The 227117-nt window shown below is 67.9% G+C and carries 193 protein-coding genes, 1 tRNA gene, 1 pseudogene and 3 riboswitches (2 of these 198 running past the window's edge); of the genes and pseudogenes, 83 read left to right on the top strand and 112 right to left on the bottom strand.

All coding sequences use genetic code 11. From position 1 onward, the window contains the following. From AC2EBS_RS04195 to AC2EBS_RS04210, 4 genes are all read left to right on the top strand, one after another. Positions 1-3365, top strand: the 3' portion of a protein-coding gene (locus tag AC2EBS_RS04195) for a hydantoinase B/oxoprolinase family protein (RefSeq protein ID WP_484727110.1). Its footprint begins 274 nt before the window's first position; 3365 of the gene's 3639 nt are visible here — the last part of the coding sequence; its start codon lies beyond the left edge, outside the window; it ends in the stop codon at positions 3363-3365. Then, positions 3362-4003 carry a pyroglutamyl-peptidase I gene (gene pcp / locus AC2EBS_RS04200; protein WP_484727111.1) on the top strand — a complete coding sequence of 214 codons (642 nt, stop codon included), beginning with the start codon at positions 3362-3364 and terminating at the stop codon, positions 4001-4003. Before AC2EBS_RS04195 ends, pcp begins: the two co-directional genes overlap by 4 nt. 217 nt (positions 4004-4220) lie before the next feature. Then, positions 4221-4952, top strand: coding sequence for a hypothetical protein (locus tag AC2EBS_RS04205; RefSeq protein WP_484727112.1), 732 nt, complete (start codon positions 4221-4223; stop codon positions 4950-4952). Between the two features lie 378 nt (positions 4953-5330). Continuing rightward, the gene (locus tag AC2EBS_RS04210) at positions 5331-6302 is read left to right on the top strand and encodes a hypothetical protein (RefSeq protein ID WP_484727113.1); all 972 of its coding nucleotides are present in this window, start codon (positions 5331-5333) and stop codon (positions 6300-6302) included. 555 nt (positions 6303-6857) lie between these two features. Here AC2EBS_RS04210 and tolA read toward each other — a convergent pair. The 18 genes from tolA to AC2EBS_RS04300 all read right to left on the bottom strand — a co-directional run bounded on the left by tolA (position 6858) and on the right by AC2EBS_RS04300 (position 21639). Further along, positions 6858-7808: a cell envelope integrity protein TolA gene (tolA, locus tag AC2EBS_RS04215; RefSeq protein WP_484727114.1), complete on the bottom strand. Its 951-nt coding sequence runs from the start codon at positions 7806-7808 to the stop codon at positions 6858-6860. Positions 7809-7833: 25 nt separating this feature from the next. Then, entirely contained in the window at positions 7834-8265 is a 432-nt protein-coding gene (gene tolR / locus AC2EBS_RS04220) for a protein TolR (RefSeq protein ID WP_484727115.1), read from the bottom strand. Then, positions 8265-8954: a protein TolQ gene (gene tolQ / locus AC2EBS_RS04225; protein ID WP_484727116.1), complete on the bottom strand. Its 690-nt coding sequence runs from the start codon at positions 8952-8954 to the stop codon at positions 8265-8267. Before tolQ ends, tolR begins: the two co-directional genes overlap by 1 nt. Positions 8955-8958: 4 nt before the next feature. After that, a complete protein-coding gene (ybgC, locus tag AC2EBS_RS04230) occupies positions 8959-9366 on the bottom strand; it encodes a tol-pal system-associated acyl-CoA thioesterase (protein WP_484727117.1) in 408 nt (135 codons plus the stop codon). Next, positions 9363-10553, bottom strand: coding sequence for a pyridoxal phosphate-dependent aminotransferase (locus AC2EBS_RS04235; RefSeq protein WP_484727118.1), 1191 nt, complete (start codon positions 10551-10553; stop codon positions 9363-9365). Before AC2EBS_RS04235 ends, ybgC begins: the two co-directional genes overlap by 4 nt. A 47-nt stretch (positions 10554-10600) precedes the next feature. Continuing rightward, positions 10601-11086, bottom strand: coding sequence for a transcription antitermination factor NusB (gene nusB / locus AC2EBS_RS04240; protein WP_484727119.1), 486 nt, complete (start codon positions 11084-11086; stop codon positions 10601-10603). 20 nt (positions 11087-11106) lie between these two features. Then, complete coding sequence (ribH, locus tag AC2EBS_RS04245; RefSeq protein WP_484727120.1) at positions 11107-11571, bottom strand: 6,7-dimethyl-8-ribityllumazine synthase; 465 nt, start codon at positions 11569-11571, stop codon at positions 11107-11109. Between the two features lie 15 nt (positions 11572-11586). Continuing rightward, positions 11587-12684: a bifunctional 3,4-dihydroxy-2-butanone-4-phosphate synthase/GTP cyclohydrolase II gene (ribBA, locus tag AC2EBS_RS04250; protein ID WP_484727121.1), complete on the bottom strand. Its 1098-nt coding sequence runs from the start codon at positions 12682-12684 to the stop codon at positions 11587-11589. 61 nt (positions 12685-12745) lie between these two features. Next, entirely contained in the window at positions 12746-13885 is a 1140-nt protein-coding gene (ribD, locus tag AC2EBS_RS04255) for a bifunctional diaminohydroxyphosphoribosylaminopyrimidine deaminase/5-amino-6-(5-phosphoribosylamino)uracil reductase RibD (RefSeq protein ID WP_484727122.1), read from the bottom strand. A gap of 43 nt (positions 13886-13928) precedes the next feature. After that, positions 13929-15122, bottom strand: coding sequence for a type IV pilus modification PilV family protein (locus AC2EBS_RS04260; protein WP_484727123.1), 1194 nt, complete (start codon positions 15120-15122; stop codon positions 13929-13931). Continuing rightward, entirely contained in the window at positions 15119-16384 is a 1266-nt protein-coding gene (locus AC2EBS_RS04265) for a pilus assembly PilX family protein (protein WP_484727124.1), read from the bottom strand. Before AC2EBS_RS04265 ends, AC2EBS_RS04260 begins: the two co-directional genes overlap by 4 nt. After that, complete coding sequence (locus AC2EBS_RS04270) at positions 16381-17088, bottom strand: PilW family protein (RefSeq protein WP_484727125.1); 708 nt, start codon at positions 17086-17088, stop codon at positions 16381-16383. Before AC2EBS_RS04270 ends, AC2EBS_RS04265 begins: the two co-directional genes overlap by 4 nt. Next, the gene (locus AC2EBS_RS04275) at positions 17073-17630 is read right to left on the bottom strand and encodes a prepilin-type N-terminal cleavage/methylation domain-containing protein (protein WP_484727126.1); all 558 of its coding nucleotides are present in this window, start codon (positions 17628-17630) and stop codon (positions 17073-17075) included. The genes AC2EBS_RS04270 and AC2EBS_RS04275 overlap by 16 nt, the downstream gene beginning before the upstream one ends. Positions 17631-17644: 14 nt before the next feature. Next, positions 17645-18097 (bottom strand): type IV pilin protein, encoded by a 453-nt coding sequence (locus tag AC2EBS_RS04280; RefSeq protein ID WP_484727127.1) that lies wholly within the window; start codon positions 18095-18097, stop codon positions 17645-17647. Positions 18098-18188: 91 nt separating this feature from the next. Next, positions 18189-18749 carry a GspH/FimT family pseudopilin gene (locus tag AC2EBS_RS04285; protein ID WP_484727128.1) on the bottom strand — a complete coding sequence of 187 codons (561 nt, stop codon included), beginning with the start codon at positions 18747-18749 and terminating at the stop codon, positions 18189-18191. Positions 18750-18857: 108 nt separating this feature from the next. After that, entirely contained in the window at positions 18858-19301 is a 444-nt protein-coding gene (gene nrdR / locus AC2EBS_RS04290; RefSeq protein ID WP_484727129.1) for a transcriptional regulator NrdR, read from the bottom strand. 21 nt (positions 19302-19322) lie between these two features. Beyond that, positions 19323-20573, bottom strand: coding sequence for a serine hydroxymethyltransferase (gene glyA / locus AC2EBS_RS04295; protein WP_484727130.1), 1251 nt, complete (start codon positions 20571-20573; stop codon positions 19323-19325). A 63-nt stretch (positions 20574-20636) separates the two neighbouring features. Further along, positions 20637-20776, bottom strand: a riboswitch (ZMP/ZTP riboswitch). A gap of 26 nt (positions 20777-20802) precedes the next feature. Further along, positions 20803-21639: a lytic transglycosylase domain-containing protein gene (locus tag AC2EBS_RS04300; RefSeq protein WP_484727131.1), complete on the bottom strand. Its 837-nt coding sequence runs from the start codon at positions 21637-21639 to the stop codon at positions 20803-20805. 269 nt (positions 21640-21908) lie between these two features. Here AC2EBS_RS04300 and AC2EBS_RS04305 point away from each other — a divergent pair, with 269 nt between their 5' ends. Next, positions 21909-23474, top strand: coding sequence for a UbiD family decarboxylase (locus AC2EBS_RS04305; RefSeq protein ID WP_484727132.1), 1566 nt, complete (start codon positions 21909-21911; stop codon positions 23472-23474). Between the two features lie 194 nt (positions 23475-23668). On the opposite strand, the gene AC2EBS_RS04310 is transcribed toward AC2EBS_RS04305, so the two are convergent. Beyond that, on the bottom strand, positions 23669-24463 hold the full coding sequence (locus AC2EBS_RS04310) for a YdcF family protein (protein ID WP_484727133.1): 795 nt from the start codon (positions 24461-24463) through the stop codon (positions 23669-23671). Between the two features lie 85 nt (positions 24464-24548). Between AC2EBS_RS04310 and AC2EBS_RS04315 the strand changes: the two genes are divergently transcribed. The 7 genes from AC2EBS_RS04315 (at position 24549) to AC2EBS_RS04345 (ending at position 34000) form a co-directional block, all read left to right on the top strand. Then, positions 24549-28256: a DUF748 domain-containing protein gene (locus AC2EBS_RS04315; RefSeq protein ID WP_484727134.1), complete on the top strand. Its 3708-nt coding sequence runs from the start codon at positions 24549-24551 to the stop codon at positions 28254-28256. Positions 28257-28335: 79 nt separating this feature from the next. Then, positions 28336-28887 carry a peptide-methionine (S)-S-oxide reductase MsrA gene (gene msrA, locus AC2EBS_RS04320; protein ID WP_484727135.1) on the top strand — a complete coding sequence of 184 codons (552 nt, stop codon included), beginning with the start codon at positions 28336-28338 and terminating at the stop codon, positions 28885-28887. A gap of 8 nt (positions 28888-28895) precedes the next feature. Then, the gene (locus AC2EBS_RS04325) at positions 28896-29576 is read left to right on the top strand and encodes an ABC transporter ATP-binding protein (RefSeq protein ID WP_484727136.1); all 681 of its coding nucleotides are present in this window, start codon (positions 28896-28898) and stop codon (positions 29574-29576) included. Further along, a complete protein-coding gene (locus AC2EBS_RS04330) occupies positions 29573-30862 on the top strand; it encodes an ABC transporter permease (protein WP_484727137.1) in 1290 nt (429 codons plus the stop codon). Before AC2EBS_RS04325 ends, AC2EBS_RS04330 begins: the two co-directional genes overlap by 4 nt. Before the next feature lie 24 nt (positions 30863-30886). Further along, a complete protein-coding gene (locus AC2EBS_RS04335; protein WP_484727138.1) occupies positions 30887-31417 on the top strand; it encodes a DUF3299 domain-containing protein in 531 nt (176 codons plus the stop codon). Between the two features lie 31 nt (positions 31418-31448). Continuing rightward, the gene (locus AC2EBS_RS04340) at positions 31449-31793 is read left to right on the top strand and encodes a hypothetical protein (RefSeq protein ID WP_484727139.1); all 345 of its coding nucleotides are present in this window, start codon (positions 31449-31451) and stop codon (positions 31791-31793) included. A gap of 170 nt (positions 31794-31963) precedes the next feature. After that, a complete protein-coding gene (locus tag AC2EBS_RS04345) occupies positions 31964-34000 on the top strand; it encodes a TonB-dependent receptor (protein ID WP_484727140.1) in 2037 nt (678 codons plus the stop codon). A 27-nt stretch (positions 34001-34027) separates the two neighbouring features. On the opposite strand, the gene pdxH is transcribed toward AC2EBS_RS04345, so the two are convergent. Beyond that, positions 34028-34678 carry a pyridoxamine 5'-phosphate oxidase gene (gene pdxH, locus AC2EBS_RS04350; protein ID WP_484727141.1) on the bottom strand — a complete coding sequence of 217 codons (651 nt, stop codon included), beginning with the start codon at positions 34676-34678 and terminating at the stop codon, positions 34028-34030. Between the two features lie 170 nt (positions 34679-34848). On the opposite strand from pdxH, the gene AC2EBS_RS04355 reads away from it, so the two are divergent. Further along, positions 34849-35448 (top strand): nucleotidyltransferase family protein, encoded by a 600-nt coding sequence (locus AC2EBS_RS04355; RefSeq protein WP_484727142.1) that lies wholly within the window; start codon positions 34849-34851, stop codon positions 35446-35448. 81 nt (positions 35449-35529) lie between these two features. Here the strand turns inward: AC2EBS_RS04355 and AC2EBS_RS04360 are convergent, their stop codons facing one another. Continuing rightward, the gene (locus AC2EBS_RS04360; RefSeq protein WP_484727143.1) at positions 35530-36162 is read right to left on the bottom strand and encodes a gamma-glutamylcyclotransferase; all 633 of its coding nucleotides are present in this window, start codon (positions 36160-36162) and stop codon (positions 35530-35532) included. Between the two features lie 113 nt (positions 36163-36275). Between AC2EBS_RS04360 and edd the strand changes: the two genes are divergently transcribed. Together edd and eda are read left to right on the top strand one after the other, a co-directional pair. Beyond that, positions 36276-38108, top strand: coding sequence for a phosphogluconate dehydratase (edd, locus tag AC2EBS_RS04365; RefSeq protein WP_484727144.1), 1833 nt, complete (start codon positions 36276-36278; stop codon positions 38106-38108). Positions 38109-38145: 37 nt separating this feature from the next. After that, positions 38146-38775 (top strand): bifunctional 4-hydroxy-2-oxoglutarate aldolase/2-dehydro-3-deoxy-phosphogluconate aldolase, encoded by a 630-nt coding sequence (gene eda, locus AC2EBS_RS04370; protein ID WP_484727145.1) that lies wholly within the window; start codon positions 38146-38148, stop codon positions 38773-38775. A gap of 10 nt (positions 38776-38785) precedes the next feature. Here eda and AC2EBS_RS04375 read toward each other — a convergent pair whose 3' ends face one another. From AC2EBS_RS04375 to AC2EBS_RS04385, 3 genes are all read right to left on the bottom strand, one after another. Continuing rightward, complete coding sequence (locus AC2EBS_RS04375; protein WP_484727146.1) at positions 38786-40396, bottom strand: methyl-accepting chemotaxis protein; 1611 nt, start codon at positions 40394-40396, stop codon at positions 38786-38788. Between the two features lie 131 nt (positions 40397-40527). Beyond that, a complete protein-coding gene (locus tag AC2EBS_RS04380; RefSeq protein ID WP_484727147.1) occupies positions 40528-41304 on the bottom strand; it encodes an exodeoxyribonuclease III in 777 nt (258 codons plus the stop codon). A 45-nt stretch (positions 41305-41349) separates the two neighbouring features. Further along, positions 41350-41862, bottom strand: a complete 513-nt coding sequence (locus tag AC2EBS_RS04385; protein ID WP_484727148.1) for a dihydrofolate reductase — start codon at positions 41860-41862, stop codon at positions 41350-41352. A gap of 256 nt (positions 41863-42118) precedes the next feature. On the opposite strand from AC2EBS_RS04385, the gene AC2EBS_RS04390 reads away from it, so the two are divergent. The 3 genes from AC2EBS_RS04390 (at position 42119) to AC2EBS_RS04400 (ending at position 51034) form a co-directional block, all read left to right on the top strand. After that, a complete protein-coding gene (locus AC2EBS_RS04390) occupies positions 42119-42439 on the top strand; it encodes a hypothetical protein (RefSeq protein WP_484727149.1) in 321 nt (106 codons plus the stop codon). 185 nt (positions 42440-42624) lie between these two features. Next, a complete protein-coding gene (locus AC2EBS_RS04395) occupies positions 42625-42855 on the top strand; it encodes a hypothetical protein (protein ID WP_484727150.1) in 231 nt (76 codons plus the stop codon). A gap of 7 nt (positions 42856-42862) precedes the next feature. Beyond that, the gene (locus AC2EBS_RS04400) at positions 42863-51034 is read left to right on the top strand and encodes a GH36-type glycosyl hydrolase domain-containing protein (RefSeq protein WP_484727151.1); all 8172 of its coding nucleotides are present in this window, start codon (positions 42863-42865) and stop codon (positions 51032-51034) included. Between the two features lie 6 nt (positions 51035-51040). Here AC2EBS_RS04400 and AC2EBS_RS04405 read toward each other — a convergent pair whose 3' ends face one another. Next, complete coding sequence (locus AC2EBS_RS04405) at positions 51041-51853, bottom strand: thymidylate synthase (protein WP_484727152.1); 813 nt, start codon at positions 51851-51853, stop codon at positions 51041-51043. Between the two features lie 262 nt (positions 51854-52115). On the opposite strand from AC2EBS_RS04405, the gene AC2EBS_RS04410 reads away from it, so the two are divergent. Continuing rightward, positions 52116-53009: an EcsC family protein gene (locus AC2EBS_RS04410; protein ID WP_484727153.1), complete on the top strand. Its 894-nt coding sequence runs from the start codon at positions 52116-52118 to the stop codon at positions 53007-53009. Between the two features lie 155 nt (positions 53010-53164). On the opposite strand, the gene AC2EBS_RS04415 is transcribed toward AC2EBS_RS04410, so the two are convergent. Beyond that, a complete protein-coding gene (locus tag AC2EBS_RS04415) occupies positions 53165-53506 on the bottom strand; it encodes a hypothetical protein (protein WP_484727154.1) in 342 nt (113 codons plus the stop codon). 127 nt (positions 53507-53633) lie between these two features. Then, the gene (locus tag AC2EBS_RS04420; RefSeq protein WP_484727155.1) at positions 53634-54941 is read right to left on the bottom strand and encodes a hemolysin family protein; all 1308 of its coding nucleotides are present in this window, start codon (positions 54939-54941) and stop codon (positions 53634-53636) included. Between the two features lie 737 nt (positions 54942-55678). Between AC2EBS_RS04420 and AC2EBS_RS04425 the strand changes: the two genes are divergently transcribed. The 6 genes from AC2EBS_RS04425 (at position 55679) to AC2EBS_RS04450 (ending at position 61448) form a co-directional block, all read left to right on the top strand. Beyond that, the gene (locus AC2EBS_RS04425) at positions 55679-56134 is read left to right on the top strand and encodes a PTS sugar transporter subunit IIA (protein ID WP_484727156.1); all 456 of its coding nucleotides are present in this window, start codon (positions 55679-55681) and stop codon (positions 56132-56134) included. A 2-nt stretch (positions 56135-56136) separates the two neighbouring features. Further along, the gene (locus AC2EBS_RS04430) at positions 56137-58092 is read left to right on the top strand and encodes a DUF4118 domain-containing protein (RefSeq protein ID WP_484727157.1); all 1956 of its coding nucleotides are present in this window, start codon (positions 56137-56139) and stop codon (positions 58090-58092) included. Next, positions 58089-58808: a response regulator gene (locus AC2EBS_RS04435; RefSeq protein WP_484727158.1), complete on the top strand. Its 720-nt coding sequence runs from the start codon at positions 58089-58091 to the stop codon at positions 58806-58808. The genes AC2EBS_RS04430 and AC2EBS_RS04435 overlap by 4 nt, the downstream gene beginning before the upstream one ends. A 125-nt stretch (positions 58809-58933) precedes the next feature. After that, complete coding sequence (locus AC2EBS_RS04440) at positions 58934-59473, top strand: TRAP transporter small permease subunit (protein WP_484727159.1); 540 nt, start codon at positions 58934-58936, stop codon at positions 59471-59473. After that, positions 59470-60966 (top strand): TRAP transporter large permease, encoded by a 1497-nt coding sequence (locus tag AC2EBS_RS04445; protein WP_484727160.1) that lies wholly within the window; start codon positions 59470-59472, stop codon positions 60964-60966. Before AC2EBS_RS04440 ends, AC2EBS_RS04445 begins: the two co-directional genes overlap by 4 nt. Then, a complete protein-coding gene (locus tag AC2EBS_RS04450) occupies positions 60963-61448 on the top strand; it encodes a hypothetical protein (protein WP_484727161.1) in 486 nt (161 codons plus the stop codon). The genes AC2EBS_RS04445 and AC2EBS_RS04450 overlap by 4 nt, the downstream gene beginning before the upstream one ends. Before the next feature lie 53 nt (positions 61449-61501). Here the strand turns inward: AC2EBS_RS04450 and AC2EBS_RS04455 are convergent, their stop codons facing one another. Then, on the bottom strand, positions 61502-63292 hold the full coding sequence (locus AC2EBS_RS04455; protein ID WP_484727162.1) for an ABC transporter transmembrane domain-containing protein: 1791 nt from the start codon (positions 63290-63292) through the stop codon (positions 61502-61504). A gap of 144 nt (positions 63293-63436) precedes the next feature. Here AC2EBS_RS04455 and AC2EBS_RS04460 point away from each other — a divergent pair, with 144 nt between their 5' ends. Continuing rightward, the gene (locus AC2EBS_RS04460) at positions 63437-64252 is read left to right on the top strand and encodes a GGDEF domain-containing protein (protein ID WP_484727163.1); all 816 of its coding nucleotides are present in this window, start codon (positions 63437-63439) and stop codon (positions 64250-64252) included. A 16-nt stretch (positions 64253-64268) separates the two neighbouring features. On the opposite strand, the gene AC2EBS_RS04465 is transcribed toward AC2EBS_RS04460, so the two are convergent. Genes AC2EBS_RS04465 through mutL form a run of 7 tightly spaced genes read right to left on the bottom strand, consistent with a single transcriptional unit; the run spans position 64269 to position 74213 of the window. Continuing rightward, a complete protein-coding gene (locus tag AC2EBS_RS04465; protein ID WP_484727164.1) occupies positions 64269-65378 on the bottom strand; it encodes a lipocalin-like domain-containing protein in 1110 nt (369 codons plus the stop codon). Further along, positions 65378-68017 (bottom strand): ABC transporter permease, encoded by a 2640-nt coding sequence (locus AC2EBS_RS04470; RefSeq protein ID WP_484727165.1) that lies wholly within the window; start codon positions 68015-68017, stop codon positions 65378-65380. The genes AC2EBS_RS04465 and AC2EBS_RS04470 overlap by 1 nt, the downstream gene beginning before the upstream one ends. Then, positions 67963-68667 carry an ABC transporter ATP-binding protein gene (locus AC2EBS_RS04475; RefSeq protein WP_484727166.1) on the bottom strand — a complete coding sequence of 235 codons (705 nt, stop codon included), beginning with the start codon at positions 68665-68667 and terminating at the stop codon, positions 67963-67965. The genes AC2EBS_RS04470 and AC2EBS_RS04475 overlap by 55 nt, the downstream gene beginning before the upstream one ends. Next, positions 68654-69634, bottom strand: coding sequence for a tRNA (adenosine(37)-N6)-dimethylallyltransferase MiaA (gene miaA, locus AC2EBS_RS04480; RefSeq protein ID WP_484727167.1), 981 nt, complete (start codon positions 69632-69634; stop codon positions 68654-68656). The genes AC2EBS_RS04475 and miaA overlap by 14 nt, the downstream gene beginning before the upstream one ends. A gap of 4 nt (positions 69635-69638) precedes the next feature. Further along, positions 69639-70886: a multidrug effflux MFS transporter gene (locus AC2EBS_RS04485; protein WP_484727168.1), complete on the bottom strand. Its 1248-nt coding sequence runs from the start codon at positions 70884-70886 to the stop codon at positions 69639-69641. Positions 70887-70897: 11 nt separating this feature from the next. Next, entirely contained in the window at positions 70898-72262 is a 1365-nt protein-coding gene (locus tag AC2EBS_RS04490; protein ID WP_484727169.1) for a pseudouridine synthase, read from the bottom strand. A gap of 52 nt (positions 72263-72314) precedes the next feature. Beyond that, positions 72315-74213 carry a DNA mismatch repair endonuclease MutL gene (gene mutL / locus AC2EBS_RS04495; RefSeq protein WP_484727170.1) on the bottom strand — a complete coding sequence of 633 codons (1899 nt, stop codon included), beginning with the start codon at positions 74211-74213 and terminating at the stop codon, positions 72315-72317. A gap of 59 nt (positions 74214-74272) precedes the next feature. On the opposite strand from mutL, the gene AC2EBS_RS04500 reads away from it, so the two are divergent. Continuing rightward, the gene (locus AC2EBS_RS04500; RefSeq protein ID WP_484727171.1) at positions 74273-74917 is read left to right on the top strand and encodes a DedA family protein; all 645 of its coding nucleotides are present in this window, start codon (positions 74273-74275) and stop codon (positions 74915-74917) included. An 11-nt stretch (positions 74918-74928) separates the two neighbouring features. Here the strand turns inward: AC2EBS_RS04500 and AC2EBS_RS04505 are convergent, their stop codons facing one another. The 7 genes from AC2EBS_RS04505 to AC2EBS_RS04535 all read right to left on the bottom strand — a co-directional run bounded on the left by AC2EBS_RS04505 (position 74929) and on the right by AC2EBS_RS04535 (position 83603). Further along, positions 74929-75930 carry a P1 family peptidase gene (locus tag AC2EBS_RS04505; protein WP_484727172.1) on the bottom strand — a complete coding sequence of 334 codons (1002 nt, stop codon included), beginning with the start codon at positions 75928-75930 and terminating at the stop codon, positions 74929-74931. 40 nt (positions 75931-75970) lie between these two features. Beyond that, on the bottom strand, positions 75971-77080 hold the full coding sequence (locus AC2EBS_RS04510; protein ID WP_484727173.1) for an acyl-CoA dehydrogenase family protein: 1110 nt from the start codon (positions 77078-77080) through the stop codon (positions 75971-75973). Positions 77081-77094: 14 nt separating this feature from the next. Next, complete coding sequence (locus AC2EBS_RS04515) at positions 77095-78273, bottom strand: acyl-CoA dehydrogenase family protein (RefSeq protein ID WP_484727174.1); 1179 nt, start codon at positions 78271-78273, stop codon at positions 77095-77097. 147 nt (positions 78274-78420) lie between these two features. Further along, entirely contained in the window at positions 78421-79290 is an 870-nt protein-coding gene (gene xdp1, locus AC2EBS_RS04520; RefSeq protein WP_484727175.1) for an exosortase-dependent surface protein XDP1, read from the bottom strand. A gap of 177 nt (positions 79291-79467) precedes the next feature. Next, positions 79468-82293 carry an XrtA/PEP-CTERM system TPR-repeat protein PrsT gene (prsT, locus tag AC2EBS_RS04525; RefSeq protein WP_484727176.1) on the bottom strand — a complete coding sequence of 942 codons (2826 nt, stop codon included), beginning with the start codon at positions 82291-82293 and terminating at the stop codon, positions 79468-79470. A gap of 148 nt (positions 82294-82441) precedes the next feature. Further along, entirely contained in the window at positions 82442-83098 is a 657-nt protein-coding gene (locus AC2EBS_RS04530; protein ID WP_484727177.1) for a retropepsin-like aspartic protease family protein, read from the bottom strand. A gap of 10 nt (positions 83099-83108) precedes the next feature. Beyond that, positions 83109-83603, bottom strand: coding sequence for a YajQ family cyclic di-GMP-binding protein (locus AC2EBS_RS04535; RefSeq protein ID WP_484727178.1), 495 nt, complete (start codon positions 83601-83603; stop codon positions 83109-83111). 114 nt (positions 83604-83717) lie between these two features. Between AC2EBS_RS04535 and murB the strand changes: the two genes are divergently transcribed. Further along, complete coding sequence (murB, locus tag AC2EBS_RS04540; RefSeq protein WP_484727560.1) at positions 83718-84746, top strand: UDP-N-acetylmuramate dehydrogenase; 1029 nt, start codon at positions 83718-83720, stop codon at positions 84744-84746. Positions 84747-84830: 84 nt separating this feature from the next. Here murB and argG read toward each other — a convergent pair whose 3' ends face one another. Continuing rightward, the gene (gene argG, locus AC2EBS_RS04545) at positions 84831-86168 is read right to left on the bottom strand and encodes an argininosuccinate synthase (protein ID WP_484727179.1); all 1338 of its coding nucleotides are present in this window, start codon (positions 86166-86168) and stop codon (positions 84831-84833) included. A 303-nt stretch (positions 86169-86471) separates the two neighbouring features. On the opposite strand from argG, the gene AC2EBS_RS04550 reads away from it, so the two are divergent. Continuing rightward, positions 86472-88175: a long-chain fatty acid--CoA ligase gene (locus AC2EBS_RS04550; protein ID WP_484727180.1), complete on the top strand. Its 1704-nt coding sequence runs from the start codon at positions 86472-86474 to the stop codon at positions 88173-88175. Positions 88176-88262: 87 nt separating this feature from the next. Here the strand turns inward: AC2EBS_RS04550 and AC2EBS_RS04555 are convergent, their stop codons facing one another. After that, the gene (locus tag AC2EBS_RS04555; RefSeq protein WP_484727181.1) at positions 88263-89309 is read right to left on the bottom strand and encodes a TRAP transporter substrate-binding protein; all 1047 of its coding nucleotides are present in this window, start codon (positions 89307-89309) and stop codon (positions 88263-88265) included. A gap of 162 nt (positions 89310-89471) precedes the next feature. Next, complete coding sequence (gene mdlC / locus AC2EBS_RS04560; RefSeq protein ID WP_484727182.1) at positions 89472-91073, bottom strand: benzoylformate decarboxylase; 1602 nt, start codon at positions 91071-91073, stop codon at positions 89472-89474. A 107-nt stretch (positions 91074-91180) separates the two neighbouring features. Between mdlC and AC2EBS_RS04565 the strand changes: the two genes are divergently transcribed. Next, entirely contained in the window at positions 91181-92113 is a 933-nt protein-coding gene (locus tag AC2EBS_RS04565) for a LysR family transcriptional regulator (RefSeq protein WP_484727183.1), read from the top strand. Here AC2EBS_RS04565 and AC2EBS_RS04570 read toward each other — a convergent pair. From AC2EBS_RS04570 to AC2EBS_RS04585, 4 genes and pseudogenes are all read right to left on the bottom strand, one after another. Continuing rightward, positions 92102-92689, bottom strand: a complete 588-nt coding sequence (locus AC2EBS_RS04570) for a DUF924 family protein (RefSeq protein WP_484727561.1) — start codon at positions 92687-92689, stop codon at positions 92102-92104. The genes AC2EBS_RS04565 and AC2EBS_RS04570 overlap by 12 nt on opposite strands. Before the next feature lie 9 nt (positions 92690-92698). Continuing rightward, a pseudogene (locus AC2EBS_RS04575) lies at positions 92699-92947 on the bottom strand (GNAT family N-acetyltransferase); the annotation flags it as partial. A gap of 11 nt (positions 92948-92958) precedes the next feature. Beyond that, entirely contained in the window at positions 92959-95034 is a 2076-nt protein-coding gene (locus AC2EBS_RS04580) for a prolyl oligopeptidase family serine peptidase (protein ID WP_484727562.1), read from the bottom strand. 117 nt (positions 95035-95151) lie between these two features. Then, positions 95152-95718: a YaeQ family protein gene (locus tag AC2EBS_RS04585; RefSeq protein WP_484727184.1), complete on the bottom strand. Its 567-nt coding sequence runs from the start codon at positions 95716-95718 to the stop codon at positions 95152-95154. Positions 95719-95925: 207 nt separating this feature from the next. Between AC2EBS_RS04585 and AC2EBS_RS04590 the strand changes: the two genes are divergently transcribed. After that, positions 95926-96579 (top strand): hypothetical protein, encoded by a 654-nt coding sequence (locus AC2EBS_RS04590; RefSeq protein ID WP_484727185.1) that lies wholly within the window; start codon positions 95926-95928, stop codon positions 96577-96579. A 131-nt stretch (positions 96580-96710) separates the two neighbouring features. Beyond that, positions 96711-98762 (top strand): M3 family metallopeptidase, encoded by a 2052-nt coding sequence (locus AC2EBS_RS04595; protein ID WP_484727186.1) that lies wholly within the window; start codon positions 96711-96713, stop codon positions 98760-98762. Positions 98763-98777: 15 nt separating this feature from the next. Here the strand turns inward: AC2EBS_RS04595 and AC2EBS_RS04600 are convergent, their stop codons facing one another. Continuing rightward, on the bottom strand, positions 98778-99179 hold the full coding sequence (locus AC2EBS_RS04600) for a response regulator (protein ID WP_484727563.1): 402 nt from the start codon (positions 99177-99179) through the stop codon (positions 98778-98780). 147 nt (positions 99180-99326) lie between these two features. On the opposite strand from AC2EBS_RS04600, the gene AC2EBS_RS04605 reads away from it, so the two are divergent. From AC2EBS_RS04605 to AC2EBS_RS04620, 4 genes are all read left to right on the top strand, one after another. Then, a complete protein-coding gene (locus AC2EBS_RS04605) occupies positions 99327-100361 on the top strand; it encodes a 6-phosphofructokinase (RefSeq protein WP_484727187.1) in 1035 nt (344 codons plus the stop codon). A 150-nt stretch (positions 100362-100511) separates the two neighbouring features. Beyond that, positions 100512-100766, top strand: coding sequence for a hypothetical protein (locus AC2EBS_RS04610; RefSeq protein ID WP_484727188.1), 255 nt, complete (start codon positions 100512-100514; stop codon positions 100764-100766). An 84-nt stretch (positions 100767-100850) separates the two neighbouring features. Next, a complete protein-coding gene (locus AC2EBS_RS04615) occupies positions 100851-101633 on the top strand; it encodes an SDR family oxidoreductase (RefSeq protein WP_484727189.1) in 783 nt (260 codons plus the stop codon). A 76-nt stretch (positions 101634-101709) separates the two neighbouring features. Next, on the top strand, positions 101710-102015 hold the full coding sequence (locus tag AC2EBS_RS04620; protein WP_484727190.1) for a hypothetical protein: 306 nt from the start codon (positions 101710-101712) through the stop codon (positions 102013-102015). Positions 102016-102030: 15 nt separating this feature from the next. Here the strand turns inward: AC2EBS_RS04620 and rsgA are convergent, their stop codons facing one another. From rsgA to AC2EBS_RS04635, 3 genes are read right to left on the bottom strand one after another with little or no spacing between them, the layout of a single operon-like run. Beyond that, positions 102031-102984, bottom strand: a complete 954-nt coding sequence (rsgA, locus tag AC2EBS_RS04625; protein ID WP_484727564.1) for a ribosome small subunit-dependent GTPase A — start codon at positions 102982-102984, stop codon at positions 102031-102033. Next, the gene (locus tag AC2EBS_RS04630; protein WP_484727191.1) at positions 102939-103274 is read right to left on the bottom strand and encodes a 4a-hydroxytetrahydrobiopterin dehydratase; all 336 of its coding nucleotides are present in this window, start codon (positions 103272-103274) and stop codon (positions 102939-102941) included. Before AC2EBS_RS04630 ends, rsgA begins: the two co-directional genes overlap by 46 nt. A 12-nt stretch (positions 103275-103286) precedes the next feature. Continuing rightward, positions 103287-104585 carry a M48 family metallopeptidase gene (locus AC2EBS_RS04635; protein WP_484727192.1) on the bottom strand — a complete coding sequence of 433 codons (1299 nt, stop codon included), beginning with the start codon at positions 104583-104585 and terminating at the stop codon, positions 103287-103289. Positions 104586-104673: 88 nt separating this feature from the next. Between AC2EBS_RS04635 and orn the strand changes: the two genes are divergently transcribed. The 3 genes from orn (at position 104674) to AC2EBS_RS04650 (ending at position 109665) form a co-directional block, all read left to right on the top strand. Continuing rightward, the gene (gene orn, locus AC2EBS_RS04640) at positions 104674-105237 is read left to right on the top strand and encodes an oligoribonuclease (RefSeq protein ID WP_484727193.1); all 564 of its coding nucleotides are present in this window, start codon (positions 104674-104676) and stop codon (positions 105235-105237) included. A gap of 43 nt (positions 105238-105280) precedes the next feature. Beyond that, entirely contained in the window at positions 105281-107149 is a 1869-nt protein-coding gene (locus tag AC2EBS_RS04645; RefSeq protein WP_484727194.1) for a chorismate-binding protein, read from the top strand. 98 nt (positions 107150-107247) lie between these two features. Further along, positions 107248-109665: a DEAD/DEAH box helicase gene (locus AC2EBS_RS04650; RefSeq protein WP_484727195.1), complete on the top strand. Its 2418-nt coding sequence runs from the start codon at positions 107248-107250 to the stop codon at positions 109663-109665. Between the two features lie 16 nt (positions 109666-109681). Here the strand turns inward: AC2EBS_RS04650 and AC2EBS_RS04655 are convergent, their stop codons facing one another. After that, positions 109682-110254, bottom strand: coding sequence for a DUF2087 domain-containing protein (locus AC2EBS_RS04655; protein WP_484727196.1), 573 nt, complete (start codon positions 110252-110254; stop codon positions 109682-109684). 599 nt (positions 110255-110853) lie between these two features. Here AC2EBS_RS04655 and AC2EBS_RS04660 point away from each other — a divergent pair. The 3 genes from AC2EBS_RS04660 (at position 110854) to AC2EBS_RS04670 (ending at position 113977) form a co-directional block, all read left to right on the top strand. Continuing rightward, positions 110854-112641 (top strand): DEAD/DEAH box helicase, encoded by a 1788-nt coding sequence (locus AC2EBS_RS04660; protein ID WP_484727197.1) that lies wholly within the window; start codon positions 110854-110856, stop codon positions 112639-112641. 89 nt (positions 112642-112730) lie between these two features. Next, positions 112731-113354, top strand: coding sequence for a DUF1294 domain-containing protein (locus AC2EBS_RS04665; protein ID WP_484727198.1), 624 nt, complete (start codon positions 112731-112733; stop codon positions 113352-113354). Between the two features lie 101 nt (positions 113355-113455). Further along, a complete protein-coding gene (locus AC2EBS_RS04670; RefSeq protein WP_484727199.1) occupies positions 113456-113977 on the top strand; it encodes a GNAT family N-acetyltransferase in 522 nt (173 codons plus the stop codon). 17 nt (positions 113978-113994) lie between these two features. On the opposite strand, the gene AC2EBS_RS04675 is transcribed toward AC2EBS_RS04670, so the two are convergent. Both AC2EBS_RS04675 and AC2EBS_RS04680 read right to left on the bottom strand, forming a co-directional pair. Next, positions 113995-114822 carry a DODA-type extradiol aromatic ring-opening family dioxygenase gene (locus AC2EBS_RS04675; protein ID WP_484727200.1) on the bottom strand — a complete coding sequence of 276 codons (828 nt, stop codon included), beginning with the start codon at positions 114820-114822 and terminating at the stop codon, positions 113995-113997. Positions 114823-114929: 107 nt separating this feature from the next. After that, on the bottom strand, positions 114930-116384 hold the full coding sequence (locus AC2EBS_RS04680) for a PAS domain-containing sensor histidine kinase (RefSeq protein ID WP_484727201.1): 1455 nt from the start codon (positions 116382-116384) through the stop codon (positions 114930-114932). A gap of 110 nt (positions 116385-116494) precedes the next feature. Here AC2EBS_RS04680 and AC2EBS_RS04685 point away from each other — a divergent pair, with 110 nt between their 5' ends. From AC2EBS_RS04685 to AC2EBS_RS04705, 5 genes are read left to right on the top strand one after another with little or no spacing between them, the layout of a single operon-like run. Further along, complete coding sequence (locus tag AC2EBS_RS04685; RefSeq protein WP_484727202.1) at positions 116495-117847, top strand: hypothetical protein; 1353 nt, start codon at positions 116495-116497, stop codon at positions 117845-117847. Next, positions 117844-118575, top strand: a complete 732-nt coding sequence (locus AC2EBS_RS04690; protein WP_484727203.1) for a hypothetical protein — start codon at positions 117844-117846, stop codon at positions 118573-118575. Before AC2EBS_RS04685 ends, AC2EBS_RS04690 begins: the two co-directional genes overlap by 4 nt. Positions 118576-118605: 30 nt before the next feature. Then, the gene (locus tag AC2EBS_RS04695; protein WP_484727204.1) at positions 118606-121425 is read left to right on the top strand and encodes an ATP-binding protein; all 2820 of its coding nucleotides are present in this window, start codon (positions 118606-118608) and stop codon (positions 121423-121425) included. Next, the gene (locus AC2EBS_RS04700; protein ID WP_484727205.1) at positions 121418-121879 is read left to right on the top strand and encodes an acyl-CoA thioesterase; all 462 of its coding nucleotides are present in this window, start codon (positions 121418-121420) and stop codon (positions 121877-121879) included. The genes AC2EBS_RS04695 and AC2EBS_RS04700 overlap by 8 nt, the downstream gene beginning before the upstream one ends. Positions 121880-121936: 57 nt before the next feature. After that, complete coding sequence (locus AC2EBS_RS04705; protein ID WP_484727206.1) at positions 121937-123787, top strand: AMP-dependent synthetase/ligase; 1851 nt, start codon at positions 121937-121939, stop codon at positions 123785-123787. A 27-nt stretch (positions 123788-123814) separates the two neighbouring features. Here AC2EBS_RS04705 and AC2EBS_RS04710 read toward each other — a convergent pair whose 3' ends face one another. Together AC2EBS_RS04710 and tsaE are read right to left on the bottom strand one after the other, a co-directional pair. Continuing rightward, positions 123815-125179: an N-acetylmuramoyl-L-alanine amidase gene (locus tag AC2EBS_RS04710; RefSeq protein ID WP_484727207.1), complete on the bottom strand. Its 1365-nt coding sequence runs from the start codon at positions 125177-125179 to the stop codon at positions 123815-123817. A gap of 17 nt (positions 125180-125196) precedes the next feature. Next, positions 125197-125694, bottom strand: a complete 498-nt coding sequence (tsaE, locus tag AC2EBS_RS04715) for a tRNA (adenosine(37)-N6)-threonylcarbamoyltransferase complex ATPase subunit type 1 TsaE (protein WP_484727208.1) — start codon at positions 125692-125694, stop codon at positions 125197-125199. A gap of 60 nt (positions 125695-125754) precedes the next feature. Here tsaE and queG point away from each other — a divergent pair, with 60 nt between their 5' ends. Both queG and AC2EBS_RS04725 read left to right on the top strand, forming a co-directional pair. Then, the gene (queG, locus tag AC2EBS_RS04720; protein WP_484727565.1) at positions 125755-126819 is read left to right on the top strand and encodes a tRNA epoxyqueuosine(34) reductase QueG; all 1065 of its coding nucleotides are present in this window, start codon (positions 125755-125757) and stop codon (positions 126817-126819) included. 63 nt (positions 126820-126882) lie between these two features. Beyond that, a complete protein-coding gene (locus AC2EBS_RS04725) occupies positions 126883-127713 on the top strand; it encodes a substrate-binding periplasmic protein (protein WP_484727209.1) in 831 nt (276 codons plus the stop codon). A 13-nt stretch (positions 127714-127726) separates the two neighbouring features. Here the strand turns inward: AC2EBS_RS04725 and AC2EBS_RS04730 are convergent, their stop codons facing one another. Continuing rightward, on the bottom strand, positions 127727-128617 hold the full coding sequence (locus tag AC2EBS_RS04730; protein ID WP_484727210.1) for an AEC family transporter: 891 nt from the start codon (positions 128615-128617) through the stop codon (positions 127727-127729). Positions 128618-128776: 159 nt separating this feature from the next. Between AC2EBS_RS04730 and AC2EBS_RS04735 the strand changes: the two genes are divergently transcribed. The 6 genes from AC2EBS_RS04735 (at position 128777) to AC2EBS_RS04760 (ending at position 135973) form a co-directional block, all read left to right on the top strand. Then, complete coding sequence (locus tag AC2EBS_RS04735; RefSeq protein WP_484727211.1) at positions 128777-129754, top strand: tripartite tricarboxylate transporter substrate binding protein BugE; 978 nt, start codon at positions 128777-128779, stop codon at positions 129752-129754. Between the two features lie 61 nt (positions 129755-129815). Continuing rightward, positions 129816-130742 carry a site-specific tyrosine recombinase XerD gene (xerD, locus tag AC2EBS_RS04740; RefSeq protein ID WP_484727212.1) on the top strand — a complete coding sequence of 309 codons (927 nt, stop codon included), beginning with the start codon at positions 129816-129818 and terminating at the stop codon, positions 130740-130742. Between the two features lie 68 nt (positions 130743-130810). After that, entirely contained in the window at positions 130811-131413 is a 603-nt protein-coding gene (locus tag AC2EBS_RS04745) for a MarC family protein (RefSeq protein ID WP_484727213.1), read from the top strand. Positions 131414-131676: 263 nt separating this feature from the next. Further along, entirely contained in the window at positions 131677-132993 is a 1317-nt protein-coding gene (gene aceA, locus AC2EBS_RS04750) for an isocitrate lyase (RefSeq protein ID WP_484727214.1), read from the top strand. Between the two features lie 99 nt (positions 132994-133092). Beyond that, entirely contained in the window at positions 133093-134508 is a 1416-nt protein-coding gene (gene trkA, locus AC2EBS_RS04755) for a Trk system potassium transporter TrkA (RefSeq protein WP_484727215.1), read from the top strand. Positions 134509-134515: 7 nt separating this feature from the next. After that, positions 134516-135973 carry a TrkH family potassium uptake protein gene (locus AC2EBS_RS04760; RefSeq protein WP_484727216.1) on the top strand — a complete coding sequence of 486 codons (1458 nt, stop codon included), beginning with the start codon at positions 134516-134518 and terminating at the stop codon, positions 135971-135973. 7 nt (positions 135974-135980) lie between these two features. On the opposite strand, the gene AC2EBS_RS04765 is transcribed toward AC2EBS_RS04760, so the two are convergent. Next, entirely contained in the window at positions 135981-137129 is a 1149-nt protein-coding gene (locus tag AC2EBS_RS04765) for an iron-containing alcohol dehydrogenase (protein ID WP_484727217.1), read from the bottom strand. Between the two features lie 139 nt (positions 137130-137268). Between AC2EBS_RS04765 and AC2EBS_RS04770 the strand changes: the two genes are divergently transcribed. Together AC2EBS_RS04770 and AC2EBS_RS04775 are read left to right on the top strand one after the other, a co-directional pair. Further along, on the top strand, positions 137269-138180 hold the full coding sequence (locus AC2EBS_RS04770) for an alpha/beta hydrolase (RefSeq protein WP_484727566.1): 912 nt from the start codon (positions 137269-137271) through the stop codon (positions 138178-138180). Continuing rightward, the gene (locus AC2EBS_RS04775; RefSeq protein WP_484727218.1) at positions 138177-139067 is read left to right on the top strand and encodes a YbgC/FadM family acyl-CoA thioesterase; all 891 of its coding nucleotides are present in this window, start codon (positions 138177-138179) and stop codon (positions 139065-139067) included. The genes AC2EBS_RS04770 and AC2EBS_RS04775 overlap by 4 nt, the downstream gene beginning before the upstream one ends. Positions 139068-139079: 12 nt before the next feature. On the opposite strand, the gene AC2EBS_RS04780 is transcribed toward AC2EBS_RS04775, so the two are convergent. From AC2EBS_RS04780 to ygfZ, 4 genes are all read right to left on the bottom strand, one after another. Beyond that, positions 139080-140411 carry an amidohydrolase family protein gene (locus AC2EBS_RS04780; RefSeq protein WP_484727219.1) on the bottom strand — a complete coding sequence of 444 codons (1332 nt, stop codon included), beginning with the start codon at positions 140409-140411 and terminating at the stop codon, positions 139080-139082. Continuing rightward, positions 140408-143500 carry an amidohydrolase family protein gene (locus AC2EBS_RS04785; RefSeq protein WP_484727220.1) on the bottom strand — a complete coding sequence of 1031 codons (3093 nt, stop codon included), beginning with the start codon at positions 143498-143500 and terminating at the stop codon, positions 140408-140410. Before AC2EBS_RS04785 ends, AC2EBS_RS04780 begins: the two co-directional genes overlap by 4 nt. A 212-nt stretch (positions 143501-143712) precedes the next feature. Then, on the bottom strand, positions 143713-144015 hold the full coding sequence (locus AC2EBS_RS04790; protein ID WP_484727221.1) for a DUF4936 family protein: 303 nt from the start codon (positions 144013-144015) through the stop codon (positions 143713-143715). Then, complete coding sequence (ygfZ, locus tag AC2EBS_RS04795; RefSeq protein ID WP_484727222.1) at positions 144012-144974, bottom strand: CAF17-like 4Fe-4S cluster assembly/insertion protein YgfZ; 963 nt, start codon at positions 144972-144974, stop codon at positions 144012-144014. Before ygfZ ends, AC2EBS_RS04790 begins: the two co-directional genes overlap by 4 nt. A gap of 132 nt (positions 144975-145106) precedes the next feature. On the opposite strand from ygfZ, the gene mltG reads away from it, so the two are divergent. The 13 genes from mltG (at position 145107) to AC2EBS_RS04860 (ending at position 156044) form a co-directional block, all read left to right on the top strand. Then, a complete protein-coding gene (gene mltG / locus AC2EBS_RS04800) occupies positions 145107-146090 on the top strand; it encodes an endolytic transglycosylase MltG (protein WP_484727567.1) in 984 nt (327 codons plus the stop codon). 32 nt (positions 146091-146122) lie between these two features. Next, on the top strand, positions 146123-146743 hold the full coding sequence (gene tmk / locus AC2EBS_RS04805) for a dTMP kinase (protein WP_484727223.1): 621 nt from the start codon (positions 146123-146125) through the stop codon (positions 146741-146743). Further along, on the top strand, positions 146737-147783 hold the full coding sequence (gene holB, locus AC2EBS_RS04810) for a DNA polymerase III subunit delta' (RefSeq protein ID WP_484727224.1): 1047 nt from the start codon (positions 146737-146739) through the stop codon (positions 147781-147783). Before tmk ends, holB begins: the two co-directional genes overlap by 7 nt. An 80-nt stretch (positions 147784-147863) precedes the next feature. Further along, a complete protein-coding gene (locus AC2EBS_RS04815; RefSeq protein WP_484727225.1) occupies positions 147864-148274 on the top strand; it encodes a PilZ domain-containing protein in 411 nt (136 codons plus the stop codon). 47 nt (positions 148275-148321) lie between these two features. Further along, the gene (locus tag AC2EBS_RS04820) at positions 148322-149098 is read left to right on the top strand and encodes a TatD family hydrolase (RefSeq protein ID WP_484727226.1); all 777 of its coding nucleotides are present in this window, start codon (positions 148322-148324) and stop codon (positions 149096-149098) included. Then, positions 149095-149772: an ankyrin repeat domain-containing protein gene (locus AC2EBS_RS04825; protein ID WP_484727227.1), complete on the top strand. Its 678-nt coding sequence runs from the start codon at positions 149095-149097 to the stop codon at positions 149770-149772. Before AC2EBS_RS04820 ends, AC2EBS_RS04825 begins: the two co-directional genes overlap by 4 nt. A gap of 175 nt (positions 149773-149947) precedes the next feature. Next, a complete protein-coding gene (locus tag AC2EBS_RS04830; RefSeq protein ID WP_484727228.1) occupies positions 149948-150190 on the top strand; it encodes a hypothetical protein in 243 nt (80 codons plus the stop codon). Positions 150191-150394: 204 nt separating this feature from the next. Next, on the top strand, positions 150395-150856 hold the full coding sequence (locus tag AC2EBS_RS04835; protein ID WP_484727229.1) for a universal stress protein: 462 nt from the start codon (positions 150395-150397) through the stop codon (positions 150854-150856). A gap of 11 nt (positions 150857-150867) precedes the next feature. Continuing rightward, positions 150868-152640 carry an acetate--CoA ligase gene (gene acsA / locus AC2EBS_RS04840; RefSeq protein WP_484727230.1) on the top strand — a complete coding sequence of 591 codons (1773 nt, stop codon included), beginning with the start codon at positions 150868-150870 and terminating at the stop codon, positions 152638-152640. Next, the gene (gene pdhA / locus AC2EBS_RS04845; RefSeq protein ID WP_484727231.1) at positions 152637-153617 is read left to right on the top strand and encodes a pyruvate dehydrogenase (acetyl-transferring) E1 component subunit alpha; all 981 of its coding nucleotides are present in this window, start codon (positions 152637-152639) and stop codon (positions 153615-153617) included. The genes acsA and pdhA overlap by 4 nt, the downstream gene beginning before the upstream one ends. Beyond that, the gene (locus AC2EBS_RS04850; RefSeq protein WP_484727232.1) at positions 153614-154603 is read left to right on the top strand and encodes an alpha-ketoacid dehydrogenase subunit beta; all 990 of its coding nucleotides are present in this window, start codon (positions 153614-153616) and stop codon (positions 154601-154603) included. Before pdhA ends, AC2EBS_RS04850 begins: the two co-directional genes overlap by 4 nt. Then, entirely contained in the window at positions 154603-155793 is a 1191-nt protein-coding gene (locus AC2EBS_RS04855) for a dihydrolipoamide acetyltransferase family protein (protein ID WP_484727233.1), read from the top strand. Before AC2EBS_RS04850 ends, AC2EBS_RS04855 begins: the two co-directional genes overlap by 1 nt. Beyond that, positions 155793-156044 (top strand): acyl carrier protein, encoded by a 252-nt coding sequence (locus tag AC2EBS_RS04860; RefSeq protein ID WP_484727234.1) that lies wholly within the window; start codon positions 155793-155795, stop codon positions 156042-156044. Before AC2EBS_RS04855 ends, AC2EBS_RS04860 begins: the two co-directional genes overlap by 1 nt. Positions 156045-156473: 429 nt before the next feature. Here the strand turns inward: AC2EBS_RS04860 and ftsH are convergent, their stop codons facing one another. From ftsH to AC2EBS_RS04875, 3 genes are all read right to left on the bottom strand, one after another. Continuing rightward, positions 156474-158279 (bottom strand): ATP-dependent zinc metalloprotease FtsH, encoded by a 1806-nt coding sequence (ftsH, locus tag AC2EBS_RS04865; RefSeq protein WP_484727568.1) that lies wholly within the window; start codon positions 158277-158279, stop codon positions 156474-156476. A gap of 130 nt (positions 158280-158409) precedes the next feature. Beyond that, positions 158410-159054, bottom strand: coding sequence for a nitroreductase family protein (locus AC2EBS_RS04870; protein WP_484727235.1), 645 nt, complete (start codon positions 159052-159054; stop codon positions 158410-158412). A 3-nt stretch (positions 159055-159057) separates the two neighbouring features. Next, a complete protein-coding gene (locus tag AC2EBS_RS04875; protein ID WP_484727236.1) occupies positions 159058-159576 on the bottom strand; it encodes a CBS domain-containing protein in 519 nt (172 codons plus the stop codon). Positions 159577-159714: 138 nt separating this feature from the next. On the opposite strand from AC2EBS_RS04875, the gene AC2EBS_RS04880 reads away from it, so the two are divergent. The 5 genes from AC2EBS_RS04880 (at position 159715) to AC2EBS_RS04900 (ending at position 167119) form a co-directional block, all read left to right on the top strand. Then, complete coding sequence (locus AC2EBS_RS04880) at positions 159715-160704, top strand: zinc-dependent alcohol dehydrogenase family protein (protein WP_484727237.1); 990 nt, start codon at positions 159715-159717, stop codon at positions 160702-160704. A 37-nt stretch (positions 160705-160741) separates the two neighbouring features. Further along, positions 160742-160845, top strand: a riboswitch (glycine riboswitch). 9 nt (positions 160846-160854) lie between these two features. Continuing rightward, positions 160855-160963: riboswitch (glycine riboswitch) on the top strand. Between the two features lie 52 nt (positions 160964-161015). After that, on the top strand, positions 161016-162137 hold the full coding sequence (gene gcvT / locus AC2EBS_RS04885) for a glycine cleavage system aminomethyltransferase GcvT (RefSeq protein WP_484727238.1): 1122 nt from the start codon (positions 161016-161018) through the stop codon (positions 162135-162137). 29 nt (positions 162138-162166) lie between these two features. After that, positions 162167-162541 (top strand): glycine cleavage system protein GcvH, encoded by a 375-nt coding sequence (gcvH, locus tag AC2EBS_RS04890; protein WP_484727239.1) that lies wholly within the window; start codon positions 162167-162169, stop codon positions 162539-162541. 183 nt (positions 162542-162724) lie between these two features. Continuing rightward, the gene (gcvP, locus tag AC2EBS_RS04895) at positions 162725-165604 is read left to right on the top strand and encodes an aminomethyl-transferring glycine dehydrogenase (protein WP_484727240.1); all 2880 of its coding nucleotides are present in this window, start codon (positions 162725-162727) and stop codon (positions 165602-165604) included. A gap of 123 nt (positions 165605-165727) precedes the next feature. Continuing rightward, positions 165728-167119 (top strand): L-serine ammonia-lyase, encoded by a 1392-nt coding sequence (locus tag AC2EBS_RS04900; protein ID WP_484727241.1) that lies wholly within the window; start codon positions 165728-165730, stop codon positions 167117-167119. Between the two features lie 29 nt (positions 167120-167148). Here AC2EBS_RS04900 and AC2EBS_RS04905 read toward each other — a convergent pair whose 3' ends face one another. The 6 genes from AC2EBS_RS04905 to AC2EBS_RS04930 form a co-directional block, all read right to left on the bottom strand. Further along, positions 167149-169800: a PAS domain-containing protein gene (locus AC2EBS_RS04905; RefSeq protein ID WP_484727242.1), complete on the bottom strand. Its 2652-nt coding sequence runs from the start codon at positions 169798-169800 to the stop codon at positions 167149-167151. 172 nt (positions 169801-169972) lie between these two features. Then, the gene (locus AC2EBS_RS04910) at positions 169973-173179 is read right to left on the bottom strand and encodes an efflux RND transporter permease subunit (protein WP_484727243.1); all 3207 of its coding nucleotides are present in this window, start codon (positions 173177-173179) and stop codon (positions 169973-169975) included. 30 nt (positions 173180-173209) lie between these two features. Further along, complete coding sequence (locus AC2EBS_RS04915) at positions 173210-174370, bottom strand: efflux RND transporter periplasmic adaptor subunit (protein WP_484727244.1); 1161 nt, start codon at positions 174368-174370, stop codon at positions 173210-173212. 159 nt (positions 174371-174529) lie between these two features. After that, positions 174530-175732 carry an MFS transporter gene (locus AC2EBS_RS04920; RefSeq protein ID WP_484727245.1) on the bottom strand — a complete coding sequence of 401 codons (1203 nt, stop codon included), beginning with the start codon at positions 175730-175732 and terminating at the stop codon, positions 174530-174532. A 16-nt stretch (positions 175733-175748) separates the two neighbouring features. After that, positions 175749-176849, bottom strand: coding sequence for a chorismate synthase (gene aroC / locus AC2EBS_RS04925; protein ID WP_484727246.1), 1101 nt, complete (start codon positions 176847-176849; stop codon positions 175749-175751). 91 nt (positions 176850-176940) lie between these two features. Beyond that, complete coding sequence (locus AC2EBS_RS04930; RefSeq protein ID WP_484727247.1) at positions 176941-177408, bottom strand: CBS domain-containing protein; 468 nt, start codon at positions 177406-177408, stop codon at positions 176941-176943. A gap of 97 nt (positions 177409-177505) precedes the next feature. On the opposite strand from AC2EBS_RS04930, the gene AC2EBS_RS04935 reads away from it, so the two are divergent. Both AC2EBS_RS04935 and AC2EBS_RS04940 read left to right on the top strand, forming a co-directional pair. Continuing rightward, entirely contained in the window at positions 177506-178867 is a 1362-nt protein-coding gene (locus tag AC2EBS_RS04935) for an O-acetylhomoserine aminocarboxypropyltransferase (protein WP_484727248.1), read from the top strand. 19 nt (positions 178868-178886) lie between these two features. Beyond that, on the top strand, positions 178887-179690 hold the full coding sequence (locus AC2EBS_RS04940; RefSeq protein ID WP_484727249.1) for an alpha/beta fold hydrolase: 804 nt from the start codon (positions 178887-178889) through the stop codon (positions 179688-179690). Positions 179691-179705: 15 nt separating this feature from the next. Here the strand turns inward: AC2EBS_RS04940 and AC2EBS_RS04945 are convergent, their stop codons facing one another. Beyond that, on the bottom strand, positions 179706-181133 hold the full coding sequence (locus AC2EBS_RS04945; RefSeq protein WP_484727250.1) for a hypothetical protein: 1428 nt from the start codon (positions 181131-181133) through the stop codon (positions 179706-179708). 117 nt (positions 181134-181250) lie between these two features. Between AC2EBS_RS04945 and AC2EBS_RS04950 the strand changes: the two genes are divergently transcribed. After that, positions 181251-181589 (top strand): Mpo1-like protein, encoded by a 339-nt coding sequence (locus AC2EBS_RS04950; protein ID WP_484727251.1) that lies wholly within the window; start codon positions 181251-181253, stop codon positions 181587-181589. An 8-nt stretch (positions 181590-181597) separates the two neighbouring features. On the opposite strand, the gene AC2EBS_RS04955 is transcribed toward AC2EBS_RS04950, so the two are convergent. Both AC2EBS_RS04955 and kbl read right to left on the bottom strand, forming a co-directional pair. Continuing rightward, positions 181598-182563, bottom strand: coding sequence for an NAD-dependent epimerase/dehydratase family protein (locus AC2EBS_RS04955; RefSeq protein ID WP_484727252.1), 966 nt, complete (start codon positions 182561-182563; stop codon positions 181598-181600). Between the two features lies 1 nt (position 182564). After that, positions 182565-183770, bottom strand: coding sequence for a glycine C-acetyltransferase (gene kbl / locus AC2EBS_RS04960; protein WP_484727253.1), 1206 nt, complete (start codon positions 183768-183770; stop codon positions 182565-182567). Between the two features lie 96 nt (positions 183771-183866). Between kbl and AC2EBS_RS04965 the strand changes: the two genes are divergently transcribed. Together AC2EBS_RS04965 and AC2EBS_RS04970 are read left to right on the top strand one after the other, a co-directional pair. Continuing rightward, complete coding sequence (locus AC2EBS_RS04965) at positions 183867-184457, top strand: helix-turn-helix domain-containing protein (protein WP_484727254.1); 591 nt, start codon at positions 183867-183869, stop codon at positions 184455-184457. Positions 184458-184882: 425 nt separating this feature from the next. Then, a complete protein-coding gene (locus AC2EBS_RS04970) occupies positions 184883-186946 on the top strand; it encodes a PAS domain-containing sensor histidine kinase (RefSeq protein WP_484727255.1) in 2064 nt (687 codons plus the stop codon). Positions 186947-186961: 15 nt separating this feature from the next. On the opposite strand, the gene AC2EBS_RS04975 is transcribed toward AC2EBS_RS04970, so the two are convergent. Continuing rightward, on the bottom strand, positions 186962-188167 hold the full coding sequence (locus AC2EBS_RS04975) for a YihY family inner membrane protein (protein ID WP_484727256.1): 1206 nt from the start codon (positions 188165-188167) through the stop codon (positions 186962-186964). Positions 188168-188208: 41 nt separating this feature from the next. Here AC2EBS_RS04975 and AC2EBS_RS04980 point away from each other — a divergent pair, with 41 nt between their 5' ends. Beyond that, positions 188209-188646 (top strand): DUF2069 domain-containing protein, encoded by a 438-nt coding sequence (locus AC2EBS_RS04980; protein WP_484727257.1) that lies wholly within the window; start codon positions 188209-188211, stop codon positions 188644-188646. Next, positions 188643-190052: an FAD-binding oxidoreductase gene (locus AC2EBS_RS04985; protein ID WP_484727258.1), complete on the top strand. Its 1410-nt coding sequence runs from the start codon at positions 188643-188645 to the stop codon at positions 190050-190052. Before AC2EBS_RS04980 ends, AC2EBS_RS04985 begins: the two co-directional genes overlap by 4 nt. Before the next feature lies 1 nt (position 190053). Here the strand turns inward: AC2EBS_RS04985 and AC2EBS_RS04990 are convergent, their stop codons facing one another. From AC2EBS_RS04990 to AC2EBS_RS05115, 26 genes are all read right to left on the bottom strand, one after another. Continuing rightward, positions 190054-193272 (bottom strand): efflux RND transporter permease subunit, encoded by a 3219-nt coding sequence (locus AC2EBS_RS04990; RefSeq protein ID WP_484727259.1) that lies wholly within the window; start codon positions 193270-193272, stop codon positions 190054-190056. A 1-nt stretch (position 193273) separates the two neighbouring features. Next, a complete protein-coding gene (locus tag AC2EBS_RS04995; protein ID WP_484727260.1) occupies positions 193274-194422 on the bottom strand; it encodes an efflux RND transporter periplasmic adaptor subunit in 1149 nt (382 codons plus the stop codon). 170 nt (positions 194423-194592) lie between these two features. Continuing rightward, positions 194593-195063 carry a DUF1178 family protein gene (locus tag AC2EBS_RS05000; RefSeq protein ID WP_484727261.1) on the bottom strand — a complete coding sequence of 157 codons (471 nt, stop codon included), beginning with the start codon at positions 195061-195063 and terminating at the stop codon, positions 194593-194595. Between the two features lie 26 nt (positions 195064-195089). Next, a complete protein-coding gene (locus tag AC2EBS_RS05005; protein WP_484727569.1) occupies positions 195090-195704 on the bottom strand; it encodes an NUDIX domain-containing protein in 615 nt (204 codons plus the stop codon). Next, a complete protein-coding gene (locus tag AC2EBS_RS05010; protein ID WP_484727262.1) occupies positions 195700-196008 on the bottom strand; it encodes a DUF2818 family protein in 309 nt (102 codons plus the stop codon). Before AC2EBS_RS05010 ends, AC2EBS_RS05005 begins: the two co-directional genes overlap by 5 nt. Positions 196009-196030: 22 nt before the next feature. Further along, a complete protein-coding gene (gene nuoN, locus AC2EBS_RS05015; protein WP_484727263.1) occupies positions 196031-197509 on the bottom strand; it encodes an NADH-quinone oxidoreductase subunit NuoN in 1479 nt (492 codons plus the stop codon). 12 nt (positions 197510-197521) lie between these two features. Beyond that, positions 197522-198997 (bottom strand): NADH-quinone oxidoreductase subunit M, encoded by a 1476-nt coding sequence (locus AC2EBS_RS05020; protein WP_484727264.1) that lies wholly within the window; start codon positions 198995-198997, stop codon positions 197522-197524. An 18-nt stretch (positions 198998-199015) separates the two neighbouring features. Further along, on the bottom strand, positions 199016-201061 hold the full coding sequence (nuoL, locus tag AC2EBS_RS05025; RefSeq protein ID WP_484727265.1) for an NADH-quinone oxidoreductase subunit L: 2046 nt from the start codon (positions 201059-201061) through the stop codon (positions 199016-199018). 18 nt (positions 201062-201079) lie between these two features. Further along, a complete protein-coding gene (nuoK, locus tag AC2EBS_RS05030; protein WP_484727266.1) occupies positions 201080-201391 on the bottom strand; it encodes an NADH-quinone oxidoreductase subunit NuoK in 312 nt (103 codons plus the stop codon). A gap of 2 nt (positions 201392-201393) precedes the next feature. Then, positions 201394-202038: an NADH-quinone oxidoreductase subunit J gene (locus tag AC2EBS_RS05035; protein ID WP_484727267.1), complete on the bottom strand. Its 645-nt coding sequence runs from the start codon at positions 202036-202038 to the stop codon at positions 201394-201396. 57 nt (positions 202039-202095) lie between these two features. Continuing rightward, a complete protein-coding gene (gene nuoI / locus AC2EBS_RS05040; RefSeq protein WP_484727268.1) occupies positions 202096-202578 on the bottom strand; it encodes an NADH-quinone oxidoreductase subunit NuoI in 483 nt (160 codons plus the stop codon). Positions 202579-202585: 7 nt separating this feature from the next. Further along, positions 202586-203683, bottom strand: a complete 1098-nt coding sequence (gene nuoH, locus AC2EBS_RS05045; RefSeq protein ID WP_484727269.1) for an NADH-quinone oxidoreductase subunit NuoH — start codon at positions 203681-203683, stop codon at positions 202586-202588. 16 nt (positions 203684-203699) lie between these two features. Further along, positions 203700-206027 carry an NADH-quinone oxidoreductase subunit NuoG gene (nuoG, locus tag AC2EBS_RS05050; protein WP_484727270.1) on the bottom strand — a complete coding sequence of 776 codons (2328 nt, stop codon included), beginning with the start codon at positions 206025-206027 and terminating at the stop codon, positions 203700-203702. 32 nt (positions 206028-206059) lie between these two features. Continuing rightward, the gene (gene nuoF / locus AC2EBS_RS05055) at positions 206060-207406 is read right to left on the bottom strand and encodes an NADH-quinone oxidoreductase subunit NuoF (protein WP_484727271.1); all 1347 of its coding nucleotides are present in this window, start codon (positions 207404-207406) and stop codon (positions 206060-206062) included. A gap of 10 nt (positions 207407-207416) precedes the next feature. After that, positions 207417-207935 carry an NADH-quinone oxidoreductase subunit NuoE family protein gene (locus tag AC2EBS_RS05060; RefSeq protein ID WP_484727272.1) on the bottom strand — a complete coding sequence of 173 codons (519 nt, stop codon included), beginning with the start codon at positions 207933-207935 and terminating at the stop codon, positions 207417-207419. Positions 207936-207945: 10 nt separating this feature from the next. Next, a complete protein-coding gene (locus AC2EBS_RS05065) occupies positions 207946-209199 on the bottom strand; it encodes an NADH-quinone oxidoreductase subunit D (RefSeq protein ID WP_484727273.1) in 1254 nt (417 codons plus the stop codon). 87 nt (positions 209200-209286) lie between these two features. Continuing rightward, positions 209287-209880 carry an NADH-quinone oxidoreductase subunit C gene (locus AC2EBS_RS05070; protein ID WP_484727274.1) on the bottom strand — a complete coding sequence of 198 codons (594 nt, stop codon included), beginning with the start codon at positions 209878-209880 and terminating at the stop codon, positions 209287-209289. 15 nt (positions 209881-209895) lie between these two features. Then, entirely contained in the window at positions 209896-210372 is a 477-nt protein-coding gene (locus AC2EBS_RS05075; protein ID WP_484727275.1) for a NuoB/complex I 20 kDa subunit family protein, read from the bottom strand. A gap of 30 nt (positions 210373-210402) precedes the next feature. Continuing rightward, complete coding sequence (locus tag AC2EBS_RS05080; RefSeq protein ID WP_484727276.1) at positions 210403-210762, bottom strand: NADH-quinone oxidoreductase subunit A; 360 nt, start codon at positions 210760-210762, stop codon at positions 210403-210405. 213 nt (positions 210763-210975) lie between these two features. Further along, positions 210976-211060 (bottom strand) — tRNA-Leu (locus AC2EBS_RS05085). 162 nt (positions 211061-211222) lie between these two features. Then, positions 211223-211594, bottom strand: coding sequence for a preprotein translocase subunit SecG (gene secG / locus AC2EBS_RS05090; protein WP_484727277.1), 372 nt, complete (start codon positions 211592-211594; stop codon positions 211223-211225). Between the two features lie 43 nt (positions 211595-211637). Continuing rightward, positions 211638-212378 carry a triose-phosphate isomerase gene (gene tpiA / locus AC2EBS_RS05095; protein ID WP_484727278.1) on the bottom strand — a complete coding sequence of 247 codons (741 nt, stop codon included), beginning with the start codon at positions 212376-212378 and terminating at the stop codon, positions 211638-211640. 25 nt (positions 212379-212403) lie between these two features. Next, a complete protein-coding gene (locus AC2EBS_RS05100; RefSeq protein WP_484727279.1) occupies positions 212404-213396 on the bottom strand; it encodes an NAD(P)H-quinone oxidoreductase in 993 nt (330 codons plus the stop codon). Between the two features lie 19 nt (positions 213397-213415). Further along, positions 213416-215560, bottom strand: coding sequence for a polyribonucleotide nucleotidyltransferase (gene pnp, locus AC2EBS_RS05105; RefSeq protein WP_484727280.1), 2145 nt, complete (start codon positions 215558-215560; stop codon positions 213416-213418). Positions 215561-215785: 225 nt separating this feature from the next. Further along, positions 215786-216055: a 30S ribosomal protein S15 gene (gene rpsO / locus AC2EBS_RS05110; RefSeq protein ID WP_484727281.1), complete on the bottom strand. Its 270-nt coding sequence runs from the start codon at positions 216053-216055 to the stop codon at positions 215786-215788. A 410-nt stretch (positions 216056-216465) separates the two neighbouring features. Further along, positions 216466-217767 (bottom strand): branched-chain amino acid ABC transporter substrate-binding protein, encoded by a 1302-nt coding sequence (locus AC2EBS_RS05115; RefSeq protein ID WP_484727570.1) that lies wholly within the window; start codon positions 217765-217767, stop codon positions 216466-216468. Positions 217768-217895: 128 nt separating this feature from the next. On the opposite strand from AC2EBS_RS05115, the gene AC2EBS_RS05120 reads away from it, so the two are divergent. After that, a complete protein-coding gene (locus AC2EBS_RS05120; protein WP_484727282.1) occupies positions 217896-218339 on the top strand; it encodes an Hsp20/alpha crystallin family protein in 444 nt (147 codons plus the stop codon). 7 nt (positions 218340-218346) lie between these two features. Here the strand turns inward: AC2EBS_RS05120 and tsaD are convergent, their stop codons facing one another. The 9 genes from tsaD to uvrB all read right to left on the bottom strand — a co-directional run. Next, a complete protein-coding gene (tsaD, locus tag AC2EBS_RS05125) occupies positions 218347-219387 on the bottom strand; it encodes a tRNA (adenosine(37)-N6)-threonylcarbamoyltransferase complex transferase subunit TsaD (protein WP_484727571.1) in 1041 nt (346 codons plus the stop codon). 15 nt (positions 219388-219402) lie between these two features. Continuing rightward, the gene (gene fdx / locus AC2EBS_RS05130) at positions 219403-219741 is read right to left on the bottom strand and encodes an ISC system 2Fe-2S type ferredoxin (RefSeq protein WP_484727283.1); all 339 of its coding nucleotides are present in this window, start codon (positions 219739-219741) and stop codon (positions 219403-219405) included. Positions 219742-219764: 23 nt separating this feature from the next. Beyond that, positions 219765-221621 (bottom strand): Fe-S protein assembly chaperone HscA, encoded by a 1857-nt coding sequence (gene hscA, locus AC2EBS_RS05135; RefSeq protein ID WP_484727284.1) that lies wholly within the window; start codon positions 221619-221621, stop codon positions 219765-219767. Positions 221622-221629: 8 nt separating this feature from the next. Further along, on the bottom strand, positions 221630-222148 hold the full coding sequence (gene hscB, locus AC2EBS_RS05140) for a Fe-S protein assembly co-chaperone HscB (protein WP_484727285.1): 519 nt from the start codon (positions 222146-222148) through the stop codon (positions 221630-221632). A gap of 91 nt (positions 222149-222239) precedes the next feature. Continuing rightward, the gene (gene iscA / locus AC2EBS_RS05145; protein ID WP_484727286.1) at positions 222240-222566 is read right to left on the bottom strand and encodes an iron-sulfur cluster assembly protein IscA; all 327 of its coding nucleotides are present in this window, start codon (positions 222564-222566) and stop codon (positions 222240-222242) included. A gap of 17 nt (positions 222567-222583) precedes the next feature. Next, positions 222584-222970, bottom strand: a complete 387-nt coding sequence (gene iscU / locus AC2EBS_RS05150; RefSeq protein WP_484727287.1) for a Fe-S cluster assembly scaffold IscU — start codon at positions 222968-222970, stop codon at positions 222584-222586. A 92-nt stretch (positions 222971-223062) separates the two neighbouring features. After that, positions 223063-224277: an IscS subfamily cysteine desulfurase gene (locus AC2EBS_RS05155; protein WP_484727288.1), complete on the bottom strand. Its 1215-nt coding sequence runs from the start codon at positions 224275-224277 to the stop codon at positions 223063-223065. A 68-nt stretch (positions 224278-224345) separates the two neighbouring features. Further along, complete coding sequence (gene iscR, locus AC2EBS_RS05160) at positions 224346-224879, bottom strand: Fe-S cluster assembly transcriptional regulator IscR (RefSeq protein WP_484727289.1); 534 nt, start codon at positions 224877-224879, stop codon at positions 224346-224348. 179 nt (positions 224880-225058) lie between these two features. Further along, positions 225059-227117, bottom strand: partial view of an excinuclease ABC subunit UvrB gene (gene uvrB / locus AC2EBS_RS05165; protein ID WP_484727290.1) — the 3' portion only. Its footprint extends 65 nt past the window's final position; the window shows 2059 of its 2124 coding nt (coding positions 66-2124); the start codon falls outside the window, past its right edge; the stop codon is at positions 225059-225061.

Below are 227117 nucleotides of genomic sequence, written 5' to 3' on the forward strand. Positions count from 1 at the left end.
AGGGCGAGCGCACGCTGCTGGTGACGACGACGGGCTTTCGCGACGCGCTGCGCATCGCCTACCAGAACCGCCCGCGCCTGTTCGACCGCCACATCGTGCTGCCCGAACTGCTCTACGAGCGCGTCATCGAGGCCGAGGAGCGCGTGCAGGCCGACGGCACGGTGCTGCAGGCGCTGGACGAGGCTGCGCTGCGGCCGCAGCTGCAGGCCGCGCTGGATGCCGGCATCCGCAGCTGCGCCATCGTCTTCATGCACGGCTACCGCTATCTGGCGCACGAGGCGAAGGCAGCAGCGCTGGCGCGTAGCCTGGGCTTCACGCAGGTCTCGGTCTCGCACGAGGTCAGCCCGCTGTGGAAATTCGTCTCGCGCGGCGACACCACGGTGGTCGATGCCTACCTCTCGCCCATCCTGCGCCGCTATGTGGTGCAGGTCGCGGCCGAGATGCCCGGCGTGCCGCTGTACTTCATGCAGAGCTCGGGCGGCCTGACCGCGGCCGAGCGCTTCCAGGGCAAGGACGCGATCCTCTCCGGCCCGGCTGGCGGCATCGTCGGCATGGTGCGCACGGCGCAGAGCGCCGGCCACGAGCGCCTGATCGGCTTCGACATGGGCGGCACCTCCACCGATGTCTCGCACTTCGCCGGCGAGTTCGAACGCGCCTTCGAGACCCAGGTGGCCGGCGTGCGCATGCGCGCGCCGATGATGAGCATTCATACGGTGGCCGCGGGCGGCGGCTCCATCCTCAGCTTCGACGGCGCGCGGCTGCGCGTGGGCCCCGAGTCGGCCGGCGCCAATCCCGGCCCGGCCTGCTACCGGCGCGGCGGCCCGCTGACCACCACCGACGCCAATGTGATGCTGGGCAAGATCCAGCCCGAGCATTTCCCCAAAGTCTTCGGCCCGCAGGCCGACCAGCCACTGGATGCCGAGGTGGTGCGCGAGCGCTTCGCGGTGTTGGCCGCGGAGGTCGGTGCCAAGACCGGAAGGGCGGCGACGCCCGAGGGTCTGGCCCAGGGCTTTGTGCAGATCGCGGTGGCGAACATGGCCAATGCGGTGAAGAAGATCTCGGTGGCGCGCGGCTATGACGTGACGCGCTACACGCTGCAATGCTTCGGTGGCGCTGGCGGCCAGCATGCCTGCGGTGTGGCCGATGCGCTAGGCATGAGCCGGGTCTTCGTGCATCCGCTGGCGGGGGTGCTCTCGGCCTACGGCATGGGCCTGGCCGACCAGATCGCGATGCGCGAGGCGGCCGTGGAGAAGCCGCTCGATGAAGCGGGCCTTGCCGATGCGCAAGCGCTGCTGGCGCGCATTGGCGACGAGGCGGTGGCCGAGATCGTCGCGCAGGGCTTTGCGCCCGCGCAGGTGCGGCGCCTGCCCCGCCTGCATCTGCGCTACGAGGGCACGGACACCGCGCTGCAGGTGCCACTGGGCAGCATCGCCGAGGCGACCACGGCCTTCGAGGCGGCCTACCGCCAGCGCTTTGCCTTCCTGATGCCGGGCAAGCGCCTGCTGATCGAATCGGTCTCGGTGGAGGCGATCGGTCCTGGCGAGGCCTTGCATGAGGGCGAGGCGTCGGCCGAGCTCTACACACCCGAGCCGCACGCTGCGCTGCGCCTGTACGGCGAGGACGGCTGGCAGGACGCCGCGCTGTACAGGCGCGAGGACCTGCGCCCCGGGGCCATCGTCGCCGGCCCGGCCATCATTGCCGAGCGCAATGCCACCACCGTGGTCGAGGCCGGCTGGCAGGCCGAGCTCAGCGGGCGCGACCATCTGGAGCTGCAGCGCGTGCAGCCGCGTCGCGCCGCGCAAGCGCTGGGCACCCAGGTCGATCCGGTGATGCTGGAGGTGTTCAACAACCTGTTCATGAACATCGCCGAGCAGATGGGCCTGCGCCTGCAGAACACCGCCTACTCGGTCAACATCAAAGAGCGGCTGGACTTTTCCTGCGCGCTGTTCGACCAGGCGGGCCAGCTGATCGCCAATGCGCCGCACATGCCGGTGCATCTGGGCTCGATGAGCGAGTCCATCAAGACCGTGATCGCACGCAATCCGCAGATGCGGCCGGGCGATGTGTTCGTGCTCAACGACCCGTACCACGGCGGCACGCACCTGCCGGATGTGACGGTGGTCACACCGGTCTGGAATGACGATGAACGCGAGGTGCTGTTCTACGTCGCCTCGCGCGGCCACCATGCCGACATCGGCGGCATCAGCCCGGGCTCGATGCCACCGTTCTCGCGCACGATCGAAGAGGAGGGCGTGCTGCTGGACAACGTCAAGCTGGTGGAGCAGGGGCGCCTGCGCGAGGCCGAGCTGACGGCTTTGTTGAGCGGCGGACGCTGGCCCTCGCGCAACCCGGCGCAGAACATCGCCGACCTGCGTGCGCAGATCGCTGCCAACGAGAAGGGCGTGCAGGAGCTGCGCGCGATGGTGGCGCAGTTCGGCCTGGCCACCGTGCAGGCCTATATGCGCCATGTGCAGGACAACGCCGAGGAAAGCGTGCGCGTGGCTGTTTCTCGGCTGGACGCGAAGCTGGCTCAAGGCGGGTGCTTCGAGCTGGCGCTGGATAACGGCGCCGTGATCCGCGTGGCCGTCACCATCGACCGCGCGCGACGCGGCGCGACGGTGGACTTCAGCGGCACGTCGCCTGAGCAGCTGGGCAGCAACTTCAATGCGCCCAAGGCGGTGACGATGGCGGCGGTGCTCTATGTCTTCCGCACGCTGGTGGACGACGAGATCCCGCTCAACGCAGGCTGCCTCAAGCCCATAGCGGTGATCGTGCCGGAAGGGTCGATGCTGAACCCGCGCCCGCCCGCCGCGGTGGTGGCCGGCAATGTGGAGGTGTCCAGCTGCGTGACCAATGCGCTCTACGGCGCTTTGGGCGTGATGGCAGCCAGCCAGTGCACGATGAACAACTTCACCTTTGGCAACGCGCGCTACCAGTATTACGAGACCATCTCGGGCGGCTCCGGCGCGGGGCCCGGCTTCGACGGCACGGCGGTCGTGCAGACGCACATGACCAACTCGCGCCTGACCGACCCCGAGGTGCTGGAGATGCGCTTCCCTGTGCTGCTGGAAAGCTACGCGATCCGCCGCGGCTCGGGCGGCGCCGGGCGCTGGACGGGCGGCGACGGCGGTGTGCGCCGCGTGCGCTTCCTCGAGCCTATGCAGGCGGCCATCTTGAGCAATGGCCGGCAACAGGGCGCTTTCGGCCTGGCCGGTGGCGCCGCGGGCGCGCCGGGCTTCAACCGCGTGGAGCGCGCCGACGGCCGCGTCGAGCCGCTGGGCCATATCGGCCAGGTGGAGATGGGCGTCGGCGATGTGTTCGTGATCGAGACGCCGGGTGGCGGCGGCTATGGGGAACTTGAGTGATGAAGATCCTGCTCACCGGCTTCGAGCCCTTCGGCGGCGAGGACATCAACCCGGCTTGGGAGGTGGCGCGCGCGCTGGACGGCGAGCATCTCGGCGGTGCACAGGTGCATGCCCGCCAGCTGCCCTGCGTGTTCGGCCGCTCGCTGGCAGTGCTGCACGAAGCGATGCTGGAGACGCGGCCCAATCTGGTGCTGGCCTTGGGGCAGGCGGGCGGTCGCTGTGACTTCTCGGTCGAGCGCGTGGCCATCAATGTGGACGACGCGCGCATCGCCGACAACGCCGGCGCTCAGCCCGTGGACGAGCCCGTGGTGTCGGGCGGCCCGGCAGCCTACTTCTCCACGCTGCCGATCAAGGCCATGGTCGCTGGCTTGCGCGCCGCGGGGCTGCCGGCTTCGGTCTCGCAGACGGCCGGCACCTTTGTCTGCAACCATGTCTTCTACGGGCTGCAGCACCAGCTGGCCGGCAGCGCGGTGCGCAGCGGTTTCATGCACATTCCCTACCTGCCCGAGCAAGCAGCCCACCACCCCGGCCAGCCCAGCCTGCCACTGAGCCTGCTGATCGACGGCACGCGGCTGGCGCTGCTGCTGGCCTGGCAGAACCAGGCGGACCTGCACGAGGCTGGCGGCCAGATTTCGTGAGATGGTGGCTGGCGCCGCAGAGGGCGCAGGGGCGGGAAGACTGATGAAGGCTGGTCTGAGACATTCGCGGGCCTATGCATGAGCGCCAGGTGCCGGGAAGACCGGGCACTCAGACCTGCTTGGTCGGACCGGCAGCTTCACCTCCAGGACCGGTCGTCCGACCGCAGCGCAAGAGTGGCTCTACGATGCCGCCTTGTGAATGGCAGCGGATAGAACCATGCATGAGCAAGAGCTTGAGAAGATCATCGAGGCGCTTCGTGACATGGAGCGTCGATTCGAGCAGCCCACGACTGCGGCGGCGCCGCATTTGAGCAGCACGGACCGAGCAGCCTTCAAACGCCTCATGTTGGAGGCCAAAGGAATCTTGGGCGCGGCGCTTGGCATCAATGACTTTGGCGTGCCCCTGCTGCAGATGACGAATCTCCCGGGCTTCGGAGCATTCAATCCGCCAATGCTTGAGCAGTTCCACGAGGCCATTGGCTTGGTTGAAGGCGGACTTAATCAGGTGCGCCGCAAGAGCAGCCAGCTTCGCAAGATCCCCAACGCCGGCGGGAAGCTAACGTACGTTGATCCTGGTCGAATTCTGCAGTTGCGCAGCGCCAAGCCACAAAACTGGGACCTAAAGCGGTTAGTGCGCCTGCTGGAGGAATTGAACGTTGCGCACGACCATGAACTGCACATGTCAACGGCCATGCTTGTCCGAGCAATCGCCGATCACGTGCCGCCAATCTTTAACGCGAAGAACTTTTCCGAGGTTGCCAACAACTATCCCGCTCCACGCTCGTTCAGCGAGCAAATGCGGCAACTGGACACCTCGCTTAGAAAAATCGCTGACATGCACCTCCATCAACCCGTGCGTAAAGCGGAAGTTCTTCCTCTGGCTCCTCAGGTTGACTTCCGCGGCGCTTTGGACGTACTGCTTTCGGAGGTGGTCCGGCTGCTTCAGTAAGCACCTAGGCAGGCGGCAGCTTTGGAGTACGCGAAGCCCGCTGATGGCCGGGACCGAAAGTTCAGCAGCTTCCCCCACACCGGTCAGTCAGCATGAGCATGGATTGCACCGACAGTCACAGGCCGATTTCGTCCTCAATGTTGATGGCCGCATTCGGGAGCGACTCTTTGAATCCGGACTCGGCCAGGAGCCGCCGACCGCGAGTGCCTGCTTTGGTCAGTATCAGCCGACTTGTAGCGCGGTCAGCGATGCACGGTGTTAGCCAGCAGTCGACAGCCAATCTCCCGGCGGAATATGCACTTGCCCATACCAGAGGAGCACGCATTACGCGGCACGGGCCTACATTATGCAGACCGTCGATAACACGTTAGCTTCCGAATGACCGATTCAGATGCGCCCGCCACCGAGAGAATCACGCCAGAGCTTGCTCGACTTGTCTTTGAGAAACACGACAACTGCGTTGCGTGTGGCTATGCATTTCAGCAAGGCGACACCTCCTTTTCAGGCTACGGCACGAACGGCGAGCCTCTTTACGTCTGCAGCAGCTGCGCTCAGGCAAAACTCAGTGAGATAGCGCGCCGCACGTACTACATGGCGCGACACTACAAGGTGCCGGAACCTGAAGCTGTGCTGTGGCGGTACATGGACTTCACGAAGTACGCAAGTCTTCTCTCAACAAGGTGCCTGTACTTCCCGAGCGCGGCCTGTTTCGATGATGTCTTCGAGGGAGCAAAGGGGCTTGTCGAACATAAGCACAAATGGGACTCCCACTACCTCGACTTCTTCCGACGAGCGATTCGAAGTGCCCCGAGAGGAGAAGGAGCAGTGATCACCGAGGAGGAAATCGAGGCTAACGCCCAAAGGCTTCTTCGAGATATCGAGGTCAGTGGAAACCGTGATCGCGAGCGGACGTTTATAAGTTGCTGGCATGAGAACGAATACGAGTCTGAAGCCATGTGGAGGCTCTACTCCACGTCGATGACGCACGCGGTGGCCATCCAGACGACAGTCGGGGCAGCGTACGCCGCCCTCGGCAAGAACCCTAGGATTGCAATTGGCCGGGTGGAGTACGTCGACTTCGAAACATACTTCGCCGACATCAATGGGGCCTTCTGGAGGAAGCGCAAGGCGTTTGAACATGAGAGGGAAGTTCGCCTCTTGCTCTCAGATCGCAGACAGTCGGCTCCCGGCATTGCGGTCCCATGCGAGATCCCCACTCTCATCCAGCAAGTTGTCGTTTCACCAAAGGCGCCGGACTGGTTCCTTCCGCTGGTCGAGGACCTCACCACGAAGTTCGGCCTCCAACTCCCCATCAAGAAGTCGACGCTGGCCGTCCAACCGTTCTTCTAGCGCGCCGAAGCCAAACTCCTCGGTCAACCTGACCCACTACGGCAGGCCTCGTAAGCCCGGCACGCGCCACCTGCGATATCGTCGCGGATCGGGCTTACAAATCCTGCCTCCGCGGTAAGGTTAGCTCGAGTGTTGAGCGCTCGCTTTCGGGCAGTGGTTCAGATCGAACGGAAGTCCGCTCTGGGTCGGCAGCGTGAGTCCGCCGGTCGCAGCAGCGGTCATGCGGCGGCGTGATGCGCTGGTGGCACCCCAGGGCGTCTCAAATGACCGCAGCGCTCTTGAGAGCAGCCGTTCGTCCGACCGGGTGCAGAACAAGCCAGTGTCCGGTAGGTAGCCGACAGCGTGAGTTCGGCGGCGGCGGACGAAGGACCGGACACGCTGCGAAGCTGCCACTTGGCACACTTGCCCGCTGCGCTTCAACACCATCAATTCAAGAGCTGCACGGCGCTGAAACCCACGCCCGCTGACTTTGGCGAGCTTCAAGTGCTCCGCTGTGGCTCAGCCTTCCCGAAGCGCCTTGGTTGGGTCGTCGCGCTTGGGGCGGGCGCCCCTTCGTCACTCCCTGGGCTGGAAGGCCAGCACCATCAGCGGCGGCACGCGGCCGTCCACGTCGCGCGGCAGGGTCTCGGTCTTGTCGATGGCGCGCAGTACGGCGGCATCCCATTCGGCATTGCCGCTGGGCTTGACGAGGCGGCGGCTCAGGATGGTGCCGTCCGGTGCGACGCGCACCTCCACCTCGGCCAGCGGGTTGGCCGCGCCGGCATCGGTGTAGATGATGTTGGGCCGCACGCGCGCCTTGATGCGGCCGGCATAGCTGGATGATGGACCGGCGCTCTGCAGCGCGGTGCCGGTGGCCTGCGGGCCGCCGCTGGCGCCGGCCATGCCCTGGATGCGTTTGAGGTTCTCCTGGCGCAGCGCCTCGCGCTTGGCCTCGGCCTGGGCTTCGGCCTTCTTCGCGGCGGCTTCGGCCTTCTTCGCGGCGGCTTCGGCCTTGGCCTTCTCTGCCTTTTCCTTCTCCGCCTTGTCCTTCTTGGCCTGCTCTTCCTTGAGCTTGGCCTGCTTGAGCGCCTCTTCCTTCTTCTTCAGCTCCTCGCGGCGCTTGGCCTCCTGTTCGGCCAGGCGCTTGCGTTCGAGCTCTTCCTCTTCGCGCTGCTTCTTCAGCTTGCGTTCGCGCTCCTTCGCCAGGGCGATCTCGGCCTCGCGCTGCTGTTCGGCCTGCGCCTCAGGCGGCGGCGTGGGCTTGGCGGGCTCGGGTTTGCTCTCTTCGGGCGGCGGCGGGGGCGGCTCTTGTTCGCGCGGCGCAGCGGCCACCGGCACGCTGGCCCACAGCTCGGCCTCGAAGGCCGGCGGATCCTGCGTACGCCAGGCCAGACCGGCGCTCAAAGCCAGCACCAGCAGCGCGTGCGCAGCCAGTGCAAAGGCGAAGCCTCGACCCAGTCGCTCGCGCTGCGGCGGGCGGCTGCTGCCGAAGGTGCTGGCGGGAAAGGTGCTGCTGCTGGCGGCCATCGATGCAGGGGCGGACGCAGGTGGCTCAGTCGGCGGCGCCCTGGCGCACGGCCAGGCCGACGCGCTGGATGCCGGCACGCTGCAGCGTGTCCATCACCTTGACCACGGCTTCGTACTTGACGGCCTTGTCGGCGGAGATGACCACCGGGCTCTGGTCGGTCTTGCCGCCCTGGGCCTGCTTGACGCGCTCGGCCAGCAGCTTGAGCTGCACCGGCTCGGGCTCGCCCTTGTCGACCTTCATCTGCAGCTTCTCGTCGGCGCCGACGATCACGTGGATCACCTGGTCAGGCTGCTGGCGGGCCTTGCCGACGCTGGGCAGATCGACGACGCCGGTGGTGATCAGCGGCGCGCTGACCATGAAGATGATCAGCAGCACCAGCATCACGTCGATGAACGGGACCATATTGATCTCGTTGATCGTGCGGCGGCGGCCGCCGCGTCCGCTGACTGCAGGCATCAGTCTGCTCCAGCGCCGGGCGTGCCGGCGTTGCGCTGCAGGATGTTGGAGAACTCCTCGATGAAGGTCTCCATCGTGATCGCGCTGCGGTCGATCTGGCGGGCGAAGCGGTTGAAGGCCAGCACCGCGGGGATGGCGGCGAACAGGCCGATGGCGGTGGCGACCAGCGCCTCGGCGATGCCCGGCGCCACGGTGGCCAGCGTCACTTGCTGCAGGTTGGACAGGCCGACGAAGGCGTGCATGATGCCCCAGATGGTGCCGAACAGGCCGATGTAGGGCGAGACCGAGCCCACCGAAGCGAGGAAGGACAGGTGCGATTCCATCGCGTCGAGCTCGCGCTGGAAGCTGGCGCGCATCGCGCGGCGTGCGCCGTCAAGCAGGGCGCCGGCATCGCCGACGCGGCGCTCGCGCAGCTTGAGGAACTCGCGCATGCCGGCAGCGAAGATGCGCTCCAGCGGCGCGCCGTCCATGCGGCCGTTGACGCTGGCAAAGAGGTCGTTGAGGTTCTTGCCGGACCAGAACTCGGTCTCGAAGCTTTCGTTGGCCGTCTTGATGCGGCCCAGCGCGAAGAACTTGGTGAAGATCACGCTCCAGCTGGCCAGCGACATCAGCAGCAGACCGGCCATGACGAGCTGGACCGGGAGGCTGGCATGCAGGATCAGGCTGACGATGTTCAGATCTTGATTCATAGGCTCAGGTCTTGTTCAGTGCCTGCAGTATGGCCGCAGGAATGCGGCAGGGTTTGAGGTCGGTGGCGGCGACGCAGCCGATGCGGATCTCGCCCTCGGCCAGCAGCTGCTCACCGCGGCGTGCCTGCTGACGGATCAACAGGCTGGCGCGGCCGCAGTCGATCAGCTCGACGCTCACCTCGATCCAGTCGTCCAGCTTCGCCGGGCTCAGGTAGCGCAGCCGCGCTTCGCTGACCACGAAGAGGGCGCCGGTGTCGTGGCGCATGCGTTCCTGCTCGAAGCCGAGAGCGCGCAGCCACTCGGTGCGCGCGCGCTCGAGGAACTTCAGGTAGTTCGCGTAGTAGACGATGCCGCCTGCGTCGGTGTCCTCGTAGTAGACGCGCAGGCCATGGCTGAACGGGGACGTGCTCATGCCTTGGGCTGCAGCACCTGGCCAAGACGGGCCACCGCTTCGATCAGATCGTCCATGCTGCTGGCGAAGGAGAGGCGCACCCAGCGCTCTGCTCCGTGGCGACCGAAGTCGCGGCCGGGCGTCAGCGCCACATGGGCGCGGCGCATCATGTCGAAGCAGAAGTCCCAGCTGTCGTCCGAGAACGCCGAGCAGTCCATCCAGACGTAGAAGGCGCCGTCTGGCTGCACCGGCACCTTGAAGCCGAGCTGCTGCAGAGCCGGCACGATGGCGTCGCGGCGCGCACGGAACTCGGCGCGACGGCGCTCGTATTCGGCGAGGGTGTCGGGCTCGAAGCAGGCCAGCGCTGCGTGCTGCGCCACGCTGGAAGCGCAGATGAAGAGGTTCTGTGCCAGTCGCTCCAACGCCGGCACCAGCGCCTCGGGCAGCACCAGCCAGCCCAGCCGCCATCCGGTCATGCCGAAGTACTTGGAGAAGCTGTTCACCGAGACGATGTCGTCGCCATAGGCCAGCGCGCTGTGGCCGAAGCGATCCTCGTAGCTCAGGCCCAGATAGATCTCGTCGACGATGGTCACGCCGCCGCGCGCGCGCACCGCCTGCACGATGGCCTGCATGGCTTCGGGCGTGATCGAGGTGCCGGTGGGATTGCTCGGCGAGGCGAGCAGTACGCCGCGCGTGGCGTCGGTCCAGGCCGCTTCCACCTGAGCGGCGTCAAGCTGGAAGCGCTGCTCCGGCCCGCAGCTCAGTAGCACCGCTTCGGCGTCTGCGGCGGCGACGAAATGGCGGTTGCAGGGGTAGCAGGGGTCGGGCATCAGCACCTGGTCGCCGCGCTCGAACAGTGCCAGGCAGGCCAGCTGCAGCGCCGCCGAGGCGCCGGCGGTGACCATGATGCGCGAGGGCGCGATCTGCAGGCCGAAGCGCTCGCCATACCAGGCGGCGATGCACTCGCGCAGCGCGGGCAGGCCCAGCGCCGGCGTGTACTGGGTGTGGCCGCTCTCGATGCAGGCTTGCGCGGCACGCTGCACGGCCGCCGGCGCGGTGAAGTCGGGCTCGCCGATGTTCAGATAGATCATGCGCCGGCCGCCCCGAGCCGGGTCGCAGGCCGGGCTGCGTGCGATCTCGGCGGCAGCCTTGGCGCACTCCATCACGTAGAAGGGCTCGATATGGTCGAGCCGGCTCGCCAGCTTCATCGTCGATGCGCGTCTTTGCTGATGCGTCGTGCGACTTTAGGCAGCGCTTAGCGTGCCGCGCCGCGACCGGCCTGCTGCACTTCCAGCGGGCGCAATTCGCCGGCAGCACGGTCCAGCACGCCGTTGACGTACTTGTGGCCATCGGTGCCGCCGAAGGACTTGGCCAGCTCGACCGCTTCGTTGATGGCGACCTTGTAGGGGATGTCCACGCAGTGCTTGAGCTCGTAGGCGCCGATCATCAGGATGGCGTGCTCGATCGGCGAGAGCTCGGTGGTCTTGCGGTCGACGTGGCGCGAGAGCACGGCATCCAGGTCGGCGGCTTCGGTGATGCAGCCGTGCAGCAGCGCGTCGAAGTGCGCCGCGTCGGCCTTGGCGAAGCCGTCCTGCTCACGCATGTGCGCGTCGATCACGCCGGCGTCCTCGCCGGAGATCAGCCACTGGTACAGGCCCTGCATCGCGGACTCGCGCGAGCGGCGACGGGCCGACTTGGGCTGGGCGCGCTTGGCGGCGGGCTTGCTGGGGGTATTGGGCATGGGTAGGAGAGTCCTGTCGATCAGCGCAGCGTGCGCAGCAGATTGGCCATCTCCACCGCGACGCGTGCGGCATCGCGGCCCTTCTCGTCGGCACGGGCCCAGGCCTGGGCTTCGTTCTCTACGGTCAGGATGGCATTGGCGACGGGAATTTGCGCGTCCAGCGAGACGCGCGTGACACCGGCACCGCTCTCGTTGGCGACCAGCTCGAAGTGGTAGGTCTCGCCACGGATGATGCAGCCCAGCGCGACCAGCGCGTCGTAGTCGTCGCTTTCGGCCATCGCCGATAGCGCCACCGGCACCTCCAGCGCACCGGGCACGGTGACGTGGCGGATCGCCGACTGCGCGACGCCCATGGACGCGAGTTCCTCCAGGCAGCTCTTGGCGAGCTGGCCGGTGAGCGCGTCGTTGAAGCGCGCCTGCACGATGCCGATGCGCAGTTCGCGTCCGTCGAGATTGGCCGCCTGGCCCTTGTCTGCTGCTTGCATAGGAATCGTGGCCGTTCAGGCCTTGTTGTCGAAGGCGACGAAGCCGGTGACTTCGAGGCCGTAGCCGGTCATGCTGGGCATGCGGCGCGGGCTGCCGAGCAGCTTCATGCGCTGCACGCCGAGCTCGCGCAGGATCTGCGCGCCGACGCCGTAGGTGCGCAGGTCCATCGTGCCGGGTTGGGCACTGCCGCCGCGGCCGGCCAGCCGCTGCTCGAGCGCATCGGCCTCCTCGCCGCAGTTCAGCAGCACGGCCACGCCACGGCCGGCACGCTGGATCTCGGCCAGTGCGGCGGGCAGGGGCCAGGAGTGCGGCGTCGCGCCGGTCTCCAGCAGGTCCAGCACCGACAGCGGCTCGTGCACGCGCACGGGCACTTCGTCCTGCGCCTGCCACTGGCCCTGCGACAGCGCCAGATGCAGCGCGCCTGTGCGGTCGCGGAAGACCTGGCAGTCGAAGCTGCCTTGCGCGGTCTGCAGCTTGCGCTGCTGCACGCGCTGCACCAGCGACTCATTGCGGCTGCGGTACTCGATCAGGTCGGCGATGGTGCCGATCTTCAGGCCGTGCTCCTTGGCGAAGATCTCCAGGTCCGGCAGCCGGGCCATGGTGCCGTCGTCCTTCATGATCTCGCAGATCACCGCGGCGGGCGTCAGGCCAGCCATGCGGGCGAAATCGCATCCAGCCTCGGTATGGCCGGCGCGCATCAGCACGCCGCCGTCCTGCGCCTGCAGCGGGAAGATATGGCCGGGCTGCACGAGGTCTTCAGCCTTGGCATTGCGCGCCACGGCGGCTTGTACCGTGCGGGCACGGTCGGCCGCCGAGATGCCGGTGGTGACGCCGGTGGCCGCCTCGATCGACACGGTGAAGGCGGTGCCGTGCTTGGTGCCGTTGCGCGTGGCCATCGGCGGCAGCTGCAGCGTCTCGCAGCGCTCGCGGGTCAGCGTCAGGCAGATCAGACCACGGCCGTACTTGGCCATGAAATTGATTGCTTCGGGCGTCACGTGGTCGGCCGCCAGCACGAGGTCGCCCTCGTTTTCGCGATCCTCTTCGTCGACCAGAATGACCATGCGACCGGCTGCCAGTTCGGCGACCAGCTCGGGAACGGGTGAAATTGGCATGGCCGCGATTGTAGGCGGGCGGGGCGAGGGTTTGCCCGCAAGGGGGGACAGGCTGTTCGGGCTAGCTCGCCCAGAGGGCGTGACCGTCTCGTGGTCGGGCGCGCAGGCGCAGGTCGCCGCCGACGCGGGCAATGTCCAGCCATTGCAGTTCGACAGCCTCGCCCAGCGACGCCAGTGGCCCGAAAGCGGCGATTTCGCGGCCCTGGCCGAGCAGCTTGGGGGCCAGATAGATGAGGTACTCGTCGACCAACCCTGCCTTGACCAGCGAGCCGTTGAGCTTGTGGCCCGCCTCAACATGCAGCTCGTTGATGCCACGCCTGCCGAGGTCCATCAGCATGGCCGCCAGATCGACTTTGCCGCCGGGTCCCGGCATGAGGGCGATCTCGCAAGCTGGCGAGGCGAGGGCGGCTTCGCGCTCCGGATCGGTTTCGGCGGCGTAGATCAGCACCTGGCCGGGCGGCGCGAGCAGCCGCGCATCGGCAGGCGTCTCGAGCCGCGAATCGACCACCACGCGCAAGGGCTGGTGGTGGGTCTCGACCAGCCGCACGTCCAGGCGTGGGTCGTCGTCGCGCACGGTGCCGATGCCAGTGAGCACCGCATTCGCGCGACGGCGCCAGGCATGGCCGTCGCGACGGGCTTGCTCCGCGGTGATCCACTGGCTCCGACCATCGGGCAGCGCGGTGCGGCCATCCAGCGAGGCCGCGACCTTCATGCGCAGGTAGGGGCGGCCGCGGATCATGCGCGAGAAGAAACCGATGTTCAGTTCGCGGGCCTCGTCGGCCAGCAGACCCAGCTGCACCTCGATGCCGGCGGCGCGCAGCCGGGCCAGGCCCTGTCCGCCGACGAGTGGGTTCGGATCGCCGACAGCCACCACGACGCGGGCCAGGCCTGCGGCGATCAAGGCATCGCAGCAGGGTGGGGTGCGCCCATGGTGGGAACAGGGTTCCAGCGTCACATAGGCCGTGGCACCGGCTACTGCATGGCCGCGATGCGACGCATCGCGCAGGGCCATCACCTCGGCGTGGGCCTCTCCGGCGCGTTGGGTGTGGCCCTCGCCGAGCAACCGTCCGTCGGCCGACAGGATCACGCAGCCGACGCGCGGATTCGGATCCGACAGGCCGACGGCCAGCTCGGCCAGCGCGAGCGCTCGGCGCATCGCGCCCAGATCGTCAAGGACAGGAGCGGTGGGTTCGGGAAGCATCGCCGCAGTCTAGCGGCTGGCGCCCAGCCCTCGCGCCAGCCGCTCAGGGCTGGTGCTGCACCGTGCGGCTGTCGAAGAAGAAGCCGTTGGCTGGGTCGAAGGCTCGTCCATTCGGGCACCCGGCTGAAGCACGGACGACCAGGTAGTTCTGTCCAGTCAGGGCTGTGCTGACCTTGCTGTAGCTGGCCGGATGTTCCAGGTTGCTGATCACGCCGCTGCCGTCGTAGTCGGCGCTGTAGCGGCAGATCCTGTAGTCGGAACTGCCCAGGGCAATGTCGGCGACCTGTGCCTGGCCGCTCCAGTTCGGGGGCGACTCGCTGTTGGCATAGACGGCGCAGAAGTAGCGCACGCCGTCGGTCTGGGTGTTGATGGCCGATGCCGGAGCATCGTCGAAGCACTGATATGCCGGCGTCGGATGCTGCTCGGCCGGCGTGACCGTGACCGTGATGTCCAGCGGCAGGGCGCTGCTGCTCGGTGCGATCGGATCGGGCGTGTCGCCCGTAGAAAAGCGCACATGGCCGCTCAGCAGGTAAGCGGTGATGTTGTTGTTGCACAGCGCGGCAATGTCGGCCGTGCTGATCGAGGCGCTGCTCGAGCCCTCCGACAGGCCGCTGCAGCGGCTGATGATCACGCCACTGTTGTTGTCGAAGACCCAGGCAATGCTGCCGCTCTGCGGGGGCTTGAACACACTGCGGCCGTCGCCCAGATCCTTGGCATCGAGCGGAATGCTGGTGTTGCGGCCCAGCGGGCGCCGTGTCGGGCTGCCATCCGGGGGAACCGTCAGGGCCGCGCTCAGCTTGGGATCGACCCGAGCGATGACGCTGCGCAGCCGAACGGTCTGCGTTTCATCGGCACGGTCCTTCCAGCTGACGCTTACCTCGACGGTCTGGGCGCTGCCGTCCGCTGCGGGTGTCACGGTGCGCCGCAGCTTGAAGCTTGCATTGGCGCTCGCGTCGCCGACGCCGGGTGGCTCGTCACTGATGATCTGGTCGAAGCTGATCGTCTCTGACGGAGTCGCCTCGTCACGCACAAGCTGCGAGTAGGCGCGCAGCGATTCGAGGTCCTGCTGGGCTATGCGCACTGCCTCGCTGCGCTGTTTGGCGACATCGGCGCTGCGACGCATATTGCTCTGCATGCCCACCATGGCAACCATGCCGAAGGCCATGATGAGCAGCGCGACCAGCGCCTCGATCAAGGTGACGCCGCCTTGGCGTCTGCGCAGGGCCGTCGGGTTCATTGCGTGTCCGTCCAACTGCCCGGCACGCGCACGAAGCTGCCGCGCTGGTTGCTCAAGGTATTCAGCACGTCAGAGCGATAGACGATGTCGGCCGTGCCGGAGGCGCTGAGCGAGCCTTCGACGAGCAGCGCCCCGGTGAGCATCGCCGGCATGCCGCTGCCATTGCTCCAGCTGGCGTCGCCACGCGCGTAGACCAATCCACTGATCTTCATCGGGCCGTCGATCAACACAGAACCGTCGCTGATGAGGATCAGCGGGTCTTGGTCTGAGCCCAGCTCAAGATTGCTGCGCAGCGCGAGCAGGCCGTCCACCCAGATCAGCCGAGCGCCCTGGGCGTAAGCCGTCTGTACGGCGGCGCTGCAGTCGTCGCTGCAATTGATCCGACGTGTCGCCGGCTGATCGCGATAGGTCGCCGCAGACATGCCGAAGAAGTTGAAAAAGAACCTCTCGCTCGATAGAGCGGCCAGCGCGGCATCGTCGGCGATCTGGGCGGCTTTCACCGGCGTGCCGGGAAGGCTGCTCGATCGCACGGTGCTGCCGATCAATGCCCCGCCGCTGTGCAGCAGCAGACCGTTCGCGCTGGATTCTGCGTTGTGCAGACCGAGCCCAGCGCTGCCGAGGTCGATGCTGCCCCGCGCCACCACCGGACTGGCAGGCGGCGTCTTCAGGGCGCTGAGCAGCGCGAGATCCACCGTGGCCGTCGCGGTGGCGAAACCTGCGGCCACCGCTGCCGTGCCACTGGAGCCACAGTTGCTCAAGGTGTCGGTGCAAGCCGTCACGGTGGCGCGCACCACGCCGGGCCGGTTCACCGGCGTGAGGGCGATCCCGAACATGGGCTGGAACTGTTGAGACGATGGGGCAGCAAGACTCTTGGTCTCGCCATCGCCGCGGCAGACGCACTTCAGCCCCTGATCTGCAGTGATGATGCAGGCCGCTACGGGCGTGCTGCGGTTCAGGTCGGTCGTGATCGTGCGCGCAGCGTCGATGTTCAGATATCGATCCCTGAAGCTGCTGGCCTGGCCGGCATCGTCAGTGCAGGAGGCGTCGATCAGGCCGCTGTTCAGTCGGGCAATCGTCCACTCAAGGCCGGCCTCAGCGGTTTCGGCTGCCATTCCGGAGCGGTAGTAGTTGGATGAGATGCGCTGCTCGAAGAGCAGGTTCCGGTTCGCGTAGGCGGCCATCATCGCGATGATGAAGAACAGCACCATCACCACCACCAGGGTAGTGGCGCCGCGCTGGGCCTGGCGATTGCGGCTGCTCATGCCGGGCAGCTCCCGCTGATCGCATCGTTGCGCAGGCGTGCCGTCAGATGGACGCTGCGTACGACTGCGGGGTCATGGACTGCGCGCCCGGCCAAGCGGATGTCCACATGGCGTAGCTGCTGGATGAAGGGTTGGCAGACGGTGCCTGCCGGGCAGGGCCTTGGACAGAACTCCTCGAGCGGCACGGACTGCGTATGGATGCTGGCATCGAAAGAGGTGACTTCCAGCGTGGCCGGATCCGTCAGCGGTTGCCACTTGCCGCCGGTGCGGAACTGAAGCGTGCCATCCACCAGGCGGAAGCCGAACAGCTCGCGCTTGTCATCGACCTCGTTGTCCTCTGGCGCTTGGGGGTTGCTGGTCTTGCGGTTGTCGGCAAGGCTGTAGTCGTAGGTCAGGCCGTCGCCCTTCTCGGTCAGTGCGACCGCTCCGTAGGCGCTGCGCTCGAGCGGCTGCCCGGCGGCCCAGACGCCGTTCTGCGGCAAGACCCAGAAGCCCGTGCGACGCAGGTCTCGCAGCATCAGGTCTGCTGCGGCCCGGAGGTCTTGCTGCACCTGTGTCTCCAGGACCAGGCGGCGATGGTCGGCGAGCTGATTGGTCGTCAGCGTGATGGCGCCCGCAGTGATGATCAGGCCGATGGTCAGGCCGACCATCAGCTCCACCAGGCCCAGGCCGCGCTGGCGCTGCCGGTTCATGAGCTGGGGCATCGCCTGTAACCTCCGCCAAAGGAACCGTCGGGGTCGCATACCAGCACCCGACCTAGGCCGCTCACACGCGCCTCCAGCCTGTAGCCCCGGTTGCCGACCACGGCGACCGATGCACCGGCCTCGTTGGCCAGCGTGGCATGCGGGGTGATGAAGGTGATGGCGGCCGAACCCGCGCTGGGTACCAGCGTCACCCCTTGACCGGCACTGAAGCGGTTCACCTTCAGCGGCAATTGGTTGGCAAAGCCGCCCGGACATTCGCTGCCCTTTGGATTGAGGCAGTTGCAGATGCCGATCTTGCCCTGAACGTGTACGACGTAGCAGCTCGTCTGGCTGTTCGAACTGAAACGCATGGTGATCGCGCGTGCGCGCAGACCGCCCTCGGAGCGGGCATAAGCCAAGTCCGTGCTGAGTTCCTGGGCAATCGCCTCTACCCGGCGTCGGTTCATCAGGTCCGCAAAGGACGGCGCGGCCACCGCGAGCAGCACACCCAGAACCGCCATGACCACCAGCAGTTCAATCAGGGTGATGCCGAGGAGCAGCATGCGCCTGTCCATGCTCATTGGGCCCAGCACCCGGTCTGCGTCGAACCGTAGTTCAGCGTCCCGCCGCTGAGCGTGACCCACATTTGGGCGCACTTCGAGTCGGCCGCCTGGGCCTTGTCGCTGATGGCGCTGGCGGTGACGGTATAGCCGCCCGCAGAAACGTCGCTCAGGCTGAGTTGGTAGTAGCCCTTGGCTGAGCTGGAGCTGTTGAAGCCGAGTGTCTCCAGCTTGTCGGCATAGCTGGCGCTATTGGCTCGCCAGCGCTCCTGTGCCTGCTGAACCAGGCTCAGTGCTGCCACGGCATCGCTGCGCCGGCCCTTGCGCACATGCTCGGTATAGACCGGCAGGGCGATGGCGGCCAGGATGGCCAGGATGGCGACCGCGACCAGCAGTTCCACCAAGGTGAACCCCTGTAGCCTCCCATCCCGGCACATCCTTGTCCTGAAGGAAAAGGTCTGCCGCTCCATGGTCGGATTATCGGAATCAGTCTGTTCGTGAAATCGTTCACGAACTGCCGCTTGTCAGCCTTGCGCGGCCGTTCGTCAACGGGGGCTCGGATCAGCCGAGGCAGGGCTTGAGGCCGCCGACCGTTCCAGCGGGTGCGCAGCTGCGCACCCGTCCGGCGATGCTGACCACATGCCGCACCGCCTCGCCACCCTTCGCGAGTTCCAAGTCGATGCTGCCAGTGCTCGTCACCGAGCCCTGCCGCGCATGGAAGCTCAGGTTGCGGACATTGGCCCGTAGCGTGACCGACCGGCTCGCAGGCAGCCAGTTGGTCTTGAGCACGCTGCCATCGCCTGTGCAAATTGCCTGGCCGTCGGCCTCGCAGCGACAGGCGCCAATGGCCCCGGTGTGGATCACGTAGCAGCTGCCGCCAGCCGGTTGGCCAAAGGCGAACTGGATGGACTCGCGCCCGCGCACCGCCTCGGCCCGGGCTTGCTGCAGATCCACCATCACCGATTGAGCGGCAACCTGCAGTCGCTGTCGAAGTACAAACCGGTCCAGTGCCGGAAGGATGGCCGAGAGCAGGATGGCCAGAATCGCGACGCTGAGCAGCGCTTCGATCAGGCTGTGACCGCCTTGTGTCGCGATCTGGGCGGCAGGGGTGCGTGATGTCATGACGCGGCCTCTTTGCTGTGCGTGAACACTGCAGCAAAGCTAGTGCGTCAACCGGCGGGCTTCTGTCCTGCCGGGGAGGGGGCATGCCTCCCTCCAAAGAGGGGCTGGTCAGATATCCCGGATCAGCTGGCGGAACTCGTCCACATCCTCGAAACTGCGGTAGACCGAGGCAAAGCGCACGTAGGCTACCTTGTCGATGCGCTTGAGCTCGCGCATGACGAGTTCCCCCAGCTTGGTTGAGGGCATCTCGCGGGCGCCGCTGGCCAACAGCTTTTCCTGAATGCGCTCAAGTGCGGCGTCGACCTGCTCGATGCTCACCGGCCGCTTGCGCAGTGCCAGCTGCATCGATGCACGCAGTTTTGCCGGGTCGAAGTCGGCGCGCGTGCCGTCCTTCTTGACCACCACCGGCAGCGCAATTTCCGCGCGCTCATAGGTGGTGAAGCGCTTGTCGCAGCCCTGGCAGCGCCGCCGTCTGCGCACCACATCCCCTTCGTCGGACTCGCGAGTCTCGACGACCTGGGTCTCGTCGTGGCTGCAGAACGGGCAGCGCATGCTGGCGGGCCTGCAGTGGTCTTAGCGATAGACCGGGAAGTCGCGGGTCAACGCGGCGACCTTCTCGCGCACCGCGGCGAGGTTGGCCTCGTCATGCGGCTTGTCCAACACATCGGCGATCAGGTGGGCGGTCTGGCGAACCTGCTCTTCCTTGAATCCGCGCGTTGTCATGGCTGGTGTGCCGAGCCGGATGCCGCTGGTGACCATCGGCTTCTGCGGGTCGTTCGGGATGCCGTTCTTGTTGCAGGTCATGTGAGCCGAGCCGAGGATGGCCTCAGCTTCCTTGCCCGTCAGACCCTTGGGACGCAGGTCGACCAGCATCACATGGCTCTGCGTGCCGCCAGAAACAATGCGCAGACCGCGCTCGATCAGCGTGTCAGCCAGCACTTTGGCGTTCTTGACCACCTGCTCCTGGTAGGCCTTGAACTCGGGCGTCAGGGCTTCCTTGAAGGCGACAGCCTTGCCAGCGATGACATGCATCAGCGGGCCGCCCTGGATGCCAGGGAAGATGGCCGAGTTGATCTTCTTGGCAATCTCTTCGCTGTTGGTCAGGATGATGCCGCCACGCGGGCCGCGCAGGCTCTTGTGCGTCGTGGAGGTCACCACATCCGCATGCGGCAGCGGGTTGGGGTAGACGCCAGCGGCGATCAAGCCAGCGTAGTGGGCCATGTCGACCATGAAGTAGGCGCCGATTTCCTTGGCAACCTTGGCGAAACGCTCGAAATCGATGTGCAGGCTGTAGGCCGATGCGCCGGCGATGATCAGCTTGGGCTTCTTTTCGCGGGCCAGGGCTTCCATGGCGTCGTAGTCGATCTCTTCCTTGGCGTTGAGGCCGTAGGAGATCACGTTGAACCACTTGCCGCTCATGTTCAACGGCATGCCGTGCGTCAGATGGCCGCCTTCGGCCAGGCTCATGCCCATGATGGTGTCACCGGGCTGCAGCAGCGCGAAGAACACGCCCTGGTTGGCTTGCGAACCGGAGTTGGGCTGCACGTTGGCGAAGCCGGCGCCGAACAGCTGCTTCAGGCGATCGATCGCGAGCTGCTCGACGATGTCCACGTATTCGCAGCCGCCGTAGTAGCGCTTGCCGGGATAGCCTTCGGCGTACTTGTTGGTCAGCTGGCTGCCTTGCGCCTGCATGACAGCGGGCGAGGTGTAGTTCTCGGAGGCAATCAGCTCGATGTGCTCTTCCTGACGGCGGTTCTCCTGCTGGACGGCTGCCCAGACTTCGGGGTCGACAGAGGCAAGTGTGGAGGTGCTGCGATCAAACATGATGATGGTGGTGGGTCTCAAGGGTTCGAGTTCCTGGCGCCCCAAGCTATACATGGCTCGGTGTGGAACTGCCCAGGCGAACGGCTGAATCCGATCGGAGCCATCTGCTTGAGACGATCCGAACGCTCGCGCTCCCCGGTGGTCCACCACCTCGGGCGACACGCGCCAGCGTGCCGCCTTGATCGCCAGTTACGCGAGGCTCCGAGTGTAACGGAGCGCCGGGCGCGCTTCAGCCGGCCAGAGCCAGCTTGTCGTCGGGAGTGCTCGGAACCGACGGTGCCGGATCGCGCGGTTTCGGCGCGTTCGGAAGGCCCGCAGCCACTGCCTTCAGCATCTCGTGCTCGCCCATGACGCGGCCGACATAGCCACCATCATCGCTGAGGTTTGCCGCGCCGACGTAATAGCGCAGCCCTTCTTCAAGCCCGCCGGCGCGTCTGATGCATTCCTTCAGCACCTGTACACCGACCCGCAGGTTGGTGACCGGATCAAAGGTGGCATGGTTGCCGCCGAAGGCGCGGAACTTGTCGTCGTGCACCCGCGTCATCACCTGCATCAGGCCCTGTGCACCAACTGAACTCTGGGCGAAGGGGTTGAAGCTGGATTCGACCGCGATGATGGCCAGAATGAGCGTGGGCTCGACTCTGGCACGCTGGCCTAGGGTGTAGGCCTCCTGCACCAGGCGGCTGACCGGCTCGGGTGCCACCTTGTAGCGACGTGCCAGCCAGTTGGCCACCGCTGCCTGTTGACGGGGCAGGGCTTTGGGGTCGGTGGCGGTTGCGCGGCTCGCCGCATCGGGTTCATCAAGACCGAAGAGTGCGTTGCCTTCTGCCCCCGCGCGTTCACCGATGCGCGTCTCCAGCCAGTCGTAAACCTCGGCTTCGACCCGGTGACGGAGTTCGGCCTGGCTGTAGAACATCAGCAGCAAGGAAAGCACCACCAGGCCCACCAGAGCCAGTGTGTTGTGGCTGACCACGAGCAGGCCGTGGCCGATGTCCTTGATGAACAGGGAGATGGCGCAGCCGGTTCGGCGGGCCAGGGCACGTGTGGACTCGAATCGCGCTGTCATGTGACTCCTTTCGTCTCCGCCCTTCAGCAGACCCGACAGGCTTGATCGGCCTGCGGACAATCTCGGGCATTGATAATGGACCGGCCTTCATTGCAGGCACACCACCATCTCGTGGGGTGTCCCTTGGTCGGCGTCCATCGGCAGCGATGCATCAACTCAGTCCCTTGGAGTTGACGCGGGTTAACCCTGATCGATCAGGGCAGCGCGGATTCTATGGACCAAAAATAACCCGTCAAGCTCATTGCTTGGAAGCTTAATTACTATTTGTTATGAAATATCGGGACTTGCGCGACTTCATCCACGGCCTGGAGCATGCGGGTGAGCTCCGGCGGGTGGTCGAGCCGGTGTCGCCGCGGCTGGAGATGACGGCGCTGGCCGACCGGGTGCTGCGGCAAGCCGGACCAGCGCTGCTTTTCGAGCGTCCGATCGGGCATGACATTCCGGTTCTCGCCAATCTGTTCGGAACCCCTGAACGAGTGGCCCTCGGCATGGGGGCCGAAAACTTGGCTGATCTGCGGATGGTCGGACAGTTGCTGGCGAGCCTGAAGGAACCCGAGCCACCGCGAGGACTGAAGGACGCTGGCCGGCTCATCCAGATGGCCAAGGCGCTGTGGGATATGAAACCCAGCGTCGTCCGGCGAGCGCCATGCCAAGAGGAGGTACTCGTCGGGTCGGACGTCGATCTCAAGACCTTGCCGATCCAGACCTGCTGGCCTGGCGATGCAGGCCCGCTTCTGACCTGGGGGCTGGTGATCACCCGCGGCCCGCAGTCGGTGCCCAGCCCGCGCCTGCGTCAGAACCTTGGCATTTACCGACAGCAATTGATCGGCCGGCGCCAGCTGATCATGCGCTGGTTGGCGCACCGTGGCGGCGCCCTGGACTTTCGTGACTTCGCGCTCGCCAATCCAGGCCAGCCGTTTCCGATTGCGGTGGCTTTGGGCGCCGATCCGGCCACCATTCTTGGCGCGGTCACACCGGTGCCCGACAGCCTCTCGGAGTACCAGTTCGCCGGGTTGCTGCGCGGCTCGCGCACCGAACTGGTGGACAGCGGCGTCGGTGAGGCCGGACGCATGCTGCAGGTGCCGGCCAGCGCCGAGATCGTGCTGGAGGGGCATATTCCCGCCGCAGCGGCCGGCTATGAAGGCGTCAGCGAGGACGGCGTGCCATTGAAGGAGAAGGGCGGATACCTGCATGCCCTCGAGGGGCCGTTCGGCGACCACACCGGCTACTACAACGAGCAGGACTGGTTCCCGGTGTTCGAAGTGGCGCGACTGACCCGACGCAGCCAACCAATCTATCACTCGACCTACACCGGCAAGCCGCCGGACGAGCCCGCCATCCTGGGCGTGGCTCTCAACGAGGTCTTTGTGCCCATCCTGCAAAAGCAGTTTCCAGAGATCGTGGACTTCTATCTGCCGCCCGAGGGCTGCAGCTACCGCATGGCCGTGATTTCGATCCGCAAGGCCTACGCCGGGCATGCCAAACGAGTGATGTTCGGGCTGTGGAGCTTTCTGCGCCAGTTCATGTACACCAAGTTCATCGTGGTGGTCGATGACGACGTGGACGTGCGGGACTGGAAGGAAGTGGTGTGGGCGATCACCACCCGCATGGATCCGGTGCGAGATACCACCCTGGTCGAGAGCACGCCGATCGACTATCTCGACTTCGCATCGCCGATCAGCGGCCTGGGTGGAAAGATGGGATTGGATGCGACGAACAAGTGGCCTGGCGAGAGCTCGCGCGAATGGGGGCGCCCGATCACGATGGAGGCGGACGTGCAGCAGCGTGCGGACGCGCTCTTCGAGCGCTTGTTCGGCGGCTCAGCCCCAGCATGAGCTGCGGGGCTTGATGCCGACGCCAGACTGCGCTACTGTTCGCTTGCCTTTTTGAAGGCACTCCAACTGGCGCAGTCTCTGCGCGCCAGGAGCCCTGCGGCAGATGGCCGCGGAGCCCCACTGATGGCATCAGCCATCCGGCCCCTTCCGGATCCGCTCCGGAAGGGGCTTGTCATTTGTGGGGCCTGCGCACCTCAATGGCCCAGGCGAAGAGCCAGCCATTCATAGATCACATAGCGACACTGCGCATAGCCCTGCACCGAGGGCAGCCAGTCGCCGACAACAAGCGGCAGCCCAGTCGCCCGACCACCAACCGGCGCTGGCGCCAGAGACAGCGTCTGCTCATCCACCAGCACCCGGAAAGCGCGCAGCGAGCGAGGCATATGCTGAACATGCGTGACCAGCAAGACGCGCTGGATGCCGTGCTGCTTCAGCAAAGGCAGGCTGAACTGAGCGTTCTCACGCGTGTCGCGCGACTGGCTTTCGGCGAACAGCAGCTTCATGCCGTACTCCTGTTCGACCACCTGTCGGGCGAGGGGCGCCTCGGCCACCGCGTCCTCCTTGCCCCCCCAGCCAACGCCGCCGGTATAGGCCAGCGGCAGCTCGAGGCGCCGTGCCAGCCACGCCCCGTAGCGCAGGCGTTCCAGCGTCAATGGCTTGAGCGTCGCGCCACCGTACTCTGCAGTGTTCTGCAAGGCGCCGCCGCCGAGCACGAGCACGGCAGTCGCCGGCGCAGCGCGCAACTGCTGGGCTTGCATCGGCGAGAGCGCCTCCATCGGCCCGAGCAGCCAGACGCGCAGCCGATCGGCTGCTGCCTCGGTGCAGCCCAGCCAGATGAACAGCAGCGCGCCGAGCAGGATCGGCCAGCCGCTGCGGCGACGACGCTGCAGCAATCCGGCACCCAGCAAGGCCAGCAGCAGCCCAGGGGCCGGGGGGAGGGCGAGCGCCAGCAGCCAGGGCTTGAGCGCAGGGAGAAGTCCATCAAGCATGGTTCTAGGCAGGTGATAGAAGCTTGCGCCGCATCAGTTCGTCACGGGTCTCATCATCGCAGGGCGCTGGCTACACTGGACGGCGATGAACTCCGGAGCCACCTCGTCACCCAGCGCCGACCGCAGTCGGTTCACTGTGCTGAAGCGGCCGCTCGTCCGTTGGAGCCTGCTGCTGGCTGTGCTGCTGGTGCTGCTGATGGTGGCGGCCGGCGTCTGGCTTCCCGCCTGGGTGCAGGGCCGCGGCATGACTTTGGCGAGCGAAGCGCTGGGTCGCCGGCTCAGCGTCGAGCAGGTCGAAGTCAGCCCCTGGCGGCTGGGCCTGGTCATGCGCGGTCTGACCCTGGCCGGCGCCGCGCCTGCCGATCAGGCGCAGCTGCGGATCGAACGCGTCGAGGCCAGACTGTCTATTGCCTCGCTCTGGGCGCGCGCCGCCGTGCTCAGCCAGCTCGAACTGCAGTCGCCGACGTTGCGGCTGACCCGCCTGGACGAGACGCGTCTGGACATCGACGATGTCCTGCAGCGCTGGCTCGCGCCGCGATCGACGGGAAACGCCTCGTCCACGCCGGTGGTATTGCAGCGTGTCGCCGTCCGGTCCGGACGCTGGCAGTTCGACGATCGTCACCTGTCCCAGCAGCATGAGCTCGCGGACATCGATATCGAGCTGCCGCGACTCTCGCTGCGCGCCCAGGATGCCGACGAACCGGTCACGCTGCGGGTGTCGGCCAGGCTTGATGGCGCAGCCTTATGGGCCGAGCTCAGTGGTCAGCCGCTGGCACCGGCACGCCCGCTGCAGCTGCACCTGAAGATCGACGGCGCGCAGCTGGCGCCCTGGCAGGCCTATGCGGGCAGAGACCTGCCGCTGCGGCTGGAGCAGGGGCTGCTGGATGGTGATCTGCAGCTTCGCTACCGGGAGACGGTGCCGGCAAAGCCCGAGCTCAGCGTGGCCGGTACCGTTGTGTTGCGAGAGCTGAGTCTGGGTCAGCGTGGCCAGCCCGGCTGGCTGTCGTGGAAACTCCTGCGCCTGTCCTTGCGCGACGTGCAGCCCTTGGCGCGACGGGCTCATCTCGATGCCGTCGAGATCGAACAGCCCCGACTCAGCCTTCAGCGCGACCGTGCGGGGCAACTGCGCCTGCCTGCTCTTGCGGCGCCAGCGCCTTCGCGCCAGGCGGGTACCAGCGAGCCCGCCGGGCAGCTGATGCTGGACAGGCTGTCCATCTCCGACGGTCGCCTCGCCTGGCAGGATCAGGCCCTGGGCAGGCCAGCTGCACTGGCGCTCGACGCCCTGCAGCTGAGTGGCAGCCGCTTGCAGTGGCCGCTTGCGCAGCAGATGGCCGGGCAACTGCAAGCCTCGGCACAGCTGCGTGCACTGCCGGACGGCAAACCCGGTCAGGTGCAGGCTGCCGTGCGGCTTGACGGTCAGCGTCTGGAAGCTGAAGGTTCCTGGCGCGAGATCTCGCTGCAAACGCTGGCGCCTTATCTGCAGTCGAGCGTGCCGTTGCAGCTGCGGGGTAGCGCCGCCGGGCAGTGGCGCTTTGCTGCTGTGGCACCGCTGGAGCCGGGCGCCCTGGCGCGCGGACAGCTGCAGCTCAGAGGCCTCAGCGTCGATGCCGTGCAGGCCCAGCTGATCGGTGGCAGCGAATTCGCCACCCTGGGGCGACTGAGCCTCGATCGGGCTGAGATCGACCTGGCGCGGCGCAGCGCTGCGCTGGGCAAGCTGGGCCTGGCCGCACCGACTTTGCACCTGCGCCGCAATGCCGGCGGCGAGTTGCAACTGCCGCTGCCAGCGCGTTCAGCGGACGGCACCGTGTCAGCACAGCCGTGGGCCGTGCAGCTGGACGAGCTGGCGGTGGACAAAGGGCGGCTGCTGTTCAGCGATGCCGCGGTGCGGCCGCTTCAGTCGCGCGGCGGCGCAGCGGGTCCGCACCAGTTGCAGGCTGACGCCATCCAGCTGCGCGTGGCCAGCCTGGCGCTGGATGGGCAGGGGGCCAGGGCTGCCGCTGCGCCGGCGCGTCTGAGCCTGCAGCTCAGCCAGCCGGGCGGGCGGCGCGAGGGTGCCGCAGCCGGGCGCATCAGCTGGGAAGGCCGGCTGGCCAGCGCACCCTGGGGCCTGCAAGGTGCCTTGCGTGTCGAGCGCTTGCCGCTCAACGCCTTCGCGCCCTATCTGGATCAGAGCCTGCGCATCAACGTGCGCCGCGGCGAGGCGGCGTTCAAGGGCCAGCTGAACCTGGAGCTGCCGGCCCGGGGCTGGCGCGGCCGCCTGAGCGGCGGACTCGAGGTGGACGAGCTGCGCCTGCGCCATGTGCGCGAGATCGACACGCAGCTGCAGCCCGGCGATGAGTTCCTCAGCTGGCGCGAGCTGGATCTGGGCGGCTTCGATCTTGCACTGGCCGACGGCGCGGTGCCGCAGCTGCAGATCGGCAGTGCGAGCATCGCCGACTTCTATGCGCGCCTGATCGTCGACGAGCGCGGGCATTTCAATCTGGGTGAGCTGCGCGGGCGGCCGGCGGGCGCTGCTGCTGCACCGCCCGAGCCCGCTGCATCGGCAGCGGCAAGTGCGGCGGCTGGAGCGGCTGAGGCGGCGCCACCGGCGCTGTCGCTCAGCATCGGCGAGACCCGCTTTGTCGGGGGCACGGTGGACTTCAGCGACCGCTATATCAAGCCCAACTACAGCGCCAAGCTCAGCGAGCTCAGTGGCACGCTGGGGCGTTTCGCCAGCGGTGATGCGGCGATGGCGCCGCTGCAGCTCAACGGCCGCATCGAAGGCACCGGGCGCCTCGCGATCTATGGCCAGCTCAATCCGAGCGGCGCGCCGCTGGTCATGGACATCAACGCCGATGCCAGCGACATCGAGCTCTCGCCGCTGTCGCCATACGCAGGCAAGTACGCCGGCTACGCGATAGAGCGCGGCAAGCTCTCCAGCCATGTGCATTACCGGATCGATCCGGGCGGGCAGCTCGAAGCGCAGAACCAGATCATCCTCAACCAGCTGACCTTTGGCGAGCGGATCGAGAGTCCCTCGGCAACCAAGCTGCCGGTGCTGCTGGCGGTGGCCCTGCTCAAGGATCGCAACGGCGTCATCGACATCAACCTGCCGATCAGCGGCTCGCTGCGCGACCCGCAGTTCAGCATGGGCGGGCTGATCGTGAAGATCATCGTCAATCTGATCGGCAAGGCGCTGACTGCGCCCTTCGCGCTGCTCACCGGGGGCGGCGGTGCCGAGCAAAGCCAGATCGACTTTGCCGCCGGCAGCGCCGCCATCGATGGCGCAGCGCTCACACGCCTGGATCAGATCGCCAGCGCGCTGCAGGACAGGCCAGGGCTGAAGCTCACGCTCACCGGCTGGGCGCAGACCGAGGCCGAACGCGCCGGCCTGCAGGCGCAGGCGCTGGAGCGCGCCCTGCAGAGCGAGCGTCGTCGCGAACTGCGCCGTCAGGGGGGCACGCAGGCCGCCGCGCAGACCAGTGACGACCTGCTGCTCTCCGCGGCGGACCGGGCGCGTCTGCTCGGACAGCTTTACAAGTCCAGCAGCCTGCCCGATCGTCCGCGCAACCTGCTTGGCTTGCTCAAGGACCTGCCGGCGCAGGAGATGGAGCAGCGCCTGCTTGCCGGCTTCGAGATCAAGACCGAGGCGGTGACGCAGCTTGCGCTTGCCCGCGCGGTGGCCTTGCGCGATGCGCTGATCTCGCGCGGCGTTCCGCCGGAGCGCATCTTCCTGGGCGCGCCCAAGCTGGCTGAGCCCGTGTCCGGCGCGCCTTGGGTGCCCAAGGTCGAGCTGAGCCTGGCGACGCACTGACTCAGAGCTTCCGCTATGCTGCCGGCCTTTCGGCCGCTGCCGCTGGGCATCAAGGCCAGATCCGATGGACAAGCAAGCGATGAACGACACGACGAATCCTGGTCCTGGCGAGCTGATCACGCTTGCCGGCGGCTGCTTCTGGTGCACCGAGGCGGTGTTCGAGCGGGTGCGGGGCGTACTGTCGGTGGAGTCCGGCTACTGCAACGGCCATGTCGCCGCGCCCAGCTACGAGGATGTTTGCGCGGGTACCACCGGACACGCCGAGGCGCTGCGGGTGCGCTTCGATCCCGCGCAGATCTCCCTGCGCAGCCTGCTGGAGATCTTCTTTGCGATCCACGACCCGACCACGCTGAACCGCCAGGGCGCCGATGTGGGTACCCAGTACCGCTCGGGCATCTACGTGCACAACGCCGAGCAGGACGCGGTGGCGCGCGCTGTGCTGGCCGAGGCCCAGCAGGCCTGGGGCGGCCGTGTCGTCACCGAAATCCAGCCCGAGCGCAACTACAGCCCGGCGGAGGCCTACCACCAGCACTACTTTGCGCGCAACCCGGAGCAGGGCTACTGCGCCTTCGTTGTCGCACCCAAGGTGGCCAAGTTCAGCCAGGCCTTCAGCCACTTTCTGCGCGACTGAGCGGCCCGATGAGCAACTGGGTGATCGAACTGGGTGGCCTGCGCTACCGCTATCCGCAGGGGCCGGAGCTGTGCTTCGCCGACCTGCAACTGGCCGCAGGCGAGGGTCTGCTGCTGCGCGGGGTGTCCGGTAGTGGCAAGTCCACCTTGCTGGCGCTGATCGCCGGCCTGCTCACGGCCAGCAGCGGCGTGGTGCGCATCGCCGGCGTCGAACTCGGCAGCCTGGGCCCGCGCCAGCGCGATGCCTGGCGTGGCGCGACGCTGGGCTTCATGCCGCAACGGCTGCACCTGAGCAGCGCGCTGAGCGTGCGCGAGAACCTGGGCCTGCCCTATGTCGCCGCCGGGCTGCCGGTCGATGCGGCGCGCATTGGCGAGCTGCTGCAGGCGCTCGGGCTGCAGAGTCTGGCCGAGCGCCGCCCGCATCAGTTGAGCGTGGGCCAGGCGCAGCGCGTCGCGCTGGCTCGTGCGCTGCTGCGCAAGCCCAGCCTGCTGCTCGCCGACGAGCCAACCGCCAACCTCGACGACGAGGCCGCCGCAGCGAGCCTGCGCCTGCTGGCACAGGCAGCCGCGGAGCAGGGGGCGACCTTGGTGCTTGCCACGCATGACAGCCGCGTCAGCGCTGCGCTGCCGGCAGGCATGAAGACGCTGAGCCTGCCGCGGCCGGCGCTGGCCGAGGAGGGCGCCGCATGATGCTGGCTGCTCTGGCCTGGCGCTATCTGTGGTCCAGGCCTCTCGTTTCTGCCTTGAACCTGCTGCTGCTCAGCCTGGGGCTGGCCGCGGTGGGCTTCGTGCTGCTGGTCAGCGAACAGATCGAGCAGGGCATGCGCCGCGATCTGGCGGGCATCGATCTGGTCGTCGGCGCCAAGGGCAGCCCGATGCAGATCATGCTGGCCGGCGTCTTCCACCTCGATTTGCCCACCGGCAACATTCCGCTGCGTACGCTGGAGAGCCTGCAGGCCCAGCCGCTGGTGGCGCGCGCCGTGCCGATCTCGCTGGGCGACAGCTTCAAGGGCCACCGCATCGTCGGGACCACGCCGGACTATCTCGCGCTCTATGCTGGCCGCATCGCGCAGGGCCAGGTGTGGCGCGGGCCGATGCAGGCGGTGCTCGGCGCTGAAGCGGCGCTGCGCACCGGCCTGAAGCCGGGCGATCGCTTCGCCGGTTCTCATGGTCTGGGCGAGCAGGGCGATGCCCATGCGGGGCATGACTACGAGGTGGTCGGCGTGCTGGAGCGCAACGGCAGCGTGCTCGATCGCCTGGTGCTCACCGACCTGGCATCGGTCTGGCAGGTGCACGAGGTGATGCATGGACCTGCTAAGGCTCAGGCGCAGGGCGAGCACGATGCCCACGACGATCACCACGATCACGATGAGCATGGCGACCATGACCACCATGAGGGCGACTCCGCCGATCGGCCGGCCCAGGATGCCCGCGAGATCACCATGGTGCTGCTCACCTATCGCAGCCCGCTGGCCGCGGTCAGCCTGCCACGCTGGGTCAATGACCAGGATGGTCTGCAGGCCGCGGCGCCAGCGCTCGAGACGGCGCGGCTGCTGCGCATGGTCGGCGCCGGTGCTGAGGTGCTGCGCGGCTTCGGCTGGGTGCTGCTGCTCTCAGCGGCGCTGTCGGTGTTCGTGGCGTTGCTGCATGCGGTGCGCGAGCGTCAGGCCGATCTGGCCATGCTGCGCATGCTCGGCGCGCCGCCCTGGCGGGTCGGCATGCTGGTCAGCCTGGAGGGACTGTGGCTGGCCCTGTTGGCCAGCGTCATCGGTCTGGGGCTGGCGCACGGTCTGACCGAATTGCTCGGTCTCTACCTCGCCGGCCAGCAGTCCTTGCAGCTCAGCGGTGCCTGGCTGTCCCGCTGGGAGGTGCTCATTCCCGCGCTGGCCGTGCTGCTGGCCCTGCTGGCGGCGGCCTGGCCGGCCTGGCGCGCCTACCGGCTGGACGTGACCGAGCTGCTGCAGGCAGCACATTGAGTGCACAGGCAAAATAGCACCCCCATGGCGACCAAGAACACACTTCCTGTCCCCCAGCCGCGCATTGGCCTGCTCAGCGGCCTGGCTGCCTTGCTGCTTGCAGGGGCCGCGCTGGCGCAGACGCCGCCGCCTGGCGCGATCGGCCAGGGTCCGGGCATACACGACCCGCGCAGCCCCTTCAAGCCGCTGCAGGAACGCGAAGGCGTGCTGTCCTGGCCGCTGCTCGCCTCGGTCACCACCAAGGTCGAGAACAAGCGCATGGTGCCCAGCTTCCCGGCGGCCGTGCAGGCGCTGGACAAGCAGAAGGTCAAGGTGCAGGGCTTCATGATGCCGCTGGAGCCCGGCGACAAGCAGCGTCACTTCCTGCTCTCGTCGGTGCCGACCAGCTGCAACTTTTGCACGCCGGCCGGGCCCGAAGGGCTGATCGAGGTGCGCAGCCGCACGCCGGTGCGCTACACGTTGGAGCCTGTGGTCGTGGAAGGCACGATGGCCGTGCTCAGCAACGATCCTTACGGTCTCTTCTACCGCGTGACCGACGCGCAGCCGAGCAACTGACGCGATCTCGCGCCCCTTGCCCTCGCCGCCGATGCTGCACGCCGTTGCCCGCCGTCGCCTGAACCCCTGGTCTGCCGCGCTGCTGATCGCAGTGCTGCTGGCCGCGCAGGCGCTGGGTCACTGGCATCGCGTCGATCATCAGGCGCGCCTGCATGCGGGTGCGACTGCCCATGATCAGCATCACTGGGGCCATGGCCTGGACAGCAGCGACTGCCAGGCCCTCGATCAGCTAGGCCTGCATCTGGGCCTGGGCTCTGCGCCGCCGTCGCTGCATGCGACGAGTGGCGCTGCCAACGTCGCCTCCAGCGGCTGCGGCGAGCTCCGCGGCGACCGCCGCTGGCGCGTGCAGGCGCGCGCGCCTCCGCAGCTGGCCTGAGCCGCCGTTTCCCGTCCACTGAATTCCCTCTCTCCGCGTCACGGCGCGCCCGTCTGGCCACGCAGGCCTGACGGCGTCGTGGCGTCGTTCGCCATGCACAGGCAGCCGATGCAGGAGCCCGTCACGCGCGCCTGCGCTGCCGTCATCGCGCCAAGCAATAGATCACTGTCATGAACACTTATTCCACCATCGTCCCGAACCGTCGCAACTGGCTGGCTGCTGCCGCTGCCTTGTGCTGCATGGCCGCGGCTTCGGCCCATGCGCAGCAAGCAGGCAGCCAGCAGCAACTCGAGCGGGTGCTTGTCACCGGCAATCCCTTGGCCAACGTACAGCTGCTGCAGCCCGGGCAGGCGCTGGCCGGCGAGGCGCTGACGCTGCGCCGTGGCAGCAGCCTGGGCGATACGCTGGACGGTCTGGCCGGCGTGAGCAGCACCGCCTTCGGCCCCAACGTCGGGCGGCCGGTGCTGCGCGGCCTCGATGGCGACCGGGTACGGCTGCTCAGCAATGCCGGGGCATCGCTGGACGCCTCATCGCTGAGCTTCGACCATGCCGTGCCGGTGGATCCGCTGGTCGTCGAGCGCGTCGAACTGCTGCGCGGCCCGGCGGCCTTGCTCTACGGCGGCAGCGCTCTGGGCGGAGTGGTCAACACCCTGGACAACCGCATCCCCCGGCAGCGACAGGATGGCCTGAGCGGCGCCGCCGAACTGCGCCTGGGCGGCGCGGCATCCGAGCGCAGCGGTGCGCTGGTGCTCGACGGCGGACAGGGCAGGTTCGCTTGGCATGCCGATCTGGCGGGCCACAAGACCGACGACCAGCGCGCACCGGCATACCTGCTCGATGGCGAAACCGCGCGGCAGGTGCGCAACTCGGCTGCCGACGGCCATGCCGGCGCGCTGGGCGCCGCGCTGCACTTCGATCAGGGCCATGCCGGCTTTTCCTATGACGACTACCGCAAGGACTACGGCGTTACCGTCGAGCCCGATGTGGGCATACGGATGCAGCGCCAGCGCCTGGCCGCGGCCGGACAGTGGCGTTGGTCAGAGGGGCCGCTGCGCCAGCTGCAATGGCAGTTCAGCCGCGCCCATTACGAGCATGTGGAGGTCGAGGGCGAGGGCGAGATCGGCACACGCTTCAAGAATCGTGGCAACGACGGTCGCGTCGAACTGCGGCATGCACCGCTCGGGGCTCTGGACGGCGTGATCGGCATGCAGTGGGAAACCGCAGACTTCTCCGCACTGGGCGACGAGGCGCTGGTGCCTGCCAGCAACACGCGCAGCCGCGCGGTCTTCGTGCTGGAGCAGTATCGACACGGTCCGCTGACGCTGGCGGCGGGCTTGCGGCGCGAGTCGGTGGACGTGGATTCGGCCGGCGATGCCGCTGATGTCTCGGAGCCGCGCTTCGGCGCCGCGGTGCAGCGACGCTTCTCGCCGCGCAGCGCATCGCTGCAGGCGGGCTGGGCGCTGACGCCTGCCTGGAGCCTGCAGCTCAACCTGGCCGACACGCAGCGCGCGCCGGCCTTCTACGAGCTGTATGCCGACGGCGTGCATGTGGCCAGCGGCGCCTACGAGCGCGGCGATGTCAATCTGGGGCTGGAGAAGGCACGCAGTGTCGACCTCGGCCTGCAGTGGTCGGCAGGCGGCAGCAGCCTGAAGCTCAATGCCTACGAGACGCGCTTTGCCAGCTATATCGCGCTGGCGGCCAGCGGTGCGGAAGTCGAGGTGGATGGCGAGGCGATACCGGAGTACCTGTTCCGCTCGGTGCCAGCACGGCTGCGCGGCATCGAACTGGAGGCTCGCCACAGGCTGGCGCAGCGCCTGGCCGGCTGGCAGCTCACGCTGGACGCGCGCTATGACGCGGTTCGCGGCATCGACCGCAGCAGCGGCGAGGCGCTGCCGAGACTGGCTCCGCAACGCGCGAGCTTCGCGATCGAGGCCGACAGCGGCCCCTGGCTGCTCGCTGCCGAGATCAAGCTCGTCGCGCGGCAGACGCGGGTCCCCGCCTTCGATAGCGCCACGCCCGGCCACGGCCTACTCAAGCTGAGCCTCGCGCGGCGCCTGCAGATCGGCAGCAGCGATGCGCTGTGGTACCTGAAGCTCGACAACCTGGGCAATGCGCTGGCCTACAACGTCGGCAGCATCGCCACCGTCCGCGGCCTCAGCCCGCAGCCGGCACGTTCGCTGATGACCGGCCTGCAACTGCGCTTCTGATCGCGCCGGTGGCGCGGCCTGGCGCGCTCAAGGCGCCAGGCGCTCTTTGATCCAGCGGCTCTCCTGCTCGCGACGGTAGCGGATGCGGTCGTGCAGCCGCGAGGGCCGCCCCTGCCAGAACTCCCAGCGGTCGGGCACCAGGCGATAGCCGCCCCAGTGCGGCGGCCGCTGCGGGCTCAGGCCGTGCTGCAGTGCCGCCTTCGCGGCATTGGCCACCAGCACGGCTCTTGAGGAGATCACCTGGCTCTGGGGCGAGGCCCAGGCTCCGAGACGCGAGTCCAACGGACGAGAGCGGTAGTAGGCATCGGACTGCTCGGCCTCGACCTTTTCGACCCGGCCTTCGATGCGCACCACACGCTCGAGTTCGACCCAATGGAACTGCAGCGCTGCGAAGGGGCAGTGCGCCAGCTCGCGCCCCTTGCGGCTTTCGTAGTTGGTGTACCAGACGATGCCGCGCTCGTCGAAATCCTTGATCAGCACGATGCGCGTGGACGGCCGGCCATCAGAACCGACGGTGGCGACCGTCATTGCATTGGGCTCGGGCAGCTCGGCCGCCAGCGCCTGCTCCAGCCAGTGGCGGAACTGGGCGAGCGGGTCCGCGGCGGCATGCTGTTCATCGAGTTCGCCCTGTTCGTAGCTCTTGCGCAGGGCGGCGAGGTCGTTCTTGCTGCTGTCCATGCAGCTATTGTCGCCCGCAGCGCCCATGCGGGCTGCTACCGAGAGTGGAACACCTTAAGTGAAGTCCCCGTGGTGAGTGCTTCGCACGCTGCGGCATGCTTGAGCCAAGGTTGCAGCCCTCGGCAATGGCTGCGCACTCGTCGGATGTTCGGGATGAGGTGTAGGCAGTCATGACAGCGCGACCGGTCATCATCGTCCTCGCCGCAGGACACGGCAAACGTTCTCGCGGCCGTTCCGCCAGCGGCAGCCCGCAGGACGGGGAGGCGCTGCTGATGCGCGCCTTGAAGACCGCACTGGGTACCGAGCTGCGTGTGCTCGTCGTTGTCGACAACGCGGCCCAGCAGGCGCTGGCCGGTACGCAGCTGCCTGCACGGGACATCGTGATGCTGCCGCTGCCGAACGGCGGGGAAGCAGGCGTTTCGCCGACCGAAGGCCAGGCGATTGCTGCAGGCGTGGCTGCCAGCGGCGACGCCGGCGGCTGGGTGCTGCTGCCGGTCGATGCGCCGCTGACGCAGCCGCACACGCTGCTTGCCGTGGCCCGGGCGCTTGAACTCCATCCGGTTGCCTTCGGGCAGCATCGTGGCCGACGCGGGCTGCCGATCGGCTTCGGTCCCGAGCTGTATTCGGAGCTGGTGCAGCAGCCAGGGTCGGGCGGCGTGAGCCGCCTGCTGGCCCGCTATCCGGCAGAGGGGGTGGAGGTCGACGACCCCGCAGTGCTCGGCGAACCGCACGGCGCGATCGAAACCGATCGACTGCGCGCGGCGACTTGAGCCGCCCCGTGCCCAGACTTCCTTGTGTGAACCCAGGGCGCGGGAGAGCTTGTTCGCGTTGCTGGCCAGGGCTTGCGGCACTCACAGCCCATGGCGCGCGGCCAGTGCGCATTGCCGTTCGAGCTCGCGGTCGTGGATGCCGTGCTGGCGCAGGCTGGTGACGGTATTGCGCAGGTACTCCAAGGTGCTGCCGTAGCGGCCGCGGGCATGGCGCAGCACGCGCAGCAGTTCTTCGTCCGTCAGGGGCTGCACCAGGCTCGGGCTGCGTCGCGGCAAGGTGAAGGCGAGCGCTGATCCCAGCGCCATCCCGGCCCGGCTGCGGCAGCTCAGCCAGCGCGGCTGATAGACGCCAGAGACCATCTCGCGTGCCCAGACCTGGCGCAGCACGGCGGCCGCCCGGTCGGGCGCGATGCGATAGAGCACGCCATCGCAACTGCCGCCCGGGATCAGTGCCAGCACGAGGCCGGGCTGGCTGTCGGTACCGCGATAGATGTTGGATCGCATGCGCAGCGTGCGGTGGAAGCCGTGCACGCGCGCCGTGTGCATGGCGTCGTGCACGAATTCGGGCCGCCAGATCAGCGAGCCGTAGGCGAAGAGCTGCAGGGGGCGCCCGTCCGTCAGCTGATCGAGCAGGCGCTGCAGTCCTGCCGGGTCGCCCGTCGCGGCTTCCTTGTTCCCCCTGCAGTGATGATGCGGTTCCGCTGGCCTGTCCATGCGAGCTGCATGCTGCCATAGTCAGGTGGGCATCAGCTCGCGTACCCTGCATGTAACCTGCCGGGCGGTCTGTTGACGTAACATCGTTACATCACTGGACCATAGAACGTTACATGGGCATCGCCAAGCACCAGACCCTTTCTGCCGTGACCCAGCGCATCCGCGCGCGCAGCGAGCCGACACGACAGGCCTATCTCGGCCGGCTCGAACGGCTGGCTGAGCGTCGACCGGGTGTCGATCGCATGGGCTGCGCGAACGTGGCGCATGCGGTGGCCGCTATGCCGGCCCAGGACAAGCTGCGCATCGTCGCCGAGCGCGCGCCGAATATCGCCATCGTCAACGCCTACAACGACATGCTGTCGGCGCATCGGCCCTACGAGAGCTACCCAGCGCTGCTGCGCGACGAGGCGGCGCGTCACGGCGCCACCGTGCAGGTGGCTGGCGGGGTGCCGGCGATGTGCGACGGCGTCACCCAGGGCCAGCCGGGCATGGAGCTGAGCCTGTTCTCGCGCGACACCATTGCGATGGGCACGGCGGTTGCGCTCAGCCACGATGTGTTCGACGGCGCGCTGCTGCTGGGCATCTGCGACAAGATCGTCCCGGGGCTGCTGATCGGTGCGCTGCATTTCGGCCACCTGCCTTGCGTGTTCGTGCCGGCCGGTCCGATGGCGAGCGGTCTGTCCAACAGCGAGAAGGCCAGGGTGCGCGAGCTGCACGCTCAGGGCAAGGTGGGGCGCGATGAGCTGCTTGCTGCCGAGTCTGCCGCCTATCACGGCGCCGGCACCTGCACCTTCTACGGCACCGCCAACAGCAACCAGATGCTGCTTGAAGCCATGGGTCTGCATGTGCCGGGCAGCGCCTTCGTGCATCCGCAGGAGCCGCTGCGAGAGGCGCTGACGCGCGAGGCGCTGCGCCGGGTGCTGGCGATCCGTGCCCGCGGCGAGGCTTTCGCGCCTATAGGCCGCCTGGTGGACGAGCGGGCCATCGTCAATGCCATGGTCGCGCTGCTGGCCACCGGCGGTTCGACCAATCATCTGATCCACTGGGTGGCGGTGGCGCGCTCCGCGGGCATCTTGATCGACTGGAGCGACTTTGCCGAGCTCTCCGCAGCGACGCCGCTGCTGGCGCGCGTCTATCCCAACGGCAGCGCCGATGTGAACCAGTTCCAGGCTGCGGGCGGCCCGGCCTATGTGATCCGCGAACTGCTCGATGCCGGCCTGATGCACGAAGACGTGCTGACCGTCGGTGGCGGAAGCCTGCGCGACTATGCGCGCCTGCCGATGCTGCAGGCCGACGGCAGCCTCGCCTGGCAGTCGCTGCCGGAGCACAGCGGCGATGCCGGCGTGCTGCGGCCGGCGTCTTCGCCATTCAGCGCCAGCGGCGGGCTGGCCCTGCTGCAGGGCAATCTCGGACGCGCGGTGATCAAGGTCTCGGCGGTGCCGGAGGATCGCCATGTCGTCGAGGCGCCAGCGCGCATCTTCGATAGCCAGGAGGCCATGCTCGCGGCCTTTGCCGCCGGCGAGCTGGAGCGCGACGTCGTCGTCGTCGTGCGCTTCCAGGGCCCGCAGGCCAACGGCATGCCAGAGCTGCATAAGCTGACGCCGCCGCTGGGCGTGCTGCAGGGCAAGGGGTACCGCGTCGCGCTGCTCACCGACGGGCGCATGAGCGGCGCCTCCGGCAAGGTGCCGGCCGCGATCCACGTGACGCCGGAAGCGCTGGCCGGCGGACCGCTGGCGCGGCTGCGCGATGGCGATCTGGTGCGACTCGATGCAGCGCAAGGGCTGCTGCAGGCGCTGGTGCCCGATGCCGAGTGGCAGGCGCGCCCGGTAGCGCAAATCAGCGCCGCCGCCGTGGAGACCAACGGCCACGATCTCGGTCGCGAGCTGTTCGCCGGCATGCGCCGCAATGTGAGCAGCGCCGAAGCGGGCGCCGTCACCTGGCTGTGAGCCGGGTGCGATCCATCCCTACCAGCCACACCCCATCATGCAGACCGACACCCTCCAGCTCGCGGCCCATGGGCCGGTGATCCCCGTCATCGTGATCCAGCGGCTCGAAGATGCCGTGCCCATGGCCGAGGCGCTGCTTGCCGGTGGCGTGCGCGTGCTCGAAGTCACCCTGCGCACGCCGGTGGCACTGGCGGCGATCGAGGCGATCGCCCGCGCCTTGCCCGAGGCCATCGTCGGCGCAGGCACCTTGCGCAGTGCAGCCGATGCGCGCGCGGCCCGTGCCGCAGGCTGTCGCTTTGCCGTCAGCCCGGGTTTCACACCCACGCTGGCTGCGGCCTGCGAAGCGGAGCAGCTGGCGCTGCTGCCCGGCGTCTCGACGGCCAGCGAGGTGATGCAGGCCAACGATGCCGGTTACTTCTTCCTCAAGCTGTTCCCGGCCGTCGCGGTTGGCGGGCAGGGCCTGTTGAAATCGCTCGCGGGTCCGTTCCCGGACGTGAGCTTCTGCCCGACAGGCGGCATCACGCCGGAGAACGCGCCGCAGTTCCTGGCGCTGCCCAATGTGCGCGTCTGCGGCGGCTCCTGGCTGACGCCCCAGGACGCCGTCGACGCGCGCGACTGGGCGCGCATCACCGCATTGGCGCGCGCGGCCAGCGCCCTGAGACCTTAGCCCCGGGGCTTCAGGCCGCCTGCTTGGCGCGCCGGCGCAGGCTCACTGCGTCCGGCTGCGTGGCCGCGCTGCCGCGGTCCAGCTTGAACAGCGACACCGCGGATTCCACCTCCGCCGCCTGCTCGCTCAAGCGCTCGCTGGCGCTGGCGAGTTGTTCGACGAGGGCCGCGTTCTGCTGCGTGATCGATTCGATCTGCTGCACCGCGCTGTAGACCTGCGAGATGCCTGTCAGCTGCTCCTGCGTCGCGCGATCGATGCCGCCGATCATCTGGGTGAAGTTGGCCACCGCGCCCAGCGTGTCGTCGATGCTCTTGCGGGCGGCCTGGGTCTGCTGCGAACCGGCCTCAACCTGCTCGCCGGACTCGTTGATCAGCTGCTTGATTTCCTTGGCCGCTGTCGAACTGCGCTGCGCCAGCGCACGCACCTCGGAGGCGACGACCGCGAAACCGCGACCATGCTCGCCGGCGCGCGCCGATTCGACTGCCGCGTTGAGCGCGAGGATATTGGTCTGGAAGGCGATGCTCTCGATCAGCTGGATGATCTCGCCGATGCGGCGCGATGAGCCGGCAATCGCACCCATGGTGTCGGTGACGGTGTGCACCACATCGGCGCTGCGGCGCGACACCTGGCCGAGTTCGCCGGCCACGCTGGAGGCCTGCTGCGCCGTGTCCGCGGTGGACTGCACGGTCGCGGTGATCTGCTGCATGCTGGCGGCGGTCTGCTCCAGGCTGGCCGCCGTCTCCTGCGTGCGCTGCGCCAGGTCGGTATTGCCCTGGGCAATGTCCGCGCTGACGTTCTTCATGCGCTGCAACTCGGCTTGCGTGTCGCTGACCAGGGCGCGAACGTTGACTGCCAGTTGGCGCAAGGCGCTGGCCAGCTCCTCGCTGCGACCCAGGCCACCGCGGGTCTGCAGCTCGCGGCTCAGGTCGCCCGCAGCCAGCTGGTTGGCATAGGCCAGCACCCCGTCCAGCGCGGTGCCGTGGCGGCGCTGTGCCAGTGCTGCGGTCATGCCGGCCGCCGCAGCGACGATCAGGGCACCCCAGGCGAAGCCCAGCGTGCCCGCAGCCAGCGCGCCAATGCCGCCGAGCAGCGCGTAGCCCGGCCAGTAGGACCACCAGGGCAGGGCGCGACCCAGGCGCTGGAGCGTGCCCTTCAGTCCGGTCTGCAGCACCCTTCCTTCGCTGAGCCGGATGCGCAACTGGCCTTGCTTGGCCTCCTCGCGCATCACCGCGTAGAGCGTTTCGCTGGCCTTGATCTGTTCGCGTGTCGCCTCGGAGCGCACCGACAGGTAGGCATGCACCTGGCCATCCACCATCAGCGGTGTGACATTGGCGCGCACCCAGTAGTGGTCGCCATCCTTGCGCCGGTTCTTCACGAAGCCGGTCCAGGGCTTGCCGGCCTGCACCGTGGCCCAGAGGTCGCGGAAGGCTTCCTCCGGCATGTCGGGGTGGCGGATCAGGTTGTGCGGCTGCCCGAGCAACTCCTCGCGGCTGAAGCCACTGACCGCCACGAAGGCGGAATTGCAGTGCAGGATGCGACCCTTCAGGTCCGTGGTGGACACCAGGTTCTGGCCGCTAGGAAACGCAAACTCGCGTTGCGTGACTGGAACATTCGCTCGCATGGCGGTCTTAGCCCTCCTCGGCGATTCGGGCTGCTATTGTTTTGTGCAGCCTCCCTCGTCATGACTTCCCTCAATAGGAATCATTCTAAAAGCCGACTCCAGGCGGACTAACCCTAATAGAGTTAACTAGTTCACTGAATTGCCAGATTCAGCGCCGCCAGCACCGGCGCATGGTCGCTGGGGCGTTCGTTGCGGCGCGGCTGCTTGTCGATCTCGCAGGACTGCACCGTCGCTCGCAGTGCTTCGCTGACCAGGATGTGGTCGATGCGCAGGCCCTGGTTCTTGCGGAAGGCCAGGTTGCGGTAGTCCCACCAACTCCAGCTCTTGGGCGCCTGCTCGAAAAGCCGGAAGGCATCGACCAGGCCGATATCCAGCAGGGCGCGGAAGTGGGCGCGCTCCTCATCGGTGCAATGGATCTGCCCGGCCCAGGCGACCGGGTCGTGCACATCGCGGTCCTCGGGGGCGATGTTGAAGTCGCCCAGCAGCGCCAGGCGCGGGTGACGTTCCAGCTCTGCCTTCAACCAATCGCGCAAGGCCTCGATCCAAGCCATCTTGTATGCGAACTTGTCGCTGCCGGGCGCCTGGCCATTGGGGAAGTAGGTGTTGATGACCCGCAGCTCGCCGAAGGTGGCGGCGATCACGCGGGCCTGATCGTCGGCGAAGCCGGGGATGTTCTTGACCACATCCTGTGCGGGCTGGCGGCTGAGCAGGGCGACGCCGTTGTAAGTGCGCTGGCCAAACCACTGCACCTGATACCCCGCCGCCCCGATCTCCAGGGTGGGGAACTTGTCGTCGGTGAGCTTGGTCTCCTGCAAGGCCAGCACGTCCACCGGGTGCTCAGCCAGCCAGTCGAGCATCTGCGGCAGGCGCACGGCCAGCGAATTGACGTTCCAGGTGGCGATCCTCATCAAGCACTCTCCTCAAAGCCGCGCGTCGCGGCCATCTCCGCTCTGTCAGCGCACGCGCCGATAGCGAACGAAATCGAAGGCCGGCGCGCCCGCAGTGCCGACACGATCGGCCGGGCGGCCGGGCTGTCGAGACAGTTGCTCGAACTCGCCCGGCGCGCGTTCGGGGAAGAATGCGTCCGCCGGGTACTCGGCGTCGATCTCGGTCAGTTCAAGCAGATCGGCCCTAGGCAGGGCCTGGCGGTAGACCTGCTCGCCGCCCATCACGAACACGCGGGCCTCGTCGGCACAGGCGGCCAGCGCCGCTTCCAGGGAGGCGAACACCTCGGCGCCGTCGAGCTGCAGGCCCGGCTGGCGCGACAGCACGATGTTGCGGCGCTGCGGCAGCGGGCGGAAGCGCGGCGGAATCGAGTCCCAGGTCTTGCGCCCCATGATCACCGTATGCCCCAGGGTCAGCGCCTTGAAGTGCGCCATGTCCTCGGGCAGACGCACCAGCAACTCGTTGTCGCGGCCGATGGCGCCGCGCCGGTCCACCGCGGCGATGAGCACGAGCTCGCTCATGGCTGGCCCGCCGTCAGCGTGGCCTGGCGGCTGGGGGAGGAGGCAGGGCGGGTCACAGGCATGGTGCTTGTCCGGGTCGGGCGCCGCATTCTACGGACCTTCGATCCCTCCGGGCCGTCGCAACTGCAGGGCCGCTGGCCCGGCTGCCCTTGAGCTGGCTCAATCCGGCGGTGCTGGCCTGGGGCTATGTTTGTCAACTATTAGCGCTGGCGGCCCGTGAGGGCGCAGACTGCGCAGGAGACAACGGAGGACCGAGATGGCAACAAGTGCGAAAAGCCCAGGCGCGCCGAGTCGGGTGGCTGCCGCCGTACCGGCGGACGAGGAAACGCTCGTCGTCCCCATCGTCCAACGTCCAGACGGCTACTACTGGCAAAGCGTCGAAGGCCGACAGGAGTTCGGTCCCTTCGAGAGCTACGAGTTGGCGCGCGAGGCCCGCGATGCCGACAGCGAGGAGTCCATCGCCCCGGGCGAGACCCTGCACGCGGTCGAGGACGAGATCGGCATCGCCAGTTGGATCGATGCAGAAACCGGTGCTCCGGCCGAAGGTTCTTCTCCGCCGCATCTTCCCGAGGAATGATCGCGGCACGACGCTCATCTGCAGCGTCTGCATTCTGAGCTGTTCTCCATCCAGGCCACTGCCGCCGCCCGCGGCTGTAGCGACGCCTGAGTGCCAGCCCCGCCGGCGAGCTGGCGCCGAAGTACATCCGGCTGCGGCGAAGCACCGCAGCCACCGCGCCGGCCATTGCGTGCAAGGGAGTGGACATGGACAAGACACTCGGGCATTCGGCGGCATTTCCCCCGGGGGAATGGCGGGACAGCGTCGACAGCGACTTCGATGCGCTGGCCGATCAGCTGCAGCGCTGCCAGTCGGCGCAGGAGCATTGGAGCGGGCTGGGTGAGCGCCTGCAGTCCTATGCGGTGCCTCGCGTACTGACGCTGGTGGTGATCGGCGCGGCCGCACTGCTGCTTCTGCGGATCGTGCTGCTGTACTGAGCGCGGCATGGCCGGGCTTGTGAAGCGCGAGAGGGGGCGACAGGCGCCGCTGGCGCCCGGCCTGAGGCGCGAGGTCATCGCGCTGATCGATGCGCGCAACGGCGTGCTGGCGCAGCCGGTGCGCGGCCTGCTGTTCGGCGTCGAAGGCTTCCAGACGCACGGGGTTGCGCTGGCAAGGGCTCAAGCGATCGAACGCCGCCACCGCTGGTGGCGCCGCGCGCGGGCGCCGCTGTTCTTCCCGCGCATCGCGGCCAACCTGCACAGCCTGGAGCGCTCGCGCAGCTATCTGCAGCAGCTCGACCGCGAAGGCGATGTGCTCGGCCCGGCCGGCGAGTGGCTGCTCGACAACTTCCACCTGATCGAAGCGCAGGTGCCGGAAATCCGCAACGGCCTGCCCTATGGCTACTACCGTGCGCTGCCCAAGCTTCGCAGCGCGCCGCTGACCGGGCTGCCGCGCGTCTACGGCATCGCCTGGGCCTTCGTTGCGCATACCGATTCCAGCTTCGATGCGCGCCTGCTCGAGCAGTTCCTGCATGCCTACCAGAGCGTCGAGGTGCTGACGCTGGGCGAACTCTGGGCGGTGCCGGCCACGCTGCGTGCGGTGCTGCTGGAGAACCTGGCACGCCTGGCCGAAGCCGTGGCGGGGCATCGCGCAGCACAGGAAGCCGCCAACTGGTGCGCGGACCAGCCATCGCTCGAGTTGGCCGTGCTGGAGCGACTGCATGCGCAGCTGCGGCAGCGCGGGCTGGCCAGCAGCTTTCTTGCCCAGCTCACGCAGCGCGCACGCGGGCGCAGCCAGGATGAGGTGCCGCCCTGGACGCAATGGTTGGCCGCCCAGGTACCGGATGCGGATGCGCTGCTTGCCGAGGTGCAGGCCATGCATGCGGCCGACACGGTCAGCGTCAGCAACGCGGTCTCGGCGCTGTTCGCGATCAGCAAGCTGCACTGGAAGACGCTGATCGAGAGCGTCAGCCCGGTGCTGCGCACGCTGGAGCGCTCGCCCGCCTTCATCGCCGACAGCGACCTGACCCGCGACCAGTGCACTCACATGATCGAGCGCCTGGCGCGGCGGCTGCGCTGCAGCGAGACTGCCGTGGCCGAGCTGGCCGTGCAACTGGCCGAGAACGACCCGGCGGGACCGGCGCGCTGGCTGATCGGCGAGGCGCGCAGCGAACTGGTGCAGGCGCTGGGCCGCAACCCACGCCACCAGGAGGCGCTCGCACTGCGGATGCTTCGTCGTTCACGAGGCCTGCTCTATGCCGCGGCGCTGATGCTGGTGACGCTGGCCTTGCTCGGTCTCGTGCTCGGGCCGCCACAGCGCTGGCCGTGGCAGGCCTGGGTCAGCCTGCCCTTTGCGGCGATGGCAGCTTTCGAGTGCGCACTCGCTCTGGTCAACCGCATGCTTGCCGAGCTGACGCGGGTCCACCGCCTGCCGCGCCTGGCCCTGGCGGAGGGCTTGGCTGCAGAGCAGCGCAGCCTGGTCGTGATCCCCTGCATCCTGGGCTCGTCGGACGGTGTGCGCGCGCTGGCGGACCGGCTGGAGCAGCACTACCTGGCCAATCCCGAGCGGCACTGCGCCTTCGCCCTGCTCAGCGATGCGGCAGATGCACCGGTGGCGCACTCGGCAGCCGATGAGGCGCTGCTCGAGCAGGCCAGGGCGGCGATAGCGCGGCTGAACGAACGCCATGCCTCAGCCGGCGAGGCGCCGCGCTTCCTGCTGCTGCACCGCCAGCGGCGCTGGAGCGAGAGCGAAGGCGTGTGGATGGGCTGGGAGCGCAAGCGCGGCAAGCTGGAGCAGCTGCTCAAGGCGCTGTGTGGCGACGAGGACGGCGAGCCGCCGGTGCAGTTCGTCGACCTGGGACCGTTGAGCCGCCTGCCGGCGGGCGTGCGCTACCTCGTCACGCTGGACAGCGACACGGTGATGCCGCCGGGCAGCTTGCGCGCGATGGTGGCGATCGCCGCCCACCCGTTGAACCGTCCGCGACTCGACCCGGTGACGCGTCGCGTCGTCGCCGGCTACAGCATCCTGCAGCCGCGCATCGCCGCACCGCTGCCGCCGCGCGAGCGCATCACGCCCTTCGGCTGGCTGCTCTGCGGGCCCTGGGGAACCGATGCCTACAACAGCGGCAGCTCCGAGGTCTACCAGGATGTCTTCGGCCAGGGCAGCTTCAGCGGCAAGGGCCTGTTCGACGTGCGCGCCGCGCAGCAGGCGCTGCACGGGCGCTTTCCCGAAGGCAGCGTGCTGAGCCATGATCTGCTCGAGGGCATCTGGGCGCGCTCGGCCTATCTCAGCGACGTCACGCTGTTCGAGGCGGCGCCCATGCATGTGGACGTCGCCGCCTCGCGCGTGCACCGCTGGACGCGCGGCGACTGGCAGCTGCTGCCGCGACTGCCTGAGGCCTGGCGGGGGCGCGTGGGCCTGCTCAATCTGTGGAAGCTGGTCGACAACCTGCGTCGCTCGCTGCTGGCGCCGGCCTACCTGATGCTGATCTGGCTGGCCGGCATTCTCGATATGCCCAGTCCCGCCGCTGCGCTGCTGCTGGTGGCGGCGGCGATCGCCACCGGGCCTTTGGCCGCGGCGCTGGCCGGGCTGCTGCCCAGCCGGCGCGATCTGGCGTGGCGGCACTTCCTGATCGGCGGTCTGCTCGATCTGGGACGCGCCGCCGGTGGCGCCTTGTGGTTGCTGGCGACACTGCCGCAGCAGGCCGCGCTGCAGATCGACGCGATTGCCCGCGCGCTCTGGCGCATGCGCGTCAGCCGTCGCCTGCTGCTGCAGTGGATCACCGCCGACCAGGCCGAGGCGCAGGCCAGCCATGCCTTCGCCGCCTTCCTGCGCCACCACTGGGGCGCCAGCGCCTTGGCGCTGCTGGGATGCACCGGTGCGGCGCTGGCGGCAGTCCAGCTGGGCGGCACCGCCTCGGCCTGGCTGCTCGTGCTGGCCCTGCTGTGGCTGCCGCAGCCGGTCTATGCCTGGCTGGGCAGCCGTCCGCTCGGTGCCTGGCGCGCCGCGCAAGCGCTGCCCACGGAGGATCGCCGCTATCTGCACGAGATCGCCCGCGAGACCTGGAGCCTCTTCGCCAGCGCCGTCGGCCCTGACGACCACCACCTGCCGCCCGACAACCTGCAACTCGACCCCGAGCCAATGCTGGCGCACCGCACCTCGCCGACCAATATCGGCCTGTACCTGCTGGCTTGCGCCTGTGCGCAGCGCATGGGCTATATCGGGCGTAGCGAGCTCGCCGAACGCATCGAGCGCGCGCTGGATGCGCTGACGCAGCTGCCGCGCTACCGGGGCCATCTGTTCAACTGGATAGACACGGCCGCGCTCAAGCCGCTGCCGCCAGCCTATGTGTCCACCGTGGACAGCGGCAATCTCGCAGCCTTGCTCTGGTCTTGTGCGCAGGCCTGTCGCGAAATGGCCGATGCGCGGCCGGAGAGCGCGCCCGATGCCGAACCCTGGCAGGCGCGCATGCAGACGCTGGCACAGCGGCTCGACGGCTTTGCCGACGAGATGGACTTCAGCTTCCTCTACGACGACAAGCGCCGGCTTTTCCACATCGGCTACCGGCACGAGGACGACACGCTGGATGCCGGCTACTACGACCTGATGGCCTCAGAAGCGCTGCTGACCAGCTATGTGGCCTGCGCCAAGGGCGATGTACCGCTGGCGCACTGGTCGGCGCTGGGGCGGCCCTTCGTGCCTGCCGATGGCGGCGCGGCGCTGCTGTCCTGGTCGGGGTCGATGTTCGAGTACCTGATGCCCGGACTGCTGCTGAAGACGCCCGACGGTGGCCTGCTGCAGCAGGTGGCCAAGGCCGCCGTGTCGGCGCAGCGCGAATTCGGCGAGTCGCTGGGCCTGCCCTGGGGCGTGTCGGAATGCGCCTACTACGCGCAGGACAACACGCTGGCCTTCCAGTACGGCCCCTTCGGCGTGCCGCAGCTGGCGCTGCGCCGCACACCGCTGCAGGACCGCGTGATCGCCCCCTACGCGACCATGCTCGCGCTGCAGGTGGACGCGCCGGCGGCCCTGGCCAATCTGCGCGCGCTGGAGCAGCTCGGCGCGCGCGGCCCTCATGGCTTCATCGAGGCGCTGGACTTTAGCCCCGGTCGTGTCGGCGAGAGCGGCCAGTACCAGCGCGTGCTGACCTATATGGCACACCACCAGGGCATGAGCCTGCTGTCGCTGTGCAATGTGCTCTACGACGACGCGGTGCGCGGCTGGTTCGGCCGTGCCGCGCGGCCGCGCGCCTTCGGCACGCTGCTGCACGAGCGCATGCCACGCACCATCGTCTACCAGCCGCGCGGCGAGCCTCGCGCAGCGGTGCGTCCGGATGAGCCAGCGGCACGGCCGCTGATGCGGCTGGTCGACCTCGGGCTCGGTGCTGCGCAATGCCCGCCGCCGGCCGCGCAGCCCACTGCGATGCTGGGCAACGGTGCCTACAGCGTCTGGCTGCGCCCCAGCGGGGCTGGCCAGAGCCGCTGGCGCGGCCAGACGCTGACCCGCGCGCGCGACGATCTTTTGCGCGATGGTTACGGCCAATGGCTGCTGCTGCGCGCGGCGGGGGAAGGAGAGTTCCACTCGCTGACCGCATTGCCGAAGCCGCAGCCCCAAGGCCACTACCTCACCCGCGTTTTCGCCGACCATGTCGAGTTCGAGCTGCACTGCGCCGCCTGGGAATCGCGCCTGCAGGTCTGGGTCAGCCCGGACGATGACATCGAGTTGCGCAGCCTGACGCTGCACAACCTGGGCGAGCCGACGCTGGAGGTTGAGCTGCTCAGCTACTTCGAGGCCACGCTGGCGCCAGCGCGGGCCGACGAGGCGCATCCGGCTTTCTCCAACTTGTTCGTCCACGCGCGGCGCGCCGACCCGGGCTGCCTGCTGCTGCAGCGCCAGCCGCGCGGCCATGGCGAACGCGGCAGCTGGGTCGCGCATTTCCTCGCCAGCTGCGATGCCGAGCCCGAAGAACTGCAGTTGCACGCCGACCGCGCGCGGCTGCTGCCGCGTGGCGGCAGTCTGGTGGATCTGGCGCCACCCGGCCCGGCCGACGCGCCTGAGCCGGGACTGAGCACCGGGCTCGATCCGGTCGGCTCGCTGAGTCTGCGCCTGCGCCTGCCAGCACACGCGAAGCGCAGCATCACGCTGGCCACGGCGGCGGCCGAGGATCTCAATACCTTGCTCGCCATCGTCGACGAATACCGGCAGGACGTGCACCTGCAGCGCTGCCGCATGCTCGCCGCCACGCTGACGCGTATCCGCCACCGCGAGTGGCAGCTCGGCGCGGCCGAGTTGCATCTGCTGCAGGACCTGAGCACCGCGATCACGCACAACCGCTCGCGCCCGCACGCCGCACCGGCCGAGCTGCTGGACCGTCGCGCGCTGTGGCGCTTCGGCATCTCGGGCGACCGGCCGCTGGTGCTGCTGCGCATCGAGTCCGCGCAGGGCCTGCGTGTGCTGCGCACGCTGGTCGTCGCGCTGCGGCTGTGGGAGAGCAATGCGCTGGCCTGCGATCTGGTCGTCGTCAACGGCGAGGCGCAGTCCTACGCGATGCCGCTGCAGCGCGCGGTGACCGAGCTGCGCGACAGCATTGCACAGGCGCGCCATGCGCAAGCCGAGCGCGCCGGCATCCACCTGCTGCGCTGGGGCGACATCTCGTCGACCGAGTGGGCGGCGCTGCATGCCTGCGCGCGCATCGAGCTGCTGGCCGATGGCCGGCCACTGCAGAAACTGCTCGACGAAGCGCAGCTGCTGCCGCCGCCTGGCCGCCATGCGGCGCCACGGGCGCGTGTGGTGCCGGCGCTGGCGCGCAACGGCTTCGTCGAGCAGGGCGCCGCCTACCAGATCGACATCGATGCCGCGCATGCCACGCCGCGCCCCTGGGCCAATGTGCTGGCCAATGCCGGCTTCGGCTGCATCGTCACCGAATCGGGCGGCGGCTATAGCTGGGCGCTGAACAGCCGCATGAACCAGCTCACGCCCTGGAGCAACGATCCGCTGCTGGACCCGCCGGGCGAGCATTTCCTCGTCGAGGAACTGGGTAGCGGCACGATATTCGGCCTGCTGCCGAGCTGGAACCGCGCGCACATCGCCGCCTGCCAGGTGCGGCACAGCGCCGGGGCCAGCAGCTTCGTGCAGCGCATCGGCGAGCTGGCGGTGCAGACGCGCGTCAGCGTGGACCCCGAGCTGCCGGTCAAGGCGATCGAGTTCGAGCTCTGCAACGAGGGCGAGCGCGCGCTGCAGCTGCGCCTGCTGGGCATGGTCGAGTGGATCATGGGCAGCGAGCGGCGCGAGCGCATGACGCTGCAGACCGAGCACGTCGCCGAGCTGGGCCTGTGCCTGGCACGGCAGCTGGAGCATGCCGGCGGCTTCGGCAACGGCACGGCCTGGCTGATGCTAGACGGGCTGAAGGTACAGCAGTGGAGCTGCGCGCGTCAGGACTTCTTCGACAGCCTGGGCCGCCTGCAATGGCCCGAGCAGCTCGACGGCCAGGCCGGCTTCGCGATCGACCCCTGTGCCGCGCTGCAGGCCCTGCACGAGCTGGCCCCCGGCGCACGGCTGCGCGCGCGCTGGCTGATCGGCCATGGCAGCAACCGCGACGCAGCGCTGGCGCTGGCCCGGCAATGCCGCAGCCCGGCTCAGCTGGCCGAGCCCTGGCCGCAGGCACAGCGCGCGCAGGCTGCTTGGCAGCCGCTGCTGCAGGCCCTGCAGGTGCGCACGCCCGACCCGGCCTTCGATGCGCTGCTCAATCACTGGCTGCTCTACCAGACGGTGGCCTGCCGCCTGTGGGCGCGCGCCGGCTTCTACCAGGCCGGCGGCGCGATCGGCTTCCGCGACCAGCTGCAGGACGCGCTGGCGCTGGGCTATGCGCAGCCCGAGGCGCTGCGCGCGCAGCTGCTGCTGCATGCCTCGCGCCAGTTCGAGCTGGGCGATGTGCAGCACTGGTGGCATGTACCCGGCGGCGCCGGCGTGCGCACGCACATCTGCGACGACCTGCTCTGGCTGCCTTATGCGCTGACCCATTACCTGCGCCTCACCGGCGACACCGCGGTGCTGGACGAGCGCGTGCCCTTCCTCGATGGCGCCGCGCTGTCGCCCGAAGCGGAGGACGCCTACTTCGTCGCGCCGCCCAGCCTGCAGAGCGCCACGCTCTACGAGCATGCCGCGCGCACGCTGGACCAGGGCTTGCGCTTCGGTGCGCACGATCTGTCGCTGATCGGCGGCGGCGACTGGAACGACGGCATGAACCGGGTCGGTCATGGCGGCAAGGGCGAATCGGTGTGGCTGGGCTGGTTCCTGCTCTGCGTGCTGCGCGAGTTCCTGCCGCTGGCGCGCCGCCGCGGCGAAGCGCCCGAGCGGCTGCAGCGCTGGCGCGATGCGCGCCGACAGCTGTGGCGCGGCCTGGAGCAGAACGCCTGGGACGGCGCCTGGTTCCGCCGCGCCTTCTTCGACAACGGCAATCCGCTGGGGTCGAGTGCCAACAGCGAATGCCGCATCGACCTGATCGCGCAGGCCTGGAGCGTGTTCGCGCTGGGCCCGCAGCATCCGCGCGCCCGCGAAGCGATGGCCAGCGCCGACGCGCTGCTGGTCGAGCCGACCGCCGGCCTGCTGCGCCTGCTGCATCCGCCGCTGCGCGAGTCGGCCGACCACGCCGGCTACATCCAGGCCTACCCGCCCGGCGTGCGCGAGAACGGCGGCCAGTACACCCACGGCGCGGTGTGGGCGCTGCTGGCGCAGGCGCGGCTGGGCAATGCGCAGCGCGCCTGGGAGTACTTCTGCATGCTCAGCCCCGCGCACCGCGCGGCCACGGACGAGCAGCAGCTTCGTTATGCGATCGAGCCCTATGTGATGCCGGGCGACACCTATACCGCGCCGCCTTACATCGGCCGCGGCGGCTGGAGCTGGTACACCGGCTCGGCCGCCTGGCTCTACCGCGCGGCGGTCGAGGCGCTGCTGGGCCTGCAGCTGCGCGCGACCAGGCTGCGCCTCAAGCCCTGCCTGCCGCCACATTGGGATGCGGTGGGCTTGAGCCTGCGCCTGCACGACGGCAGGCAGATTCACGTGGAGCTGCGCCGCGACGCTGCCGCCGGTGCGCCAGCCGGCCAGCGCCGCCTGGCCGTCGGCGAATGGATCGAACTGGACGCGCTCGCCGATGGCGAGCGGCTGTGGGTCACGCTCGCCTGACGAGGCTCAGACTGCCACAGGCGCCTTGATCGCGGGGTGGTGCTGGTAGTCCAGCACCTCGAAGTCCTCGAGCTCATAGTCGAAGATCGACGCCGGCCGGCGCTTGATGTTCAGCGTCGGATAAGGGAAGGGCGCGCGCGCCAGCTGGGTCTGCACCTGCTCGACGTGGTTGCTGTAGATGTGGCAATCGCCGCCGGTCCAGATGAAGTCGCCCGCTTCCAGATCACACTGCTGCGCGAGCATGTGCGTCAGCAGCGCATAGCTGGCGATGTTGAAGGGCACGCCCAGGAAGATGTCGGCGCTGCGCTGGTAGAGCTGGCAGGAGAGGCGCCCATCGGCGACATAGAACTGGAAGAAGGCGTGGCAGGGCATCAGCGCCATCTTGTCCAGCTCGGCCACGTTCCAGGCGCTGACGATGATGCGCCGGCTGTCCGGGTTGGTCTTGAGGGTCTTAACCACCTCGGCGATCTGGTCGATGTGACCACCGTCCGGCTTGGGCCAGCTGCGCCACTGCACGCCGTAGACCGGGCCCAGCTCGCCATCCGGCCGCGCCCACTCGTCCCAGATCGTGCAGCCGCGCTCCTGCAGCCATTTGACATTGCTGTCGCCACGCAGGAACCACAGCAGTTCCAGGATGATGCTCTTCAGGTGCACCTTCTTGGTGGTGACCAGCGGAAAGCCCTCGCGCAGGTCGAAACGCATCTGGTGGCCGAACACGCTGGTCGTGCCGGTGCCGGTGCGGTCACCCTTTTGCACGCCGTGCTCGAACACATGGCGCATGAAGTCTTCGTACTGGCTGCGAGTGGGGCGGGTGCTCATGGCGGGCGATTTTAGGGGCTGCAATGGCGTGCCCCGGCAGGCCCAGCGGGGCACGGATGCCCGCTCGCAGTGGCGCAGCGTCCGGTTGCTCGTCATCGGCGTTTGCGACATCTTCCGGCGAGCGCTCCAGCGAGGGCTTGCTCGAGGGCGGCTTGCACTCGCGCGCAATGGTTCGCGGCGGCCGATGCAGGTCTTGCCCTCTCGCACTCCTGGCACCAGTCAGAATTGCCCGACCGGCAGTCGGATGATGAGGGGACGCAAGTTGAGCAGTACCGATACAGCGATCAGTCAGGAAGACCAGGCAGCGCTTGTCTTCGCCATTGATTGCCTGACGACCGAGAGCTTCGTCGTCAAGGCGGCCGGAGCTGTGGGAAGTGTCATTGCACAGCCTGGCAAGGCCATGCCCAAGTGGGCCAAGGCCTGGGTTCTCGACTTTGCCCACACGGCAATCAAGGCCAGCATGGTTGGCGCGTCCGCCACGATGCGCGACGGTCCGGGAACGCCGGCGTCGACAAAAACCCATAAGGCCCTGACGGCCGTGTCTGGCGCAGCGGGCGGCATGTTCGGTCTGGCCGGTGCCGCGGTGGAGGTTCCGATCACGACCACGCTCACGCTGCGCGCGATCGCCGATATCGCCAGAAGCGAGGGCTTCGACGTCAAGGACCCCGCGGTGCGAGTCGAGTGCGCCACCGTTCTTTCCATGGGCAGCGACAGCCCTGGCGATGACGAGGCTCTTGAGGGCTACTTTTCGTCGCGCAGCGCGCTCGCCCACATCGCCGCGAAAGCGTCAGAAGAAATCGCGAAAGCCGCCGCGAAGGCGGGTTTCAAGGGGCTCTCGACGGATGCCGCGGGAAGCTGGGTGGCCAAGCTGATCGTGAAGATTCTCGAGAGGTTCGGGATCCCGCTCAGCTCGAAGATCGCTGCAGGCGCAGTGCCCGTCATCAGCGCGGTGTCCGCCGCCACCTTGAACACGCTGTTCACCGACTACTACCAGACCATCGCGCGCGGCCACTTCATCACCCGCAGGCTGGAGAACAAGTATGGCCATGAGGCGGTTCATGCGGCGATGCAGACCATTGTTGATGAGCGCCGTAAACCAATGAGCCTGTCCGACACGGTGCGTAGCGCCGCTGGCTCCAGGCGGCGCAGCGCTTGATCGTCAGTCGGTGGGGCGTCTCGTCCTTGCCTGCGGACGAGTGCAATTCCCCCCGCTAAGCCCTCCCACAATGCCAGCCGCAGCCCCGGCCTCGCGGCTTCGCAAGGCCTGCCCCGGCAAGCACCGACCATGACTGCCTGCATCGGCCTGGGCGATCAGCGCCTGGCTGGGCAATCGCGCACGAGCAATGTCGCCAGCAGTTGCGCCTGCGTTGCATCTGTCCAGCGTGGCGCCTCGAGCAGCGTCGCATGAAGCGCAGCATCCTTGATGGCACTGTCGTAGAGCCTGACGTCAAAGGACGCATCGGTTTCATCGTGCACCACCCGTACCGACATGGCCGGCTGAAGGGCGACAGATTGCGCTGTCTTGCGAGCCCCTGAGCGCTTGTGGGCAATTCTCAAGTGGCAGTCGTCTGACAGCTCGAAACGCCAGCGTCGCTCGGGATGACTCTCCTTGCCGAGCGCGTTGAGTGCGACAAGCCGTTCTTCGTTGCTCATGTCGAAAGGGCTGACGAGCTCGGCGCTCTCGCCTGGATAGCCGTCACTGCAGCCGCTCGCCATAGCAATGCAGAGCACGGCTATGCACAACGAGTGCAGACGACGCGGCAACCTGGCCGAGCTGCGCTCAGTCCGTGCTTCCATCATCGGCCCTCGCTTGAATGCGGTTCGCCAAGACCTTGTCAATCGTCTTGCCGTCCATGTCGACGATCTCGAAGCGCCAGCCTTCCCACTCGACCGAATCGGCAACCTTGGGAAGACGGCCGGTGAGCAACATCATCATTCCGCTCAGGGTGTGATAGCGGCCGCGTTCCTCTTCGGGAACGGCATCAAGCTCCAGCCTATCCTTCAACTCGGGCACCGGAATGTGGCCATCCAATAGCCATGAGCCATCCGGTCGCCTGACTGCCCATGCGGACGCCGGGTCGCGAGGCTGGAACTCACCGGTGATCGCTTCGATCAGGTCCTGCAGGGTGACCAAGCCCTGCACCTCGCCATACTCATCGATCACGAATGCCATGTGGACATCCGAAGAACGGAAGTTGTCCAACAGCTCCATGCCTGTGAGTGTCTCAGGCACATACAGAGGCGCCTGCAGGTGCTCGTCCAGACGGGACTGCCCAGTCTTGACCAGCTGTGACAGCAGCTGCCGGGTGTTGGCCACGCCCACGATGTCATGCAAGCCGCCGCGCACGACAGGAAAGCGAGCATGGTCCGAGGCCTCGATGCGCGCAAGGTTGTCGGACAGCGGCAGGTTCAGATCAAGGCAGACCACATCGCTGCGCGGCACCATCAAGGACGAAATCTGCCTGTCATCGAGCCGAAAGACATTGCGCACCATGGTGTGCTCATGGGATTCGATGACGCCCGCGCTCGTGCCCTCAGCCAGAACGGCGTGGATTTCTTCCTCCGTGACGTTGAAGCTGCTGGTTTCCTTGACACCGAGCAGGCGCAGCAAGGCGTTGGTGGAACCGGAGAGCAGCCTGACAAACGGCTTGGTGGCAACGGCCAGTGCGGAGATAGGCTTGGCAACAAGGCGAGCGACACGCTCGGGGTTCGACTGCCCGAGCCGCTTGGGAACCAGTTCGCCCAGAACGATCGAGAAGTAGGTGATCAGCACCACCACCAGTCCGGTGGCCAGGGCACTGGAATACTCCGGCCCGATACCCAGGCTGGTCAACCAGCTCGCCAGCGGACCCGCCAACGCAGCCTCACCGACGATGCCGTTGAGCACGCCGATCGAGGTGATGCCGATCTGGATGGTGGACAGGAATCGGGTCGGGTCCTCGCCGAGCTTCACTGCGGCGGCAGCTGCGCTGTCTCCTTCGTCGATGAGCTTTTGCAGGCGGGCACGCCGCGCCGTGACCAGGCCGATTTCCGACATGGCGAACAGGCCGTTGATGAGGATGAGAGCAAAGAGTAAGGCGATTTCCATGAGAGTCTTTGTGATGGGCGGAGTAAGCCCCCTGCGTCTGTCTTTGGGAGCTTGGCGCGATTGCTGCTGCGATTGCCGACTCCTTGCGTCCGGCCTGCGGCGCTTCGGTCGCAAATGCGCAGGCACGGCTCAGCCGGCGAAGCCGACTGGCTCTGTTTTGACTGAAAGAGGGGTCGACCAGGACCGATTGGCGCGGTCGACAGCAGCTGCGGTCAGTGACTGCGCGTGGCGGTGCTTGGAGGTCTTAATGGCTGATGGAGCCATGCATCGGGTGCACAGGCGTGCCGACCCTGCGTTGAACCGCTCAGCGAGCGAGAGGCCCCAAAGGATCGGGCGGGGGAGACGCAGTGATCGAGCATGTCGTCCGAGGTGTCGCCCAGTTCCGCGATCAGACTCTCCACGACGCCAGTCGGCGAGTCACTGGAGTCGGGCGCTTGCACGCCCAGCTGCGATGCAGAGACTTGCTCTGTTGCGCTGGAAAACGCAGCCTCAGCTCTGACGGAAGCCAGAAAGTAGGCAGGAATCAGCACCAGCGCGATCAGCAGTCGGACCCAGGTTGACATGCATGGATTCTATCGACGCGACGGGTCGGCCAAGGCTTGGCGCCCCTGCTTGCGAGCGACGCCCCTGGCCGGCTGCGGCGATCAGGCGTGCCGCGTGCAACTGATACGGGATTTTTACGCCGGCTGTGCGACAACCCGGCGCGGTACATCTGTGCTCGTCGTGGCAAGCTCCGAGTGGCTCTCCTCAATACCAAGCAACTCCCTCTAGACCGCATCCTGCTCGGGCAGCGCATCCCCTCAGAGCAGGCGCTGTTCTCCGTGGTGGCCGAGGCCCTGGCCGGCGACAACACGCTGATGTCCGAGCGGATACGGGACCGGCTCGCGAGGCGTCACTCCCGGCGTTCCGTCGGGCTGGGCGCCGGCGTGGCGCTGCCGCACGCTGCGATCCCGGCGCTGCCGGCGACGCGCGCCGTCTTCGTTCGTTCGCTGGTGCCGATTCCCATGGCCGCGCCGGACGAGGCGGGCATCACCGATGTTCTCGCGCTCGTGGTGCCGCCGCCGGGGCTGGCGGCAGACTACGATCTGCTGATGTCTCTGTCCGCCTTTCTCCTACGTGCCGACCAACGCGCTGCGCTCCAGCGCGCGCGCAGTCCTGCAGAGATCCAAGCCCTGCTGAGCCGCGAGGCCTGAGCATGGCAGGTGCAGCGCATCTATTGCTGGCCATCACTGCCGATGGCAGCGCCTCGGCGCTGGTGGAGCACGGCCACCGGCTCAGCCGCAGCCTGGGGGCCAGCTGGTCAGTGGTGGCCATCGACACGCCCGCTGACGAGAGCCGGCCGCAGGCGCTTCGCGCCGCTTTTCTCCAGGCACTGGATCGCGCACAGCAGCTGGGGGCTACCGTCACGCGGATCAGCACTGGCAGCAACACCCCCAGTGCCGTGGTGTCCTCGCTGGTGCATCGTGCAGTCAGCGAGCAAGCGACGGACCTGCTGCTCGGTCAGCAGGGCCGTTCTGCACGCCCGTGGTCGCAGGCACGACGCGGCCTCAGCGACTTCACCGAGAGCCTGTCGCACCTTCTGCCAGGCGTGACCGTCCATCTGGTCTGCCAGCCGCAGGCACCTATCGCGGCCCGCCCGACCGGGCCGGGTCGGCGCTGGAGCTGGCACCTGCTGCGTGACGCGCCCGGGGTGCTTGCGGTCCTGGGCGTCTGCACCATCGCAGGGGCCCTGCTCGAACGCCACCTCCATCCCACCAATATCGTCATGCTCTACCTGACCGGGGTGGTCTATGTCGCGTCCAAGTCCGGACGGGGGCCCGCGGTGGCCGCAGTGCTGGGCAGCATCTTCCTGTACGACCTGATCTTCGTTCAGCCCCGGTGGTCGCTGAAGCCGACAGAACCGCATCATTGGCTCGGCTTCCTGGTGATGACGGTCGTCGGGCTGATCATCGGGCAGCTGGCCGCGCGGATGCGCGAGCAGGCCCTGCTCGCCGAGGCGCGCGCGCAGCGCTCACAAGCCCTGAATCAACTCTCGCTGGCACTGGGTCGTGCCCGTGACCGGGAAACAGTGACGCAGGCCCTGTGCAGCGCCATCCATGCCGCCGTCGGTGCCCGGGCGCAGCTGCTGTCCGTCGCAAGCTCCGGCGCGGAGCTGCTGGAAGGGCAGCGCGGGCCGGATGGCTTCGATCCGCAGTGGGCCCATCGGGCGCTGGCCGCCAAGACCGAGGTCGGCAGCGGCACGGCGACCGGCTGCGAGCAGCCCTTGCGCTATCTGCCGCTGATTGCGGGCGACACGGCGTTCGGTCTGCTCGTGCTCGAGGCACCGTCGCCGGACAGGGACAGTCTGGAGGACCAGCATCTGGTACGCGCGCTCGCGAACCAGGCGGCGATCGCGCTCGAACGCGCGGCCCTGGAGCAGCGCAGCATCGAGGCTGCGGTCGAAGCCGAGGGCGAGCGTACCCGGAACACCCTGCTTGCGGGCATCTCGCATGACTTCCGCACGCCGCTGACCACCATCGTCGGCAGTGCCACGATGCTGCTGGAGCAGTCGCACGCCATCGACGAGCAAGGCCGCATGGCGCTGCTGCGCAACCTGCTGGAGGAGGCACAGCGTCTGCATGTGCTCAGCAGCAATCTGCTGGATCTCACCAGGCTGGACGAGGGCGCGATCCCGCTGCGCCCGGAATGGTGCCCGGCCGAGGAGCTGATCGACGTGGCGCTTCGCCAGATGGAGCCGCGCTTGCAGGGACGCCGGCTGGCGGTCTCTTCGCCGGCTGACGCGCTCGTCTGGTGCGACGCACGGCTCATCGATCAGGTGCTGGTCAACCTGCTGGACAACGCGATCCGGCATGCGCCGGCGCACAGCACGATCACGCTGACCATCGAAGTCAGCGAGGCGCACTGGCGCCTGATCGTCCACGACGAGGGCCCCGGCATCCCTGCTGGGCACGAGCAAGCGATCTTTCGCAAGTTCTATCGTGCGGCAGGCGAGACGGAGTCGATGGGCACCGGGCTCGGCTTGGCCATCTGCGCGGCGATCGCCGCGCTGCACGATGGCGAGATCTCGGCCGCGAACGCAAACGGGGCCAGCTTCATCATGCAGCTGCCGCAGCCCGCCCTGCCGCAGATGGAAGCGGGGGAGCTGGGATGAGCGGCAGCCGGACCGAGGCAGCGCAGATCCTCGTGGTCGAGGATGAGGCGCCGATCCGCCAGTTGCTGCGCACCACGCTCGAGGCCGAAGGGCACGTCGTGCACGAGGCCCAGGATGCGCGACAAGGCCGCACGCTGGCCGGCAATCGCAGGATCGATCTCTACCTGATCGATCTGGGCCTGCCCGATGCCGACGGCCTGACGCTGATCCGGCACCTGCGCAGCTGGACGCAGCGGCCCATCCTGGTCTTGTCGGCGCGCACCGAGGAGCAGCAGAAGGTCCAGGCGCTGGACGCCGGCGCCGACGATTTCGTGACCAAGCCCTTCGGCGTGGCCGAGCTGCATGCGCGGCTGCGGGTGGCCCTGCGCCATGCGCGACAAACCGGGCATAGCGGCGCGTCCACGCTCAGGCTTGGACGCTGCCACATTGATCTCGGCGCGAAGACCCTGCACATCGACAGTGCGCCCGCCAGGCTGACGGCGACGCAGTGGCGCCTGCTCGAGGTGTTGTGCCGGCATGCCGGCCGCGTGGTCACTTCCCAGCATCTGCTGCGGGAGGTATGGGGCCCCGGGCATGGGGACCACGCGCACTACCTGCGCATCTATGTGCGCCAGCTTCGCCAGCGGCTGGAGGCTGACCCGGCGCATCCGGTCTACCTGATTACCGAGACGGGCATCGGCTACCGCTTGAGCGTGGACCCGGAACCCGCGGACTGATCGATCGGATCTGCCCGCGCAGCGCGGGCTGCCAAGTTATACGAGGCGTTTGCAGCGCGACGACTAAGCTGCGCCGCGCGTGAGTTCGACCCTTCGGCCGGGCCGCGTCTGTGCCGGAGAACGCGGTGAAGAAGCTGCTGACCCTCGCGCGATGGATCGACGCGCTGAATGATCGATTCGCCAGCCTTGCCACATGGGCGGTGCTGGGCGCCTGTCTGATCAGTGCCGCCAATGCGGTGGTCCGCTACGGCTTCGACCACAGCTCGAACGCGTACCTGGAAATCCAGTGGTACCTGTTTGCGGCCGGCGTGATGTTCGGCACCTCGCAGGTGCTGCGGCTGAACGAGCATGTGCGCGTCGATGTGCTCTACGGGCAGTACCCGACGCGCGCCAAGGTCCTTGTCGATCTGCTGGGACTTTGCCTGTTCCTGCTGCCCGTCACGCTGCTGGTCATCTACCTGTCGTGGCCGCTGCTGATCTCGCACATCACCAGCGGCGAGCGCTCGAGCAATGCGGGCGGTCTCATCCGCTGGCCGGTGACGCTCACGCTGCCGCTGGGCATGGCCCTGCTCGCGCTGCAGGGGCTCTCCGAGATCATCAAACGGATCGGCTGGCTCACCCACCAGTTCCAGATGGACACCCATTACGAAAGGCCGCTGCAATGAGCGCCGAGTCCTTCGCCCCGCTGATGTTCGCGGGACTGGTCTTCATCCTGCTGATCGGCTTCCCGGTCGCCTTCTCGCTGTCGGCCCTGGGCCTGTTATGCGGCTTCATCGCCGTCGAGATGGGATGGTTTCCTGCCGCCTTCCTCGGGAACCTGCCGCTCAACCTGATGGGCATCCTGTCCAACGAGCTGCTGCTGGCGATTCCTTTCTTCACGCTGATGGGCGCCATCCTGGAAAAGTGCGGCCTGGCCGAGGACCTGCTCGACTCCATGGGGCAGCTGTTCGGCCCGATCCGTGGCGGCCTGGGCTACTCGGTGATCATCGTCGGCTTCATCCTCGGCGCGATCACCGGCACCGTCGCCGGCCAAGTGATCGCGATGGCGATGATCTCGCTGCCGGTGATGATGCGCTACGGCTACAACATGCGTTACGCCACGGGCGTGCTGGCGGCTTCCGGCACCATCACCCAGCTGGTGCCGCCGTCTCTGGTGCTGGTCGTGATGGCCGACCAGTTGGGCCGCTCGGTGGGCGATATGTACAAGGGCGCCTGGGGGCCGTCGGTGCTGCAGGTGCTGCTCTTCGCCGCCTACACCTTGGTGCTGTCGCGGCTGCGCCCGGCCGATGTGCCGGCATTGCCGCCAGAGGCCCGCACGCTTCAGGGCTGGGCGCTGTGGCGCAAGTGCCTGAACGGCATCGTCCCGTCGGCGGCGCTGATCTTCGCGGTGCTGGGCAGCATGGGCGGTCTGCCCGGCATCTCGACGGCGATCTGTACGCCCACCGAGGCAGGAGCAATGGGCGCCGTCGGCGCGATGCTGCTGGCCGCCCTGCGTGGACGCCTGCAGTGGCGCCTGGTCAGCGGCGCGATGGCTGGCACCATGCGCATCACCGCGATGGTGGTCTTCATCCTGATCGGCTCGCGCATGTTCTCGCTGGTCTTCCAGGGCGTGGATGGCGGCAAGTGGGTGGAGCACCTGCTCACCGGCCTGCCGGGCGGCCAGACCGGCTTCCTGGTCGTCGTGAACATCTTCATCTTCTTCCTGGCCTTTTTCCTGGACTTCTTCGAGATCGCCTTCATCATCCTGCCGCTGCTCGGCCCGGTGGCTGACAAGATGGGCATCGACCTGATCTGGTTCGGCGTGATGATCTGCGTGAACATGCAGACCAGCTTCATGCATCCGCCGTTCGGCTTCGCGCTCTTCTACCTGCGCGGCATTTCCGACACGCTGTTCAAGAACAAGGCGCTGCCGGCCCGGGTGGAGTCGCGCGACATCTACCTGGGCTCCATTCCCTTCATCGTGCTGCAGCTGGTGCTGGTCGGCATCGTGATTGCCTTCCCGCAGACGGTGACTGCGCTGCTGGACAAGCCGGTTCAGCTCGATCTGGAGAAGGTCGAGATTCCGATGCCGGAGCGCAGCGAGGAGCGTAGCGACAGTCAGGAGCAGATCGAAGCGCTGTTCAAGGCGGCGGAGAAGGCCGCGAGCGAGCCCCAGTGAAGCCCGTTCCGCAGTCGAGCGACCGCAATCAGGCGGTGCAGCAACTCCCGCCGGTCGAAGGGGTGCTGTCTGGGCCGTCCTTCCCGCTGGCCATCAAGGCGCTGGCAACGCTGCTGGTCATCGGACTGATCGTCGCGGGCGTGTTGGCAGTGACGGGCCCGTCCGGGATGCCGCGGCCTGCGCTGGAGGCGCGGGAGTGGGCCTTCCTGCTCGGCGTGGTGGCGGTCGTCGGCTCCGGCTACTGGGGCATGCTGAGCAGCCACACCAGCATCGGTCCGCTGTACATCGAGCAGAGCTGGCTCTGGCACAAGCGGGTGAGCATCGCCGACATCACGCAGGTCAAGCTCATCCGCCTGCCAGGGCTGGACTGGATCATCGTGCCTCGTCTTGTGGTCCGCACCGGCTTCGGCCTGGCCACGTTTCAGACTGCCGACCCCGCAGTGCTCGCGCGCTTCCGCCTGTTGGCCCACGGCAGCGCATGAGCAGGAGGTCCCGGCACTGACCCGGACGGCTGCGGTCGATGCGCAGCAGCCTGTCAGCCCGCCTCGAACTGCAACGCCGCCAACCGGGCGTAAAGCCCGCCACGCGCCAGCAGTTCCGCATGCGTGCCGGTATCGACGATGCGGCCGTGCTCGAGCACGACGATGCGGTCGGCGCGCTGCACCGTCGCCAGGCGGTGTGCGATGACCAGCGTGGTGCGGTGTTCCATGGCGCGTTCCAGCGCCGCCTGCACCATGCGTTCGCTCTCGGCGTCGAGTGCGCTGGTCGCTTCGTCGAGCAGCAGCAGCGGCGGGTTCTTCAGGATCGCGCGGGCGATCGCGATGCGCTGGCGCTGGCCGCCGGAGAGGCGCACGCCGCGTTCGCCGAGGAAGGTCTTGTAGCCCTGGGGCAGGGCGCTGATGAACTCGTGGGCGAAGGCGGCCTTGGCGGCGGCGATCACGTCGTCGTCGCTGGCTTCGGGGCAGCCGTAGCGGATGTTTTCCATCGCATCGGCAGAGAAGACGGTGCTGTCCTGCGGCACCAGCGCGATGGCGCCGCGCAGCTCGGCCAGCGCCAGGCGATCTATGGGCTGGCCGTTGAGTTCGATGCGGCCGGTCTGCGCGTCATAGAAGCGCAGCAGCAGCTGGAACACCGTGCTCTTGCCGGCACCGCTGGGGCCGACCAACGCGACCGTCTCGCCGGGCCGGATGTCCAGCTCGATCTCGGCCAGCGCCGCCTGCTCGGGCCGCGAGGGGTAGTGAAAACTCAGGGCGCTGATGCGCAGCGCCGCGCCGCCGGGGCTGGCCGGCAGGGGCAGCGGCTGCTCGGGCTCGGCCACCGGCGAACGCGCGGCCAGCAGCTCCATCAGCCGCTCGGTGGCGCCGGCAGCGCGCAGCACATCGCCCCAGACCTCGGCCAGCACCGCGACGCTGCTGACCAGCAGGATCACATAGACCACCGTCTGGCCCAGGTGGCCGGCGCTGATCTGGCCGGCGATCACCGCCTGCGTGCCCTGGTAGAGGCCCCAGAGCAGCGCGCCGAAGGTGGCGCTGATGATGAAGGCCACCAGGCCGGAGCGCACGCGGATGCGCTTCTTCGCGGTGTCGAAGGCGCTCTCGGCCGCGTCGGCGAAGCGTTCGGTCTCGGCCGCTTCCTGCGTGTAGCTCTGCACCACCGGCACGGCATTCAGCACCTCGGCGGCGATGGCGCTGGTGTCGGCGACACGGTCCTGGCTGGCACGGCTGAGCTTGCGCACGCGCCGGCCGAAGGCCAGCGCCGGCAGCACCACCAGCACCAGCATGCCCAGCACCGGCACCATGACGCGCGGGTTGGTGGCGATCAGCATGGCCAACGCGCCTATGCCCATCACCGTGTTGCGCAGCCCCATCGACAGGCTGGAGCCGACGACGGTCTGCACCACCGTGGTGTCGGTGGTGATGCGGCTGAGCACCTCGCCGGTCTGCGTGGTCTCGAAGAATTCGGGGCTCTGGCGCAGCACATGGGCATAGACCGCCTTGCGCAGATCGGCGGTGACGCGTTCGCCCAGCCAGGTGACCACATAGAAGCGCGCCGCTGAGAACACTGCCAGCGCGATGCCGACGCCAAAAAGGGCGAGGAAATGCTCGCGCAGCGCCATCACCCGTTCGCCGGGGTCGCTGGACACCAGGCCCTGGTCGATCAGCGCCTTCAGCGCCAGCGGGAACAGCAAGGTGGTCAGTGCTGCCAGCACCAGAAACAGCAGCGCCGCGGCGATCTGACGGCGGTAGGGCTTGAGAAAGGGCTGCAGCCCGCCAAGGGCGCGCGGCGTGGGCCGGCGCGCGGAGGTGTTCTTCGTCTCGCTGCTCATGGGCCCGCAGTGTAGTGAGGAGCAGCGACTGCCCTGACCCCGGGCACACGGGCCGCCGCCCCTCACCATCGGGGGGGCCAGGTCTTGCCGCGCTGTGGTCGAATAGGGCCCACGTCGCGCCAAACGCCGTCACCTCACGCCGTCATGGAGACACCGGATCCTTTTGCACCGCCACAGTGGCTGCCGATGCTCGATCGCTGGGTACAGCGCCTGGGCTTCGCTCGCGCGCTTTTGCTGCTCACCGTGGTGGGGTGGCTGTTCGCGATGCTGTCCTCGCTGCTGGCGATCCGCATCATCGGCCAGGGCAGCTATTTGATCGCGGCGGCGATTGCCAGCGTCTGCTCGATTGGCCTGAGCCTGCTGTTCGGCGCGCTGCTGCTCAGCCTGGTCCGCCACCAGCATGGCACCCAGGCCCAGCTGGCGCGCCGGCTGCACCAGGACGCGCTGACTGGCGTCTACAACAAGCGCTACTTCCATGACCTGGCCGAGCGCGAGCTGGCCCGCGCGCAGCGCTACGAGATGAGCTGCGCGCTGCTGCTGATGGACATCGATCACTTCAAGCGCATCAACGACCGCTTCGGCCATCTCTGTGGCGACCACCTGCTGTGCGAGATTGCCGGCCTCAGCGAGGAGACGCTGCGCCAGGGCGATGTGCTGGCGCGCGAAGGCGGCGAGGAGTTCGTCATCCTGCTGCCCCATACCGATCCGCTGGGTGCGCTCGACGTGGCCGAGCGCCTGCGCCAGGGCGTGGCCGAGCTCGGCTTTCGCTGGATGGACAAGCCGGTGCCGGTGAGCGTCAGCATAGGCGTGGCGGCGCTGCGCTGCGAGCATCAGTCGCTGGAGCAGTTCCTCGCCGATGCCGAGGCCGCCTTGCGCAGCGCCAAGTCCGACGGGCGCAACTGCGTGCGTGCCGGCGATGGCGGGATCGGCGGTCGGGCCGCGACCCTGCCTGGCCCCTGAACCGGGCGGGACCGGCTCAGAGCCGCATGCGCTCGCGGTAGCCGGTCATCTCCAGATAGCCACGGCCGATCAGCCGCTTGGTGGCGGCCTCGCGCAGCTCCGCCGCGCCCTCCCAGTAGAGCAGGCCGCTGCTGCGGCGCGCATCGATCTCCTGCTCGTCGGCCAGGGCCTGCAGGCGCAGTTCGCCCAGCGGCGTGCGCAGCTGCCAGTCCACCGGGTAGGCTGCCCCGCTCAGCGGGCTGCGCCAGCGCCGCCCGGGCGTGAACGAGAGCTGCTCGGGCGCGAAGTTCTGCGTGTGCCCTTGCGCATCGCGCCAGCTGCCGCCGGCCCATAGCGTGCTGCCGTCGGCGCGGCGCAGGCGAAAGGCGGTCAGCGCGCCGCCGTCGAGCAGGTTGATGCCCAGCCAGTCCCAGCCCACAGCGTCGGTGGGCAGCAGGCTGTCGCTCCACTCATGGTCCAGCCAGGAGCGGCCGGCGAGCGTCAGCCTGCGGCCGTCCAGCTGCAGCTCGGCGCGACTATCGAGCTGGGGCTGGCTGTAGTAATGGCTGGCATTGGCCTCCAGCGGCCCCTTTCGGGAATAGCCGGCGTCGCCCTGCAGCAGTGGCGGCAGGGCAGCCTGCAGATCCAGGTGCAGCGAGAAATCGGCGCCGCCGAAACGGGCCTGGTAGGCACTGCGCTCGACGGGGCCCTGGCGCTGCAGCGACCAGTCGCGCAGCTGCAGCGCACAGTCGGCACTGCTGTAGCGCGCGCCCAGGCCGACGCGGGCCAGGCGTTGAGCATGGCGCAGCACCTGCGGCGCGCCGGCGCGCAGATCGCTCAGCGCCACATGGCCCAGCAGCAGCTGGCGCGGCGCCAGCGCGCTGGGATGCTCTTGCACCGCCGCGCTGCGGTTGCGCAGGCGGAAGAAGGTCAGCTGATAGCCGAACTCGGGCGCAGCGGCGGGGTCAGTACTGCCGCCCAGCAGGCCGGTGAGGTACCACCACTCCAGCGCGGTGTCCTCGTGCGCGCCAAAGTCGCGCGGGAAACGCAGCGCGCGGCGGCTCACGCCCAGCGGCTGCGAAGCGGCCGCCAGCGGCAGCGCGGCGGCGAGCAGCAGCAGCTGACGCCGATGCAGCCCTATCGTCATCACCAATCCTCCCGCACCGCGTGCACCGCATCCGCGCTGCCGATGCGCCGGCCGACGATGGCGGCGGTGAACAGCGCCGCCAGCACGGTGGCGCCCAGCAGCGCGGCCAGCCGGCCCAGCGGCAGGCTCAGCTCCATGGTCCAGTGGAAGCTCTGCGGATTGACCACATGGACCAGCACCAGGCTCAAGCCCAGGCCCAGCAGCAGGCCGGCCAGCGCGCCGCACAGCGCGTGCAGCGCGGTCTCGGCCAGCAGCAGGCGCAGCAGCTCGCCGCGCGTGAAGCCCAGGTGGCGCAGCAGGCCGATCTCGCGCCGTCGCGCCAGCAGCTGGGCGGACAGGCTGGCCGCCACGCCGGCCAGGCCCAGCGCCAGCGCCACGCCCTGCAGCCAGTAGGTGACGGCGAAGCTGCGGTCGAAGCTGCGCATCGACAGCGCCAGCAGCTCCTCGCTGCTGGCAAACTCCAGCGCCGCGGCTTCGGCGGAAACCTCGCCGGCCAGCTCGCGCAGGCGCTGCTGCAGGCGCATCGCGCTGACGCCTTCGGCCTGCCACAGATAGAGCTCGGTCACTGCCAGATCGCCGCTGGCGCGCTGGTAGTCGGCGATGTCCAGCCACAGCGCCGCGCTGCTCTGCCGCGCGTAGTCGCGCCAGACGCCGCGCACATACACCGGCAGCGTGCCGGTCTCGCCCGCCAGCTGCAGCGCCAGGATCTGGCCCGGACGCAGCTGCAGGCGGTCGAACAGGGCTTCGTTGACATAGGCTGCCAGCAGCTCGGCGCCGGGCGCGGGCGCCAGCTCGCCGACCAGCGGCATGGCCTGCGTCTGCTGCGGCAGGCGGCGCGCGATCAGCTGCACCGCTTCGCCGGCGATGCGCGCCGGCCGGCTGCGCTGCGGATTGAAGTCGGCCAGCAGCGGCTCGCTCGGCAGGGCGGCCAGCAGGGCTGCGGGCAGCGGCGCGGCCTGGCCGTCGGCCTGGCGCAGCTCGCTGCGCACATATTGGTCGGCCGGCAGCACCTGGCGCAGCCAGTGCAGCAGCGAGTCGCGAAAGCTCGTCACCATCACCAGCATCGCCACCGACAGCGCCAGCGCCACCAGCACGCCGCCCAGCATCTGCGTCGCTTCGCCGGCCTGCTCGCGCAGGCGGCGCGTCAGCAGCAGGCGCAGCGGCGCAGCTTGCACGCCGGCACTGGCCGCGCCCAGCAGCTTGAGCAAGAGCTTCAGCAGCGGCGGCAGCGAGAGCAGGGTGCCGAACAGCAGCGCCACCATGGCCAGATAGGCCGCAATCGGCAAGCCCTGCCAGGCCGGCAGCTGCGCGAGCAGCACGCCGAGCAGCAGCAGCGCCGGGCCCAGCCAGGCGGGCAGCGACTGCCTGGCGTCGCTGCCCAGCCCCTTGAGCACCTGCGCTGGCGCGAAGCGCGCCGCCTGCCGCGCCGGCAGCCAGGCAGCCAGCAAGGCCACCGCCATGCCGAGCGCACCGAAGAGCAGCAGCGCCGGCCAGTCCAGCTGCAGCCTGGGCGCTGCGCCGGCCAGCAAGCCGGCACCGAGATCACCGCCGAGCAGACGCAGGCCCAGCGCCGCCAGCGCCGTGCCCAGCGCCAGGCCCAGTGCCGAGCCGAGCAGGCCCAGCAGGGCGGCCTCGGCCAGCAGCAGGCGCTGGCGCTCGCCGGCGGACATGCCCAGCACACCCAGCAGCGCCAGCTGCGGCGTGCGCCGCGCCACGCCCAGCGACAGCACCGCATAGACGAGGAAGCTGCCGCTGAACAGCGCCATCAGCGACAGCACGCCCAGGTTGACGCGGTAGGCGCGCGTCATTTCCGCCAGGCGCTGATCTTCGGCGGGCGCGGCGCCGTCGCCGACCTGCAGGCCCTGCGCTCGCAGCTCGGCGGCGAGTGTTTCGCGCGCCACGCCGGGCTGCAGGCGCAGCGCGATGCGGTCGATCCGGTCGAAGCTATCGATTTGTCCGGGCACGCCAAACAGCTGCTGCGCCGCGGCGATGTCCAGCACCGCCAGCGCCGGGCCGCGCGCCGCGACCCGCCCGGCCACGCGCAGCTGCGCCTGGCGCAGCTCGCCCTGCGCCGACCAACGCAGCGTCAGCGTGGTCGGCTGCGGCGCGCCCAGGCTGGCCAGCGCGGCATCGTTGAGGTAGATCGCATCGGGTGCCAGCAGCTCCTGCAGCGCGTTGCGCTCGGCGCCGGCAGGTGTCGACCCCTCGAAGGGCTGCGGCATCAGCTCCGGCGACAGCTCGGCCGCCTGCAGCGCATCGAGGCCGATCACGCGCAGGCGCGGCAGCGCAGCGCCGGCACTGACCTGCACCTCGATCAGCGGCGCAGCCTGTGCCACGCGAGCGTCGTCCTGCAGGCGCTGCAGCCAGGCCGGCGGCAGCGGACCGCCCTGTGCGGCCTGCAGCTGCAGATCCGGTGTGCCGGCCAGCGCCCGCGAACCGGCGGCGAACTCGGCCAGCGCCGAGGCATTGAGCAGGTGCACGCCGAAGGCCAGCGCCACACCCAGCGCGATCGCCATCAGCGCCAACAGCTGGCGCCCCCACTGCGCGCGCAGCATCGGCCATGACAGGACGCGCAGCCAGCGTACTAGCGTGCTGGCTGCATGCTCGGGGCGGTGGTGGCGTGGCGCTCGGGTGTCCATGGCAGCAGGCTCTGCTCGGGCTGCATCAGCAGGCAGCGGTCGGCGATCAGCGCGGCGCGCTCGGAATGGGTGACCAGCAGGCAGGCCGCACCCTGCTCGCGGCACTGCGCCTGCAAGAGTGCCAGCACCGCGTCGGCATGGCGGGCGTCGAGGTTGCCGGTGGGCTCGTCGGCTAGCACCAGCGCCGGGCGGTGCACCAGCGCGCGAGCCACCGCCACGCGCTGCAGCTGGCCGCCGGAGAGCTGGCGCGGCATGCGCTGCTCCAGCCCGGCCAGGCCGACGGCAGCGAGCATCTCGCGCACGCGCGCCGGGTCGGGCTGGCCCAGCAGCGTCAGCGGCAGCCCGACGTTCTCGGCCACGTTCAGGTGCGGCAGCAGATGAAAGGCCTGGAACACGAAGCCCAGCGCACGGCGGCGCAGATGCGCGTGCGCAGGCTCGGGCAGCGCGGCGATGTCCTCACCGGCCAGCAGCACGCGGCCGGCGTCCAGCGTGTCGAGCCCGGCCAGGCAGTTCAAGAGCGTGGACTTGCCGCAGCCCGATTCGCCCAGCAGCGCGACCAGCTCGCCGGGGCGCAGGCGCAGGTCAATGCCGGCGAACACCGGCGTGTCGCCGTAGCGTTTGGCCAGGCCTTCAGCCTCAAGCACCCACATGGCTGTTCTTCTGCAGCAGGCGCTGTACCGCGGCCTGCACGTGCAGCGCGGCATCGGCCGACTTGCAGTCGATGATCTGCCGCTGGGGCATGCTGCGCAGCCAGGTGATCTGGCGCTTGGCCAGCTGGCGCGTCGCGGCGATGCCGCGCTCGGCGATCGCGGCCAGGTTCGGCGCGCGGCCAGCGGATTCGGCGGCGTCCAGCTCCTCCCAGACCTGGCGGTAGCCGACACAGCGCATAGCCGGCAGACCGGGATGCAGATCGCCGCGGGCGCGCAGGCGGCGTACCTCGTCGATGAGGCCGGAGCTCAGCATCTGCTCGAAGCGCTGCGCCAGCCGCGCATGCAGCCAGGCGCGCTCTTCGGTTTCCAGCGACAGCAGCGGCCAGTCGACGCCGGCGCTGCTCTTGTTGCTCTCGTCGGCATGCCAGGCTGACATCGCCCGGCCGCTGGCACGCCAGACCTCCAGCGCGCGCTGGATACGCTGCGAATCATTGGGCGCCAATCGCGCCGCGGTGATGGGGTCCACGGCAGCAAGCTGCGCATGCATCGCCGGCCAGCCCAGGCGCGCGGCCTCGGCGTCGATCTCGGCGCGCAGTGCTGCGTCGGCTTGCGGCATCGCCGACAGGCCCTCGAACAGCGCCTTGAAGTACAGCATGGTGCCGCCCACCAGCAAGGGCAGCCTGCCTCGCGCGATGATTTCGTCGGCCAGGCGGCGCGCATCGGTGACGAACTGCGCGGCCGAGTAGGACTCGCTGGGGTCGAGGATGTCGATCAGGTGGTGCGGCACCGCAGCCAGCTCGGCCGGCGTGGGCTTGGCGGTGCCGATGTCCATGCCGCGATAGACCAGGGCCGAATCGACGCTGATGATCTCCAGCGGCAGGCGCTCGGCCAGCGCCAGCGCGGCGGCGGTCTTGCCGCAGCCTGTGGGGCCGGCCAGGCAGATGGGCCGCAACTGCAACGCGCTCATCGTCTCAAGCCGCCTGCAGCTGGCGCGCACGGCGATCCTGGCTCTGCACCAGGGTCCAGCTGCACAGCACGGCGCCCAGGCCCAGCACCATCATCGTCGCGGTCATTGGGCGCACCGTGCCGTCCAGGCTGTGGCCCAGCCAGCCGCCCAGCACGAAGGCGATCAGCGCCACCGCAAAGCCCGACAGCGCCGCCGCCGCGCCGGCCTGACGCGGGAAGGGCCCGACCGAGCCGGCCTGCGAGCAGGGCTGCAGCACGCCATGGCCCAGCATCACGAACACATGTGGGATCAGGATGGCCGGCAGCGAGGGCGGCAGCACGAAGGCCGCCAGGCCCATGCCGACGGCGCCGATCAGGCTGAATGCCGCGCCGCGCTTCACCGTCTGCGCAACGGTGTGCCGCTGCAGCCAGCGCCGGCACAGCATGGTGCCGCTGAGGTAGAGCACCGAGCCGCCGGAGACCAGCAGGCCGTAGACCATGCGGTCCACGCCCAGCACGCCGATGAAGACGAAGGACGAGCTGGCCAGGAAGGTGTAGAGCGTGCCGTAGGCCAGGCAGGTCAGCAGCGTGTAGGCGCGGAAGGTCGGGTGCGCGAGCAGGCTGGCCCAGTTGGCCACCATGCGGCGCGGCTGCAGGGCTTGCGGGTCGCGATGCAGCAGGCTTTCAGGCACACGCAACGCCAGCACCGCCAGCGTGCCGGCGCCGATCACCGCGGTGGCCAGCAGTGCGGCGCGCCAGCCCAGCGCCGAGGCGAGCACGCCGCCGAGCGTGGGGCTCAGCATCGCGACCACGCCCAGACCGCCGAGGCCGCGCGCCATCATCTTGGTGCCTTCGGTGGGGTCGAACCAGTCGCGCACCATCGAGCGCGCGCCAACCACGGAGGCCGCCAGCCCCAAGCCCTGCAGCGCGCGGCAGGCCACCAGCAGGCTCATGCTCTGTGCCGCGGCTGCGCCCAGCGCGGCAATGACGTAGAGCGACAGGCCGGCGAGCAGCACCGGCCGGCGGCCAAAGCGGTCACTGACCGGGCCGAGCAGCAGCTGGCCGAGGCCAAAGCAGACCATCAGCGCCGACAGCGTCAGCTGTGCGCCGGTCATGCCCGCGCTGAGGTCGGCGCGCAGCAGCGGCAGGGCCGGCAGGTAGAGGTCGGTGCTGACCGGCTGCAGGCCCAGCAGCAGGCTCAGAGCGAGGATCTGCCAGCCGGGCGTGGGCATCGCGGGCCTGGCGCCCTCGGCGGGCGTGCTTTGCGCTGGCATGGCGTCGCGGCTCAATCGAAGCGCTCCCAGGGCGCGAGGTAGCGCCACTGGCCCACCGGCAGATGGCCGAGGTTGATGCGGCCGATGCGCACACGCTTGAGGCCGACGACCTTGAGCCCGACCAGCTCGCACATGCGGCGGATCTGCCGCTTGCGGCCTTCGCGCAGCACGACGCGCAGCTGGTCCTCATTGATCCAGCTGACCTTGGCCGGCTTGAGCTGCACGCCGTCGAGCTCCAGCCCGTGGTTCAGCAGGGCCAGGTCTTGCGCCGGGAAGCGCGACATCGGCGAACCCTCACCCTGGTACTCGACGCGCACCAGGTATTCCTTCTCGATGCTGGAGTCGTCGCCGATCAAGAGCTTGGCGATGCGGCCGTCCTGGGTCAGCACCAGCAGGCCGGTGGAGTCGATGTCCAGCCGCCCGGCGGGGGCGAGACCGCGCGCATGGCCGGGCTGGAACTTCAGGCCCGAGGGGTCGTCCTTCCAGTGCTTGTCAGACTTGACCAGCACCGATGCGGGCTCATAGCCGTCCTCGGCCTGGCCGGAGACATAGCCGATGGGCTTGTGCAGCAGGATGGTGACCTGCTTGGCCTGTTCCTTGTGCGCGGCCGGGTCGATCTGGATGACGGCATCGGGGCCGACGCGCAGGCCCAGCACCGCCAGCTTGCCGTCCACGCGCACCCAGCCGGCGGCGATCCACTCATCGGCCTCGCGGCGCGAGGCCATGCCCAGCTGCGCCATGCGCTTGGACAGGCGTTCGCCTTCCTGGCCGGTATCGACCTCGTCGCCGTCGTCATGCCGGCGCACCGGCGCCTGACGAGGAGGGCGGGCCGGTGGCGGCGGCGTGGCCGCACCGGGGCGGGGGGCGGTCGCACGACGCTGGTCGCGGCGAGGTTCTTGGGGCGTGTCCTGGCGGGCATCCTGGCGCGAACCCTGGCGGGGATCGAAGCGCGAGTCCTGCCGCGAACCCGGCCGCGAATCGTCACGGTTAGCGCGACGCGAATCCCCGCGCGGGGCTTCACCGCGCGAATCGAAGCGGGGCTCCTGTTCGCGGCGGAAGCTGCCTGCGGGCTTCTTGCCTGCACCAGCAGCGCTGCGCTCGCCGGACTTGAAGCTCGACTTGGCCGCGGGCTTGGCTCCCGGTCGGCCGGTCGGCTTGCCGCGCGCTGGGGGTTCGGCGCGCGAGGCCTCCTGCTCGGCGCGGCGTTGCTCCCAGGCGGCCTGACGCTCGGCGCGCTCGGCCTGGGCCTGGGCCAGCGTCGGGCGCGGCTTGGCCGCGCCCTTGCCGCGCACCGGCGCACGGCGCTCGCCGGGTTTGGCTGAACGCTCGTCGGATGGCTTGGAAGCGGGTTTCTTCTTCAGGGTCAATGTGGCCATGACGGCTCCAGGTACTTCGGGCTTGCTAGCAGGCTGCGTGTCGGGTCGATGCTCAGCGGCCGCGCAGGAATAGCGCGTCGAGTTCGCGCATGCTCAGCTGGCGCCAGGTGGGCCGGCCGTGGTTGCATTGATCGGCGCGTTCGGTGCGTTCCATATCGCGCAGCAGCGCGTTCATTTCGTCGAGGGTCAGCTGGCGATTGGCGCGCACCGCCCCGTGGCAGGCCATGGTGGCGAGGATCTCGTGCTGCGCACGTTCGATGGCATGGCTGGCGTCGTACTGCGCCAGCTCGGCCAGCACGCCGCGCGCCAGCTCGACCACGTCGCCGCCGGCCAACGCGGCAGGCCGCGCGCGCACCGCCAGCACGCGTGAGGACAGCGGCGCGATGTCCAGCCCCAGGCGCTCCAGCGTGGCGGCCTGCGCTTCGGCGGTGGCGATCTCCTGCGGCGTGGCGGCGAAGGTCACCGGAATCAGCAGCGGCTGCGACTCGATGGCTGCAGTGCCGAGGCTGGCCTTGAGCCGTTCGTAGACGACGCGCTCGTGCGCGGCATGCATGTCGACGACGACCAGGCCGTGGGCGTTCTCGGCGAGGATGTAGACGCCTTGGATCTGCGCGATCGCGCGGCCCAGCGGCCAGTCGCCCGAGGGCAGCGGGCTTGCGGGCGCGGCAGGCATGGTCATGGCCGGCTGCTGCGGCGCATAGAGGGTCTCGACTTCGGCCAGCGCCAGCCCGACCTGCTCGCTGCTGGGCACCGGCGGACGCCAGGGCGACGCAGCGACGGCGTAGCCGGGGGCTGCAGGTTCGGCGGCCACGGCGGCCGGCTGGCCGAACCAGGCTGGCGGACGGCCGGGCTCGGGCTTGTAGCCGGGTACGGCGGCAGCAGCGGCTATCACCTGCGCTGGCGTTGGTGTGGCTGGGTTGTCGCCAGCGCGAGAGAGCGCCAGCGCGTCCTGCACCGCATGGCGCACCGCCTGGTGGATGGCGCGTCCGTCGCGGAAGCGCACCTCGATCTTGGTCGGGTGCACGTTGACGTCGACCAGCTCCGGCGCGATGTCGATGAACAGCACGTAGCTGGGCTGGCGGTTGCCGTGCAGCACGTCTTCGTAGGCAGAGCGGATGCCATGCGCGATCAGCTTGTCGCGCACATAGCGGCCGTTGACGTAGACGTACTGCATGTCGGCACGGCTGCGCGCTGCCTCGGGCAGACCGGCGCGGCCATGCAGATGCATGGGGCCGACGCTGGCGTCGAAGGGCCGGCTCTCGGCGATGAAGTCGGCGCCGAGCACGTCGGCCACGCGCTGCTCGGCGCTGGCGGCGCGCCACTGCTCGACCAGCTTGCCTTCATGCCAGACGGCGAAGCTCACGTCGGGGCGGGCCAGCGCATGGCGGCGCACGGCCTCCACGCAGTGGGCCAGCTCGGTGGCGTCGGTCTTGAGAAACTTGCGGCGCGCCGGCGTGCTGAAGAAGAGCTCGCGCACCTCGACGCTGGTGCCGCGCGAGCGCGCCGCGGCAGCCAGTTCGCCCGAGCGGGCATCGAGCCGGTGCGCATGCGGCGCGCCGTCGCAGCGGCTGGCCACGGCCATCTCGGCGACCGAGGCGATGGCGGCCAGTGCCTCGCCACGGAAGCCCATGGTGGCGACCGACTCGAGCTCGTCCAGCGTGCGGATCTTGCTGGTGGCGTGGCGCTTCAGCGCCAGCGGCAACTCGTCGACCGGGATGCCGCAACCGTCGTCCTCGACGACGATGGCACGTACGCCGCCGGCGAGCAGCTTGACGTTGATCTGCGTGGCGCCCGCGTCCAGCGCGTTGTCGACGAGCTCGCGCACCACCGAGGCCGGTCGTTCGACGACCTCGCCGGCGGCGATCTGGCTGATCAGTTCATCGGGAAGCTCCCGGATCGCGCGGCGGCTGCCGTGCGCGGCCTGGGCGGCGCCGGGGGAGGGGGATTGCATACCCCCGGATTGTAGGGAGTCCAGCCTGCGCCGCTGTGCGCACACAGATAATGCGCATCATGGAAATCGCCAGCTTTCTGATCGACTTCATCGTCAACGTCGACAAGCACATCGCTGCCTTCGTCCAGGCCTACGGGCCCTGGGTGTATGCGCTGCTCTTCCTGATCGTGTTCGTCGAGACAGGTCTGGTCGTGATGCCGTTCCTGCCTGGCGATTCGCTGCTCTTCGTCGTCGGCACACTGTGCGGCGCCGGACTGATGAGCCTGCCGTTGGCCATCGCCGTGCTCTTGGTTGCCGCCATCCTCGGCGACCAATGCAATTACAGCATCGGGCGCTACTTCGGCCCCAAGGTCTTCAAGTGGGAGCAGTCGCGCTTTTTCAACCGTGCCGCCTTCAACGCGGCGCATCTGTACTACGAGAAGCATGGTGGCGTGACGATCATCATTGCGCGCTTCATGCCCTTCATCCGCACCTTTGCGCCCTTTGTCGCCGGCGTCGCCGAGATGAACCGCAGCAAGTTCACCTTCTACAACGTGGTGGGCGCGCTGATCTGGGTGATCGGCATCAGCGTGGTCGGCTATCTGTTCGGCAACCTGCCCTGGGTGCAGCAGCACCTGGAAAAGATCATCTGGGCGATGATCATCGTGCCCGGTCTGCTGGCAATCTGGGGCGGCTGGAAGGGCAGCCGCGCCAAGCCGGCTTGAGGCTTGCGGGCTCAGCTGCCCGCGTCGACCGCTGCGGGCAGGCCGGGTAAAGATGCGGCCGCGCGTACGGCGCGCAGCACGGCGATTGCCGTGACTTCGGCTGCCAGTGCGCCGAGCAGTGCCAGATTGCCCGAGATGCCCGAGCCGCCGGTGGCCAGCGCGAACATCACATCGCCATCGAAGGGCGTGTGCACCGGGTTGATGCTGCGTGCCAGGCCGTCGTGCGACATCTGCGCCAGCTTCTTCGCCTGGCTCTTGCTGAGCTTGGCGTCGGTGGCGACGATGCCTATCGTCGTGGACATGCCGGTCAGCAGCATGGCCGGCACGCGGCCCTGGAGCAGGGCGCTTGCGGTGCCCAGCGGCTTGCCATCGTCGCCGCGTGCGCCGGCGACGGTGCGTCCGGTCGACGGGTCGATGACGTCACCGACGGCATTGACCGCCACCAGTGCGCCCACGGTCACGCCATGGACGGTCACCGACGCGGAGCCGATGCCGCCTTTCATCGCCCGCTGCGGTCCGAAGAGCTTGCCCACGCTGGCGCCGGTGCCGGCGCCAGCATTGCCTTGCTCGGGCGGCGCACTGGTGGCGGCCTCGCAGGCGGCGTAGCCGGCCGCTGCGTCCGGGTGGATGGCCCGGTCGCCGAGCCAGAGGTCGAACAGCACCGCTGCCGGCACGATGGGCACGTGTGCCGGGCCGACTTGCAGGCCATGGCCGCGCTCGGCCAGCCAGCGCATCACGCCGCTGGCAGCATCGAGCCCGAAGGCACTGCCGCCGGTGAGCAGGATCGCGTGGACCTGCTCGACGGTATTCTCTGGCGCCAGCAGGTCGGTCTCGCGCGTGCCGGGCGCCGCGCCACGCACGTCGACGCTGGCGACTGCACCTTGCTCGCAGAGCAGCACGGTGCAGCCGGTCGGCCGGCGTGGATCAGAAAAATGGCCGACCCGCAGGCCGGCCACATCGCAGATGGAATCGGGCGGGAGCGAACTCGATCCGGCAGCAGTGATGTGATCCATGCTCCGGATTCTGCTCGCTCGCGCCCGAGCGGTGCCTCGCTCAGGCGAACACGCCGGCCGTGTCTTCCATGCGGTTGCTGACCTCGCCGAGGTGATGCAGCGTGTCGCCGTACTGCATCTCCATCGTCGTCAGGCGCTTGAAGTAGTGGCTGCCGATGTACTCGTCGGTCACGCCGATGCCGCCGTGCAGCTGCGTGCACTGCTGGCCGACGAAGCGCATCGACTGGCCCAGCTGCACCTTGGCCTGCGAGATGGCACGGCGGCGCGCGGCAGCCGGCTCGCCCAGCTTCAGCGTGGCGTAGTAGCTCATTGAACGCGCCAGCTCCAGCTGCATCTTGATGTCGGCGATGCGATGGCGCAGCGCCTGAAAGCTGGAGATCGCCACACCGAACTGCTTGCGCGTGTTCAGGTACTCGGCGGTCAGCGCGACGAACTTGTCCATCGTGCCCACGGCTTCCGCGCACAGCGCGGCAATGCCGATGTCGTTGGCGAGCTCGAGCACGGCCAAGCCCTCATCGGCGCCGACGAGCAGCGTGGCCGGGGCCTTGTCCAGCTTCAGATCGGCGGCGCGCGAACCGTCCTGCAGGTGGTAGCCGCGCGTCGTCACGCCGGGCGCGCTGCGCTCGACCAGATAAAGCGCAATGCCCTGGCCGCTGCGTGCCGGCACGATGAAGGCATCAGCCACGTCGCCGGCCGCCACCAGGCTCTTAGCGCCGGTCACCGTGTTGCCGTCGGCGCTGGCCTCGACCAGATCGAGGCGGTAGCGCGCCTTGCGCTCCTGCTGGGCCAGCACGACGAGTGCTTCGCCAGCGGCGATGCGCGGCAGCCACTGCTCCTGCACCGACTGCGCTGCCTTGGCCAGCACGGCCGGAGCGACCAGCGCGGCTTGTGCATAGGGTTCCATCACGATGCCGCGGCCCAGTTCCTCCATCACCACCATCGCATCGACGGCGCCCAGGCCCATGCCACCATGGGCTTCGGGGACGGTCAGGGCCGCGAGGCCGAGTCCGGCCAGCCCGTCCCAGGCTTCGCGCGAGAAACCGCCTTGTTTGACGATGGCGCGGCGCTGCTCGAAGCCATAGTCCTTGTCGACCCAGCGACGCACGGCGTCACGCAGCGATTCCTGGTCTTCGGTGAAATCGAAATCCATGATGTCTTGTCTCCTCAGCCCAGAACCGTCTGCGCAACGATGTTGCGCTGCACTTCGTTGGAGCCGCCGTAGATGGTGGTCTTGCGGTAGTTGAAGTAGTGGCTGGCCAGCGGCGCGCAATGGGCGGCGCCGACATGGTCGCCCTGCCAGCCGGCTTCCATGGCCTCATGAATGAAGGGCAGGGCGTAGGGACCGGCAGCCAGCATCATCAGCTCGGTATAGCGCTGCTGAATCTCGCTACCGCGGATCTTCAGCAGGCCGGCGACGTCCAGGCTCTGCTTGCCGCTCTTCTCGGCGGACAGCACGCGCAGCACCATCATCTCGAGCGCGACGATGTCGACTTCCAGTTGCGCGATCTGGTCGCGGAAGCGCTGGTCTTCGTAGACGCCTTCGGCCTTGGCGATGCGCTTGAGACGCTCGAGCTCGCGCTTGGCGCGGTTCACGTCGGCAATATTGGTCCGCTCATGGGCGAGCAGGTACTTCGCGTAGGTCCAGCCCTTGTTCTCTTCACCGACGAGGTTTTCGAGCGGCACCTCGACATTGTCGAAGAACACTTCGTTCACCTCATGCTCGCCATCGAGCATGATGATGGGCCGCACGGTGACGCCTGGCGACTTCATATCGATCAGCAGGAAGGAGATGCCGGCCTGCGGCTTGACCGTGGGGTCGGTGCGCACCAGGCAAAAGATCCAGTCGCCGTACTGGCCCAGCGTGGTCCAGGTCTTCTGACCGTTGACGATGTACTTGTCACCCTTGCGCTCGGCGCGCGTCTTCACTGAAGCGAGATCGGAACCCGAACCCGGCTCGCTGTAGCCTTGGCTCCACCAGACTTCGCCGCTCATGATGCCTGGCAGGTGTTTCTGCTGCTGTTCGGGCGTGCCGAAAGCCATGATCACCGGCGCGACCATCACCGGCCCGAAGGGCACGACGCGCGGCGCACCAGCCAGCGCGCATTCCTCTTCGAATAGGTGACGCTGCACGGCGTTCCAGCCCGGGCCGCCGAACTGCTTGGGCCAGGCCCAGCCATGCCAGCCCTTTTTGCCCAGGATCTTGGCCCAGCGCTGCATATCGTCCTTGCTCAGACGCAGCGCGTTGTGCACCTTGTGGCTGATGTCCTTGGGCAGGTTCTCGGCCACCCATTGACGGATCTCGGCCCGAAAGGCGAGTTCTTCTGGGGTGAAGTTCAGGTCCATGCGGTCTGTCTCCTTTTCGCAGGGCCCTGTTTTAGCACGAGCGTGCTTTTTTGAGCTGTCCCGGGCGGGACAGGCTGATGAAGCCTTTCGGAGCGGACAAACAAAAAGAGCACCCCGGGGGGTGCTCCTACTGGTTCGGCATGCGTTTCAGCAAGTCGAGGACACTGGCTTGCGTCGACGCACCCCGAGGGCTCCGAGGATAGCGATGCCGACCATCGCAAGTGTCCCCGGCTCAGAAACCTGGCCTGGCACATCCTTGCTCGCGACGGAGAACAGCTTCACATAGTCGAGCACGGAGTCAAAGTTTCCGCCACCGCCGAAATTGCTGTTGTAAGCGCTGACCAGCCACCAACTCGAAACGACGTTGCCCGAATTCCAATTGCTGCGGGTAATGTCAACAGAAGACGAAGACGTAGCGACGTCCGGCGCTTGGTCGCCGAGATTCCTGATCAAGCTCCATCCGTTACCAGCCCCGCCGCTCGTCAGGTTGGCCGCAGTTTTTCCCTGAATCACCGGCGCGCCCCCGCCATTGCCGGTATAGGCCATGACGGTGATGTCCGCGTCACTCTGGTTCCAGCCAACAGTAATACTGTCCAGCGCAACGGCCGTGTCAAACTTCAGCAAGATCAAGTCGGGTGTGTTTGCTGCAGCGGGATCGTTGTCCATCGCATGCTGTGGGCTGCCCGGGCTGAGCCCCTCGTTCTGACTGGCCACACCAAAACCGCTGCTACCCTGAGGGGATAGGTACGCAGTTTGATAATTTGTGGTCGTGACGTTGTTCACTGTCTGGGTCCGCGCACCCCATGCGCTGGCCGTCACCTTGTTTCCGGCTACCGAACCAGCGCAGCTCCAGCTGTTGCCAAACGTGTCTTTGTTCAACGCTGCCTGATTGGCGGCTGAACCAACGCATGAAGAGAAGTTCCAGGTGGAAGCCGCCATAGCAGACGAGGCCAAGGAGCCAAGCGCGCAGCTCAACGCAATGCTCAAGATGCGTTTATGTGTCTTTGCGGTCTTCATGATGAGCTTCCTTGTCTAGATCCTGTAGCACTAGTGCACTGGGTGTTCAGTCACGTAACTGCAAATTTCGGGCCAACTTCGATAACTTCCTTGGAATCAAGGCTTTACTGCGCGAACTCAGGACCCATTGCGGCCAAGTGTAAGAGAACTCGACAACAGGAAAAGGGCTTTCACCCCTCACTTGAGGGTTCGCATCAATTCCTTTGCCTCGACCGAGCTGGGAAATGCAGCCTCATTGCCAAGGATCGCAGTCAATTCATCGCGCGCTTCCTTTGTGCGGCCCGCCTTTGCCAGGACTGCGGCCAAGTGATAGCGAATCTCCGGGTGACTCGGCTCACGTAGCCTGGCGTCCCTGAGAAGCTGAAGCGCCCTCGACTGATTCCCTGCCAAATGATTGGCCCAGCCAGCCGTGTCAATCACTGTTGCACTTTGAGGAGCAAGCTTCAGCGCCTGCTCTGCGATGCTCAGCGCACCTGGATCGTTCAGCCGCATCAGCGCGTTGGCGAGGTTGTTCAGAAGCTCGACATCGTTGGGTTGGGTCTTGAGGGCTGCCTCATAGACACGACGCGCGCCAGCAAAATTTCCACCTCTCGCATGCGCGTCGCCCAGCGCCTTTTGCACCTGTAGATCGCGTGGGTTGGTCTTCAGCCAGCCTTCCGCGAGAGCAATGGCCGGCTTGCCGTTGTCCTGGCCAGCAAGCACGCCGAACAGCCGTAACAGACTGGCCGACGACTTTTCCAGTTCATGGGCGCGCCGCAGGGATTCCGTCGCCGGACCGATCTGCTTGCGACTGAGTGCGACTTCGGCCATCAGGGTGTGGCCAGTGGAACGCTTGGGATGGCTGGTGATGATTTGTGCCGCCCGTCGTTCCGCCTTGGCGGTTTCGCCAAGAGCCAACTCGACCTGCGTCATGAGCGCTGAAGCAGAAAGATCCCCAGGTTGGACGCTGAGAGCCTTGTCCAGCGCATACGCTGCGCCTGCAAGATCTCTGGCTTCGACCAGCGCGCCGGCAATCTGGACTTGCTTGGAGGCCTCGAACCCCGCGCGGCGGGACGCGTTGGCAAGCGTGCTTCTCGCGCCTGCCAAATCGCCGTTGGCAAGCTGTGCTGCACCATAGGCCTGAAGTGCCTCGACGTCCTCCGGCAGCTTGGCAAGCAATTGCTTTGCAGCATCGAGCGCCTTCGGCGCGGAGCCCTTGCGCAGATGCCAGGCGACCAAGGCCGAGTTGGCACGGGTCTGACGCTGGTTGCTCGCCTCGGCAGCGCTCTCCAACCATTTCAAAGCCTCATCATCTCGGCCTGCCGCCTCGTTGACCAGCGCCATCTCGAACAAGGCATCCACGTTACGGTCCTGCTCCTTGAGGACGGCGGCAATGCGCTGGCGAGCAGACTCGAAGTCCTTCGCCGCGATATCCACGCGTGCCAGACCGAACCGCGCCTCGGTCAATAAAGCGTCGAGCTTCAGTGCCTGCTCAAAGCTCGAGCGTGCCCCCTTAACATCCCGCAACTGCAGCCGCACCGTACCCTGTACGGTCAACATGCTTGGGTTGTTCGGATTGGACTTGACCAGGCCTTCAGCCAACTTTGCCGCTTTGTCCGGCTGACCACTGCGGAGGTACAGACTGATCAAGGCAAGCCCAGCGTGCGATTGCCTGGGATCAGCGCGGTAGGCTCGTTCCAACTCAGCGATCGCGTTACCGCTCTGGCCAGCGCGCATGAGGCTCATGCCCAGCGCCGTTCGAAACTCGGGAGCGTCTTTGGCGCGGAGTGCTTCCTGCATCAGAGCGGTCGCTTTTGCATGGCGCCCTTGTGCCATGTGGGCAGATGCCAGCATCAGCATCGCTTGCCCATCACCAGGGCGGGCGCGCAGATAGCCTTCGAGTAACTCAACGGCACGGGTCATGTTGGGTTCGAGCATGGCCACCTGCGCAAGCATCTTGGCCAAGGGGCTGTTCGGTTGCTGCCGTAGCGCGTATTCCAGATACGGTTTGGCCTTCTCGAACTCGTTGAGGCCAAAGTGCGCCATACCGTTGAGCATCAGTACCTGTGGTCTGAAGCGGATGGCCTCGATCGGCACTGGATCAAGCAATTCGGTCACCGTTTTGAGCGCGGCGCGGGCCGCAGCGGCATCGCCCTTGCGTTCGGCGAGAACCGCTCGCAGGTAGGCCGCACGTGGCTCGCCGGGAGCCAGCGAGTCCAACTCCCGCAAATCGAGTTCTGCTTCTTTGGCAAGCCCCAGGTCCAGGCGGATGCCCGCGCGCGCGAGCCGTGCCTCTACATGTCCAGGATCCAGCAGCAGCGCCGCGTCGTAGGCCGCGAGAGCAGGCTGAAGGGACGCCAGGACATGATGCACGGAGCCTTTCTGATAGTGGGCCTCGGCTGACTTTGGTTCCAGCTTCAGCGCACGGTCCGCCGCCGCATTGGACTCATTGAACTGTCGCGACCGGATCCGGATCGGCACTTCTGCCAACCAGGTGTCGGCCGTGTCCGGACGCAGGGCACGCGCATCCTCGACACTTTTCAGCGCGCTGCGACTGTCCCCGAGGTCGGAGTGCGCGGCCGCGCGCACAAGCAGCAAGTCGACCTGCGTCGCTCTCGGCAAACCGGCAGGTTGCAGCCGCTGCTCTTCGAAGATCAGCACCTGCTTGCCCTGGGCGGACAGCGACCGAGCGAGCGGCACCGCGACCTCCGCCCGGTCGACACCCAATCGCAGCGCTTCTCGGAACGCCACCTCTGCAGCGGCCGCTTGGCCATCTGCAAGCAGGGCACGGCCCAAAAGAACCTGCCCCGGCAGCATCGACTTGTCGATCTGCAGAGCGTTCTTCAGTTGGATGATGGCACCTGCCACATCCTTACGCTCGTAGCGCTGCAGCGCGTCCTCGTAGAACCGAGCAGCTTTGTCGCGATTGCTCTGGGCTTGCACCAGCGGCGAAGCGAGAACCAGTAGCGTCAGCAGGAGCCCGCTGGCGATCGGTGCCCAGCGGCGAGTCAAGGTGCGTTGCATGGGCGGGAGTTAGTGGATGGAGTCCAGGCCAAATCGCTGCGGATCATACGTGTCAGGCTGCCGCAAACGGCCACGGAGTCGAGGGGGGCGGACTGGCGCTGCCGTGCATTAATGCAGCCTCGCGCCTGCGCTCGCAGGGCTGCCCCTGCTAGTAGCGCAACTCCAGCGTCATCAGATCGTTCTCCCGGCGCATCTGGAAGCGCGACAGAAAGCTGTTGCCAAGCAGCACGAAGCCCATCTGGCCAGGCACGACGATCGCGTCCACGTTGCGAACGTCGAGTTCGCCGATTCGCACACTGTCGAGCAGCAAACGGTGGGCTGGAACAGTGCCGTTGGCGGTATGCGTCATCACGCGCTGCCCGTCGCGAAAGCGCAGGCCCAGGCGCTCAGCCTCGGCCTGGGCGATGGCCACTGTCGTGGCGCCCGTATCGACGAGGAACTGCGTCGTGCGTCCGTTGATGCTGCCGGCGGTGGTGAAGTGTCCTCCCTGGCCTGAGCTGAGCACGATCTTGCGGGCCTTGCCAGCGGCGTCGCTGCCGGCACCGATGCGCCCGGGCGAGGCGCCCAGGGCCAGTTGCATGCGACGGCCATCGACCTCGACGACGGCTCGACCGTCCTCCAGCTCCAGCAGTTTCACGCCTTGCACGGTCTGACCGACGCGCACGGTGCGCGCCTCGCCATCGATCAGCAGCAGTGCCGCCTGGCTGCCCAGGCTGCCGTTGAAACTGACGTTCTGCGCCCAGGCCGGCGCCAGCAGCAGCGCGGCGCAACTGGCGGAGAGGACAAGCGCGCGCGCGGTCTGCATCGCCAGCCGCTCAGGCCCGCTGATTGTCGAAGCTCAGCGGCACGTCCGCGAATTCCTTGCGGATCAGGGCCATGGTGAGTTGGATGTCATCGATGCTCTTGCCGGTGAGCCGGACCTTGCCGTCCTGGTAGGAGGCCTGGACCTTGATCTTGCTGTTCTTGACGGCGGCGCTGATCTTCTTGGCGAGGTCGGCCTCGATGCCGTCCTTGATCTTGTAGCTCTGCTTGACCTTGTCGCCGCCCAATTTCTCGAGCTTGTCGGCCTTCTCCAGGAAATTGATCGTGACGTCCTGCTTGGTGAGCTTGCCGTAGAGCACCTGCTCGATCTGCTCGATCTGGAAATCGCTGTCCCCGATGGACTCGATCTTCTTGTCCTTCTCCTTCAATTCGACCTGGGCGCTGGTGCCCTTGAAGTCGAAGCGCGTGCCAATCTCCTTGATGGCGTTGTCAACGCCATTCTTGATCTTGACCATATTGGGTTCGAGGACGGTATCGATGCTGGGCATATTGTTCTGTCAGTGCTTTTCTAAGAATGGGCGAAGTTGCCACGTGTGATCTGGGAAAATTCTGCCATGCTCCCTTCCGCAGCCAATCCCCCCGACGAAGTAGTGCCTCAGGCGCTGCGGATCGAACACGGCGTCAACCTCAAGCCGTTCAACACCTTCGGCTTGCCGGCCCTGGCCGAGCGGCTGGTGCGCATCCGCAGCGAGGCCGATGTGCGCCGTGTCGTCGATCATCCTGAATTGGGCCGCGCACAGAAGTTCGTGCTCGGCGGCGGCAGCAATATCGTGCTGACCAAGGATGTCGAAGCGGTGGTGCTGAAGGTGGAGATCCCCGGCATCCATCTGCTCGAAGAGCGCGACGACGCCTGGATCATCGAGGCCGGCGCCGGCGTGGGCTGGCACGAGCTGGTCGCCTGGACCATCGAGCAGGGCTACCCGGGGCTGGAGAACCTGGCGCTGATCCCCGGGACGGTCGGCGCCGCCCCGGTGCAGAACATCGGCGCTTACGGTGTGGAGGTGAAGGACCGGCTGGACAGCGTGATCGCCGTCGATCTGATCACCGGCCGCGCCGCGCATCTGCCCGCCTCGGCCTGTCGCCTCGGCTATCGCGACAGCGTGTTCAAGCACGAAGGCTTCGGCGGACTGGCCGGCAAGACCGTGATCACCCGCGTGCGCCTGCGCTGCCCCAAGCCCTGGAAGCCTGAGCTGGGCTACCTGGACCTGCAGCGCAAGATCGAGCAGACCGGCATCACCGCGCCGACGGCACGGCAGATCTTCGACTGGGTCTGCGAGATCCGCCGCGCCAAGCTGCCGGATCCGGCTGTGATCGGCAATGCCGGCAGCTTCTTCAAGAACCCGGTGGTCAGTGCCGAGCAGTGCCGCGACATCATCGGCCGCGACCCCGGCATCGTGCATTACCCGATGCCCGACGGCACGGTGAAGCTGGCCGCCGGCTGGCTGATCGACGCTTGTGGCTGGAAGGGCAAGACCGTAGGCGGCGCTGCAGTCTACGAGAAGCAGGCCCTGGTGCTGGTCAACCGCGGCGATGCCCGCGGCGCCGAGGTCGTCACGCTCGCACGTGCCATCCAGGAGAGCGTGTACGGCCGTTTCGGCATCCGGCTCGAGCCGGAGCCGGTGGTCGTCTAAACCGCGCCTGTAAAGAACAATGCCCCGGGGCTTGCGCCGCGGGGCATGGCAGACATCGGGCCGCTGCTGGCGGCCTGACGATGCTTACTTCTTCTCGTGCTTGATCTGCGGCACCGGCACGCCTGAGCCCGCCGTCAGCAGTCCGGCTTGCGTGTAGGTGGCCAGCTTGGCGCGGGTGTCGACGATGTCGAGGTTGCGCATCGTCAGCTGGCCGATGCGGTCGGCCGGCGAGAAGGGCGCGTCCTCGACCTTCTCCATCGACAGGCGCTCCGGCGCATAGGTCAGGTTGGGGCTGCGCGTGTCCAGCAGCGAGTAGTCGTTGCCGCGGCGAAGCTCGATCGCCACCTCGCCGGTGACGGCACGCGCCACCCAGCGCTGCGCGGTCTCGCGCAGCATGATGGCCTGCGGGTCGAACCAGCGGCCCTGGTAGAGCAGGCGGCCCAGCTTCAGGCCGTTGATGCGGTACTGCTCGATGGTGTCCTCGTTGTGGATACCGGTGACCAGGCGCTCGTAGGCGATGTGCAGCAGGGCCATGCCCGGGGCCTCGTAGATGCCGCGGCTCTTGGCCTCGATGATGCGGTTCTCGATCTGGTCGCTCATGCCCAGGCCGTGACGGCCGCCGATGCGGTTGGCTTCCAGCATCAGCTCCACCGGGTCACTGTACTCGACGCCGTTGAGCGCCACCGGCATGCCTTCCTCGAAGCGCACGGTGACCTCTTCAGCCTTGACCTGCACGTCCTCGCGCCAGAAGGCCACGCCCATGATCGGGTTGACGATGCGGATGCCGCTGTTCAGGTGCTCCAGGTCCTTGGCCTCGTGGGTGGCGCCCAGCAGGTTGGAGTCGGTGGAGTAGGCCTTCTCGGCCGACATCTTGTAGCCGAAGCCGGCCTTGGTCATGAAGGCCGACATCTCGGCGCGGCCGCCCAGCTCGTCGATGAAGGTCTGGTCCAGCCAGGGCTTGTAGATCTTCAGCGCTGGGTTGGTCAGCAGGCCGTAGCGGTAGAAACGCTCGATGTCGTTGCCCTTGAAGGTCGAGCCGTCGCCCCAGATGTTGACGTCGTCTTCCTTCATCGCGGCCACCAGCATGGTGCCGGTGACGGCACGGCCGATCGGCGTGGTGTTGAAGTAGGTCACGCCGGCGGTACTGATGTGGAAGGCGCCGGCCTGCAGCGCGGCGATGCCCTCATGCACCAGCTGTGAACGGCAGTCCACCAGCACGGCCTTCTCGGCGCCGTACTCCATGGCCTTGCGCGGGATCGCGTCGTAGTCCGGCTCGTCAGGCTGGCCCAGGTTGGCGGTGTAGGCGTAGGGAATGGCCCCCTTCAGACGCATCCAGTGCAGCGCGGCGCTGGTGTCCAGGCCGCCGGAGAACGCGATGCCGACCTTCTGGCCGGCGGGAATGTGCTGAAGAATCGTAGACATGGGCTTGGGGATGGGTTCGTCGGGCCGGCACGGCCCGGGGTGCAGCGGGTCAGGACGCATTGCCGCCAAGGCGCGGCAAACGCTGCATTTTCCGTCAAAACCGACTGGCTCCTCCGCGAGCTGCCGCTGCACCGCTGCGCAAAGGCAAGGACTGTCGCTCCAGAGACAGGCGTCGGAGCCGCTCGAGCCACAGAATCCGCCCATCTCGGCAGTAGCTGCGCGCCCAGCGCCAGCGCATCGATGGCAGTCACAGCGGACGCATCAGTGAGCACGACAAGAGCAGAACGAACAGGAGACGAGAACGTGAGACAAGCACCAGCCGCCACCGTCAAGCCGCAGCGCAGCCATTGGCCCAAGCGCCTGCCTTTGGAGCTGGCCATTCCGCAGACCTCCTTGTGGTTCAACCTCGAGGTTGCTGCGCGGCGTTTCCCCGACAAGACGGCGCTGCACTACTGCGGCGGCAAGCTCAGTTATGCCGCACTAGCGGCCCAGGCTGAGGCGCTGGCCGGCTGGCTGCAGGCCCAGGGTGTGGGCAAAGGCGATCGCGTGGCAGTGTTCATGCAGAACTGTCCGCAGTTCCTGGTGTCCTTCTACGCGATCAATCGCGCCGACGCAGTCGTGGTGCCGGTCAATCCGATGAACAAGGCCGACGAGTTCGGCCACTACATCACCGACCCCGAAACCAAGGTGGTCATCTGCAGCGCCGATCTCGCCAGCATCGTTGAGGCGGCCAATGCCACGCTGCCAGCCGAGCGCCGCATCAAGGCGCTGCTGGTGACCCGCTATGCCGATGCCATCGGCGACACGCCGGACCTCGCCGGCATGCCGGAGGCGATGCGCACCTGGCTGCAGGCCGACCCGGCGCTGCCTCCCGACGCGGTGCGCTGGACGGATGCACTGCAAGCGGGGCACCGGCCCGCGGCCCATACGGCCGTGGCCGACGATCTGGCGCTGCTGCCTTACACCTCGGGCACCACGGGCCTGCCCAAGGGCTGCATGCACACCAATGCCACGCTGATGAGCAACGCCTGCGGCGGCGGCCAGTGGGGCTACGCCTCGGCCGAGTCGGTCGGCCTGGCGGTGGTGCCTATGTTCCACATCACGGGCATGGTTTACGGCGTGCTCGGGCCTGTGTACTACGGCATGACGCTGGTCATCATGCCGCGCTGGGATCGCGAACTGGCCGGTCAGCTGATCAGCCGTTTCCAGGTCACGCACTGGACCTGCATCCCGACGATGATCATCGACCTGTTCGGCAGCCCCAACTATGCGAGCTTCGACCTGTCGAGTCTGCGCTACCTCAGCGGTGGCGGCGCGGCGATGCCGCAGGCGGTGGCGGAGCGGTTGCAGCGCGAGTTCGGTCTGACCTTCTGCGAAGGCTATGGTCTGACCGAGACCGCCGCCCCCACGCACGCGAATCCGCCCGAGTACGCCAAGCTGCAATGTCTGGGCATCCCGATCTTCGGTGTCGACTCGCGCGTCGTCGATCCCGACACCGGCAAGGAACAGCCGCCCGGCGAAGTCGGCGAGATCGTCTCCCACGGCCCCATGGTCTTCAAGGGCTACTGGCGTGCGCCGGAAGCTACCGCAGCGGCCTTCATCGAGATCGACGGCAAGCGATTCTTCCGCACCGGCGACTTGGGTCGCATGGACGAGGAGGGCTACTTCTTCATCACCGATCGCTTGAAGCGCATGATCAATGCCAGCGGCTACAAGGTCTGGCCGTCCGAGGTCGAGCTGATGCTCTACAAGCACCCGGCGGTGCAGGAGGCCTGCGTGATCGCAGCCAGGGACGCCTATCGCGGCGAGACGGTGAAGGCCATCGTTGTGAAGCGCAGCGGCTGCGAAGGCGTCACCGCCGACGACATCATCGCCTGGTCGCGCGAGCATATGGCGGCCTACAAGGTGCCTCGCATCGTCGAATTCGCCGACAGCTTGCCCAAGTCCGGCTCGGGCAAGGTGATGTGGCGCCAGTTGCAGGAGCGCGAGCAGAAAGAGCAGTCCTAGGCCGGCGGCGCAAATACAACAGGGCCACCCGATGTGGCCCTGTCTGGCGGCGAAGCGTGCGGCTTCGCGCCGCCGAGCCTGAAGGACTTACTTCGTCGACGAATACTGCTTGATCAGCGCGCGCGCTTCTTCGATCAGCTTCTTGCCATCCGCGCCCTTGTTGGCGACATCCTTCATCCACTCGTCGTCGACGCCGTCGGTGGCCTTCACCCAGCGCTGGTACTCGGCGTCCGGCAGGTTGTAGAACACGCCCCCGGCATCGCGCGCCGCTTTCTTGTAGCCCTCGACCACCGCATCGAAGCCGGTCTCGCCCGCCCAGGCCGAGACGGCCAGTCCACTGTTGTTGTCGATCACCTTCTTCAGATCGGCAGGCAGGCTTTCGTACTTGGCCGGGTTGATGCCCATCATGAAGATGGCATTGGAGATGCGCGGCGAACCCGCGGGCACGTCGAGGTGGTACTTGGTGATCTCGCCGAGCTTGACCGCCGGCGAAGCCTCCCAGGGAATTGCCGCACCGTCGACCACGCCCTTGGACAAGGCTTCCGGCACCGCCGGCAGCGGCATCTGCACCGGCGTGGCGCCAAGAGCTGCCAGCATGCGCGAATTGGCCCGCGTGGCGGCGCGGATCTTCAGACCCTTCAAGTCTTCCAGGGTCTTGGGCTGCTTGCTGGTGAAGTGGAACAGCGCGCCATCGTGCACATGCATGAAGATGCGCTTCACGCCGCGGAACTCATCCTGGGCGAACCTGTCTACGAACGTCCACAGCGCCTGGCTGCCAGCCTTGGATGTGGTTGCCATCCAGGGCAGCTCGAAGACCTCGGTCTTGGTGAAGCGGCCCGAAGCGTAGGTCGGGATGGTCCAGATCATGTCGACGACACCATCACGCAGCTGATCGAACAACTGTGCTGGCGTGCCGCCCAGCTGCATCGCCGGGTAGATCTGGCACTTCAGCCGGTCGCCCGACTCCTTGTTGATCTTGTCGCACCAGGGCTGGATCAGCTTGACCTGAGCACTGGAGGTCGAGGGCAGGGGGTGGTGCAGGCGCAGGACGATCTGCTGCGCTGCGGCGTTGCCGGCTGCCAGCAGGCTGGCCAGTGCCACGCTTGCCAGCGCAAGAATGTTCTTCTTCATCATGCTTGTCTCCTCAGTGTGAATTTGAAAAGGCGTCGGGCCTATGTTTGGCCGACAGAATGTCTCGCCGCGATTCTGGCGCAGGCCCCCCGGGCGCAATCGTGTGCGCTCACGGCCGTTGTAATTCGGCCTCGCCTCGGCCAACGGACAGTGCGGTGCAGGCCATCAGACCACCACCACCTCGATCAGCACCGGGCCCTCAGCCTGCAGCCCTTCGGCCAGCGCCGCGGCCAGCTCCCCGGCCTGCTCGACGCGGCGGCCCTTCATGCCCTGGGCTTCGGCGAACTTGACGAAGTCCAGATCGGGCAGCTCGGTGCCGGCCGGCTTGACGCCGGGCGCGTAGCCGAACACCGGGGCGAAGTCCTGCAGCGCCGCATAGCGCCGGTTGTTGAGGATCACGAAGGTGATTGGCAGCTTGAGCTGTGCCGCGCTGTAGAGCCCCTGGATCGAATAGAGACTGGAGCCGTCGCCGATCAGGCCGATGGTGCGACCCTTCTTTCCCAGGCGCTGGCGACCCAGCGCCATGCCCACGGTCGCCGGCACGCCCCAGCCCAGGCCGCCGCTGGCCATGGTGTAGAAGCTGTCGGCGCCGTCCATCGGCAGATAGCTCTGCATGGTGCCGCGCGCGCCGGGCGCTTCTTCGACGACGATGTCGTCGGCGCGGCGCACCTCGTCCAGCGTCTGCAGCGCGAAGGCGGTGCTCATCGGCAGGCTGGGTTCGGCGCGCGGCGGCACCGGGCGCGGTGCCGGCAGCTCGCGTGCGACCGGGGCGCTGGCAGCGAGCAACGCGGCGGTGGCCAGATGCAGGCTGGCGAGGATGCTGTCACCGACCGGCGTCCAGGCCGCCTGCTGCGGGTCGTCGACGATCTGGATCAGCTTCGCGCCCGCCGGCAGATGCGGGCCGAAGCCCTCGACGTGGTAGGTGAAGGCCGGCGCGCCCAGCACGACGATCAGGTCGTGGCCGGCGAGCTGCGCGACGATGCGCTCGCGCATCGCCGGCAGGAAGCCTCGGAACAGACGGTGACGCTCGGGGAAGCCGCAGCGCGGCACCATCGGGCCGGTGTAGACCGCCGCCGAATGCTTCTCGGCCAGCGCCACCAGCTGATCCACCGCGCCGTCGCGGTCGACACCGCCGCCGACCACGAAGGCCGGGCGCTGCGCCGCATTCAGCGCCGCAGCGGCCCGCGCGATCATGGCTGGGTCGGGTGCGATCGCGCGGCTGACCTCGCGCTCGCTGACCCATTCGCTTGTCTTGTCCCAGTCGTCGGCCGGGATCGACACGAACACCGGCCCGCAGGGCGGCTGCATCGCGATACGGTAGGCCCGAGCCAGCGCCAGCGGCAGGTCCTCGCCGCGTGCCGGCTCGATGGACCACTTCACATAGGGCTTGGGCAGCTCGGTGGCCTGGGCCGAAAACAGGAAGGGGTCGAAGGGCAGGATGGAGCGCGCCTGCTGGCCGGCGGTGACGATCAGCGGCGTCTGGTTCTTGCAGGCGGTGAAGATATTGCCCATCGCGTGGCCGACGCCTGCCGCTGAATGCAGGTTCACCATCGCCGCATTGCGCGTGGCCTGGGCATAGCCGTCGGCCATGCCGACCACCACCGACTCCTGCAGGCCGAGGATGTAGCGGAAGTCCTCTGGATAGTCGCGGAACATCGGCAGCTCGGTGGAACCGGGGTTGCCGAAGACGGTGTCTATGCCCACATCGCGCATCCACTGGATGACGGCTTCGCGGACTGTGGGCTTGTGGTTCTGGTCAGAGCTCATGGACGGCAGGCAGTGGGTACGGCGCGGCAGGTCGACGCCGCCGCCTGCGCAGTCTCGGCGCCGCGGGCTCATCAATCAATAATATGAGCCTACTAAGCAGAATTGACATGGCGAATATCGACACGCTGGACCTGAACCTGCTTCGTCTGTTCGACGCGATCCATCGCACGCGCAGCATCAGCCGCGCAGCCGAGCAGCTGGGCCTGTCGCAGCCGGCCACGAGCCAGGCGCTCACGAGACTGCGCCTGGCGCTGCGGGATCCGCTGTTCGAGCGCGCGCCCGGCGGTGTGAAGCCCACGCCGCGCGCCGAGCGGCTGGCGCAGTCGGTGCAGGCGGGGCTGGCGCTGCTGGAGCAGGGGCTCAGCGAGGGCAGCGAGTTCGATCCCGCCACTTCGAGCGCCGAGCTGCGCCTGCATCTCACCGATATCGGCGAGGCGCGTTTCCTGCCGCGACTGATGGCCGTGTTGCGCGAGCGCGCCCCCCGCATGCAGGTGCAGGCTCGCGCTTTGGCGCAAGGCGAGATTGCGGCGGCGCTGGACCAGGGCCGGCTGCATTTCGCGATCGGCTTCCTGCCCCAGGTGGCCGACACCGCACAGGTGGAGCTGCTCAGCGACCGCTATGTGCTGCTGCTGCGCGAGGGCCATCCGGCGCTGGCCGGCATGAAGCGCGGCCAGCTGAAGGCAGAGCGACTTGCAGAGCTGGATTTCATCGCGGTGCGCAGCCATGCCGAGACCTTGCGCATCCTGCAGCTGCTGCGGCTGGAGCAGCGCGTGCGCCTGGTGGCTTCGAACTTCCTGGCCTTGCCCGCTATCGTGCGCAGCTCGGATCTGGCGGTGCTGATGCCCTACGAGATCGCTCAAAGCTTCGAACCGCGCGAGCGCTTCCGCAGCATCGAGCCAGGCTTGCCGCTGCGCGACTTCAAGGTTTCGCTGCACTGGAGCCGCCGGCACGAGCACGAGCCCATGCTGCGCTGGATGCGCGAGCTGCTGCTGGAGATCTTCCAGGCGCCGGATCAGCGCAGCGGGCGCCTAGAAGCCTGAGCCCGGCTGGGCCAGATACGCCTGTTCGTCGGCCGTGCTGGTGCGACCCAGCGCGGCATTGCGGTGCGGGAAGCGGCCGTAGCGCGCGATGACCTCGCGGTGCCGCCGCGCATAGTCGGCGGTGCTCTCCAGCCGGGCATCTTCCGTAGCCAGCGCTTCGAACAACTCGACGCTGCGCTGCTGCAGCGCCATGTCCTCGGCATGCTCCAGCGGCAGATAGACGAAGACGCGCTGCACCGTGCTCAGCGCGCGGTCGCCGCCGCGCTCGATCAGCGCTAATGCCGCTTCGCGCGCCAGTTCGTCGCCTGCAAAGGCGCGCGCCGTGCCACGGAAGACATTGCGCGGGAACTGGTCCAGCAGCACCAGGCGCGCGAGCGCTCCATAGGGCTCGCGATCCCAGTCGCGCAGGCCGCCAGCGAGCGCCTGCTCGATCAGCGCGCCGAAGCTCTCGCGGACCTGCGCATCGAAGGCCTCGTCCTTGCGGAACCACTCGGCGCGCTGCTCGCCGTCGCTGGCGCTGCCGAGCGCGCCGAACCAGAAGTTCAGCACCTGCTGCGCCGGGGCCGGCGCGAGCAGCCGCTGCCAGCGCTGGTGGCGCTCGACATGCACGCGCACATAGCTGCACAGCGGCTGCAGCTGCAGGCCCTGCGGCGCCAGCCATTGCAGCGCGTGCTCGACCAATTCGCCGGCCAGCCCGCGGCCGCGCAAGGCCGGCGCGGTACCGGTATGCGTGATCAGCAGCCGTTCGTCGTCGCGCTGATAGTCCAGCTCGCAGCGATGGCCCTCGACGAAGGCCTCGAAGCACTGGCGCTGCGGGTCGTGAAGGATGTTCATCGGCTAGGGCCTCACTTCAGCTGCAGCCAAAGATAGCTGTACTCCAGCGCCTGCAGCGTCGCACGCTGCTCGTTGTCGGCCGCACCGCCGTGGCCGCCTTCGATGTTCTCGTAGTAGAACAAGTCGTGGCCTTGCTCCAGCATGCGCGCCGCCATCTTGCGGGCATGGCCGGGATGCACGCGGTCGTCGCGCGTCGAGGTGGTGAACAGCAGCTTGGGATAGCGCTGGTCCTTGCGGACGTTCTGGTAGGGGCTGTAGCGCGAGATGAAGGCCCAGTCCTCGGCCTTGTCGGGGTCGCCGTACTCGGCCATCCACGAGGCGCCAGCCAGCAGCTTGTGGTAACGGCGCATGTCCAGCAGCGGTACCTGGCAGACCACCGCATTGAACAGCTCGGGCCGCTGCGTCACCGTGGCGCCAACCAGCAAGCCGCCATTGCTGCCGCCCATGATGCCCAGGTGCTGCGGCGCGCTGATGCCGCGGCGGATGATGTCCTCGGCCACCGCGATGAAGTCGTCATAGCTATTCTGCTTGTTCTCGCGCAGCGCGGCCTGGTGCCAGGCCGGGCCGAATTCGCCGCCGCCGCGGATATTGGCCAGCACCAGCACGCCGCCGCGGCGGTACCAGGCGCGGCCGAAACCGCCCGAATACCAGGGCTGCAGCGAGACCTCGAAGCCGCCGTAGCCGTAGAGCAGCGTCGGGTTCTTGCCATCGGCCTTGGCGCCGGCCGGCCAGATCACGAAGTAGGGCACCTCGGTGCCGTCGGCGCTCTTGGCAAAGAGCTGCTCGGCGCGCATGCCCTTGGCGTCGAACAGCGGCTGGCGCGACTTCAGCGCCTCGCGCGCATCGCTGCCGGCACGCGCCAGGTAGAGCGTGTCGGGCGTGAGGAAGTCGGTGTAGTTCAGCAGATAGCGATCGGCCAGTGCATCGCTGGCCAGGCTGTCGTCGTGCAGGCTGGCCACGCCCAGCGTGCCGGGGAAGGGCGCCTGCACCTCGCGCCGACGCGGCTCGGCGCCGCCGAAGTCCCATTCCTCCAGCCGGCTGGCAACCTTTTCGCTGATGTTGAGCAGCAGATGCTGGCGGGTCAGCGCATAGCCGGTCAGCGAGCGAGTCGCGGTCGGCGCGAACAGGGTCTGGAAGCGACGCTCGCCCTTCAGAAAGGCGTTCGCATCGGTGATCAGCAGGCTGCCGGCCTTGTGCGTGGCGCCGCCCGTCGTCCAGTCCTTGCGCAGCGACAGCAGCAGGCGCGGGCCCCAGAACTGCGGCTGCACATCGGTGGGCAGGTCCAGCGCCAGCAGCTTGCCATCGCTCTGCTGCAGCCAGTAGCGCGCGTTGTAGAAGTCCAGCGCGCGGCTGAACACGGTGCGCTCGAAGCCGCGCGCCTTGTCCACCGACACCGACGCGGCCACGTCCTTGGCCTCGCCCTCGAACACGGTCTCGGCGCTGTCCAGCGGCGTGCCGCGCTTCCAGCGCTTGATCACGCGCGGATAGCCCGAATCGGTCAGCGAGCCGGGGCCGAAGTCCGTGCCGACGTAGATGCTGTCCTTGTCGATCCACTCGACCTGGCTCTTCGCCTCGCGCAGCATGAAACCGCCTTCAGAAGGCGGCACGAAGCGCTTGGCGACCAGATCGAATTCGCGCACCACGCTGGCGTCCGCGCCGCCGCGCGACAGCGACAGCAGGCAGTGCCGGTAGGCCGGCGCCAGGCAGCTGGCACCGGCGAACACCCAGCTCTCGCCCTCGAGCGCGCCCAGCGCATCGAGGTCCAGCACAGTCTCCCAGGCCGGTGCCGGCTTGGCATATTCGGCCAGCGTAGTGCGGCGCCACAGGCCGCGCTTGTGCTGCTCGTCCTGCCAGAGGTTGTAGACGTAGTCGCCGCGCCGGCTGATCTGCGGGATGCGGTCGCGGGCGTTCAGCACCTCGAGCAGTTGGCCGCGCAGCTGGCCGAACTCGGGCTGGCGCTGCAGGGCTTTCAGCGTCAGCGCATTGCGCTCGCGCACCCAGGCCAGCGCCTTGTCGCCCTGGACGTCTTCGAGCCAGAGATAGGGATCGTCGGGAGTGCTTGTGTCGGCAGCTTGTGCAGTGGTCATGGCCAGGGGCAGCAGCAGCAGGGTGAGCGAGGCGAGCAGCCTCAGGATCGGGTGCTTGGTCGTCTTTTCCATGCCGCGATCTTCGGCGAAAAAACCTCGCCCTGCCGTGCACCGGGGCTAACGACCGTCTTCGGGGGACTTCAGCACCACCGGAGCAATCTCCACCGAGCGCTCGCCGGCCGACACATAGATCGCACCGTCCTGGATGCTGATCTGCAGCTGCATGCTGCGCGCCGCCAGTGCGGCCAGCGCCTGCGACTGCTCGGCCGGGATCTGCAGCACGGTCAGCTTGGGCGCCCGCGTCAGCTTGCCCTGGATGCCGGCCCACCAGACCGGCGTGCTGGAGGCATAGCTGATCACGGTGACGCGCTCGGCCCGGCCATGGGCCTTCATGATGCGGCGCTCGTCGGGCTGACCCAAGTCCACCCACTGGATGATGTCGCCGTTGAGATCGATCTGCCAGAGGTCGGGCTCGTCGACATCCGACAGACCCTTGCTGAACTCCAGCTTGCCGCGCAGATCGTCGGCCGGCATCAACAGCGCCATCGCGAGCACGCGCACCATCATGCGCTCCTCAGTTTCGGAGGGGTGGCAGGCGATGGTCAGGTTGAGCTCGCCGTAGACATGGCGGTCCATGTCGGCAACGTTGAGCAGGGCCTTGTAGATGGTGGCTTTGAGCGCCATGGCAGGGGTGTCGCGCGGGGGCGTTGGGCTGGCAAAGCGGGCGATTATCCGCGCGAACCCCGGGCGGGCCCGAAGAGCGACGCCGCCGCCTGCGTGGCATGATGCGGCTTCGGCGCCACGGGGCGCCGGTGCTTTTTGTCCATCCGTTTCCAGGCGGCGTTCACCGCGCCGTATCCCGAGTCCAGCTCTACCGAGTCCGCTCCGCCTATGAACCGCATTCTTTTGAGCCTGCTGCTGGCCGCCGCGCTTCCCGCGCTGGCCCAGACCGTCAACCCCGCCGCCAAGGTCGACCCGAAGAACAACAAGGTCAGCAAGCCTGTCGAGGTCAAGCCCAAGCAGAAGCTGATGAGCCGCGACGAGCTGCGGGCATGCCTGGTCCAACTCGAGACCAACAACAAGGACGCTGCCGAGATCAAGACGGCGCAAGCCGCCTTCAACCAGGAGCGCAGCGATCTGCTCGCCAGCCGCGCCGAGATGGAGAACCGCGGCAAGGGCCTGAGTGCCGACGCCAGCCAGCTCAAGCAGGACCGCGACGAGCTGCTGAAGCTCAACGAGACGCTGAAGGTCGAGATTCCCAAGATGGAGAAGGAGGCTGCCACCAAGGCCGCGGCCGACTACCAGGCCCGCGCCACCGCGCTGGACCAGCGCATCGATGCGTTCAACAACGCCAAGCGCCAGTTCGACGCCGATGGCAAGGCCTTCGATGTCAAGATCGAGGCGCACAACAAGAGCGCCGAGTCGCTGCGCAAGCGCACCGAGGATCATCTGGACAGCGTGGACGACTGGAAGGCCAATTGCGCCAACAAGTCCTATGACGAGGCCGATGAGCTGGCCGTGCGCAAGGAGCTCGGCCTGAAGTAAGCCTCGCCCAGACGCATGCCCGCGCTGCATCTGCGGGCATCGCGCAGCGCGCCACAATCCCGCCACCGCAACCCCGGGCCGGCCCAGCCTTGCGTGCGCATCCGCCGGCCGCACACGCAATCACCATGAGCATGAGCGACAACCCCCTGCTGCAGGACTGGCATGGCGAGCCCTACGGCTTGCCGCCTTTCGAGCGCATCGATGCCCGGCATTTCGCGCCGGCCTTCGAAGCAGCGCTCGCCGAGCATCGTGCCGAGCTGGACGCGATCGCCCAGCAGGCCGAAGCGCCAAGCTTTGCCAATACCGTCGCCGCCTTCGACCGCAGCGGCCGGCTGCTGACGCGGCTGGAGCACCTGTTCTACACGCTGGCCGCCTCACACACCTCACCCGAACTGCAGGCCGCGCAACGGGCGCTGGCCGCGCCGCTGGCGGCGCATGGCAATGCGATCTACATGAACGCGGCGCTGTTTCAGCGCATCGATGTGTTGTATGCCGAGCGCGAGCGCCTGGACCTCAGCGCCGAGCAGCTCCGCCTGCTCGAGCGCATCCACCTGGATTTCGTGCGCGCCGGAGCCAAGCTGGAAGGCGCGGCGCAACAGCGCTACGCGCAGGTGGTCGAGCGTCTGGCCGAGCTGAACACGCAGTTCGCGCAGAACGTGCTGGCCGACGAGAGCGGCTTCCAGCTGCTGCTGCGCAGCGAGGAGGAGCTGGCCGGCCTGCCCGACTTCGTTCGCGCTGCGGCACGCCAGGCGGCGCTGGAGCGCAAGCTGGACGAGGGCTGCTACTGCATCACGCTGTCGCGCTCGCTGATCGTGCCTTTCCTGACCTTCTCCGAGCGGCGCGACCTGCGCGAACAGGCCTACAAGGCCTGGGTGGGCCGCGGCGAGAACGAGGGCGCCACCGACAACCGCGGCGTGGCGCGCGAGATCCTCACGCTGCGCAACGAACAGGCGCGCCTGCACGGCTACGCCTGCTACGCCGACTATGCGTTGGCCGACACCATGGCCGGCAGCCGCGACGCGGTGCTGGGCCTGCTCAAGCAGGTCTGGGAGCCGGCCAAGGCAGCGGCAGAAGCCGAGCGCCAGGCGCTGCTCGGCCTGATGGCGTCGCGCGGCGAGCGCATCGAGTTGCAACCCTGGGACTGGCGCTACTACGCCGAGAAGGTGCGCAAGGCGCGCTATGACCTCGAGGAAGCCGAGGTCAAGCCGTACTTTCCGCTGGACGCAATGGTGCAGGCGCTGTTCGACTGCGCGGGCGAGCTCTTCGGCCTGCGCTTTGTCGCCAAGCCCGAGGTGCGCGCCTACCACCCGGACGTCAAGGTCTACGAGGTGCAGGGCCGCGACGGCCGCGCACGAGGCCTCTTTCTGCACGACAACTTCGCCCGCGCCACCAAGCGCAGCGGCGCCTGGATGAACGCACTGCGCTGGCAGGCGCGTAACGGGATCGATGCGCAGCCCATCATCCTGAACAACAACAACTTCGCCAAGGGCGCGCCGGGCGAGCCGACGCTGCTGTCCTTCGACGACGTGCGCACGCTGTTCCACGAGTTCGGCCACGGGCTGCACGGCCTGCTATCGGACGTGGAGTTCGAGCGCCTCTCCGGCACCCAGGTGCTGCGCGACTTCGTCGAACTACCTTCGCAGATCTTCGAGCACTGGATGAGCGAGCCGGCAGTGCTGAAGAAGCACGCGCGCCACTACAAGAGCGGCGAGCCCATCCCCGACAGCCTGCTGGCCAAGCTGAAGGCGGCCGAGCTGTTCAACCAGGGCTACGAGACGGTGCGCTACACCGCCAGCGCGCTGGTGGACATGGCCGCACATTCGCTGACCGACGCGCAAGGCCCGGACATCAGCGCCTTCGAGGCGCAGACCATGGCCGCCTACGGGCTTCCGCCGGCCTGCGGCATGAACCACCGCCTGGCGCACTTCCAGCACCTGTTCAGCAGCAGCGGCTATGCCGCCGGCTACTACGTCTATATGTGGGCCGAGGTGCTGGACGCGGACGGCTACGAGGCCTTCGTCGAGGCAGGCAATCCCTTCGACCCGGAGGTCTCGTCGCGGCTGCTGACCCATGTGCTGTCGGTGGGCAACAGCCGCGAGCCGCGCGAGGCCTATCGTGCCTTCCGCGGCCGCGATGCGGTGGTCGAGCCGATGCTGCGCGGACGCGGCCTGCTGCCGGCCTGAACGCGCGGCACGCCTTCAGCCGGCTGGCGGAAAGTACTCCGCCAGCCCGGCGAGGAATTGGCCGAAGTCGATAGGCTTGGTCCAGTAGGCAGTGAAGCCGGCGGCCAGCGCGCGCCGGCTGTCTTCGGCCGATGCTTCGGCCGAAAGTGCGATCACTGGAATGCCCGCGGTCGATGGCTCGGCCTGCAGACGGCGCATCACCTCGTAGCCGTCGCAATCCGGCAAATTCATGTCCAGCAGGATCAGCCTGGGCCTGAGCGCGATGGCCCGCGCCACGCCGCCACTGCCATCTTCGGCGCATTCCAGCTCGAACTCGGGACGGCCTGACAGCAGTTCCTCGACGACGAGACGATTGACGGGGTTGTCCTCGATGTAGAGCAGGTTGGCGGCCAGCGGTGATGGCACGGGCGATGGCACGGACAAGGCAAGCACTCCAGAGGCGGCTACGGGCCGAGGGCGCCAGTGGCGCGAAATGATCAGCATGCAGTCTAACGGCTACTTCGTACCCGGACTTGAGCCTGTCAGCCCCCGATGGCAGGATGGCCCCATGAACGAAGGACAAGCATGCACATCGGCATTCTGACGGGCGGGGGCGATTGCCCCGGACTCAACGCGGTGATTCGCAGCGTCACGCTGGCACTGGCTGAAGCCGGTGGCGCGACGATGCGCGTTAGCGGCATCCGCCAAGGCTTTCTGGGCCTGTTGGAAGACCGCATCCAGCCCCTTGACGCTGCCAGCGTGCGCGGCGTGATCGCAGAGGGCGGCACGCTGCTGGGCAGCCACAACAAGGCCGATCCCTTTGCCTATTTCGCCGCTGGCGGCGGCGACTGCTCGCGCCAGGCGCTGGACTGCTTGCAGCGCCATGGCATCGACGTGCTGGTCGCGGTGGGCGGCGACGGCACGATGACCATCGCCGAGCGTTTCGTGCGTCTGGGCGTGCCGGTGGTTGGCGTGCCCAAGACCATAGACAACGACCTGATGCACAACGAGCGCAGCTTCGGCTTCGACAGCGCGGTGGCCGTTGTCGCCGATGCGCTGCAGCGCCTGCGCACCACCGCGCACAGCCATGGCCGGGTGATGGTGCTGGAGACCATGGGCCGGCACGCCGGCTGGATCGCGCTGGAAGGCGGCGTGGCCGGCGGGGCCGACGCGATCGTCCTGCCCGAGCTGCCCAGCAGCGTCGAAGCGCTGGCTGCGCTGTGCGCGCGCCGGCGCGCCGAGCAGGGCTATGCGCTGGTCTGCGTCGCAGAAGGCGCGCGCATCGCCGAGCTGCCCGAAGCCAAGGGCGGCCCCAGCATCGGCCAACGCCTGATGGACGCGCTGGCGCAGCGCCTGGAGCGGGATGCCGATCCGCGCTTCACGCTGTTGGGTCATTTGCAGCGTGGCGGTTCGCCGACCGCCTATGACCGCGCGCTGGCCACGCGTTTCGGCGTGCAGGCCGCGCGCCTGGTGCTGGACAAGCGCTTCGACCATATGGTCGCGTTGCAGTCGGCGCGCTGCGTCGCGGTCCCGCTGGCCGAGATCGCCGGGCGCAGCCGCTTGGTGCCGCAGGACGACGAACTGCTGCTCGCTGCGCGCAGCCTGGGCGTGCTGGCCTGAGCCCGGCATCCGGCTCATCGCGTTCAGGCGCAGATCATCGCGCTGCCGCTGCTGTTCGTCGCAGTCACCTTGGACCTGGGGTTTGCCCCGAGCACACTGCGTACATGCCAGGTGTTCGAAATACCTGCCGCATGTCCCAAGGAGGCTGAGATGACAACGAACAACATGATTCCCTGCTACGACCGCTACGCGACCGTCAAGCGAGCCGCATTGGCCCTGAGCGTGCTCGCCCTGATGGGCGCGGCCCTGCTGCTGCAGGCACCGCCAGCCGCGATGCTCAGCGAAGCGACGGTCGTGCACCAGCTGCCGACGGTGGTGATCGAAGGCAAGAGCGTCAGCACGCTGGCCCGCGAGCGCGCCCAGCTGCAGCTGGCGCAGACCGAGGCGGAGACCCGCGCCAACTGAAGCCGGCTCGCCCTGGCCGTCTGTCATCATGCAGGCTTGGCAACAGCAGGCCGCGGACGAGGCAGCGGCAGGGCAGAGATCCTCATGGCAGAGACGAACACGACTCCATCGTTGCCGGGTGACGGCAGGTACGCGCTGGTCACCGGTGCCGGTAGCGGCATCGGTCGGGCCTGCGCGCTGGCGCTGATCCGGGCGGGCTACCACGTCGCGCTGGTCGGGCGCCGGCGCGAGGCGCTGGAAGAGACCGCCGCCCGCGCCGTCGATCCCTCACGCGCGCTGGTGCTGCCGGCCGACGTGACGCAGGAGACGCAGGTCGATGCGTTGTTCGAATCCGTCCGTCAGCACTTCGGCCGCCTGGACCTGCTGTTCAACAACGCCGGCAGCGGCGCGCCAGCCGTCCCGATCGACGAGCTCAGCGTCGCGCAATGGCAGACGGTGGTGGACGTGAACCTCACCGCCAGCTTCCTCTGTGCACGCGCCGCCTTCAGGCTGATGAAGAGCCAGAGCCCGCGCGGCGGCCGCATCGTCAACAACGGCTCGATCTCGGCACATGCGCCGCGGCCGAACTCGACGCCTTACACCGCCACCAAGCATGCGATCAGCGGGCTGACCAAGTGCCTGTCGCTGGACGGCCGCGCCCACGACATCGCCTGCGGCCAGCTCGACATCGGCAATGCGCTGACCGAGATGACCGAGCGCTTCACCAAGGGCGTGCCGCAGGCCAATGGCGAGATCGCCATCGAGGCGACGATGGACGTCGAGCACGTGGCCTCGGCGCTGCTCTACATGGCCTCGCTGCCGCTGCAGGCCAATGTGCAGAACATGACCGTGATGGCGACCAAGATGCCCTTCGTCGGGCGCGGTTGATCGGATGCGCTTGAAATGGCGCCTTCTGCCATTATCTACATCGTGACTTTCAACCTGGCTGGAGCCTCCTGACGCAATGATCTCTGCGCTCGTTTCCTTCGTGCTGCGCGCCGTGCTGGCGGTGGCCACCGTGGTGCTGGTGCTCGCGCTGCTGGCCGTGGCGCTGGCGACCACGCTGGGCCTGCTGCTGTGGAGCCTGATCCGCGGCCGCCGCCCGCAGGTGGATTTCGCCGCACGTTTCGCACGGGCGCGACAGTTCCGCGCCGGCGGCGCCGGCTTCGGCCCGCGCGGCGGCCGGGCGATGGGCGAGGTTGTCGACGTCGAAGTGCGCGAGGTCCGCGAGGGACGCGAGCTTCAGCCCGGCACGCCGCGGCTGGAGTAAGCCAGCAGGGCCTAGTTACCAGCGCTTGGCTGCCAGCTCGGCGAGGATCTCGCCGTAGATGCGGTAGCGCGAGGCGCTGATCTTGCCTGCGTCGACCGCGTCGCGCACGCCGCAACCCGGCTCGTGCTGGTGCGTGCAGTTGTAGAAGCGGCACTCGCCGGCATGCGCGCGCAGGTCCGGCATCAAGAGTGGCAGCTGTGCCGGCTCGATCTGGCGCAGGCCGAATTCCTGGAAACCGGGCGAGTCGATCAGCGCGGTGCGCCGCTCGGCATCCACCCAGTACCACTGCGTGGTCGTCGTCGTGTGGCGGCCGGAGTTCAGCGCCTGCGAGATGTCGCCCACCTGCGCCTGTGCATCGGGCACCAGCAGATTGATCAGCGTGCTCTTGCCCGTGCCGCTGGGGCCGAGCACGAAGGTGCGCTTGCCCTCCAGCCAAGGCCAGAGAATGCCGCGCGAATACGCCGGGTCGGCCTTCAGCGCCACTTCCATTACCTCCACGCCCATCGCGCGATAGGGCGCCAGGCGCTCGCGCTGCTCGGCCGCACCGGGCAGGTCGGTTTTGTTCAGCGCGATGCGGGCGCGGATGCCGGCGCTCTCGGCGGCGATCAATGCGCGCGCCAGCTGCGATTCGCTGAACACCGGCTCCACCGCGACCAGCACCAGCAACTGGTCCAGATTGGCGGCGAAGCTCTTGGTCTTCCACTCGTCCTGGCGGAACAGCAGGTTGCGCCGTGGCTCCACCGCCTCGATCACGCCCTCGTCGGCGCTGACCTCGGCCCAGCGCACCTCGTCGCCGACCACGCAGTCGCTCTTCTTGCCGCGCGGATGGCAGACGCGCCGCCGGCCCTCGCTGTCTTCCACCACATAGTGCCGGCCATGGCCGCGCACCACCAGGCCCAGGTCCAGATTGGCATGCTTCGCCGTCATGCGGCGCTGGCCTCGGGCAGGGCGCTGACCTGGGCCGCGCAGATGAAGTCGTTGAGCGTCAGGCCGCCGGCCGAGTGCGTGCTGTAGCTCAGCGTGCAGGCGTCATAGCCGACCATCATCTCGGGGTGGTGATCCTGCGCATGCGCGATCTCTGCCACCGCGTTGACGAAGGCCATCACCTGGTAGAAGTTGTCGAAACCGAAACGGCGTGCAATCAGCTTGCGCTCCGGGTCGGGCTGCCAGCCGGGCACCTGGGCCAGCCAGTCGTCCAGTTGATCGGCAGGCAGGGGCTCGCGCTGCGGCATGCAACGGGCCAGAAGCAGGTTTTCCATTGCTGTGTGTCCTCAGTGGGCCGCGGCCAGCGCGGCCAGGCGCTCGCTGGCCGGCGGGTGCGAGTAGTAGAAGCGCGCGAACAGCGGGTCCGGCGTCAGCGTGCCAGCATTGTCCTCGTGCAGCTTCAGCAGTGCCGAGGCCAGCGCCTGGCCGTCGGCATGGCGGCGCGCATAGGCGTCGGCCTGGAACTCGTGGCGGCGCGACAGCCCGGCCGACAGCGGCGTCAGGAAATAGGCGAACACCGGCACCGCCATCAGGAAGAGCAGCAGCGCCAGCGCATCATTCGGCGCGCCCATGTTCGGTTGCACACCCAGGCCCAGGAAGAAGCCCGGCTGGCGGCTGGCCCAGCCCAGCAGCGCGAAGCCCAGCAGGCTCAGGCCGAACAGCGCGACCATGCGCTTGCTGACATGGCGCAGCTTGAAGTGGCCCAGCTCGTGGGCCAGCACCGCCTCGACCTCGGCGCCGTCCAGGCGCTTGAGCAGCGTATCGAAGAAGACCACGCGCTTGGCCGCGCCGATGCCGGTGAAGTAGGCATTGCCGTGCGAGGAGCGCCGGCTGCCGTCCATCACGAACAGGCCCTTGGCCGCGAAGCCGCAGCGCGCCATCAGCGCCTCGACGCGCGACTTCAGCGTCGCGTCGGCCAGCGGCTCGAACTTGTTGAACAGCGGCGCGATCACGGTCGGGTAGAGCACCATGATCAGCAGGTTGAAGCCCATCCAGGCGCCCCAGGCCCACAGCCACCACAGGCTGCCGGCCGTGCCCATCAGCCAGAGGATCAGCGCGACGATGGGCAGGCCGATCAGCGCGCCGACCAGCAGGCCCTTGAGCGCATCGACGATGTAGAGCCGCCAGGTCATGCGGTTGAATCCGAAGCGCTGCTCCAGCACGAAGGTGCTGTAAAGCTCGAAGGGCAGGTCCAGCAGGCCGCCGATCAGCGTGAACGCGACGACCAGACTCAGCTGGTAGGCCATGCCGCCCCAGGCGGGATAGACGGTGGCAAGCAGCCAGCCGTTCAGCGCATCCAGCCCGCCCAGCAGCGTCCAGGCCACCAGCACCAGCGCGCCGAAGGCGGTACTGAACAGCGAGAGCCGGCTGCGCGCCGCGGTGTAGTCGGCGGCCTTCTGGTGTGCCTCCAGCGGGACGGTGGCGGCAAAGGGGGCCGGCACCGCACCGCGATGGCGCATCACATGGCGTACCTGGCGGGTGGACAACCAGAACTTGCAGGCCAAGGTGGCCAGCAGCGCGATCGCAAAAGCCAGGCTCAGGGCCGGCGCGGACAGCGTGGGAAGCAGCGAAAACAGGTCAGGCATGGGGGCGAAGTGTAGGGCTGCGAGAATGTCGCTTGGCCGGCGCCATTGCCACGACAATGACGCCGGAAGTGACAAGGACAAGTAAGCCATGAGCGACAACCCCAACCTGCCCCTGAACGACCAGAACCTGATCTGGATCGACCTTGAGATGACCGGCCTGTTCCCCAACAAGGACCGCATCATCGAAGTCGCCGTGGTCGTCACCGATGCGCAGCTGACCCAGCGCGTCGAAGGGCCGGTGTTTGCCATCCACCAGAGCGATGCCACGCTGGACGCGATGGACGCCTGGAACAAGGGCACCCACGGCAAGAGCGGTCTGATCGACCGCGTCAAGGCCTCGACCATCGATGAGGCCCAGGCAGCCGAGCAGGTGATCGATTTCCTGAAGCGCTATGTGCCGGCCGGCAAATCGCCGATGTGCGGCAACAGCATCTGCCAGGACCGCCGCTTCCTCGCCAACTACATGCCCACGCTGGAAGACTTCTTCCATTACCGCAATCTGGACGTCTCCACGCTGAAGGAGCTGGCGCGCCGCTGGAAGCCCGAGATCATTGACGGCTTTAAGAAGGCGCAGAAGCACACCGCGATGGCTGATATCCATGAGTCCATCGACGAGCTGCTCTATTACCGCGAGCACTTTCTGAAAGCTTGAGCGGTCCGCGAGCAGCGCCGGAGCATCACCTCCCCCGATTCCGATGAGCGAGCCGTACCGCCCGCAGCAGCTGTGGGCGGCCTTTGACTTTCCGCGCCATCCGCTGGCCCGCGACGACGGCGAGCGCCTGCGTGGCGCCTTCTATGCGCCGCCGGCGCGCTGGCTGCGCGCGTCCGCGCCCGCTGAAGTGGCCCATGTGATCGCCGCCGCCGAGGTCGCGGCGCGTGCCGGCGCCTGGGTGCTCGGCGGGCTGCGCTACGAGGCGGCGCAGGCCTTCGAGCCGCGCATGGGCGGGCACGCGCTGTCGCCCGGCGAGGCGCTGGCCGAGTTCGCCGTCTACGAGCAGGCGCCTGAACCCTGGCCCGAGGGCGGACCCTGGCATACCGGCGCGCTCGACTGGCACGACACGCAGCCCGACGCCGACGAGGCCGCACAGATCGAGCGCGTGCGCGAGTGGATACGTGCCGGCGATGTCTACCAGGTCAACCTCACCACACGAGTCGCAGCAGCTCGCTCGGCCGATCGCGATCTTGCCGAGCTCTTCCTCGCGCTGCATGCCGCGCAGCCCGGCGGTTTCTCGCTGTTCCTGCGTCGCCCCGAGGGCCAGGGCGGCGTGGCCAGCGTCTCGCCCGAGCTGTTCTTCGACTGGGGTGCGCTGCCCGAGGCGCAGCGCAGCTGGCTGCTGGCCGCACAGCCGATGAAGGGCACCGCGCCGCGTGGCGACGACACGGCGTCCGACGAGGCCGCGCAGGCACATCTGCGCACCAGCATCAAGGAGCGCGCCGAAAACCTGATGATCGTGGACCTGCTGCGCAACGACATGGGCCGCATCGCCACACTGGGCTCGGTGCGCGTGCCGCGGCTCTTCGAGCTGCATGCCTTGCCCACGGTCTGGCAGATGACCTCCACCGTCAGCGCGGTCACGCGGCCGGGCCTGGGCCTGGCCGATGTCTTCGCGGCGCTGTTCCCCTGCGGCTCGGTGACCGGCGCGCCGAAGATCCGCGCGATGCAATTGATTACTGAGCTGGAGACCACGCCGCGCGGCTGGTACTGCGGCGCCTTGGGCCTGCTGCAGCCGGGCGGCGCGGCGACCTTCAACGTGCCAATCCGCACGGTGGAGCAGGGCTCCGATGGCAAGCTCACCTGCGGCATCGGCAGCGCGATCACGCTGGATTCCGACCCCGCGGCCGAGATCGCCGAATGGCGCGCGAAGACGCGCTTCCTGCAGCGCGCGCAGGCGCCGATCGAGGCGCTCGAAACCATGCGGCTGGAGCAGGGCGTGTTCGTGCGCGAAGCCGGCCATCGCACGCGCATGCAGGCCACCGCCCGGCACTTCGGCCTGCGCTGGTCGCCCGCAAGCTGGCGCGACACGCTGGCCGCCGTTGCCCAGGCCAATCCGCAGGGGCTGTGGCGCGTGCGGCTGACGCTGTCGGTGACGGGCGAGCTGCAGTCACGCGTCGAGCCGCTGAGTGAGACCCAGGAGCCAGTACTTCTGGCGCTGGCCGAGATGCCGATCGACAGCCACGGTCCGGCGGCGGAGTTCATCCGTCACAAGACCACGCGGCGCGAGCTCTACGAGGCCTTCGCGGCAACCAAGCCGGACCAGGCCTTCGACGTGCTGCTGTGGAACTCAGCCGGCGAACTGACCGAATGCAGCTTCGGCAATATCGCCCTGCTCATCGACGGCCGCTGGCTCACGCCGCGGCTGGACGCCGGCCTGCTGCCCGGCGTGATGCGCCAGCAACTGCTGGCCGAGGGGCGCATCGCCGAAGCCCGACTCACCCACCAGGACCTGGCTCGCGCCGAGGGCCTGGCTTTCTTCAACAGTCTGCGCGGCTGGCTGGCTGCCCGCCTCCTCAGCGACGAGCGCGCAGATGAAAAAAACCATCCCGGCAAGGACAGCGCCGCATAGACAGACCTACGTCGCCACGACAGCGGTCCGCATCGCTCCGATCCAAGTTCTTGCCTTCCCGACACCGACCGAACTCTCCGAGTCCCAACTCACCCTCCATGGCCACTTCTTCCCCCAAGCGCCGCGGCACGTCCGCGGCGCGCAAGACCTCTACGGTCGCTGCTGCTGCCGGCACCACAACCGAGCCGAGCAGCCCGCTGAGCGCCGATGCCACCGACGTGCCGAGCAGCGGCGCAGGCGACAGCCCCGAACCGCCCCTGGCGAGCGAAGCCGCCGCCAAGAAGCCGCGCCAGCGCGCAGCGGCCCGCAAGACCGCACAGAAGAGCGACGCGGCCGCAGCCGCGGCGACCGAAGTCCTCGCTGGCCCGGTGGAAGAGGCGACTGCCAAGGCCCCGGCGCGCAAGCCCCGTCGCAAAGCCGACGAGGCCGCCGCCCCGATGGCGGGCGCGGACAAGCTGGCGAGCGCTGCCGCACCCAAGCGAAAGCGAGCCAGCAAGGCCGCTGCGGTCGAAGCGCCGATGCCACTCGACGCAGGCGAAGCGTTAGCTGCCGCTGTGCCTGGCGATGCAGTCGCCGCCGAGCAGCCCGCGCTCGAGAAGAGCGGCAAGCCGGCCCGTCCGCGCCGCGGCCGCGCGGCCAAGGCCGAGCAGCCGGCGACCGAGGCAGCGCCGCCGGTCCCCGCCGAGCCGCCGCGTTATCGGCTGGGCAGCAGCGAGGCGCTGGAGCAGGGCGTGTTCGGCGACCATGAGCTGATCGACCTGCTCGACGGCTCGCGTCAGCAGCTGCGCCTGCTGGCATCCGATGCCTGGCGCTGTGACTGCGCGGCTTTTGCCGAGACGGGTGAATGCGTCCATGGCCCGGCCTTGCTGGCGCTGCTGGCCGCCGATGCGGCCGGTGCCGAGGCGCTGCAGGCCGGCTGGGCCGCGCGCGAAGGCGAGGTCTGGCTGCATCCGGGGCCGCGCCGTCGCCTGCAATGGGTTGCCGGCCAGGGCTTGCCGGCCGCGCTGCGCGAACTGGCGGCGGAAGGCCTGGACGAGGCGCAGCGTATCGATGCCGAGCATGCGCACGCCTGGCTGCAGACACTGCTGAACGCTGCCCGAGCCCATGGCGTGGCGCTGCGCGTCGCGCCCGAGGTCTGGCCGCAGCTGGCCTGGGCGCAGGATGCCCGCTCGCGCGTGCAGCGCCTGGAGCGCTGGCTGGCCGATCCGCAGGCGGCGCAGGCCCTGCTGCGCGAGCCTGTGGCCGAACATCAGTGGCAGGCCGCGCTGTTCGCGCTGGCCGCCGGCCGTGCGATGCTGGCCGACGATCTGGGCCTGGGTCAGCGCGAGGCCGCGCTGATCGCCGCGCAGCTGTCGCGTCAGCTCTTCGGCCTGGGCTCGATCGCCATCGTCGTCGCCGATGCCGCGCGACAGGCCGGCTGGCAGCGCGACATCGCGCGCCTGCTCGGCGACTGGCCCGAAGGCCTGCTGCTGGCCGAGACGCTGCCAGTTGGCCGCAACGCGCCGGAGCTGCTGATCGTCGATGGCGTCGACGCGCTGGGCGACGAAGCACTGGCGGCGCTGCAGGCCGTGCCGGCGACGCAGCTGCTGCTGATCGCCGATCGCGAGCCGCTGGGCGATGCGAGATTGCCGGCCTGGGTGAGCTGGCTGGACGGCGCCCGCCGCGGCCCGCTGGCCGCGCTGCTGGGGCTGCCGGCCGATGCCGGCAAGCGCGCGCAGCGCGAGGCGCTGGAGACGGTGCTGCTGTCGCGCCGCAAGCGCGAACTGCTCGACAGCCTGCCGCCTATGCTGCTGCAGACGCGCTGGCTCGATACCGGCGCGGCCAGCGTCAATCCCGGGCAGAGGGCCGCCGTGCAGACGCTGCGCGACGCGATGCAGCGCTGGCAGGCGCACGGCTTCCTGAGCAGCGCCGAACGGCAGCAGCTGATGCAGGCGCTGCAGCAGCTGCCGCCCGCCGGTCGGCATGTGCTCAAGGCCAAGGCCGAGGCGCTGCAGACGCTGTGCAGCGAGTGGCTCGCGCCGGGCGGCGCCGCGTCGCGGCTGCTCGTCTGCGCGCAATCCGAGACCCTGCTCGACGGTCTGGAGCAGGCACTGCGCCTGCGCAAGCTGCCGGTGCAGCGCCTGCGCGCCGGCATGGACGCGGCAGAGCGCGCCGCCCTGCTGATGAGCTGGCGCAGCGAGGCCCAAGCGCTGCTGCTGGCCAGCGATGCAGCGCTCGACGACCTGGACGACGAGCTCGACGAGCCGCGCCTCGGCCTGGTCCACGCCGATCTGCCCTGGGATGAGCGGCAGCTGCAGACACGCCTGTCGCTGGCGGCGGGCAGCGCGGCGCGCGGCGTACCGGCAGCGCTGCTGCTGGTCGAAGGCACGACGGACCGCGCGCTGCTGGCCGTCCAGCAGCAGACCGGCGCCACCATGCCCGCCTGGCTGGCCGCCCCGCCGGCCTGGCTGGCCGACGAGGAACTGGAGGCTTTGATGGCCGCGCTGGCCGCCTTGCTGGCGGCGCTGGCCGCCTGAACGGCCACGCCGCGTCTCAGCGGCTGAAGCGCGCGCGCAGCGCTTTCAGCAGCGCCGCGGTCTCCTCGTCCGGCCGCGCCGGCAGCTTGCGATAGACCGCGCCGTCGGGCGTGCGCGCCAGCAGCTTCATGTTCACCAGCTCGCGCCGCAGCGTGCAGTGGTCGCCGAAGCTGTGCCAAGCCTTGAGCACCGTGTTGACCTCGGGTTCGCTGTAGGGCCGCTTGGCATCGAAGTGCAGCCACATGCCCCACAGCGCCAGGCGCTGCACGCTGTACTTGGTCGGCCAGCGCATCAGCCGGCCTTGTTCGTCGTACTGGCGCAGCGCGCGGTCGGCGGTCTCGCTGAGCGCCGGATGGCGCGGCCCGCGTGCCGGGGCCGCAGGCGCTGGCGCCAGCGCTGCGGGCATGACGGCACCGGCTGCCTTCAGCGCCTGCAGATTGCGATGCCCGGCGGCACGCGCCAGCATGTTCATCAGGCTGAGGTGGCTGGGCGGTGCCTGCTCGGGCTGAGCGTCGGCGAGCTGCTTGCGCAGCGACTTGGCGAAGGTCGAGAGATCCTGCACCGGGCAGGCAATGAGTTCACGAGGCATGGACGTCAAGCTCCAAGTCCATGGGCCGGACCTGCCGTCACAGCAGGGGCTGGGCTTGCCGTCTTGCAGCCAGCGGCTCATGGGCCACGTGACCAATCAATCGAACCGCTGCTCGCCTGCAGGCGAGAGGGAAGGGCAGGTTTAGCTCGCGAGCTTCAGCTTCGCGCGGCAAGGCCTGGGTGAACTGCCGACCGGCGCGCAGTATAGCGAGCGGCCCGACCGCGCACGCCATCGACGCGACGCTCGGTGAAAACCCTGAACTCTGCTATAGTCGCGGCTTGCCTCGGATTTCCGGGGCATTTCGTTCGTCTCCTCTGACCTCTTTCGGGCCAGCCTGCGGTGGAAGTTCCACCCGCCACGGTTGAAGCGCCGATTGCCTTCGGGTTCGGTCGGCGGCGATGTATGCCGTCGCTTTGACTGTTCCCCGGCGCCGCACGAGGCTCTGCGCAGATCATCCTGCCGCAACCCCGCTGTACGACGCGAGCTTTCTCCCAGCGACATGACCCTGTGCCAGGCTTTCGAGGCCCGGCTGGTCGCGCTTTTGCTGCTCTGCTTCTGGCGGGGCCGGCGCGGCTTTGTATTTGAAAGAGAACGAGAGAATGAGTTTCGAGACTCTGGGCCTGCACGAGGCCCTGCTGCGCGCGATCGCCGAATCCGGTTACGAGAACGCCACCGAAGTCCAGACCCAGGCCATCCCGCCGGCACTGGAAGGCAAGGACCTGATGGTCAGCTCACGCACCGGCTCGGGCAAGACGGCGTCCTTCATGCTGCCCGCGCTGCAGAAGGTCATCGCCGCGCGCGGCGACAACACCAAGCGTCGCGAGAAGGGCAAGATCTACGGCCCGCGCGTGCTGGTGCTGGCGCCGACCCGCGAACTGGCCATGCAGGTGGCCAAAGCCGCGCAGACCTACGGCAAGCATGTGCAGGGGCTGAAGGTCGCCACCGTACTGGGCGGCATGCCTTATGCGCTGCAGATCCGCCAGCTCAGCGGTCCGCTGGACATCCTGATTGCCACCCCCGGACGTCTGCTCGACCATCTGGCGAGCGGCAAGTGCGTGCTGAACAACGTCGAGATGCTGGTGCTCGACGAGGCCGACCGCATGCTGGACATGGGCTTCATCGACGACATCAACACCGTCGCCGCGGCCACGCCGGCCGAGCGCCAGACGGTGATGTACAGCGCCACCTTCGCCGGCCATGTCGGCCGCCTGGCGCAAGACCTGCTGCGCGACCCGCAGCGCGTCGACGTCGCCTCGCACACCGACACGCACGAGAACATCACCCAGCGCCTGCATTGGGCCGACAACCAGGCGCACAAGCACGAGCTGCTCGACGCGATCCTGGCCGAGCGCGAGCTCGACCAGGCGGTGGTCTTCACCTCCACGCAGCGCGATGCCGACTGGCTGGCCGAGCGCCTGGCCGAGTTCGGCCACGCGGTGGCGCCGCTGCACGGCGGCATGCCGCAGGGCAAGCGCAACCGCGTGCTGATGGCGATGCGTCGCCGTGATCTGCGCGTGCTGGTGGCCACCGACGTCGCCGCCCGCGGCATCGACGTGCCGACCATCACCCACGTGATCAACTACGGCCTGCCGATGAAGGCCGAGGACTATGTGCACCGCATCGGCCGTACCGGCCGCGCCGGTCGCGAAGGTCTGGCGGTGACGCTGGCGATGCGCGACGACATCCCGATGATCCGCCGCATCCAGCAGTTCACCACGCAGCAGATCCCGGCCGCGCACTATCCCGGCCTCGAGCCCAAGACGCAGGAGCCGCGCATCTTCCCGCCGCGCCAGGGTGGCGATCGCGGCAGCTTCCACGGCGAGCGCTCCTTCGGCAACAAGCGCTTCCAGCGCGACGATCGCCGCGAAGGCTTCGGCCGCGGCGCGCCTCATGGCGGCAACAAGGGCTTCGGGCCGCGCCAGGGCGGCGGTTTCGACGACCGTCGTCCCTTCGAACGCGCGCCGCACCCCGAGCAGCGCGAAGGCCAGTTCGCCGAACAGCGTCACGGCTTCGAGCGTCGCCACGAAGGCCGTCCTGAGTCTCGCCACTTCGGCGACACCCGGCCCGAGCGGGGCTTCGGCGCTCCGCGCCGCGAGCATCATCACTCGCAGCAAGGCGACTTCCGCCGCGAGGACTTCGCGCCGCGTCGCGACGAGCAGGGCAGCCGCTTCGGTGGCGACAACCGCCACCACGCCGGCGGCAAGCCCGGTTTCGGCGGCAAGCCGGCCTTCGCACATGGCAAGCCGGGCGGCTTCGGTGCCAAGAGCGGCAAGCCGGGCGGCTTCCACGGTCACCGTGAAGGCGGCGGCCGCGACGGCGGCGGCGAGCGTCGCCATGGCGGCGGCTTTGCCGGCGACAAGCCGCGCCGCGGTGGCTTCGGCCGCTGAGTAGCGGTCCGCAGACTGGTCAGTGCCCGCCTCGGCGGGCACTTTCGTTTGGGTTTGTGGCACAGTGCCGCCCGACCATGAGCAGCAGTATGAAAAGCACCGGCAAGCTGGTGCAGTGGGACGACACCAAGGGCTATGGCTTCATCGCGCCGGACGAGGGCGGCGCGAAGCTCTTCGTGCACATCAAGGCCTTCGCGCCGCGGCCTGCGCGCCCTGTGGTCGGCGAGCGGCTGAGCTTCGTCGTCGGCAGCGATGCGCATGGCAAGCGCCGTGCGCTGCAGGTGCAAGGTCTGGCACCCAAGGCAGCCGCTCCTGCCCGCCGCAGCGGTGCCGACCACGGAAGCCAGCTCTGGCTGATCCCCGCATTCGCATCGCTGGTCCTGGCCAGCCATCTGCTCTGGGGCCTGCCGCATGCGCTCTGGGGCGCCTATCTGGCCATGAGTCTGGCGAGCTTCATCGTCTACTTCGGCGACAAGCGCGCCGCCGTCAAGGGCGACGCCTGGCGAGTGCCCGAGCGCAACCTGCATCTGCTCGCGCTGGCCTGCGGCTGGCCGGGCGCGCTGCTGGCGCAGCAGATGCTCAAGCACAAGCGCAGCAAACGCGAGTTCCAGCGCTTGTTCTGGCTCACGGTGCTGCTCAACGTGGCGGGCTTTGTGCTCGTCTTCACGCCGCTGGGCCGCTGGCTCTGGCAAGGCTTGCCCGCTCCGGGCTGAAGCAGGCTTTCAACGATGCGTCGCCGGCCTGCACGGGCCCGGCCAACTGCACTTTCGCATCTTCCCCGTTCCACCCTCCCGTTCTTCGCATTCGTTCTTCGATGTCCGAGATTTCGCTGCGGCCGCTGACGCTGGCCGATGTTCCTGCCGTGCTTGATCTGCAAGCGCAGTGCTATGCGTCCGAGTTCCTGGAAAGCGCAGAGTCCTTTGCCGCCAAGATCGCTGCGACCGAGGCGCAGCAGACCAGCTGGGTGGCGCAGGACGCTGCCTCGCAGCAGCCCCTGGCCTACCTGGTCGCGCTGCCTGCCTGTGCGGCGACGCTGCCGACGCTGAACGCAGCGCAGTTGCAGGTCTCGGCGCAGCCCGAACTGCTCTACCTGCATGACCTGGCCGTCGCGCCGCGGGGGCGTGCGCTGGGATTGGGACGGCGGCTCGTCGAGATGGTGGAGAAGCGCGCGGCTGCGCTGGGCCTGCGCCGCCTCGGCCTGGTCGCGGTGCAGGGTTCGCAGCCGTACTGGCAGGGCCGTGGCTTCGAAGCCCTGGAGCGGTTGCCCGCCCAGTTGGCGGCAAAGCTGGCGAGCTTCGGCCCGGAGGCGCGCTTCATGCAGCGCGCCTTGGGCTGAGCCTCGCCTGCGCCGGCTCAGGCCAGCGCCGGGCCGAACCTGAAGCTCGAAGCGACCACGCCGCCGCGAAAACCCTGCTCGTGATAGACGCAGTGGGCTTCTTCCTGTTCGGCCGCACCGACGGCGACCATCAAGGGGATCAGATGGTCCTCGGCAGGGTGGGCCAGGCGCGCTGCCGGCGCCTGCTCCCACTGCAGCAGCGCAGCGCTGCGTTGAGCGGGCGGAAGCTCCAGCAGCGTGTGCTGAAGCCAGGCGTCGAAAGCGCTCGATGGCTGCTGCGCCTGTGGCCCGAACAAGCGCAGGTTGTGGAAGCTGAAGCCCGAGCCGATGACCAGCACGCCCTCGTCGCGCAGCGGCGCTAGCGCACGCCCCAGCGCCAGATGGGCGGCCGGGTCGTAGCTGGCGTGCATGGCAACCTGCACCAGCGGCACGTCGGCATCGGGGTAGATCGGATACATCGTGCTGAAGGCGCCGTGGTCGAAGCCGCGCGTTTCGTCCAGCGCTGTCGGCAGCCCGGCCGAGGAGATCAGCGCGGCGACTTGATCGGCAAGCTCCGGGTCGCCCGGCGCCGGGTACTTGATCGTGTAGGTGTGGGGCGGGAAGCCGTAGTAGTCGTACACCATGCCCGGCTGCGCGGCAGCCATGACGCGGAAGGCCTCGGCCTCCCAGTGCCCGGAGACCATCAGCACCGCACGCGGCTTGATGCCGCCCAGCTCCTGCGGGATGCGCTTGAGCGAGGCCTCGAGCTGGTCGAAGGCGGCGCGAAAGGGGCCGTCCATGTACGGCCAGGGACCGCCCCCGTGAGAGAGGAAGTAGCTGGGCAGGCGACGTCGGGGCAGGGTCATGGCGGGCAGCGGCTGGAGTCAAGCACAGGCCCCAAGCATGGGGCAGGCGCCAGGGCTGACCTCAGCAATGCTTTGAGCACGGCGTTCGAAAAATTGCAGCGTCGCGTTCAGGCCAACTCGGCATCGTTGCCAGCGGCGGGCGCGATGAGCGGCAGCGTGATGGTGAAACGGGCGCCACCACCCGCTGCCTGGGCAACGTCGATGCGACCGCCCAGCACATCGGTGACCAGGTTGTGCACGATGTGCAGCCCCAGGCCAGAGCCGCCCTGACCCATACGGGTGGTGAAGAAGGGATCGAAGACGCGGCCGAGGTGCTCGGCAGGGATGCCCTGGCCGTTGTCACTCACCTCGATCTGCGCCTCGCCGGCTGCACCGGAACGCCCCTTCAGCTCGATGCGCCCGGCTTGCCCCGGCTGGAAGGCATGGACCAGCGCGTTATCGATCAGATTGGCCAGCACCTGGCCCAGCGGCCCCGGATAGCTGTCCAGCTGCAAGCCCTCATCGACTTCGGTCAGCAGCTCGTGCCCGCTGCCACGAAAGGCCGGACTCAGGGTCAGCGCCGTCTCGTCGACCACCTCCTTGAGCCTGAAGCGCCGTCGTTGCGAGCTTGTCCGGTCCACAGCCACCTGCTTGAAGCTGCGCACCAGTCCGGCTGCACGTTCAAGATTGCGCAGGATCACTTCGTTCGCATGCTTGGCATCGCTGACATAGCTGTCCAGATCGCTGCGGCGCAAGCCGGCGGCCATGCGTTCTTCCAGCTCGCGCAGCCTGTCGTCCAGGGTGGAAGCCACCATCAGGCCATTGCCCAGCGGCGTGTTCAGCTCGTGGGCGACGCCGGCGACCAGCGCGCCCAGCGCGGCCAGCTTCTCCGAGCGCACCAGGTCTTGCTGCGCCCGCTGCAGCTGGTCCAGCGCGGTGGCCAGTTCGGCATTGGCCTGCTCCAGCTTCTGCGTGCGCAGCTGCACCCGCGTCTCCAGTGTCTGGTTCAGCTCGCGCAGCTCGATGTCGGCGGCCCGCTGCGCGGTGACGTCCTTGACCGCCAGCATCATGTAGGTCTCGCCCTCCGCCTCGAACAGGCTGGCCGAGACCTTGTTGTAGTAGAGATGGCCGTTCTTGTGCTTGAAGGTCACATCGAAGTCGCGCACGGTGCCGCCGCTCTTGATGGTGCCGATCAGCGCGGCCCTCTGCTCCGGTTCGATCCAGACACCCAGCTCTGCCGAGGTATGACCTATGCCTTCCTCACGCGTGAAGCCGGTGAGCTCTTCCCAGTTGTGGTTGACGTCGACGAAGCGTCCGTCGGAGATGCGTGTGATCGTCAGCGTGTCCGGCACCAGGTTGAAGACCTTGGCATAGATCGCATTGCGGCGGCGCTCTTCCTCGCTGGTGACGGGATGAAAGACGTTCTCGATGCGCGGCGCGCTGGCTGGCTCGGTCGAAGGCTCGGGCACAGCAAGGCTGGCTTGCGGCGCCGCACCGGCTGCGCCGCGCCGTCCACGGCCCAGCGCATAGCCGACAGCAACGCCGACCAAGCTCAGCAACAACAGCATCCAAGCAGAAGTCATGCTCAGTTCTCCCAACGACTCGTCGGCAGCGGTCCCTGCTGTCGGCCCTGGGGGATTATGGGCCGTGCGGACCGAGGGCCGTGCAGCTCGCGCCCTGGGATAATCCCGCCATGACCGACAAGGAGCTGGGCGCAGCGGCAGAAGAGCATGCCGAACATGAACTGCTGCGCTTCGAAGACTATTTCCGCGAGGGAGCCGCGCCGGCCGAAGCCCTGCTGTGGTGGCAGCTGGAGCGCAACGAGCCGCTGATCCATGCGCTGCGCGCGCTGTGCCATGGGCCGGCGGCGCTGGTACGGCTGCGCCTGTGGGTGTTCATGGAGCTGATGGCGCTGCCGGAGTCGCGCGTCAGCCGCGACACGCTCAACCGCCACTTCCACATGCTGCGCGACGAGGCGCTGGAGCTGGTGCTCAAGCGTTTGCGCGAGGCCGAGCTGCTGGCCTGGGACGGCGGCAACCAGCAGTACGGCGTCACGCCGCTGGCCCAGCAACTGATCGGCCTGCTGTCGCCACTGGCGGCGGCGCGCGAGCAGGATGCCGACCTGGCCGCGCTGCTGGCCAATGTGGCCGGCGCGCATACGCTGGGCACGCTGGACCCGGCGCAGCTGCACCATCTGCAGGCCCAGCTCTCGCGCCTGTACGACGAGTTCGCCGACGCGATCGCCAGCGGCTCCGAGTTCCATCTGCGCCGCGCACGCCAGCGTTTCGAGCGCGCGCTGAAGTTGGTCGACAAGGCCGGCGAGGCGCTGAAGGCCATCATCGAGCAGGCCCAGACCGACGGCAATGCGCGACTGGAACGCTTGGCCCGCGAGCTGGGCCTGGCGCAGGCACGGCTGCTGGCCATGGCCAGCCAGTTCAACCGCGCGCTGCAGCAGGCCGACCGCCAGCGCGTCACGCTGGGCTCGACCGGTATCACGACCACCGATGTGCGGCGCTGGCTGCAGAACGTGCCCTTCCTGGAGAACCTCGCCTTGGGTGCACTGTCGCGCCCGGTGCATCCGGTGCTGGTCGCGCAGCATGAGCTGCTGGACATGACCGAGGGCGAGTTCGAACGCGACCGCCCGAAGGAGAAGGGCGCCGAACCGCTGCCGCAGGGCCAGGCCGCGCCGGCCGGCGAGCTGGCGGTGATGAGCCTGCCGCCCGAGATGGCGCAAATGCAGCAGCTGCTGGGCCTGTGGTCCAGCGAGGGCCGCGCCGAGCAAGACCTGGCCCCGGCGGTGCTGGGCGGCAGCTATGCGCGCGCCGCCTACCGCGCGCAGCTGCTGCCGCTGCTGGGCGACCCGCAGGCGCAGCACCTCTCCGGCGCCACCGGCGATATGGCGCGCCAGCCCTGGCGGGTGCGCTGGTCGGCCGAGCAGGGCGAGGTGGGCGATGAATACGTGGCGTGGATGAGCCGCGGCGTGCTGCTTAACAGCAGCGCGGCGCAGTCCACGGCGACAGCAGACACAGGCAAGAACGACGAATGAGCAACACCCTGGACGACGCCGCCCATCTGGCGGCCCAGCTGCTGGCGCGCCGCTGGCTGCCGCGCAGCCATGCGCTGGTGCGCCGCGCGCTGATCGACACCGAGCTGTGGGCCGCGCTGAACGCGCGCCTGGGCGCGGTGGGCCTGCGCGTGGTCGACAACCTCTATGCCGACCACATCAGCGTGGCCATGCTGCGGCCCGCCGAGGTGGCGGTGTTCGGCGAGACCGGCCTCGCGGCCAACAACAACCTGGACCTGCCGCGCGACGGCGTGGCGCTGCTGGTGGTGCTGTGGTCGCTGATCGTGCTGCCCAAGCGCCAGCGCCAGATCGCGCGCGCCGATGCGCAGGAGCCGGGGCAGGGCGAGATGTTCGCCACCGACAAGCCGCTGCCGCTGGCCTCCAGCGTGGCACCGACGCTGTCCTACCGCAGCCTGCTGGCCGACTTCGGCAACCAGCTGGGCAAGAAGCTGCGCCTGGACGCCAACCTGAAGCTGCTGGAGCGCCACGGCTTCATCACCCGTCGCGGTGAAGACATCGCCGAAGGGCCGCTACTGGACCTGCTGCTGGACTACGACACGCTGGCGCCGCGCGTGCTGGACGGCGCGCTGGCCGATGTGCTGGCACGCACGACCGACGCGCAGGCCGGGCCGGCGCTGGCGCGGCTGCGCGAGGCCGAGCAGGAAGAGCTGCCCGATGATCTGGATGACGGGCTCGACGATCCACAATAACAACAAGTGCAGAACTGACCGACCGCGACGATGTTTCACCTGCAATCGCTTGAACTGCTGCACTGGGACTACTGCCAGCGCGTCACGATGCCGCTGGACGGCAACATCATCACCATCGCCGGGCCGAACGGCTCGGGCAAGACCACGCTGCTCGACGCGATGCGCACGCTGCTCGGCCTGGAATGCTCGGGCGGCCGCACCTTCCGCACCTATGCGCGCCATGCCAATGCTGAGACCGCCTGGCTGCGCGCGCTGGTCGACAACCGCCCGCGCGGCCGGCAGAACAGCAGCCGGCCCTTCGCCAGCTCGCTGCTCTATGCCGACCAGGTGACGCTGGCCTGCCGCATCGAGCGCCATGGCGGCGACTGGCAGCGCCGCTACATCATGGTCGACGGCGTGCACGAGATCGAGGCCCTGGCGGAGAAGGCCGACAAGGACTGGCTGGGCATCGAGGCCTGGAAGCGCCGCCTGGAGGCCGCCGGACTGACCCGCGCCATCGGCCGCGTGCTGGCGCTGGAGCAGGGCCAGACCGACCGCCTGTGCGAACTCTCGCCCAAGGAGCTGCTGCGCCTGGTGTTCGAGGTTTTCGGCGACCAGGAGGTGCTGGACCGCTACGACCAGGCGCGCAGCCATCAGCAGCAGCTGGCCAAGGAAGTGGAGCAGGCCGCGCACGAGCTGTGGCACACGCAAGCCCAGCTGTCCGACCTGGCCAACCGCGTGACCAGCTACCAGCAGTACCAGCTGCGCCTGAAGGAGCGCGAGCGCCTGGCCACCGAGGTGCTGCCGGTGCTGCAATGGTCCGAAGGCCGCCAACGCGTCGCGCAGCAGCTGCGCGAGCTGCATCGCCAGCGCCTGTTCGCGGCCACCGACAAGCGCCAGATGTCGGCCAAGCGCGCCGAGCTGCATGCGCTGTTCGAAAAGCATGAGGCGGCCAAGCAGCGCCTGGTCGAGCTGGAATCCGAGCGCAAGCAGGCCCGCGCGGCCTTCGACGCGGCGCGCGAGGCCGAGCGTCCCGCCGAGCTGCTCGCCAAACGCGAGGAGGAGCTGAAGGCGCTGGCCGCCGTCGAGGCCGATGGCGCCGAGCTGACCCAGCGCCTGGAAGAACTGTCCAGCCGCCAGCATGCGCTGCGCGAGAGCTTCACGCGGCAGAACGACCAGTCGTGCAAGGCGCAGGCGGCGATGGATGCGCTGTCCGGCCAGCGCCTGCCGCCGCCGCCGCCCGAGGTGACGCGCTTCCGCCGCGCGCTGGACGATGCGGGCATCGCCCACCATGTGCTGGCCGACTGCATCGACATCGCCGACGAGGCCTGGCGCGCCGCGGCCGAAGGCTTTCTGCGCCCCTCGCGCTGGGTGGTGGTGTTGGCGCACAGCAGCGATGAAGGCCGCGCCTTCGGCCTGGCGTCCAAGGAGCGCTACCGCCATTACGTCGTCGCCGATGCCGAGAACGTGCCGGCCGTCGTGCCGCAGGGCTCGCTGCTCGCGGCGCTGAAAGTGCACGCCAAGCTGCCGGGCTGGCTGATCCGCCAGCTGGGCGGCATCCGCTGTGTCAAAGACACCGAGGCTGGTGCCAGGGCAGGGGGCGAATGGATCACGCCTGATGCCTACTACCGCGATGGCCGCGGCGGCCGCAGCCTGTGGGTGGAGCCGCGCGATTTCCAGTTCGGCGTCGCCGCGCTGGACTCGCGCCGCGAGGCGCTGGAGCGCGAGCTGGCGCGCTATGACAACGAGCTCAGCCGCATCGCCAAGGAACAGGCCGAGGTCGAGCGCCAGCTGAAGGACGTGCAGCGCGCCGCGCAGGGCCACAAGGCGGCGCGCGAGCTGGCCGAGCGAGCCGACGAATTTGCCGAAGGCCGTGCCCGCCTGGCCGGCCTGCGCCAGGCCCGCGTCGAGGCGGCCAGCCGCATGGCCGCGCTGGACGGCGAGCATGATCGGGCGCTGACCCATGCCACGCGCAGCGAGCGCGACTACGAAGCCGCGCAGGGTTCGCTGAAGGCCAACGAGGAGAACGTGCTGCGCGTGCTGCGCGAGCACGAGAGCCGCCGGCAAGAGCTGGCCCTGGCATCCAAGGCCTCGCGCGAGGCCAAGGCCGCATTCCCGGCCAGCTGGGTGGCAGCAGCCAAGATCCAGGCGCTGCGCGACGAGTTCGAGAACGCCAAGCAGGCCGAGATCGCGATGCGCCATGTGCAGCAGGAGCTGGACACTGGCGTGTGGGAAACCGACCCCGCGGTGCAGGACCGCCATGCGCGCATGAACGCCTCGGTGCTGGAACAGAGCGCCCAGCTGGAAGACCGCCGGGCCAGCAACGAGATGGCGCGCATCGCCGCCTTCAATGCGCGCGAGCGCTATATCGACGTGCTGCGCGCGACGATGCGCCGCTACAAGAAGAACGTGCAGGAGCTGGGCGAGCTGGCAGGCGTGATCGCGCAGGCCGAGCTGCCGCACCTGGACAACGACGACGCCGTGCTGGCCCAGGCCGGCCTGCATGTGAAGTTCAATTTCGACGGCAAGGGCGAGGTGGGCCTCAACGACGGCGAGGCCTCGGGCGGCCAGCAGGTGCTGAAGAGCCTGATCCTGCTGGTGGGCCTGATGAAGGACGACGAGAGCCCCGGCGGCTTTGTCTTCATCGACGAGCCTTTTGCCCACCTGGACGTGCGCAACATCCAGCTGGTCGGCCACTTCCTGCGCAGCACCCGCGCGCAGTACCTGCTGACCACGCCGATCACGCACAACGTCGAGGTCTTCGAGCCCTCGGAGATCACGCTGATCACCAGCAAGAAGCCGCGCGGCGAGCGCTGGGCGCCGCCGATCGCGGTGCTGACGCGGCGGCCGGAGAAGTCGATCTATGACTGAGTCAACCCAGGCCACGCTCGTCGACGGCTGGGACCACCCCGGCCCGTTCACCCAGGCCCTGAGTCCGCAAGCCGGCGACATCGACGGGCTGGATCACACCAACAACGCCGTCTATGTGCAGTGGTGCGAGAAGGTCGCCTGGGCGCATTCGGAGGCGCTGGGTCTGAGCCTGGCCGACTACCGGAAGCTGGATCGTGCGATGGCCATCCGCCAGGGCAGTTACGACTACCTGCTGCCCTCTGGCCTGGGCGAGCCACTGGTGCTGGGTACCTGGCTGACCGGCAGCGATGGCAAGCTGGCGATGCAGCGGCGCTTCCAGCTGCGCCGCCTCGCCGATGGCGCCACGCTGATGCGCGGGCGCTGGGAGCTGGTCTGCATCGAGATCAGCAGCGGCCGGCCCAAGCGCATGCCGCCGGAGTTCTTGCAGTCTTACCTTCCTGTAATAGCTACCTGAATATAGGAATCGGCGACAATGCGCGGGTTTGCCCGTAGCTTTGTCGACCGAATTCCGATGACTTCTGCAGTAACTGCCGCACCGCGCACATTGGCCGAGGTGCAATCGCTGGCCGATCTGCTGGCCTGGCGTGTCACCCAGACGCCGGCCGCCGAGGCCTACCGCCAGTTCGACACCCCATCGCAAGCCTGGCGCTCGATCAGCTGGCGCGATTGTGGCGAGCGTGTCGCCGCCCATGCCCGCGCGCTGGCGGCCATGGGCCTGCCGCGCGGAAGTCGTATTGCCTTGCTGCTGCCCAATGGCTACGAGACGGTCTGCATCGACCAGGCCGTGCTGCGCCAAGCCTGCGTGCCGGTGCCCATGCACGCGCTGGACAACCCGGCCAGCGTGGCCTACATCGTCGCCGACAGCGATGCTGCGCTGCTCATCGCGCACAACGCGCAGCAATGGGGCGCGCTGCTCGCCTGCATCGAAGAACAGCAACTTGCGCTGCCCGAGCTGCGTCGCGTCGTGCTGCTCGAGGGCGGCATCGATGCCGCGCTGCTGGGGCCCAAGCGCCCGCAGCTGCTGACGCTGGCCCAGTGGCTGGCCAGCGGCGAGGATCAGGTGGATACGCCGGCGCTGCCGCGCAGCGACGAGCTCGCGGCCATCGTCTATACCTCGGGCACCACCGGCAAGCCCAAGGGCGTGATGCTCAGCCACGGCAATGTGCTGTCCAACGTCAAGGCGGTGATGGACAGGGTGGCGCCGCGCGCCGAAGACCGCTTCCTGTCTTTCCTGCCGCTGTCGCACACCTTCGAGCGCACCGCCGGCTACTACCTGCCGATCGCCGCCGGCTGCAGCGTGGCCTTCGCCCGCTCGGTGCAGGATCTGGCCGAGGACATGAAGACCCAGCAGCCCACGGTGCTGATCTCGGTGCCGCGCATCTACGAGCGCGTCTATGGCGTGCTGCAGGGCAAGCTCGCCGCCGCACCGGCCAAGGCCAGGCTCTTCAAGCTGGCGCAGGATGTCGGCTGGCGGCGCTTCTGCCGGCAGCAGCGCCTGCCTATTGCGCCTGAGCTGGCCGGGCCGGCCTGGCTGGATGCGCTGCTCTGGCCGCTGCTCGAGCGTCTCGCGGCCAAGCCGCTGCACCAGCAGTTCGGCGGCCGGCTGCGCCTGGCGGTCAGCGGCGGCGCGCCGTTGTCGGCCACGCTGGCGCGCTGTTTCCTCGGCCTGGGTCTGCCCATCGTGCAGGGCTACGGCATGACCGAGACCGCCCCGGTGATGGCGGTGAACGCGATAGACGACAACGACCCGGTCACGGTGGGCAAGGCGCTTGAGGGCGTGCAGCTGCGCATCGGCGAGAACAAGGAGCTGCAGGTGCGCGGCCCCAACGTCATGCAGGGCTACTGGAAGCGCCGGGCCGATACCGAGGCGACTTTCATCGACGGCTGGCTGCGTACCGGCGACCAGGCGTCCATCGATGAGCAGGGTCGCGTGCGCATCCTCGGCCGCGTCAAGGAAATCATCGTCACCTCCACCGGCGAGAAGATCGCGCCGGCCGACCTTGAGCTGGCGATCCAGGCGGACACGCTGTTCGAACAGGTCTACGCCTTCGGCGACAACAAGCCCTTTATCGCCTGCATCGTGGTGCTGTCGCGCGCCGGCTGGACGGCGCTGGCACAGCAGCTGGGGCTAAATCCGCAGGATCCCGCCAGTCTGGATGCACAGGGCGCCCGCGAAGCGGCGCTCGCGCGCATCCGCAAGCTGACCGCCAGCTTCCCGCACTATGCGCAGCCGCGCGCGGTGGCGCTGACGCTGGAACCGTGGACGGTGGAGAACAGCCTGATGACGCCGACGCTCAAGCTCAAGCGCAAGAACCTCGCGCACCGCTTCGAGGCGACGATGGACGCGCTCTACCGGCGCTGAAGCCGCTGCGGGGCCTGGCGACAGGCCTTACAGCGTGCGCTGCCGCGCCAGCGGCGGGTTCTTCGCGAAGTAGCGCGCGATGCCGGTGGCCAGCGCTTCGACCAGGCGATCCTGATAAGCAGGGTCGCGCAGCTTGGCCTCTTCCTCCGGATTGGAGATGAAGGCGGTCTCCACCAGGATGGACGGCACGTCCGGCGCCCGGAGCACCGCGAATCCGGCCTGCTCGACCTGACGCTTGTGCAAGCGACCGACGCGTCCCATCTGCCCCAGCACTTCGCGGCCCAGTTTCAGGCTGTCCTTGATCTGCGCGGTGGTGCTCATGTCCAGCATCGCGCGCAGCACGGCGCTGTCCTTCACCGCGACACTGTTGATGCCGCCGACCAGATCGGCCGCGTTCTCCTTGTTGGCGATCCACCGCGCCGCCGCACTGCTGGCCGCACCGTCGCTGAGCGCGAACACCGAGGCGCCGCGCGCCTGCGGCGTGAAGAAGGCATCGGCGTGGATGGAGACGAAGAGGTCGGCCTGCACGCGGCGCGCCTTGCGTACCCGCTCGTGCAGCGGCACAAAGAAGTCGGCATCGCGCGTCATCATCACGCGGATGTTGGGATTGCTCTCCAGCCGCTCGCGCAGCTTCTTGGCGATGGCGAGCACGACATCCTTCTCGCGAAGGCCGCTGGGTCCGATTGCGCCCGGATCCTCGCCGCCATGGCCAGGATCGAGCGCAATGACGATCAGGCGGTCAAGCCTGGCCTGCGCGCTGGCCGCCAGCCGGGTTGGGGCGGCTGTCTGCAGATCGGGCCGCGCGGCAGACGCGGCCTGGCCGGGAGCCACCGGGGCAGGCGCCGCAGCGGGCTTGTCCAGCCGGCCGATCAGCTCGCCCAGCGCATCCTGCACCGCCTGCGCGGCGCGGGTCTCGGCCTGCTCCTTCTCGGCCAACAGGGCGAGCAGCAGATCGCGCTCTTCACGCGGATAGAGATCGAAGACCAGACGGTGCTTGTAGGCCGCCACCGGCGCGATGGTGAACACCTGCGGAGCCACGGCCTGCTTGAGGTCCAGCACGATGCGCACCACGGTGGGCTGGTTCTGTCCGACGCGCACGCCAGCGATGTAGGGGTCGTCCGATCGCACCTTGCCGAGCAGCTCGCGCAGCTCCGTGCTGAGCACGAGGCCCTCCACGTCGACGACCAGACGATCCGGCCCTTCGACGAGGAAGTGCTTGGCGGCCAGCGGCCTGTCCGACTCCAGCGTGACACGGGTGTAGTCCGCCGCCGGCCAAACGCGTACCGCGACGATGCTCGTGCCATTGGCGCTCCAGGCCAGGGTCGGCGCCTGCAGCAGCAGCACGATGCTGCCAAAGCGACGCAGCACCCCCCGTCGATCGCTTGCCCTCATCGGCCTGTCCATCGGGCTCATGTGGGCAGGGCGGCGAGCAGTTGCCGACCCAGCGCGGTGCCGGCCTGCAGCCTGACAAGTCGCTCCTCGCCATTGCCCAGCGCGATGCTCAGGCGCAGGTCCGGCGTCGGCAGCATGCCCTGTGCCTTCTCGGGCCACTCGGCGATCTTCAGGCCGGGGCGGGTGAAGACATCGCGAAAGCCTGCATCCTCCCACTCGCGCGGGTCTTCGAAGCGGTAGAAGTCGAAGTGGCTGATCTCGCCGCCTTCGACGCGATAGCTTTCCATCACGGTATAGCTGGGACTCTTGATGCGCCCGGCGACGCCCAGCGCGCGCAGCAGATGGCGGGTCAACGTGGTCTTGCCGGCACCCAGGCTGCCTTGCAGTTCCAGATAGGCATTCATCAGGCCAGGCGCGCGCGCCAGCACGGCGGCAAAGGCAGCGCAGGCTGCCTCGTCAGACCAGCGCAGATCACGGGTTTCTAGAATGCTCGACAAATGAACTCGGCTCCACATCAGCCCCAGCCGCAGGCAGCCGGGGGGCAAGACCTGACCCCGATCGACCTGCAGACGCTGATGCAAAGCGTGCAGGCCTGGGCCCTCGAGTTGGGATTTTCACAGATCGGCGTGGCCGATATCGACTTGTCCAGCGCCGAACCAGGGCTGCTCGCGTGGCTCGAAGCAGGCTTTCACGGCAGCATGGGCTATATGGCTGTGCATGGGCTCAAGCGCGCCCGGCCGGCCGAGCTGGTGCCGGGGACGGTACGCGTGCTGACGGCCCGCATGGACTACCTGCCCCAGGCCACGCCGGAGGGCTGGCAGGCCATCGAGTTCGGTCGACTCGCCGATGCGCAGGCGGCGCAGGTCTCTGTCTATGCTCGCGGCCGCGATTACCACAAGGTCCTGCGCGCGCGGCTGCAGCAGCTGGCCGAGCGCATGGCCGCCGCCGTCGGGCCTTTCGGCTACCGCGTCTTCACCGATTCGGCGCCGGTGCTGGAGGTCGAATTGGCCACCCGCTCCGGCCTGGGCTGGCGCGGCAAGCACACGCTGCTGCTCAGCCGCGAGGCTGGCTCGACCTTCTTTCTCGGCGAGATCTATCTGGATCTGCCCCTGCCACTCAGCGAGTCGAGCAGCGCGCACTGCGGTCAATGCAGCGCCTGCATCGCTGCCTGTCCGACCGGCGCCATCGTCGCCCCCTACCGCCTCGATGCGCGACGCTGCATCTCCTATCTCACCATCGAGCACGACGGTCCGATCCCTGTCGAGCTGCGAGCGCTGATCGGCAACCGCATCTACGGCTGCGACGACTGCCAATTGGTCTGCCCGTGGAACAAGTTCGCCCGGCGCAGCACGCTGGCCGACTTCGATGCGCGCGCACCGCTGGACGGGCCGACGCTGTTGCAGCTCTGGGCCTGGGATGAGGCTGAGTTCCTGCGCCGCACCGAAGGCTCGGCGATAAGGCGCATCGGCCACGGGCGCTGGCGCCGTAACCTGGCAGTGGCGATGGGCAATGCACTGCGGGCCGAGCCTGCAGGATCGGGCGCAACTGCGCTTCGGCAGGCACTGAGGCGGGAGCTGGCAGCTGCCGAGGCATTGTTGGCAGAACACATCGTTTGGGCCATGGATCAAGGCCAGCGCTGAGAGCAGCGGCTATCCTCAAGCCAGAAGCAGACAAGACTGAAGTCGCTGGGAAGGATTGCCAGGATGTACCGACCTCGCAGGGCATGGGCAGCAGGGCCGTTGCGCTCGCTCGGGCGTCTGGCCCGGCTTGTCTGGCCGGGGCTGGCTTGGTTCTGGCTTGTCGCCGTGCCGCAGTCGGCGGCGGCCCTGACGCTCTACACCGAGGAGTACCCGCCGGTCAGCTTCTCCCAGAAGGGCAGGGCGGAGGGCATGTCCACCGAGGTGGTGCGTGAACTGTTGCGGCGCCTGGGCCAGAACGCCAGCATCGAGGTCGTGCCCTGGGCTCGCGGCATGCGCGTCGTGCAGAGCACGCCTGACACAGCGCTGTTCACGACGATCCGCAATGCGGAGCGGGAACAGAAATTCCGCTGGGTCGGGCCGATCCTGATCGCCACCGATGCCTTCTATGCACTCAAGGGCTCGGGCATCGTGGTCAATAGCCGGGCGGACCTGGCGCGGTTCAAGGAGATCGCCGTGCCGCGCGACTGGTTCACCTACGAGGAACTTACCGCCGCAGGCATGCGCAATCTGCTGGGCCTCAACGAGCCGGCGCAGATGTTTCGCATGCTCAAGCTGGGCCGGGTCAAGCTGATCGTGGCTGACAACCTGAGCTTTCATGCCCAGGACGAAGCCGCCGCACAGGTGGCTGGCCTGAAGGCCGGCGATGTCGAAGTGGTCTACCCCTACCGGACCAGCTATGGCTATATCGCGTTTTGGCGCGACACACCGGCGGAGGTGGTGGCGCGCTGGCAGGCGGCGCTGGATGGCATGAAGCGCGATGGCAGCTTCGGCCGCATCTACCGACGCTGGCTGCCCGGCGAACCCGAGCCGCCGCTGCGCGAGCCGCGCCCCTGACGCCGGCGGGTGCTCAGGCCAGCGCCAGCCACAAGGGCAAGGTCACCATGCCCAGCAGCGTCGACAAGGTGACGAGTCCGGCGACGAAAGCAGCGTTGCCGCCCATGCGCGCTGCCAGCACATAGGCGCTGGAGGCGGTGGGCAGCGCGGCGAAGCAGACCAGCAGCAGGCGCTGCTGTGCCGGCAGCCCCACCATGCCGGCCAGCAGCAGGGCCCAGAGTGGCAAGACCGCATGCCGGATCGACAGCAGGCCCGCGGCCAGCCAGGGCGCGTCCTTCAATGCGCCGAAGCGCAGGCCGGCGCCCACCGCCATCAGGCCGATTGGCAGGGCCGCCGAGCCCATACGATGCAGCGACACTGCAGCCGCCTCGGGCAGCTTCAGCCCAGCCAGATTGGCCAGCAAGCCGGCGACGGTCGCGACGATCAGCGGATTGCGCGCCAGCTCGCGCGCAAAGCCATGGCCGCCGTGCCGGGCCAGCGGCCAGACCGCAGCCACATTGCAGACCGGCACACAGAAGGCGATCAACAGCGCGATCCAAGCCACGCCCGGCGCACCGAGCAGGCGCTCGGCCAGCGCCAGGCCGACATAGGAGTTGAAGCGGAAGGCGACCTGCGCGCCCGAGGCATGGTCCTGCGCGTTCACGCCGGGCCAGCGCTTCAGCGCATAGGCCAGACCCACCCCCGCCAGCACCACGGCCAGGCCACTGCCTCCCAGGCTCAGGGTCTGCGCCGGGTCCAGCGGCGTGCGCACGATGGAATTGAAGAGCAGGGCAGGGAAGAGCAGGTAGTACACCAGCTTTTCGGCCGCCTCCCAGACCGGTCGGTCCAACGGCGTGTAACGGCACAGCAGGAAGCCGACCAGGATCAGCAGCAGGTCGGGGAGCAGCAGCAACAGGTCAGGCATGGCGATACGCAGTGTGCCAGCGTGTGAAATGTGCGGGCTGCGAGCAAGCCTGTTGCAAGCTTGGGCTTGCCGAGTTCGGCTAGCATCTGGCGCGCGCAGGATCGCCGCTGCGAATGCTGCCCAGACCCGAACCCCATAGAGACAAAGAGGACCAAAACCATGAGCCGTCGCATCTGGATCACCCGTTGTGCAGCGCTGACCGCGCTTGCCATGTCGGCCCCGCTCGCCCTGGCGCAGACCTATCCGAACAAGCCAGTGCGCCTGGTTGTGCCCTTTGCACCTGGCGGCACCACCGACATCATTGCCCGTGTGGTCTCGGAGAAGATCAACGCCTCGCTGGGCCAGAGCATGCTGGTGGAGAACAAGGCGGGCGGCGGCGGCATCGTCGGCGCCAACGAGGTCGCCAAGGCGGCAGCCGATGGCTACACCCTGGGCATGGCCACGGTGTCCACCACCGCAGCGAACCCGGCCATCAACCCGAAGACGCCCTACAACCCGCTGACCGACTTCACACCCATCACCAATATCGCGGCGACGCCCAACATCATCGCGGTGCATCCGTCCTTCCCGGCCAAGGACTACAAGAGCTTCATCGCCGAGTTGAAGAAGAACCCCGGCAAGCACAGCTACGCCAGCTCGGGCACCGGCGGTATCGGCCATCTTCAGATGGAGCTGTTCAAGAACCTGGCCGGTGTGTTCGTGCTGCACATTCCCTACCGCGGCGCCGGTCCGGCACTGAACGACACGGTGGCAGGCCAGGTGCCGATCATCTTCGACAACCTGCCTTCGGCGCTGCCCTTCATCCGGGACGGTCGTCTGGTGCCCATCGTCGTCGCGGCGCCGCAGCGCCTGGCGGTGCTGCCCAATGTGCCTACCCTCAAGGAAGTCGGCCTCGAGCCGGTGAACCGCATGGCCTACTACGGCATCTACGGCCCCAAGGGTCTGCCCAAGGACGTGGTCGACAAGGTCCAGGCCGCGGTCAAGAAGACCGTCGAATTGCCCGATGTGAAGAAGCGCATCGAGGACACCGGCTCGCTGATCGTTGCCAACACGCCGGCCGAGTTCGGCGCTCAGATCAAGGCCGAGTTCGAGGTCTACAAGCGGGTGGTCGAGCAACAGAAGCTCAAGCTCGACTGAGCAAGACCGGCTGACCAAGCAGCAAGGGCGCCCCGTGCGCCCTTTGTCTTTCTCCCCCGCCATGCCTGCGACCCCGCCCAACGACAGCCCAGCGCGCGCCGCCAGCCGGCAGGCGACGGAGCGCTTCGTCGAGTCGCTGTGGCTGGAGGACGGTCTGTCGGCCAATTCATTGGCGGCCTACCGTCGCGACCTCGCGCTGCTGGCCGACTGGCTGGACCGCGAGGCGGGCTTGAGCCTGGACCAGGCGCGCGAGATCGAGCTGCTTGGCTACGCCAGCGCGCGCCATGCCGGCAGCAAGAGCACCAGTGCGAACCGGCGCCTGAGCGTCTTCAAGCGCTACTACCGCTGGGCGTTGCGCGAAGGGCGCATCAGCCAGGACCCGACGCTGCGGCTCGTCAATGCCAAGCAGCCGCTGCGTGTGCCTAAGACGCTGTCGCAGGCGCAGGTGGAGGCGCTGCTCGCTGCACCTGACGCAGGCACGCCGCTGGGCCTGCGCGACCGGGCAATGCTGGAACTGATGTATGCGAGCGGCCTGCGCGTTTCCGAACTGGTCGGTCTCAAGAGCGTGCATGTCGGCCTCAAGGAAGCGGTGTTGCGCATCACCGGCAAGGGCAGCAAGGAGCGCCTGGTGCCCTTCGGCGAAGAGGCCCATGCCTGGCTGATGCGCTATCTGCAGGAAGCGCGGGCAGAACTGCTCAAGGGCCAGCGCAGCGACGCGCTCTTCGTCACCGTGCAGGGCGCGGCGATGAGCCGGCAGATGTTCTGGAAGCTCGTCAAGAGGTACGCCATCGACGCCGGCATCACCGCGCCGCTGTCTCCGCACACGCTGCGCCACGCCTTTGCCACGCATCTGCTCAACCATGGCGCCGACCTGCGCGCGGTGCAGCTGCTGCTCGGCCATGCCGATCTGTCGACGACACAGATCTACACCCACGTCGCCCGCGAGCGCCTCAAAGCCCTCCACGCCCAACACCACCCGCGTGGCTGAGCCTGGACCGAGCAGAGCGCCTGCGCGCTCTGCGACGCCAGGCGAAGGACTTGCCGACAATACCCCCCATGGAACACAGCTTTCTCTCCGCCTTCGTGCTGCTGCTGCTGGTGCTGGACCCGCTCGGCAGCCTGCCCATCTTCATCGGCATCATGCGTGAGCTGCCACCGCATCGCCGCCGCTGGGTCGCGCTGCGCGAGGTCGGCATCGCCTTCGCCGTGCTGCTCGCCTTCATGTTCCTCGGCGGGCGTTTTCTAGAGCTGATGCACCTGTCGGAGCGCTCGCTCGAAGTGGCCGGCGGCGTGATCCTGCTGATCATCGCGATCCGCATGATCTTCGGCTCAGCAGGCGAGTCGGCCTATGGCCTGGAGCCCGGGCGCGAACCGCTGATCTTTCCGCTCGCGGTGCCACTGCTCGCCGGCCCCTCGGCCATGGCCACCGTGCTGCTGCTGGCCTCGCGGCAGCCCGAGCGCATCTTCGACTGGATTGCGGCGCTCACCGCAGCGATGGTGGTTTCCGGGCTGACCCTGCTGCTTGCCGACCGTATCCGGCGACTGCTGGGCGACTCGGTGGTGTCGGCCATCGAGAAGCTGATGGGTCTGGTGCTCACCGCGATCGCGGTCGAGATGGTGCTGGCCGGTCTGAAGCGCTACTTCGTCGGCGGGCTCTGAGCGCCGGCGTCGCGTCAGTACTCATTGCATAAAGCGAAAACACGCTTCCACATTATGGTTTCTTGCGTTGCTGCAACGCATCAAACTTTCTCATTATGAAGAAGCGTTTTCCGCATTCAGAAATTTCACCTCTAAGGCATTGATTTTTAAAAAGAAAGTTTTTAGTCTTATATAAGACATAAGTCTTCCGCAAACGCCAGGAGAGGACTACGCTTGTATCCAGCGAATCCACTTTTCCCTTGGTTTCATTGCAGGAGATCCACATGACGAAACTGACTCGTGAACAGCAAATCGCCGCCCTCGAGAAGGACTGGGCCGAGAACCCCCGTTGGAAGCTGGTGAAGCGCGGCTACAGCGCCGCTGACGTGGTGCGTCTGCGTGGCAGCCTGCAGCCCGAGTACACGCTGGCCCAGCGTGGTGCCGAGAAGCTGTGGGAGAAGGTCAACGGTGGCGCCAAGAAGGGCTATGTCAACGCCTTCGGTGCGATCACCGCTGGCCAGGCGATGCAGCAGGCCAAGGCCGGCCTGGAAGCCGTGTACCTGTCGGGCTGGCAGGTCGCCGCCGACGGCAACACCAGCGAAACCATGTACCCCGACCAGTCGCTGTACGCCTACGACTCGGTGCCGACCATGGTCCGCCGCATCAACAACACCTTCAAGCGCGCTGACGAGATCCAGTGGTCGCGTGGCATCAACCCGGGCGACGAAGGCTTCGTCGACTACTTCCTGCCCATCGTCGCCGATGCGGAAGCCGGTTTCGGCGGCGTGCTGAACGCCTTCGAGCTGATGAAGAACATGATCGCCGCCGGCGCTGCAGGCGTGCACTTCGAAGACCAGCTGGCCGCTGTGAAGAAGTGCGGTCACATGGGTGGCAAGGTGCTGGTGCCGACCCAGGAAGCCGTCGAGAAGCTGATCGCTGCTCGTTTCGCTGCCGACGTGATGGGCGTGCCCACCATCGTGCTGGCCCGTACCGACGCCGAGGCCGCCAACCTGATCACCAGCGACCACGACGCCAACGACAAGCCCTTCCTGACCGGCGAGCGCACCCAAGAGGGCTTCTACCGCGTCAAGAACGGTCTGGAGCAGGCCATCAGCCGCGGTGTCGCCTACGCGCCCTACGCCGACCTGGTGTGGTGCGAGACCGGCACGCCGGACCTGGGCTTCGCCCGTGAGTTCGCGCAGGCCGTGCACGCCAAGTGCCCGGGCAAGCTGCTGAGCTACAACTGCTCGCCGTCCTTCAACTGGAAGAAGAACCTGGACGACCGCACCATCGCGCGCTTCCAGGACGAGCTGTCGGCACTGGGCTACAAGTACCAGTTCATCACGCTCGCTGGCATCCACATCAACTGGTTCAACACCTTCCAGTTCGCCCACGCTTACGCCCGCGGCGAAGGCATGGCCCACTACGTCAACATGGTGCAGGAGCCCGAGTTCAAGGCTCGCGAGCAGGGCTACACCTTCGTGTCGCACCAGCAGGAAGTCGGCGCTGGCTACTTCGACGATGTGACCACCGTGATCCAGGGCGGCTCGTCGTCGGTGAAGGCCCTGACCGGCTCGACCGAAGAAGAGCAGTTCCACTGATGACGTCGGCGCCACCGGCGCCGTCGACACAGTCCGGACAAGCCCGCCGTGCGCAAGCCGGCGGGCTTTTTCGTGTGGCGGCGCTCTTATGATCTGACGATGAACATCATCATTCTCGGCGCCGGACGCGTCGGCGAGAGCGTCGCCGAGAGCCTGGTCTCGGAACGCAACGACATCACCGTCATCGACACCAACCCGCAGCGCCTGCGCGACCTGCAGGACAGGCTGGATCTGCGCGGCGTGCCGGGCAACGGCATCCAGCCCAGCGTGCTGGAAGCCGCCGGTGCGCGCGATGCCGACATGCTGATCGCCTGTGCGCCCGCCGACGAGACCAACCTCGTCGTGTGCAAGCTGGCGCACGACCTGTTCAACATTCAGACCACCATCGCCCGCATCCGCTCGCCGGAATTCACCCAAGGCAGCCCGCTGATGGGACGCGACGGGTTCGCAGTCGACCAGGTGATCTGTCCGGAAGCCTCGGTCACCAGCTACATCCGCAAGCTCATCGAGTATCCGGAAGCGCTGCAGGTGCTGGAATTCGCCGGCGGCGCCGTGAGCCTGATCGCGGTGCGTGCCGTGACTGGCGGCCCTATGGTGCACCACATCATCTCGGAGCTGCCGCAACTGGTGCCGCAGGTCGAGATGCGCTTCGTGGCCATCTATCGCAAGAACGAGCAGGGCCAGGACCAGCGCGTCGTCTGCGACGGCAGTACACGCATCGAGCCCGGCGACGAGGTGTTCGTGCTCGCGGCCACAGAGAACATCCGCCGTGTGCTGGACGCACTGCGGCGTCGCGACCATCCGGTGCGGCGCGTGATGATTGCTGGCGGCGGGCGCATCGGTCTGCGCCTGGCGCGCGAGATCGAAGGCAGCTGTGCGGTGAAGATCATCGAGCCCAACGCGCAGCGCTGCGAATATCTGACCACGCAGCTGCGCAGCGAGGTGCTGGTGCTCAATGGCGACTCGACCGACGAGGAACTGCTCGAGCGCGAGAACGTCGAGGACGTCGATCTCTTCATCGCCCTGACCAGCGACGACGAGGACAACATCATGGCTTGCCTGCTCGCCAAGCGCATGGGCGCCCGTCGCGTGCTGGCACTGATCAACCGGCGTGCCTATGCCGATCTGGTGCAGGGCACGCAGATCGACATCGCCGTGTCACCGGCACAGACCGTGATCGGCGAGCTGCTGGCCCATGTGCGGCGCGGCGATGTCGAGGCGGTTTACAGCCTGCGCCGCGGTGCCGCAGAAGCGCTGGAAGCGGTGGCCCACGGCGATCGCAAGTCGTCCAAGGTGGTGGGCCGGCGCATCGACGAACTGCCGCTGCCCAAGGGCGCGCAGATCGGGGCCATCGTGCGCACGATCGAAGACGCCGAGACCTACCGGCGGGTGATCATCCCGCACCACGACACCGTGATCGAGAGCGGTGACCATGTGATCGTCTTCGTGCCGCGCAAGCGCATGGTGCGCGAGGTCGAGAAGCTGTTCCAGGTCGGTGCCACCTTCTTCTTCTGAATCCCCCATGTCCTACCCACTTGCCGTCATCGCCCTGGTGGGGCGCATGGTCGTGCTGTTTGCGCTGCTGATGCTGGTGCCGCTGGCCTTCGCCTGGTACGACCAAGATCGTGCGAAGCAGCCCTTCCTGATCTCCATCGGCGTCACGGCGCTGTCTGGCCTGCTGATGAGCCTGGCCACGCGACGCTTCCATCGCGAGCTGCAGCCGCGCGACGGCTTCCTGCTGGTCGGGCTGACCTGGATGCTGCTGCCGGTGTTCGGCGCCTTGCCGCTATGGCTGGCGATTCCCGACCTCAGCGTCACCGATGCCTACTTCGAGGCAATGTCAGGCTTCACCGCCACCGGCGCCACGGTGCTCAGCGGGCTGGATGAGCTGCCCTTGAGCATCAACGTCTGGCGCTGCTTCATGATGCTGGTCGGCGGTCTGGGCATCATCGTGCTGGCCGTGGCCATCCTGCCCATGCTGGGCGTGGGCGGCGCCCAGCTCTTCAAGGCCGAGACCGCCGGGCCGCTGAAGGACACCAAGCTGACGCCGCGCATGACCGAGACCGCGCGCGGACTGTGGACGGTGTACTTCCTGCTGTCCGTGCTCTGCTTCTTCGCCTATGCCTGGGCTGGCATGAGCTGGGCGGACGCATTCATGCACATGTGCTCGACCATGGGTCTGGGCGGCTTCTCTTCGCACGACCTGAGCTTCGGCTATTGGAACTCGCCGCGCATCGAGGCTGTCGCGATCGTGTTCATGATGCTCTCGGGCGTCAACTTCGCGCTCTACTTCGTCGCGTTCCGCCAGCGCTCGCTGGGCGTGCTCTGGCGCGATGTCGAGGTGCGCGCCTTCTACGCCGCCGTGATCGGCAGCATCCTGCTGATATCGCTGTACCTGGCCGCCCACCGGGTCTATCCCAGCTACGAGGAAGCGCTGCGTCACACCGCCTTCCATGTGGTGTCGCTCGCCACCACGACGGGTTATGCCTCGCACGACTACGCGCAGTGGCCGACCTTCGCGGCCCTGGCGATGATCCTGCTGGGCTGCTTTGCCACCTGCGCCGGATCCACCGGTGGCGGCATCAAGATGATCCGCATGCTGTTGCTGGCCAAGCAGGCGCAGCGCGAGCTGGTGCGCATCGTGCATCCGAACGTGGTCAACCCGGTGGTGGTCGGCGGCAACGTGGTCAGCAGCAAGGTGATGCAGAGCGTCATCGCCTTCATGATGATCTATGGCGCCACGCTGGTCGGCCTGACCCTGCTGCTGCTGTTCTCCGGGCTGGATCCGGTGACGGCCTTCACCGCGGTGATCGCCTGCGTCAACAACATCGGCCCCGGCCTTGGCGAGGTCGGCCCGGCCGTCAACTACGGCGTGCTCAGCGACTTCCAGACCTGGGTCTGCACCTTCGGCATGCTGCTGGGCCGGCTGGAGCTGCTCAGCCTGCTGGTGCTGTTCACGCCGCAGTTCTGGCGGCGCTGAAGCAGAGCTACATCGAGGCCTGCAGCATCGCGCGGTAGTCCTCGCGGCTGGCCAGGCGCGGATTGGTCTTGTGGCAGTGGTCGGCCAGCGCGCCGTCGATGACGCGCTCGAACAGATCCTCGGTCACGCCCAGCGCCGCCAGGCCCGTGGGCAGACCCAGGCGCGCGTTCATCGCGCGCAGCGCCGCGGCGATGTCCTCGCCCGCAGCGTCGCAACGGGCCAGACCCATGGCCTGCGCCATCCGCGACAGACGCGCGTCCTGCTGCAGGCTGTCGTGCCCGGCGTTGAACTTCACCACCGCGGGCAGGAACATTGCATTGAGCGTGCCATGGTGCAGGCGCGGATTCACGCCACCCAGGCTGTGGCTGAGCGAATGCACGCAGCCCAGGCCTTTCTGGAAGGCCATTGCGCCCTGCATGCTGGCGCTCATCATCTGCAGGCGGGCCTCGCGGTCGCTGCCATCGCGCGTGGCGCGCTCGATATGCGACCAGCCGCGGCGCAGGCCTTCCCAGGCGATGCCGTCGGCGGGCGGGTTCAGCGCCGCCGACATGAAGGTCTCCATGCAGTGCGCGATCGCGTCCATGCCGGTGGCGGCGGTCAGCAGCGGCGGCAGGCCCAGCGTCAGCTCCGGGTCGCAGATTGCGGCCTTGGGCATCAGCTCCCAGCTGTGGAAGCCGAGCTTGCGGCCATCGTCGACGATGATGATCGCGCCGCGCGCCACCTCGCTGCCGGTGCCGGCCGTGGTCGGCACCGCGATCACCGGCGCCACGGCCTTGGTGATCTTGGGGCTGCCGCCCTCGATGGTGGCATAGGTCTTCAGCGGCCCTTCGTGCGTGGCCGCGATCGCCACGCCCTTGGCCAGGTCCATGCTCGAGCCGCCGCCGATCGCAAGCAGACCATCGCAGCCCAGCTGCTGGTACTGCGCCACCGCGGCCCGCACCGCCGCTTCGGTCGGGTTGGCCGGCGTGCCGTCGAACACCGGCGGCGCATCGCTGCCGAAGGCGGCCAGCGCCTTGGCCAGCACGCCCGCCGCGCGCACGCCCGCATCGGTGACCACCAGCGGTCGGCGCATGCCGACGCGCTCGCATTCCTGCGGCAGCAGCGCCGCGGCGCCGAAATCGAGCTGGATCTGGGTCAGGTACTGGATCAGGGCCATGTTCGGCGTCTCCTCTTGTCGTCCTTGCTGTCTGGCACACTGGCGCGCTTGCCCGATAAACACAGACACGCACCTCGTCGTGGAGGACGAGCGTACCCTTGCGGAGCCCTTCTTGAGTAGCACCTTGTTGACACCGCGCATGGCCGGCGTGCTCGAACGCATACACCGCGCCAATCGCCCCGCCTTCCACAGCCTGACACCACGAGAGGCCCGCATCGCCTACCGCATGGGCGCGGAAATCCTGGATCTGCCGCGCGCGCCGCTGGAGCGGGTCGAGGATGTGCAGATCCCCGGTCCTGCCGGCGCGATGCCGGCGCGGCTGTATGCGGGCAGCCGGGCTCGGCTGCCGGTGCTGCTCTATCTGCATGGCGGCGGCTTCACCATCGGCGGCATCGAAACCCACGACAGCCTGTGCCGCCAGCTCGCGCTGCGCTCCGGCGTCGCGGTCATCTCGCTGGACTACCGCCTGGCGCCCGAGCATCCTTTTCCTGCCGCGGTGGACGACAGCTGGGCGGCGATGCGCTGGCTGGCAGAGCAGGGCGGCGACGCACTCGGCCTGGACGCGAGCCGGCTTGCGGTCGGCGGCGACAGTGCCGGCGGCACGCTGGCGGCAGTGTGCGCGCTGCATGCGCGCGACATCGGCCTGAAGCTTGCGCTGCAGCTGCTGATCACCCCCGGCACCACCGCCCATGCCGACACCGCTTCGCACAAGCTGTTCGCCAACGGCTTCCTGCTCGACGCGGCAAGCATCGACTGGTTCTTCCAGCACTACATCCCGCATCACCATCGGCGCGACTGGCGCTTCGCGCCGCTGCTGGCCGATGACCACAGCGATCTCGCTCCGGCCTGCATCGTGCTGGCCGAATGCGACCCGCTGGTGGACGAGGGCGTGGCCTATGGCGACCTGCTGCGCGCCCATGGCAGCGCGGTGCAGCTGGAGCTCTACCGCGGCGTGACGCACGATTTCATCAAGATGGGACGCCAGATCCCTGAAGCGCTGCAGGCGCTGGATGCCTGCAGCCTCGCCCTCAAGGAGGCATTGAAGCCATGACCCAGAGCACGAGCCGCGATGGCGGCGCCCCGCAGCGCCACCAGTTCCGCTTCTTCGAACGGCTGCGCGTGCGCTGGGCCGAGATCGACGCGCAGCACATCGTCTTCAACGGCCATTACCTGACCTACTTCGACACCGCGGTGGGCGGCTATTGGCGTGCGCTGGCGCTGCCCTATGCGGCGACCATGCTGTCGCTGGACGGCGATCTGTTCGTGCGCAAGGCCACGGTCGAGTACCTCGACGCCGCGCGCTACGACGAACTGCTCGACGTCGGCGTGCGCTGCGAACGCATCGGCAGCAGCTCGATGACGCTGCACTGCGCCGTGTTCCGCGGCGCCGACTGCCTGGTGCACGGCGAGCTGGTCTATGTGTTCGCCGACGCGAGCAAGCGCATTCCCAAGCCGGTGCCGCAGCGCCTGCGCGAGATCCTGCAGGGCTTCGAGAAGGGCGAGGCCATGGTCAAGGTCAGCATCGGCGACTGGGCCGGCCTGGGCGGCGATGCCGGCCCGATACGCCAGGCGGTCTTCGTCGACGAGCAGAAGATCCCCGCCGAGATGGAATGGGACAGCGCCGACGAGAGCTGCGTGCATGCAGTGGCCTACAACCGCCTGGGCCGGCCGCTGGCCACCGGGCGGCTGCTCGAGCATGTGCCCGGCGTGGCCAAGATCGGTCGCATGGCGGTGGTGCCGGCGCTGCGCGGCAGTGGTGTCGGCCGCGAGGTGCTGGACGCGCTGATGCGCGCCGGCCGCGAGCGGGGCTACCGCGAGGTGCTGCTTCATGCGCAGCTCTCCGCCGAGGGCTTCTATGCCCGTGCCGGTTTCCAACGCCGCGGCCCGGTCTTCGAGGAGGCCGGCATCGAGCATGTGGAGATGGTGCGCCCGCTCTGAGCGCGGCCTGGCCTAGCGGCGGTAGCGCTGCTGGTACTTGTCGCGCAGATCGGTGTGGCGGTCGCGCAGCTCGATCTCGCGCCCCTGGACGAAGACACGCTCGATGCGGCTGCGGATGTCCAGCGGACTGCCGTCGGCAACGATGAAGCTCGCCAGCTTGCCCACCTCGAGCGAGCCCAGCTGCGCCTCCACACCGAGGATGCGCGCCGGGTAGAGCGTCACCGCCTTGAGCGCCTCGTCAGCGTCCAGGCCATGCGCCACCGCCTGGCCGGCCTCGAAGGCGAGATTGCGCTCGTTGGCGCTGTCCGCGGCATTGCGCGCAATGGCGAAGCGCACGCCAGCCCGTGCCAGCGCCGACGGCAGGCGAAAGATCGCGTCCACATCGTCGTCGCGGCGCAGCGGCAGACGGTGCAGACCGGCAATCACCACCGGAACATCGCGCTCGCGAAGCTCGGCGCTCACCGATTCGGCATCGGCGCCCCCGACGATCACCAGCTTCAGACCGTGACGCTGCGCCAGCGCCAGGGCCTGGCGGATCTGGCCGCGCTCGTCGGCCTGCACGAAGACGGGGCGCTCGCCACGCAGCACCGGCAGCAGCGCCTCCCAGCGCGTGTCCAGCGTGCTGCCCTTGGGGTCGGCGGCACGCGCCTTGGCATAGGCTGCGGCGGTGGCGAACACTTCGTCGAGCTGGCGCAGCCGTGCCGACACGGTCGAGCGCATGTCTACCACGCTGTCGGCGTCGAAGGGATCGGCCGGCAGCGCGCGCAGCGAGGGCAGGTTCACATGCAGCGCCACCTCGGGCCGCAGCGCCATGTCCTGCCAGTTCCAGCCTTCCAGCTGCATCAGTGCCGAGGTGCCCGCCATCAGGCCGGTGGCATTGCTGCGCGGCAGGGCCAACGCCGCGAGCACGCCGCCGGAGCGCGTCACCGGAATGCGTTCGCTGTCCGCATTGAAGGCCACCACGGCGCGCGCATTCGGGTTGATGCTGCCGACCTCGGTGGTGTCCACCGTGGCTCGCACCGCCGGCACCTCGACCAGGCCGAGCGTGGTGTTGGCCGCGATCAGGCCGGGATACACATGCCGGCCCTGCAGATCGATGCGGCGCGCATTGGCGGGCGCAGCCAGCTCGGCGCCGCCGATAGCGCGGATGCGGCCCTGTTCCACCAGCATGCTGGCGCCTTGCAGCGTGGGACCCGCCACGGTGTGCAGGGTGGCATTGCTGATCAGCAGCGGCGCCTCCTGCGCCGGCGGCGGCACATAGGGCGAGGCCGTCGCCAGCCCGGCGGGGCAGAGCAGGGCCAGCAGGCACAGGCGCAGCGCCTGCTTCAGCGGAAGTCCGGTCATGGCTGCAGCTCCTCGGCCGTGCACTCGTGCCATTCGTTGTTGCCGTAGCTGTCGGCGTAGCGCGCTTGCTCGTGCTGCAGGCGGCGCCAGCGCAGTTCGGCCAGGGCCAGTGCCAGCGGGTCGCTGGCAGGCGTGACGCTGCGTGCACCGCCGCCCTCGCGCGCCAGTGCCTGCAGCCGCGCCGGCAATGCCTTGGCCAGCAGCCGTTCGCGCTCGCGCCGGTGCTCGGCGCGCAGCCGGGCGTCGCTGGCCAGGTCGAAGTAGCGTCGGCCCTCGATCCAGGTCTGCTCGGCCTTGCTCGAAGTGGCCAGCGGATGACCGCTCCAGATCACCAGATCGGCGTCCTTGCCCGCTTCCAGCGTGCCGGTGCGCGATGCGATGCCCAGCTGCTGCGCCGGATTGGCGGTGACGAACTTCAGCGCCTCCGCCTCGTCAAGGCCGCCCCAGCGTACCGCCTTGGCCGCCTCGGTATTGAGCCGTCGCGCCAGCTCGTTGCTGTCCGAGTTGAAGCTGGTCAGCACGCCGGCGCGCTGCATGATCGCGCCGTTGTAGGGGATGGCATCCATCACCTCCATCTTGAAGGCCCACCAATCCGAGAAGGTCGAGCTGCCGGCACCGATGGACGCGATCTCGCTGGCCACCTTGTAGCCCTCGAGCACATGCTGGAAGGCCGCGACCGACAGGCCGAACTCGCGCGCGATGCGGGTGAACATCAGAATCTCGTCGGCGCGGTAGGCGTGGATATGGATATGGCGCTTGCGCTCCAGCAGCTCCACCAGCGTGTCGAGCTGCAGGTCGCGGCGCGGCGGCGTGGACTGCGCCGGCGCGCGGCGCCAGTCGGCCCAGCGCTGCCGGTAGGCCTGCGCGGCCTGGAAGGCGTCGCGCAACAGCTGCTCCACGCCCATGCGCGTCTGCGGGTAGCGGGTGTTGTTGGCATCGCCCCAGTTGCTCTGCTTGACGTTCTCGCCCAGCGCGAACTTGATGCCCGGCGGCGCCTCCTTGAACTTCAGCCCCTCCGCATCCTCGCCCCAGCGCAGCTTGATGACCTGGCTCTGGCCGCCGATGGTGTTGGCCGAGCCATGCAGCAGGTTGGCGGTCGTCAGACCGCCGGCCAGCGAGCGGTAGATATTGATGTCGGTGGCGTCCAGCACATCGCCCACGCGCACCTCGGCGGACACCGAGCTGGTCGCCTCGTTGACGCCGCGCGCGATGGCGGTGTGCGAGTGCGCATCGATCAGTCCTGGCGTCACATGCTTGCCGCGCGCGTCGATCTCGTGCGCACCGGCCGGCGCCTGCAGCTGCTTGCCGATGGCGGCGATGCGTCCGTCGCGCACCAGCAGATCGGTGTCTTCCAGGCGGCCGGCGGCGGCGCTGGTCCACAGCGTGGCGCCGCGCAGCAGCAGCACCGGCGGCGCAAACGGCGCGCCCTCGCGGCCGTAGGCGCCGGCCGGATAGCGCTGCAGCGCCGCCAGATCCGGCGCCGGCTCCTTGGCCGCCGCGGCCTGACGCGGCTCGGCACTGGCAGTGCCCACCCTGCGGGCCTGCCCGCGCGATGCCGCCGGGCTGCCCTGCGCGCCGGTGAGCTGGAGCTGCTCGCCATCGAGCGCCAGCGTCAACCACTGTCCCTGGGCATCGCCGCAGGGCCAGCGCAGGTGCAGACGTTCGCTGCGCCAGTGCGACTCGCACTTCTTCTCTGCGATGCGAACAGCCGGCGCGGCCGCAGTGCCGACGATCTCGAGCATCGAGGTCTGTCCGTCGAGCGTCAGCGCCCAGCGCCCTTGCAGATCCGGTCGCTGCCACTGCGCGGTGGGCACCGCTCGGCCGTCGATGAAGCTCAGCTCGATCTGCGCGTCCTCGTCGGTGAACAGGTCGCCACGCGCCACCACCAGATGCGCGGCTCGGCCCGGCGCGATCTCGCCGAGCTGCGGCTGGCCGAGCAGCTTGGCCGGCACCGTGGTCAGCGCCGCCAGCGCGAGTTCGGGGCTGAGCCCGCGCGCCACCGCCTGGCGCAAGCGCGGCCAGAACTCGCGCCGCGCATCGACCAGGCCGCGCGCAGTCAGCGCGAACTCGACGCCGCTGCGCGCCAGCACGCTCAGATTGGAGGGCGCCAGCTCCCAATGCTGCAGCTGCTGCAGCGTCAGGTCGGCTGCGGTATCGGGGTTGTCTACCTCGGGCGCGGCAGGGTAGAGCAGGGGGACGATCACCGGCAGGCCCAGCTGGCGCAGCTGCGCCGCGCGGCGGTACTCATGGCCGTTGCCCAGCAGCGCGGCGCGCAGCCCGAACTCCTGCACCACCCGCGCCGCGCGCAGATAGTCCTGCTCGTCGTCGGCCTGGTAGATCACCGTCTGGCGCCGCTGCAGCGGCGCCTGCAGGGCCTGCAGCGAGAGGTTCACCTGGCGCTGCTCGGGCCGCAGGCTGCCCCACCAGCGCGCATCCGACCAGGTCTGGCGCGACAGCGCGATCGCGCCCATCAGCGAGTTCGGGTAGTGCAGCCGGCCGCCGCGGTTGAACTCATGCGCCTGCAGCTGCGCCGCATCGGCAAGCAGCACCGCATCCTTGGGGTCGGCGACCTCGGCCGTGGCCAGCAAGGCCGCCTGGCCCCGGAAGACGCCGCGCCCAGGCGAGGCCAGCACGGCCGTGAAACCCAGCTCGCGCGCCAGGCGCAGCTCGTCGGCGCGCAGCTCCAGTCGCGCCGCCACGCTGCGTTCAGGCCGGACCATGGGATTGCCGGCCTGTGCGGCGACCATGCTCGCATCGGCGCCGGGGGCTGTCGCTGGCTGCCGTTGTTGCCCGCCTTCGGCGACGGTGGCGGGCGGCGCGCTACGCGCCTGTGCGCGCCATGCGGCAGGTACGCCGACCTCGCTGCTCAGGTCGATGAAGCCTGCATAGACGGTGCGCCCTGGCAAGTGCCAGACGCGCGCTCCGGCCGGCACGGCGAGATCGGCTGCGGCCGCGACGATACGTCCATCGCGCAGCAGCACCGTGCCACGCTCGATCACCTGGCCCGGCGACAGCACGATGCGGGCTCCGGTCAGCGCATGCCATTGCGGCGTGCCGTCCCGCAGGCCCTCCTGTCGCTCGGTGCTCATCGCCCCCGCATGGGCCAGAGCTGCGCCAGCGAGCGCCGCCAGACCCAGCAGGGTGTGCACCGACGCGGCACACCATCGGCCAAGAGTCCTCTGCAGTCCCATCGCTATGCGCCCTCCGCTCCCATATCGCTCACCAGGCCGACGCCGGCCTCGTGGGCCGGACGCGATCAAGCGGCGCATTCTCGGCGGCGCGCGCAGCCACAGACTCGGCGTTATCCCTGGCTCGTGCGAATGGCGAGCGCGACAAAGCGCTCTTCATGACGCGGGCCCTGCAACCAGGGCTGCATACGCTGCGCGATGCGCTGCCTCAGGTCGCCGTCTGCGGCCTGCGCTGACGGGTAGATCTCCATCCAGGTCAGCAGATCGCCCCCGTCATCGCTGCGCTCGAGCAGTCGCACCGGCGCGTCCGCTGCCGCTTGCGCGAAGTCGGCGGCAGCCGCCTGCGCATCCTCGCGCCTGATGCGGTAGTAGATGTAGAGCTCGGCGCCATGGCCCTGCGGGACCGGCGCATTCATTGCGGTTCGGCGATGGCGTAGGGCAGAGGCCGCGGTGCCAGCGTCGGACCGGCGACGCTGCCCAGATGCAGGCTGCCGCTGTCCAGCGCCGCCAGCTTGACCTCGGCCAGGACCAGCGCCTCGCCCCCCTGCCGCAGCGCTGCCGCGGCGACCATGCCCGCCGGCTGATCCGGGTCGGCGCTGTGGAACAGCTCCTGGCCAGGCTGCACGATGGCTGCGCCCTCGATGGCGAACATCAGCGTGCGGCGCTTCAGCGTGCCGCGGTACTGGCTGCGTGCCACGACCTCCTGGCCGGGGTAGCAACCTTTCTGGAAGTTCACCCCGCCCAACAGTTCCAGATTCAGCATCTGCGGCACGAACTGCTCGACAGTGGCGCCGCGCACCCAGGCCAGGCCGGCCTGCACCTCGAGCCACTGCCAGTCCTCGTTCGTCAGCGCGGTCAGGGCCGGCGCCTCAGCGGTTGCGGGCTGGATCAGCAGGTAGCGTGGCACGGCGGCCCCGGCGTCGCCGCCGTCGGGCAGGCGGACCACGCGGGCCTGGCCGCGCTGCGTCGCGGCCCAGACCTCGGCAGGCGCCTCGCTGCCCAGCCAGTCCCGCGCCGCCGCGCCGGCGAGGCCCCAGACCGACCAGTCGCCGCTGCCATCGCTGAGCTTGCACTTGGCGCGCAGCACGAACATGGCCAAGCGCTTCAGCGTCGCCGGCAGCAGCTCGGCCGGCAACGCCAGCAGCAGCTCATCGCCCACCGCCTGCTTGACCACGACCATGCTGGCCAGCAGCCGCCCCTTGGCCGAGCAATAGCCGGCCAGCCGAGCCTGCTCGGGCTTCTGCAGCGCGGTGTCCTGGGTCAGCTGGCCATGCAGGAACTTGGCCGCCTCTTCGCCCTGGGCGCGCATCACGCCCCAGTCGGTCAGGCGCAGTGCGCCACCCATCGTCACGGTGTCGGGAGTCTTGTTGCTCATGGGGCCCGATTATCATCAGCGCCCGCATCACACAAGGAAGCCCAGGTCTTGTCCCGCGCCTCTCGCCAACCGCGCCGCAGCCCCCGACATCGCAGGGGCCAGCAAGGCCGCCTGTCCTGGTTCGCCAAGGCCCTGTTCGGCCTGCTGCTCGCTGCGCTGCTGCTCGCCGGTACCGCTGCGGCGGCAGCCTGGTGGTGGCTGCAGCGACCGCTGCCGCTGGCGGCAGCGACGGTGGAGCTGTCCATCGAGCCCGGCACCTCGCCGCGCGAGGTGGCCCAGGCCTGGGTGGCTGCCGGCGTGCAGACCGATGCCCGGCTGCTCTATCACTGGTTCCGCTGGTCAGGCCAGGCGCGGCAGATCCGCGCCGGCAGCTACGAGGCGCATGCTGGCATCACGCCTCGCAGCCTGCTCGACAAGATGGTGCGCGGCGACGAGGTGCTGGAGCAGGTACGCCTGATCGAAGGCTGGACCTTCCGCCAGTTCCGTATCGCGCTGGCCAAGGCGCCGGCGCTGAAGCAACAGACCGCCGCGATGAGCGAGGCCGAGATCATGGCTGCGTTGGGTGCGCCCGGCGTTGCCGCCGAGGGCCGCTTCTTCCCCGATACCTATGCCTACAGCCGTGGCGTCAGCGACCTCACGGTGCTGAAGCGCGCCTATGCGGCGATGCAGCGCCAGCTCGACAGGGCCTGGGCCGCGCGCGCCGAGGGGCTGCCGCTGAAGAACGCCGACGAGGCGCTGATCCTGGCCTCCATCGTCGAGAAGGAGACCGGCACGCCGGCCGACCGGCCACTGGTGTCGGCGGTGTTCGTCAACCGCCTGCGCATCGGCATGCCGCTGCAGACCGACCCGACGGTGATCTACGGTATGGGCGAGGCCTTCGACGGCAATCTGCGCAAGCGCGACCTGCAGACCGACACGCCGTTCAACACCTACACCCGCCGCGGCCTGCCGCCGACGCCGATCGCGATGCCGGGCGCGGCCTCGCTGCAAGCGGCGCTGAACCCCGCCGACAGTCGCGCGCTGTACTTCGTCGCCCGCGGCGACGGCAGCAGCCAGTTCAGCGAGGACCTCGCCGCGCATAATCGCGCGGTCAACCAATACCAGCGCGGCCGCTGAACGCTCAGCCGGTCCGCCGCGAACCCAGTCTCTTGAGCAGCCACGCCCCCCGTTTCATCAGCTTCGAAGGCATCGACGGTGCCGGCAAGTCCACCCACATCCAGCGCCTGATCGAGCGCTTCACCGCGCGCGGCGCCGAGGTGGTCAGCACCCGCGAACCCGGCGGCACCGAGCTGGCCGAGGCCCTGCGCGGGCTGTTCCTGCATGCCGCGATGGACGGCCTGACCGAGGCGCTGCTGGTCTTCGCCGGCCGCCGCGACCATCTGCTGAAAGTCATCGAACCGGCGCTGGCCGCCGGCAAGACCGTCGTTTGCGACCGCTTCACCGATGCCACCTTCGCTTACCAGGGCTTCGGCCGCGGCATGGACCTGGCGGTGCTCGGCACGCTGGAGCAGTGGGTGCAAAAGGGCCGGCAGCCGGACCTGACGCTGTGGTTCGACCTCCCGGCCGAGATGGCTGCACAGCGCCGCGCCGCCGCGCGCGAGGCCGACCGCTTCGAGCAGCAGGACCTGGACTTTTTCGAGCGCGTGCGTGCCGGCTACGCCGCCCGCGCTGCGGCAGCACCGCAGCGCTTCGCGCGCATCGACGCCAGCCTGAGCGTCGAGCAGGTGGCAGCGCAGATCGACGCGGTGCTGGAGGCGCGCGGATGGTAGCTGCCGAAGGTCGCCTGCCGCTGCCCTGGCTGGCCGAGCCGCTGCGCCTGGCCCTGGCCACCGGCCGCTCGCATGCGCTGCTGGTGCAGGGGCCGCAGGGCGTGGGCCAGTTCGAGCTGGGCCTGCTGCTGGCGCAGTCCTGGCTGTGCGAGTCCCCGCTCGACGGGGGCCAGGCCTGTGGGCGCTGCGCCAGCTGCCATCTGTTCCAGTCGCATACGCACCCAGACTTCCATCTGCTGTTGCCCGAGGCGCTGCGCGAAGCGCTGGGCTGGGACGCCGACGAAGGAGAGGGCGCCACGGCGAAGGAGAGCAAGACCAAGCCCAGCCGCGAGATCAAGGTCGACGCGATCCGCCAGATGCTGGCCTTCGCGCAGGCCACCTCGGCCCGCGGCCGCGCCAAGGTCGTGCTGCTGCATCCGGCCGAGGCGTTGAACACCGTGGCCGCGAATGCGCTGCTGAAGACGCTGGAGGAGCCGGCCGGCCAGCTGCGCTTCGTGCTTTCCTGCAGCGCGCCGCAGAGCCTGCTGCCGACGATACGCAGCCGCTGCCAGCCGCTGCCGCTGGCGCTGCCGGCGCAAGCCGCCGCGCTGGCCTGGCTGAAGGAGCAGGGCGTCGAGCAGGCCGAGGTGCTGCTGCAGGCCGCCGGCGGCCGTCCGCAGCAGGCGCTGGAGTGGCATCAGGACGGGCTGAAGGCCGCCAGCTGGCTGCAGCTGCCGGCACGCATTGCGCGCGGCGAGTTCGCCGCGGTCAGCGACTGGCCGGTGCCGCGTGCCATCGACGCGTTGCAGCGCCTCTGCCACGACCTGCTGCGCCGCGCGCATGGCACGGCGCCCAGCTACTTTGCGGTCGAAAGCCTGCCGACCCCGGCCAGCGCCGAGCCGCTGCTGGCCTGGTCGCGTGCTTTGCAGCAGGCGGCCCGGCACGAAGACCATCCGCTCAACGCCGGCCTGCTGCTCGAGTCGCTGGTGCTGCAGGGGGAGCAGGCGCTGCAGCAGGCCAGCCCGCGTGGCGCCGCCGCCGCAGCGCGCCGGCCGAGCTGAAACCAGATGTGATTGAGCCGGCTTGACCGGGCATTTGTGCCGGCAGGGGGCTTGAGCCTTTCGCTACACTGCCTGCCACCATGAGCGAGTTGCCCGCCAAATCACAGGCCGCCGCGTTGGTCGGCGCCGTGCCGGCCACGGCTTCGGCCGGCGCGCGCCCCAGCGTCATCCAGCTGGTCTTTCGCGACAAGACGGCGCTCTATGCCGCCTACATTCCGCTGTTCGCTGAAGGTGGCCTGTTCGTGCCGACCAACCGCGACTACCGCCTGGGCGAGGACATCTATCTGCTGCTGCAGCTGCCCGACGATCCGGCGCGCTATCCAGTGGCTGGCAAGGTGGGCTGGATCACGCCACCCAATGCCTCGGGTGGCCGCACACAGGGCGTCGGGGTGCGCTTCCCGGTGGACGAGAAGACCCGCCAGATCAAGCTGAAGATCGAGGAACTGCTGGGTACGACGATCTCGTCGGCCAAGCCCACGCAGACGATCTGACCGAGCCGCCGGGCGTCTGGCCCGGTGATGCGTTTTCCATTCCAAACATGTTCATCGATTCCCACTGCCACCTGAGCTTCCCCGAGCTCGCCGCCAGCCTGCCTCAGCAGCTGGAGGCCATGCAGGCCGCACATGTCGAAGCCGCGCTATGCATCTGCACGACGATGGAAGAGTTTCCCCAGGTGCGCGCGCTGGCCGAGGGCCATCAGCAGCTCTGGGCGACGGTGGGCGTGCATCCGGACAACGAGGATGTCCACGAGCCGACGATCGACGAGTTGGTCGCCGCTGCCGCACATCCCAAGGTGCTGGCCATCGGCGAGACCGGGCTGGACTACTACAGGCTCAACGGCCGCAGCGTCGCCGACATGGAGTGGCAGCGCGAGCGCTTCCGCACCCATATCCGCGCGGCCAAGCTGGCTGCCAAGCCGCTGGTGATCCACACGCGCAGCAGCGCGGCAGATACGCTGCAGCTGCTGAAGGAAGAGGGCGGCGAGCAGGCCGGCGGTGTGTTCCATTGCTTCACCGAAGACCTGGCGGTGGCGCAGGCGGCGGTCGAACTAGGCTTCTACGTCTCCTTCTCCGGCATCCTCACCTTCAAGAACGCGCAAACCATCCGCGATGTGGCGCTGGCGCTGCCGCTGGAACGCATCCTCATCGAGACCGACAGCCCCTATCTCGCTCCTGTACCTTACCGCGGCAAGACCAACAGCCCAGCCTATGTGCCGCATGTGGCGGCCTGCCTGGCCGAGCTGCGCGGCCTGAGCGTCGAAGCTGTCGGCGAAATCACCAGCGCGAACTGCCGACGACTGTTTCGCATGTCATGAAAAACCCGGCGGTCAAGCACAGGCGGACGGCGATGCTTAAGCAGCTGGGTGTCTGCTTGCTGGTGGGCAGCATGCTGACCAGCCTGTGCGCTCACGCAGGACCAGCCGAGCAGGAGTTGCTGCACGCAGCGAGCAATGACAACGGTCGTCATCTGATGGTGTTGATGTTGAGGGGCGTGGACCCGAATACGCGCAACGACAAGCGCCAGACCGCCCTGCATCTGGCCTTGAAGAACGATGCGAACTCCGCGGTTCAGACGCTGCTTCTGTACCCGGCGTTGGATGTCAATGCGGTGAACCAGGACGGCGAAACGCCGCTGATGCTGGCCGCAATCAAGGGCCGGCTCGACTGGGCGCAGGAACTGGTCAGGCGTGGTGCTCTGATCAACGAGGGCGGCTGGAATCCATTGCACTATGCCGCCGCTGGCCCGACGCCTGCCTTGGTGTCGTGGTTGCTCGCGCAGGGTGCCGAGGTGAATGCGGCTTCGCCCAACGGCACGACGGCGCTGATGATGGCGGCGGGCTATGGCCAGATCGACAGCGTCTCGGTGCTGCTCAAGGCCGGTGCCGATCGCACCCTGCGCAATGAGCGCGGGTTGGATGCGGCGGAGTTCGCCCGCCGCGCCGGCCGCGACGAGCTTGCCGCAATGCTGGCTGGCAACAAACGTCGCTGAGCCGGCGGCGACCGCGCCGAATTGCCTGGCGCCCGCAGCAGCGGCGTAGGAATCCGACTGACAAGCTTGCGGCCGACAGCAGCAACGCAATGCTTGGTCTCAGGCCGACTTCAGCCACAAGGGCTGCCGGCCTACAGTGGACTCGTACCGTTTCAAGCGGCAAGGAGCCACTGACATGCGCCATCTGTACCACGCCGAAAATCCCTTTGCGATGTTGCTCGATCCGGAGCGCATCACCCGCGAAGTCGAGGCCTCGGATCGCCTGAAGCGGCTGCAGCGTCGCGTGTGCCGCCCACTGGACAAGCCGCTGATCGCCGTGCGCAGATCCAACGCCGCCATCAGCAGCGATCTCGACCAGGATGCCTACGACGCACTGGTCGACGCCAGCATCGACGAAGACGAGCGTCTGGACGATTGAGCCCGCATCGTTGGCGTCATCGCGGCCTCACATAATATCGACAATGTGTATTATGTGAACCACCGGAATGACATGGTTTAGCTGACTTGCATCAAGACCGCCACGCCCCGGCATCGCAGAATCTGCTCGCCTGACGTGCCGGCCAGGCCAACGCTTTCAAGCAGTACGTGCAGCGATGCAGCCGGCCAGCTTGGAGCCCTGACCATGTCTGTCTACCAACGAATCCTCGTTCCCATCGACGGCAGCGCGACCGCCGATCACGCGCTTGGCGAAGCCCTCAAGCTGGCCGCTGACCAAAGCGCGACGCTTTGCGTGCTGCATGTGCTGGACGACTTCCCGCTCTACGGCGAAATGGCCGTGACGCCCGGCTACCAGCAAACCCTGGAGCTACTGCGCAAGTATGGCGAGGACACGCTGGCCAAGGCCACGCACAAGGCGCGCCTATCCAACGTCGCGGTCGAGACCGTGCAGTCCGAGGCGATCGGCCGCAGAGTCGCCGATGTCATCGTCGAACAGGCTGTCGCGCAGAAATGCCAGCTGATCGTCATCGGCACGCACGGCCGGCGCGGCTTCAGCCGCGCGCTGCTGGGCAGTGACGCGGAACTGGTGCTGCGAGAAGCACCGGTGCCGGTACTGATGATCAAGTACCAAGCGCCAGCCGCCTGAGGACAAGCGCCATGGCCGCCCCCGACGAAGTGATCCGCAAGACGCCGGCCGCTTCGGCAGTGGCGCCGAACATGGCTGACTATGTCGAAGCACGGCGCGACTTCGACTGGCAGGCAATACGCCGCGAGCTCGAATCGCCACCTTCGAGCTGCGGCATCAACATCGCCGACATCGCCCTCGATCGCCAGCTGCGCCTCGGCCATGGCGACAAGACCGCGCTGCGCTGGCGTGGCAAGACCGCCGACCGCAGCCGCAGCATCAGCTATGCCGAGCTGGCTGCGCTGACCAACCGCTTCGCCAATGTGCTGGAAGGCCTTGGCCTGCAGCCAGGCGACCATGTTTTCCTGCTCAGCGGCCGCATCCCCGAGCTGCACGTCGCGATGCTCGGCGCGCTCAAGGCGCGTTGCGTAGTCACGCCGCTGTTCTCCGCCTTCGGCCCCGAGCCCATTGCGACGCGCATGGAGATCGGCCAGTGCCGGCTGCTGGTCACCACCAGCTCGCTGTACCGCAAGAAGATCGCCGCGATGCGGCCCACGCTGCAGACCCTGCAGCAGGTGCTGCTCGTGCGCGACGACGAACAGCCGCTGCCCGAAGACACGCTCGACCTGCAGGCCTTGCTCGATGCCGCGAGCGCCGACTACCGCATCCAGCCCACCGATGCCGAGACGCCGTCGCTGCTCCATTTCACCAGCGGCACCACCGGCAAGCCCAAGGGCGCGCAGCATGTGCACGGCGCCATCGTCGCCCATGTGGCCACCGGCCGGCTCGCGCTGGACCTGCACGACAACGACGTCTACTGGTGCACGGCCGATCCCGGCTGGGTGACCGGCACCTCCTACGGCGTCCTCGCGCCGCTGGCGCTGGGCGTCACGCTGTTGGTCGACGAAGCCGAGTTCGAGGCCGAGCGCTGGTACACGCTGCTGGAGCAGGAGCAGGTCAGCGTCTGGTACACCGCGCCGACGGCCGTGCGCATGATGATGCGTGCCGGCGCCGCCGCCGCGCAGGCGCATGCCCACTCTGCCCTGCGCTTCATCGCCAGCGTCGGCGAGCCGCTGAATCCGCAGGCGGTGCGCTGGGGCGTCGAGGCCTTCGGCCTGCCTATCCACGACAACTGGTGGCAGACCGAGACCGGCGGCATCATGATCGCCAACTACGCCTGCATGGACATCCGCCCCGGCTCGATGGGCAAACCGATGCCGGGCATCACGGCCGCAGTGCTGCGTCGCCATGAGGACGGCACGGTCAGCGAGATCACCGAGCCCGATGTCGAGGGCGAGCTGGCGCTGAAAGTCGGCTGGCCCTCGATGTTCCGCGCCTATCTGAACGAGGAAGCGCGCTACAAGAAGTGCTTCGTCGGCGACTGGTACCTCAGCGGCGACCTGGCCCGCCGCGATGCCGATGGCTACTACTGGTTCGTCGGCCGCGCCGACGACATGATCAAGTCCTCGGGCCATCTGATCGGCCCCTTCGAGGTCGAGTCCGCGCTGATGGAGCACCCTGCCGTGCACGAGGCTGGCGTGATCGGCAAGCCCGAGCCGGTGATCGGCGAGATCGTCAAGGCCTTCGTTGCGCTCAAGCCTGGCGTCGAGGCCAGCGAGGCGCTCAAGCGCGAGCTGCTCGGCTTCGCGCGCCAGCGCCTGGGCGCAGCCGTCGCACCCAAGGAAATCTCCTTCACCGACAACCTGCCGAAGACGCGCAGCGGCAAGATCATGCGCCGCCTGCTGCGCGCCCGCGAGCTGGGTCTGCCCGAAGGCGACACCTCGACGCTGGAGCAACCGCGATGAGCAGCCCGGGCACGCCGCTCAGCGCCGCCGAGGCTCGCGAGATGCTGCACCAGATGCTGCGCATCCGGCGCTTCGAGGAGCGCTGCGCCGAACTCTATGGCGAGGGCAAGATCCGCGGCTTCCTGCACCTCTACATCGGCGAGGAGGCAGTGGCCACCGGCGCCATTCCGCTCCTCGGTGCCGACGACAGCCTACTGTGCACTTACCGCGAACACGGCCATGCGCTGCTGCGCGGTGTTTCGATGCGCGCAGTGATGGCCGAGATGTTCGGCAAGCGCGAGGGCTGCAGCGGCGGCCGCGGCGGGTCCATGCATCTGTTCGACACGTCCAAGCGCTTCTACGGCGGCAATGCCATCGTCGCCGGCGCGCTGCCGATGGCAGTGGGTTTCGCGCTGGCCGAGCAGATGCGCGGCAGCAGCAATGTCGCGGCCTGCTTCTTCGGCGAAGGCGCGATCGCCGAAGGCGAATTCCACGAGAGCGCCAACCTCGCCGCGCTGTGGCGCCTGCCCTTGCTGCTGCTGTGCGAGAACAATCGCTATGCGATGGGCACCGCGCTGGAGCGCTCCGAATCGCAGACCGATCTGTGTGTCAAGGCGCGCAGCTACGGCATCCATGCGCTCAGCGTGGATGGCATGAATGTGCAGGCGGTGCGCGGCGCCACGCGCGACGCGCTGGCACATGTCCGCGCCGGCAAAGGGCCGGTGTTCGTCGAGTACCGCACCTACCGCTTCCGCGCGCACTCGATGTACGACGCCGAGCTCTACCGCAGCAAGGCCGAGGTCGAGCAGTGGAAGCAGCACTGTCCGATCCAGGCGCTGATCCGGCACGCCGAATCGCTGGGCATCGCGCCCGACATCGCCGCGCTGGAGCGCGAGATCGCCGCCGAGATCGCCGATGCAGTGGCCTTCGCCGACGCCGGCACGCTGGAGCCGGTGGACGACATGCTCAGGCATGTTGTGGCGGAGGCGCAATCATGAGCCGCAGCAGCTACCGCGAAGCGCTGCGCCAGGGCCTGCGCCATGCGCTGACGAACGACCCGCGCGTATTCCTGCTCGGCGAGGACGTGGGCCGCTACGGCGGCAGCTATGCGGTCAGCAAGGGCCTGCTGGAGGAGTTCGGCGAGGCGCGCGTGCGCGACACGCCGCTGTCCGAATCCGGTTTCGTCGGCTGCGCGATCGGCGCGGCGATCAACGGCATGCGGCCCATCGTCGAGGTGATGACGGTGAACTTCAGCCTGCTGGCGCTGGACCAGATCGTCAACAACGCCGCCACGCTGCGCCACATGTCCGGCGGCCAGGTCGGCGTGCCGGTGGTGATACGCATGAGCACCGGCGCCGGCCGCCAACTCGCCGCGCAGCATTCGCACAGCCTGGAGGTCTGGTACGCCCATGTGCCAGGCCTGCGCGTGCTGGCCCCGGCCACGCTGGACGACGCCCGCGGCATGCTGCTGGCCGCGCTGCAGTCGCCGGACCCGGTGGTGATCTTCGAGCACGCCCTCCTGCTCAACGCCGAAGGCGATCTGGACGGCGAGCCTGCGCCGGTGGACATCAGCCGCGCCGCCGTGCGCCGTGAAGGCGGCGACCTGAGCCTGATCACCCACGGCGGCTCGCTGCCGCGCTGCCTGGCCGCCGCCGAGCAGCTGGCGGCCGATGGCATCTCGGCCGAGGTGCTGGATCTGCGCGTGCTGCGCCCGCTCGATACTGCAGCGATCAGCGCCACGGTGGCGAAGACGCGCCGCGTGCTGGTGGTCGACGAGAGCTGGCAGACCTGCGGCCTGGGCGCCGAGCTGCTGGCCGGCATCGCCGAGCGCAGCTTCTACGAGCTGGATGCGCCGCCGATGCGCGTCTGCACTGCCGAGCTGCCGATACCGTATGCCAAGCACATCGAGGATGCCGCCCTGCCCAATGTGTCGCGCATCGTCGCGGCGGCACGGCAACTGGTGGCCGGAGGGAGCGATAGCTGATGAGCAAGACCCTGAAACTGCCCTCCTTCGGCGCCGACATGGACGACGCGGTCTTCGTGCAGTGGAACGTCAAGCCGGGCGACAAGGTGACGCGCAGCCAGATCGCCGCCGTGGTGGAGACGCAGAAGGGTGCGATCGATGTGGAGGTCTGGGACGAAGGCATCGTCGCCCGGCTGATCGCCGCACCAGGCGAACGTCTGCCGGTGGGCGCGCCGCTGGCGCTGATCGCCGAAGAGGGCGAGGACTGGCAGGCGCTATCCGGCGAGGCCGTGCCGGCACGTGCGCCGGCTGATGCAACAAGCCAGGCTGCAGCCGCGGCATCGAGCACCGCAGCCCCGGCCGCGGCGGCGAATACTAGCCGCGCCCGCATCTCGCCAGCTGCACGAAAACGAGCGACCGAGTTGGGTGTGGACATCGCGGCATTGGCGGCAAAGCTGGGCGGCCGGGCGGTATCGCTGGCCGACGTGGACGGCGCGGCCGGCTCTGCACCCGCGGCAGCAAGCCCTGCCCCGGCCAACTCCCCCGCCGAAGCGATGCGCGCCGCCATCGCCGCGGCGATGAGCAAGTCCAAGCGCGAGATCCCGCACTACTACCTGAGCAGCGAGATCGAGATCGAGGCTGCGTCCGCCTGGCTGGAGCGCTTCAATACCGAGCGGCCGGTGACCGAGCGCGTGCTTTTTGCCGCACTGGCCTTGCGCGCGATCGCGCTGGCGCTGCGCGAGTTCCCGGCGCTCAACGGCCGTTGGGTCGACGGCCGTTTCGAGCCGGCCGCGCAGATCAATCTGGGCGTGGTCACCTCGCTGCGCAGCGGTGGCCTGGTCGTGCCCACGGTGCACGAGGCCGACAAGCTGGCTCTGTCCGAGCTGATGAAGTCGCTGAACGAGGCGCTGACCCGCGCGCGCAAGGGCCAGCTGCGCAGCTCGGACCTGGCCGACTCGACGATCACGGTGAGCAATCTCGGCGATCTGGGCTGCGACAGCGTGCTGGGCGTGATCTACCCGCCGCAGGTGGCGCTGGTCGGTCTGGGCAGCGTCGCGCAGCGACCCTGGGTGCGCGATGGTCAGCTGGTGGTGGCGCGCACGCTGACCGCCAGCCTGGCCGCCGACCATCGCGCCAGTGACGGCATGCTCGGCGCACGTTTCCTGGCTGCGTTGCGTGCGCGGCTGGCCCGCCCCGAGGAGCTGCTGTGATGAGCATGGACCGCGAGACCCTGCGCCAGACCGTGATTGCCGCGGTTCTCGAGCTTGCGCCCGAGGCTGACTTCACACAGCTTGATCCTGCCGGGTCATTGCGCGAGCAGTTGGACCTCGACTCCTACGATTTCCTCAACCTGCTGGTCGCGCTGCATGAGCAGCTCGGTGTGGACGTCCCGGAGGCGGATTACGCCAAGGTGGATGGGCTGGACAAGCTGCTGGACTATCTGGTCGCGAAGCTGGGCTAGCTTGTTCGCTGCGCGTCTTCTTGGACCGGCCTGCGTCGACCGAGTGTGGGGCAGGCGGTTCGGGCAGGCGTTCTCAGGGTCACGCTCGCGGTCGACCACCGAGCCCTGCCACCCGCACCTCATCAACACCGACCAGGCTGGCCACCAGTCAGGACACCGCGAATGGCCCCTGCGCCCGCCTGCCCGAACCACCTACCCCCGCACCACAGGTGGCATGCCGCCACTTGGGAGCGCGCGGTGTGTCGCGGGGTGGAGGTGCTGGCCGGATGCGCAGGGGCTTTTTCGCGGTGTCCTGGCTCCCTGCAAGGGCAGGCTCGTGTTGATGAGGCCCAGGTCGATCCGCTCGATGGTCGACCGCGAGCGTGACCCGTAGCAGCCGGCCAGCGCCTCCGCCCCGGCGCGCCCACGAAGGCAAGCTCAGACGCCGAACTACTCGACACGCCCCACCCTCTTCAGCCCCTCGGCCAGCTTGCGCAATTCCTGCTCGTCGAGCGTCTCCTGCGCCATCAGCGCCTCGGCCGCCCGATCGAGGATCTCGCGATTGTCGTGAAGCACGTCGCGCGAACGCTGCAGCGCTTCCTGCAGCAGCTGACGCACCGCCTCGTCGATGCGCTCGGCGGTCTCCGGGCTGGTGTACTCCGAGCGCAGCGACGCCGCGCCATCGTTGACCAGGAAGGCCGGCGCACGCTCGGCATAGGCCACCGGCCCCAGCTTCTTGTCCATGCCATAGCGCTGCACCATGTCGCGCGCCATATCGGTGGCGCGGGCCAGGTCGTCGGCGGCGCCGGTCGACGGTTCGCCGAAGACCAGATGCTCGGCCGCGCGCCCGCCCAGCAGCACGCTCATCTTCACCAGCAGCTCGCTGCGCTTCAGCACATGGCGGTCCTCGCTGGGGCGCTGCAGCGTGTAGCCCAGAGCGCCGATGCCATGCGGCACGATCGAGACCTTATGCACCTCGTCGCTGCCCGGCAGCGCCAGCGCGGTCAGCGCATGGCCCAGCTCGTGGTAGGCGACGAGCTTCTTCTCATCGGCGCTGAGGATGCGATGCTTCTTCTCGATGCCGGCGACGATGCGCTCCAGCGCCGCGGTGAAGTCGTCGAGGTTCACCGCCTCGGCCTTGCGCCGCGTGGCGACCAGCGCCGCTTCGTTGACCAGATTCGCCAGGTCCGCGCCGGCGAAGCCTACGGTGATCGCGGCCACCTGATCCAGGTCGACACCGGCTGCCACGCGGATCTTCTTCACATGCACCTTAAGAATGTCGAGCCGCCCCTTGCGGTCCGGCCGGTCCACCAGCACCTGGCGGTCGAAGCGGCCGGCGCGCAGCAGCGCCGGGTCCAGCGTCTCGGGCCGGTTGGTCGCGGCCAGCAGCACCACGCCGACGCGCGGATCGAAGCCGTCGAGCTCGACGAGCAGCTGGTTCAGGGTCTGCTCGCGCTCGTCGTGCCCGCCGATCAGCGACGAGGCGCCGCGCGTCTTGCCCAAAGCGTCGAGCTCGTCGATGAAGATGATCGCCGGCGCCTTGGCGCGGGCCTGCTCGAAGAGGTCGCGCACGCGCGCCGCGCCGACGCCGACGAACATCTCGATGAACTCCGAGCCGCTGATCGAGAAGAAGGGCACGCCCGCCTCGCCGGCCACCGCACGCGCCAGCAGCGTCTTGCCGGTGCCGGTGGGGCCCATCAGCAACACGCCCTTGGGCACGCGCGCACCCAGGCGGCCATGCTCCTTGGGGTTCTTCAGGAAGTCGACGATCTCCTGTAGTTCGGCCTTGGCCTCGTCCACGCCGGCCACGTCCTCGAAGCGCACGCCGGTGCTCTGCTCCACATAGGTCTTGGCATGGCTCTGGCCGATGCCGAGCAGCCCGCCCATGCCGCCGCCACCGGCGCCCTTGCCGCTGAGCAGGCGCTTGTTCATCCAGTACCAGAAGCCGATGAAGATCGCCGTCGGCGCGATCCACGACAGCAGTTGCGAGAACCAGTCCGACTCCAGCGCGCGGCTGTAGGGCACGCCGTACTTGTCGAGTTCCTCGGCGATGGCCGGCTCCACACGCACCGCGACCACGCTGGTCTTGCCCTGCGCATCGGCGACCTTGAGCTTGCCGTTGACCAGCCGTTCGCTGACGGTGACCTCGGCGATCTTGCCGTCCTTCAGCAGGGCGTGGAACTCGCTGTAGGGAATCGTCGCCACCGCGCCCTGCTGCAGCATCAGGTCGCGCAGCAGCCACAGCGCGAGCAGCATCGCCAGCAGCGAGGCCCAGTGCGTCCAGCTCTTGCGCACGCCGCCGCCGTCACCGCCTGCGCCGAGATCCCGCTTGCCGCCGCCGTTGCCGTCCTTGCCCGTCCCTACCATGCTGCCGCTGCCTTCCTGGCTATTTCTCGAAGCCCACCGTCTGCGACAGCAGCACCTCGTGGTCGTGCGCCAGACCCAGCGCGCTGGCGATGGCCTCGCGGTCTATCCAGGCGCGGATCACCGTCGCCAGCCCGGCGCTGGCCGCCCACAGATAGACGTTCTGCGCGATCGCGCCGGCGGCGACATGCGCAAAGGCCGAGCGTTGCGCGGCCGGCACCATCTTCAGCTTGTCGTGGTTGGCCACGAAGATCAGGTCCAGCGGCGCTTCGTCGACGAAGTCCTGATAGCCGCTGACGCGGCGCAGGTCCGCCGCGGCGAGCAGCTCCAGATGGTGGCTGGCCGGCTCGTAGCGGTAGGCGCCCTCGGGCAGCGCGACGATCAGCTCGATCTCCTGCGCATTCAGCGCCGAGGGCGCGGTACGCCCGCCGCCGCTGCGGTTCTGTCCGGTGGCGGCCCAGAGCATGTCGGCGAGCTGCTGCTCGCTCAAGGCGTCAGGCCGGTAGCTGCGCGAGGAGCGGCGCTTGTCCAACGCCTCCATCAGCGGCATGCCGCCGCTGCGCTGCGGCGCCGGCAGCACGCGGGTGGCCGGACTCGCGCCCTTGGCCGGAGCCGGGCGCATCGCGCCCATCGCGCCAAGCACCAGTTTCGTCAGTGCGTTCGTCATGGTTCAAACCCTCATCGGCTGCTGCATGCCCGGCGTGCCATGCGCCAGGAAGACCGGATGCGACTTCGGCGCCGCCGGCCGCTCCACGCCCTCGCGGGCGATGCCGCTGCGTACCGCACCGGCCAGGCCGCTGATCTGCCCGGCCAGCGCCTCCAGCACATCGTCGAAGCTGACGATGCCGACGATGCGGCCATCACCCTCGGTGACGAGCAGGCGGCGCACGCCGGCCTCGCGCATGATCTCCACCGCCTCGCCCAGGCTGGCATTGCCAGGCACCGCGCTCAGGTGCCGCTTGGCCAGCTGGCCGACGGTCGTGCGCTGCGGATCGAGATCCAGCGCCAGCGCGTCGACGACCAGGTCGCGGTCGGTCACCACGCCGATGGCCTGCTCGGCCCCGCCGATCAGCTGCGTGACGACTAGGCTGCCCACATGTTCGGCGCGCATCGCCAGGGCCGCGTCGCGCAGGCTGGCGCCCGCGTCCAGCGTGACGATCTCGCGCTTGCAGATGCTTGCTACTGTCATGGTCCGCACCTCCTCATGCTTGTGTTCTGGATGCGCGCAAGCTTAGCGGCCGACCGTGACGCCAAATTGCCCTGGATCAAGAGAGGCCGATGGCACGCGGGCACCATCGTGGGGTCCAGACCAGGGAGGAACTCAGCGATGCGTGCGATGGTCCTGCATGCCCCCGGCGACGCCTTGCGCTTGGAGCAGCGCCCCGATCCGCAGCCCGGCCCGGGCGAGCTGCGCCTGCGCATCGAGGCCTGCGCGGTCTGCCGCACCGACCTGCATGTGGTCGATGGCGACCTGCCGCTGCCCAGGCTGCCGCTGGTACCCGGCCACGAGATCGTCGGCCGCATCGATGCTCTGGGGCCGGGTGTCGACGCCGGCTGGAAACTCGGCCAGCGCGTCGGCGTGCCCTGGCTGGCGCACACCTGCGGCCACTGCCGCTACTGCGCCGACGGGCACGAGAACCTCTGCGACACGCCGCTGTTCACCGGCCATGGCCGCGACGGCGGCTTTGCCAGCCATGTGCTGGCCGAGGCGGCCTTCTGCCTGCCGCTGCCCGATGACCAGGACGCTGTGCAGCTCGCTCCCCTGCTTTGCGCCGGGCTGATCGGCTGGCGCGCGCTGAAGCTGGCCGGCGACGAGGCGCAGGTGCTGGGCCTCTACGGCTTCGGCGCCGCCGCGCACCTGATCGCACAGGTGGCCATCCATCAGGGCCGCAAGGTCTATGCCTTCACGCGCGCCGGCGACCATGAGGCGCAGGAGTTCGCGCGGCGCCTGGGCGTGTTGTGGGCCGGCGACTCCGACCAACCGCCGCCCGAGCCGCTGGATGCGGCGATCATCTTCGCGCCGGTCGGCGCGCTGGTGCCGCTGGCGCTGCAGGCGGTGCGCAAGGGCGGCCGCGTGGTCTGCGGCGGCATCCACATGAGCGAGATCCCCGCCTTCGCCTACAAGCTGCTGTGGGAGGAACGCCAGCTTGTGTCGGTGGCCAACCTCACCCGCGCCGACGCGCACGAGTTCCTCGCGCTGGCCGCTACCCTGCCCTTGCGGGTCGAGACGACGCGCTACCCGCTGGAGCAGGCCAACGAAGCGCTGGCCGACCTGCGCAGCGGACGGCTGCAGGGCGCGGCGGTGCTGCTACCCTGAAGCGCTTTCGTCCCAGTCTGGCAAAGCATGGCTACAATGCGCGCGGTCAGGAGAGAGCTCCGATAGAGGAGCCGCCGAAGGCGCAGTGGCACCGGTGATCCCAAGCTGCGAACGCTCAGGCAAAAGGACTGACAAGACGCCGATAACCCGGCGTTCCTCACTGGAGAGAGGCGGGCCCCGAGCCCGTCCACCGAAGGGGCAAGCTCTTGGCGATCTGCCAGCGGCCAATCTCTCAGGTAAAGCGGACAGCGAGGGCATATCCCCCACTCCTTCTGGGAGTGGGCCACAAGATGCCCTCGGAGCTTTCCCAAATGTCCGCCAGCGAAGTTCTCCTCAAGACCCCTCTGCACGCGCTGCACGTCGAACTCGGCGCCAAGATGGTGCCCTTCGGCGGCTATGACATGCCCGTGCAGTACCCCGCCGGCATCATGGCCGAGCACAAGCACACCCGCGCCGCGGCCGGCCTGTTCGACGTTTCGCACATGGGCCAGGTGCGCCTGGTCGGCGCCGGTGCTGCCGCCGCGATGGAATCGCTGGTGCCGGTCGACGTGGTCGACCTGGGCGTGTTCAAGCAGCGCTATGCGATGTTCACCAATGAGGCCGGTGGCATCCTCGACGACCTGATGATCTGCCGCCGCCCGGACGACCTCTTCGTCGTCGTCAACGCCGGCTGCAAGGTGCAGGACATCGCCCATATGCAGAAACACCTCGCCGGCCAGTGCGAGGTGATCCCCTTGCCCGAGCAGGCGCTGCTGGCGCTGCAGGGGCCGCAGGCGGTCGAGGCGCTGGCGCGGCTGAACCCCGAGGTCGCCAAGCTGACCTTCATGACCGGCGGCTTCTTCGAGCTCGACGGCATCCCCACCTTCCTGACCCGCTCGGGCTACACCGGCGAGGACGGCTTCGAGATCTCGGTGCACCAGGACCAGGCGGTGGCGCTGGCGCGCAAGCTGCTGGCCCAGCCGGAAGTGAAGCCCATCGGCCTGGGTGCGCGCGATTCGCTGCGCCTGGAAGCCGGCCTGTGCCTCTACGGCCACGATATCGACACGACGACCACCCCGGTCGAAGCCGCCCTCACCTGGGCGATCCAGAAGGTGCGTCGCCCGGGTGGCGCACGCGCCGGCGGCTATCCGGGCGCGGCAGTGATCGAACAGCAGCTGGCCCATGGCGCAGCGCGCAAGCGCGTCGGTCTGCTCAGCAGCGAGCGCATGCCGGTGCGCGAGGGGTCGAAGATCGTCGACGCCAACGGCACCGAAGTCGGCATCGTCACCAGCGGCACGCTGGGCCCGACCGTCGGCAAGCCGGTGGCGCTGGCCTATCTGCAGAGCAGCCATGCCGCACTCGGCACCGAGGTCTTCGCCATCGTGCGCGACAAGCGCACCCCGATGACCGTCAGCGCCACCCCCTTCACCCCGAACCGCTACTACCGCGGCTGACCCCTACTCAACTTCAACGGAGCCCGACCATGACCATCAAGTACACGCCCGACCACGAGTGGGTCCAGATCGAAGCCGACGGCAGCGTCACCGTGGGCATCACCGTCCACGCGCAGGACGCGCTGGGCGACGTGGTCTTCGTGGACCTGCCCGAAGTCGGCAAGAGCTATGCCGCCAAGGACGTGGCCGGCGTGGTCGAGTCGGTCAAGGCCGCTGCCGACGTCTACATGCCGGTGACGGGCGAGATCACCGCCGTCAACGAAGATCTGCGCAACGACCCCTCGCTGGCCAACACCGACCCGCTCAAGGCCGGCTGGTTCTTCAAGGTCAAGCTGGCCAACCCGGCCGAGCTGGATGCGCTGATGGACAGCACCGCCTACGACGAGCTGGTCAAGAACAGCTGAAGTGACGTAAGCCCCTCGCCCAGGCTGCCACGCTGAACGCGGGCACGGCTGGGCGGTCCCCCGAGGGGACGGCGATGCTGGCGGCATGGAGCCACCTGCATCACCTCGCGGGCCGGCTTGGGGCGGCCCGGCACCCGGCCCGGCACTTGGCCCGCCGAACACTGAGATAGAGAGATTTTTGCCATGTTGATGTCTGCGCTGAAGCCCCTGGGCGAACTCGAGAACGCCGCTGAATTCCAAGCCCGCCACATCGGCCCGGATGCCACCGATGAAGCGGCGATGCTCTCCGTGATCGGCCAGGCTTCGCGCCGCGCGCTGATCGAGGCCGTGGTGCCCGCATCCATCAAGCGCGCGCAGGGCATGCAGCTGCCGCCGGCCGTCACCGAGGCGCAGGCGCTGGCCGAGCTGAAGGCCATCGCCGCACAGAACCAGGTGCTGAAGAGCTATATCGGCCAGGGCTACTACGGCACGCATACGCCGGGCGTCATCCTGCGCAACATCCTCGAGAACCCCGCCTGGTACACCGCCTACACGCCCTACCAGGCCGAGATCTCGCAGGGCCGCATGGAGGCGCTGGTGAACTTCCAGACCATGGTCACCGACCTGACCGGCCTGGCCATCGCCAATGCGTCGATGCTGGACGAAGCCACCGCCGCCGCCGAGGCGATGACGCTGGCCGCGCGCGTCGGCAAGAGCAAGAGCCTGAATTTCTTCGTCGCCGACGATGTGCTGCCGCAGACGCTGGAAGTGATCCGCACTCGCGCCGAGCCGCTGGGCATCACGGTGCAGGTCGGTCCGGCAGCCGACGCTGGCAAGAGCGGCGAATGCTTCGCAGCGCTGGTGCAATACCCCGGTGTCAACGGCGAGGTGCGCGCGCTGCAGCCCATCGCCGACGCGGTGCATGGCCAGGGCGGCCTGCTGATCGTCGCTGCCGACCTGCTCGCGCTGACGCTGCTGAAGGCGCCGGGCGAGCAAGGCGCCGACATCGCCGTCGGTACCACCCAGCGCTTCGGCATGCCCATGGGCAATGGCGGCCCGCATGCCGCCTACATGGCCTGCAAGGACGAGTTCAAGCGCAGCCTGCCCGGCCGCCTGGTGGGTGTCTCGGTGGATTCGCACGGCAACCCGGCCTACCGCCTGGCGCTGCAGACCCGTGAACAGCACATCCGCCGCGAGAAGGCCACGTCCAATATCTGCACGGCCCAGGTGCTGCCGGCGGTCGTCGCCAGCATGTACGCGGTCTACCACGGCCCCGAAGGCCTGAAGCGCATCGCGCTGCGCGTGGCCAGCTACACCGCCATCCTGGCCAAGGCGCTGGGTGCGCAGAAGGCCAATGCCTTCGCCTTCGACACGCTGGAGATCAAGACCGGCGCGCAGACCGAGGCCATCATCGCCAAGGCGCTGGCCGCCGGCATGAACTTCCGCCGCGCCTCTGCCGAGAGCGTGTCGATCTCGCTGGACGAGACCACCACGCGCGCCGACCTGGCCGCCATCCTGACGGTGTTCGGCGTGACGACCGATCTTTCGGCCTTCGAGAACGGCATTGCACCGTTGATCCCGGCCGAGCTGGTGCGCAGCAGCAAGTACCTGAGCCACCCGGTCTTCAATCGCTACCACTCCGAGACCGAGATGCTGCGCTATCTGCGCAGCCTGGCCGACAAGGACCTGGCGCTGGACCGCAGCATGATCCCGCTGGGCTCCTGCACGATGAAGCTCAACGCCACCAGCGAGATGATCCCCATCACCTGGCCGGAGTTCGCGCAGGTGCACCCCTTCGCGCCGCGCGAGCAGCTCAAGGGTTATGAGCTGCTCAACGAGCAACTCACCGGCTGGCTCTGCCAGGCCACCGGCTATGCCGGTATCAGCCTGCAGCCCAATGCCGGCTCGCAAGGCGAATACGCCGGCCTGCTGGCGATCAAGGCCTGGCATGAGTCTCGCGGCGAAGGCCATCGCAAGATCTGCCTGATCCCCGAGTCGGCCCATGGCACCAACCCGGCGTCGGCGCATATGGTGGGCATGCAGGTCGTCGTGACCAAGTGCGACAAGGAAGGCAATATCGACCTCGCCGACCTGCAGGCCAAGTGCGAGCAGCATGCCGCCAACCTGGCCGCGATCATGATCACCTACCCCTCCACCTATGGCGTGTTCGACACCCATGTGAAGGAGATCTGCGCGCTGGTCAAGAAGCATGGCGGCCGCGTCTATGTGGACGGCGCGAACATGAACGCGCTGGTCGGCGTCGCGGCACCGGGCGAGTTCGGTGGCGACGTCTCGCACCTGAACCTGCACAAGACCTTCTGCATCCCGCACGGCGGCGGCGGCCCGGGCGTCGGCCCGGTTTGCGTGGTCGAGGATCTGGTGCCTTTCCTGCCGGCGCATCGCTCGGCCGGCATCGGCGGCAAGACCAATATCGGCGCGGTCTCGGCCGCACCGCTGGGCAATGCCGCGGTGCTGCCGATCTCGTGGATGTATGTGCGCATGATGGGTGCCGAAGGCCTGACCGATGCCACCGAAGTGGCGATCCTGTCGGCGAACTATGTCGCGGCGCGCCTGGCCGATGCCTATGACATCCACTTCAGCGGCAACATCGCCGGCGTCAAGGGCGGCGGCGTGGCCCACGAGTGCATCCTCGACCTGCGCCCGCTGAAGGACGCCACCGGCGTCGGCGCCGAGGATGTGGCCAAGCGCCTGATCGACTACGGCTTCCACGCACCGACGCTGTCCTTCCCCGTAGCCGGCACGCTGATGGTCGAGCCCACCGAGAGCGAATCCAAGCACGAGCTGGACCGCTTCTGCGACGCGATGCTGCAGATCCGCGCCGAGATCGCCAAGGTCGAGAAGGGCGAGTGGCCGCGCGAGGACAACCCGCTGCTCAACGCACCGCACACGGCCGAGAGCCTGCTGAAAGCCGAGTGGACCCATGCCTACACGCGCGAAGAAGCCGCCTATCCGGTGGCCTCGCTGCGCCGGCAGAAGTACTGGTCGCCGGTGGGCCGCGTGGACAATGTCTACGGCGACCGCAATCTGTTCTGCTCCTGCGTGCCGGTGAGCGACTACCAGTAAGTCGCCAAGTTCTGGGGCCGGTCATTCCGGCCCTTTTTGCATCTGCGACAGCTGCGCGCCGGCGATCCCGGTCGCGGTCTGTCTCGCGCCAGTGCCCTTGCTCATCAGGAAGGACTGTTCGCCATGGCTGTTTCCGTCTTCGACCTCTTCAAGATCGGCATCGGACCGTCGAGCTCGCACACCGTCGGGCCGATGCGCGCGGCGCGCCTCTTTGCGCTGCGCCTCAAGCATGAAGGCCTGCTGGACAGCACGGCGCGCGTCGTCTCGCAGCTCTACGGCTCGCTGGGCGCCACCGGCAAGGGCCACGGCAGCGACAAGGCGGTGCTGCTGGGTCTGGCCGGGCATGAGCCGGACACGGTGGATGTCGAGCGGATCCCCGCCTATCTGGACGCGATCCGCGGCGGCAGCCGCCTCGCGCTGCTGGGCGAAAGGGAGCTGGCCTTCGACGAGGCCAAGGACCTGGTGTTCTTCCGCCGCCAGAGCCTGCCGCTTCATGCCAACGGCATGCGCTTCACGGCCTTCGATGCCGAGGGCAAGGCGATTCAGGAGCGCGTCTACTACTCGGTGGGCGGCGGCTTCGTCGTCAGCGAGGAGGTGCTGGCCGACGGAACGAAGCAGAAGCAGATCGCGCCGGACGCCACCGTGCTGCCCTACCCCTTCAAGACCGGCGACGAACTGCTGGCGCTGACGCGCACGCACGGCATAAGCATCGCCGAACTGATGCGCCGCAACGAGCGCCACTGGCGCAGCGACGACCAGACCCGCGCCGGCCTGCTGCGCATCTGGCAGACCATGCAGGACTGCGTGCAGCGCGGCCTGCGCAGTGAGGGCACCTTGCCCGGCGGTTTCAAGGTCAAGCGCCGCGCCGCGCAGCTCTACCACGACCTGACCAGCAACCCCGAAGCTGCCTTGAGAGACCCGCTGCAGGTGATGGACTGGGTCAACCTCTATGCATTGGCCGTCAACGAAGAGAACGCCGCCGGCGGTCGCGTCGTCACCGCGCCCACCAATGGCGCGGCCGGCATCGTGCCGGCGGTGCTGCACTACTACAGCCGTTTCGTGCACGGCTCGAATGAAGACGGCGTGATCGACTTCCTGCTCACCGCCGCGGCCATCGGCGTCCTCTACAAGGAGAACGCCTCGATCTCCGGCGCAGAGGTCGGCTGCCAGGGCGAGGTCGGCGTGGCCTGCTCGATGGCGGCCGGCGCGCTGTGCGCGGTGATGGGCGGCACGCCCGAGCAGGTCGAGAACGCCGCCGAGATCGGCATGGAGCACCACCTGGGCCTGACCTGCGACCCGGTGGGCGGCCTGGTGCAGATCCCCTGCATCGAGCGCAATGCCATCGCCTCGGTCAAGGCGATCAACGCCGCGCGCATGGCGCTGCGCGGCGACGGCACGCACTACGTCAGCCTCGACAAGGTCATCAAGACCATGCGCGAGACTGGTGCCGACATGATGAGCAAGTACAAGGAGACCGCGCGTGGCGGTCTGGCGGTGAACATCGTCGAGTGCTGAGCCGCCCCGCGCGGCGGCTGCGCACGGTCTCAGGCGTCGACTGTTTCGGCCAGCGGGAAGCGCAGATGGAAGCTGGTGCCTCGCCCTTCTTCCGACTCGAAGCCAATCGTGCCGCCCATGCCCTCGACCAGATCGCGGGTGATCGCCAGCCCCAGGCCGGTGCCGCCCTTGGCACGGGTATTGGTGGCGTCGGCCTGCGCGAACTTCTCGAAGATGCGCTCGCGAAAGGCCGCCGGTATGCCCGGTCCCTGATCGCGCACCTCGACCTGGGCCGCATCGCCGGGCAGCCGGAGCAACCGCACCTCGACCTCGCCCCCCGGAGGTGAGAACTTCGCTGCGTTGGACAGCAGATTCGCCAGCGCCTGCAGCAGGCGTTGGGCGTCCACGTTCACCGGCACGCTCAGCTCACCGCCTTCGGAGAGGCGGATATGGGCACCATGCTGCTCCGCATAGCCTTGGTTCTCGGCAATCGCCTGCCGCACGAGCAGCGCCAGGTCCTCGCGCTGAATGGAGAACTGCATCTTGCCGGCAGCGAGTTTCTCCATGTCGAGCAGGTCGTTGATCAGCGTGGTCAGGCGCAGGCTGTTGGCATGGGCCGCTTCGATCATCTCGCGGGCGCGTTGCGGCTTGCGCTCCAGCACGCCCTCGGCCAGCAGCCCCAGTGCACCGGCAATCACCGTCAGTGGCGTGCGCAGTTCGTGACTGACGGTGGAGACGAACTCGTTCTTCATGCGCTCGACGCGCTGGCGTTCGGTGATGTCCTCGATGATGCCCAGCAGGTACTGCGCCCGCCCCTGTGCATCGCGCAACGTCAGCTTCTGCGAATGGATGATACGCAGCTGCCCGGCAACCTCGACCTGCTCTTCGGCAATGTCGACCAATGCCGTGCTCTGCAGCGCCTCGCGGTCGCGAGCATCGAAGTAGTCGGCCTGTTCGGCAGGCAGCAGCTCGCGGTTCGAGCGCCCCAGCAGCTGGTTGCGATCCATGCCCAGCATGCGCTCGCCGGCGCGATTGACGAACACATAGCTCAGATCCGATGCCCGCTTCAGGAACACCATGTTCGGCACGTTCTCGACGATGCTGTCGAGCAGCTGGGTGGTCTCGCGCAGCCGCTCGGCGTCCGCCTTGCGCAGTGTGATGTCCTGCTCGATCGCCATGAAGCCCTGCACCGTGCCCGCTGCATCGCGCAAGGCGTTGCAGCTGATCTGTATCCAGTAAGGCTGACCGTCCTTGCTGTAGTTGAGCAGCTCGGCCTCGAAGGGCTGCTGCTGCGCCAGCGCCTCGCGCATGCGCAGGATCACCGCCTGATCGGTACCGGGCCCCTGCAGGACCTCACCCGGCCTGCGTCCCCTCACCTCGCCCAGCGTGTAGCCGGAAATGCGCGTGAAGCCCTCGTTGATCCATTCGATGCGGCCCTGAGCATCGGTGATCACCACGCCGTTGGTGGTCTGACTGGCCACGCGCGACAGCCGCGCCAGTTCCAGTTGATGGCGCCGGTACATCGCCTCGACCTTCTCCACCTCGAAGAGCTGGCCCAAGGTCACCAGCAGCGGATGCAGAAAGTCCAGCAGCTCGTTGTCATAGCCGCCACGGCGGTTGGCCAGGCCGATCATCGCCACCAGCTCGCCGGCATGCCGGATCGGCAGACCCAAAAAGGCCTTCAGCGGAGGGTGCCCCGCCGGCAGTCCGCCGCGGCGCGGATCACTGGCCGGATGGTTCGAGATCACCGGCTCGCCCGTCACCAGTGCCGCGCCGAACAGCGTGTCCAGGCGCGTGAAGGTCATGCCCTGTTCCAGGCCAGCCTCGTAGAGCCGTCGCGTCTGCTCGTCCCAGGCGATGTTGGTCAAGGAGCGAGTCTTCATGAAGGGCTGGCCGCCCGCGTCGCGACGCACCTCGGCAATGAAGCCGTATTCACTGTCGGTGAGCTCCAGCAGGTCGGCGAGCAGCACGTCGAAGGCCTGGCCGCGATCGGCTTCACGGATGAACTGGATCTGCACCCGCGCAATGATCGCGTTCAGGCGCTGCTCGTCCAGCAGCGCCTCCTCGCGCTCGACGGCCTGCAGCCGCAGCTGCACGTTGTCCTCCAGCTGGGCCTGCAGCCGTCGGCCGCTGACGATCAGATAGACGACGAAGAGCAGCCCCATCGTGGCAATGACCACTTGCAGGTTCCCGCCGTGCATCAGCAGCCGCGCACCGAAGGGCAGCAGCACCGGTAGGATGAAAGCCATCAGCGAGACGCGCTCGCTGGCCATCGAGCTGAAACCACCCACGCAGATGGCCGCCATCGTCATCGCGAGGAACATCTGGTGCACCGTGTCCTGCGACGGGAACAGCAGCACGCCGCCCAGCCCCCAGGCGAAGCCCGACGCAAAGGCGCCGATGCGGAAGCGCCGCAGCCAGCTCAGCGGTTGCGCCTGCCCGGGCTTGCCAGCAGCGGCGCGCTGCAGCCTGAGCATGCGCAAGCGCCAAACCTGCACCGTCAGCATCACCGTGAGCCAAACCAGGGTCGGCAGCAAGCCGATGACCTGGTGCATCGTGGCCGCCACAAGTGCCGCAAGCAGCAGGTTGATCGGCAGCACCGAGGGCAGGCTGCCATAGAGCAGCCGGCTGTGTTCGCCGGCAATCGCCTCCTTCATGGCCGGCGTTCCGGCCTGCTCGTCGCCAGCGCCGCGCAAGGTCATGCCTCGCCCACCTCGGCGTCACCATGCGCCTGGCAGCAACTCACTTCACGAGGGTCCTGGCCTTGGTTCATCCATAGCTCCTCGGCCCACGGCCGACGCCCCGATTCTGCCTGTCGGTAAGCCGTAGGCGCAGCTGGCCGTGCGGCCAGCGGAGGAACTATGTCTCGCGGCTTCAGTCGCCCGCCGCCGGAACGGCGTCAGCCAGCGCATGCGGCGCCGGCCGGCGCTCGCGGCCGACCAGATAGCTGTAGAGCACCGGCACGACGACCAGCGTCAGCAGCGTCGACGTGATCACGCCGCCAATGATGGCGCGGCCCATCGGCGCCTGGATCTCGCCGCCCTGGTTCAGCGCGATGGCCATAGGCAGCATGCCGAACACCATCGCCGCGGTGGTCATCATGATCGGGCGCATGCGGATCAGCCCGGCCTGCAGCAGCGCCTCGGGCACGCTGGCGCCGGCCTTGCGCGCCTGGTTGGCGAAGTCCACCAGCAGGATCGCGTTCTTGGTCACCAAGCCCATCAGCATCACCAGGCCGATCATCGAGAACACGTTCAGCGTCGAGCGCCACAGCAGCAGCGCCAGCATCACGCCGATCAGCGACAGCGGCAGCGAGGCCATGATCGCGATCGGCTGCAGGAAGCTGCCGAACTGGCTGGCCAGCACGATGTAGATGAAGATCACCGCCAGGCCCATCGCGCCGAGCAGGCCGGCAAAGGCCTCGGCCTGCTGCTTGCCGGCGCCGTCCACCATGAAGGACACGCCCGGCGGCAGCTGGGTGTTCTTGATCAGCTTCTGCACCTCGGCATTGACCTCGCCGGAGGTGCGACCCTGCACGCCAGCGAACACCGCCTCGCGACGCTGCAGATTCTGGCGGCGGATCACCTCGGGGTTGAACACCTGCTCGATGGTCGCCACCTGGTCCAGCGCGATCGGCGAGCCGTCCTTGGCGAAGGCCACCGGCAGCTTGGCCATCTGCTCGACGCGCTCGCGCTGCTCGCGCGGCAGGCGCAGCAGCACCTCGACCTGGTTGCCGTCGGGCGCGGTCCAGTAGGTCGCCACCTCGCCGTTGACATAGGCGCGCAGCGAGGACGCGATCTGCGGTGCCGACAGGCCCAGCTCACGAATCGCCGAATCCTTCAGCCGCACCGCATAGGCCGGCAGGCCCGGCTTGACCGTGGTGTCCACATCCACCGCACCAGGCACCTTCTTGATCTGCTCGACCAGGTCGCGCGCAGCCTGGGTCAGCGCGTCGGCATCGCTGCCCAGCAGCGTGATCCACACTGGCTTGTCGAAACCGACGCTCAATTCGATGCCAGGGATCTTCGCCAGGTCAGCGCGGATCGCATCCTCGATCTGCTTCTGGCTGCGCTGGCGCTCACTGCGATCGACCAGCGAGATGTTCATCACCGCCTGATTGCGGCCGGTGGCCATGCCTTCGCCGGTGCTGCCCACGACGGTGGAGACGGTCTTGATCTCCTTGTAGCGCGCGAGGATCTCCTCCACCTGGCGCACCTTGGCATCGCCGCGCTGCAGGCTGGTCGCCACCGGCATGCGCAGGCTCAGCTGCGTGAAACCCTGGTCGGTCTGCGGCACGAACTCGCTGCCCACCAGCGGCGCCAGCCCCAGCGCGACGACGAAGCTGCCCGCACCGACGGCCAGCACCAGGCCGCGCGGCGTGATCGTCGCCAGTTGCAGTCCACGTGGACCGGTCTTCAGCCGCCGGCCCTGCGCATCGAAGCCGCGGGCATACAGCGGGATGGGCGGCACGAAGACCCGGTAGCGGCGCGCCGAGAAGGCCCAGCGGATCAGCCGCTCGTAGGCGCCGTGCATCCAGTCCATCACGCGGTCGGTACCGCGCATCAGGTGGCCCAGCACCGGCAGCCGAGCCAGGCGCGTGCTGGGCGGATCCTTCCAGACGCTGGAGAGCATCGGGTCCAGCGTGAAGCTGACGAACAGGCTCACCAGCACGGCTACCGCGACGGTGATGCCGAAGGGATAGAAGAACTTGCCGATGATGCCGCCCATGAAAGCCACCGGCACGAACACCGCGCAGATCGCGAAGGTGGTGGCCATCACCGCCAGGCCGATCTCGTTGGTGCCGTCGAAGGCGGCGCGATGATGGTCCTTGCCCATGTGCACATGGCGCACGATGTTCTCGCGCACGACGATGGCGTCATCGATCAGCAGGCCTATGCACAGCGACAGCGCCATCATGGTCATGAAGTTCAGCGTGAAGCCGAAGGCATGTACGGCGATGAAGCTGGAGATCACCGCGATCGGCAGCGTCAGCCCGGTGATGATGGTCGAGCGCCAGCTGTGCAGGAACAGGAAGACGATGGCCACGGTCAGCAAGGCGCCCTCGATCAGCGTGTGGCGCAGCCCGTCCAGCGAACCCTTGACGAAGTCGCTGCTGGCGTAGATCAGGTTCAGCTCGACGTCCTTGGGCAAGGTCTTGCGCAACTCGTCCAGCGCCTCCTTCACCGCGTCGCCGGTCTTGACGATGTTGGCGTCCTGCTGCTTGAAGACATTGAAGGTCACTGCCGGCGCGCCGTTGATGCGCGCGATGTTGTCGGCCTCGCGCTCGCGCTCGACCAGCTGGCCGAGGTCGCCCAGCGTCAGCACCAGATCGCCGCGACGCGCGACGACCAGCTTGGCAAAGTCCTTGGGGTCCTTGACGCGCCCCTCGACGCGCAGGATGGCGTCGGAGCTGTGGTCGGACAGCAAGCCCACCGGCTGGTCGGCATTAGCCGCCGCCACGGCCTTGGCAATCTCCGCCGGCGTGATGCCATAAGCGCGCAGGCGCAGCGGGTCCAGGTCGATGCGCACCTCGCGCGCCACCAGGCCGCCCACATCCACCTTGGCCACGCCCTCGACACGGCCGAGACGTTTGGCGATGGTGTGCTCGCCCAACATCGACAGCTCGCGCGGCGGCCGCGTCTTGCTCATCAGCGCGGCGACGACCACCGGCTGCGCGTTGTCGGCCTGGAAGCGCGAGATGTTCGGCGCCTTGGCGTCCTTGGGCAGCGCTGCCTGGACCATCGCGATGCGGTCGCGCAGGTCCTGCATCGCGCGGCCCATGTCGGTGTTGAGCGTGAACTCAACGCTCATCTGCACGCGGCCTTCGAAGCTGCGCGACTGGATGCGATCGACGCCGGCGATGGTGTTGAGCGCCTCCTCCATGGGCTTGGCGATCTCGCGCTCCACCGCCTCGGGCGAGGCGCCGGGATAGCGCACATCAATGAAAGCGCCGGGCAGCGAGATGTCGGGCATCTGTTCGACACCCAGCTTGGCGTACGAGAACAGGCCCAGCACGCACAAGGCCACCATCACCATGGTCGCGAAGACCGGGTTCTGGATCGAGACACGGGTCATCCACATGTTGTCGCTCCCTGTTGTTCTTCTTCTCGTTCAGCGCTGTGCCGGCGTGCTTGCCGCCGCACTCGCGACCTGGGCACGCTCGGCCACGATGGTGGCCTTGGCGCCTTCGCGCAGATTGTCGAAACGCGCCGCCAGCACCTGGGCTTCGGGCGTCAGGCCCTTCAGCACCTCGACCCGGCCCTCGCGCTGGTCGCGGCGACCGGTGGTCACAGCCCGGCGCACCAGCGCGCCGTTCTCGATGATCCAGACCTGCTCCTGGCCCGCGCTGCCGATTACCGCCGCCAGCGGCAGCGCCATGCGCTCGGCCTCGTCGGGCAGCTCGACGCGGGCCACCGCATACTGGCCGGCACGGAACTCCTCCTTCGGGTTGTCCAGCTCCAGCGTCACGCCGATCGAGCGCGTGCCGGGCTCGGCCGCCGGCGCGATGCGCGCGATGCGCGCCTGCACCGCGCGGTCCACGCCTTCGATGCGCACCTGCACCGGCATGCCGGGCTTGAGACGGCTGACCTCATGCGTTCCGACCAGGCCAGCCAGTTCCAGCTTGGCGAGGTCGACGATGGACAGCAGCTGCTGCTCGGCAGCGAGCTTCTCGCCCGGCAGGGCATGGCGCTTGGCCACCACGCCGTTGATCGGTGCGATCAGCGCCGCCTGGCGCAGCGTCACCTGGCTGCTGTCGAACTGCGCCTGTGCGACGGCCAGCTGCGCACGCGCGGCCTCCAGCGCGGCGCGCGAGGTTTCCAGCGCGGTCGGCGCGATGAACTTCTGGTCGGCCAGCCCCTGGTTGGCCTTGTGCTGGCGCTCGGCCTGCTCGAGCTGCGCGCGCGCCGACGCGACGCTGGCATTGCGCTCGGCAACGCGGTGGCGCAGTTCCTCCAGATCGATCTGGCCCAGCACCTGGCCGGCGCGCACGCGGCTGCCCTCGGCCACCGCCAGGCTCAGCAGCGTGCCCGGCGCCTTGGCGCGCACGACCACGGTACCCGGCGCAACCAGCGGGCCGGAGAACTCGATTTGCTCCGGCATGCTGACACGCAGCGGCTTGAGCACCTCGCCGGCCACGAATTCCAGCACCGGCTCCTTGCCGCCCTTGTCGGTCGTCTTCGCAGCCTCGGTCCTGCCCGACAGCATTGCCACGGCGGCGCCAGCGCCCACCAGCAGCACCGCCACACCACCAAACAGCCATTGCTTGCGCATGTCCACTCCCCTGTTCTTGCCGACCTGATGTCGAAACGGGGCGCAGTGTAGGAGTGGCCCTGTGGCTTCAAGCCCCCCCTGCGACGAACTGCAGAAAGCTCGTGACAGCCTGCGCTGGCCACAGACCGGGCCGTTGCGCGCCAGCTCGGCGCCGACCGCTCAGGCCGCTGTGCGCAGGCCGTCGAACTGGCCGCTGCGCCGGCAGCACCAGGCACCGGCCAAGGCGGCCACGGCAGCGGCCCAGTAGACCGACGCATAGCCCCAGTGCTCGGCCAGCCAGGCGCCGCCCAGGGCACCCAGCACACCCGAACAGCCATAGCCGAGCACCGAATACAGCGCCTGGCCGCGGCCGCGCAGCCGGCCGGGGAAGTAGCGGGTCACCAGCGCGATGCAGGCGGTGTGTTGCGCCGCAAATGTTAGGGCATGGCTGCATTGCGCCAGCACCAGCAGCCAGACGTTGTCGCCGAAGGCAGCGGTCATGGCAAAGCGGCCGCTGCTGATCAAGGCGGCCACCGTCAGCCACTGGTGCAGGCTGCCGCGCTCCAGTGCCCGCCCCTGCAGCCAGAACCAGGCGATCTCCACCAGCACCGACACCGCCCACAGCATGCCCACCACCCGTTTGGCATGTCCCATGCTGTCCAGGTACAGGCTGAAGAAGGCATACAGCGCCGAATGCGCCAGCACGGTAAGGAACAGTCCCGCGAAGAACCAGCGCACCTCGGGCCGTGCCAGCACCTGCAGCACCGGCGGCGCCGGCTCGGCGTGTTCATGCGCGGCAGCGGGCAGCACCGGCAGCCGCCAGGCGGCCAGCACCAGCAGGACCAGCGCCCCCAGCATCAGCGGCACGAAGTGGCGCATGCCGAAGTGTTCGAACCACCAGCCGCCGACCAGCACGGCGGCAAGAAAGCCGATCGAACCCCAGACACGCACGCGGCCATAACGCCGCGCATCCATGCCGCCGCCGCTCTGCGCCAGCTGGGCGGCCACCACCGTCTCGGTGAGCGGCACGATGGCAGCGTTGAAGCTGAACATCAGGAAGGCCACGCCGGCAAGCAACGCGAAACTGGGCGGCAGCAGGAATCCGCAGCCGCTGATCAGGCAGGCCAGCGCACCCAGGCGGATCAGCTCGACGCGCCGTCCGCTGCGATCGGCCATCAGCCCCCAGGCATATGGCGCAAACAGCCGCGTCCAGCTCGGAATCGAGGCCAGCACGCCCAAGGCAAACACCGAAAGGCCCAGCTCCTTGTACCAGAGCGGCGCATAGGGGCTGATCAGTCCGATGGAGACGAAATAGGCGCAGGACAGCACCGCGCTGGCCGCCAGCGTGCGCTCGGCGGCTGGCGCGGCGCTCGCGGCATTCATCGACGAGAGGCCGCGCTCAAGGACGCGCCGCAGGGATAGGCGGCACCGGCAGCTGCACGTCGCCGCACTGCGCGCGCTGGCGCAGCGCATGGTCCATCAGCACCAGCGCCAGCAGCGCCTCGGCGATCGGCGTGGCGCGGATACCGACGCAGGGGTCGTGGCGGCCGAAGGTCTCCACCGTGGTCGGCTGCAGCTGGCGGTCCACCGAGGCCTTAGGGCTGCGGATCGAACTGGTCGGCTTGATCGCGATGCTGGCAACGATGTCCTGGCCGCTGGAGATGCCACCGAGCACACCGCCGGCATGGTTGCTGGCAAAGCCCTCGGGCGTCAGCTCGTCGCCGTGGTAGCTGCCGCGCTGCGCGACCACGCCGAAGCCGTCGCCGATCTCGACGCCCTTGACCGCGTTGATGCCCATCAGCGCATAGGCGATGTCGGCATCCAGCCGGTCATAGAGCGGCTCGCCCAGGCCGGCGGGCACGCCGCTGGCCTGCACCATCAGCCGTGCACCGACCGAGTCGCCGTCGCGGCGCAGCTGGTCCATATAGGCTTCCAACTCGGCGATCTTGCTGGCGTTGGCGGCGAAGAAGGGATTGTTCGGCACATGTTCCCAACCCTCGAACGGGATCTCGAGTTCGCCGAGCTGGGTCATGCAGCCGCGGAACTCGGTGCCGTAGGCGGCCTTCAGCCACTTGCGCGCCACCGCGCCGGCGGCCACCGTCGGCGCGGTCAGCCGTGCCGAGCTGCGCCCGCCGCCGCGCGGATCGCGGATGCCGTACTTGCGCCAGTAAGCGTAGTCGGCATGGCCGGGGCGGAAGGTGTCGAGGATGTTGCCGTAGTCCTTGCTGCGCTGGTCGGTGTTGCGGATCAGCAGGCAGATCGGCGTGCCGGTGGTCTTGCCCTCATAGACGCCGGAGAGGATCTCCACCGCATCGGGCTCGTTGCGCTGCGTCACATGGCGGCTGGTGCCGGGGCGGCGACGGTCCAGCTCGGGCTGGATGTCGGCTTCGGAGAGTTCCATCCCCGGCGGGCAGCCGTCGATCACGCAGCCGATCGCCGGGCCATGGCTCTCGCCGAAATTGGTGACGCGGAACAGATCGCCGAAAGTGCTGCCTGACATGGGGAAACCGGGGTGAACGAGGCCGCCATTCTACGAGGCCACCAATGCAAAGGCGGCCCGCAGGCCGCCCTTGTGCGAGAGCCCCGCCGTCTTAGAGCTTGGACTCGGGCTCCTTCTCGCCCTCCTCGACCGGCCAGTCGCGGATATAGGCCTTGAGCATGCGGTTCTCGAAGTCCTGCGCATCGACCACGGCCTTGGCCACGTCGTAGAAGGAGATCACGCCGTTGAGCGTGCGGCCGCCCATCACCGGCATGTAGCGCGCGTGGCGGCCCAGCATCATGCGGCGCACCTCGTCCATATCGGTCTCGGGCGTGCAGGTCAGCGGATGGTCGTCCATCACCGTGCGCACCAGCAGCGAGCCGACGGCACCGCCGTTCTTCACCACCGCGGCGATGACCTCGCGGAAGGTCAGCATGCCGACAAGGTCGCCATGCTCCATCACCACCAGCGAGCCGATGTCGTACTCGGCCATGGTCTTGATGGCCTCGGCCAGCGGCTGATCGGGATGGACGGTGTAGAGGGTGCCGCCCTTGACGCGCAGGATGTCGATAACTTTCATGTGATGCTCCTAGCCCTTGCTTGCTCCGGACAAGGCGTAAAAATGGACTGTGGGCAACATAGCACACAATCGCGCGACGAGATATCACGGAGACACCATGGCAGGACTTGCCGACCCCGGCTTCGACACCTTGGCGCTGCACGCCGGCGCCGCCCCCGACCCCTCGACTGGCGCGCGGATCACGCCGCTGCACCTGAGCACGTCCTTCGTGTTCGAGAGCTCCGAGCACGCCGCCTCGCTCTTCAATATGGAGCGCTCAGGCCATGTCTATTCGCGCCTGTCCAACCCGACCACCGCGGTCTTCGAGGAACGGATGGCCGCACTGGAAGGCGGTGTCGGCGCGATCGCCACCGCCAGCGGCCAGGCCGCGCTGCACCTGGCCATCGCCACCATCGCCGGGGCCGGCTCGCACATCGTTGCGTCCAGCGCGCTCTATGGCGGTTCGCACAATCTGCTGCACTACACGCTGGCGCGCTTCGGCATCAGCACCACCTTCGTCAAGCCCGGCGACCTGGACGCCTGGCGCGCCGCGATCCGCCCCGAGACCAAGCTGCTCTTCGGCGAAACCGTCGGCAACCCGGCGATGGACGTGCTGGACATCCCGTCCATCGCGCAGATCGGCCATGAGGCCGGCGTGCCGCTGCTGGTGGACTCGACCTTGACCACGCCCTGGCTGATCCAGCCGCTGGCGCATGGCGCGGACCTGGTCTATCACTCGGCCACCAAGTTCCTCTGCGGCCACGGCACCGTGGTCGGCGGCGTGCTGGTCGATGGCGGCAGCTTCGACTGGGATGCCTCGTACCGACGCAGCGCTGAAGCGCTGCGCGCGGCGGGCTTTGACGCCGCAAGCGGCGCCAAGCCCGCGCTGCCCCGCTTCGCCGAGCTGTGCGCACCGTACGCCGGCTTCCATGACATGGTGTTCACCGAGGAAAGCACCGTCGGCGCCTTCCTGCTGCGCGCCCGCCGCGAAGGCCTGCGCGACTTCGGCGCCTGCATGAGCCCGCACACCGCTTGGCTGATGCTGCAGGGCATCGAAACGCTGTCGCTGCGCATGCAGCGCCATGTGGCCAATGCGCAGAAGGTGGCCGAGTTCCTCGAGAGCCAGGACTTCGTCTCGCGCGTCGGCTACCCCGGGCTGGCCAGCCATCCCAGCCATGCGCTGGCGCAGCAGCTGATGCCGCGCGGCTGCGGCGCGGTGTTCAGCTTCGACCTGAAGGGCACGCGCGAGCAGGGCCGCCGCTTCATCGAGGCGCTGCAGATCTTCTCGCACCTGGCCAATGTGGGCGATGTGCGCTCGTTGGTGATCCACCCCGCCTCGACCACGCACAGCCGCATGGACGACGCCGCGCTCGCCCAGGCCGGCATCGGCGCCGGCACCATCCGCCTGTCCATCGGCCTGGAAGACGCCGATGACCTGATCGCCGATCTGAAGCGCGCGCTGAAGATCGCTGCCAAGTAAGCCGGGGCCGAAAAACACCATGGAACTGCAAGTGAACGGCCGCACGGCCTATGCCTACACCGGCGGCAAGAGCTTCGACCCCGCCCTGCCCTGCGTCGTCTTCGTGCACGGCGCGCTCAACGATCACAGCGTCTGGACCCTGCTGGCGCGCTGGTTCGCCCACCATGGCCACGGCGTGCTGGCGGTGGACCTGCCCGGCCACGGCCGCAGCGCCGGCACGCCGCTGCCCGACGTGGCCGCGGCGGCCGACTGGGTGCTGCAGCTGCTCGACGCCGCGGGTGTGAAGCAGGCGGCGCTGGTCGGCCACAGCATGGGCTCGCTGATCGCGCTGGAAGCCGCTTCGCGTGCACCGCAGCGCGCCCGCGCGCTGGTGATGGTTGGCACCGCCTATCCGATGAAGGTCTCGGACGCGCTGCTGTCCACCGCCCGCGAGACGCCGCTGAAGGCCATCGACATGGTCAACGCTTTCTCGCATTCGGGCATTGCCGCCAAGCCCTCCTATCCGGGGCCGGGCGCCTGGCTGCACGGCGGCGGCCGCGCGCTGATGCGCCGCATCCAGGCGGGCCAGACCGAGACCAATCTGTTCGCGCACGACTTCAAGGTCTGCGACGCCTATGCCGGCGGCATGGACGCGGCCGCACGGGTGACTTGCCCGGCGCACCTGATCCTCGGCGACCGCGACCAGATGACCTCACCGAAACAGACCAAGGACATCGCCGCCGCGCTGAAGGCCCAGGTGCATCTGGTGCCGGCCGGCCATGCGCTGATGGCCGAGGCGCCGGACCCGGTGCTGCGCGCGATGCGCGCGGCGCTGGCGGCCTGAACGCCAGGCCGTCGCTTACCAGCGGCAGCCCTTGCCGCGCAGCGTATCCGCCGCCACCGCGATGCCGCCCACCAGGCCGGCGTCGCGGTGCGCGTCGCGGCAATCGGTGCGGGCCGCGGCATCGATGCTCTCGCCGACCTTGGACTTGCGCTCCGGCGGCACCGGCAGCACTTCGAGCAGGCCGCGCGAGGTGCGCACCGAGACTTCGCCGGCGCGCGGCAGGGACAGATTGAGCCGCGGCACCGCGCTGGCCGACGCCGATGGCGGCGTGGCCACATCGTGCCCGGTGCGCGCGCCGGCGTCGGGCGCCGCGGGCAGCGGCGGAGGCGCCGGCACCAAAGGCATTGCCGCAGCGCTGTCGGCGGTGAAAGCGCGCGGCGGAATCGTCTGCGGCGCGGCAGCCGCGGCCGTGCTGCGCTCCAGGCCGGCATTCGCCGGCGCCGCCAGCGTGCGCGGCGGGACGGTCGGTGCCACCGGCAGTGGCTCGATCACCGGCGCATCAGCGGCCTGCATCCTGCTCATCGCCGCGGCAGGCGGATTGCGCTCCAGCGTGACGGGCGCCGGCAAGGCCTCGCGTGTGCGCACCGCTGCGGGCTCGGGCAGGCTTAGGGCCGGGGCCGGAGCCAGGCTGGGCATGGCCTGTTCGACGACCGGCGCGATGTCCGCCGGTTTGGCGCTGGGCAGGCGCAGCCGCGGCGCGGCTTTCAGCTCGGGCATGGCCAGTTGGGGTGCTGCTGGCGCAGCCGCTTCGGCAATGCGTGCAGGCCCAGCCTGCAGCGCGCTCGTCTCGAGGCGGCGCGGCACGGTCGGCGCCACCGGCAGTGGCGCCAGGACCGGGCCGGGATCGGCGGCCGCGTGGCGTCGCAGCGGCTCGATCGCCGCCGGCCCCATCGGTAGGGGCAATGCGCTCGGCGCCGGCAGCGTGGCCAGCGCCGCAGCGGGGGGCGGCGATGCTTCAGGCGAGGTCTGGGCCAAGGTCTCGGGCACCGGTGCTGTCGGTGGAGCCGGCGGGGCTTCGGCCTCGGGCTGCCGCCCCCGACCGTCGGCGCCTGTCTCGGCTGGCGGCTTCGGCGCCTCGTTGCTGGACCAGCGACCCTGCCGTGCCGCACCGGGATCGGGCAGCCGCGCCGCGGCATCGTCAGGCGCGCGTACCGCACCGCCGTAACGCCGGTTCTTGTCCTCGCCCACCGGCCCGGCTTCGGGTGCGGGCGGCACCGGCGGGCCGCTGCGGGCCTGCGGCTCGTCCAGCGCCAGGCGCACGCTCAATCGGCCCCACACACCTTCACCGGGCTGCGCCTGGCCACCGGGCGCATTGCCCAGCAGCAGGACCAGCAGCAGATGCAACAGCGCCGCCAGCAGCAGCGACTCGGCCAGCTGCTTGCGGCGCTCGTCGAGGCGGCCGGACCAGCGCCAGTTCACGGGGGGCAGCAGGTAGGTGGACACGGGTGCGCAGGCAGATACGCAGCGCAGTGTGCCAGAGCCCTGGCCGGGCATTCACCGATGACAGGCCAGCCCAGACATCATGCAATGCAGCCCACGTCAACGAGGAGACCCGCCACCATGGAACAGGCCACGCCCGCCGCCGACACAGCCCGCGTCAAGGCGATCAACAGCTTCGCCGAGTTCTACCCCTTCTATCTGGGCGAGCACAGCAATCTGATGTGCCGGCGCCTGCACTTCCTGGGCTCCACCCTGTCCCTGATCTGCCTGGCCCTGCTGGTGCGCACCGGCGACTGGGCCTGGCTGCTCTACGGCCTGCTGGCCGGCTACGGCTGCGCCTGGATCGGCCACTTCGGCTTCGAGAAGAACAAGCCCGCCTCGTTCAAACGCCCGCTGTACAGCTTCATGGGCGACTGGGTGATGTATCGCGACATCTGGCTGGGCCGCGTGAAGATCTGACAGCCGGCTCAGGCGGCGCGCGCCAGCGTGCCACGCAGCTGCGTGAGCATCTCCTCCACCATTTCGGCCAGGCCGTAGCGCGCCTGCCAGCCCCAGTCGCGCTGCGCTGTGCTGTCGTCGATGCGCTGCGGCCAGCTCGCCGCAATCCCCTGGCGGAAGTCTGGCGCGTAGTCGATCGCGAAGCCGGGGATGTGCTTGCGGATCTCGGCGGCGATCTCGGCCGGCGTGAAACTGATGCCGGCCAGGTTGTAGGAGTCGCGCTGCGTGATCGCGTCGGCCGGCGCCTCCATCAGCTCCAGCGTGGCGCGCAGCGCGTCGTCCATGTACATCATCGGCAGGGCCTGGCCCGCTTCGAGGAAGCAGCGGTAGCGGCCTTCCTTCAGCGCCGCATGGAAGATCTCCACCGCGTAGTCGGTGGTGCCGCCGCCGGGCGGCGTCTTCCAGCTGATCAGCCCGGGGTAGCGCAGGCTGCGCACGTCCACCCCATGGTTGGCGTGGTACCAGCGGCACCAGCCCTCGCCGGCCAGCTTGGAGATGCCATAGACCGTGGTCGGGTCCATCACCGTGTGCTGCGGCGTATCCAGCGCCGGCGTATGCGGGCCGAAGGCGGCGATCGAGCTGGGCCAGAACACGCGCTCGAGCTTGGCGGTGCGCGCCAGCTCCAGCACATTGAGCAGGCCCTTCATGTTCAGGTCCCAGGCCCACATCGGATGCTTCTCGCCGGTGGCCGACAGCGCAGCGGCGAGGTGGTAGATCTGCGTGATGCCGTGGCGCTTGACCACGGCGGCCAGCGCCGCGGCATCGGTGATGTCCAGCATCTCGTGGCGCAGCTGGGCGTGCCGCCCCTGCGGCGCGACGTCGCTGCTGATCACCGCATCATTGCCGTGACGCTGCGCCAGCGCCAGCGCGAGCTCGCTGCCGATCTGGCCGTTGGCGCCGACGATGAGGATCTTCGGGGTGCTGCCACTGCTCATCTCAGGCTCCGATCAGGCCCAGCTCACGCCCGGCCTGAGTGAAGGCCGCGACTGCGCGCTCCAGATGCTCGCGCTCGTGCACCGCCGACACCTGCACGCGGATGCGCGCCTGGCCCTTGGGCACCACCGGGAAGAAGAAGCCCACCGCGTAGACGCCCAGCTCCAGCAGCCGGGCGCTGAGCTGCTGCGCCTTCACCGCGTCGTAGACCATGATGGGCACGATCGGGTGCGTGCCCGGCTTGATCTCGAAGCCGGCGGCCTGGATGGCGGTGCGGAAGTACTGCGTGTTGGCCTCGAGCTTGTCGCGCAGCGCAGTCGAGCCCTCCAGCAGGTCCAGCACCGCGATCGACGCGCCGACGATGGCCGGCGCCACCGTGTTGGAGAACAAATAGGGCCGCGAGCGCTGGCGCAGCAGCTCGATCACTTCTTTGCGGCCGCTGGTGAAGCCGCCCGAGGCGCCGCCCAGCGCCTTGCCCAGTGTGCCGGTGATGATGTCGATCTTGCCGAACACGCTGCGGTACTCGTGCGTGCCGCGGCCGGTGCTGCCGAGGAAGCCGCTGGCATGGCACTCGTCGATGCCCAACAGCGCGCCATGCCGGTCGCAGAGCGTGCGCATGACGTCGAGCTGCGCGATCGTGCCGTCCATCGAGAACACGCCGTCGCTGAAGACCAGCTTGAAGCGCGCGCCATCGGCCTCGGCCTCGCGCAGGCAGCGCTCCAGGTCGGCCATGTCGTTGTGCTTGTAGCGGTAGCGCTTGGCCTTGCACAGGCGGATGCCGTCGATGATGGACGCGTGGTTCAGCTCGTCGCTGATCACCGCGTCCTGCTCGCCCAGCAGCGGCTCGAACAGACCGCCGTTGGCGTCGAAAGCCGCGGCGTAGAGGATGGTGTCCTCGGTCCCCAGGAAGCGCGCCAGGCGCTGCTCCAGCGTCTTGTGCAGGTCCTGCGTGCCGCAGATGAAGCGCACCGACGACAGGCCGTAGCCATGCGTGTCCAGCGCATGATGCGCTGCGGCCAGCACGGCGGGATGGGCGGACAGGCCCAGGTAGTTATTCGCGCAGAGGTTGATCACCTCGCGGCCGTCGCTGGTGTGCACGACGGCCCCCTGCGGGCCGGTGATGATGCGCTCGCTCTTGTAGAGGCCCGCGTCGCGGATGGACTGCAGCTCCTGGCGCAGGTGGGCGTAGAAATCGTCGGCCGTGCTCATCCTGGGATCTCCTGGTGCACAATTCAGTAAACAGAACACAGTTCGCTATATCGAACTCGTGTGCAGTATCCAGAATTCAACCGGAGCGGTCAAGCCATGGCCAAGAACACCCCAGCCGCCAGCACGGATTCGCTGGAGCCGCCGCGCGTCGGCGCCACGCTGCAGCAGCTGCGCCAGAGCCAGGGCCTGTCGCTGGACGAGCTGTCGCGTCGCGCCGGCGTGTCCAAGTCCATGCTGTCGCAGATCGAGCGCAACCAGGCCAACCCGACGGTGGCGGTGGTCTGGCGGCTGGCCAATGCGCTGCGCGTCGAGCTGGCAGAGCTGCTCGACGGCGCGCGTCCGGTGGCGCCGGCGATCGAGAAGGTCGCGGCGCACGCGACGCCGGGCCTGGCCAGCCCGGACGGCCTGTGCCAGCTGCGCATCCTCGGCCCCATCGAGATGGCCGGTCAGTTCGAGTGGTACGAATTGACCGTCAAGCCGGGCGGCGCGCTGGAATCGGCGCCGCACGAGCCAGGCTCGCGCGAGCATCTGAGCGTGTTGGCCGGCAGCCTGCATGTGGAGGCAGGCGGGCGCGAGGAAGAGATCCATGCCGGCGAGACTGCGCGCTACGCGGTGGATGGGCCGCATGCGATCCGCAACCGAGGCAAGAAGGCGGCGACGGCGATGCTGGTGGTGATTCACGCCTAGCGAAAGCGCTAGCTTCCTGCCGACTCGCCGCGCCGCTATATTGGCCAGAGGCGAGCCCGTCGGGACCGCCTTGGCCCATGCGACACATGCCAAGCGAGACCGAAGCAGCAGCGCCTGCCCCCGCTCAGCGGCCCGAGGCCGCCCGCTACCTGACTGCACTGCGCGCCAGTGCGGCCTGCGCAAGCATGGTGGCCCTGCTGACGGCGTTCTGGCGCCCGGCCGCCCCCTTGCTATCGGCTGCCATGGCCGGTCTGGCGTGCGGCTGCCTGCTTGGCGCCTACCTCTTGCACCGCGCGACGCAGGCCCAGCAGACTGAGGCTGCCCCGCCTGCCCCGCGCTCCGGCAAGGACGCCCACCCCGCTGAACCGGCCCCTGCCGCCTCGCAGCCAAGCGCAGCGCCGCCGGACATCAGTCGCATCGAAGCGATGCAGGAAGCCTTGCTGCAGAGCGAACAGAACTTCGAGCTGCTCTTCGACAGCGCGCCGATCCCCATGTCCTACTCGCCGCTGGGCAGCGACGGCCTGCCCGAGGGCAGCTACTGGAACCGCAGCTGGTACGAAGTCTTCGGCTTCGATCGCCTGCAGGTCCACGGCCAGCGCAGCCCCAGCTTCGGTTTCTGGCCCGACGAGGCACAGCGCCGCGACTTCGTGCTCAGCCTGTCGCGCGATGACGCGGTGAAGACGGTCGAAGCCAGCCTGCGCCGTGTGGACGGCAGCGAATGCCTCGCCATCGTCTCCGGCCGCGCCATCGAACGCTCCGGTCGCCGCGTGCTGCTGACCAGCTACCTGGACATGACAGAGCGGCGCCGGCTCGAGGCCGAGCGTCTGGCTGCCGAGCAGCAGTTGCTGGAAATGGTCGCCATGGTGCGCAGTGCCAACGACACCATGCTGATGATCGAAGACGGTCGCCTGGTCGAATGCAACCCCGCCGCCGAGCGCATGTTCGGACTGAGCCGCGAAGCCTTGCTGGGCAAGAGTCCGGCCGAGCTGTCGCCGCCGACACAAGAGGACGGCAGCAGCTCGACGGAGCGGGCGTTGCGGCTTCTCGCCGACACGCTGGCGGGCCAGCCGCAGCGCTTCCGCTGGCGACATCTGCGCGCTGATGGCAGCAGCTTCATCGCCGAGGTCGCCCTCAGTCCGGTCCCAGCTGTAGAGGTACAAGAGGGGCAGCCAACCCGCCAGCGCTGCGTCGCCGTGCTGCGCGATATCACCGAGGCCTTGCAGGCTGCCCAGGCGGTGCAGGACAGCGAACAGCGCTTCCGGCAGCTGTTTGAGCTGGCGCCAGTGGCGCTGGTGCTGGTCGGTCTGGATGGCCGTGGGATCGCGTTCAACCGCGCCTGGTCGCAGCTGCTCGGTTACAGCCCTGGAGAGCTGCCGCATATCGAGGACTGGTGGCGCATGGCCTACTCGGACCCGGCCGAGCGGGACAAGGCGATGAAGGTGTGGAGCGAGGACATCGAGCGCATTTCGCGCGAAGGCGGCGAGCTCACACCCACCGAGTTCACGGTGCGCTGCAAGAATGGCGAGACGCGCCAGCTGCTGGTCGGCGGTGCGCTGATCGGCGGCAATCTGATGACGGCCTGTCACGACGTCACCGAGCAGCGCGCGGCCCAGGGCCAGTTGCAGGCGCTCAACCTCAGTCTGGAAAGCCGGGTCGCCGAGCGCACCCAGGAGCTCAGCGACGCCTTGCGCACGCTGCGTGACACGCAGACAGAGCTGGTGCGCGCAGAAAAGCTCGCCGGACTCGGCTCACTGGTGGCCGGCGTCGCCCACGAGCTCAACACGCCGATCGGCAACGCCGTGATGATGGCCAGCACGATGCGCGACCGCCTCCTGCAGTTCAATGGCCTGGTGCGCAGCGGGCTGCGTCGTTCGGACCTGCAAAGCTACCTTGACGACCAGGCTGAAGCCACCGACGTGCTGGCGCGCAATCTCCATCGAGCCGCCGAACTGCTGCACAGCTTCAAGCAGGTGGCCGTCGATCAATCGAGCTACCAACGCCGCAGCTTCGAGCTGGGCGAGATCCTGCACGAGCTGCGTCTCACCTTGACGCCGACGCTGCGCCGCAGCCAGGTCGAGCTGACCGAGGTGGCCGAACCCGGGCTGCGCATGGACAGCTATCCGGGGCCCTTGATCCAGGTGCTGATCAACCTGGTCAACAATGCGGTCGCGCATGCCTTCGAAGGGTGCAGCGAGCGCCATGTGACGATACGCGCCTCCGCCCTGCCGCAGCAGCGCGTGCGCATCGAGGTCCGCGACGACGGCTGCGGCATCGCGCCCGAGCACATGGCCCGCGTCTTCGATCCCTTCTTCACCACCAAGCTGGGCCGTGGCGGTTCGGGCCTGGGCCTGCACATCGTCTACTCGCTGGTCACCGAGTTGCTCGGCGGCACGGTGCGGCTGGACAGCACACCAGGCCTGGGCACCCAGGTCTGCATCGAGCTGCCCATCGACGCGCCCCAGCCAAGGAACAGCCCCATCAGGGACTGACGGGCGCGACGCTCGCTAGCCGATCAGCTCAGCCAGCGAGACGCGCTCCCAATCGCTGCGCCCCCACAGGCCCTGCAGGCTCGCCGTGCGCGGCGCCAGCAGCGCATCGAGCAGCGGCGCCGCCGGCGTCTGCTCGGGCGCGCGCATCAGCACCAGGCGCTGCGCGCCCTCTTCTTCCAGCCGGCCGACCAGATCCAGGCGCAGCAATTCGTCGATCACCGGCTCCAGCTGCAGCGGATCGATGCGAAGGCGCTGCGCCAGCGTCAGCGCCGGCATGCCGCAGTCGCCGCGGAGGTGGCCACGCCACAGTTCGCGCAGCACCTCCAGCGCCAGCTCCAGCGTCAAGCCCGGTGCCGGCGGCCGATAGGGCAGACGGCTGGCCAGTGCCGGCGCATTGGCCGCCAGCAGCGCACCCAGCAACACGATGGCCCAGCCCAGGTACAGCCAGATCAGGAAGATCGGCAGCGCCGCGAATGCGCCGTACATCGTCGAATAGGTCGGCACCAGCTTCAGGTACCAGGCCAGCAGCGACTTGGCGATGTTGAAGCCCACAGCCACGAACAGACCGCCCAGCAAGGCATGCCGCCAGCGCACATGGGTGTTCGGCACGTAGCGGAACAGACCCGCCACCGCCAGCGTCAGCATGCCGAGCTCCAGGGCGGTCAACAGGCTGCTCAGCCCACCCGGCATGGTCCTGATCCAGCCCTGGCCCGCCGACAGCGCCAGGCTCGTCAGGGCCAGACTGGCACCCAGCAGCAGCGGCCCCAGCGTGAGCGCCGCCCAATAGACCAGCACGCGCTGCGCGAGGGGTCGGGGGCGCTGCACATGCCAGATCTGGTTCAGCGTGCGATCGACGGTCAGCATCACCGCCAGCGCCGTGGCAACGAGGGCGATCAGGCCCGCGAGGCCGAGACGGTTGGCCTTGGCGGCGAACTGCGTCAGCGCCCCCAGCACCGGCTTGGCGATGCTGTCCGGAATCAGGCTCTGCAGGAAGTACTTCTGCAGCGCAGCCTGGAAGGACGAGAACATCGGAAAGGCGGTGAACAGCGCCAGCATCACCGTCAACAGCGGCACCAGCGAGATCAGCGTGGTGAAGGTCAGGCTGCCGGCGGTCAGGCCCAGGCGCTCCTCGCGGAAGCGCTGACGCAGCAGGTGCACGCTCTGCAGCCAGGGCCAGCGCAGCAGAGCGCCGATGATTTCAACGCCGATCCAGCGGCGCATGCGGGTCAGGGACGGTGACATGGCTGGCTATGATGCCAGCCATGTCTGCCTCCCCTGTCGAGATTTCCCCTCCCGCCTCGTCGCGCACCCAACCCAGCGCCCGAGAGATCGCCTCACGCCAGCTCGCATTCGGAGCGCTGCTGGCGCTGGTTCTGCTGTGCCTGGCCTGGGAGCTGTGGCTGGCGCCCACCGGCCGCGGCACGCTGGCGATCAAGGCGCTGCCGCTGGCGCTGGCCCTGCCCGGCCTGTGGCGCTACCGGCTCTACACCTTTCGCTGGCTCAGCCTGCTGGTCTGGCTCTACATCACTGAGGGCGCACTGCGCATCGTCGGCGCCGACCCCTTGAACACTGCGCTGGCCGGACTGGAAATCGTGCTGGGCACGGTGGTCTTCGGCGCCTGTGCCTGGCATATCCGGCTGCGCCTCGCTGCCGCCAAGGCCGCCCGGGCCGGGCAGCCCGGCGAGGAGGCGCAGCGATGAACAGCGCACCACTGCTGGATGAACTGCGCACGGCGCTGGGCGCCAGCCATGTGCTGTGCGACGGCGACCTGTCCGCCTATGAACTCGACTGGCGCCGCCGCTACCGCGGCAAGGCCCTGGCCGTGCTGCGCCCGGGCAGCACGGCCGAGGTCGCGCAGGTGCTGCGCATCGCCGCCCGGCATAGCGTCAGCGTGGTGCCGCAAGGCGGCAATACCGGCCTCGTCGGCGGTGGCGTGCCGGATGCCTCCGGCACGCAGCTGCTGCTCAGCCTGCAGCGTCTGCAAAAGGTGCGCGAGATCGACGCCGCCAACCTGACGATGACGGTGGAAGCGGGCTGTGTGCTGCAGGCGGTGCAGGAAGCCGCTGCTGCACAGGGCCTGCTGTTTCCGCTCAGCCTGGCGGCAGAAGGCAGCGCCACCATAGGCGGCAACCTGGCCACCAACGCCGGCGGCACTGCGGTGCTGCGCTACGGCAATGCGCGCGAGCTCTGCCTGGGCCTGGAGGTGGTGACCGCCGACGGCGAGGTGCTGGACGGTCTGAGCGGCCTGCGCAAGGACAACACCGGCTACGACCTGCGCAACCTCTTCATCGGCAGCGAAGGCACGCTGGGCGTGATCACCGCCGCCACGCTGAAGCTCTACCCACAGCCTGCCGCGCGCATGACCGCGCTGGCCGCCTGCGACAGCATGGAGGCCGCCGTGCAGCTGCTGGGTCTGGCGCAGACCCGCGCCGGGTCCGGCCTGACCGGATTCGAGGTGATGAACCGCTTCTCGCTGGACCTGGTGCGCAAGCATTTCGCCCAGCTGCGCCAGCCGCTGCCGCCCTGCCCCTGGACGGTGCTGCTGGAGGTCTCGGACACCGAAAGCGAGGCCCATGCCCGCGCGCTGTTCGAAGGCCTGCTGGAGACCGCGCTGGAACAGGGCCTGATTGCCGATGCGGCCGTCGCCGAGACGCTGGAGCAATCGCACGCGATGTGGCACTTGCGCGAGTCCATCCCGCTGGCCCAGGCCGAGGAAGGCCTGAACATCAAGCACGACATCGCGCTGCCGATCTCGCGCATTGCCGGCTTCGTCGCCGCGACCGACGCCGCGCTGGCCGCCGCCTACCCCGGCATACGCATGGTCGACTTCGGCCACCTGGGCGATGGCAATCTGCACTACAACGTGCAGGCGCCGGAAGGCCAGGATGCTGCGGCCTTCCTGCGCGAGCACGAGGGCGCGATCAACCGCATCGTGTTCGACGCGGTGGTCGCCAACGGTGGCTCGATCTCGGCCGAGCATGGCGTGGGCCAACTCAAGCGCGAGGAGCTGGCCGAGCGCAAGAGCCCGGTGGCGCTAGGTCTGATGCGCGCGATCAAGCGCGCGCTGGACCCGCACAACCGGCTCAATCCCGGCCGCCTGATCTAAGTCAGTCAGCCCCCAGAGCCTGGGCGCGACCGCCGCGGCGGCCGCGCATCAGGCCGGCCAGCCACGCCAGACCGCGCCACAGCATGCGGATGCCCAGCAGGGCCAGCAGCGCCTCGACGCCGGTCAGCACCGCGGCGAAGCCGACATTCCAGCGTTCGGCGCGGCGGCCGAACTTGGCGAACATGCGGTCCTTGGCGTTCTCGATGCTGTCGTAGAAGCTGGGCACCATCAGCAGGGTGAGCACCGTCGAGGTGATGGTGCCGCCGATGATGGCCACGGCCATGGGCCGGTAGAACTCGCCGCCCTCGCCCACGCCTATGGCCACCGGCAGCATGCCGGCGATCAGCGCGAAGGTGGTCATCATGATCGGGCGGAAGCGCTTGCGCCCGGCATGCATCAGCGCCTCCTCGCGCGGCACGCCCGCAGCCTCTTCGGCGCGCGCGGCGTCGAGCAGCAGGATCGCGTTCTTCGCCACCAGGCCGGCCAGCATGATGATGCCGATGAAGCTCATCAGGTTGAGCGTGCCCTTGGTCAGCAGCAGCGCGACCACCACGCCGATCAGCGACAGCGGCTGCGACAGCATCACGCCCAGCGGCGCGGTGAAGCTGCCGAACTGCATCACCAGGATCAGGTACATCAGGCCGATGCCGGAGATCAGGGCCACCGCCATCGCGCTGAAGACTTCCTGCTGGTCCTTGGACGAGCCGGCCAGCTCGATGCCGTAGCCGGGCGGGAAGCTCATCGCCTTGGCCAGCTTCATCGCGTCGGCCGTGACCTCGCCGGGCGAGCGCCCCTGCGCATTGGCCGACACCGCGATCATGCGCTTGCCGTTGGCGTGCTGGATCTTGGCCGGGCCCTTGCCCATGGTCACGCTGGCGATCTGCTCCAGCGGCACCATCGTGCCGCTGCCGGCCACGGTGATGGGCAGGCGCTCGATGGTGCTGGCATCGACGCGGTCGCTGGGATGCAGGCGCACTGCCACGTCGCGGGTCTCGCCGCTGGGATCGACCCAGTCACCGACCTCCACGCCGGCGAAGGCCACGCGCAGCGCCGTCGCGGCATCGCCCACCGAGATGCCCAGCGCATTGGCCAGTCCGCGGTTGAGCTCGATCTGCAGCTCGTCCTGCGGATCCTGCTCCGACAGGCCGACGTCTACCGCGCCCGGCACCTGGCGCAGCTTGGCCATGAACTCGTTGGCGATCTCCATCAGCTTGCGCGAGTCGGTGCCGGAGAAGCGGATCTGCACCGGCTTCTGCGCGCCGTTGTTCAGGTCTTCCAGCACCACGTACTCGGCACCGACCAGGCGCGAGATGCGTTGGCGCAGGTCTTGCGCGATCTCGGCGGCGCTGCGCTGGCGCTCGGTGCTCTTGCCCAGGTCCACATAGATGCGGCCGCCGCTGACGTTGACATTGCTGTTGGTCGCCTTCACCTCGGGAATCTCGCGCGCCAGCGAGGCTGCGGCCTCCATCTTCAGCTTGGCGTACTCGAGGTTGGAGCTGGCCGGCGTGCGCACCTCGACCGCGATGGTGCCGAAGTCCGACGAGGGCAGGAAGCTGGAGCCGCCGAACTTGGCCTGCAGCGCAATCGCCGCGACGAAGCTGGCCACCGCGAAGAAGGCCATCCAGCGCCGGTGATGCAGCGCCCAGGCGATGACGCGGCCGTAGCGGTCGGCCTGGTGGTCGAACCAGTCGTTGAAACGCTGCAGCAGCCGCGACAGGCCCTTCTTGGGCGCCGCATGATGTCCTGGCGGATCGCCCCAGTAGGCCGACAGCATGGGGTCAAGCGTGAAGCTGATCAGCAGGCTCACCAGCACCGAGGCGACGACGGTCAGGCCGAAGGGCCGGAACCATTCGCCCGACACGCCCGGCATGAAGGCCACCGGCACGAAGACAGCCACGATGGAAAAAGTGGTAGCCGCCACCGCCAGTCCGATTTCGGCCGTGCCCTGCAGCGCCGCGGTGAAGCGGTCGGCGCCGCGCTCCATATGCCGCACGATGTTCTCGCGCACCACGATGGCATCGTCGATCAGCACGCCGATCGCCAGCGACAGGCCCAGCAGGCTCATGAAGTTCAGCGTGAATCCGCAGGCCCAGACGGCAATGAAGGAGGCCACCACCGAGGTCGGCAGCGACAAGGCAGTGATCAGCGTCGAGCGCCAGGAGTTCAGGAACACGTAGACCACGGCGATGGTGAGACCGGCGCCGAAGACCAGCGCATGCACCACGTTGTCCAGACTGTTCTGCGCGTCCTTGCCGCCGTCCTGCGTCACCTCCAGTGTGGTGCCGGGCGGCAGGGTCTTGGCGATCTGCTCGGTGAGCTGGCGGATTTCCTTGGCGACCGACACGGTGGAGGCATCGCGCGAGCGAGTGACCGAGAGACCGACGTTGGGATGGCCGTTGCGCAGGCTCAGGCTTTGACGCTCGCCGAAGCCATCCTGGATGGTCGCCACCTGGCCCAGGCGCACCAGCTGCTCGCCGCTGCGCTTGACAACGATCTGCGCGAACTCGGCCGGCGACTCGATGCGACCCAGCAGCCGGATGCTCTGGTCCTGCAGATCGCCGCGCACCTTGCCGACCGGCGCGGTGGTGTTCTGGCTGCGCAACGCGGACACCACCTCGGTGACCGAGACATTGAACTCGCGCAGCTTCTGCGCATGCAGCAGCACCGAGAGCTCGCGGCTGAGCGCGCCATTGACATTGACGGTGGCGACGCCGCGCACGGCACGGAATTTGTCAGCCAGCTGGTCTTCGGCCAGGCGCGAGATCTCCGCATGGCTCAGCGTCGTCGAGGACAGCGCCAGCTGCATGATGGGCTGGGCGGCCGGGTCGATGCGCTGCAGCACTGGCTCGCGCATCTCCAGCGGCAGCTTGTGGCGCACCGCGGCGATCGCGTTGCGCACCTCGTCGGCCGCCTCGATCATGTTCTTGTCGAAGTTGAAGATCAGCACCAGCTGGGCGCTGCCGTCGCTGGCGGTGGCACGCACCTCGCTGACGCCGGAGATGCTCTGCAGCGACTTCTCGATGCGGTTGATGATCTCCCGCTCGGCGGTCTCGGGCGAGGCGCCAGGATAGGCAATGGCCACCACCAGCACCGGCTGCTCGACATCGGGAATCTGGTTGACGCGCAGCTTGGTGAGGGCCAGCAGACCCATCGCCATCAGCGCGACGATCAGCACGATCGTCGCGATCGGCTTCTTGACGCTGAAGTTGGAGAGGAACATCTCAGCGCTCCTTTGCGACCACGGACGCAGCCGTGCCGGCGGTCTTGGCCGCCCACTGCACGGCACGGCCATCGCTGAGCGTGCGGTTGGCATGGCGCAGCACCATGTCGCCTGGAGCCACGCCGGAGAGCACCAGATTCAAGCCCTGACGCTGATCGCGCTCGCCGAGCTTGACGGGCACCTTGGCCAGCTTGCCGTCCTGCACGCGCCAGACGAAGCTGAGGTCGCCTTCGCGCTGGATCGCGCGGTCCGGCAGCATCAGGGCGCTACTGCTCTGGCTGAGCACGCGACCTTCGGCATACAGCCCGGCGACGCCAGGCTGCTGTGCGCCGGCAAAGGACACCAGCACCTCGACCTGGCGGGTCTGGACATTGGCGGCTGCGGCAATGCGCTTGACCGTGCCCTGGAAGTCGGTCTGCGGATAGCCGTTGACCTTGAAGAACACCGTCTGGCCGGGCTTGAGCTCGGCCATGCGGTCTGCCGAGACCAGGCCTTCGAAACGCATGCTGCTCGGATCGATCACCTTGACCAGCTCCTTGCCGATCTGCGCGGTGTCGCCGGGCGAGACCTTGCGGTCGGCGACGACGCCGTCGAAAGGTGCACGCGTCTCGGTACGCTGCAGCTGCTGGCGGGCGGTGGCGACGCGGGCGCGCGCCGCGACCAGCTCGCTTTGCGCGTTGTTGCGACGGATCTCGGCATCCTCCATCGCCTGCATCGAGCTCATGCCCTGGGCCTGCAGCGTCCTCATGCGCTGGAATTGGCGCTCGGCCTGCTCGAAGCTCTGGTTGGCTGCGCGCTCCCCCTGCTCGGCCGAGGACAGGCTCTCGCGCAGCGCGCTGTCATCCAGACGCACCAGCAAGTCGCCGCGCTTCACCCGCTCACCGTTTTCCTTGTAGACCTGCAGCACCACCGCCTGCACTTCGGCACGCAGATCGGCACGCTTCTCGGGCTGGATGGAGCCCGTGATGACCGGACCGCTGGTGAACTCGGCCTTGCCCAGGGTCTGCACATCCTCTGGCGCCAGCAACAGCGCTTGCGCCTGGGCTGTGGCGGCACCGCCAGTCGCAGCAGCGCCGCCCGGTGACTTGCCGCAGGCAGCAAGCGTGCCGGTGAGTGCAAGCAGGATCAGCAGACGTGGGCGCAAGTTCATCGAAGGGACTCCCCGGGGCAATCGTTTGTGTGCGAGGCGCGGATGTTGCCACCGACGCCCAGGCGCGGACATCCCTCTTGCGACGAAGTGTCGGCAGTGGCGATCAGTGACGGATCAAGGGGATGAGTTGCAGCCTGCACCGGCGTCCCGGTCGGCCGCCAGCCGCCGCGCTATTGCAGCTTGCCGCCTGCGGGCAGCTCGGGCAGTGCGAGCACTTCGATGCCCTCCTCGACCAGGGCGCGCGCTTCTTCGGTACTGGCTCGTCCGCGGATGCCGCGCTCCTCAGCCTCGCCGTAGTGGATGCGACGCGCCTCCTCGGCGAAACGATCGCCCACATCCTCGGTGTTGGCCAGCGCGTCGCGCATCGCCTGCAGCGCCTTGCGCTGCAGCTGATGCATCAGTTGCTGTTGCACGGCCTCGGGGCTTGCCGGCGGCTCGGCCGGCGGCGCAGCGGCGACGCCGCTCTCGCGCAGACCCGAGACATTCAGGCGCGGCGCAGACGGCAGTCGCTTGACCTCGTGCTGGCCGCAGACAGGGCAGCTCAGCAGGCGGCGCTCGCGCTGCGCTTCATAGTCGTGCGCCGAGCCGAACCAGCCTTCGAAAAGATGCCCGTCGGCGCAGGAAAGGTTGAGCACCAGCATGGTGGCGGCATCATAGGGCCAGGGCTTCAGCCCTGTCGCGCATCGGTCTTGTGCCAGGCCAGCGGCCAGTGCCCAGACTGCCAGCGCGAAAGCCACAGCAGTCCGATCAGCGTCTTGGCATCGGTGAGCGCACCGGACGCTGCCAGTGCCTCCAGCTCCTCGGTGCTGTGCGTCACCAGGTCGAGGAATTCACCCTCGTCCAGGCGCCGCTTTCCAGGCTGCAGCCCACGCGCGAAGAAGATCTCGATGCGCTCGTCCGAGTACGCGATGGCGTTGTGCAGGACACCGGCATGGGCCCATTCGCGCGCCGTGTAGCCGGTCTCCTCGGCGAGTTCGCGCTGTGCGCAGGCCAGCGGCTCCTCCTGCGCATCGAGCTTGCCGGCCGGGAACTCCAGCATCACCCGCCCCATCGGATAGCGGTACTGGCGCTCGAGCAGCAGGCGTCCGTCATCGAGCACGGGCACGATCATCACCGCGCCGGGATGGACGATGTACTCGCGCCCAGCTTCGCTGCCATCGGGCAAGCGCACCAAGTCGCGACGCACATCCAGGAAGTGCCCGCGATAGACCTGGGTGGAGCTCAGGCCCCGTTCCTGAAGCCGGGCCAGTTCCTCGGGGTCCTGGCCGGCGACCGGCTCAATCGTCACCGCGATTGCGCCTCAGATAGCGCCACACGAAGCCGGGGAAACCCAGCGTGATGTAAAGGCACAGCACCGCGACGTAGAACTCCCAGCCTTGCGGCTGGCGCTGGCCCAGATGGGCCTCGAGCAGCTTGCCGGCGCCCACGCTGAGCACGGCCAGCAGCGTCAGCTCAAGCAGACGCCAGCCGAAGTTCTTGGGCTTCAGGCGGGGCCCGATCAGCAGCAAGCGCTCGCTGAGGTAAGGCAGATTGGCCGCCACCAGCATCAGCAGCAGCACCAGCCAGACTGCGGAAGACTGTGTCATTCGCCTGATCCCCTACTCGGTGTCACTGGCCCAGGGCCTTGATGGCCTGGGCGCACATGGCCATCAGGCCGCCGGGCAGCAGGCCAAAGAGCAGCACCGCCAGGCCGTTGATCGACAGCACCGCACGCATATCGGCCGGCGCCTGGAGGGCTTCGGTGTCCTGCGGCGCATCGAAGAACATGGTCTTGATGACACGCAGGTAGTAGAAGGCGCCGATCAGCGACATGACCACTGCCAGCACGGCCAGGTAGATGTAGAGGTCGTGGCCGGTGGCGACCAGGGCCTGCAGCACCGACAGCTTGGCGTAGAAGCCGGCGGTCGGCGGGATGCCGGCCAGAGACAGCATCAGCATGGTCATCACCAGCGCATACCAGGGACTGCGCTTGGCCAGGCCGGCCAGATCAGCCAGTTCCTCGGCTTCATGGCCGGGCCGCGAGAGCAGCAGGATGATGCCGAAGCTGCCCAGGGTGGTCATCACGTAGACCACCGCATAGAACATGGCCGAGCTGTAGGCATTGGTGGCAGGCGCCGAACTGCCGCCGATCACGCCGGCGGCCATGGCCAGCAGCATGAAGCCCATCTGCGCGATGGTCGAGTAGGCGAGCATGCGCTTGAGATTGGTCTGCGCGATGGCGGCGAGGTTGCCGACGACCAGCGAAACCACCGCGAGCACCAGCAGCATCTGCTGCCAGTCCACCGCCAGGTGGAACAGGCCCTCGACGAGCAGGCGCATCGTGATCGCGAACGCGGCCAGCTTGGGAGCAGCACCGATCAGCAGCGTCACCGGCGTCGGCGCGCCTTGGTAGACGTCGGGCACCCACATGTGGAATGGCGCGGCGCCCAGCTTGAAAGCCAGACCGGCGACGATGAAGACCACGCCGAAGACGAGCACCGACTTGTTGGGCTCGCCGCTGCCGATGACCTTGAGCACCTCGGGGATGGACAGTGTGCCGGTCGCGCCGTACATCATCGACAGGCCATACAGCAGGAAGCCGCTGGCCAGTGCGCCGAGCACGAAGTACTTCATCGCTGCCTCGGTCGACACGGCATGGTCACGCCGCAGTGCCACCAGTGCATACAGCGACAGGCTCATCACTTCGAGGCCGAGATAGACGACCAGGAAGTTCGAAGCCTGCAGCATCACGCTGATGCCCAGCAGCGTGAACAGGCTCAGCGTGAACAGCTCGCCCTTGAGCATGTCGCGGGCGGCGGCATAGGGACGCGCATAGACCAAGGTCACGAAGGTGGCGATGCAGGCGAAGAAGCCCAGCAGGTGACCCATCGGGTCTGCCACCACCATGCCCTGCATGCCGCGCAGGGTCTGGCCCTCGTTGAAGGCCAGCAGGTGCATGGCGCCGACGACCACCAGCGTGAGCTGGGTCAGCCAATAGGTGGGCTTGCGTTGCGGACAAGTGACCCACAGGTCGACCAGCGCGACGACGCAGGCCATGGTCAGCAGGACGATCTCGGGATAAACCGTGGGCCAATTCATGGTGTTCATCTCTCAGGGCCCTCAGTTCAGTTTGCTGACAGCCACATGCTTGAGCAACTCGGTGACCGAGGCATGCATCACATCGGTGAAGGGCTTGGGATAGACGCCCATCCAGATCACCGCAACGGCCAGGATGGCCAGCATGGTGAACTCGCGGGCATTGATGTCCTTGAGTTCACGCACATTGTCGTTGGTCACGTCGCCGAAATAGACGCGCTTGTACATCCACAGCGTGTAGGCAGCACCGAAGATCAGCGCCGTGGCGGCCAGCGCGCCGAGCCAGAAGTGGTACTGCACCGCGCCCAGGATCACCATCCATTCGCCGACGAAGCCGGCCGTGGCGGGCAGGCCGCAGTTGGCCATCGAGAACAGCAGCGCGAAGGCCGCGAACTTGGGCATGGTGTTGACCACGCCACCATAGGCCGAGATCTCGCGGCTGTGCACGCGGTCATACAGCACGCCGATGCACAGGAACATCGCACCGGAGACGAAGCCGTGCGAAATCATCTGCACCAGCGCGCCGGACATGCCCAGCTCGTTGTAGATGAAGAAGCCCAGCGTGACGAAGCCCATGTGCGCGATCGACGAATAGGCGACCAGCTTCTTCATGTCCTGCTGCACCAGTGCGACCAGGCCGATGTAGATCACCGCGATCAGCGACATCGCGATGATCAGCCAGTCGTAGGCCTGTGCCGCATCGGGAGCGATGGGCATGGAGAAGCGCAGGAAGCCATAGGCACCCAGCTTCAGCATGATCGCTGCCAGCACCACCGAGCCGCCGGTGGGCGCCTCCACGTGGGCATCCGGCAGCCAAGTGTGCACCGGCCACATCGGCACCTTGACCGCGAAGGCGGCAAAGAAGGCGAAGAACAGCAGCGTCTGCGCCGACATGGGCAGCGGCAGCTTGTGCCAAGTCAGGATGTCGAAGCTGCCACCCGACTTGACGTACAGGTAGAGCAGCGCGATCAGCATCAGCAGCGAGCCGGCCAGCGTGTAGAGGAAGAACTTGAAGGCGGCGTAGACACGACGCGGGCCGCCCCAGACGCCGATGATGATGTACATCGGGATCAGCGTGGCCTCGAAGAAGACGTAGAACAGCAGACCGTCCAGCGCCGCGAACACCCCGATCATCAGGCCGGAGAGGATCAGGAAAGCGCCCATGTACTGGTTGACGCGCTCCTCGATGACTTCCCAGGCGGCGATCACCACGATCACGGTGATGAAGGCCGTCAGCGGCACGAACCACATCGAGATGCCGTCGACGCCCAGGTGGTAGTTCACGTTGAAGCGCTCGATCCACGGCGCCTTCTCGACGAACTGCATCGCGGCCGTCGCGGTATCGAAACCGCTGATCAACGGCAGCGTCACGGCGAAGCTGGCAATGGCGGCGACGAGCGCCATCCAGCGCACGGCACCCGCGTTGTTGTCGCGCCCGAAGGCCAGCAGCACGAGGCCACTGACGATGGGCAACCAGATAGCGAGGCTAAGCAATCCCATTCTTGTTCTCCGCCCTGATCACAGACCCGCCAAGGCCTTGAATTGGGGCCCGATATAAGGCCAGAGCTTCCAGGTCATCAGGCCGATGACGCCCAGGATCATGACGAGGGCGTACCAGTAGAGGTGGCCGGTCTGCACGCGACGCACGATGGCGGCGATGCCGCCGACAGCGCGGGCCGAACCGTTGACGATGGCGCCGTCGATCAGGCCCTGGTCGCCACCCTTCCACAGGCCGAGGCCGATCAGGCGCGCGGCACGGGCAAGGATGTTCTCGTTGATCCAGTCCATGAAGTACTTGTTCTCCAGCACCACGATCAGCGGACGCAGCACGCGGGCGCAGGTGGCGGGAATGGACGGTGCGACCATGTAGAAGACATAGGCCGTCACCACGCCAGCCAGCGCCAGCCAGAACGGCAGCGTCTGCAGACCGTGCAGGGCCATCGCGCCGGCGCCATGGAAGTGCTCGGTCAGGTACTTCATTGCCTGGTGCGCATCGGTGTTGACGAAGATCGCATCCTTGAAGAAGTCGCCGAACAGCATCGGCTGGATCGTCATGAAGCCGATCACCACCGAGGGAATGGCCAGCAGCAGCAGCGGCGCCGTGACCACCCAGGGCGACTCGTGCGGCTCGTGGTGCTCGTCGTCATGACCATGGTGGTCATGCTCGCCCGGGAAGGGCTTGTGGTGGAAGTTTTCCTTGCCGTGGAAGACCAGGAAGTACATGCGGAAGGAGTAGAAGGCGGTCACGAACACGCCTGCGACCACTGCGAAGTAGGCAAAGCCTGCCCCCGGCAGATGGCTGGCGCCAACCGCGAGGATGATCGAGTCCTTCGAATAGAAGCCCGAGAACAGCGGCGTGCCGATCAGGGCCAGCGAGCCCAGCAAGGAGGTGATCCAGGTGATGGGCATGTACTTGCGAAGTCCGCCCATATTGCGGATGTCCTGATCGTGGTGCATGCCCATGATCACCGAGCCCGCGCCGAGGAACAGCAGCGCCTTGAAGAAGGCATGCGTCATCAGGTGGAACACCGCCACAGAGTAGGCCGAGGCGCCCAGCGCCACGGTCATGTAGCCCAGCTGCGAGAGCGTGGAATAGGCGACGACGCGCTTGATGTCGTTCTGGATGATGCCCAGGAAGCCCATGAACAGCGCGGTGATCGCGCCGATCACCAGCACGAAGTTCAACGCCGTGTCCGACAGCTCGAACAGCGGGCTGAAGCGGGCCACCATGAAAATGCCGGCCGTCACCATGGTGGCGGCGTGGATCAGCGCGGAGATCGGTGTCGGACCTTCCATCGAGTCCGGCAGCCAGACATGCAGCGGGAACTGTGCGCTCTTGCCCATCGCGCCGATGAACAGGCAGATGCAAGCCACCGTCAGCATCATCCAGTCGCTGCCCCACAGCGGCAGGTTGAACTTGATCTGCGAGAGCTCGCCGGCCTTGGCGAAGGTTTCGGTGTAGTTCAGCGAACCGCCGTAGGCCACCAGCAGGCCGATGCCGAGGATGAAGCCGAAGTCGCCAACACGGTTGACCAGGAAGGCCTTCATATTGGCGAAGATCGCCGTCGGCTTCTTGTACCAGAAGCCAATCAGCAGGTAGGACACCAGACCCACGGCCTCCCAGCCGAAGAACAGCTGCAGCATGTTGTTGCTCATCACGAGCATCAACATCGAGAAGGTGAACAGCGAGATGTAGGCGAAGAAGCGCTGGTAGCCCGGGTCCTCTTCCATGTAGCCGATGGTGTAGATGTGCACCATCAGCGACACGAAGGTCACCACGCACATCATCATCGCGGTGAGGCCGTCGACCAGGAAGCCGACCTCCATCTTCAGCCCGCCGAGCACCATCCACTCGTAGATGGTGGCGTTGAAGCGCGCACCGTCGACGGCCACGGACTTCAGCGTCATTGCCGAGATGATGAAGGCCACCAGCACGCCCAGGATGGTCACCCAGTGCGACAGGCGTCGGCCGATCTGCTGGCCGAACAGGCCGGCGACGATGGCTCCGGCCAGGGGTGCCAGCGGCACCGCCAGCAGCATGTTCTGAGAAAGTTGTGCAGACATGGTGTGTTCGCCTCGTCGTCAGCCCTTCAAGGCGTCCAGTTCTTCCACATTGATGCTGGCGCGGTTGCGGAACAGCACGACCAGGATGGCCAGGCCGATCGCCGACTCGGCGGCAGCGACGGTCAGGATGAAGAACACGAACACCTGCCCTGCCATGTCGCCCAGGTAGTGCGAGAAGGCGACGAAGTTCAGGTTGACCGCCAGCAGCATCAACTCGATCGCCATCAGCAGCACGATCAGGTTCTTGCGGTTCAAGAAGATGCCGATCACCGACAGCGCGAACAGGATCGCGCCCAGCGTGAGGAAATGTCCCAGAGTCAGTCCGGCCATGATCACGCGGCTCCCTTGCTGTTGTCCTCAGCGGACGGCGCAGTCGGCGCCTCCACCGTCGGCGCCACCTTGACGATGCGCAGCCGGTCTTCCTTCTTGACGCGCACCTGCTCGGACGGATCCTGGTATCGCGAGTCCTTGCGTCGACGCAGGGTCAGCGCGATCGCTGCGATGATGCCCACCAGCAGCAGCACCGCCGCGATCTGCAGCGGGTACAGGTAGTGGGTGTAGATCTCGATGCCCAGCATCTTGCTGTTGCCGAGCTTGGCGGCCGTCGGACTCAACTCGGGCGCGGTGCTGACGCGGAAACCGCTCATCAGGATCGCGGCCATCTCCAGCGCAATCAGGGCGCCGACGAAGCCGGCCAGCGGCAGGTGGGTCCAAAAGCCCTCACGCACACGGTCGGAATTGACGTCGAGCATCATCACGACAAAGAGGAACAGCACCATCACGGCGCCGATATAGACCAGCACCAGGGCAATGGCGAGGAACTCGACCTTGAGCAGCATCCACAGGCAGGAGCCGGTGAAGAAGGCCAGGATCAGGAACAGGGCCGACTGCACCGTGTTGCGCGCGGTGATCACGCGGAACGAGGCGCCGAGCAGCACGGCCGAGAAGAAGTAGAAGAGCGCGGTAGTGGTGTCCATGCGATTCCTGCAGGCACGGCTTTCGCGTAGCCCGGTCGATGCGACCGGGTCGTCGCGTCAGCGGTACTTGGCGTCGGCCTCCTTGTTGGCAGCGATCTGCTTCTCGTAGCGGTCGCCGACGGCCAGCAGCATCTCCTTGGTGAAGTACAGATCGCCGCGCTTCTCGCCGTGGTACTCGAAGATGTCCGTCTCCACGATGGAGTCGACCGGGCAGCTCTCCTCGCAGAAGCCGCAGAAGATGCACTTGGTCAGGTCGATGTCATAGCGCGTCGTACGGCGCGAGCCGTCGTCCCGCACATCGGACTCGATGGTGATCGCCATCGCCGGGCAGACTGCCTCGCAGAGCTTGCAGGCGATGCAGCGCTCTTCGCCGTTCTCGTAGCGGCGCAATGCGTGCAGACCGCGGAAGCGCGGCGACAGCGGCGTCTTCTCTTCCGGGAACTCGATCGTGATGTTGCGCGACAGGAAATGCCGGCCGGTCAGGGCCATGCCCTTGAACAGCTCGGTGAGCATGAAGCTCTTGATGAAGTCTTTGAACATGACGGCTTTACTTCCAGATGTTCAGCGGCGTTTGCATCCACAGGCCGACGACCACCAGCCAGATCAGGGTGACCGGGATGAAGATCTTCCAACCCAGACGCATGATCTGGTCGTAGCGGAAGCGCGGGAAGGTGCAGCGGACCCAGAGGAACAGGGTCACGACGATGAAGGTCTTGCCGAACAGCCAGGCCCAGTTCCACAGCGGCATCGTGGCCTCGATGAAGGCCGGTGTCTCCATGCCCAGCAGGCTCCAGGAGATCGGTGCACTCCAGCCACCCAGGAACATGATCACGGCCAGCGCAGACACCAGAATCATGTTGGCGTACTCGGCGAGGAAGAACATCGCGAAGGACATGCCCGAGTACTCGATCATGTGGCCGGCGACGATCTCGGACTCACCCTCGACCACGTCGAAGGGGTGGCGGTTCGTCTCGGCCAGACCCGAGATGAAGTACACGACGAACACTGGCAGCAGCGGGAGCCAGTTCCACGACAGGAAGTTCAGCCCCATGTCGGCGAACATGCCCTGCTCCTGCGAGCGCACGATGTCGCTCATGTTCAGGCTGCCGGTCACCATCAGCACGATGACCAGCGCGAAGCCCATCGCGATCTCGTAAGACACCATCTGCGCCGAGGCTCGCAGCGCGCCAAGGAAGGCGTACTTCGAGTTGGATGCCCAGCCGGCGATGATCACGCCGTAGACCTCCAGCGAGGTGATCGCCATCAGGAACAGCAGGCCGGCATTGACATTGGCCACTGCGGCATCCGGGCCGAACGGAATCACCGCCCAGGCTGCCAGCGCCGGCATGATGGTCATGATGGGGCCGAGGTAGAACAGGCCCCGGTTGGCGGCGCTGGGCAGGATGATCTCCTTGAAGATCAGCTTGACCGCGTCTGCGATCGGCGTCAGCAGACCATAGGGTCCGACGCGGTTCGGACCCGGACGGATCTGCGACCAGCCGATGGCCTTGCGCTCCCACAAGGTCAGGTAGGCCACGCACAGCATCAGCGGCGCCAGCACTGCGACGATCTTCAGCAGCGACCAGACAACGGGCCAGGCACCGCCCATCAGCGCACTGCCGGATTGGTAGAGGGTGTCGATCATGATTCGGTTCCTCGCCTCAGGCCTTGCTCACGTTCAGCGTGCCGAACATGGCACCCAGCGCAGCGGTTTCGCTCAGGCCGGCCGGCACGCGCACCGCGTCGGCAGCCAGGCTGGCATCGAGCACGGCAGGCAGTTCGGCAGTGCCGGCGCCGTCCTGCGCAATGCGGACCTGGTCACCGTCCTTTAGACCGAGCTGAGTCCACAGCGCCTGCGGAATGCCGGCCACCGCGGACCGACGAGCATCCGTCGTCAGCTGCAGCGAGCTGGCGCGACGCACCAGCGAATCGGCGGCGTAGATGGGTACCGGGCTCAGGCGCTGCAGTCCGGCCGGCGCGACCGCCACAGCAGCGGCAGCCTGCGTCTCGTTGCTCAGGCGTGCGCTCAGATCGGCGTCGACACCCAGAGCTTCGTTGCGCACCTGCTCGGAGGTTTCGTAGCCGAAGCCTTCGAGGCCGAGCAGATTGCCCAGCACACGCAGCAACTTCCAGCCAGGACGAGTGTCGCCCAGCGCCTTGACCACGCCGACGAAGCTCTGCGCGCGGCCCTCGGCGTTGACGAAGGTACCCGAGGTCTCGGTGAACGGCGCGATCGGCAGCAGCACGTCCGCATAGTCCATGCCGGCCTTGAAGGCGCTCATCACGACGACCATCTCGGCGGCGTCCAGCGACTTGGCAGCGGCAGCGGGGTTGGCGGCGTCGAGCAGCGGATCGGTATCGAGCAGCAGCAGTGCCTTCAGGCCGCCGTCGCCCAACATGCGTCCGGCGTCCAGACCGCCCTGCCCCGGCAGCGCGTCGACCAACTGTGCGCCAACGGTATTGGCGGCTTCGCTCAGGTAGCCGACGCTTGCGCCGGTCTGCGCGGCGATCCAGTTCGCCAGCGCGAGCAGCGCCCCCGCCTGCGGATGCTGTGCGGCGGCATTGCCGAGCAGGATGGCTTTGCTCTGGCCTGACAGCAGCGCCTTCGCGATAGCTTGTGCTTCGGCGGTGGCCTGACCGGCCGTGGGAGCCGCCGCGCCGGTCGAGGCCGCGACGGCGGCCGCCACATCGGCCAGGGCCTGGGCCCAGGCAGCCGGCGCGGCAGTGATGCGCGCAGCCACCGGCATGGCCCAGTCTTCCGCTGAGGCGTTGATGCTGAGAACCTTTGCACCATGTCGCGCCGCCTGACGCAGGCGCTGCGCGAACAGCGGGTGATCCTTACGCAGGAAGGAGCCGACGACCAGCGCGCGATCCAGCGTGGACAGCGACTCGATCGAGCGACCCAGCCACTGCGCCTTGCCCGCGGCGGCGCGGTTGCCGAAGTCGGCATGGCGCAGGCGGTGGTCGATGTTCTGGCTGCCCAGGCCGCGCACCAGGCGAGTCAGCAGGTGCAGTTCCTCAATGGTGGCATGCGCGGAGCCCAGCGCGCCGATCGCACCGGCACCATGCTGGGCTTTGATCTGATTCAGCCCGTTGGCCACGTACTCGAGCGCAGTCGTCCAGTCGACAGGCTTCCACTGGCCGCCCTGCTTGATCATCGGCTGGGTCAGGCGGGCGTCGCTGTTCAGCGACTCATAGGAGAAGCGGTCGCGGTCGGCGATCCAGCATTCGTTCACGGCCTCGTTCTCCAGCGGAACGACGCGCATCACCTTGTTGTTCTTGACCTGCACGACGAGGTTCGCACCGGTCGAGTCGTGCGGGCTGACGCTCTTGCGGCGCGACAACTCCCAGGTGCGGGCGCTGTAGCGGAAGGGCTTGCTGGTCAGCGCGCCGACCGGACAGATGTCGATCATGTTGCCCGACAGCTCGGAGTCGACGGTGCGACCGACGAAGGTCTGGATCTCGCTGTGCTCGCCGCGGTGGGCCATGCCCAGCTCCATCACACCGGCGATCTCCTGACCGAAGCGCACGCAGCGGGTGCAGTGGATGCAGCGGCTCATCTCCTCCATGGAGACCAGCGGACCGACGTTCTTGTGGAAGACCACGCGCTTTTCTTCGGCGTAGCGCGACTTGCTCGCACCGTAGCCGACGGCCAGGTCCTGCAACTGGCACTCGCCGCCCTGATCGCAGATCGGGCAGTCCAGCGGGTGATTGATGAGCAGGAACTCCATCACGCCCTGCTGCGCCTTCACCGCACGCTCGCTCTTGGTCCGCACGATCATGCCCTGCGTCACCGGCGTGGCGCAGGCCGGCAGCGGCTTGGGCGCCTTCTCCACTTCCACCAGGCACATGCGGCAGTTGGCGGCGATGGAGAGCTTCTTGTGATAGCAGAAGTGCGGGATGTAGGTACCGGCCTTCTCGGCAGCATGCATGACCATGCTGCCCTCGAGAACCTCTACCTTCTTGCCGTCGAGTTCGATTTCAACCATAGCTTGTCCTGGCTTGTGTCCTGCTCCGACGCTTAGGCCGCCACCAGGGCCTTCTTGTGTTCGATGTAGTGCACGAACTCGTGCTTGAAGTGCTTGACCATCGCACGCACCGGCATCGCGGCCGCGTCACCTAAAGCGCAGATCGTGCGCCCCTGGATGTTGTCGGCCACCGAGTTCAGCAGCTCGATGTCTTCCGGGCGACCCTGCCCGTTGGCAATGCGCTCGATCACGCGGTGCATCCAGCCCGTACCTTCGCGGCAGGGCGTGCACTGTCCGCAGGATTCGTGGGCATAGAAGTAGGACAGTCGCAGCAGGCTCTTCACCATGTCGCGCGAGTCATCCATCACGATCACCGCACCCGAGCCCAGCATCGAGCCCGCCTTGGCAATGGAGTCATAGTCCATCGTGCACTGCATCATGATGTCCGCCGGCAGTACCGGAGCAGACGAGCCGCCCGGGATCACTGCCTTGAGCTTGCGGCCGGTGCGCACGCCGCCAGCCAGCTCAAGCAGCGTGGAAAACGGCGTGCCCAGCGGAACCTCGTAGTTGCCGGGCTTGTTGACATCGCCAGAGACCGAGAAGATCTTCGTGCCACCGTTGTTGGGCTTACCAATCTCCAGATAAGCCTGGCCGCCATTGCGGATGATCCAGGGCACTGCGGCGAAGGTCTCGGTGTTGTTGATCGTCGTGGGCTTGCCGTAGAGACCGAAGCTGGCCGGAAACGGCGGCTTGAAGCGCGGTTGGCCCTTCTTGCCTTCCAGCGATTCGAGCAGCGCGGTTTCCTCGCCGCAGATATAGGCGCCGAAGCCATGGTGCGCATGCAGCTGGAAGCTGAAATTGCTGCCCATGATGTTGTCGCCCAGGTAGCCGGCGGCACGGGCCTCTTCCAGCGCGGCCTCGAAGCGCTCGTAGGCTTCGAAGATCTCGCCGTGGATGTAGTTGTAGCCGACCGTGATACCCATCGCGTAGGCGGCGATCGCCATGCCTTCGATGACGATGTGCGGGTTGTGCATCAGGATCTCGCGGTCCTTGCAGGTGCCCGGCTCGCCTTCGTCCGAGTTGCACACCAGGTACTTCTGGCCCGGGAACTGGCGCGGCATGAAGCTCCACTTCAGGCCGGTCGGAAAGCCTGCACCGCCACGGCCGCGCAGGCCGGAGTTCTTCACCTCGGCGATCACCTGATCGGCGGTCAGCGGTGCGCCGTCGGCCGTGCCCTCGCCTTTGAGGATCTTGCGCAGCGCCGCGTAGCCGCCGCGTGCCTCGTAGTCCTTCAGGCTCCAGTTCTTGCCGTTCAGGCCGGCATAGATCTGCGGGCCGATGTGGCGATCGTGGAAACAGGTCTCGTCACCCGTCGCTTGAAACTTGGAGAGATCCAGCATGCTCGTGACCTCAGTTCTTCTTCTCGGCGGCGGCATGCGCCTTGAGCGTATCCAGCAACTCGTCCAGACGCTGCTCGCTCATGAAGCTGCACATCTGGCGGTCGTTGACCAGCAGCACCGGTGCGTCGGCGCAGGCGCCCAGGCACTCGCTCTTCTGCACGGTGAACAGGCCGTCAGCCGTCGTGCCGCCCTCCTCGATGCCCAGCTTGCCGCACAGGTGGTCGAGTGCGCTCTGGCCGTCACGCAGCTGGCACGGCAGGTTCGCGCAGACGGTCAGCTTGAACTTGCCCAGGCGCTGCTGGTTGTACATGTTGTAGAAGGTCGTGACCTCGTACACCGCGATGGGTGGCATGCCGAGATAGGCGGCGATCACGTCCTCGGCCTCGCGCGAGACGAAGCCCTCTTCCTGCTGCACGATGGACAGGCAGGCCATCACGGCCGACTGGCGCTGGTCGGCCGGGTACTTCGCGACCTCGCGGTCGAAGCGCGCCCGGGTGGCGTCGCTGAGTTGGTATGCGGAGCTGCTCATCGTGCGGCACTCAACGGTCGATTTCACCGAAAACAATGTCCATCGTGCCGATCACGGCGACGGCGTCGGCAATCATGTGGCCGCGCGACATCTCGTCCAGACCGGCCAGATGCGGGAAGCCCGGAGCGCGGATCTTCAGGCGGTAAGGCTTGTTGGCGCCATCGCTGACGATGTAGATGCCGAACTCGCCCTTCGGGTGCTCCACCGCGGCGTAGGCCTCGCCCTCTGGGACCCGGAAGCCTTCGCTGAAGAGCTTGAAGTGATGGATCAGCTCTTCCATGTTCGACTTCATGCCCACGCGCGACGGCGGCGCTACCTTGTGGTTGTCGGTGATCACCGGGCCGGGGTTGGCACGCAGCCAGTCCACGCACTGCTTGATGATGCGATTGGACTGGCGCATCTCCTCGACGCGCACCACGTAGCGGTCGTAGGTGTCGCCATTGGTACCGACCGGGATGTCGAAGTCCATCTTGGCGTAGACATCGTAGGGCTGGGTCTTGCGCAGATCCCAGGGGATGCCCGAGCCGCGCAGCATTGCGCCGGTGAAGCCCATGTTCAGCGCCCGCTCCGGCGTAACGACGCCGATGCCCACAGTGCGCTGCTTCCAGATGCGGTTGTCGGTGAGCAGGGTCTCGTACTCGTCGACGATGGCCGGGAAGCGGCGCGTGAAGTCGTCGATGAAGTCCAGCAGCGAGCCCGAACGGTTCTCGTTGAGCTTGGCGATGGTCTTCGCGTTCTTGATCTTGCTGACCTTGTACTGCGGCATGCTGTCCGGCAGGTCACGGTAGACGCCGCCCGGACGGAAGTAGGCCGCGTGCATGCGAGCACCCGACACCGCCTCGTACATGTCGAACAGATCCTCACGCTCACGGAAGCAGTAGATGAGGATGTTCATCGCGCCGCAGTCCATGCCGTGGCAGCCCAGCCAGAGCAGGTGGTTCAGCAGGCGAGTGATCTCGCCGAACATCACGCGGATGTACTGCGCACGCTCGGGCACCTCGATGCCCAGCATCTTCTCGATCGCCAGGCAGTAGGCATGCTCGTTGGACATCATCGACACGTAGTCGAGGCGGTCCATATAGGGCAGCGACTGGATGAAGGTCTTGCTCTCGGCCAGCTTCTCGGTGGCGCGGTGCAGCAGGCCGATGTGCGGGTCGGCGCGCTGGATGACTTCGCCGTCCAGCTCGAGCACCAGGCGCAGCACGCCGTGTGCTGCGGGATGCTGGGGACCAAAGTTCAGGGTGTAGTTCTTGATTTCGGCCATGGATCAGGGCTCCCGCTGGGCCGTCCCGAGGGAGGCCTGCGCCCCCGCGGGGGGCAGCGAACGAAGGTGAGCGTGGGGGTCGATCATTTACAGCCCGCCGTAGTTTTCTTCGCGGATGACGCGCGGCGTGATCTCGCGCGGCTCGATGGTCACCGGCTGGTAGATCACGCGCTTGGTCTCGGGGTCATAGCGCATCTCGACATGGCCCGACGTCGGGAAGTCCTTGCGCATCGGATGGCCGATGAAGCCGTAGTCCGTCAGGATGCGGCGCAGGTCGTCGTGACCCTCGAAGATGATGCCGTACATGTCGAAGGCTTCGCGCTCGAACCAGTTGGCCGAGTTCCACACCGGCGTGACCGAGGCCACTTGCGGGAAGTCGTCGTCGGCCGCGAACACCTTCAGGCGCAGGCGCCAGTTCTTGGCGACCGAAAGCAGGTGCGTGGCGACGGCAAAGCGCGGGCCTTCATAGCCGCCATTGCCGTAGGCGCTGTAGTCCAGGCCGCAGAGGTCGATCAGCTGCTCGAACTTCAGCTCGGCATGGTCGCGCAGCGTCTGCGCGACGGCGTAGTAGTCGGCGGGCGAGACGGTGATGGTGATCTCGTCGAGCGCGCGCTTGAGGTTCTGGATCTTGCCGCCCAGCGCCGCTTCCAGCGCTGCTTGCAGGGTATCGAGTTTGCTCATGGATGCCGGACCTTCTTAGCGGGCGATCGTGTTTTCGCGCCGGATCTTGGCCTGCAGCTGCAGGATGCCGTAGAGCAGCGCCTCCGCAGTCGGCGGACAGCCGGGCACATAGACGTCCACCGGCACGATGCGGTCGCAGCCGCGCACCACCGAGTAGCTGTAGTGGTAGTAGCCGCCACCATTGGCGCAGGAGCCCATCGAAAGCACCCAGCGCGGCTCGGCCATCTGGTCGTAGACCTTGCGCAGCGCCGGCGCCATCTTGTTGCACAGCGTGCCGGCGACGATCATCAGGTCCGACTGACGCGGACTCGGACGGAACAGCATGCCGAAACGGTCGATGTCGTAGCGCGCCGCACCGGCGTGCATCATTTCCACCGCGCAGCAGGCCAGACCAAAGGTCATCGGCCACAGCGAACCGGTTTTAGACCAGTTCATCAGCTTGTCCACCGACGTGGTGACGAAGCCTTCCTTCAAAACGCCTTCGATGCCCATGAGCTTTGCCTTCGAGTCAGCAGTGCATTCTTATTCCCAGTCCAGGGCGCCCTTTTTCCACTCGTAGACAAAGCCCACGACCAGAATGCCCAGGAAGATCATCATGGCCCAGAAACCGGTGGGACCGATTTCGCGCAAAGCCACGGCCCAAGGGAACAGAAACGCGATTTCCAGATCAAACAGAATGAACAGAATTGCGACGAGGTAGTAGCGCACGTCGAACTTCATCCGCGCATCTTCGAATGCCTCGAAGCCGCACTCGTAGGGCGAGTTCTTCGCCGCATCCGGTCGGTTGGGGCCCACCAAGTAACCCAGCACCTGAGGCGCAATGCCAACAAAGGCACCTACGAGGATGAAAAGGATGACGGGGAGGTATTGCTCTAGATTCATGCTCGCCGCTCTTCGACTGTCCACACCCGACACCATGACGGAATCGAGCAACACAAAAGGAACGGGCGCGCCGCCAGCGAATCACTTCGCTCACGGACCGCGCCCGCTATGTGCCCCGCAACGACACTGCCGTCACGACAGGGCGCTTCGACTGACATTCTGCCGATCTCCAACCTGCAGACACCGGCGAAATTGCCAGCCGATTGCTTTGTTTGGTGCCGACGGCGAGACTCGAACTCGCACAGCTTTCGCCACTACCCCCTCAAGATAGCGTGTCTACCAATTTCACCACGTCGGCTCTGTTATGAGCTGCCCAGATCGCATGAGGTTTGCCCCCTAGACAGCCTCAAATTCTATACCGGTTTTTCGCTGCCCCAGAGAGATCCGAACCCAAAACTTTGATCTTTCTCATCAGGGCGAGGCACACCGTTGCGCAGCCCACCCAATGCGAGCGTCAAGCTCAGTTCGAGGCCGCCGACGCTGCCACCGGCGCAGCCATGCCGGGGATCGCTGCTGCACCAGAAGCGGCCGCACCGGGCGCAGCCAGCGGCTTATCGAGCACCGACTCCTGCTGCGGGCTCGCTTCACCGCCACGATGGTTGGCCATGAATGCCAGGGCCAGGGTGCAGACGAAGAACAGGGTCGCAGCGACCGCCGTGCTGCGCGACAGGAAGTTGGCGCTGCCGGTAGCACCAAACAGGCTGCCAGATGCGCCACTGCCAAAGGAGGCCCCCATATCGGCGCCCTTGCCATGCTGCACCAGCACCAGACCGATGATGGCCAACGCGCTCAGCAGTTGCACGACCAGCACCAGGTTCATCAACACTTGCATCTCGAACTCTCCAGTTTCTTTCTGTCTATCTCTTCAAACGATCTCAGATCGCGGCACGGCAGATCGCCGAGAAGTCCGCAGCCTTCAGTGCAGCTCCGCCAATCAGCCCACCATCGATATCGGGCTGCGCGAACAGAGTGGCCGCGTTGTCGGGCTTGACGCTGCCGCCGTAGAGAATGCGCATTGCATCGGACTTCTGTGTCGCCGCGGCAAGCAGCTTGCGCAGCACGGCATGCACCGATTGCGCCTGTTCGGGCGTGGCAGTCAGACCAGTGCCGATGGCCCACACCGGCTCGTAGGCGACGACGATCTCGCCGATGCAGTGCGTCAGCGTGTGGATCACCGCCGAGAGCTGGCGCTTGACGACCGCCTCGGTCTGCCCGGCCTCGCGCTCGGCCAGCGTCTCGCCGACACAGACGATGGGCGTCACGCCATGCGCCAGCGCAGCCTTGGCCTTGTCGGCAACGAGTTGATCGCTCTCCTGGTGATAAGCACGCCGCTCGGAGTGGCCAACGATCACGTAACGGCAGCCAATATCGGCCAGCATCGCCGACGAGACCTCACCCGTGTAGGCGCCCTGCTCGTGCGCCGAGCAGTCCTGCGCGCCGTAGGCGATCTGCGTGCCGGTCAGCGCCAGCGCGGTCTCGGTGATGTACGGGAAAGGCACGCAGACAGCCACATCTGCCGTCCACGGACCGGCTTCCTTGAGCCCGCTGAGCAGCAGGCTGTTGGCGGCACGGTTGCCATGCATCTTCCAATTGCCGACCACCAGTTTCTTGCGCATTGCTCTTGCCTCTTCTCGTGTTCTTTCAATTGTTCCAAGTCAGCACGATCTTGCCGACATGCGCGCCGGACTCCATCAGCGCATGAGCCTCGGCGGCCTGGCTGGCCGGCAAGGTCCGGTAGATCACCGGAGCGATCTTGCGTGCCTCCAGCAGCGGCCAAACCTTCTCGCGCAACGCCCTCGCGATGCCCGCCTTGAAGTCCACCGGGCGCGGACGCAACGTCGAACCAGTGATGGTCAGACGCCGACGCAGCACCTGACCCGCATCGAAGCCAGCCTTGATGCCTCCCTGCACCGCGATGATCACCGCACGACCGTCATCGGCGAGGCATTCGACATTGCGGGCCACGTAATCGCCCGCCACCATGTCGAGGATCACGTCGACGCCGCGGCCCCCGGTGGCAGCCTTGGCTTCGGCGACGAAGTCCTGTTCGCGGTAGTTGATCGCCACATCGGCACCCAGCTCTAGACAGGCGGCGGCTTTCGCAGCGCTACCCACTGTCACCAGCACGCGCGCGCCGAAGGCCTTAGCCAGCTGGATCGCCGTCACGCCGATGCCGCTGCTGCCACCATGTACCAGCAGGCTCTCACCGGGCTGCAGCCGCGCACGATCGAAGACATTGCTCCACACGGTGAAGAAGGTCTCCGGCAGGCTCGCCGCCTCGGCCATGCTCCAGCCAGCCGGCACCGGCAGGCACTGCACGACCGGCGCCACGCAGCGCTCGGCATAAGCGCCGCCAGCGACCAGCGCGCATACGGCGTCGCCGATCTTGAAGCCGACCTCGGCCAGCGCCTGAACGTCGCCGGCGACGATGCGGCCGGCCACTTCGAGGCCGGGCAGATCGCTGGCGCCGGCCGGCGGCGGATAGGCACCCTTGCGCTGCAGCACGTCCGGGCGGTTGATGCCATAGGCCTCGACCGCGATCAGACATTCGCCCGCGCCGGCTTGCGGCTCGGCGCGTTCGATCAGCTGCAGCACCTCGGGTCCACCCGGGCGCGTGATGGCAATCGCCTTCATCGACAGATGACGGGCTCGATTACTCGGCAGCGCCCTGTTCCGCTGCCGGAGCAGCAGGAGCCGGAGCTGCGTCGCGGTCGATCAGCGCCTTCATCGACAGCTTGATGCGACCCTTCTCGTCGGTCTCGAGCACCTTGACCTTGACGATCTGGCCTTCGGTCAGGAAGTCGGTGACCTTCTCGACACGCTGGTGAGCGATCTGGCTGATATGCAGCAGACCGTCCTTGCCGGGCAGCAGATTGACCAGGGCACCGAAGTCCAGGATCTTGGTGATCGGGCCTTCGTAGACCTTGCCCACCTCGACTTCGGCGGTGATCTCCTCGATACGCTTCTTGGCCAGCTCGGCGCGGGCGCCATCGGTGGAGGCGATGGTGATGGTGCCGTCCTCGGCGATATCGATCGTCGTGCCGGTCTCTTCGGTCAGCGCACGAATGGTGGCGCCGCCCTTGCCGATCACATCGCGGATCTTCTCCGGATTGATCTTCATCGTGTACAGGCGGGGCGCGAACTCCGACACCTCGGTCTTCGCGCCGCTGACGGCCTCGACCATCTTGCCCAGGATGTGCATGCGCGCTTCCTTGGCCTGGGCCAGCGCGACCTGCATGATTTCCTTGGTGATGCCCTGGATCTTGATGTCCATCTGCAGGGCGGTCACACCGGCGGTCGTGCCGGCCACCTTGAAGTCCATGTCACCGAGGTGATCTTCGTCTCCCAGGATGTCCGTCAGCACGGCGAAGCGGTTGCCATCCTTGATCAGACCCATGGCGATGCCGGCCACATGCGCCTTCATCGGCACTCCAGCGTCCATCAGCGCCAGGCAGCCACCGCAAACCGAAGCCATCGACGAGGAGCCGTTGGACTCGGTAATTTCCGAGACCACGCGCAGCGAGTACGGGAAGTCTTCCTTGCTCGGCAGCAGCGGCACCAGGGCGCGCTTGGCCAGACGGCCATGGCCGATTTCGCGACGCTTGGGGCTACCCACGCGACCGGTCTCGCCGGTGGCGAACGGAGGCATGTTGTAGTGGAACATGAAGCGGTCTTCGAACTCGCCGGCCAGCGCATCGATCTTCTGCGCATCGCGGTCGGTGCCCAGCGTGGCGACCACCAGAGCCTGCGTCTCGCCGCGGGTGAACAGCGCCGAGCCGTGGGTGCGCGGCAGCACGCTGTTGCGGATCTCGATGGCGCGCACGGTGCGCGTGTCGCGACCGTCGATGCGCGGTTCGCCGGCCAGGATCTGGCCACGCACGATGCGCGCCTCGATCTCGAACAGCAAACCGTCGACCTCGACGCCGTCGAACTCGACGCCTTCGGCCTTCAGCGTGTCCTTGACCTTGGCATAGGCCTCGCGGCAAGCTTGGGTACGGGCCTGCTTGGAGCGGATCTGGTAGGCCGCACGCAGCGCCGGCTCGGCCAGTTCGGTGACCTTGGCGATGAAGGGTTCGTTCTTGGCCGGAGCCTTCCAGTCCCACACCGGCTTGCCGGCGTCACGCACCAGTTCATGGATGGCGTTGATGGCGATATTGCCCTGCTCGTGGCCGAAGACCACAGCACCCAGCATCACCTCTTCGCTCAGTTGGTCGGCCTCCGACTCCACCATCAGCACGGCAGCCTCGGTGCCGGCGACGACCAGATCCATCTTCGAATTGGCCAGTTCGGTCTTGCCCGGGTTCAGCACGTACTCGCCGTTGACATAGCCCACGCGAGCAGCACCGATAGGGCCGTTGAACGGAATGCCCGAAACGGACAGCGCGGCCGAGGTGGCGATCATCGCGGCGATGTCAGCCTGAACCTCGGGGTTCAACGACAGCACATGCACGACGACCTGCACTTCATTGAAGAAGCCTTCCGGGAACAGCGGGCGGATCGGACGGTCAATCAGGCGACTGGTCAGCGTCTCCAGCTCGCTGGGACGGCCTTCACGCTTGAAGAAGCTGCCGGGGATCTTGCCGGCAGCATAGGTCTTCTCGATGTAGTCGACGGTCAGCGGGAAGAAATCCTGGCCGGCCTTCGCCTCGCTCTTGGCCACGACGGTAGCCAGCACCACGGTGCCTTCGATGTCGACTACGACAGCGCCGCTGGATTGGCGGGCAATTTCGCCCGTTTCCATCTTGACGCTATGCGGGCCCCACTGGAAAGTCTTGGTGACCTTGTTGAACATGCTCATGTTCGATTCCTCTCTTGGTTGACGGCCGCTTGCGGTGCGGCCCTGACCGGGAGCGGAGCTGGGTTTGGCGGTCTGCCATTCCAGCAGCAGGCCGCTTGCCCACTGCTGGAATGACACAGCATCGCCACGTCAGCTCAGGTCCTGTTGAACTCTTGAAAAACCGTCGAAGCACAAAGAGCCTGTGCTGGCAAGATTCCAGACAGGCTCTTCATGCTCATGGGTGTCTTACTTGCGCAGGCCCAGCTTCTGGATCAGCGCGGTGTAGCGCGAAGCATCCTTGCGCTTCAGGTAGGCCAGCAGGCTCTTGCGCTGATTGACCATCTTCAGCAGGCCGCGGCGACCATGGTGATCCTTGGCGTGGGTCTTGAAGTGCGGGGTCAGCTCGTTGATGCGAGCGGTCAGCAGAGCGACCTGGACTTCCGGGGAGCCGGTGTCGTTGGCGCTGCGGGCGTTGGCCTTGACGATTTCGGCCTTGTTGAGATCGGCGACTGCCATGATGCGAGTTCCTAGTGATCGGAAAGCCGCCAGGCATCGCGCGGACAGAACAGCCCAAGCGAGGTACAGACGGTTTCCAGGGTTGCTACAACTTATGACTTGCGGACACAGGTGAAACCGACCCATGCCGTGCTTTGTTCCCGCCAATCGCCCCGCCTTAAGGCAGGATCGATGGAAAGAACCGGCGGATTATAGACCAAGCGCGCTCGTCAGCCGCCCCGCGCTGGCATCGAGCCGCGCCAGACACCAGCACAAGACCAGACCTAACGTTGTCCAAGCAGACCGCGTCTCGCGCAACTCCAGCGGCCCGAGATTGGGTGGAAAGAAAGTCTCGCCGCGTATCAGCGAACTCGCGGAGCACTGAGACAGGCAGATGGGGCGCACAGTTCCCTGATGCTTGCTCGCTCCGCTCACCGCGGCGCCGGGCGCTCCATGCGACATTGATGCGGCTGTTCGGCACGCGCAGCCTCGACGAAGCGCAGCGTGCGAAAGCCGTAGCCCGAACCTTCGTTGTCGAAGCGCACGCCCGGCGCGCCGGCACGCTTCATCACGCTCACATAGAGCGGCTGGATGAACTGATGGTCGGCCGCCCTCATCGTGCCCTGGTGCACACCACCCAGCGTCCTGCCGTCGTAGTACAGGCCCTCCATCGCACGCGCGACAGCGGCCGCCTCGGTGCTCTGCGCTTTCTCAATCGCGGCAACCAGCACCTCGATCATGGCCTGCATGCGCGCATGTACATAGTCATCCTCGGGATTGGGAAAGCGCTGACGGAAGGAGGCATAGAAGCGATCCGAACTCGGCGTGCCGACATTGGGATGCCATTCGGCCACCGCCAGCACCCGATCGATGCCACTGTCGCCCAGGGCTGCAGGCACGCCCAGGCCATTGCCATAGAAGGTATAAAAGCGCGCATTCAAGCCCACGTCACGCGCGGCCTTGACCAGCAGCGTGAGGTCATTGCCCCAATTGCCGGTCAGCACGGCCTGTGCCCCGCTGGCCTTGATCTTGCTGACGTAGGGGATGAAGTCCTTCACCCGTCCGACGGGGTGCAGTTCCTCACCGACGATCTGCAGATCTGGGCGCTTGGCCGCGATCATCTCGCGACCCTTCTTTAACACGTGCTGGCCAAAGCTGTAGTCCTGGCCGATCAGATAGAGCCGTTGCAGGCTGCGATCTTCGGCCATCTGGTCGGTCAGCGCGGCCAGGCGCATGTCGGCATGCGCGTCGAAACGGAAGTGCCAGAAGCTGCACTTCTCGTTGGTCAGTGATGGATCGACCGCCGAGTAGTTGAGGAAGAGCGCGCGCCGCTGCGGTTCGCGCTCGTTGTGCTTGTTCAGTGCGTCAATCAATGCGGCGGCGGTGGCCGAGCTATTGCCCTGCAGCACGAAGCCGATGCGTTGGTCCAGCGCTGCGCGCAGCATGGTCAGCGCCTCCTCGGTGTTGCCCTTGCTGTCAAAGCGCTGCAACACCAGCTCCCGCGGGCCGCCCGGCAGCTTCACGCCGCCACGCGCGTTGACACGCTCCACGGCCCAGATCAGGTTGCGATAGACCGCCTCGCCGGCGTTACCAAAGGGACCGGACAAGCCTTCGATCATGCCCAGTCTGATCGGATCGGCCGCCGCCCCAGCGGCACTGGCGGACGCACAAAGCAGAGCCTGCAAGGCGGCCAAACCTATGGCGAAGGTGCGCCGAATCGCGGCGCTCAGCATCTGATGCATGTCAATACTGCGGAGCCCGACATCTTGAAAAAATTCTTCGCCGGCATACGTTGAGGCTAAGGGTCGCTGCCCCCCTGCCGATGCACCAACGGGCAGCGCTTTCGATTGTAGGAGGCACCATGTTTCTCGTTCCCGTGAATCGCAATCTGTCCGAGCTGTCGCGCGGTCTGGACCGTCTGTTCGATGAGAGCTTCGGCGGCTTCTTCGGCAACGACAAGACCGAACTCAGCACCGCGCTTCGCACCCCGGCGCTGGACGTCGCCGAGACCGACACCGGCTACACCGTCAAGGTCGATCTGCCGGGCGTTCCCAAGGACGCGGTGAAGATCAATATCGAAGGTCGCCGCGTCAGCATCGACGCCGAGCAGTCCAAGAACGAAGAGAAGAAGGAAGGCGAGCGCGTGATCTACCGCGAACGTTCGGTGTCCCGCTTCTCGCGCAGCTTCACCTTGCCTGACGAGATCGACCAGGCCGAGTCCAGCGCCAAGATCGACCATGGCGTGCTGACGCTGAGCCTGGCCAAGCGCAAGGCCAAGAGCGGCGGTCAGCTGACCGTGAGCTGAGCTCGCGTCAGTTCAAACTCGACAAGTCCCAACGCGGGCGGACGGTGAATGAGCCGTCGTTGCGCAGTTGGGCCAGGCCGCGCTGCAGGCGCAGCGCGGCTGCCATCGCGATCATCGCGCCGTTGTCGGTGCAGAGCTTCAGCTCCGGGTAGTGCACGCGCACGCCGCGCTTGGCGCACGCGGCATTGAGCTGCTCGCGCAGCAGCGCATTCGCACCCACGCCGCCGGCAACGACCAGGCGCTTCAGGCCGGTCTCCTTCAGCGCCAGCAGCGACTTCTTCACCAGCACCTCGACGATGGCCGCCTGCGTGCTCGCGGCCAAGTCAGCGCGTTGCTGGCCGGTCGGTGTATCACCCAGCTTCTTCACCTGGGTCAGCACCGCGGTCTTCAGGCCAGCGAAGCTGAAATCCGGCTTGCCGCTGTGCAGCAGCGGCCGCGGCAGTTCGAAGGCCTTCGCGTCGCCCTGTTGTGCGAGCTTGGCCAGATGCGGGCCGCCGGGATAGGGCAGGCCCAGCAGTTTGGCGCTCTTGTCGAAGGCTTCGCCGGCAGCGTCGTCGATCGTCTCGCCGAGGATCTCGTACTGACCCACATCGTCCACGCGCATCAGCTGCGTGTGGCCACCCGAGACGAGCAGCGCGACGAAGGGAAACTCCGGCGGATCGGCCGACAGGAAAGGCGACAGCAGATGCCCTTCCAGGTGATGGATAGGCAGGCTGGGCTTGCCCAATGCCGCGGACAGCGCCACCGCCACGCCGGCACCGACCAGCAGTGCACCGGCCAGGCCCGGGCCCTGCGTGTAAGCGACGACATCGACATCCTGCAAGCCCAGCCCGGCCTGAGCCAGAACTTCGCGCGTCAGCGGCAGCACGCGGCGGATATGGTCGCGCGAGGCCAGCTCGGGCACCACGCCCCCGTAGGCCTGGTGCATGGCGATCTGGCTGTGCAGCGCCTCGCCCAGCAGGCGCGGTGCCCCCTGCCCGCCCGGCGGCACCTCGATCAGCGCGACGCCGGTTTCGTCGCAGGAAGATTCAAAGCCCAGGACGCGCATCGGCTCGACGCCCACTCAGTTCTTCTCGCGTGCGTGGTTGATCGAGTACTTGGGGATCTCGATGGTGATGTCCTCGCGGCCGAGGATGGCCTGGCAGCTCAGGCGCGAATCGGGCTCCAGACCCCAAGCACGGTCCAGCATGTCCTCTTCGCCCTCCTCCATCTCGGAGAGGCTGCGGCCACCCTGGCGCACGATCACATGGCAGGTGGTGCAGGCGCACACCATGTCGCAGGCATGCTCGATCTCGATGTGGTTGTCCAGCAGCGCCTCGCAGATCGAGGTGCCCGGTGGCGCGCTGACGCTGGTGCCCTCGGGGCAGTACTCGGCGTGCGGAAGGATCTTGATGGTCGGCATGGTGGTCTTGTCCTTCCTCGGTCTCAAACCTGGTCGATGCTGCGGCCCGCCAGCGCCTGCGCGATGCCGCGGTTCATGCGCGCTGCGGCGAAGGCCTCGGTGCCCTTGGCCAGGGACTCGACGGCTGCATCGATCGCCGCAGCATCCTCGCCCTGCGCCGTCTGCGCCAGCGTCACGAGCAGCGACTCGATCGCAGCGCGCTCGTCGGCGCTGAGCAGCTCGCCGTCGGCCGCCAGCGCCGAATGGGTGGCCAGCGTCATGCGCTCGGCCTCGACGCGCGCCTCGCGCAGTGCGCGCGCCTGCATGTCCGTCTCGGCGGCAGCAAAGCCGTCCTTCAGCATCGCGGCGATCTGCTCGTCCGACAGCCCATAGCTGGGCTTGACCTGCACCGCCGCCTCGACGCCCGAGCCCAGCTCCTTGGCCGAGACACTCAGCAGGCCGTCGGCATCGACCTGGAAGGTCACGCGGATGCGCGCCGCTCCGGCCACCATGGGCGGAATGCCGCGCAGCTCGAAGCGCGCCAGCGAACGGCATTCGCTGACCAGCTCGCGCTCGCCCTGCAGCACATGGATGGCCATCGCGGTCTGGCCGTCCTTGAAGGTGGTGAAGTCCTGCGCCTTGGCCACCGGGATGGTCGAGTTGCGCTCGATGACGCGTTCGACCAGCCCACCCATGGTCTCCAGCCCCAGCGACAGCGGGATCACATCGAGCAGCAGGATCTCACCGTCGGCGTTGTTGCCGGCCAGCTGGTTGGCCTGGATCGCCGCGCCCAGCGCGACCACCTCGTCGGGATTCAGATTGGTCAGCACCTCGCGACCGAAGAGATTGCTCACCGCCGCGCGCACGCAGGGCATGCGCGTGGAGCCGCCCACCATCACCGCGCCCTGCACCTCGTCGGCCTTGACCTTGGCATCGCGCAGCACGCGGCGCACCGAGGCCAGGGTCTTGTCGACCAGCGGCTTGGCCAGGGCTTCGAACTGCTCGCGCGTCACCGCGACACTCAGCGCACCGGCATCCAGCGCCGCGCTCAGCGTGGTCTGGGCCGCATCGGTCAGCGCCTCCTTGGCGGCGCGGGCTGCCACCAGCACGCGGCGCTTGTCCTGCGCGCTATCGGCCTGCAACCCCGCCTGGGCGAGTGCCCAGTCAGCCAGCAGCCGGTCGAAGTCGTCGCCACCCAGCTGCGCATCGCCGCCGGTGGCGACCACTTCGAACACGCCCTTGGACAGGCGCAGCAGCGAGATGTCGAAGGTGCCGCCGCCGAGGTCGTAGACCGCGTAGAGGCCCTCGGACGCGTTGTCCAGCCCATAAGCAATCGCTGCGGCGGTCGGCTCGTTGATCAGCCGCAGCACATTCAGGCCGGCGAGCTGCGCCGCATCCTTGGTGGCCTGGCGCTGCGCATCGTCGAAATAGGCCGGCACGGTGATCACCGCGCCGAACACATCGTCGACGAAGCTGTCCTCGGCGCGGTAGCGCAGCGTGGCGAGGATCTCGGCCGAGACTTCGACCGGGGTCTTCAGGCCGTCGCGCGTTTCGATCGCCACCATGCCCGGCTGATCGACGAAGTGGTAGGGCAGCTTGTCGCGGTTGGCGATGTCGGCCAGCTTGCGCCCCATGAAGCGCTTGACCGAGACAATGGTGTTCTCCGGGTCTTCGGCCTGCGCGGCCAGCGCGTCGGCGCCGATCTGACGGCGACCTTCGCCCAGATAGCGCACGGCCGAGGGCAGGATCACACGGCCCTGCTCGTCGGGCAGGCACTCGGCCACGCCATGGCGCACCGAGGCCACCAACGAATGCGTGGTACCCAGGTCGATACCGACGGCGATGCGCCGTTCATGCGGGTTGGGCGAGGCGCCCGGTTCGGAAATCTGCAGCAATGCCATAAGAAGGCCTATTGTCCCAGCGCGTCCAGGCGCTTATCGATGTCGGCACGGAAGCGCGCGATGAACATCAGCGCCCTGACCTGCTCCGCGGCGGCCGGGGCATCGTTCGCGTCGTCGAGCAGGCGCTGCACCTCGGCAAGCACGTCTCGCTCGCGCGCGGCGACTTCGTCGTCCAGGCGCTGCACGGCGTCGGCGTCGGCCGCCTCGTCCAGCGCCTCGCGCCAGGCCATCTGTTCCATCAGAAAGGCCGCCGGCATGCGCGTGTTGTCTTCCACATGCAGCGGCGCGCCGCGCAGCTCGCACAGATAGGCCGCACGCTTGAGCGGATCGCGCAGGCGCTGGTGAGCCTCGTTGACGCGCAGTGCCCATTGCATGGCCTGGCGCTGCGCCGCCGCGCCGTCGGCAACGAACTTGTCAGGATGCACCTGCGCCGCCAAGACCTTCCAGCGCGCCTCGATCTCAGCTCGATCCTGAGCCTGGCGCTGAGCCAAGCCAAAGAGGCTGAAATCGTCGTCGTCTAGCTTCATGCGTCAGGAGCAAAGCGCGAAGGCTCTGAACAAAAAAGCAGGCGCGGCCGCAAAGGCCGCGCCCATGGGCGCTGCCGAGCAGGCGCCGACTCTATTGCACGCGGAAGGATTCACCGCAGCCGCAGCGGTCCTTCTCGCGTGGATTGCGGAACTTGAAGCCTTCGTTGAGGCCCTCGCGGACAAAGTCAAGCTCGGTGCCATCGATGTAGGGCAGGCTCTTCGGGTCGACGAGCACCTTGACGCCATGACCTTCGAACACCAGGTCCTCAGGCGCGATGTCGTCGGCGTACTCGAGCTTGTAGGCCAGGCCCGAGCAACCGGTGGTCTTCACGCCCAGGCGCACGCCCACGCCCTTGCCGCGCTTGGCGATGTAGCGCGTCACGTGGCGGGCGGCCGCTTCGGTCAGGGTGACTGCCATGCTCAAAAGTCCCCGCTTCAGTTGCCGTGCTTGGCGCGGTAGTCGTCCACCGCGGCCTTGATCGCGTCCTCAGCCAGGATCGAGCAGTGGATCTTCACCGGCGGCAGTGCCAGCTCCTCGGCGATCTGCGTGTTCTTGATCTCCAACGCCTGGTCCAGCGTCTTGCCCTTGACCCACTCAGTGACCAGCGAGCTCGACGCGATCGCCGAGCCGCAGCCATAGGTCTTGAACTTGGCGTCCTCGATCAGGCCGGTGGACGGATTGACCTTGATCTGCAGCTTCATCACGTCGCCGCAGGCCGGTGCGCCGACCATGCCGGTGCCGACCGTCTCGTCGCCCTTGTCGAAGGCTCCGACGTTGCGTGGGTTCTCGTAGTGGTCAACGACCTTGTCGCTGTATGCCATGGTGTGCTTCTCCTAGCTTGATGCCGCCAGCCGGCTTGCAGGCCGGCTGGCCTGCCCACCGCAGACAACAGTCCGCAGTGGACTGTTGTCTGTCAGTGGGCAGCCCACTGGATGGTGCTGAGATCGATGCCTTCCTTGTACATGTCCCACAGCGGCGAGAGCTCGCGCAGCTTGGCCACGCGGTCCATCAGCATCGCCACCGCCTCGTCGATGTCCTGCTCGGTGGTGAAGCGGCCGATGGTGATGCGCAGCGAGGAATGCGCCAGCTCGTCACTGCGACCGAGGGCGCGCAGCACATAGCTGGGCTCCAGGCTGGCCGAGGTGCAGGCCGAGCCCGAGGACACGGCGATGCCCTTCACGCCCATGATCAGGCTCTCGCCTTCCACGTAATTGAAGGAGATGTTCAGGTTGTGCGGCACGCGGCGCTCGAGGTCGCCATTGATGAAGACCTGCTCGATGCTGGTGAGGCCGTCGATCAGCCGCTTGTGCAGCGCACGGATGCGTTCGCTCTCGGCACCCATCTCCTCGCGAGCGATGCGGAAGGCCTCACCCATGCCGACGCACTGGTGCGTGGGCAGCGTGCCCGAGCGCATGCCGCGCTCGTGGCCGCCGCCATGCATCTGCGCCTCCAGGCGCACGCGCGGCTTGCGGCGCACATACAGCGCGCCAATGCCCTTGGGGCCATAGGTCTTGTGCGAGGCCAGGCTCAGCAGATCGACCGGCAGCGTGGCCATGTCGATCGCCACCTTGCCGGTAGCCTGGGCGGCATCGACGTGAAAGATGATGCCCTTGTCGCGGCAGATCGCACCCAGCGTCGGGATGTCCTGGATCACGCCGATCTCGTTGTTGACGAACATGACCGACGCCAGGATGGTGTCCGGGCGCAGCGCCGCCTTGAAGGCCTCCAGATCGAGCAGACCGTTCGCCTGCACATCCAGATACGTCACTTCGAAGCCCTGGCGCTCCAGCTCGCGGCAGGTGTCCAGCACAGCCTTGTGCTCGGTCTTCACCGTGACGATGTGCTTGCCACGCGTCTTGTAGAAGTGCGCGGCACCCTTGAGCGCCAGATTGTTGGACTCGGTGGCGCCCGAGGTCCAGACGATCTCGCGCGGATCGGCATTGATCAGCGCCGCCACCTGCTCGCGCGCCTTCTCCACGGCCTCTTCTGCTTCCCAGCCCCAGGCATGACTGCGCGAAGCCGGATTGCCGAAGTGCTCGCGCAGCCAGGGAATCATCGCGTCGACGACGCGCGGGTCGCACGGCGTCGTCGCGCCGTAGTCCATATAGATCGGAAGATGGGGGGTCATGTCTGTCTTGCTAGCGGTCTGCTGGCGTCCAACGGTTCGAATGGCTACCTGTCGGCGTCCAGTTGTTCTTACTTGCTCAATGAGCTACCCAGCGCAAACACCGAGTTCGGCGCGGTCACACGGATGGGCTTGACCACCGGCTGCGAAGAGATCGCGCGCTTGATCGGCGCCTCCTCGATGGTCACGCCCTTGGCAATCTGGTCCTCGACAAGCTTGCGCAGCGAGACCGAATCCAGGTACTCGATCATCTTGGCGTTCAGGCTGGTCCACAGCTCGTGCGTGATGCAGCGGCCGGTGTCATGCCCCATGCAGTTCTCCTTGCCGCCGCAGCCGGTCGCGTCGATCGGCTCGTCCACCGCTACGATGATGTCGGCCACGGTGATCTCCTCGGACTTGCGGCCCAGCGAATAGCCACCGCCAGGGCCGCGCGTGCTTTCCACCAGCTCGTGGCGGCGCAGCTTGCCGAACAGCTGTTCCAGATAGGACAGCGAGATCTGCTGACGCTGGCTGATCGCCGCCAGCGCGACGGGCCCGCTGTTCTCGCGCAGGGCCAGATCGATCATCGCGGTAACGGCAAAACGACCTTTGGTGGTAAGACGCATGGGACTCTCCTTGGATCCATGAGACCTTGAGGGACGGCCAGTCGCCCTGCCCTTCGCCCTGTTTGGGCTCCGCAGCGGGGTTAACCCTGGGTATGCCTGAGCATTTTACTCGATTATTTCCAGGCCTGCACGCAGGGACATGCCGCCGACTCGAGCCAGCGGCAGCCCCGCTGAAGGCATCAGGCCCGATTGCCGGTGGGCTGAAGCGGCACGATGTTGTCGTGCACCGCCGCACCGAAAGCTTGCTCGCGCAGCAAGGCAAGCTGGTCGCGCAGCCGCGCCGCCTGCTCGAACTCCAGATTGCGGGCGTGCTCGAGCATCTGCTTCTCGAGCTGCGCGATGCGCTTGCCCAGGTCCTTTTCGGACAGGGTCTCGACCTCGGCGGCCTGCACCAGCTTCTGGTCGTCCCGGCCGGGCTTGTTCGAGTAGACGCCCTCGATCAGCTCCTTGATGCGCTTGTTCAGCCCGCGCGGCGTGATGCCATGCTCGGTATTGAAGGCGATCTGCTTGGCACGGCGGCGCTCGGTCTCGTCGATGGCGCGGCGCATCGAGTCGGTGATGCGGTCGGCATAGAGGATCGCCTTGCCGTTCAGGTTGCGCGCCGCGCGGCCTATGGTCTGGATCAGGCTGCGCTCGGCGCGCAGGAAGCCTTCCTTGTCGGCGTCGAGGATGGCCACCAGCGAGACCTCGGGAATGTCCAGGCCTTCGCGCAGCAGGTTGATGCCGACCAGCACGTCGAAGGTACCCAGGCGCAGGTCGCGCAGGATCTCGACCCGTTCCACCGTGTCCACGTCGGAGTGCAGATAGCGCACCTTGACGCCGTTGTCGCTGAGGTAGTCGGTGAGCTGCTCGGCCATGCGCTTGGTCAGCGTGGTGATCAGCACGCGTTCGCTGGCCTCGACGCGCAGGCGGATCTCCTGCAGCACGTCGTCCACCTGATGCGTGGCCGGGCGCACCTCGACCTCGGGGTCCACCAGGCCGGTGGGCCGCACCACCTGCTCGACCACCTGGCCGGCGTGCTGCTGCTCGTAAGCCGCAGGCGTGGCCGAGACGAACACCGCCTGGCGCATCTTGCGCTCGAACTCCTCGAACTTCAGCGGCCGGTTGTCCAGCGCGCTGGGCAGGCGGAAGCCATATTCGACCAGCGTGGTCTTGCGCGCACGGTCACCGTTGTACATGCCACCGAACTGGCCGATCAGCACATGGCTTTCGTCCAGGAACATCAGCGCATCGCTGGGCAGATAGTCCACCAGCGTCGGCGGCGGCTCGCCCGGCGCCGCGCCGGACAGATGTCGCGTGTAGTTCTCGATGCCCTTGCAGTGGCCCACCTCCTGCAGCATCTCCAGGTCGAAGCGGGTGCGCTGCTCCAGACGTTGCGCCTCGACCAGCTTGCCCTCGGCGACGAACTGGCCGACGCGCTCGCGCAGCTCCACCTTGATGGTCTCGATCGCCGCCAGCACGCGGTCGCGCGGCGTGACGTAATGGCTGCTCGGATAGACGGTGAAGCGGGGGATCTTCTGCCGCACCTTGCCGGTCAGCGGGTCGAAGAGCTGCAGGCTCTCCAGCTCGTCGTCGAAGAGCTCGATGCGCAGCGCCAGCTCGGAATGCTCGGCCGGGAAGACGTCGATGGTGTCGCCGCGCACGCGGAAGTGGCCGCGGGTGAACTCCATCTCGTTGCGCGTGTACTGCATGCGAGTCAGCTGCGTGATCACGTCGCGCTGGCCGACACGGTCGCCCACGCGCAGCGTCATCACCATCTGGTGATAGTCCGCCGGGCTACCGATGCCGTAGATCGCCGAGACCGAGGCGACGATGACCACATCGCGCCGCTCCAGCAAGCTCTTGGTGCAGGACAGGCGCAGCTGCTCGATCTGCTCGTTGATCGCGCTGTCCTTCTCGATGAACAGGTCGCGCTGCGGCACATAGGCCTCGGGCTGGTAGTAGTCGTAGTAGCTGACGAAGTACTCGACCGCATTCTTCGGGAAGAACTCGCGGAACTCGCTGTAGAGCTGCGCGGCCAGTGTCTTGTTCGGCGCGAAAACGATCGCCGGCCGGCCCAGGCGGGCGATGACATTGGCCATCGTGAAGGTCTTGCCCGAGCCGGTGACGCCCAGCAAGGTCTGGTAGCTCAGGCCGTCGTTGATGCCCTCCACCAGCTGAGCGATGGCCGTGGGTTGATCGCCCGCCGGCGGAAAGGGCTGGAACAGCTGGAAGGGCGAGCCCTCGAAGCTGACGAAC

It is taken from the genome of Roseateles sp. T103, assembly GCF_057219915.1.

Excerpts from the sequence above, each read along its gene's own strand:
- AC2EBS_RS04565 (WP_484727183.1), top strand. The coding sequence starts at position 91,181 with ATGGCGAATATCGACACGCTGGACCTGAACCTGCTTCGTCTGTTCGAC.
- gcvT (WP_484727238.1), top strand. The coding sequence starts at position 161,016 with ATGTCCGCCAGCGAAGTTCTCCTCAAGACCCCTCTGCACGCGCTGCAC.
- acsA (WP_484727230.1), top strand. The coding sequence starts at position 150,868 with ATGGCCGCCCCCGACGAAGTGATCCGCAAGACGCCGGCCGCTTCGGCA.
- AC2EBS_RS04620 (WP_484727190.1), top strand. The coding sequence starts at position 101,710 with ATGATCTCTGCGCTCGTTTCCTTCGTGCTGCGCGCCGTGCTGGCGGTG.
- AC2EBS_RS04980 (WP_484727257.1), top strand. The coding sequence starts at position 188,209 with ATGTCTGCCTCCCCTGTCGAGATTTCCCCTCCCGCCTCGTCGCGCACC.
- AC2EBS_RS04815 (WP_484727225.1), top strand. The coding sequence starts at position 147,864 with ATGAGCGAGTTGCCCGCCAAATCACAGGCCGCCGCGTTGGTCGGCGCC.
- AC2EBS_RS04500 (WP_484727171.1), top strand. The coding sequence starts at position 74,273 with ATGGAAATCGCCAGCTTTCTGATCGACTTCATCGTCAACGTCGACAAG.
- AC2EBS_RS04965 (WP_484727254.1), top strand. The coding sequence starts at position 183,867 with ATGGCCAAGAACACCCCAGCCGCCAGCACGGATTCGCTGGAGCCGCCG.
- AC2EBS_RS04355 (WP_484727142.1), top strand. The coding sequence starts at position 34,849 with ATGACAGCGCGACCGGTCATCATCGTCCTCGCCGCAGGACACGGCAAA.
- iscR (WP_484727289.1), bottom strand. The coding sequence starts at position 224,879 with ATGCGTCTTACCACCAAAGGTCGTTTTGCCGTTACCGCGATGATCGAT.
- AC2EBS_RS04260 (WP_484727123.1), bottom strand. The coding sequence starts at position 15,122 with ATGAACCCGACGGCCCTGCGCAGACGCCAAGGCGGCGTCACCTTGATC.
- AC2EBS_RS05020 (WP_484727264.1), bottom strand. The coding sequence starts at position 198,997 with ATGGGATTGCTTAGCCTCGCTATCTGGTTGCCCATCGTCAGTGGCCTC.
- AC2EBS_RS04335 (WP_484727138.1), top strand. The coding sequence starts at position 30,887 with ATGGCGACCAAGAACACACTTCCTGTCCCCCAGCCGCGCATTGGCCTG.
- nusB (WP_484727119.1), bottom strand. The coding sequence starts at position 11,086 with ATGCCCAATACCCCCAGCAAGCCCGCCGCCAAGCGCGCCCAGCCCAAG.
- AC2EBS_RS04405 (WP_484727152.1), bottom strand. The coding sequence starts at position 51,853 with ATGAGCACCCGCCCCACTCGCAGCCAGTACGAAGACTTCATGCGCCAT.
- AC2EBS_RS04340 (WP_484727139.1), top strand. The coding sequence starts at position 31,449 with ATGCTGCACGCCGTTGCCCGCCGTCGCCTGAACCCCTGGTCTGCCGCG.
- AC2EBS_RS04455 (WP_484727162.1), bottom strand. The coding sequence starts at position 63,292 with ATGAGCAGCGAGACGAAGAACACCTCCGCGCGCCGGCCCACGCCGCGC.
- queG (WP_484727565.1), top strand. The coding sequence starts at position 125,755 with ATGCAAAGCGTGCAGGCCTGGGCCCTCGAGTTGGGATTTTCACAGATC.
- AC2EBS_RS04395 (WP_484727150.1), top strand. The coding sequence starts at position 42,625 with ATGGACAAGACACTCGGGCATTCGGCGGCATTTCCCCCGGGGGAATGG.
- ribD (WP_484727122.1), bottom strand. The coding sequence starts at position 13,885 with ATGCTTCCCGAACCCACCGCTCCTGTCCTTGACGATCTGGGCGCGATG.
- nuoH (WP_484727269.1), bottom strand. The coding sequence starts at position 203,683 with ATGATCGACACCCTCTACCAATCCGGCAGTGCGCTGATGGGCGGTGCC.
- AC2EBS_RS04730 (WP_484727210.1), bottom strand. The coding sequence starts at position 128,617 with ATGCCTGACCTGTTGCTGCTGCTCCCCGACCTGCTGCTGATCCTGGTC.
- AC2EBS_RS04650 (WP_484727195.1), top strand. The coding sequence starts at position 107,248 with ATGGCCACTTCTTCCCCCAAGCGCCGCGGCACGTCCGCGGCGCGCAAG.
- AC2EBS_RS04655 (WP_484727196.1), bottom strand. The coding sequence starts at position 110,254 with ATGCCTCGTGAACTCATTGCCTGCCCGGTGCAGGATCTCTCGACCTTC.
- tpiA (WP_484727278.1), bottom strand. The coding sequence starts at position 212,378 with ATGCGCAAGAAACTGGTGGTCGGCAATTGGAAGATGCATGGCAACCGT.
- AC2EBS_RS04950 (WP_484727251.1), top strand. The coding sequence starts at position 181,251 with ATGGAACAGGCCACGCCCGCCGCCGACACAGCCCGCGTCAAGGCGATC.
- AC2EBS_RS04835 (WP_484727229.1), top strand. The coding sequence starts at position 150,395 with ATGTCTGTCTACCAACGAATCCTCGTTCCCATCGACGGCAGCGCGACC.
- AC2EBS_RS04485 (WP_484727168.1), bottom strand. The coding sequence starts at position 70,886 with ATGCCAGCGCAAAGCACGCCCGCCGAGGGCGCCAGGCCCGCGATGCCC.
- AC2EBS_RS04690 (WP_484727203.1), top strand. The coding sequence starts at position 117,844 with ATGAGCAACACCCTGGACGACGCCGCCCATCTGGCGGCCCAGCTGCTG.
- AC2EBS_RS05115 (WP_484727570.1), bottom strand. The coding sequence starts at position 217,767 with ATGCTGAGCGCCGCGATTCGGCGCACCTTCGCCATAGGTTTGGCCGCC.
- AC2EBS_RS04590 (WP_484727185.1), top strand. The coding sequence starts at position 95,926 with ATGAACCGCATTCTTTTGAGCCTGCTGCTGGCCGCCGCGCTTCCCGCG.
- AC2EBS_RS04345 (WP_484727140.1), top strand. The coding sequence starts at position 31,964 with ATGAACACTTATTCCACCATCGTCCCGAACCGTCGCAACTGGCTGGCT.
- AC2EBS_RS04270 (WP_484727125.1), bottom strand. The coding sequence starts at position 17,088 with ATGCCCCAGCTCATGAACCGGCAGCGCCAGCGCGGCCTGGGCCTGGTG.
- AC2EBS_RS05075 (WP_484727275.1), bottom strand. The coding sequence starts at position 210,372 with ATGGGCATCGAAGGCGTTTTGAAGGAAGGCTTCGTCACCACGTCGGTG.
- AC2EBS_RS04330 (WP_484727137.1), top strand. The coding sequence starts at position 29,573 with ATGATGCTGGCTGCTCTGGCCTGGCGCTATCTGTGGTCCAGGCCTCTC.
- tolA (WP_484727114.1), bottom strand. The coding sequence starts at position 7,808 with ATGGCCGCCAGCAGCAGCACCTTTCCCGCCAGCACCTTCGGCAGCAGC.
- iscU (WP_484727287.1), bottom strand. The coding sequence starts at position 222,970 with ATGGCATACAGCGACAAGGTCGTTGACCACTACGAGAACCCACGCAAC.
- fdx (WP_484727283.1), bottom strand. The coding sequence starts at position 219,741 with ATGCCGACCATCAAGATCCTTCCGCACGCCGAGTACTGCCCCGAGGGC.
- AC2EBS_RS05035 (WP_484727267.1), bottom strand. The coding sequence starts at position 202,038 with ATGGACACCACTACCGCGCTCTTCTACTTCTTCTCGGCCGTGCTGCTC.
- AC2EBS_RS04645 (WP_484727194.1), top strand. The coding sequence starts at position 105,281 with ATGAGCGAGCCGTACCGCCCGCAGCAGCTGTGGGCGGCCTTTGACTTT.
- AC2EBS_RS04470 (WP_484727165.1), bottom strand. The coding sequence starts at position 68,017 with ATGGACACCCGAGCGCCACGCCACCACCGCCCCGAGCATGCAGCCAGC.
- AC2EBS_RS05120 (WP_484727282.1), top strand. The coding sequence starts at position 217,896 with ATGTTTCTCGTTCCCGTGAATCGCAATCTGTCCGAGCTGTCGCGCGGT.
- AC2EBS_RS04635 (WP_484727192.1), bottom strand. The coding sequence starts at position 104,585 with ATGCCTGACCTGTTTTCGCTGCTTCCCACGCTGTCCGCGCCGGCCCTG.
- AC2EBS_RS04475 (WP_484727166.1), bottom strand. The coding sequence starts at position 68,667 with ATGTGGGTGCTTGAGGCTGAAGGCCTGGCCAAACGCTACGGCGACACG.
- AC2EBS_RS04910 (WP_484727243.1), bottom strand. The coding sequence starts at position 173,179 with ATGTGGATGACCCGTGTCTCGATCCAGAACCCGGTCTTCGCGACCATG.
- AC2EBS_RS04705 (WP_484727206.1), top strand. The coding sequence starts at position 121,937 with ATGACTTCTGCAGTAACTGCCGCACCGCGCACATTGGCCGAGGTGCAA.
- AC2EBS_RS04310 (WP_484727133.1), bottom strand. The coding sequence starts at position 24,463 with ATGCTTGATGGACTTCTCCCTGCGCTCAAGCCCTGGCTGCTGGCGCTC.
- AC2EBS_RS04210 (WP_484727113.1), top strand. The coding sequence starts at position 5,331 with ATGACCGATTCAGATGCGCCCGCCACCGAGAGAATCACGCCAGAGCTT.
- AC2EBS_RS04735 (WP_484727211.1), top strand. The coding sequence starts at position 128,777 with ATGAGCCGTCGCATCTGGATCACCCGTTGTGCAGCGCTGACCGCGCTT.
- AC2EBS_RS04380 (WP_484727147.1), bottom strand. The coding sequence starts at position 41,304 with ATGAGGATCGCCACCTGGAACGTCAATTCGCTGGCCGTGCGCCTGCCG.
- AC2EBS_RS04985 (WP_484727258.1), top strand. The coding sequence starts at position 188,643 with ATGAACAGCGCACCACTGCTGGATGAACTGCGCACGGCGCTGGGCGCC.
- AC2EBS_RS04955 (WP_484727252.1), bottom strand. The coding sequence starts at position 182,563 with ATGAGCAGTGGCAGCACCCCGAAGATCCTCATCGTCGGCGCCAACGGC.
- AC2EBS_RS05060 (WP_484727272.1), bottom strand. The coding sequence starts at position 207,935 with ATGAGCAGCTCCGCATACCAACTCAGCGACGCCACCCGGGCGCGCTTC.
- AC2EBS_RS05080 (WP_484727276.1), bottom strand. The coding sequence starts at position 210,762 with ATGAATCTAGAGCAATACCTCCCCGTCATCCTTTTCATCCTCGTAGGT.
- AC2EBS_RS04900 (WP_484727241.1), top strand. The coding sequence starts at position 165,728 with ATGGCTGTTTCCGTCTTCGACCTCTTCAAGATCGGCATCGGACCGTCG.
- AC2EBS_RS05065 (WP_484727273.1), bottom strand. The coding sequence starts at position 209,199 with ATGGCCGAAATCAAGAACTACACCCTGAACTTTGGTCCCCAGCATCCC.
- AC2EBS_RS04515 (WP_484727174.1), bottom strand. The coding sequence starts at position 78,273 with ATGGACCTGAACTTCACCCCAGAAGAACTCGCCTTTCGGGCCGAGATC.
- nuoN (WP_484727263.1), bottom strand. The coding sequence starts at position 197,509 with ATGAACACCATGAATTGGCCCACGGTTTATCCCGAGATCGTCCTGCTG.
- pdxH (WP_484727141.1), bottom strand. The coding sequence starts at position 34,678 with ATGGACAGCAGCAAGAACGACCTCGCCGCCCTGCGCAAGAGCTACGAA.
- xdp1 (WP_484727175.1), bottom strand. The coding sequence starts at position 79,290 with ATGAAGACCGCAAAGACACATAAACGCATCTTGAGCATTGCGTTGAGC.
- AC2EBS_RS04505 (WP_484727172.1), bottom strand. The coding sequence starts at position 75,930 with ATGGATCACATCACTGCTGCCGGATCGAGTTCGCTCCCGCCCGATTCC.
- AC2EBS_RS04855 (WP_484727233.1), top strand. The coding sequence starts at position 154,603 with ATGAGCAAGACCCTGAAACTGCCCTCCTTCGGCGCCGACATGGACGAC.
- AC2EBS_RS04880 (WP_484727237.1), top strand. The coding sequence starts at position 159,715 with ATGCGTGCGATGGTCCTGCATGCCCCCGGCGACGCCTTGCGCTTGGAG.
- iscA (WP_484727286.1), bottom strand. The coding sequence starts at position 222,566 with ATGGCAGTCACCCTGACCGAAGCGGCCGCCCGCCACGTGACGCGCTAC.
- aroC (WP_484727246.1), bottom strand. The coding sequence starts at position 176,849 with ATGTCAGGCAGCACTTTCGGCGATCTGTTCCGCGTCACCAATTTCGGC.
- AC2EBS_RS04390 (WP_484727149.1), top strand. The coding sequence starts at position 42,119 with ATGGCAACAAGTGCGAAAAGCCCAGGCGCGCCGAGTCGGGTGGCTGCC.
- AC2EBS_RS04205 (WP_484727112.1), top strand. The coding sequence starts at position 4,221 with ATGCATGAGCAAGAGCTTGAGAAGATCATCGAGGCGCTTCGTGACATG.
- AC2EBS_RS04860 (WP_484727234.1), top strand. The coding sequence starts at position 155,793 with ATGAGCATGGACCGCGAGACCCTGCGCCAGACCGTGATTGCCGCGGTT.
- AC2EBS_RS05010 (WP_484727262.1), bottom strand. The coding sequence starts at position 196,008 with ATGACACAGTCTTCCGCAGTCTGGCTGGTGCTGCTGCTGATGCTGGTG.
- ribBA (WP_484727121.1), bottom strand. The coding sequence starts at position 12,684 with ATGCCAATTTCACCCGTTCCCGAGCTGGTCGCCGAACTGGCAGCCGGT.
- AC2EBS_RS04975 (WP_484727256.1), bottom strand. The coding sequence starts at position 188,167 with ATGCGCCGCTGGATCGGCGTTGAAATCATCGGCGCTCTGCTGCGCTGG.
- nrdR (WP_484727129.1), bottom strand. The coding sequence starts at position 19,301 with ATGCGCTGCCCGTTCTGCAGCCACGACGAGACCCAGGTCGTCGAGACT.
- holB (WP_484727224.1), top strand. The coding sequence starts at position 146,737 with ATGGTAGCTGCCGAAGGTCGCCTGCCGCTGCCCTGGCTGGCCGAGCCG.
- AC2EBS_RS04930 (WP_484727247.1), bottom strand. The coding sequence starts at position 177,408 with ATGAAAGTTATCGACATCCTGCGCGTCAAGGGCGGCACCCTCTACACC.
- gcvP (WP_484727240.1), top strand. The coding sequence starts at position 162,725 with ATGTTGATGTCTGCGCTGAAGCCCCTGGGCGAACTCGAGAACGCCGCT.
- AC2EBS_RS04580 (WP_484727562.1), bottom strand. The coding sequence starts at position 95,034 with ATGACCACTGCACAAGCTGCCGACACAAGCACTCCCGACGATCCCTAT.
- nuoI (WP_484727268.1), bottom strand. The coding sequence starts at position 202,578 with ATGTTCAAAGACTTCATCAAGAGCTTCATGCTCACCGAGCTGTTCAAG.
- AC2EBS_RS04850 (WP_484727232.1), top strand. The coding sequence starts at position 153,614 with ATGAGCCGCAGCAGCTACCGCGAAGCGCTGCGCCAGGGCCTGCGCCAT.
- pdhA (WP_484727231.1), top strand. The coding sequence starts at position 152,637 with ATGAGCAGCCCGGGCACGCCGCTCAGCGCCGCCGAGGCTCGCGAGATG.
- AC2EBS_RS04920 (WP_484727245.1), bottom strand. The coding sequence starts at position 175,732 with ATGAATGCCGCGAGCGCCGCGCCAGCCGCCGAGCGCACGCTGGCGGCC.
- AC2EBS_RS05070 (WP_484727274.1), bottom strand. The coding sequence starts at position 209,880 with ATGAGCAAACTCGATACCCTGCAAGCAGCGCTGGAAGCGGCGCTGGGC.
- AC2EBS_RS04630 (WP_484727191.1), bottom strand. The coding sequence starts at position 103,274 with ATGGAAAACCTGCTTCTGGCCCGTTGCATGCCGCAGCGCGAGCCCCTG.
- AC2EBS_RS04785 (WP_484727220.1), bottom strand. The coding sequence starts at position 143,500 with ATGAGCACCGAGCGACAGGAGGGCCTGCGGGACGGCACGCCGCAATGG.
- AC2EBS_RS04530 (WP_484727177.1), bottom strand. The coding sequence starts at position 83,098 with ATGCAGACCGCGCGCGCGCTTGTCCTCTCCGCCAGTTGCGCCGCGCTG.
- ftsH (WP_484727568.1), bottom strand. The coding sequence starts at position 158,279 with ATGCTGCTCGCGCTGTGGCTGCTGCGCGACCTGATGCTGCAGCAGGGC.
- tolR (WP_484727115.1), bottom strand. The coding sequence starts at position 8,265 with ATGCCTGCAGTCAGCGGACGCGGCGGCCGCCGCCGCACGATCAACGAG.
- trkA (WP_484727215.1), top strand. The coding sequence starts at position 133,093 with ATGAACATCATCATTCTCGGCGCCGGACGCGTCGGCGAGAGCGTCGCC.
- AC2EBS_RS04935 (WP_484727248.1), top strand. The coding sequence starts at position 177,506 with ATGGCAGGACTTGCCGACCCCGGCTTCGACACCTTGGCGCTGCACGCC.
- AC2EBS_RS04875 (WP_484727236.1), bottom strand. The coding sequence starts at position 159,576 with ATGACAGTAGCAAGCATCTGCAAGCGCGAGATCGTCACGCTGGACGCG.
- AC2EBS_RS04780 (WP_484727219.1), bottom strand. The coding sequence starts at position 140,411 with ATGACCGGACTTCCGCTGAAGCAGGCGCTGCGCCTGTGCCTGCTGGCC.
- AC2EBS_RS04490 (WP_484727169.1), bottom strand. The coding sequence starts at position 72,262 with ATGGCCACATTGACCCTGAAGAAGAAACCCGCTTCCAAGCCATCCGAC.
- AC2EBS_RS04685 (WP_484727202.1), top strand. The coding sequence starts at position 116,495 with ATGACCGACAAGGAGCTGGGCGCAGCGGCAGAAGAGCATGCCGAACAT.
- ybgC (WP_484727117.1), bottom strand. The coding sequence starts at position 9,366 with ATGAGCACGTCCCCGTTCAGCCATGGCCTGCGCGTCTACTACGAGGAC.
- msrA (WP_484727135.1), top strand. The coding sequence starts at position 28,336 with ATGAACGACACGACGAATCCTGGTCCTGGCGAGCTGATCACGCTTGCC.
- kbl (WP_484727253.1), bottom strand. The coding sequence starts at position 183,770 with ATGAGCACGGCCGACGATTTCTACGCCCACCTGCGCCAGGAGCTGCAG.
- tsaE (WP_484727208.1), bottom strand. The coding sequence starts at position 125,694 with ATGTGGAGCCGAGTTCATTTGTCGAGCATTCTAGAAACCCGTGATCTG.
- pnp (WP_484727280.1), bottom strand. The coding sequence starts at position 215,560 with ATGAGCATGTTCAACAAGGTCACCAAGACTTTCCAGTGGGGCCCGCAT.
- AC2EBS_RS04465 (WP_484727164.1), bottom strand. The coding sequence starts at position 65,378 with ATGACGATAGGGCTGCATCGGCGTCAGCTGCTGCTGCTCGCCGCCGCG.
- AC2EBS_RS05155 (WP_484727288.1), bottom strand. The coding sequence starts at position 224,277 with ATGACCCCCCATCTTCCGATCTATATGGACTACGGCGCGACGACGCCG.
- AC2EBS_RS04830 (WP_484727228.1), top strand. The coding sequence starts at position 149,948 with ATGCGCCATCTGTACCACGCCGAAAATCCCTTTGCGATGTTGCTCGAT.
- AC2EBS_RS04970 (WP_484727255.1), top strand. The coding sequence starts at position 184,883 with ATGCAGGAAGCCTTGCTGCAGAGCGAACAGAACTTCGAGCTGCTCTTC.
- AC2EBS_RS04585 (WP_484727184.1), bottom strand. The coding sequence starts at position 95,718 with ATGGCGCTCAAAGCCACCATCTACAAGGCCCTGCTCAACGTTGCCGAC.
- AC2EBS_RS04825 (WP_484727227.1), top strand. The coding sequence starts at position 149,095 with ATGAAAAACCCGGCGGTCAAGCACAGGCGGACGGCGATGCTTAAGCAG.
- AC2EBS_RS04615 (WP_484727189.1), top strand. The coding sequence starts at position 100,851 with ATGGCAGAGACGAACACGACTCCATCGTTGCCGGGTGACGGCAGGTAC.
- AC2EBS_RS04555 (WP_484727181.1), bottom strand. The coding sequence starts at position 89,309 with ATGATGAAGAAGAACATTCTTGCGCTGGCAAGCGTGGCACTGGCCAGC.
- AC2EBS_RS04415 (WP_484727154.1), bottom strand. The coding sequence starts at position 53,506 with ATGAGCAACGAAGAACGGCTTGTCGCACTCAACGCGCTCGGCAAGGAG.
- AC2EBS_RS05100 (WP_484727279.1), bottom strand. The coding sequence starts at position 213,396 with ATGAAGGCGATTGCCATCACGCGCCCGGGTGGACCCGAGGTGCTGCAG.
- AC2EBS_RS04300 (WP_484727131.1), bottom strand. The coding sequence starts at position 21,639 with ATGACAGCGCGATTCGAGTCCACACGTGCCCTGGCCCGCCGAACCGGC.
- AC2EBS_RS04610 (WP_484727188.1), top strand. The coding sequence starts at position 100,512 with ATGACAACGAACAACATGATTCCCTGCTACGACCGCTACGCGACCGTC.
- nuoL (WP_484727265.1), bottom strand. The coding sequence starts at position 201,061 with ATGTCTGCACAACTTTCTCAGAACATGCTGCTGGCGGTGCCGCTGGCA.
- xerD (WP_484727212.1), top strand. The coding sequence starts at position 129,816 with ATGCCTGCGACCCCGCCCAACGACAGCCCAGCGCGCGCCGCCAGCCGG.
- AC2EBS_RS04510 (WP_484727173.1), bottom strand. The coding sequence starts at position 77,080 with ATGGATTTCGATTTCACCGAAGACCAGGAATCGCTGCGTGACGCCGTG.
- AC2EBS_RS04770 (WP_484727566.1), top strand. The coding sequence starts at position 137,269 with ATGGCCGGCGTGCTCGAACGCATACACCGCGCCAATCGCCCCGCCTTC.
- argG (WP_484727179.1), bottom strand. The coding sequence starts at position 86,168 with ATGTCTACGATTCTTCAGCACATTCCCGCCGGCCAGAAGGTCGGCATC.
- AC2EBS_RS04435 (WP_484727158.1), top strand. The coding sequence starts at position 58,089 with ATGAGCGGCAGCCGGACCGAGGCAGCGCAGATCCTCGTGGTCGAGGAT.
- AC2EBS_RS04315 (WP_484727134.1), top strand. The coding sequence starts at position 24,549 with ATGAACTCCGGAGCCACCTCGTCACCCAGCGCCGACCGCAGTCGGTTC.
- AC2EBS_RS04420 (WP_484727155.1), bottom strand. The coding sequence starts at position 54,941 with ATGGAAATCGCCTTACTCTTTGCTCTCATCCTCATCAACGGCCTGTTC.
- AC2EBS_RS04445 (WP_484727160.1), top strand. The coding sequence starts at position 59,470 with ATGAGCGCCGAGTCCTTCGCCCCGCTGATGTTCGCGGGACTGGTCTTC.
- hscA (WP_484727284.1), bottom strand. The coding sequence starts at position 221,621 with ATGGCATTGCTGCAGATTTCCGAACCGGGCGCCTCGCCCAACCCGCAT.
- AC2EBS_RS04665 (WP_484727198.1), top strand. The coding sequence starts at position 112,731 with ATGAAAAGCACCGGCAAGCTGGTGCAGTGGGACGACACCAAGGGCTAT.
- AC2EBS_RS04430 (WP_484727157.1), top strand. The coding sequence starts at position 56,137 with ATGGCAGGTGCAGCGCATCTATTGCTGGCCATCACTGCCGATGGCAGC.
- AC2EBS_RS04940 (WP_484727249.1), top strand. The coding sequence starts at position 178,887 with ATGGAACTGCAAGTGAACGGCCGCACGGCCTATGCCTACACCGGCGGC.
- nuoG (WP_484727270.1), bottom strand. The coding sequence starts at position 206,027 with ATGGTTGAAATCGAACTCGACGGCAAGAAGGTAGAGGTTCTCGAGGGC.
- tolQ (WP_484727116.1), bottom strand. The coding sequence starts at position 8,954 with ATGAATCAAGATCTGAACATCGTCAGCCTGATCCTGCATGCCAGCCTC.
- AC2EBS_RS04680 (WP_484727201.1), bottom strand. The coding sequence starts at position 116,384 with ATGACTTCTGCTTGGATGCTGTTGTTGCTGAGCTTGGTCGGCGTTGCT.
- AC2EBS_RS04905 (WP_484727242.1), bottom strand. The coding sequence starts at position 169,800 with ATGACCTTGCGCGGCGCTGGCGACGAGCAGGCCGGAACGCCGGCCATG.
- AC2EBS_RS04820 (WP_484727226.1), top strand. The coding sequence starts at position 148,322 with ATGTTCATCGATTCCCACTGCCACCTGAGCTTCCCCGAGCTCGCCGCC.
- tsaD (WP_484727571.1), bottom strand. The coding sequence starts at position 219,387 with ATGCGCGTCCTGGGCTTTGAATCTTCCTGCGACGAAACCGGCGTCGCG.
- miaA (WP_484727167.1), bottom strand. The coding sequence starts at position 69,634 with ATGAGCGCGTTGCAGTTGCGGCCCATCTGCCTGGCCGGCCCCACAGGC.
- AC2EBS_RS04595 (WP_484727186.1), top strand. The coding sequence starts at position 96,711 with ATGAGCGACAACCCCCTGCTGCAGGACTGGCATGGCGAGCCCTACGGC.
- orn (WP_484727193.1), top strand. The coding sequence starts at position 104,674 with ATGAGCGACAACCCCAACCTGCCCCTGAACGACCAGAACCTGATCTGG.
- AC2EBS_RS05000 (WP_484727261.1), bottom strand. The coding sequence starts at position 195,063 with ATGCTGGTGCTCAACCTTTCCTGCGCCGACGGGCATCTTTTCGAAGGC.
- AC2EBS_RS04700 (WP_484727205.1), top strand. The coding sequence starts at position 121,418 with ATGACTGAGTCAACCCAGGCCACGCTCGTCGACGGCTGGGACCACCCC.
- AC2EBS_RS04725 (WP_484727209.1), top strand. The coding sequence starts at position 126,883 with ATGTACCGACCTCGCAGGGCATGGGCAGCAGGGCCGTTGCGCTCGCTC.
- AC2EBS_RS04460 (WP_484727163.1), top strand. The coding sequence starts at position 63,437 with ATGGAGACACCGGATCCTTTTGCACCGCCACAGTGGCTGCCGATGCTC.
- gcvH (WP_484727239.1), top strand. The coding sequence starts at position 162,167 with ATGACCATCAAGTACACGCCCGACCACGAGTGGGTCCAGATCGAAGCC.
- AC2EBS_RS04265 (WP_484727124.1), bottom strand. The coding sequence starts at position 16,384 with ATGAGCAGCCGCAATCGCCAGGCCCAGCGCGGCGCCACTACCCTGGTG.
- secG (WP_484727277.1), bottom strand. The coding sequence starts at position 211,594 with ATGCAAGTGTTGATGAACCTGGTGCTGGTCGTGCAACTGCTGAGCGCG.
- AC2EBS_RS04375 (WP_484727146.1), bottom strand. The coding sequence starts at position 40,396 with ATGCGAGCGAATGTTCCAGTCACGCAACGCGAGTTTGCGTTTCCTAGC.
- AC2EBS_RS04400 (WP_484727151.1), top strand. The coding sequence starts at position 42,863 with ATGGCCGGGCTTGTGAAGCGCGAGAGGGGGCGACAGGCGCCGCTGGCG.
- AC2EBS_RS04745 (WP_484727213.1), top strand. The coding sequence starts at position 130,811 with ATGGAACACAGCTTTCTCTCCGCCTTCGTGCTGCTGCTGCTGGTGCTG.
- AC2EBS_RS04285 (WP_484727128.1), bottom strand. The coding sequence starts at position 18,749 with ATGACATCACGCACCCCTGCCGCCCAGATCGCGACACAAGGCGGTCAC.
- AC2EBS_RS04790 (WP_484727221.1), bottom strand. The coding sequence starts at position 144,015 with ATGAATGCGCCGGTCCCGCAGGGCCATGGCGCCGAGCTCTACATCTAC.
- glyA (WP_484727130.1), bottom strand. The coding sequence starts at position 20,573 with ATGTTTGATCGCAGCACCTCCACACTTGCCTCTGTCGACCCCGAAGTC.
- AC2EBS_RS04695 (WP_484727204.1), top strand. The coding sequence starts at position 118,606 with ATGTTTCACCTGCAATCGCTTGAACTGCTGCACTGGGACTACTGCCAG.
- AC2EBS_RS04280 (WP_484727127.1), bottom strand. The coding sequence starts at position 18,097 with ATGGAGCGGCAGACCTTTTCCTTCAGGACAAGGATGTGCCGGGATGGG.
- AC2EBS_RS04990 (WP_484727259.1), bottom strand. The coding sequence starts at position 193,272 with ATGTTCCTCTCCAACTTCAGCGTCAAGAAGCCGATCGCGACGATCGTG.
- AC2EBS_RS04605 (WP_484727187.1), top strand. The coding sequence starts at position 99,327 with ATGCACATCGGCATTCTGACGGGCGGGGGCGATTGCCCCGGACTCAAC.
- AC2EBS_RS04305 (WP_484727132.1), top strand. The coding sequence starts at position 21,909 with ATGAAATATCGGGACTTGCGCGACTTCATCCACGGCCTGGAGCATGCG.
- AC2EBS_RS04670 (WP_484727199.1), top strand. The coding sequence starts at position 113,456 with ATGTCCGAGATTTCGCTGCGGCCGCTGACGCTGGCCGATGTTCCTGCC.
- aceA (WP_484727214.1), top strand. The coding sequence starts at position 131,677 with ATGACGAAACTGACTCGTGAACAGCAAATCGCCGCCCTCGAGAAGGAC.
- eda (WP_484727145.1), top strand. The coding sequence starts at position 38,146 with ATGCAGACCGACACCCTCCAGCTCGCGGCCCATGGGCCGGTGATCCCC.
- nuoK (WP_484727266.1), bottom strand. The coding sequence starts at position 201,391 with ATGGCCGGACTGACTCTGGGACATTTCCTCACGCTGGGCGCGATCCTG.
- AC2EBS_RS04535 (WP_484727178.1), bottom strand. The coding sequence starts at position 83,603 with ATGCCCAGCATCGATACCGTCCTCGAACCCAATATGGTCAAGATCAAG.
- prsT (WP_484727176.1), bottom strand. The coding sequence starts at position 82,293 with ATGCAACGCACCTTGACTCGCCGCTGGGCACCGATCGCCAGCGGGCTC.
- AC2EBS_RS04325 (WP_484727136.1), top strand. The coding sequence starts at position 28,896 with ATGAGCAACTGGGTGATCGAACTGGGTGGCCTGCGCTACCGCTATCCG.
- AC2EBS_RS04760 (WP_484727216.1), top strand. The coding sequence starts at position 134,516 with ATGTCCTACCCACTTGCCGTCATCGCCCTGGTGGGGCGCATGGTCGTG.
- AC2EBS_RS04675 (WP_484727200.1), bottom strand. The coding sequence starts at position 114,822 with ATGACCCTGCCCCGACGTCGCCTGCCCAGCTACTTCCTCTCTCACGGG.
- AC2EBS_RS04995 (WP_484727260.1), bottom strand. The coding sequence starts at position 194,422 with ATGAACTTGCGCCCACGTCTGCTGATCCTGCTTGCACTCACCGGCACG.
- rpsO (WP_484727281.1), bottom strand. The coding sequence starts at position 216,055 with ATGGCAGTCGCCGATCTCAACAAGGCCGAAATCGTCAAGGCCAACGCC.
- hscB (WP_484727285.1), bottom strand. The coding sequence starts at position 222,148 with ATGAAGCTAGACGACGACGATTTCAGCCTCTTTGGCTTGGCTCAGCGC.
- AC2EBS_RS04385 (WP_484727148.1), bottom strand. The coding sequence starts at position 41,862 with ATGAGCGAGCTCGTGCTCATCGCCGCGGTGGACCGGCGCGGCGCCATC.
- AC2EBS_RS04870 (WP_484727235.1), bottom strand. The coding sequence starts at position 159,054 with ATGACGAACGCACTGACGAAACTGGTGCTTGGCGCGATGGGCGCGATG.
- AC2EBS_RS04235 (WP_484727118.1), bottom strand. The coding sequence starts at position 10,553 with ATGAAGCTGGCGAGCCGGCTCGACCATATCGAGCCCTTCTACGTGATG.
- AC2EBS_RS04660 (WP_484727197.1), top strand. The coding sequence starts at position 110,854 with ATGAGTTTCGAGACTCTGGGCCTGCACGAGGCCCTGCTGCGCGCGATC.
- AC2EBS_RS04360 (WP_484727143.1), bottom strand. The coding sequence starts at position 36,162 with ATGGACAGGCCAGCGGAACCGCATCATCACTGCAGGGGGAACAAGGAA.
- mdlC (WP_484727182.1), bottom strand. The coding sequence starts at position 91,073 with ATGAGCTCTGACCAGAACCACAAGCCCACAGTCCGCGAAGCCGTCATC.
- AC2EBS_RS04765 (WP_484727217.1), bottom strand. The coding sequence starts at position 137,129 with ATGGCCCTGATCCAGTACCTGACCCAGATCCAGCTCGATTTCGGCGCC.
- nuoF (WP_484727271.1), bottom strand. The coding sequence starts at position 207,406 with ATGCTGGATCTCTCCAAGTTTCAAGCGACGGGTGACGAGACCTGTTTC.
- AC2EBS_RS04915 (WP_484727244.1), bottom strand. The coding sequence starts at position 174,370 with ATGCGCAAGCAATGGCTGTTTGGTGGTGTGGCGGTGCTGCTGGTGGGC.
- edd (WP_484727144.1), top strand. The coding sequence starts at position 36,276 with ATGGGCATCGCCAAGCACCAGACCCTTTCTGCCGTGACCCAGCGCATC.
- mutL (WP_484727170.1), bottom strand. The coding sequence starts at position 74,213 with ATGCAATCCCCCTCCCCCGGCGCCGCCCAGGCCGCGCACGGCAGCCGC.
- AC2EBS_RS04775 (WP_484727218.1), top strand. The coding sequence starts at position 138,177 with ATGACCCAGAGCACGAGCCGCGATGGCGGCGCCCCGCAGCGCCACCAG.
- ygfZ (WP_484727222.1), bottom strand. The coding sequence starts at position 144,974 with ATGAGCAACAAGACTCCCGACACCGTGACGATGGGTGGCGCACTGCGC.
- AC2EBS_RS04710 (WP_484727207.1), bottom strand. The coding sequence starts at position 125,179 with ATGAGGGCAAGCGATCGACGGGGGGTGCTGCGTCGCTTTGGCAGCATC.
- ribH (WP_484727120.1), bottom strand. The coding sequence starts at position 11,571 with ATGCAAGCAGCAGACAAGGGCCAGGCGGCCAATCTCGACGGACGCGAA.
- AC2EBS_RS04275 (WP_484727126.1), bottom strand. The coding sequence starts at position 17,630 with ATGCTGCTCCTCGGCATCACCCTGATTGAACTGCTGGTGGTCATGGCG.